We start from the raw sequence: 208217 nt of genomic DNA, 5'->3' as shown, positions 1-208217 counted from the left end.
ATCAATCAATACCTAACCGTTTAATTTTATCAAATTCTAATTTTTTAACGCACCCACTACGCTAAATAGTTCGTGTTGTGGCTAGGCGCCGAACGCGGATAGCTTGGGGAGCATACATAAGTATGTGACCCAAGTAGCCAAGTGATGGCAACACCGCCACAGCGCGAAATAACGTTCATAGCAAATAGAAAAACGGCCAGATATTGTATCAATCAATACCTAACCGTTTAATTTTATCAAATTCTAATTTTTTAACGCACCCACTACGCTAAATAGTTCGTGTTGTGGCTAGGCGCCGAACGCGGATAGCTTGGGGAGCATACATAAGTATGTGACCCAAGTAGCCAAGTGATGGCAACACCGCCACAGCGCGAAATATGACGCGTAGGTGCTTATTTACGGCGCCACGTTGTCCCCGCAGACGAATCCTCCAACACAATCCCCATCGCTGTCAGCTCATCCCGTGCCGCATCCGCCTGCGCCCAATCTTTATTTTGACGTGCATCTAATCGCTGCTGAATTAACACTTCGATTTTTGCAACTTCCGCGTCATCTTCACTTTGAGCGCCGCCTTTTAGGAAGTTTTCTGGATCTTGTTCTAGTAAACCGAGCACACCTGCTAGTTCACGCAGTTCTGCAGCCATACCATTAGCCGCAGTCATATCTTCCGCTTTCAAACGATTGATTTCACGCACCATGTCAAATAACACAGAATAGGCTTCCGGCGTATTAAAATCATCGTTCATCGCTTCAACGAAACGGGCTTTAAAGGCTTCTCCGCCCGCTGGTTTTGCAGATTTGTCTGTGCCACGTAATGCAGTGTACATACGCTCTAACGCGGTACGTGCTTGTTTCAGGTTTTCTTCTGTGTAATTCAGTTGGCTACGATAATGGCCTGAAAGTAGGAAATAACGCACAGTTTCAGCATCGTAATACTCAAGCACATCACGAATGGTGAAGAAGTTATTGAGAGACTTCGACATTTTCTCTCTGTCTACCATGACCATGCCTGAGTGCATCCAATAGTTCACATACGGGCCATCATGGGCACAAGTGGATTGAGCAATCTCATTTTCATGATGCGGAAACATTAAATCTGAGCCGCCGCCGTGAATATCAAAATGATTACCCAATGTTTTGCTGTTCATCGCCGAACATTCAATGTGCCAGCCCGGACGACCTAAACCCCAAGGTGATTCCCAGCTTGGCTCACCTTCTTTGGACATTTTCCACAGCACGAAGTCCATTGGATTGCGTTTAACATCCGCCACTTCAACACGCGCACCCGCTTGAAGTTGTTCTAAATCTTGGCGAGATAGCAAGCCGTAATTTGGGTCGGTTTTCACTTCGAACATCACATCGCCGTTATCTGCAACATAAGCATGACCACGTTCAATTAAGCTTTCCGTCAGCTCAATAATTTCGCTGATATGGCGCGTTGCACGTGGCTCGCTATCCGGACGAAGAATATTCAATGCATCAAAATCTTTGTGCATTTCCGCTAACATGCGAGTGGTGAGCTCTTCAACACTTTCGTTATTTTCTGCGGCACGTTTAATGATTTTATCGTCAATATCCGTGACATTACGAACATAATTCAAATCATAACCTGAATAACGCAAAAAGCGACTGATTGCATCAAATGCCACAAATGTCCGGCCATGACCGATATGACACAAGTCGTAGATAGTGATGCCACACACATACATCCCAATCTTTCCTGCGTGGATGGGCTTAAACTCTTCTTTTTGGCGACTTAGTGTATTAAAAATTTGCAGCATCTGGACTTTTCCATGTAAGTGAAAAATGATTATCGATTTCTATCGGTAAAATACCATGTTATTGAACCCCGATCACCTTAAGAATGCAAGGGTTTACCCCGCCTTTCCTTTTCGATTTCAACAGGCATTTAATACACACCTATTATGCTATAAAGCACCCGCAAAACGCACTGTCGCTTCAAGTCAGGTTTTATCTGTGATATAAACGTGCAGATCTCAACGCTTTCGCAAGATAGCGCACAAAAAACAATTATTCAGGATAGCTATTATGGTTACATTTCATACCAATCACGGCGACATTGTTATCAAAACGTTTGACGATAAAGCGCCAGTCACCGTCGAAAACTTTTTAACTTACTGCCGTGAAGGTTTCTACAATAATACCATTTTCCACCGTGTTATTAACGGCTTCATGATCCAAGGCGGTGGTTTTGAGCCGGGCATGGAACAAAAAAACACGAAAGCGCCTATTAAAAACGAAGCAAACAACGGTGTAAAAAATACCCGTGGCACACTGGCAATGGCTCGTACTAACGACCCACACTCTGCCACTGCACAATTCTTTATCAACGTCGTTGATAATGACTTCTTAAACTTCCGTTCAGAGCGCCCAGATGGTTGGGGTTACTGCGTATTTGCTGAAGTTGTTGAAGGTATGGACGTGGTTGATAAAATCAAAGGCGTTTCAACTGGCCGTAGCGGTTTCCACCAAGACGTTCCTCGTGAAGATGTTGTGATCGAAAAAGTGACTGTCAGCGAGTAATCCTGTCTCTATGTCTACTTACATCATTGCAGATCTGCATTTGAGTGAAGATGAACCGGCGATCACCGCCGGTTTTATCAATTTTATTCAACAACAAGCCATCCACGCCGATAGCCTGTATATCCTCGGTGATTTTTTCAATTATTGGGTGGGCGATGATGACTATAACCCGCTTCATCAGCGCGTCGCGAACGAGCTAAAACAGCTCACGGCTAAAGGCATTCCTTGTTACTTTATACATGGCAACCGTGATTTTTTAATTGGTAAACGCTATGCCAAGCAGTGTGGAATGACGATTTTACCCCAAGAAACTGTTCTCGATATTTATGATAAGCGCATTTTAATTCTACACGGTGATACCTTATGCACCGATGATATGGCTTATCAAAACTACCGCAAAAAAGTTCACACGCCTTGGATACAACGTATTTTTCTCACGCTCCCTCTGTTTATTCGCCGCCGAATAGCACAGAAAATGCGCGAAAATAGCCAGTACGCCAGTAGCATGAAAGCCGAGTCTATCATGGATGTTAATCCACAAGCTGTTGTTAATGCATTACAAAGACACAAAGCGCAGTGGATGATTCATGGCCATACCCACCGCCCAGCTATTCATGAAATCAATATTGATGGCAGGCTACATTTTCGTGGTGTATTAGGTGCATGGCACCATGAAGGCTCAGCCTTTGTCATTAATGAACACGGTATCGAACTGATTTTCTTTCCCTTCGAATAATCCCCATGAAAGTTCTTGGTCGTAAACGCGACCGTTTGCTTATTTATTAGTCACGCAAACGTTTTCCTTGCTGCTTTGTCATGATATGATCGACTCAATTCAATTCTCCACCTTCGGGTGACGTTTTTTTCAATACAGGAAAGCACCAAATGACTGCCCAAGCTTCTGCTCAATCTGCGGCAAAAATCGCCATTGTTATGGGTTCGAAAAGTGATTGGACGACCATGCAGCACGCTGCTGATGTATTAACCGAACTCCAAATTCCTTTTCACGTCGAAATTGTTTCTGCACACCGCACACCCGATAAACTGTTTTCGTTTGCCGAAACCGCCAAAGAAAATGGTTTTGATGTGATCATTGCAGGTGCAGGTGGTGCAGCTCACCTACCAGGTATGATAGCGGCCAAAACCTTAGTGCCTGTTTTTGGTGTTCCTGTACAAAGCGCGGCACTCAGTGGCGTTGATAGCTTATATTCCATCGTTCAGATGCCAAAAGGAATCCCCGTGGGGACGCTTGCTATTGGTAAAGCCGGTGCAGCAAATGCCGCGCTGTTAGCGGCGCAAGTATTAGCCATTGCAGATACTGCCGTTTTTAATCGCTTATCCACTTGGCGTGAAACACAAACTAACGACGTACTCAATAACCCAGACCCGAGGAATGCGTAATGAAACCCGTTTGCGTACTGGGCAACGGTCAGCTGGGTCGCATGCTGCGCCAAGCTGGCGAACCATTAGGTATCGCCGTTTTCCCTGTCGGATTGGATGCAGAGCCTGAAGCGGTTCCTTATCAACAAAGCGTGATCACCGCTGAAATCGAGCGTTGGCCTGAAACGCCTTTGACTAAAGAGTTAGCTAGGCACAATGCTTTTATCAACCGCGATATTTTCCCGCGTTTAGCTGACCGCTTCCCACAAAAAAGCCTGTTTGATAGCTTAAATTTGTCAACCGCCCCTTGGGTACTGCTCGAATCCCCTAAGCAATGGCCTGAATTGTTTGCATCACTGGGTGATTTTCTGATAGTTAAACGCCGAACAGGTGGCTATGACGGGCGCGGCCAATGGCGTGTACGCCCAGGTGACGAACTCAGTCTCCCCGCTGAAATTTACGGTGAGTGCATTGTAGAGCAAGGCATCCCTTTTGATGCCGAAGTCTCTGTGATTGGCGCTCGTAATGCTGCTGGGGAGTCGGTTTTTTACCCTATCACCCACAATCTGCACCAAGAAGGCATCCTGCGTACCAGTGTCGCTTTTCCGAAATCCACCAATCCTCAGCAAGATCAAGCTCAAGCGATGTTAAGCGCTGTAATGAATGAGCTCGGCTATATTGGTGTGATGGCGATGGAATGCTTTGTTGTGGGCGATAAACTGCTGATCAACGAAATTGCCCCTCGCGTACATAACAGTGGACATTGGACACAAAATGGTGCCTCAATCAGCCAATTTGAGTTGCATTTGCGTGCCATATTGAATCTACCAATGCCATCCCCTGAAGTATACAGCCCTGCGGTAATGGTGAACTTAATCGGTACTGATGTGAATATCGATTGGCTCAATTTGCCACTAGTCCACCTGCATTGGTATGAAAAAGAGGTGCGTCCAGCCCGCAAAGTTGGCCATTTAAACATCTCCCACAGTGACTGTAATCAGCTAACCGAAACGCTCAGTGCACTCATTCCACTCTTACCAAATGAGTATAAAAGTGGCATTGAGTGGGCAAATGAAAAATTAGACTGGTACTCTCACCAATAAATAGGGAAAATAGCCTTAATCGATGCCCGAACTTGTTTTCGGGCATTTTGCTATTTTCGCCGTCATCCAGATGATAATTCTCCTGACTAAAGGTGTGCGGCATGACTGGAGTTACTATGTCCTCGCAGCATTTTAGTCCGTTTTATCAGTGGTGTATTTTAATTCTATTAGGGTTAGTTTATTTTTTAGCCACAGCCACGACTTTCACCTCTTTAGGCGTTGTATTGCCAGAAATGATCAGCGAGCTAAAGTGGAGCTGGAGTGAAGCGGGTTTTGGTTTTACCTTATTAGGTTTAACTTGCGGACTAGCAAGCTTTCTTCCCTCTTTACTGATCCGTAAAGTTGGCGTGCGAGCCACATTGCTGCTGGGTACCTTAGTCTTTGTCGCTGGGTTTTATAGCCTGTATTCCACCAACACCATTAGTACGTATTTCTTAGGTACAGCCTTGATTGGTATCGGTTTTACCTTATTAGCCACGGTGCCTGGCACTTACGTGCTTTCCCGATTATTTGAAAAACAGTCCCTCGCTTTTGGCTTATATTTCACCATTGGTGGGCTTGGTGGAGTTGCAGGGCCATGGATTTATTTCTATGCCTCAAACCAATTGGGCTCGTGGCGCATGCACTGGGTTCTGTGCGCTATTTACCTCAGTATCATCACGTTAATCACTATCTTTATGTTACGTGAAGGCAAACAAGAGCAAGAACATGCCAAGAAAGTGATGCAAAAACAAGTCAGTGATGCAAGCAAACCCATTTATCGTACAGCTGAAGTGTGGACCGTTGGACGCGCACTGCGTACATGGCAATTTTATTTAATCGCTGCGACTTATACCTCCTTTTTATGGTGCGGGATCACTGTGAATAGTTTTGCTGTCGCTCATATTGAAGAACGTGGCTTTGGTATGACCGTTGCAGTTTCATTACTCAGTACAATGGCTTTTGTTAATGCATTTTCACGATTTATTGGCGGCGCAGCGGGGGAATGGTTAGAGCCGAAAAAACTGCTGATTGGCAGCTTAATTATCATGGTGCTTGGTGTTATCTTCCTTAGTATCGCAAGCTCCTGGTTTTGGCTGATTTTATTTGTTCTGTGCGTAGGAATTGGTTACGGCATGACATTCTTAGCCTCAAGTGTTTTGTTATCAAACTATTTTGGACGTGGCCCCTATTTAGAGCTATTTTCTGTGGTTAACTTGATTTCAACTATCGCCTGTTTAGCGCCATTTATCGCAGGTGGGATCAAGGACTACACAGGTAGCTTCACCCCTGCATTTTTAGTCATTGCCGCCCCTGTGGTGGTTATCCTCGGCTTAACATTAATGATGAAACCGCCAGCACTCCATACCAAATAAAAAATCCCGAGCGCAGGCTCGGGAAAGAGAAAACCAAGGGAAAATAATCAGAAAACCAGATATTGGATCAAAACATGCGTTTCACATTGTGCCACGACAAACTACAATGAGGTGGCACAAATTCAATCAAGGCTTTAACAATTCAGGGACGTTTAACAGAATAAATTCATTATCATCGGCTTGATTTGGCTCACGGCTTGATGAGAATGGATAGTTATTGTCATTCCCGACAATGATATGTTCACCGTCGACCACATCCACATTTTCAATCGTAAAGAATGGGAAAGTAAACACGCCATTATTCAGTGGTTTTCTTGCCTGACTATTTGGGTCTTTAATATTCATTAAATCAATATACGCTTGCTTATCAACCGCTCCACCGACGTTTTTGTCTGAAAACTCAATACGGTATACACGCTTAAATTTCGCTAAGTTACTAAAGCAATTTTCCGTGTTCGTACTTCCTGCCGCGCAGGCTTTATCCGATGTCCCCTCGCCATTATCACGTTCGATGATTAAACCGTGTGTGTCATCGATTAAATTAAAATCGCCGATAGCATTTTGGTTATCTTCGAACACATACAGCCAGCTTCTGCCTGTCCAATCTTGTTTTTTTACATCGAACTCAAGAATGCGTGCAGTGCGATTGCCATCCACATTTTCATAATCTTGTTTTTCATCAACCCAAATTGCCCCTTCAAGCATTGGGTACAGTTTTGAACCGTCTGGCGAGGAAGCCATACCTTCAAACCCTTTTGAGCGATTCACTTGGAAAGTCACTTTATCTGTTGGTTTGCCTGGTGTGGTGACTTGGTAGTGGTCTGGAGAAACTACTTTTTTGCCATCAACCTGTGTTTCAAACAGGGCTAACACTTTGCCATCCAAATCCATTTTTATCAGGTATGGGCCAAATTCATCCCCTACCCATAATGCACCATTAGCAAATTGAAAACTTTCTGGGTCGAAGTCGCTGCCCGTTAAGTAACGTTCCTTTGTGCTCTCATTAATAATGTGAAAAGGAATAATTTTGTCGGGATCATGGAAAAAAACCGTTTTGAGTGGTGTTGTTTTGCCTGATTTAAAATCGATATCGTATTGTGTCACATATAGCATAGAGTCTGGTGAATTCACTTTATTACCGAACCCATTATCCGTTAACACCCAATAGGTGCCATCCGCCATTCGTTTAATTCCTGAATGGCCTTGCAATGGCTGCCCTTTGATTGGAATGTGTTTCCCCGTTGGACGATCAGCGGATTTTCCTTCGACTTTACCGAGGGTATCAACGCGTGTGCCAGTGGTGAATTTGCCACTCACTTGCAGGTCTGCAGGCGCATCTTGTGGCGCTGGAACAGTGGAATCAACGGAAAGAATGGAATGCCCCATTAATGTGGCAGGCACTTCTTGTTGAGCAAACCCTGAGAAGCTAAATGAAATCAAACTTGCCAGTAAAGAAAATGAACCCAACATCTGTTTAACTGGGCGTGTAATTGAATTTTTATGCTGCATGGTTATGTTTCCATTTTAAGGCTATCAATAATCGACGGCGGAATCATAACCTGAGTGAATGACGGTTTTGTGAAGGATTGAAGACAGTTATTTTAATTGGGCGCAAATAATTTCACGCCCAATTATTCCCTATAAACTAATCACCCATTGGGTAATCGACGGTGCTGGCTACCTGTTCCTAATAAGCGAAGACCTAACCATCCCCCGCAAATCGACAACAAAATAGCTGCGCACAGCGGTAATAATACCCACATACGCCATTCAGGTTGCCATGGGAAATCAAACACTTTGCTTTGCAATAACCACAAGGCAATCTCAGCCCCAAAGGCCGCAGCAAGGCCTGCCATTAAGCCAAGTAATGCAAACTCGCTCCATAACGTTCTGCGCATCAGCTTTCTGCTCGCACCTAAGGTGCGATAGACCACCAGTTCGCGCTCACGTTGGCTCATTCCCACTTGAATCTGTGCCAACAATAGCAGCAAGCCACAGAAAATCACTAAGACGACCATCACTTCAAGAGCTTGGCTGACTTGCTGAAGGATTTGCTGAATCTGTGTAATGATCGCCCCTGTATCCAGCACATTGATGGTTGGGTAATGGCGGCTAAGTTGCGTCAATAACTGGCCATCCCCCTCATAATGGAAACTACTCAGCCATGTTGCTGGCATTTTCGACAAGCTTTCTTCCGAAAAAATAAAGTAGAAATTCGGTCGTAAACTTTCCCAATCCACAGTGCGGATACTGCTTACTGTCGCCGTAAAAACTTGGGCTCCTGCATTAAATGTCAGTTTATCCCCCAATTTTAACCCTAGCTCTTTCACCACAGTTTGTTCAATGGAAACCTCTCCCGCTTTCGGCGGCCACGTGCCTTCATTCACGATATTCGCAGGAGCCAATTGAGATTGCCACGTTAAACTGAGTTCACGCCTCACCGTGTTATTATTCGGATCGCGTTTATCGGCCCACTCAATCGCCGATTGATCATTAATATCCGTTAAGCGTGCCAATACCACAGGGTTAAACTCGGTGGGAACAACTTGGTGCTGTGCCAATAGTTGTGTCACAGGCTCAAGCTGAGACGCATTCATATTGATAAGAAAATAATTGGGGCTATCCGCAGGTAACTGTTGCTGCCAACGATCAAGCAAATCCCCGCGCACTAAAATTAATAATGCCAATAACATAAACGAGAGCGAAAAGGCGCTCATTTGGGTGATAGTTTGCAACGGTTGGCGCAATAAGCGGCTGACTGAAAGGCGTAAACTCAGCTGGCGAAATTTAATATGGCGCAGCCCCCAAAGCCCGACCCAACCAATTAAAGCCAATAAAATCGCAACGACAACAATCCCTGCAAGAATCGACCATAAAAGTGGGTTCACGCCAGCAAAAAGAAATAATCCCCCCACAACAATTAAACTCACCACGGGAAGATAATAATGCAGCGGCCATACTGGAGATTTTGCATCCTCACGTAACACCCGTGAAGGTTGCGTCGCCATCAATTGATAATAAGGACGACTGCCTACGATGATAGCAATGATAAACAATGTACCAATTGCCCACACCCATGGCATTAAACTAGCAGGTGGCAACTCTTTTGGCAGCATTGCGCCTAGAATTTGCATCAAAATGCCTTCAAAGGCTAGCCCTAATAATGAACCTAATAACGCCGCGGCCACTAAAATGACTAACCACTGGCCAATGATCCATTTACGCAGCGCACTGCGCCCCGCCCCAAGTGTTTTTAGAACCGCAATAAGCTGATGGCGGCTACGGCAATAGTGGGTCATGGAAACCACAACAGCTGCAATCGCCAGTAATAAGGTTAATAATACGGATAACAACAAAAATTGCTGAGCACGTTGGAAGGTTTTCCCCACCGCACCATTGTCTTCACTTAAGGTATACCATCGCTGGTCATTACGCAGTTCTTTATCAAACTTTTGCTTAAATGCATCGATAACTTGGCTATCACCCGCGAACATATCGCGATAGGTTAAACGGCTACCTAACTGAATCGCCCCCGTTAATGGTGCATCTTCAATCGCAATTAATACTCGAGGGGCAATTTGGAATGGATTGAAGCCACTATCAGGCTCTTGGATTAATTTCCCTGAAACCTTTAACGTCGCATCGCCGATATCAATATTATCGCCAATATTCAGGTTCAATAACTCTAATAAGCGAGGTGCCACTAACACCTCCCCTCGGGTTGGTACTAGCCCCTCAGGTTCTGTGACTAATCCGCCATACAGCGGATAAGCCTTATCGGCGGCTTTGACTAACACCAGTTGAGGCCGGGCATCTTCATCTTCCGTTGCATAAGCCATCGTCGAAAATGATATCTGCTGGCTCAGTTTTAATCCGTCTTTTTGTGCTTCTTGCAACCAAGCAGGCTCACTCGGGTGTGAGGAACGTAGAACCAGATCCCCTGCAAGCAGCTCACGGCTTTGGTAGCTCATGCTGTTTTCGATACGATCACTAATGCGCCCTAACGCTAAAACACAGGCAACGGCGAGCGTGAGTGCTAACCAGACAATCAATAATGACGGCGTTTTCCATTCACGCCAAAACCAACGCCAAATCATGCTTCTTCCCTCAGTTGACCATCAACTAAGCGTAAGCGACGCTGGCAACGTGCAGCGAGTTCGTTATCGTGTGTAACTAAAATCAGCGTAGTACCATGTTCTTTATTCATGGCAAACAGTAAGTCCGCAATTTTATCCCCCGTTTGTCTATCGAGGTTACCTGTCGGCTCATCGGCAAATAAAATTTGTGGACGGCCGTTAAATGCGCGAGCCAGTGCCACACGCTGTTGTTCGCCACCAGAAAGTTGTGGCGGCATATGCTTCATGCGATCTTTTAAGCCTAAATCGGTCAGTAACTCAGCGGCATGTTGGTGGCTAGATGACTCTGACTCTCCACGCAACAAGGAAGGTAACTGCACGTTTTCAATCGCATTTAATGTAGGGATTAACATAAACGATTGGAACACAAACCCCACGCTTTGCGCGCGCAAACGAGCTCGTTCCTCTTCATCCATACGGGTCAGGTCTTGCCCCAATAAATTGACCGAGCCACTCGTGCCGTCATCTAAGCCCGCAATGATCCCAAGCAGAGTTGATTTCCCCGATCCTGACTCGCCAATTAAAGCAATTGTTTGACCAGACTCGACAATTAGCTCAACACCTTGCAATATAGTCAGTTCATGTTCACCTTGACCAACACGTTTAATGAGATGATGAACTTCAAGAATATTATTCGCCGACATATATTGGTTTTTCTCCTGTTACTGACTGCAAGTGGACACGCCCTTGCGTCAACTAAGCTATTGATCTTAGGTGATAGCCTAAGTGCAGGCTACCGTTTACCCGCTGAGCAGGCGTGGGCCTCTTTGCTTGCCGACCGCTGGCAGAAACTGTCTCCACCTATTGAGGTGGTCAATGGTAGCATTAGCGGCAATACATCAGCACAAGGGCTGGAACGCCTTTCTGCCTTATTGGAACAAAATAAACCGAGCTGGGTGTTGATTGAGCTCGGTGCTAACGATGGCCTGCAAGGCTTGCCTGTCGAACAACTGGAAATTAATTTACAGCAAATAATCGACCAAATCGTGCAATCGGGTGCAAAACCGCTCTTAATGCAAATTCGTATTCCACCAAATTATGGAAAACGTTATACAACAAGCTTTGAAAAAGTGTATCCGAAATTGGCGGATAGCAATCAAATTCCGTTGCTGCCCTTTTACATGGAGACAGTCATCACTAAGCCTGAATGGATACAACAAGATGGGATACACCCGACTGTTGAGGCTCAGCCATCCATCGCTGACTTTATGGAAAAACAACTTTCCGCACATATTTTACCCTCAAACAAGTAAAATAGAGAGTAAACAAACGCGATAAAGGCCTCTTTATACGCGAAATATATTCAGTTGCATGAAATGAAGGTAAAGTTATGCAAACATCAGCACGAAACGGAAAATCAGTTCTGATCACAGGAGCATCAAGCGGTATTGGCTTTTGTGCTGCACAAACGCTACGCCAGCGTGGCTACCATGTCATTGTCGCTTGTCGCAAAGAAAGCGATATATTACGCTTAAAAAACCTTGGTTTCGATGCTGTTACCCTTGACCTTGATGATAAGAGTAGCATAGATAATGCAGCACAAAAGGTGCTAACACTCTGTAATCACCGCCTTTTCGGATTATTCAACAATGCGGGTTTTGGGGTTTATGGGCCATTGAACAGTGTAAGTCGGGAACAACTCGAAGCTCAGTTTTCGACAAATTTTTTCGGCGTGCACCAATTGACCTTCCAACTGCTGCCCGCCATGCTAGCGCACAGCGAAGGGCGCATTGTGCAAACCAGTTCGGTGATGGGCATTATCTCTACTCCTGGTCGTGGTGCTTATGCAGCGAGCAAATATGCCTTGGAAGGTTGGTCAGATGCCTTACGGTTAGAACTGAAAGGCAGTGGTGTTTTCGTGAGTTTAATTGAACCAGGGCCAATTCACACGGCATTCACTCAAAATGTTGAACAAACTCAAAAAGATAAACCTGTTAAAAACCCTGGGATCGCCTCGCGCTTTACTTTAACCCCAGAACATGTGGTTGAAAAGCTAATCCATGCGCTGGAAAGCCCACGCCCACGCGTGCGTTATTCTGTCACGCTTTTAACCGTGGCAGTCCGAGTGCTTAAACGTGTTTTACCTGACAAACTGATGGATAAAATACTGGCAAATCAGGGAAAAAAGGCTTGAAAAAAGCAAAATAAGCCCCACTCTACTATTAATGCTAACTCATTCAAAAGAGATACCCTATGTTTGCGAATAACGCACAAATTATTGATATTAACGAAACTAATCTTCATCAAGTCATTGAACAATCAATGAACTTACCCGTCATGTTTTACTTTTGGTCACCTCGTAGCCCTCATTGCCAAGAGTTTGGCACAATGTTGGAAAAAATTGCCAACGACTACGCAGGTTTATATATCTTAGCTAAAGTTAACTGTGACGAAGAGCAAATGATTGCCAGCCAGTTTGGCTTAAAAGCCATCCCAACGGTATATGTTCTGCAAAATGGTCGCCCAGTTGATGGCTTTGAAGGGCCGCAGCCAGAAGAGGTCGTGTTAGAGATTTTATCTCGTGTTCTACCAAGCCCTGAAGAGTTGAAAGCAGCACAAGCGGCTGAATTAATTGCGGAAGGTAAAACACAAGAAGCCTTGCCACTGTTAAAAGAAGCGCACCAATTAAACCCAAAAAATAGCGATATCACCCTGTTATTAGCAGAAACACAAATTAGCCTAAAATTAGTCGATGACGCACAAACCACATTAGACGTAGTGCCATTACAAGACAAAGACAGTCGTTATCAAGGACTGATTGCGCAAATTGAATTGTTAAAACAAGCGGCGGATACCCCTGAAATTCAACAATTACAGGACGAATTTAATCAAGATCCGCAAAATACCACGTTAGCCGTTCAATTAGCACTAAAATTACATGAAGTGAACCGTAACGAAGAAGCCCTTGAAATGTTATTTAGCTTCTTACGTAAAGATTTAGGCGCGGGTGACGGCGCCGTGAGAAAAACCATGATGGATATTATGTCCGCCATGGGTACTGGCGATGCGATTGCGAGTAAATATCGCCGCCAAATGTATTCATTACTTTATTAATTAAGGGGTAGATATGGACTTGTTCGCCTTTGGTGCCATTCCGATTATTATTTTTGTGGCTATCGTTATTGTTTTCACCTGCGTTAAAACAGTACCGCAAGGGTTTCAATGGACAGTTGAACGTTTTGGGCGTTACACCCGTACATTGCAACCTGGGCTGCATATTATTGTGCCATTTATGGACAAAATCGGCCGTCGTATCAATATGATGGAACAAGTCCTTGATATCCCATCACAAGAAGTCATCTCGCGGGATAACGCCAACGTCACTATCGATGCCGTGTGCTTTATCCAAGTGGTCGACCCAGTTCGCGCCGCTTATGAAGTCAGTAATCTAGAACTGTCTGTGCTTAACCTAACAATGACCAATATTCGTACCGTGTTAGGGTCTATGGAACTTGATGAAATGCTGTCTCAACGAGATTCGATCAACTCCCGCTTATTGCATGTGGTGGATGAAGCGACGAACCCATGGGGTGTGAAAATCACCCGTATTGAAATTCGTGATGTGAAACCGCCAAAAGAGCTTATCAGTGCTATGAATGCGCAGATGAAAGCGGAAAGAACAAAACGTGCCGATATTTTAGAGGCAGAAGGTATTCGTCAAGCGGCAATCCTTAAAGCTGAAGGTGAAAAACAATCACAAATTTTAAAAGCCGAAGGGGAAAGGCAGTCTGCTTTCTTGCAAGCAGAAGCGCGTGAAAGGGCTGCTGAAGCAGAAGCAAGAGCCACCCAAATGGTATCTGAAGCAATTGCCGCTGGGGATATGCAAGCCATTAACTACTTCGTGGCACAAAAATACACGGATGCGTTAACCAGTATTGGCTCGGCACAAAATAGCAAAGTGATTATGATGCCATTAGAAGCCAGCAATTTAATGGGTGCTATTGGCGGTATTACCGAGCTCATTAGCGAAAGCAAAAAAACAACACAAAAGGCAAAAGAATGATAGAGCTTATCAGCGCTCAGCCGGCATGGTTTTGGCTGTGCCTTGGGGGGCTATTGCTGATTGCCGAATTACTTGGCACAGGCGGCTACTTACTTTGGTCTGGAATTGCCGCCGTTGCCGTTGGTTTATTGACTTGGGCTTTGCCATTTTTAAGTTGGGAGTGGCAAGGGATTCTATTTGCTATTTTTACCCTCGTTTCCGCTGTGTTATGGCGCAAATGGTTAAGCGGCCGTAAAAAAAGCAAAGCTGACGATGTCAATCAAATCAGCCACCAACTTGTGGGGGTTAAAGCGCGTTTGTTAACAGATACCGATGAAGGCTTTAGCCGTGTTCGCCTTGCTGATGGCAGCTGGCGGGTTTACAGCGACGTCCCACTTCTTGCTAATACTGAAGTGGTGGTCATCGCCGTTGATGGTATTACATTGCAAGTTAAGCCTTCTGGTGATGACAGCAGCCACGTGCCAGGTGGTCAATAATCGGGCAGTCAGCGCCATCATCTCCTGGGCACACATCCACCAGCTCCTGTAATGTATCGCGGATTGCAGACAGTTTAAAAATTGTCTGCTCTATTTCATCTATCTTAGCAATTGTCGTGCTTTTCACATCGGCGCTATGTCTGGTTGGATTACGAAACAACCCCAATAACTCACCACATTCGTCCAAGGTAAAACCAACATCTTTGGCTTGTTTAAGCAATACCAGTTCATTTAAGTGCCGTTCTTGATAATAGCGATAACTATTCTCCCCCCTTTCCGGAGGTGTGATCAGCCCTTTATCTTCATAAAAACGGATGGCTTTTGCAGTTAGGCCTGTTTTTTTGGCAATTTCACTAATATTCATAATAACCCCTTGACCTTAACCTTGCTGGAAGGTGTAACCTTTGCTCATAGTCGAATTATAGACCTAATTGTCGATAAAGTTATAGACCCAATTCATCTAACGGGTTCGGAGGCTGCAAAATGAGTAACAAAATTATCCTAAAATTACAGGGACTAAGCTGCATGCACTGTGTCGGCTCTGTCACTAAAGCATTAGAAGCGCGTGGTGATGTGGCAAATTTAAACGTCACTATCGATTATGCAACATTAGAAAGTGATGCCAATGTTGCTGATATCATCAGCACAATTACTGAAGCAGGCTATGAAGCCGAAGTTGCATCAATACCTGATGTCGAATTACAGCTTTCGGGTTTGAATTGCATGAAGTGTGCAGGCAAAACTCAAAAAGCCCTCGAAGAGGTTGAAGGTGTTGCGGCTGCGCTTGTCAATACAACACAGGCAAAAGTATATGGCTCCGCTGATGCTCAAACCTTAATTGCGGCGGTTGAGCAAGCAGGCTTTAAGGCTCAGCTGCCACAATCCAATGAGGTGACGTTATCCCTTTCAGGGTTAAGCTGCATGAAATGTGCGGCGAAAACCCAACAAGCACTTGAAGCCGTTGATGGCGTTATAAGCGCACAAGTGGATACAACCTCCGCAGTCGTGCAAGGCTCAGCACCAGTTTCGGCGTTGATTGCGGCAGTTGAAGCGGCAGGTTACCAAGCCAAAGAAGGTGAATCCTACCCAAAAACTGAGCCGCTGACTACCCAAACTGAACAGCCGGATGCTGATTCAGCGGCAATTTGTGACATTCCGGCACAAGAGTCTGATTTAGGTGAGCAACCTGACATCGACCCAACCGATGACAGCGTGCAGTTATTGCTTGATGGCATGACCTGTGCGAGCTGTGTAAATAAAGTACAAAAAGCACTCAGCAGCGTTCCTGGTGTGGAAAACGCACGAGTGAATTTAGCCGAGCGCAGCGCATTAGTGACAGGAACTGCCAAGCCAGATGACCTGATCAATGCCGTGATAAAAGCAGGTTATGGCGCTGAAATCATTCAAGATGAAGCCAAACGTCGTGAACGCCAACAAGAAGTTGCTCAAGCCAATATGCGCCGTTTCCGTTGGCAATCTGCCTTAGCCTTAGCCCTTGGTATCCCTGTGATGGTATGGGGGATGATGGGCGATAATATGGTATTGACGGAGCAAAATCACACCACATGGCTTACCATTGGGGTATTAACCTTCCTAGTAATGGTGTTCGCCGGTGGGCATTTTTATCGCAGTGCATGGCAAAGTTTAAAAAATGGCAGTGCCACCATGGATACCTTGGTTGCACTGGGTACTGGGGCTGCCTGGCTCTACTCTATCGTCGTTAATATTTGGCCTGAATGGTTCCCTGATCAAGCTCGCCATCTTTATTACGAAGCCAGTGCGATGATCATCGGTCTGATTAACCTTGGTCACGCTTTAGAACAACGGGCACGCCAACGTTCCTCCAAAGCCCTTGAAAGGTTGTTAGATTTAACACCGCCGACTGCACGCGTTGTGACGGAGCAAGGCGAAGTTGACATGCCATTGGAGCAGGTTAAAAAAGGCATGATCTTACGCTTAGCGACGGGTGACCGCGTACCTGTCGATGGGGAAATCATCGAAGGGGAAGTTTGGTTAGACGAAGCGATGCTGACGGGTGAACCTATCCCGCAGCAAAAAAGTAAAGGTGATCCAGTGCATGCAGGTACTGTCGTGCAAGATGGTACGGTACTCTTTCGCGCCGCGGCAGTGGGAAGCCAGACCACATTAGCGCGAATTATTCACCTTGTTCGTCAAGCACAAAGTAGTAAACCGCAAATTGGCCAAATGGCGGATAAAATTTCCGCCGTGTTTGTCCCTGTAGTTGTTGCTATTGCATTAATTTCAGGCGCTATCTGGTACTTTATTGGCCCTGCGCCACAAATTACTTACGCCTTGGTTATCACTACGACTGTATTAATCATTGCCTGTCCATGTGCTTTAGGACTAGCAACGCCGATGTCGATAATTTCAGGTGTCGGTCGTGCAGCTGAGTTCGGGGTGTTAGTCCGTGATGCGGATGCTCTTCAGCAAGCTAGCGAACTGGACACCATCGTCTTTGATAAAACAGGTACATTGACCGAAGGTATGCCTCAGGTTACTGATATCCACGTATTTAATGGTTTTGATCAGGACAGCGCATTACAGCTCGCAGCATCGTTGGAAAATGGTTCAAACCACCCATTAGCGCGTGCTGTCTTAGCAAAAGCGAAAGGCTTAACCTTACCCGCTAATGAGCAATTTAGGACACTAGCAGGCTTAGGTGTAAGCGCCATTATTGATGGTAAAACTATTTTGTTAGGTAACCAAAAGCTGTTAGCACAAAGCAGTGTGGATACCACAGATGTCGACGGTATTCTGCATCAGCAAGCCTCTCAGGGGGTGACCCCTGTTCTGTTGGCCGTTGAGGGGAAAGTCGCTGCGTTGTTATCTATTCGTGACCCATTGCGTGAAGACAGCATCAGTGCCCTTGCTCGCTTACATAAACAAGGCTTTCGCTTGGTAATGTTAACAGGGGATAATCCAGTAACTGCAAATGCTATCGCTAAAGAAGCAGGTATTGATGAAGTGATTGCTGGCGTCATGCCTGATGGTAAATCAGCTGCCATTGAAGCCCTGCAAGCGAAAGGTCATAAAGTAGCGATGGTCGGTGATGGCATTAATGATGCCCCTGCACTGGCCCGTGCTGATGTGGGTATTGCGATGGGCGGTGGTAGTGATATCGCCATTGAAACAGCGTCGATCACCCTGATGCGCCAAAGCTTACACGGTGTTGCTGACGCGGTTTCTATCTCAAAAGGGACACTGCGTAATATGAAGCAAAACCTATTTGGTGCCTTTATATATAACACGCTGGGGATCCCAATTGCGGCAGGTATTTTATACCCACTCACAGGGACTTTACTTAACCCTGTGGTTGCAGGAGCAGCGATGGCACTCTCCTCTATCACTGTAGTGAGTAACGCAAACCGTCTACTGCGCTTTAAACCTGAGGAATAATCTTTAAAAAGGGTGAGAGTCTATCTCACCCTTGAGGTTGTTGACAAAGCAAGATAAAAGCGTGGTTTTTCCTGCTTTGTGTTATCAGCCGAAAATCAATGAATTGATTTTCCTCGTCTATTTTCAAAACCAATCCAACCTGCCGTCAAACCTAATCGGTTTGTCAGCAGTCTGAAGGGTGAGAGTCTATCTCACCCTTTCATCTCTTATCTCAATCATCAAATTGCGCTAAGTGATTGCTCTCCCATATTTTATTGCTTAAATCGCACTTTCTTTGATGCCCTTTCTCGTCGGCTAGGTCTATACTATTAAATAATTAGCTATTTAATATTTGGAGCGCAAAATGCTTAATATTGATCGTGAAAAACTCTCTAAACTTGCAGGTGAAGAATTTAAAAAGCAGCGAAATTTTTTATTAATTTTGTCTTTTTTACTGTTGGCTGGTGGCATTTTCTGTCTTGTTAACCCAATGATTTCAGGCATTGCGGTCAGTACGGTATTAGGCGTTTTACTGATTATTGGTGGTGTCGGTACCATTGTTAGCGTACTGAGTACGGTAATTTATACCGGGTGGTCGCGCTTATTTGGCTTTGTGATAGGGCTAATCTATATTATTGTCGGCTATTCCTTTATTAAAGACCCACTACAAAGCTTAATCGCCCTCGCGATTTTAGTCGCCGCATTATTTATTGTCGGCGGTATCATTCGCTTATATGTGGGGTTTCAGCAAATTAAATCCCCAAGCGGTTGGCTGCAAATTCTTATCGGTTTATTGGATTTTTTCATTGCCTTTTTACTTGTTGGCAATGGGCCATTAACGTCGATTACTCTGCTAACCACGTTAATTGGTATCGAAATGGTGTTTAGCTCATTCAGCTTATTTGCATTGCTAAGTGTGTTTAAAAACATGACTAAAAACAGTTAATTCAATTTGCCCCCTATTTGGGGGCAATCACTTCATCGATAACGACGACTGGTACTGGGTTGATTTTTATCAAGCTGATGACCACGACCCCCTGATCTTTTGGGGGGATTAGGGGGAAATGACTTTTTGACTCCCTTTCCGATAGGGAGATTCCCAAACACACGTTCAAACTCATTGGCATACATTGTATAGAGTGTTTTATCCATTCCTCCCCAGAAACTCCCCATTCCAACCTGAAACTCTATACCTTTATAGTCGTATAATGTAAAACTCGTTTTCCCTACCGCCACGCCAGCAGAGTATGAAGAGTTTTTATAGCGAGTTCGTGACTGCCCATGTTGTATAGCAGCAAGAGGTAAATCACCATCTCGAAGAATCATCGTTGTGAAGCGACTTTTAGGCGTTGATTGACGAAAAGTATACATGGCATTTTCACAACTCGAACACATTTTGGCCTTTTGAGATATGATTAAACTTTTTAGATCAAAACGATTATTCGCTGTTAATGTTCTGATTAATGCCTGCTCAGCGTGATTAGCCGTTTCCCAATCGGAAGAGGGCAAAGAAGTGGTATCTTGATAATTTAATTTATTTGTCGCCCACGTTTTAAACTCCTCACTTTGTGATTCCATTTCTAATTTTCCATATAAATTAATAGCATATGTAAATTTAGATGTTTTATCTTTGTAAAATAATTGCGCCATGCTAATGACTCGGTTACGAATTAATGATGGATTTTTCGCAATTCTTTCAATTTTAGAGGATGCATTAAGCAGCTTTGATACTGTTTGCTGGAAATCAGCAAACATATCATCCTGTGTATCAAAAAGCCGAGGTGCTAACCCATGTTCATCCCGATAGGTCAATGGGTTGTTACGTACCATCCGATACAGATTTAAACCATCAATGGTTCCCGCTGGATCTGCGCTTAACCAACGCCCCACCCAAGGTTGATAATAACGGCGACCATAATAATAAAGCCCTGTAATGTCGCGCTCTTGCCCTGAATAACGTCGTGTTTTGTAATTTACTTCCAATGCGCTGCATACCGCCCAAACAGCCGTTCCACCAAAGGGATAAAACTCTTCTTGGCTAATCAAATTTCCATCCATATCAAGTTCTAAACCGCTGTTATTGGCAAGCCCATTAATGCTATAACGCACGGTATTATTGACCATTTTATCTGGTAGCCCAATTTCCCAATGCAATACTTGGGCTTGTGCCTCTCCGTCTTCCCCGATACAGATCACATGGTATCTTTCATTATGTTCAATTTGCCTAATCTCTAGGTTCGGTAAATAAACAGCCTTGCTTTGTTTTTGATTATATTGTGTTATTTTGAATACCCGCTGGCTGTCCCCATCATAGCGGTAAAACTCACTCCCGCCAGCACCATTAACACTTTGCAGTTCTTGCCTTGATGTCCACGTTAAATTTTGTCCTTGTAAAAGCTGTTTTTGCTGTCCACTTGGCATGAATAATGGTTCCACTTGATGAGGAAGCTCGGCTAAATCTGCAAATACTGCATGGTTACTTCGGCTGCTCGTTGTCATTTTGATTGTATAAGCTTGCTGCATCGCAGGGGCTCGGTGGTGAATTTGAATTAAATTCCCACCTTTATCATAAGAATAGGCACGGAAATACCGTGTATATACCGAATTATCAATTGATGAATGGTGAGGAAGGTAGTGGCTTTGCTGGCTAATACCCGCTATTTCTCGCCCTGTTGCATGGACTAATTGATAAAGCGTGTCATATTGATATTGATGCTTGGCTTCAACTTTTTGATTCCGCCAAAAAACCTTTTTTTCTGCACTATTATAAATTGCGATCACATTGCCGACAGGGTCATAGTCGTAATGTAAACTCTGAAATAATTTATAACCCAATGCGTGATTTACTGGCCTATAGGTCTGAATAAGAATTAAACGCTGCGTCTGCGCCTCGTAAACATACTCAGTCACCACACCATTACCGAGCTCCTCGCGTATTTTCTTGCCAACGGCTGAATATTCAATACATTGCGTTGTTGGTTGTGTGTGGCTATCTTTTATCGTTAATTCCGCTTTAATTAATTGCCCTGCAACATCATATTCTCGGTGTTGTTTATGGCCTTTTGTATCAATCGTAGAGAGGCAGACACCAGTAGCATCGAAAGCTATTTGATGGGAAAATTTTTCAGGTGATAATGCCGCTAAATCACTATCTCCTTGCCAATCAACATTAAACTCTGCATTATCAATTTGTTGAATAAACTGCCGAGTCAATAAAGTCGGTTCCCCTTGCAGTGATACCGCCTGTGTTTGCAATACCCCTGCGGTATCAAAGTGACTAATACATTGCCCCGCTAAATTTGCCAGTTGTTCGGTATGCGAATTACCTGCATATTGAAAACGCTCGCTAACTCGCCAGCTCCCCCCCTCTATTTTCTCACTGACACTTTCTAGACGTCCTAATGAGTCATTGGCTTCATAGTAACGCCATTTGAACGTTTTATTCGCATCAATGCTGACCATAATCCGCTGTTCAATATCATTCAGTTGATATATCTTTCCGTTATCAACACCATTGCTCAATAAGGGAAAGCCGATTAAGTCCGTGTGATAATAAAAATTATATTGCTCATAGTCAGAAAGACGCGCATCTGCATTTTTCTGTAAAAACCCATACAGATTAAAATATTGAAATTCAAGACGCTCCTGTACATCCTGTTGGATATTGGGCTGTCGATAGTATTGAAGTGTACGAACCGTAAAGTGACGGTTATCGAATACCGTTATTGTTGGTGTGCCCGCATGAATATTTGAAATTTGAGGCGTTATCATGTTATCTCCAATTAAGGCTAACAAAATGATAACACCACCTTGTTAACGTATTGCTTCACATCGTGAAACCATAATTGAAGTAAGCCTAAATTGTCATTGTCCATTTTTATCAGGGCAGGCGAAAAATGCGTAATTGACGCACAACATTCGCAAATTCGCGAGAGATTGTTTACCCTATTAACCCAAGAAGAATGCAGGGTAAAAATGATGGGAAAACTGTTTGAAAGCTTTAAAAATTGGCTCCATATGGAAACGGCGCTGGTATATCCCTATCCTGCGATCGATGTTCGCTTATCAAAAGGCCTTAAATTGCACATTGTAGGCAGTATTCATATGGGAACGGAAAATATGTTTCCGTTATCTGCCATATTGCTCGATAAACTGAATCAAGCGGATGCATTAATTGTTGAAGCGGATATAACCCAAGCTCAGTCCCCTTTCCCTCATGAAATTGCTGAACAGCACCCTGTTCAGCAACGTTTGAACGAAGAACAATACGCCTTATTTTTGCAATGTTGCCAAGAAATTCACCAGTCACCCGAAAAGTTTGATAGCCTTCCTTCATGGCAAATCGCCTTAATCCTACAGGCCACTCAAGCACAAGGGCTTGGCTTGCGCGGCCACTATGGCATAGATTATCAGCTTATTCGCAACGCTCAGACTCAACTTAAACCGATCATTGAACTTGAAGGCACAGCATCCCAAGTTGAATTGCTGCTTTCCTTGCCTAATAATGGGTTAGCGCTCTTACAAGACTCATTAGTCCATTGGCGCGCAAATGCACGTTCACTGCAAACCATGATTGGTTGGTGGCTTGATTATCAACCCAATAACCACATGACTTTACCAAATACCTTCAGCAAAGATGTCTATCAAGTACTAATGGATAAACGTAATGCTGATTGGAGTGAACAACTTAAGGCGCTTCCAGATGGCAATTATGTGGTTGCTGTTGGTGCATTACACCTATTTGGAGAAGGCAGTCTTGTTGAGTATCTGCGCCATTGTGTCAGAGATAAATAAAAGGTAAAAAAATGACCCCTGCTGTTAAATTACTTGAAAAACAAAAAATTAATTTCACATTGCACCCTTATGACCATGACCCAAATGAAAGCAACTTTGGTGATGAGGCAGTACGTAAATTAGGCTTAGATGCCAAACAAGTGTTTAAAACGTTATTAGTGGCATTAAACGGCGACCAAAAAACATTAGCGGTTGCCGTCACACCTGTCTCAGGGCAGCTTGACTTAAAACTGGTCGCAAAAGTGTTCAAAGTGAAAAAAGTGGAAATGGCCGATCCCCAAATCGCGCAAAAAACCACTGGCTATTTATTAGGTGGCATCAGCCCATTGGGCCAAAAGAAGCGCTTACCCACGGTAATCGATGACCAAGCCCAGCAATATGCAACAATGTTTATTTCAGGGGGAAAACGCGGGTTGGATATTGAATTAGCGCCAGCTGATTTAGGTAACGTACTTAATGCTACTTTTGCTGAAATTCGCAAGTAAATGCGCGTATTGATAAAAAAAGCCTCATCGATATGAGGCTTTTCATTTTATAAAATGAATTATTTATTGTTATAAATAATCTCACCTTTTGGTTCGTAATCTGCAGCTTTTAGTGGAGAATGTTTCTCAATATAACCTTTGAGCACTTCCGCATCCACAAAACCTGTATTCACATAGTTAGGGTGATTATCAATTTTCGGATAACCATCACCACCAATCGCATTAAAATTCAATGTTGCCATACGATAAGTTTTTGATGTATCAACAGGTTTACCATCGATTTTCACATCGCTAATCGTACCATCTTTATTCAACGTCAAGTTCACATTATAGAATTGACCATATGCCCCTGCATCGGGTTTCATATTCGCGACCGCTGTCAGGTAAGGAATGACTTCATCCCCTTTAAAATCAACGTACACTAATTCATTCGCAAAAGGTTGAACTTTCAGCACATCTTTATACGTGATATCTCCGCTTTCGATAGAATCACGGACACCACCCCCACTCATGATGGCAAAATCAGCACCTGCGCGCTCTTTTTGAGCCGCTAACAGAAGGTGCCCCATATTGGTTTGTACAAAGCGCACTTTGCTACGATCGCCTTCCAACTTGCCTTCAACAGAGCCCACTTTGACGCTTAATTGCTTATCACCTTTCTCTTGGTATGGCGTCAGTAATTTCATCATATCTGGGTTGTGGGCGATTTCTTGTGTGTAATAAACACGCTCACTGGTGCCATCTTCTTTGGTCACTTTTTTCTTCAAGTTAATTGGAATTAACTGATAGTGTTTTAAGGTAAATTTGCCATTTTTGAATTCAAAATCAGCACGCCCTACATATTTACCCCACTCATGAGCTTGAACAATCCATGTACCATTTTGATTATCTGGCGCACAAGGAGTCCCTGGTACATAGTCCGCTTGTTTGTAGTCTTTGTTTTCTTGGGACATACAAACAGGGTCTTGTGAGTGACCACCCACTATCATATCTAAGTAACCCGCAGGTAAACTGCGTGCCATTTCGACGTCACCTGGTGCATTTGAACCATGTTTGCCGTCATCATAGTGCCCCATGTGGGTTGCGGCGATGATAATGTCAGGTTTTTCAGTCTGGCGCAGTTCTTCAACCACTTTCTTCGCTTCATCCGCAGGTACGCGGAATTCGACATCAGGGAAATTCGCTGGATTACCGATACGTACAGTATCATCTGTGGTCAGCCCCATCACTGCAATTTTTACACCTTGCTTATCAAATACTTGATAAGGTTTAAATAAACGTTTACCTGTGCTGGTTTGGTAAATATTCGCGGATAAGAATGGGAAGGTTGCCCATTTTTCTTGCTGGCGTAGCGTTTCAAGCGGGTTATCGAATTCATGGTTACCCAATGCCATTGCATCGTACCCGACTAAATTCATCCCCTTGAAATCAGGCTCCGCGTCTTGTAAATCAGATTCTGGAACCCCGGTATTGATATCACCACCAGAGAGTAGCAACACACTGCCACCTTGCTTCGCCACTTCATTGCGAATTTCATCAACGACGGTTTTTTGTGCTGCTAAACCGTATTCGCCGTGGTCGTTATGCCAAAAATGACCATGGTGGTCATTTGTGTGCAAAATAGTGATATTGTAGGTTTTGTCTTTTTCCCACGCGTTTGCCATCGTCGCGGGTATTAACGCCAACGATACTGTTAATGCACATGCGGATGCTTTAAATGCAAACTTCATACACTTCTCCCTGCTGGTATAGGAATTTTTATTCGTTAATATTAGATTATAGTTTGTCACTGCCCGCAGATTTATAGCATAAAAATATGAGCAAGATTTGATACCTCTTGCAGAATAAGAAATTCGTTTCATAAAAATGAGATCATGGTCAAATAATTCACTGATGTTATTTTTTCATGCGTCTTATTTATTCATTTCAATAAATTGTATTTCAGTTATATTGATAACAATTATGTAACACAGAAAGTTGATAATTATGAGTGAGCAAACCACAACCCCTAATAACGCAAATCCATCAAAGCCTGTGAATAAAACAGGGAAAACCGTTTTCAGTATTCTGACCGCGATCAGTGTCTCCCATTTATTAAACGACATGATCCAATCGCTAATCCTTGCGATTTATCCTTTATTACAATCTGATTTCTCGCTGAGCTTCGCGCAAATTGGGATGATCACCCTAACGTATCAGATTACCGCATCCCTACTTCAGCCGGTTATTGGCTACTACACGGATAAACACCCTCAGCCATACTCATTACCAATTGGCATGAGCTTTACATTGACTGGGTTAATTTTATTGGCGATGGCAGAAACCTTCCCAATGATTTTATTTGCGGCCGCTTTAGTCGGAACGGGTTCTTCAGTCTTCCACCCAGAATCATCTCGTGTAGCCCGAATGGCTTCAGGTGGTCGTCACGGCCTTGCTCAGTCATTTTTCCAAGTGGGCGGTAACTTAGGGGCGTCGCTAGGGCCGTTGCTTGCTGCATTAATTATTGAACCTTATGGAAAAGGCAACTTAGGCTGGTTCTCCCTTGCAGCATTGTTAGCGATTGTGATTTTATTGCAAGTCAGTAATTGGTATAAGCAGCAACACCGCGCTGCAAGTAAAAAACCAATTATCACTGGTGATATTAAAGTGCTACCACGTAAAGCAGTTATTGGTTCACTGGCGGTCTTACTGGTTTTGATTTTTTCTAAATACTTCTATTTGGCTAGCATTAGCAGCTATTACACCTTTTATCTGATAGATAAGTTTGGTGTTTCTGTGCAAAATGCCCAGATTCACCTATTTGTTTTCTTATTCGCTGTTGCCGCTGGGACAATGATTGGCGGCCCTATTGGGGATAAAATAGGGCGTAAGTATGTTATTTGGTTCTCAATCCTCGGTGTCGCCCCCTTTACCCTCATTTTACCGTATGCTTCGCTGTACTGGACAGGCGTGTTAACTGTAATCATTGGGATGATTTTAGCTTCTGCGTTCTCAGCTATTTTGGTGTACGCACAGGAGCTGATCCCCGGTAAAACCGGCATGGTATCAGGGTTGTTCTTCGGTCTTGCATTCGGAATGGGCGGTGTTGGGGCTGCAGTTTTAGGCCATATTGCTGACCAAACCAGCATTGAGCAAGTTTATCATTACTGTGCTTTCTTGCCATTACTTGGGATTTTTACAGTATTGTTACCAAATATCGGTCACAAATAGATTTATTTTCTTATTTTACCCACACTTACTTAAAAATAAGTGTGGGTCTTTCCCACCATATTTACTAAAAATTTCAGCTAAAAATCTCCTAATCCTAAAGTTTGTAACGATTTAGCACCTTTAGTCTGTCTTTTTTTTAAAAACATTTCATTTTTTTAAGGAAATATTTCTCAAAAAAAGTTAAAATAGAAAAACATGCAAATTGGCATTTTAAAATGAAGGCCTCATTTTAAAAGTCAACGGCATGTACCCACCTTATATTTTCATACTAACCAGAGGAGACTAAATGGAGCATTCAACGCCCTTAATCACAACCATTGTTGGTGGTCTCGCCCTTGCATATTTGTTAGGTATGATCGCACAGCGATTAAAAATCTCCCCACTTGTGGGCTACCTTGCAGCAGGTGTCCTTGCAGGCCCATTTACCCCAGGGTTTGTGGCAGATGCAGCGCTTGCACCTGAATTAGCTGAAATCGGCGTTATCTTGCTGATGTTTGGCGTGGGTTTACACTTTTCACTCAAAGACCTACTGGCCGTTAAAGCCATTGCTATCCCTGGTGCAATTGCACAAATTGCAGTAGCGACCCTATTAGGTCTCGGCCTGTCGATGTTATTTGGCTGGGGCATTTTTACTGGTATTGTCTTTGGTTTATGTCTTTCAACCGCCAGTACCGTGGTGTTATTACGTGCATTAGAAGAACGACAGCTCATTGAAAGCCAACGCGGGCAGATTGCCATTGGCTGGCTAATTGTGGAAGATTTAGCCATGGTTCTTACCCTGGTACTGCTTCCTGCCGCAGCCGCTATCATGAATACAGATGATGCAAGCTTTAGTGAGCTCGCATTAGGCCTTGCCTGGACAATTGGTAAAGTTGTTTTATTCATATTCATTATGATTGTTGTCGGTCGTAAAGTCATTCCATGGATTTTATCTCGTACCGCCTCAACAGGTTCTCGTGAGCTGTTCACCTTAGCCGTTCTCGCCCTTGCGTTAGGTATCGCTTATGCTGCGGTTGCTATCTTTGATGCTTCCTTTGCACTTGGGGCGTTCTTCGCAGGTATGGTTCTGAACGAGTCTGAACTGAGCCACCGTGCAGCACAAGACACCTTACCACTGCGTGATGCATTTGCGGTTCTGTTCTTCGTTTCCGTTGGTATGCTTTTCGACCCGATGGTTCTGATCCAGCAACCTCTCGGTATCTTGGCTGTTCTGGCTATCATTATTATTGGTAAGTCCGCTGCAGCACTGGTGCTTGTCAGAATGTTTGGGCACTCACGGCGAACTGCATTAACCATCTCCGTCAGCCTTGCACAAATTGGTGAATTTGCGTTTATCTTAGCAGGCATGGGTCTCACCCTTGGCGTGATGGATAAAGACGCACAGAATTTGGTGTTAGCGGGTGCCATTGTCTCGATTATGCTTAACCCAGTATTATTTAGTTTGCTAGATAAATACCTTGAAAGAACCGAAACGATTGAAGAGCAGCTTTTGGAAGAAACGCTAGAAGAAGAGACACAAGTGCCTGTCGATATCTGCGGCCACGCCATTATCGTCGGCTACGGCCGTGTGGGTGGCATGTTAGCGGACAAACTGCGTCGACGAGAAATCCCTGTCGTCGTGGTGGAAGACACGCGAGCGCGCTTTGAAGAACTCGCGGAAAATGGCTTCAGCGCTATTCTTGGTAATGGGGCGAATAAAGAAACTATCAGCCTTGCCCGCATTGAATGTGCTAAAACGTTATTATTAACCATTCCAAATGGTTATGAAGCAGGTGAAATCGTCGCAACCGCGAAAGAGATGAACCCTGACGTGACTGTTATTGTTCGTGCTCACTATGATGATGAAGTCAGCTTTATTAAAGAGCGCGGCGCCGATCACATCATTATTGGTGAACATGAAATTGCCAAATCGATGGCAACACTCATGTGTAATGATGTGGAAGAGTTCGGTTGTTCTATCGATGATTTTATTGATAACGACAATAAAAAGGTTGAAGGTAAAAACTTAGATGAATATCTAAAACCTAGCCATTAACTCCCCCTATCCATAAATACAAAAGGAAGCCATGGCTTCCTTTTTTATCTTTTGCCTTCCATCCCTCATCGTTCACTCTAAATAATTCCCGTTGAGGCTAGGCGGCAAGTATGTGGCTATAGTGAGCGCACGCAGTCAACAACACATCAGCGTGGATTATGACGAGTGAGCGATAAATTCATCACCGGTCCAAACTGGCAGCCCTTTATCTTTAAAAAACTGAATTTCAGCTGCTACTCCACCACTCTTTTCCCAACCTGGTAGCGTCAGTACAATTAGCCCATCACAACGTTTTAAGAATTCCATATCAATGGATGACCATGCTACTTTTTTTCCTTCAGCAGCCAAATATTGATTAATTGGGTGCGTCATGGTGATTTGGCTATAGGTCGCAATTCCTTTTAGTGCAAGTTCTGCCGCGAATTTAGTACATTCAGCAAAACGCATTTCTACAATATTGCTATCGGGATCAGAATAAGGGCAAGCGATAAAATAAAGGCTCATAATAATTCCTGATGTTAGTGTGTTCAAATTTTAGATACAGTTATCCCGTGAAAAATAAGTGATTATTTTCCAAGGGATAGGTTTAAATAGGTGCTACGTTAAAAACTTATTCAATATCAGCAACAATGATTTTGGTTTTTGGTCGCTTTTTATTTTCGGGTAATTTAAATTCTTTACTGGTTGTCACCAGATAATCAATATTATCCCAATTAGTGACAAAGTTAATGGCGTGCTTATTGGCCTTAGTACCATCCGCCAGTACAATCAGTTTGTCACTGTTTTCCATCATTTTTTGGGCTATTGCTGCCTCATCCACATGCTGATCCATCACGCCGTGTAATGCATGAATAGCCCCTGCACCAATCACTGCATAATCCGCAAAAAACTCGGCAATATTCTTTAACGCTATTGCGCCTAAACAGGCATTTTGCGCCGCATTAAACTGCCCTCCAATTAAAATGGTTTCAATGGATGGGTTTTCTTGCAGTGTGGTCGCTAATAATGGCGAGTTAGTGATTACCGTTAAATTATCAATCAATTTAATACGCTGACTAAATTCAAACGTCGTCGTACCAAAATCAATAAATAAGGTATCGCCAGGTTTAATCAACTCAGCTGCCTTGATGGCAATCGCTTTTTTCTCATCCACAGCAGCTTGGGCACGTTCAGTAAAATTTCGTTCAAATTTTGACTGAATATTCACCGCACCGCCATGGACTTTCTTTAATAACTTTTGTGATTCCAGCTTACTGAGATCTCGACGGATTGTTTCCTGCGCGACATTAAAATGCTTTGCGAGCTCCTGCACGTACACCTGACCTTGAGTCGACAATAACTCAATAATGGTTTGATGCCGTACTTTTGAAGAGCGCCCTTCACACATAGTTTAATCCTTCTTGACCATTTAACATTTCCTGCACTATACAACAGTGATGCAAATTTCAGTAGCGTCTGGTTGTATTTTTGTTAAATCGATATTTTTCAATAAAATGCGTCTTGTTGGTAAACAACGGTGCTTTTTCTCATACAAAACCGTATTCCCCGCCATAACTTTGATTGTGCCTTGCAATGCCTGTTTGACTTTAATATTGAAGTCGATACTTCCTTGGGATAGCACGTCCATATTAATACAAGCAGGAACACTAAAGCTGACATTTGAATCTCTGCTCACAGGGATACGCTGTACAGGCTGAATTTGCGGCTGATGGTGATTGGCTAATAAATCATTCGCAATATTCTCCCCTGTCAATAAACCTTCTTGGTAGCACTGATCCCCCATATCCGCAGGGTGCAACATATTCCCCGCCGCATAATATGCCCCATCCGAGCAGCGACTAAATTGGTCTGTTACAGGCTTCCCAGTGCTCGCATCAAATTCAAGGTGGCTTTTGCGAATTAACGTATTTTCACCAACAAATTGCCCCGTAAAGATGACCGAATCACACTCAATTTTGTGGCTTTTACCGTTGGTTTCCACCATCACATATTCAACACGGTCAAGGCCACCAATTTCAGTGATTTTACTATTTAAATAAACGGGGGTTCCCATCGCTTTAGCAAATAAGGTCGCGGGTTTAAATGCCAGAATACGCTCCCCACTTTCAACCATAGCCTGCGCTTTTACGCCTGCATTCTTCAATGTCCACAGAGCGGAAAAACTGACTAACTCGCTCCCCACAATGACTGGGTTACGGCACGGCTTCTTACCGTTGAGGTAAACAAACTGCTGCAATGCACCTGCGGTTAATACACCTTGTGGGCGAAGACCTGAAACCAAACGTGGATGGCGTGGCGTTTCACGAACCCCTGTCGCTATCAAGATACGCTTAGCGTGCATCTCAACCAATCCATCCGCAGTAGACACAGTCAGTTTCCCATTCGGATGAAGCTGCGTGACAGTACTACGTGTAAAAATCGGCGTATCACCCAAGCCTTCAACAATTTTTGCTGCAAATTGATTGCCTTTCATCGGCCGTTTAAATACCAACAAACCAAATGTGGGATGCTGACAATGGCGGGGAACGCCACCTGCATGAGCTTCACGTTCAAGAATAGCGATATTTTTAATGCCGCGACGACGTAGAGAGTGAGCCGCAGCGATGCCTGTTGGCCCTGAGCCAATGATAATCACATCATAATGTAAACTCATTTTACCGCCTCCACTGCCAGTGTATGGTCAAAACGACCATTAATAATTTCCGCTACCTGGCTACTGCAATAAAAGCCATTACAACGCCCCATCATAACCCGTGTTCTACGACGCAAAGCTCCCAAACATTCAGGCGGAATATCAGAATCAAATGTCGCTTCGATTTCCCGTTGTGTTACCAATTCACAATGGCACACAATGCCACCGTTGCTTTTACATTGGTAATCACGTTGATGATATTCAGAAATAGAGGGCATGTTCGGCCAAATAAGTTCTTCTGGCGGCAATAATTCAAATAATGGCGTGAAGTTTTCTTGGTATAGCTTACCCAAGTGATTTGCGACACCCAGTGCTGATGTTAAACCTGTAGAACGTATCCCCCCTGCACAAATCCATTGTTTTTCAGGGTAATCGTTAATGCGATAATGCTTTTCTTCTGTTGCAGGGCGTAAGCCTGCATAGGTCGCGGTCACGCTGTAATTATGCAAAGACGGTAACATGCGAGAACCTTGAGCAATTAAATCTTCCATCACCTCTTGTTTGACTTCCGCTTTCCATCGGTCATCTTGTTCTTCTGCGGTTGGCCCTAATAATAAATTACCAAAAATAGTTTTTGATAATAAAACGCCCTTCGTGATGGCGGTTGGTACAGGTAAAATAATCGCATTGATATCCGCAGCAGCAGCTTTGTCATACACCAGAAACTGCCCTTTACGCGGTTTTATTTGAAATGGTGATGGATGGCAAATCGACTCGACAATATCCCCATTAATCCCTGCACAGTTAATCACTAATCGGGCAGAAAACTCACCTTTTGTTGTGGTTAAGTGCCACAATCCTTCATTCAGCTCACCACCTTTAACTTCGCAGTGAAAATGGTATTGCGCACCATGTTTTACTGCTTGGGTTAAATAAGATAACGGCGTGCTCCACGGGTCAATCACAGCTTCGCCTGGAACCGAAACTGCCGCTAAAGCACCATCTGCCAAGTGAGGTTCACGGCGGTATAATTCGTCTTTATCAATAATTGCCACATCCAATACATTATTAGTGTGTGCTTGTTCAACAATACCCGGCAGCTTACTCAGTTGTTCTTCATTCCACGCAACAACCAATGCCCCCGTTTCGAGGATCGGCAAATTCATTTTTTCTCTGATTTCAAGGAATTCGCGATACCCATCTTGCATACATTCCAGTTCTAGACTCCCTGGTGTGGCGTCAAAACCTGTATGTAATAGTGCGCTGTTGGCCTTACTCGCCCCTGACAAGATGTCACCACCTCGTTCTAGCAGCAAAGTATTTGCCCCCATCAGTGTGAATTTACGTGTCACTGCACAGCCAATGACACCACCGCCTATGACAATGACATCCCAAATTTTTTTATTATTAATATCCATGGCTGAGATCCTTTACTTAAAACTTGCACACATAAAACCACATAATTCCCACAACCACAACAATTAAAACAACACAAAGTACAACATCAAACCAAAAACTACTCACATTGTTACTTTATTGTGAGTTTTGTCACATCAGTGAAACTTATTGTGAGTTTTTTGTGGACTTTCCTTCCGATTAAACGATAGTAGGCAAAAAAACAGACCTATTTACAACATTTATAACACTGGGAATACTGTGATGCTCAATCAACGTTATGCCGCAATCGATCAGGGAACAACGGGAACCCGAGTCGTGGTCTTCGAAGAAGGCGGGCACTCTTACTCCCCGATGAGTATTCCTCATAAACAAATCACGTTGAATAGTGGTTGGGTTGAACACGACCCAGAGGAAATACTAGCCAATATCATTAAGTGCCTGAATAGCTGTGAAGTCGTCGATGCCATTGGTTTATGCCATCAAGGTGAAAGCATTGTCGCTTGGGATGCTGACAGCAAACGCCCACTTTACAATGCGATCGTTTGGCAAGATTTACGGACTGAAAAAACGATTTCTCATCTCAAAGAAGCAGGATTCGAACCCGTGGTTCAATCCAAATCAGGCTTACCACTCGACCCTTATTTCTCCGCCAGCAAAATGGGTTGGATCATGGAAAATGTGGTGGGTGCGAAAACATTAGCAGATAAAAACAAATTACGTATTGGCACCATGGATGCCTTTTTTCTAGACCGCTTATGTGGCGTGTTTGCAACTGACTATAATTCAGCCTCTCGCACCTCTTTGCTCAATATCCACACATTAGAGTGGGATAAAGAACTGTGTGACATATTTGGCGTGCCCATTCATTGTCTTCCTCCGATTAAAGACAATATTGGCGATTTTGGCGCTATCAACCTTGACGGCCACTTAACCCCTGTTACAGCAGTGATTGTTGACCAATTTGCTGGCACTTTCGGTCACGGTTGCCGCGAAAAAGGCGATGCCAAAATCACCTTTGGTACAGGTGCCTTTTTGCAAGCACTCACGGGGTCTGAGATCCCACAAACTCATGAAAGTGGCTTGTTACCCACTCTGTGTTGGAAATTCCCTAATGAAGCCCCCGTTTTTGGCTTAGATGGTGGTGTGTATAACGCAGCATCCGCCATTAACTGGGCAAGAAAAATTGGGCTATTTGATCAATTCGATGAACTCAGTGATTTCAGAGCAGAACCCGCCATTAAACGCGGTTTAGCGTTTGTGCCTGCATTATCTGGCTTAGGCTGCCCATATTGGGATCGCAGCGCAGCTGGATTATGGGCAGGCCTTTCATTAGATACCGACAAAAAAGACATGATGCAATCGGTGTTGGAGGGGATTGCCGCTCGCTCTGCCGAAGTCATTTTTGCAATGGAAAAAATTTCACCACTGGGACAATCAATCTCTGTCGATGGAGGGCTTTCTTCAAATCAGTACTTTAAGCAATTTTTAGCCAATTTATTACAAAAAAATATTGAAGCACCAGCAAACCGTGAAGTGACTGCACTTGGCGCTGCCTTATTAGCACGCAAAGGGCTAGGGCTGACTCACGATATGGCAGTTAGGCGCAATGCAACCATAACACACCCCGATGGCACTAACATGCAAGGTGTAATGGAACAGTACCGCGACATCATTGCCCGTTCCCGCCAATTAAGACACTAAAATAATAAAAGGAAACCCTACCATGGCTGAATTCGGAAATTACATTATTTACTTAATCATGTGCGGTGCCATTATTGGTGCTGTTGCCTCTATCGTCAAACCGACCAGTGATCTGGGCAAAGAGTTTGTTAACGGGATTTTCTCCATTGGCCCTGTATTTCTAGCTCAAGCAGGGATCATGGCTGCCGTACCATTGCTTTCTCAGTTAATTTCTTATGTTTTAGGGCCTATATTCTCTTCTGTGGGCTCCGATGTCTCAATCGCAGCATTGTCGATCATTGCTGTTGATATGGGGGGCTACCAGCTTGCAGATGCGTTAACCACGAACCGTGATATGTGGATCACTGCGATGTTAATCGGCTATACCTCAGGCGCGACGATTGTGTATCTGATCCCTGTTGGCTTAACCATGTTAAATCGCAAAGATCACAAATACCTCGCACTCGGCGCAATGGCAGGGTTAATCTCCATTCCATTTGGTGTACTGGCTTCACTGCTATTAATCACGTTCAATAATATTCCCGTTCGCGATATTATTTCAACCAATTCCCCCGCAGCACATCAACTCACCCTCGATTTTATGACCATGCTGCAATATTTGATGCCACTGTTTGTTTTCTGTTTCTTATTGGCCGCGGGCTTGAAATATCGCCCAATGCTGATGGTTACAGGCTTCTTAATCTTCGGTAAGATTATGGATGCCTTTGTCAAACTGGTTCTGGCTTTCTCGATTGTCGAGCACTTTACTGGCGTATTTACCAAAGTTTTCGGTGCATGGGGCTTCGACCCGCTCTTTGCAGACCAAAATGAGTTGTTCCGTGCCATTGAAATAGCAGGTTATATTGGCATCATGTTGGCAGGGACATTCCCAATTTGTTACCTATTCCAACGTTATTGCAAACCGTTAGTCCGTGCATTAAGCAACCGTTTAAAACTGAGTGATACTGGGTCATTAGGTTTTATCATGGTGATGGCAAACATTATTGCGACTTATCATTTATTCAAAGATATGCGTGCAAGAGATAAAGTTCTGTGTGTTGCATTCGGTGTCTGTGCACAAGCGACTATCGGCGATCACTTAGCCTTCACTGCTAACTTCCAGCCAACTCTCGTTCTGCCAATTTTATTAGGAAAACTGGTTGGAGGCTTCTTAGCGGTATTTATCGCCATTAAAATCTCTGTTCCCCAAGCATTACGTTATGAAGAGGAAGACCAAAAAGCAGTGGATGCCGTTAAAGGTGATGCTGAGTTAGCAGTTGCCAAACAAAGTTAAATATAATTAATATTAAACAGTATAATAACTGCATTCGAAATATTGAAATTCAATATTATTGAATGCAGTTTTTTATTATTCGTCATCACCAATGACATTACTTATGCCAAATTTTAACGGTTAACATCGGTATATTTATCTCAGTTCTTCATTGCCAGTATTAACTATTAACTATTAACTAACTTATAAATTAAAATTTACTCTTTCATTAACGTATTAATTAAATACCTATAATGGGGTATATAAAAACACGTTAATATCCTTATTGATATTAATGCTTTTTTATATTAAATATATTAAACATATTCAAATTGAACAAATTATAACCCAATGATTAATATTTATCGCTCCCAATAAGACTCTTCTAAACTGTCTTCTTTTTCAGGAAGCCCGCGTGTTAACCGTGGTGAATGTTGTGTTAATACTTGATAACTCACTCGATTTGCATATTTACAAACCTGAGCCAATGACGAATAGGTTAAATATTGACGCTCATGCTTACTGGAATTAGGCACATTTGAACGGTGGTAAGAATTCGCTGTAATATCATGCAGTAATGCAGATAAAGCCCCATCTCCAGCACCATTCGTATTCATAATTTTCTCAGGCCCCCCCATATAGGGTTCAATATGCGAAAATATACGCAGTGGCACTTTGCAATCTTGCTGGCGCATTGCACGGCTAAATTCATATAAATTGAATTCTGCAATCGCACCAGGCAACAATGGGTGCTGAGTCGTCCGTTTGTAGCTCTCTTCTGTATATCCTGCCATATATAGCCCTGATGGGCCCGCCGTGCAGAGCACCAAATCAACCCAGTCTAGGGCCATATTAGAGGCTAATAATGGGTCACTCAGACCCGTTAGCTCTTGCGCTTCATCTTCATTCATCGCAACGACCGAAATATGCTCAGCAAGGAAGTCACGCCAAAATTGCGGATCTTGAGCAATCACAAATTTAGTTCCCAACGTGAGCACCACAGGAACATTGTGTTTTTTCGCATAGGCTATCGCCTGCATTGTGGCATCAGGCATTGTTTCGCCTGGTTTGCAACGCACCAAATACGCCGTTAGAACTAATGCAGACGCCCCAGCGATAATCTCTTCAGGAATACTCATTGGATGCAGGCGATTCATATGCCCAGGGCTAATGGCAAATGTCCGCTCACCATTTTCGGTAATTAATGTGAAACAACGTCCAATTGGCCCATCCACGCCTTGCAGATAGTTCAGATCCATACGGCTTGAGGTGTGGCACAGGTAGCGATAAGCATAACTTCCTATTTGGATATTATTACACATCGTCCCTAATAATACCGACCTGTCATCTGCTAACACTGAGTAGTTATGCAGCGTGTTACCGATGGTACCGCCCGCAAATTCATGCGTAATCAACCCATTGTCAGTCAACTCTTTATACAATGCCTCAGCAGCATCATCTTCAATAACCAATGAATGCCCTTTACTGAGCTGATAACGTTGAATAAAATCATCATCTACTTTCGCTTCAATATCGACGAGAGTTTGATCTATCCCCACAATATAGGATTTACAATTTTCATCATCAGCCAATGTCTCTTTTAATGGCTGTAAAAGTGGATCTCTGAGGCTAACAGGGAAATAATGTTTTGACTTGCGTTGACCGGGGAATTTCATAAGTAAGAAGATTAACAATGGAACATCGCGCTATTCTAGCACGATAAAATAAAGCCAGCACCTTCAAAGAAAGTACTGGCCTCATTGTTTGTCTTTTGTAAGGTTAGCTTACTGATTTTGCAATTTATAATCGCGATAAAGCTCACGGCTTAATACAAATGCACAACTTAAAATTAAGCCTAAAATGGCGCTTAACGCCACAATCAATGCTGATTTAGGTGATTCTTTATTCAATGGCAAATCAGGTTGTAAGATAAAAGTAACTGGCGTAAAAGCCAATTCCTTACTCTTCAATTCAGTGATTTCATTGATATAAATCTGGCGATTTTGCAAATTTTCACTCATCAAGGCTAAATCACGGTTTTGTGTCTCAATCAGTAATTTCTTTTCTAACGCCTCAGCCCCCAACGCAATAGGGTAGTCTGGATCGTCATTAATTGCTTGAGAATCACTGGCTATAGGCTTTTCAATCCCTGCTGCTTTAGCAATATCCACTGCACGTTTTAACCTTTCAACTTTAACGTCATATTCAGTTTGAATTTTGCTCACTTCACGCTTAAGTGATTCGGTAGCAAAGATAAGTTGCTGTGAGATCGTATTATCAATTTCATTTTTAATCTGACTTCTCACTTTAGATGCGCTATAGCGGATATAGCCATCCAATAAATCTTGTGCCTCTGTTGGCTGTGATGCCGTAAATTTTAAGATAATATCGTTAGAGGTACTGTTTTTCTCTTTAGATTGGTCTTGAATTTGAATATCGTTATTGATGATTTGATTCACTAAACGTTCCTGTGCCACCACATCATCTTTAGGAGCAACATTTTGTGCAAGTTTATGATAATACTGGGTACTTCTAACATAGTCGCTTTGATTAACTTTAGAACGATATTGGTCAACAAAGGCATTAAAAATACGTTGCGAGGTTAAATCGATAGGTATTTCAAGTACATCCAGCTGAGCTTTTAGTGCATTAACTTCTTTCATGCTTTCGGAGGTCGGCGGAATGACAATGGCTGTGCTGTTCCACTTTTGAGGTAAAAGCTTGACAATACCAGCACTCAACGCAATACATAAAGCCGTAAAAATGGTAATCAATAATTTATTTTTTAATAAAACACTCAATAATGCCATGAGATCAATTTCATCATTCTGCTGAATATGAAATTGATGAGCAGAATTTGACTTCTGCTCAATACTTTTTCGTGGTGGCTGCTCATTGCTCATATTAATTCCAAAAGACATAACATTTCTTTAATAGTTTTTAATTTAAGATAAGTTATTATAGTCTATATTTGAAATTTTGATATATCGATTACTGAACTTTTTAGTATCAATTTAAGCGATCACTGATTTAATTCATCTTGAATAATTAAATTAATCATGCGAATACTATTTAGATTATCATTTAACGCCGATATGTAATTATATTTACTGCCCCCACTACTGATAAAGAATTCTTTATTTTGTTCGCTAATTTCTTCTAATGTTTCCAAACAATCAACGGAGAAGCCAGGGCAAATGACCTGAACAGAGTTTACCCCTTGTGAAGGTAATTCATGCATGGTTTTATCCATGTACGGCATCAACCAAGGTTCACGACCAAAACGTGACTGATAAGTGAGCAACACTTTTTCACTTGGGTAATTCAGCGCCTCTCGAAGCGCCTGAGCCGTTTGTTCACATTCTTGTTGGTAGATATCCCCTGTATCACAATAACGCTGTGGGATACCGTGGAACGACAATACCAGCCTATCAGGTTCACCATGTACTGCAAAGCTCTCTTCAATTGATGCCACTAATGCTTGAATATAAGCAGGGTGAGTTGCATAACTGCGAATAAAACGGACTGACGGAATAGTGCGTCTATCTTGAAAAGCCCTTGTTACCGCGTCATACACCGCCGCTGTCGTTGTACAGGAATATTGTGGATATAACGGTAAAACGACTAAATCATTAACGCCTTGCTCCATTAAACTATCAACAGCACTTTTAATGGAAGGCGAACCATAGCTCATCCCTATTTCTACAGGGGTATTTGGCATCAACTCAGCCAGCTTTTGTTTTTGGCGCAATGAATACACCAATAAAGGTGAGCCATCATCAAGCCAAATTGACTGATAAAGCTTAGCCACTTTAGATGAGCGCAGCGGTAGAATGGCCCCGTGTAAGATGGGTTTCCAAATCAAACGAGGTACATCAATAACGCGCTTATCACTAAGAAACTCGGCTAAATAACGTCTAACAGCTGAAGTTGTTGGGGCATCAGGGGTTCCTAAATTCGCTAACAGAATGCCGGTTTTTTTTTCTGACATGAAACAGCTCCTAATTGATAATCATTCCCAACTTTATCACAGTTAAATAACGATTTTTGTCACCAAGTGGTATAAAAAAGAAAGGCAGCGATATTCGCTGCCTTCATATAATACATTCATACTCTAAATAATTCGAATTGCAGTTATCAATACTGTAATTTAGCGCATGATACGTATAAATATTAACCTAAAATTTTTGCTAACTCTGCGCTAACTTCTGCGACTTTACGAGTACCATCTAATTTAAAATATTTGGTGTTACCCGCTTTCGCTTCGTTTTGGTAATAAGCAATCAATGGCGCAGTGAGTGCATGGTATTCAACCAGACGCTTACGAACCGTATCTTCTTGGTCATCTTTACGGATAGTCAGCTCTTCACCTGTCACATCATCTTTACCTTCCACTTTTGGTGGATTGAAGTTGACGTGGTAAACACGGCCTGATGGTGCATGAACACGGCGACCAATAATACGCTCAACAATGATCTCGTCTGGCACGTCGAACTCAAGTACGTTATCAACGGTAATGCCCGCTTCTTTCATCGCATCCGCTTGTGGAATTGTGCGAGGGAACCCATCCAACAAGAAGCCGTTACGGCAGTCATCTTGTTTGATGCGCTCATTAACCAGTGCGATAACAAGTTCATCAGTCACTAATTTGCCGTTGTCCATCAGCTCTTTAGCTTGTAAACCTAACTCGCTCCCTGATTTAACAGCTGCACGTAACATGTCACCTGTTGAAATTTGTGGGATCCCAAACTTCTCCATAATAAATTGAGCTTGAGTGCCCTTACCAGCGCCCGGAGCGCCCAGCAGAATGATACGCATTGCGTAAACCCCTTGCTATTTAGTTTTTTATAATTTGAAAAGAAAACACGCTACCATACCATTAGCATGGCGCTTTACTCAAGAACACACGTAAACGTTTTCGCATTTATCTTTTTTCGCAAAAGAAAAAAACCACGCTAAAGCACAAGCAAAAGCGCGGTTTATGTTCAGAAACGAAAATACAATGTCACATTACTTTAGAAGTAATTCATTGATTTTTCGTATAAATAGATTTGGATCTTCTAACGTACCGCGTTCTGCCAATAAGGCTTGATCCAGCAGGACATCTACCCAGTCAGCAAAAACAGACTCATCTGAGACTTCAGACGCTTTTTTCACCAGTGGGTGCGCAGGGTTTAGCTCAAAGTTATATTTCACCTCTGGTGCTGCTTGCCCCGCCGCCGCAAATAATTTTGCCATTTGCGTACTCATTTCATCCGCGTTGGTGGTAACAATCGCTGGGGTGTCGGTTAAGCGGTGCGTTAATTTCACCTCTTTAACACGCTCACCTAAGAAGGTTTTCACGCGCTCAACAAACGGCTCAAGCTGCTTGTCTGCTTCTTCTTGTTCTGCCTTGTTTTCATCGGCAAGTTTATCCAATGATTCATCTGCTTTACTGACTGATTGGAACTGTTTACCGTCAAACTCAGACAAGTAGTTCATCATCCATTCGTCAATACGGTCGGATAACAGCAGAACTTCGATACCTTTTTTGCGGAATAATTCCAGGTGTGGGCTACCTTTCGCTGCTGCGTAGCTGTCTGCGGTGATGTAATAAATTTTGTCCTGACCTTCCACCATACGGCTAACATACTCTTCCAACGACACGTTTTGTTCGCTGCTATCAGTATGTGTAGTAGCAAAACGCAGAAGTTTTGCGATTATTTCGCTGTTCGCCATATCTTCAGCAGGGCCTTCTTTCATCACGAGACCAAATTGCTGCCAGAAGGTTTGGTATTTTTCTGTATCTGATTTTGCCAGTTTTTCGAGCATTTGCAGAACGCGTTTCGTTAATGCACTGCGTAAACTGCGAGTCAGCGCGCTATCTTGTAAAATTTCACGCGATACGTTCAGTGGCAAATCATTGGAATCCAAGACACCGCGGACAAAACGCAGATAATTAGGCATAAACTGCTCTGCATCATCCATAATGAATACACGCTGAACGTACAGTTTTAAGCCATGTTGTTGATCACGATTCCACAAGTCAAACGGCGCTTGAGAAGGCACATACAGCAAACTGGTATACTCTTGTTTACCTTCAACGCGGTTGTGTGTCCACGTTAGTGGATCAGCATAGTCGTGGGAAATATGTTTATAGAATTCAACATATTCCTCGTCTGATATTTCAGATTTGCTACGTGTCCATAGGGCTTTTGCTTGGTTGATTTTTTCCCAAGTGACCGTGCCGTCTTCTTCGTTTTTATCTTCGATTTCAACAGGCAAGGCAATATGGTCTGAATATTTGCTGATAACGGAACGTAGACGCCAGTTATCGAGGAATTCTTTTTCGTCATCGCGTAGATGTAAGGTGATTTCAGTCCCGCGCTCCGCTTTGTCGATATCCGCGATAGTGTATTCACCCTCACCCGCGGATTCCCAGAAAACGCCTTCATCAGTTGGCGCACCCGCAGCACGGCTGCGTACCGTGACTTTATCTGCCACAATAAACGCCGAGTAGAAACCCACACCAAACTGGCCAATCATTTGGCTGTCTTTGGCTTGGTCGCTACCGAGAGTTTCTAGGAAGGCTTTTGTGCCCGATTTTGCGATTGTCCCAAGGTTATCAATCACCTCGTCACGGCTCATCCCGATACCGTTATCGCTGATAGTTAGCGTGCCTTTATCTTTATCGGTACTGATGCGTACACGTAATTCACCCTCATTTTCATACAGCTCTGGCTTAGATAGCGCACGAAAACGCAGTTTATCTGCCGCATCAGATGCGTTAGAGATAAGCTCACGCAGGAAAATTTCTTTATTAGAATAAAGAGAGTGGATCATTAATTGGAGGAGTTGTTTAACTTCTGATTGGAAACCACGCGTTTCCTGTCCTTTCATACTCATTAATCGCCTCTATTTCATCAATCTAATTGGATAGGTTTGACTTACCGATGCAAATTAGTTGGGGGCGAAAAACAGAAATTCAAGCGATAAAGACAAAAAATTTTATCGAATAAAAAACTAAAACCAATGATTAGAAAGGAAATAATAACAACATAAATTATTTTGAAGGAAACCAAGAAGGAGATCTTTTAGCACCACCCAGCATACCCTCTAAATAACTTGTGCTGTAGCTAGGCGTCAAATGCGTTAATCCCTAGGAGCATATATGAGTATGTGACCCGAGTCGCCGAGTGCAGACTCCTACAGCTTACCCTCTCCAGTTATATCCTCTAAATAGTTCAAACTGTAGGTAGGCGTCAAATGCGTTAATCCCTAGGAGCATATATGAGTGTGTGACCCCAGTCGCCAAGTGCAGACCCCTACAGCTTACCCTCTCCAGTTATATCCTCTAAATAGTTCAAACTGTAGGTAGGCGGCAAATGAGGAGATCTCGGGGAGCATATATGAGTGTGTGACCCCAGTCGCCGAAAGCCCCCCCCTACAGCTTACCCTCTCCAGTTATATCCTCTAAATAGTTCAAACTGTAGGTAGGCGGCAAATGAGGAGATCTCGGGGAGCATACATGAGTATGTGACCCGAGTCGCCGAGTGCAGCCAACACCCCTACAGATTGAAATATGACGAGGATATCAAAGTTTAAGGCGGCCGGAGAGCGAATGGGACAAAGTCGTACTATCGACAAGCTCCAACTCCCCCCCCACAGGAACCCCGTGGGCGATACGGCTCGCCGTCACCCCATATTGCGCGCACATTTGCCCAATATAATTTGCCGTTGCTTCGCCTTCCACCGTTGGGTTCGTGGCTAAAATCACCTCGACGATTGATTCGGCGGCTAAGCGCTCTTCGAGCCGATCCAAGCCGATATCCATCGGGCCAATGCCATCTAGCGGTGATAGATGCCCCATCAGAACAAAATAACGTCCTGAAAATTGCCCCGTTTGCTCAATAGCGTAGATATCCGCAGGGCTTTCCACCACACAGATCAAGCCATTTTGTTGGCGGCGGGGATTATCGCAAATATTGCAGACATCTTGTTCAGTAAATGTTCTGCAATCACGGCAATGACCAATTTCAGACATCGCTCGTGTTAACGACTGCGCTAAGCGCATCCCACCACTACGGTCACGCTGTAGTAGCTGGAAAGCCATTCGCTGCGCTGACTTTGGCCCAACACCAGGGAGGCAGCGCAGAGCTTCCATTAATGACTCAAGAAGCGGACTAGTTTGCATTAGAATGGCATCTTAAAGCCTGGTGGTAATTGCATCCCACTGGAAACGCTCGCCATTTTTTCTTTTTGAGTCTCTTCAATGCGACGTGCTGCATCATTAAATGCCGCAGCAATTAAATCTTCTAGCATTTCTTTGTCATCTTCGAGCAGACTAGGGTCAATTTCTACGCGACGACAATTGTGTGAGCCATTGATAGTGACTTTAACCAGCCCCGCGCCAGATTCGCCTGTAGCTTCTAGTTGAGCGATTTCTTCCTGAACCTTTTGCATTTTGTCTTGCATTTGCTGGGCCTGTTTCATCAGGTTACCCAATCCACCTTTACCGAACATAGTTTTCTCTCACAACTGAGGCTACAGCTAAATATAAGACTGTAGCGTTAAACGGGGCGAATACTCTCTTCGTCCAACTGCGCATCAAACATTGAGCGCAGTTTTTGAATCGTCTTATCCGCAATAATAGACTGGCGAGCTTGTGCCAGTTTCTCTTCATAAATCGCCTGTCGCCATTCCAGCGGGGTTTTCACCTCACTATTATCATCGTGAACGATTTTCAGTTCAACAGGACGACCGTACAATTCGCTCAGAGCCTCTTCCAATGCTTTGTGGGCAGAGGGTTTATCTAGATGTTTCTGAGCAGGACGCAAATGCAAAGCAATTTGCGACTCATTTAATTCTTCTATATATGAATTCAAAGCTAATTGTTCAACTAGCTTGGGAATATTTAATTTTGCAATTTGACCTGACCAGCGGTCTCTCTCACGCCCTTCTTCGATAATTTTTACTGCTAATTCAGGGGTTTTCTCATATTCGAGTGCCTCTTTAATCTCCGTTGGCGTGGTGACCGCCTCTTTCGGGTTCATAACGGCTTCGTTTTGAGGCTTCCACTGATACTGCTTTGGTTTTTCTGGTTTTGCAGACCCAGATGCTCTATTTTCAACATTTTGTTGATGTTTGCTGGTCACGGCGGCCAGCCTTTCCAGTGCTGATACCGCCGGCTTTGCCCTTTCAGACATCACCGGTTTAGCCTTTTTTGGGCTCGGGTCCTCACTTTGTAGCGCCTGCCTTGCTTTAAGCAATTGCGCTGTCGGGCTATTTTCAGGCAAATTTTCTGAACGTGGCATCGAAGGTGCAACACGTTGCTGAGTCACTGGCTGGTTCACAACTGCCGCTTGCTGCACGATTCTTGGGGGCGGTTCAATCTCTTCAATCACGCTCTTTGGGTGAAAAGCTAACGCTCGCAATAGCGTCATTTCAACCCCCATACGCCGCTCTGGTGCATAAGGCAGCTCTTTTCTGCCTACCAACAGAGTTTGGTAAAAAAGTTGCAAATCCGCAGGGGAAACCACCCTAGCCACTTGCCGTAAACGCCCCTCTGTTGAAGATGGATCAGTTTCTTGTTCCGCAGGTAGTAGTTGGATCATCGCAATGCGGTGCAGTTGCGATAAAATTTCCACTAATAAGTTTTCCCAATCAGCACCACGACTTGCCGCGTGCTCCACTTGGGTCATAACCGCAATGCTATCGGCTCTAACAAGGGCTTCGATAATGGCTAAAGGCTGCTCATCATCCAACGTTCCTAACATTTGGCTGACTATGTCTGCGGTGACTTTACCTTGCCCCATAGCAATGGCTTGGTCAGTTAAACTTAATGCATCACGCAAACTACCATCCGCAGCACGAGCAATTAATTGGCGTGCACGTTGGTCATGCTTAATATTTTCCGCATTGAGAATAACCTCCAGTTGTTCACTGATTTGCGTGACGTCCAACGCTTTAAGATGGAACTGTAAACAACGCGATAAAATCGTCACTGGCAGTTTTTGTGGATCCGTCGTTGCCAATAAAAACTTGACGTGCTCAGGCGGTTCTTCGAGGGTTTTTAACAGCGCATTGAAGCTGTGCCGTGAAAGCATGTGGACTTCATCGATGAGATACACTTTAAAGCGCCCTCTTGCAGGCGCATATTGCACGTTGTCTAGTAATTCACGCGTATCTTCGACCTTCGTTCGCGAAGCGGCATCAATTTCAATGAGGTCAACAAAACGACCTTGCTCAATTTCAAGACAGTTTGCACATTGACCACAAGGCGTTGCCGTGATCCCTGTTTCGCAATTAAGCCCTTTAGCAAAAAGACGTGCGATCGTGGTTTTCCCAACACCGCGAGTCCCCGAGAAAAGATAGGCGTGATGAAGCCGCTGGTGCTCCAGCCCATTAGCAAGTGCAGTCAAGACATGTTGTTGGCCAACAACGTCTGAAAATTTTTGAGGTCGCCACTTACGGGCAAGTACCTGATAGCTCATGGATCCCACAGTAATTTAATAATGGTGTGTGAATAAAGGTAATCATAGTACATGCTACCACAGCCTCAACCTCTGCGGCGAGACTGTGATAAAAATAGAGGGAAAATAAAGATTAATGACCAGGGAATTCAACCAAGCTGTATGAAGAAACGCCTTCTTTTTGTAAGCGTTCAACGCCACCTAAGTCAGGTAGGCTAATGATAAATGCAGCCTCAACGACATTTGCGCCAAGTTGTTTGATCATTTTAACGGTCGCTTCAACCGTTCCACCTGTTGCCAGCAGATCGTCAACCACCAGAACGTTATCTTCTGGACGAATGCTGTCTTTGTGGATCTCAAGGGTATCAGTGCCGTATTCAAGATCATAAGTCATACTTAATACTTCGCGCGGTAATTTTCCTTTTTTACGAACAGGAACGAAACCCACGCCTAAACGTAATGCGACTGGCGCGCCGAATAGAAAACCACGCGCTTCAGTTCCTACAATCTTAGTGACGCCTTTATTTTGATAATGCTCAACTAACATATCAATCGTTGCTTGGTATGCAGCAGGGTTATTTAACAAAGTCGTAATGTCACGGAAGATCACACCTTCGATTGGATAATCTTGAATGGATGCGATACTTTCTTTAATCAATTGCAGTTGTTGCTCTTTAGCGGTCATAATAAAAGCCATGTAGTAAACACGAAAGTGTAGAATCTATGTAAAGTACCATAAAAATGCAATAAGCAGCCGTCTATTTGCAGTGAGTTTTGTTGCTGAATATCAATTTTACGCGATTTTTCACATTTAATGGGAACAAAAAATGAAAATACAAGCTCTGTTGGATGCGTTAAAAAAGCAAATTGACGAGTTAGAAACCCGTGTCGCTCCCATTAAAGATAACGAGTTTTCCCACTCACGTTTTGATATGCAACTGTTTAGCCATAAATCGACACGCTTAGGGGACTGCCAAAAAGAGTTAAATAACCTTTATCAGCAGTTGTGTAACAGTGTCACACTGAACCATACCGAACAAGTGAATTTTCTCACCGAAAAAATTGTGCATCAAATGCAGGCTATTTCCCGCGAAATTTCAACGCAACCGTTGCGCGAAAAAGAATCATCCTTTACCAAGAAAAAGGAACAGGTTGATTTATATGAACGTTTATCACAACATCAGGATTATGAGCGCCGCTTACAAGCGATGGTCAGTGAAAAAGAGCTACAACTATCAGGGCTAACAGACCACCGTTTACAGCACCAATGCCAAAAAGAGCTCGCAACATTAGCAGGCCGTTTGTACCGTTGCCGCCAAGCCCTTTTACGTATTGAAAAGGCCATAGAGCACCAAGAAAATCAGTATTTTGAATAATACAACACACCGCAATATAAGGAATACGAATGGACTCACTCAAAGACGCCCCCCGCGAAATACAGCTTGCCGTTGATTTGATTTACTTGTTAGAAACGTCAGAGATTGAAACCGATATTGTTCTTAAAGCCCTTGATATTGTTAAAAATGATTATATTTCAAAACAACAAAAGCAAACGGCAGAAACCGCCTGCTTTGAAGAGCTTTAATTATTTCCCGCTATCTTCGCCATTTTCTTTCGAGGAACGTTGCACTTCCTGCACTTCCTCTCCTTTATTATTGTGCAAATGAACTTCTAGCTGGTTAAAGGCGATATCAATGTCATTTTCCCTGCACAGTTTATCAATCGCACGATTTACTTCATCACTGGTCGCGCTGCGATCACCAATCTGGCGTACATAAAAACGTAGTTCATGGTCTAATGTACTCGCACCAAAGGTGGTGAAATAGACGCTCGGTGCGGGCTCTGTCATTACTTTGGCATTACTGGTGGCCGCCGAAAGCAATACACGCTTCACTTTGTCCAGATCCGATCCGTACGCTACGCCCAGTGAAATGGTGATCCTTGTAACGGTATCCGATAACGACCAGTTGATCAGCCGCTCCGTCACAAAAGCTTTATTTGGGATGATCACTTCTTTGCGATCGAAATCAACAATCGTTGTCGCACGAATACGGATTTTACTCACCGTCCCCGAATATGTCCCAATGGTTACCGTATCACCAATACGGATCGGCCTTTCGAATAAGAGGATGATCCCCGAAACAAAGTTCGCAAAAATTTCTTGTAAACCAAACCCTAATCCAACGGTTAAAGCCGCTGCTAGCCATTGTAATTTGTTCCATGTCACGCCAATCATGCCCAGAGATGCAATCGCACCGATCCCCACGATGATATAAGTCAGTATAGTGGTGATGGCATAAGTTGACCCTTGTCTCAATTTTAAGCGTGATAAAACAAGGACTTCTAATAGCCCAGGTAAGTTGCGGGTCATCACCCACGCAACAATTATAATCACTACCGCTAAAATGAGATTGGCGAGTGTCACGGACTGAAGAATATTCGTCCCTTCAGGGGAAACATCGGTATAGCGCCACAATTCTACGCTATCAAAAAACGAAAAAATGGTAATAAAATCAGACCAAATACCGTAAAACGCCAACGCAAAAATGATAAACAACACCATGGTTGTTAAACGCAAAGATTGCTGGCTAATCAGTTCAATAGTCATTGGCGGTTCTTTGATTGGCTCATTTTCCGTATCTTCTTGCGGCTCCTGTCTTTCTAACCGTAATGCTTCACGGCGCTCAACTGCACGTTGATAAGCCAGCTTGCGTGCCACCAGCGTCAAGCCCCTTAAACAGGCGTTATAAGTGATGTACCAGAGCAACAATAAATACAAGCTATCAAGCCAACGGTTTGCCAAACGTAGCGTGGTGTAATAGTAACCCGCCATCATCAGCCCCACTAAAATAAGTGGGGAAAACGTCAATAATGTGATGACTATCGTCCGCGTTAAATGGCTGCCTTTCTCTTGCCAGACTTGTTTGCAAAATGGCACGGTAAAAATACACAACAGCAGTAGCGAAACTAAAACAATCAATTGGCCAATTACATCTTCTGACACTTTGAGTGGGTTGATCACGCCATAAGTTGAAAAGAAGATTAATGGGATCAGCGGGATAGATAACCGTGACATACGGCGACGAGTACGTAAGATAGTGCCTTGGTCTATTCCAAAATGCTTCTGTGCAATGCCTTGTGGCTTCAAGATGCGGAATGTCAGCTCAAACAACGCCCAAAAAATGGCGAGTTGTTGGCAAAACTGCCAAAAGAACGGCCCTTGGACATTCCCTGTTTTTAAGAACCAATAACCTACTGCCAATAATAATAAAGAGATAGGCAGGGTTTGCATAAATGTTAGTAAGAGCGCAATTGGCGTACTCAAAACGCTGTCATTACGTAGGCTAGATAACCGTTGGTCAATCTCTTGTAAACGCTGGTTAATTTTGCGGTGAAACCAAATAAAAATCACCGCAATCAAGACTAGAGGGATCACTACTAACAGTGAGTTTGTTATCCCGCGTTGAATACTCCGAGACGATAAACTGAAATCAAAACTGCTAATTTGAGCTGCCGCAGCTTCTGGGAAGGTTTTAATCCACTCCAAATCCATCGGTTTATTGCTGTTCACCCAAAATATTTGCTGAGCTAATGTGTTTTCAAGGGAACTCACCACACTCAATAATTGGTTTTGGTCAAGCTGCAAGTTAATTGCTTGGGAAATTTGCCCGCCCAGTTGCTGGTTAAGCTCATCTAATAGACCACGTCTGACATCTAAAAGCTTTGTCAGTGCTGCCTTATCATCTATTGATAGCAATGATCCGCTGCTCTGTTCTTCACCTGTTTTGACGGCCAGTTGGCTCTCTAAACCAGAGATGTAGTCATTAGGTTGATATAACGCATCACGCTGCTGATTAATATCAAACTGTTCAAGACGTAAATCCGCAATCGTCACAGGCAAGTTTTTGGTTAAAATATCTGGCGGTAAATCGATTTGCTGTTGGAATAAGATACGAGATAGCAATAAGCTCCCGCGTAAAACGTTAATTTGCTCTTTCAAATTACGTTCTGACTGCGTTGCCCTTTCTAACCACGCTTTAACACGGATACCATTTTGTACCAGCTTATTGCTTTCCTCTGTCACTTGGATCAATCGGTCGCTAAGCGCATTATTAATGGCGATTTCTTTTTGAATAACCGGGTTTTGCTGTGCTTCAATATCCGCTTCAGAGGTATTTAAAGCTTCACGCACAGTCGATTGGGAATCAACTAAACGGCGATTACTGATAGCCGCTTGTAGCTGTTGAACATGATCCTCAAGCTGCACAATATACGCAGCGGTATAATCACGTTGCTTTTGCAGAACATCTTGCAATTGCGTGTTAGTTTGCAAAATACGTTTTTGGTATTCATTTTGTTGCTGCAAGAGATACTGCTCGACTTGCAGCATATCAACCTGAGAAGGCCGCAAGTTCACTGAGTCATTGAGTGTGCTGTTTAATTCATTACGAATTTCTTGTAATCGCCGCGCATTATCTAACATCAACGCCTGCGCACGTTCTGGCTGGGTTTGTAAACCGATGAGTTGGCTGTTATAGGTTGCTAGGTCGTTTTGTTCAGACTGTAAGTTTTCTAAGTAGGTCGATTGTAGAGTTTCTAATTGGGAAAGTGAGCTACTTTTTATCTTTTCAGCAAATTGGGAGGCTTGTTGTTCGCTTTCATTTCTAACTTGTTGCAAACCTTGAATAGCAATTCTTGATTCTTCACTTGTTCGATTGAGTTTTTTTTGCAGTTCTTCTGTTCGTTGCTCAAGTTTATCCAATTCATTATAAAAATCAGATGTTTTTTCTAAGTCCCCACGCACCAATTTTTCTTCTTCACTTAAGCTACTTTTTTTACTTAATGCGGCGAGAGAATTTTTAATATCATTTTTGCTGGGCAGGTTATTTGGGGTTAAAGCAAAAGAAGAGTAAGAAAAAAACATCATTGCGAGTAACAACACAGCGCTAATGAAATACCGCTCTATTCTTTGTTGTTTTATCATTATAATAATGTTCTTATAACCACGCATATTCTTTCTTTTGCTCAGTATGTTATTCAGAAAAGCAAAGTGCCAGTAACACCCTACCAGCACATACGATGAGACTCACATTCTAAACCAACAAATTAGAATGTTAAGACTTTATCTGACGTTAATGTCCAACTGGCTAACTCAACTAATGTGCCAACTTCAACGCCATCCGCTAAAACTAACTCGCTGATACCACGGGAATCGGTACATGTCTTACATAATTTAACAGGCACCCCTTGAGCCGTTAAAATCTCTAACATTTGCTGAAGGTTATAACCTTCTTTCGGCTTTTGAGCAGCTAAACCTGCACAAACCGCATCTGACATTAAAAAGATTTTTAAATCTAAATCTGAATTTTGCTCTTTTAGCGTGATAGCAAGGCGCAATGAGTTAAATAAAGTTTCGCTACCATAAGGTGCGCCGTTAGCGATAATCAGAATAGATTCCATTTGTGTGACTCCAATTTATTTTATCTGGGTGGATTTAAGCCGTATTGCTGGATTACACTTTAGTGTCTCTAATAGTGTCTCAACCAACGTTATCGTGTGTTGATTTATATTAAAGTTCTCAGGTTGTAATAGCCAGTTTTCTAACAAACCCGACATTAATGAACGGATCATGATGGCAGCGCATTCAATATCAAGGTCAGCAGGTAATTGCCCAGCATCGATACAATCTTGCAAATTATCGACAATACGACATTGGCTAGCCACATAATTAGCCCGTTTAAAATCGACTAATTCAGCCATCTCACCAACTAATTCGCATTTTAAAAAGAAAATTTCCATCAACGCACGGTTTTTGGGGTTGTCGATAAAATCGGTCAAAATAAAAACTAATAATTCTCTTAGTATTGAAAGTGGATCATTGGTATATTTAGAACGATAATATTCTTCAGCTTGGATTATTTGGTTATCGCCAAACTCACAAGCCTGATAAAAGAGATCAACTTTATTTTTAAAATGCCAATATATTGCACCTCGGGTTACCCCCGCTGCTTTTGCAATATCGGCTAATGATGTGGCTGAAACCCCTCGCTCAGAGAATGTTTTGATAGCAGCATCTAATATTTCCTGGCGGGTTTCTTCAGCCTGTTGTTTAGTTTTTCGTGCCATTGTGACCCGTTTCTATCGAAAGCTGATTTACATACATTCGTGTATGTTTGTACTATAGCACAGTGATAAATCATATTGTTTACCATTTTTCTTATTTTTGTTTTGAACTCATATTGATTAATTGAGGTTAACTTATGCGAAAAAACAGAGGGGTGTTACCTCTGGCTCTGTTGGTTCTTTCAGGTGGCTTAGCTTTATCAGGTTGTAACGATGAACAACAAGGTGGCGGAGAACGCCCGGCGCCTGAAGTAGGAATTGTTACGCTGAAAGCCGAACCTCTGACTCTCAAGACCGAGTTACCAGGCCGTACATCTGCATTCCGTGTTGCCGAGGTTCGCCCACAAGTGAGCGGCATCATTTTAAAACGTAACTATAAAGAAGGTAGCGACGTAGAAGCGGGTACATCTTTGTATCAAATTGATCCTGCTCCTTTCCAAGCAACCTACGACAGTGCAAAAGCAGAACTTGCAAAAGCGCAAGCTAATGCAAATATCGCGGCTCTGACGGTTAAGCGTTATAAACCATTATTAGGGACGAATTACATTAGTCAGCAAGAATACGACCAAGCGACTTCAACTTATGCCCAAGCGCTTGCTGCCGTCAAAGCAGCCGAAGCAGCTGTTGAAACTGCACGTATCAACCTGAACTATACCAAAGTGACCGCACCAATCAGTGGCCGTACTGGCAAATCGAATGTGACTGAAGGGGCGTTGGTCTCTACTGGACAAGCAACTGAATTAATGCGAGTTCAGCAACTTGACCCTATCTACGTTGATGTGACGCAATCGAGCGATGATTTTCTGCGTCTTAAAAATGAGATAGCACAAGGCGCTGTGCAAAAAGAGTCTGGTCAGGCACCTGTTAGTTTAATTAATAACAATGGCCAAGAATACGCGCAAAAAGGTGTTCTCGAGTTCTCTGATGTCACCGTGGATGAAACCACCGGTTCCATCACTATGAGAGCCGTTTTCCCTAACCCGAACAAAGAGTTACTTCCGGGAATGTTTGTCCGTGCAATTTTAGAAGATGGCGTTGTTGAAAATGCAATTTTGGTTCCTCAACAAGGTTTATCGCGTACTGCTCAAGGTACCTCTCAAGTCATGGTTGTTGGCGCAGAGAATAAAATTGAAGTCAGAACGGTTAAAGCTGGACAAGCGGTTGGCAACAAATGGCTGATTAAAGACGGTTTAAAAGCAGGTGACCGCGTTGTCGTCATTGGCTTACAAAAAATCAAACCAGGAATTGTTGTGAATCCTAAGGAAGCAAACTTAGAAACGCAATCCATAGACAATCAGGCTAAACCTGAAGAAAAGTCTAAATAAGGGAGCGGCTGATTAATGCCTAAGTTTTTTATAGAAAGACCAATTTTTGCGTGGGTAATTGCGATTATCACCATGCTTGCTGGTCTGTTGGCAATTATCCAGTTACCTGTTTCTCAGTACCCGACCATCGCACCGCCAGCTGTTTCTATTTCAGCTAACTATCCAGGAGCGGATGCTGAGACGGTACAAAACACAGTAACGCAGGTTATCGAACAGAATATGAACGGTATCGATAACTTGGTATATATGTCATCGAGCAGTGACTCATCAGGTTCTGCTAGCATTACGCTTACCTTTGAAGCAGGAACTGATGGTGATATCGCGCAAGTACAGGTGCAAAACAAATTGCAACTGGCGATGCCATTGCTGCCACAAGAAGTTCAACAGCAAGGTATTAGTGTCGATAAATCAACAAGTTCGTTCTTAATGGTTGCCGGTTTCGTGTCTAACGATGGTTCGATGGGCCAATATGACATTGCCGACTATGTAGGTTCGAATATTAAAGACCCATTAAGCCGTGTAAATGGTGTGGGTGAAACACAGTTGTTTGGTACCCAATATGCCATGCGTATTTGGTTAAAACCAGAGCAACTCGTTAAATACAATATGACGACGACCGATGTCATTAATGCAATCAAGGTTCAAAATAACCAAGTTGCAGCAGGACAGCTCGGTGGCTCGCCGTCAATTGCAAACCAACGTTTAAACGTTTCAATCATTGCTCAGACACGTTTAAACAATGCAGAAGAGTTTTCTAATATCTTACTGCGTGTTAACCAAGATGGTTCGCAAGTTCGTATTAAAGATGTTGCGGATGTTCAATTAGGTGCCGAAAACTACAGTACCGTCGCGCGCTTTAACGGAAAACCTGCTGCAGGTATCGGTATTAAACTAGCGACAGGTGCGAACGCGTTAGATACTTCTAACAACGTACGTGCTGCGCTGGAAGAGATGAAACCGTTCTTCCCGCAAGGGTTAGAAATTGTTTATCCATACGATACAACACCATTCGTTAAAATCTCGATTAACGAAGTTGTTAAAACATTAGTTGAAGCAATCATGTTGGTTGTCGTGGTTATGTATTTGTTCCTCCAGAACATTCGTGCCACATTGATCCCAACAATTGCCGTTCCTGTCGTCTTGCTGGGTACATTTGCCATCTTATCGGCATTTGGGTACTCGATAAACACCTTGACCATGTTCGCGATGGTACTCGCCATTGGTCTACTCGTCGATGATGCCATCGTTGTTGTAGAGAACGTTGAACGTGTTATGCAAGAAGAAGGCTTATCACCGAAAGAAGCGACCAAAAAATCAATGGGTCAAATCCAAGGTGCGTTAGTCGGTATTGCAATGGTGCTGTCTGCGGTATTTATCCCAATGGCCTTCTTTGGTGGTTCGACAGGGGCAATTTACCGTCAGTTCTCAATTACCATTGTTTCATCCATGATCCTCTCAGTTCTGGTGGCAATGATTTTAACACCAGCGCTGTGTGCCACGATGTTGAAGCCAATTGAAAAAGGCAGCCATGGTAGCCAAAAAGGGTTCTTTGGATGGTTTAACAGAACGTTTGAAAAACAAGCTCACCACTACACAGACAGCGTAAGCCGCATGCTTAACGGCACAGGTCGTTACCTTGTGATTTACCTGATTTTAGTGGCAGGCATGGCATTCATGTTTGTTCGTTTACCGTCGTCCTTCTTACCAGCAGAAGACCAAGGTGTATTCCTGTCAATGGTTCAATTACCACCAGGATCAACACAAGAACAAACTCAAGCTGTATTAGATGAAGTCAACAATTACTACCACACTGACGAAAAAGACAATGTTGAATCTGTCTTTACCGTTGGAGGCTTTAGCTTTGCGGGTCAAGGTCAAAATATGGGTCTCGCCTTCGTCGTTCTGAAAAATTGGAGCGAACGTAAAGGTGATGAAAACCACGTTGATGCGATTGTACAACGCGCGAATATTGCGATGTCCAAGAAACAAGAGGCACTAATTTACGCCTTTAACCTACCCGCAATTGTTGAGTTAGGTACCGCAGACGGTTTTGACTTCGAGTTAGTGGATAAGGGTAACTTAGGGCATGATAAACTGATGCAAGCGCGTAACCAATTACTTGGTTTAGCAGCTCAACATCCAGAAATGCTCCAAGGTGTTCGTCCAAATGGTCAGGATGATACGTCACAATATCGTATCTACATTGACCAACAAAAAGCGCAGGCACAAGGCGTCGCAATCAGCGATATTAACGCAACACTCAGCTCCGTCTTTGGTGGAAGCTATGTAAACGACTTTATCGACCGCGGTCGTGTTAAGAAAGTTTACGTGCAAGGTGATGCAGAAAGTCGTATGTTGCCATCGGATATTAGCAACCTGTATGTTCGTAATAACCAAGGCAAAATGGTTCCATTCTCAGCATTCTTAGATGAATCCAAAGACCCTTGGAAATTTGGTTCGCCACGTTTAGAACGTTATAACGGTGTACCAGCAATGAATATTCAAGGCCAAGCAGCACCAGGACAAAGTACGGGTGATGCGATGCTATTGATGGAAAAACTCACGACTGAAAACCTGCCAGAAGGTATTGGTTATGAGTGGACAGGTATGTCCTATCAAGAACGCTTAGCGGGTAACCAAGCTCCTGCTTTATATGCGATTTCCTTGATAGTGGTATTCCTCTGTCTGGCTGCTCTTTATGAAAGCTGGTCAGTGCCATTCTCTGTTATGTTAGTGGTTCCATTGGGTATTATCGGAGCATTACTCTTCACCAGCGTTCGCGGTTTAGATAATGACGTATACTTTAAGGTTGGCTTATTAACAACCATTGGGCTCTCGGCGAAAAACGCAATCTTGATTGTTGAATTCGCTAAAGACCTAATGGAAAAAGAAGGTAAAGGGTTAGTTGAAGCAACGCTAAATGCCGTTAAGATGCGTTTACGACCAATCCTGATGACATCACTGGCATTTATGCTAGGGGTTATCCCGCTAGTGTTTAGTAATGGTGCAGGTTCAGCTTCTCAGAACTCAGTTGGTACCGGTGTTCTGGGTGGTATGTTTGCTGCGACTTCTCTGGCTATCTTCTTTGTTCCCGTCTTCTTTGTGGTGATCCGTCGCCGCTTCTCTAAGAAGTCTGAAGATATTGAACACAGTCATCCACCTGCAGCGCACTAATTGCTGATAATTAACATAATTATAAGAGCCACTGAAATGTGGCTCTTTTTTCTCCTTGACTCAATGTAGTTACCCCCTTTTTTCATGTTTCTATCAATCCCATACTATTTTTTAATTGCTTTGAAAAATGCATTCCACCTTATACTCCTTAGCGATTAAGGAATTTTTTAATAGCAGGGAGCTGATAAATGAAATCAATAACGACACAAACTATCACTATCTTTTTCTTATTTTCGCCATTAATTACTAATGCAAATGAACTCAGTATTGATAGAGCCAAAATCATCAATATCAATGAACCCCTTAAAAACCATATTTCATTCAATACGTTTGAGACCTTATCCTCAAATGAACATGGTTTGGTTTTTAATAATGATGTAGCGAGCAATGATAACTTAAGTGATAAGGCAGCAAAGTTAATACTCGCAGAAGTGACAGGTACCGAAGAAACTCAGATTCAAGGGATATTAGGTATCAAGGGACAACGAGCAAACCTTGTTATAGCAAACCCAAATGGTATTTCTTGGAAAAAAGGCGCTATAAATAATATCAATAGCCTATCTTTAATTGCTGGGAAATTAGAACAGCAATACACGAGAAATAAAGAAAATAAGAACCAACTTGAACCTAAACAAAAGGAGGATTACAGTAATCTTAAATTTTCAACCCAGCCGGCTGGGCTAGTCAGCATAAGCCAACAACAAGGCAATCCTATTCAGTTATCTAAAATGAATATATTTGCCGATCAAATAAAACTGCAAAATAACCTCAATATCAATGCTGCCTTGCAAAACTACATAAGTACGTCAGGCAGTGGAACACTTTCACCAAGTGAAGGTGTGATAAAACATAACACTAAATTCAAGACAGATATCCCATATTTTCAAGGAAATCACTTTGAATTAAGTGAACAAGCGAAATTAACAGGGCATACCGTGATGTTAGAGAGTCATCAATATCAATGCAGTAACGATTTTCTTTGCCCTCAAAACAAAATCGATATTCATGGGACAATTAAAGCGATGAATTTCTCATTGCGTGGCAACAGTGAAATGACATTTTCAAATACAGGAGTTCTTCAGATAGGGAAGAATCAACAAGCACTCGTCGCACGCCCCCCTCAATAATATCGAAATGCAACACAACAATGTAAAGCGGCCTCAAAAGAAGAGGCCGTAAGGTAGATTTTAGAATTACATCCAGAAGAACCAAGCAAATAATGAAATCACAATGATACAAGCGACATTCAGTACAGCTCCAACTCTCACCATTTCTATTTGGCGTATATAACCCGAACCAAATACAATCGCATTAGGTGGCGTTGCTACAGGTAACATAAAGGCACACGATGCCCCGATACCAATAATCATGGTTAGCACAATGACAGGCATACCCAACGCTTCAGCCACTGTTGCAAAAATAGGAACTAATAACGCAGCACTTGCCGTATTACTGGTAAATTCTGTCAGAATGATAATAAAGGTCGTAACCGCCAAAATAATGACAAACCAATGACTTTGACCAAATGTTAGTTGCATCCAATCTGCCATAATTTTACTTGCGCCAGAAGAGCTTAAAATTGCACTCAGTGTTAAACCACCACCGAATAACATCAATACGCCCCACTCTGTATTTTTTTGAATCTGAGACCAATTTGCGACGCCCGTAACACAGATTAGAATTGCGGCACTCATCGCAATGATGGTGTCTAAATCTTTCACGCCACCGAATGCATCGCTGATAAAAGTACTGGTGATCCAACAGACTACCGCTAACAAAAATATTATCATTGCAGTAATACGTTTACCGTTCCATTCAACATGTTCTAATTCAATTTCAAAGCGATGTTTAAGGTTTGGACGCAACATCATGTACATTAAAACAAACATCATCGGCAATAACACAACCATAATTGGAATGCCGTATTTCATCCAAGAAAGGAAATCTAAGCCTAAAGCAGAAGCCGCAATGGCATTTGGAGGGCTACCAACTATCGTCCCTAATCCGCCAATACTTGCACTGTAAGCAACACCAAGCAAGACAAACACAAACGTATTACGCTCATGACGGACATCAAGGTTGGACAAAATACCAAGCACAAGCGGTAACATCATTGCCGCTGTTGCCGTGTTACTGATCCACATTGACAAGCCCGCCGTTACACCAAACAACAGCAATACAGCAACAGAGAGGCGCCCACGTGCAGCCATTAATAAGCGATTCGCGATAAGCCTATCTAAACCTTGAATATGCAAGGCTGTAGCTAACGCAAATCCGCCAAAAAATAAGAAAATAATGGGATTTGCAAAGGATTTAAGTGCATCCCCTGTATTCATTAGCCCGAGTCCTACCGCTAAAATAGGGATACAGAGTGCAGTCACCGTAACGTGTATAGCCTCAGTCAGCCAAAGCACACCAATGAAAACCATCATTGCTAGCCCTGCATTCGCTTTTTCATCAAAGGGTAAGTATTTTAAAAGTAAAACTAGCAGCACAATATCAATCGCTAAAATAATCCAACCACGCTTATTTGTGGGGGTTGGACTTACTGCCGGCGTCAAAGATTCAGAAGCATCCATGTAAAACTCCATAGCTCGGAAGCAAATTGTTTTCGAGTATTATTGTTAATATTTATTTACGAGGTCTGAAATATAGAGTTAATTGAATGGAATGAAAATGTGGAGTAACCAAAAGTGCGATCTATGCCGTGTAATTGACTAGTTTTTACTATTAACTCCAAAAAACCGAACCATCACATCGCAAAATTCGAAGAGTTAAAAACCATCATATGAATAATGTACAATATAAATCTCTATTTAGCCCCCTGCGCAAGAATGAACGTAACTTGCTGATTTTTATATAATAAAATAACTTATTTCATTAGTTAATTTATTGCTATAAAAACCAGCTATGAAATCAATTAGTTAAACCTATGAGTAGGGTGATAAAAGTGGTGGTATCAAACTTACTGCACGTTCTGATGTAAAATAAGCACCAATGTCTTGCTGGGATAAATTAAGGTCAAAATTAAACATCGTTGCTTTTTCAATAATTAGATGAGTTTGATGTTCACTCATTGTGCTAAAATCACCTTGTTGTTCATTAAATAAACCTTCTGTATGTATTGTATCACGAGTAAATTCACTTAGACTCATAGTGTATGACTGATTATGTGTTCGGATCTTTAAATGATCATGCGTTTTAGACTGCTCACCAAACACCTGCCTAATAACTAATGATGTTGATGAATTTTTATCAAAAATAACTAAGTCAGCATCCCGACGAAACGTTATAAGTGATTGGCGATTTAATACGGGCAGAATGAGAATATCCTCTTTTTCATCATAACTATCGTTATCAATAATAATCGTTTGATAATTTAACCATGCTTCTTGGGTGATTAAGTAGCTATCTTGCCCTTCTCCACCACTTAAAATAATATTTTTCACGTTTTTAATTATTGATGGGCTAAGAATATCATGCTCTTTTCCACCTTGAATAATCAAAGAAGAACTTAAATGATTAACATTAAATTTATTGGCTGATGGGTTATTTGATAAATCAGCATAAAGTACCCCCGCATTTTCAGTAGAAATCAATAAACCTTCATCTACTCGCTCTACTTTATTAATTTGAATACCAGGGTAAAGGTCAATGATAGACGGTAAATCAGTTGGGTTATTGAGTACTGAGCCTTCAGAAAATGCAGACACTAATTCTTTTTCTGTTGCGAACTCTAGCCCATATAATTTCTTTTGTTTTTTATCAAAAATTACCCCACCAGAACACCCTGCATTTAGACCTAAAAATTGCAGTTCATTTTCTGAAGAAAGTTGATGTGCAATAATGACTTTCCCTTGAACACTCCATGCTGGAACTATTTTTTTATTATCAACACTTTTAATACCAAGTAATGCTAGAGTTGTTTTATTTTGGTAGAGAGATTCGATATCTCTCCACCAGAACGCACGATCCTGAAACCATTTATCATTCAATGCAACAATGAATGAATCCCCATTAGCATGTAACTGACTAACAACACCAAAACTATCAACAAGCAGTAAATTTCCTTTCCATGTAAATACGCTATCTAGATTAGGAGTGTACATAAACCATGCTGAAGGTTTAATCACATTTAATACATCTTGCCCCTCACCTCTTTGTTGATAGAGTGATTTTTCCTTGTCACTATAAAAGTAAAAGACTTCAGTCCCATCGTCATCAAATAATGATGAAACTAAATGTAAATCCTCAGGAATTGCCCAGTGACTTTGTTTCAAAGTACGATCTGCGGGAAACTGACCAAATCCTAACGAAGCAGATAGGTTAGGCTTAATCAGTTTATTATCTTTGAGTCTAATCCAGTAGCGGTGCTGAGCTTGATTATAATCACTTCCAGATATCATCACCAAACTGGCTAAGCTGGAGTATTTCAACTGTGACATTCCAAAATTATTTTTATTATCAATCAAGTAACGCTGTAAAATTTCTTCAGGTTCAGTACCTCCTAACTGAGTATGCGTGCTAGCTAAATCGACTAACAGTTCAGGTGCTGAAACAAGACTCACTAATTCAATATTGTTTCCCACAATTTGGTAGTTCACTACCTCTAGTGAGTCTTGATAACGACAAGAAAAATAAATAATATCCTCTTCTGACCAGACTTTTAGAATGTCTAAATTACGGGCCATTTTGTTTTCTAATCGGTATTCAGAAAGAACCTTTCCACTATTAAGATCTGTCACCCAAATCAGAGGCGAACCTACTGTATAAAAAATAGCCTTGTCATTTCTAACCCCCCCTAACAGTGCATTTTTTTTCTCTACATCAATTGAGTCTGTAAATAGTATTTTTTCCGTTTTCACATCAAAATAAGCACGGCCTACATTGTTTCCATTATGTTGATAATTTTTAATAATAACATACTGTTGATGTGTTCTATGCTCCAGAGCTAAAGTATGTAAATATGCATCAAAGCCTTTTATATTATCTTTCCATAAATCTTCATCAATACTTATCGTTTTAATTGATTTTTCTTTAAAATCTATCTCGTTTAATTCACTTTCATTTTTAATAATATAATATTTATTATCAGGGTTTTCACTCTCGATATAAATATCAACATCCCCCACTCTAATCCTATCATCTAATATGTTTATAGTTTCATTTTTGACCTCTTTTGAGTTAATTATCCATTGAGAAGAACTCTGGCAATTTGAGCAATCTGATAATGATAAGTTAACTCCTTCATTAATATTAATGGTATATTCTCCCCCACACGACTCTAGATTGTAACTAACAAATCCGTGCCACTCTTTTGGTAAATTAGGTATAATTAGATTACGTTTTTTATTGCCTAACCTAACACTTATTGGGGTATTAACATACTCATGGTAAATATGAGTAATTGTATTTTCACTTGGGAAAATATAAAAATCATAGTCAAAATTATTCGCCAGCTCTAGCCTACGAATAACATCAAAACCATTATCGTGCCTTGTTGTCGCCCCTGGCCATAAATTATAATCATACTTTATATATGATTTTGGTGTAATAGGTAAAAATATGTTCTCTTGTGACGAAAAATCTACGTTATGATATCTATTTGCATAACCTATTCCTGTACGAATATTAATTGCCTGCTGTCTATCATGTACCATAGTTGGAAAATTTCCAGCCCAAAAAATATAATTTTTTCGCCCCCCACCTGAAGATTTTGCACTCGTACGATAAATATATTGACTGTCAAATTCAATGTGGTTCGCTTGTAAGTCTACTGTTTTAAACACGGCGCCAAATTTAGGTACTAACACTTTATTATCTTTGGAATATTCATAACCATTACCTTGGTATGCTTGATCCAGTGCGCTAAAATACACACCAACCGCTTTTGCATTCTCACCTATGATGGCAAAATTACGCGCAAGTGCTGTGCAACCAATACCAAGCCCAGCAACAATGACTCCCATTCCACCTAAAGAGGCTGAAGCGGTCGTGTAACCAAAAGCATCAACACCTATAGCCGCAGCATTAGTCAAAAAACTTGCAGAATCAAAAGTGAGCTGAGTACTAAAAGTGATTGTCTGTGGCTCATTTTCAGCTTGTGTTATTTCATAAATATCAAACCCAATCAATGCACCATTAAAAAATGTCGATAGCCCCTCATTAGCAACTTTAGCGAGTGATGACGAAAAGAGATTCATTGAGGGAGATACTGTTTTTGTCTGGTAACTTAATGCGGTTTTAGTTAATTGCGCTATGTGAACAACATCTTTTGCTGTGCTATAGCTGATTAATGCATAGTTGACATAAGTATGAATTTTTAAAGCCATAGCTAAATTTGATGTATTCGAAGTTTCCGTATTTTCATTGCGGTTTCTGTCTTCTACCCACTGAATGATTGATTGAATCGCAATCCCTGCATTTAAACCATCAATTGAATCACCTTCCGCAGTTTGAGGTTTTTGTTTGAACTCCTCCTCAATAAGATGGTAATAACGACCAAACTCCATCATTTTTTCGAGGTTGTATTGGTGAAAATCGATAAAAGTTTTATCTGTTGTCTCAACCCACTGCGTCAAACTTGGATTGTCTAAATAAATAAGTTGAAGGCGATAATGCCCTTCTCTCTCTTCTTCTATATTATGGAACATAGGAAGCCATCGATTATCAAGGTTATTTTCTACAGATAATTTAACGCTTGCTTCATGAATTTTTTCTGCCCACTGATTTGCATCCAAGATGGATAGTAAACATTTTAATTGTAAATCTTGGTATATTTCATTTTGGCCTTTTAATATTAATCTTGCTTTATTCTGCCTCGCTTCTATTGTGCTAATCTCATTTTCATCGCTTAAATTTTCAACAGTAAGCTGGTTACCTATCGAAACCCCCCTCATTTTATGGGTATCAATATAAACCAAATTAAAAGCCGGCTTTCCATCTACTTCAAATGCAGAGTAATAAGGTGCAAATTTTTTCTCAGTAAAGAACTTTGTTATTGCATTAAATAAACTTTGGCTATCATCAAATACAAAGATACCAAAGTTAGGGTCATAGAAATAATAGTTGCTCTTACCATTTTCCACTTTTTTCCCTAACATCATTGAATGACTACTAGTATTTAATGCAAACATCATTGTTTCATCACGAACAGTTAATAACTCTTGAATCTTGTTTAAGCTCATTTTCCCATAGGAAAAAGAAGATTCAACAGCCTCAGTATTTGAATGTAGGTTCTTCAACCCCTCCTTTAATAAAATGGAATTTTCATCATCTGGATTTGCAGCAGCGACATAGAGCTTATCAATGAGTTTATCAGCACTATTTTGCCCCCCTTTTGCCAATGCAACAGACATCGCCCTAACCAAGGGGTAACAGCGCCCACCAGATTCACTTTTAATAATTGATAAGTAAAAGTCCTGGGGTATCAATCTATTAATTTTGCTTCCATTTTCATAAAAAAACTCGCTAATTTTCCCTGTTTCAATAAGAACTTTATCGATATATTCAGCATAGCCAGCCTCTTGAATCAACCGATATAATGCGCCTCTTTCTCTTGCTGAAAGCTCCGCTATCACGTACTGTTTTTTTAACTCCCAAGTCGTTGTTGTGCTATTAACATCTTTAAGCATAACATCATTATAGTTTTTCATTCCCTCATTGAATTCATTTCTAAATTCAATATTTTTTGATGTTCTATGTAAATACAAAAAGTTTTCATAGCGCTCGATTATTCTTAGCCGGCTATGTTCATCTACTTTAGATGATGAAGACCCTGACTTTATTCCTCGAACCACAAAGTCCATACCTTTATTCTGCTTAAGTGTTTGCAAATAAAAAGCATATTCAACCTCAAGTAAGCTCGAGTATATCTCATTAAATTGTTCATTTTTTATTTTATCTAGAACCTGATTAACATCTATCGTTGCTCGCATATCAGTAATAATATTTACATCATTAACTTTCTTTAGATTTAGTTCTATATTTCTAATTCTATTTCTTAACTCATCCGAACTCGCTTGGACTTTTCTTTTTACTTCATTAGCTAAATTTAACCAATGAGTAGAGTTAACTTTGTTTTCATCTGTGATTGAAGGCCCTTCAACTGTAGAAAAATAGACGCCTAGTTTTTTAGCAAAAATATTCAACTTTTCGTGTACATTTTTCCTGTAAAGATTAAATTCCGTTTTTTTTTCATCTGAAAAATAACTCTTCGTTGATTTTATTTTTACACTATCAGGAAAAAAGTGTAATCCCTCCTGATTCGTTCTATCTTGAAAAACTAATTTCCAATTTCCATCATCAAAATATAAAAAAATAAAGGGACTATCATGTTCCCTATTTTTATAATCTCGCTCATCTATAGCCATGGTAACATTATCATAGAGTAAAGAGCTGTTATAACGGCTATCAAAAAAAAACCTATATTTTGTCGAATCTAACTCTGTTACAATAACAGAGCCTTTATTAACCTTACTTAAAAATAAAAATTTATTTTTTGGAGATGTTTTTTCTATATCAATATAATTAGAAAAGTCTTTTCCTGCCTCTTTTAAGTTAGTATCTAAAAAATAACTCTCTAGCGCATAAGCAGGGTTTGAATGATAAGTATCATCGACATACTTTATTTCATATTCGAATTTTTCATTACGATAAAATACAACTTTCCCACTTGCTGGAATGTTGTTTACATCGTTGAGATAACCTGCATTAACTTTATATGAATAGCAAAATTGCTCGGGATTTAATTCAAATTGTTGTATATCTCGACTAGGAGCAGCAGTACTTAATTCTAAGTTTAAACTATTCAGCCCTGTTTTCAAAAACCTGTCTTTAATTGTTTGAGAAATAATAGCAGGATCTTTAGGGTCATAACCAAAACGTTGTAATGTTTTTGGTAATATGCTTTTTAACCTTTCACCTGTTAATAACGATTCTGTGACTGCCTTGGCCATAATCACTGACCTTGATTCACCATGACTACTGGATTGCCCCTCAACCGTTTCAGAGTAAGAGATCCCAGTCATTAGCCTTTTCATGCCAACAGGTGTATGTTCAATAAGTGCATCTGGTGGTAACAGTGATTTTAATTGCTGGCTAACTTCTTTAGCAGACACAGAATTCGCCTCTGCAAGGTAAATAACGGCTTGATCCGTTCTGTTACCTAAATTTCTTGGCCCCATAATTTTTGATTGAAAGACATTTTTTTTCGGGTCATTGTCATATAACTTAATTAAAGCATTTGCTAAATTAATGTAATTTTTCTTATTAACATTAACCGTCAATCGAGCCAGTAAATTTGATTTACTCAAATAACGTTGACGGTAATCTTTTGGGAAAATACGATAAGCACTTGCATTCAATTGTTGTTCTGAGCTTAATTCAAAAAAAGGTTCTTCAGTTGGCCCTTGAACTCTAATATTAACCTTTTCTCTAACCTCTGAATTTAGAAGAGCTCGAAACTCATCTAAAAATAATTTTTTTTCCTCAAGATTTAAGCTACTTGATTCTTTCGGGATATCATTACTATATAAGTGATAAATAATACTCGTTATTTTATCTTCGACGCTTCTTCTTTTTTCCCTGAGTACAGAATTCCATGATAAATTATTATTTTTATAACCAATTTTAATTTCATTAATTAAATCGATAACTTCCTGAAAAGTTTTTGCTTTATCTCTGCCTTCCCTTGAAATAGCAAGTAACATCTCATAACCTTTCTTTCTCATATTCCACCCTTTAATATCAAAATTAATTTATTTTTAAGATTTATTTCTATCACAGAAAATAAATCTTATTGAATTCATTTTAATAAAATAGGTAAATTTAAGATTAACTTTAATATGGAAAAAATAATTTTTTTATCGTTATTTAAAATATCATTTATTTTAGGCATAAAAAACGGGAAGCTTTCGCCTCCCGTTTCAATTAATTAGCTTAGCTATTAAATTATGCTTGGCCTTTAACTTCTTTTAAACCATTGAATGGTGCACTGTTACCCAGAGCTTCTTCAATACGGATTAATTGGTTATATTTAGCAACGCGGTCAGAACGGCTCATAGAACCTGTTTTGATTTGGCCCGCTGCGGTACCCACTGCTAAATCGGCAATAGTTGCATCTTCAGTTTCGCCTGAACGGTGAGAGATAACAGCGGTGTAACCTGCATCTTTCGCCATTTTAATCGCAGCCAGAGTTTCAGTTAACGAACCGATCTGGTTGAATTTAATTAGGATTGAGTTAGCGATACCTTTGTCGATACCTTCTTTCAGGATCTTAGTATTCGTTACAAACAAGTCGTCACCAACCAGTTGGATTTTGTCACCAAGAACTTTAGTTTGGTATGCAAAACCATCCCAGTCAGATTCGTTCAGGCCATCTTCGATAGACACGATTGGGTACTGTTTAGTCAGCTCTTCTAAGTAATGAGTGAACTCTTGAGACGTGAAGGTTTTACCTTCGCCTTTCAGTTCATAATTACCTGTTTCAGCATTGAAGAACTCAGATGCTGCACAGTCCATCGCTAACGTTACATCTTTACCTAACACATAACCTGCTTGTTCAACCGCTTCTTTGATAGCGGCTAACGCTGCTGCGTTAGATTCTAAGTTAGGTGCATAACCACCTTCATCACCTACAGCTGTGTTCATACCTTTAGATTTCAGTACTTTTGCTAAGTGATGGAAAATCTCAGAACCCATGCGAACCGCTTCTTTCAGCGTTGGTGCGCCAACAGGTTGGATCATGAATTCTTGGATATCAACGTTGTTATCTGCGTGTTCACCACCGTTGATGATATTCATCATTGGCAGAGGCATTGAATATTGACCGTGAGTCCCATTCAGATCAGAAATATGCTCATACAGAGGCATACCTTTTGCCGCTGCTGCTGCTTTTGCATTTGCTAAAGAAACAGCCAGAATTGCGTTCGCACCAAATTTAGATTTGTTTTCAGTGCCATCAAGGTCAATCATGATTTTATCGATGTTTGCTTGATCTTTTGCATCTTTACCGATCAAGGCTTCTGCGATTGGGCCATTAACTGCACCAACAGCTTTCAGAACACCTTTACCCAGGAAACGTGCTTTATCACCGTCACGCAGTTCCAGAGCTTCACGAGAACCTGTCGATGCACCTGATGGCGCAGCTGCTAAACCAACGAAGCCACCTTCTAAGTGAACTTCAGCTTCAACAGTTGGGTTACCACGAGAGTCAATGATTTCACGGCCGATCACTTTAACAATTTTGGACATTAGGTTTTCCTCAGTACAAGTTAAATTTCGGGAAGTTGGTGCCAATGCGCCGACTTCCCCATATCTTATTTCAACTCACCTTTCTGGTACTTACCAGCGGCTTTAACAAAACCTGCAAATAATGGGTGACCATCTCTTGGGGTCGAAGTGAACTCTGGGTGGAATTGACAAGCCACAAACCAAGGGTGATTTGGGTTTTCAATAATTTCTACCAGCTTGTTATCTACTGAGCGACCCGCAATTTTTAGGCCTGCATCTTCGATGCGTTTCAGTAATAAGTTATTCACTTCATAACGATGACGGTGACGTTCAACGATGGTTTCAGCGCCATACATATCACGCACTAAGCTACCATTCACTAAATGGCATGGCTGCCCGCCAACACGCATTGTACCACCAAGGTCGCTCTCTTCAGAACGCACTTCAACGTTACCCTCTTCATCACGCCATTCTGTAATCAGCGCAACAACTGGATATTTACAATCTGCTTTGAATTCTGTTGAGTTTGCATCTGCCATATTGGCAACGTTACGTGCAAATTCAATCAGGGCAACTTGCATACCCAAACAAATACCTAAATAAGGGATTTTATTCTCACGTGCGTATTGCGCTGTCAGAATTTTCCCTTCTACACCACGCTCGCCAAAACCGCCTGGAACTAAAATTGCATCAAGCCCTTTCAGTAATTCAACACCACGGGTTTCGATATCTTGCGAGTCGATTAGCTTAATATTTACGGTTAAACGATTTTTCAAGCCACCGTGTTTCAGTGCTTCGATAACTGATTTATACGCATCTGGTAACTCAACGTATTTACCCACCATTCCGATAGTCACTTCCCCAGCTGGATTGGCTTCTTCGTAAATAACTTGTTCCCACTCAGACAGATTCGCTTCAGGCGCATCGATACGGAAACGGCTACAGATGTATTCATCCAAACCTTGGGATTTTAACAAGGCTGGGATTTTATAAATAGAATCAACGTCTTTTAGTGAGATAACTGCTTTTTCTGGCACATTACAGAATAACGCGATTTTCGCGCGCTCGTTTGCAGGGATCACACGGTCTGAACGGCAAATTAATACGTCAGGTTGAATACCAATGGACAGCAATTCTTTCACAGAATGTTGCGTTGGTTTAGTTTTTACTTCACCCGCAGCTGCAAGATACGGCACTAAGGTTAAGTGCAAGTATAGTGTGCGTTCACGACCCACTTCCGCCGCCATTTGACGAATAGCTTCTAAGAATGGCAGAGATTCAATATCACCAACAGTTCCGCCAACTTCAACGAGAACAACATCATGACCTTCGCCACCACGGATGATGCGGTCTTTGATTTCATTCGTAATATGCGGGATAACTTGGATGGTAGCGCCTAAATAGTCGCCACGGCGCTCTTTGCGCAGAACTTCAGAGTAGACACGGCCTGTCGTAAAGTTATTACGACGTGTCATTTTGGTACGGATGAAACGCTCATAATGACCCAAATCCAAGTCAGTTTCAGCGCCGTCTTCTGTAACGAAAACTTCCCCGTGTTGGGTTGGGCTCATTGTACCTGGATCTACGTTAATGTAGGGATCCAGTTTCATAATCGTTACATTGAGTCCACGGGCTTCGAGTATAGCCGCCAACGAGGCTGCGGCAATGCCTTTACCCAGAGAGGATACGACCCCGCCGGTCACAAAAATATAGTTAGTTTTCATGCTGAACCTGAAAGTTTAGGTTTAAAAGATGATGGATATAACAGGACGGGAAAACAGTATACCCGAACCTTAATTTCGCTACAAATGTTCTAAGCATAATAAGGCTAAATTTCATCAATACTCTAATATTATCAGCAAGTTAAAAACAAAAATTATTTATCGCTTCAAAAATAGTCATCTGCGTCTGTTTTTATACATTAACACAGTTTAAAGGCAAAAGCTAAATCCTTTCAGCTCACTCTATAGCGTAAAAAATGCAATTCTGCACTAAGTTTGATTTTGAATAACTATTTACTCTATCACTCGCTATTTAACGCCTAAAAATGCCATTCTATTCATTGTTTTTGAAGCTTTATTTGGGAATATTGAATAAATTACTTTTAGAATAAACCAACAGTATCCAAATCTTAAAACGACAAACAATTTCAATACTTACATGTACTGGCTCTAAATAGTTCGCATTACAGCTAGGCGGCAAGAGAGGATATCTCGGGGAGCATACATAAGTATGTGACCCGTGTAGCCGAACGCAGCCAACAACGCTGTAGTGCGAAATATGACGAGACATTTTATTCTTGGCTTTTAACCTGCAGCCAAAGCGCCTCCATCTCTTCAAGTGTAGCACCTTCTACAGACTTACCATTTTCGGATAAGCTTTTCTCGATTTGCCTAAAACGTCGTTCAAATTTATTACAGGCTTTTTGCAGTGCAATTTCGGGCTTATGGCCTAGGTGACGAGACAAATTTACTGTCGCAAACAGTAAATCTCCAATTTCTTCTTCTAAGCGGTTTTGTTCTACAACTACCTGAGTGGCTTCTTCCATGACTTCTTCAAGTTCTTCATGCACTTTTCCTACCACTGGGCCAAGTGTATCCCAATCAAAACCGACAGAAGCACAACGTTTTTGAATTTTATAGGCTTTCATCAGCGCAGGGAGTGAGTTTGGAATATCATCAAGTACAGAAAATTGAGACTTTTCAGCACGTTCTTTTGCCTTACGCTTTTCCCATCCCTCAATCACTTCGGAGCTTGAAAGTTGGTTGTTCGTATCAAAGATATGTGGGTGGCGATGCTCAAGTTTGTCACTCACAGCTTGGCAGATATCATTAAAATCAAAAAGTGATTTTTCATTCGCCATTTGTGCATAAAAAACGACTTGGAATAATAAGTCACCCAATTCGCCTTTTAGATCAGAAAAATCCTCACGCTCTATCGCATCAAGCACCTCGTAGGTTTCTTCAAGTGTGTAAGGTGCGATGGTTTTAAATGTTTGTACTTTATCCCAAGGGCACCCCGTTTGCGGGTCGCGTAACTGTGCCATGATGGATAGTAAGCGTTCAATTTGGTGATTTTGCTGACTCATCGTATTACCCTTTGATTTTCTTTTGTTTCTACATTGCTACCTTTATCTCAAACTTACCAGATATAAAGGCTAATCAACAAAGAAAACTTGAAAATGATCATTCAAAATAGTTTGAGTTGTCGGTAGGCGGTAAGATTAGCTATCTCGGGGAGCATACATACGAATGTGAACGCAGCCAACAACGCTGCGGCTCAAAATATAAAAATAGTTATTGATAATAGTGCCGATTTTCAAAATAGTTTGTGTTGTAGGTAGGCGGCAAGCAAACGAATCCTTAGGAGCATACATAAGTATGTGACTAAGGTGAGGCACGCAGCCAACAACGCTGCGGCTCAAAATATAAAAATGGTTATTGATAATAGTGCCGATTTTCAAAATAGTTTGAGTTGTCGGTAGGCGGTAAGATTAGCTATCTCGGGGAACATACATACGAATGTGACTAAGGTGAGAGCGCGCAGCCAACAACGCTGCGGCTCAAAATATAAAAATGGTTATTGTTATATAGTGCCGATTTTCAAAATAGTTTGAGTTGTCGGTAGGCGGTAAGATTAGCTATCTCGGGGAACATACATACGAATGTGACTAAGGTGAGAGCGCGCAGCCAACAACGCTGCGGCTCAAAATATAAAAATAGTTATTAATAATGGTGCCGATTTTCAAAATAGTTTGAGTTGTCGGTAGGCGGTAAGATTAGCTATCTCGGGGAACATACATACGAATGTGACTAAGGTGAGAGCGCGCAGCCAACAACGCTGCGGCTCAAAATATAAAAATAGTTATTAATAATGGTGCCGATTTTCAAAATAGTTTGAGTTGCAGCTAGGCGGCAAGCAAACGAATCCTTAGGAGCATACATAAGTATATGACTAAGGTGAGAGCGCGCAGCCAACAACGCTGCGGCTCAAAATATGACGAAAATCACTGAGAATGGCGTTTGGCCTCAATAACATCGGCTAACTGATTCAACTTCGCTAGCACCCTGCCTAGCACCTCGATATTATAAATTTCTACTGTCATATCGATTGTTGCTAGCTGCTGCTTAACGTCACTGCGGCTACTGACACCGAGTACATTGACTTTCTCATTGGCGAGGATCGTTGTGATGTCACGTAGTAACCCGCTACGGTCATTTGCCACAACCCTAACCACAAGAGAATAGCCACTGGAATAATTTTCACCCCATACGGCATCTATTACACGTTCTGGAGCGTGACTTTGTAGCTCAGCAAGTTGCTCACAGTCAACACTGTGAATTGAAATACCTCGCCCTTTAGTAATAAAACCAACAATTTCATCCCCAGGAATGGGTTGGCAGCACCTTGCAATGTGGTGCATTAAATTACCCACACCTTCAACAACGACACGTCCACTACTATGAGATGGTGCCCTTGGTACAGAAGATTTGTTTTCTAACGTCTTCAGCGCTGCACGGTCTTCTTCTTCCGCCGTTGCTTTATTGAATTTGCTTTGTAAGAAATTCACCAACTGGTTAATTCGAATATCACCGCCACCAATACCTGCTAATACTTCATCCAGAGAATGAACGTTATAGCGGGCAATAAGCAGTTTTTCCGCTTCACGCAGGCTAATATCGAGCTGAGATAGTTCACTATCTAAAATCTGGCGCCCAGCAAGAATGTTTTTATCTCTGTCTTGTTTACGGAACCAGTTTTGAATTTTGGCTCGCCCACGACTAGTTGTGACATAGCCTAAGTTTGGATTTAACCAATCACGGCTTGGGTTCGGATGTTTTTGGGTGATGATTTCAATTTGATCCCCCATTTGCAGTTGATAACTAAATGGCACGATCCGACCACCAATTTTTGCACCGATACAACGATGCCCTACATCACTGTGAATATGGTAGGCAAAATCAAGTGGAGTTGACCCCGTCGGTAAATCAACAACATCCCCTTTCGGTGTAAAGACATAAACGCGATCATCAAATACTTGGCTACGAACTTCATCAAGCATTTCGCCTGAGTCTGCCATTTCTTCCTGCCATGCAATTAATTTACGCAGCCATGCAATACGATTTTCGTAGCTGCTTCCCTTGCCAATTCCTGTTGCACCTTCTTTATATTTCCAATGTGCAGCGACCCCTAACTCTGCATCTTCATGCATTTGGCGAGTACGAATTTGAATTTCAAGGGTTTTACCGTTAGGGCCCAGCACCACTGTATGAATTGATTGATAGCCATTTGGCTTGGGGTTTGCCACATAGTCATCAAACTCATCAGGAAGATGGCGAAAATGGGTATGCACAATTCCCAGTGCCGCATAGCAATCTTGCAAACGTTCAACCACGATACGCACAGCCCGCACATCGAACAGCTCATCAAACGCCAATGATTTCTTCTTCATTTTGCGCCAGATACTGTAGATATGCTTGGGACGACCGTAAATATCAGCCTGAATGTTCTCTTTTAGCATATATTTACGCAACGTACCGACAAAATTATCAATATAATCTTCACGGTCAATACGGCGTTCATGGAGCAACTTAGCGATTTTCTTGTATTCATCAGGGTGCAAATAACGGAAGCAGAAGTCCTCTAATTCCCATTTTAATTGCCCTATCCCTAAGCGATTCGCTAATGGCGCATAAATATTGGAGCATTCTTTTGCGGCTAATACGCGTTCATCTTCTGTGGCGTCTTTGACTTCACGCAAATGCGCGATACGCTCTGCTAACTTGATGACAACACAACGAAAATCCTCCACCATCGACAATAACATACGACGGATATTATCGACTTGGACTGAGCTTGTTTCACTGGATTGTGTCGCTTTTAATTGGCGAATAGCATCCATTTCAAGCACGCCTTTAACAAGTTCATGTATCGAATTTCCGAACTGTTCAATGACTTCGTGCTCTTCCAGCTTGCCTTCTTCTACTAATGGAAATAATAATGCGGCTTGTAAGCTGCCGATATCCATACTGAGCGTAGATAAGATTTCGGTCATCTCGATGCCACGCCACAGCAATAAAGGCCCAATTTCTTGGCCTGCTAATTTATCGTGACAAAACTGCCAGGTATGGATGAGCTTTTCTTCTGATTGTTTATTGCTCAAACCCAGACCGCCTACCCATTTTTCTGGGGCAAACTCACCTGCTGGGGTTAGATGTGCGCTTCTTACTGCAACCATATATTCTCCCTACCTGTTAATGCTCTGGTCGACGGATAAATAGTGCCATTGATTCTAAATGGCTAGTGTGCGGAAACATGTCTAACATCCGCAAATGTAATAATTGATACCCCTCATCAAGCAAAACTTTACTGTCCCTTGCTAATGTCGTTGGGTTACAAGAAACATAGACAATTTTTTCGGGCATCAGTTTAATTAAATGTTCCATCACGCCCGCCGCCCCTGCACGTGCAGGGTCTAATAATACTTTGTTGAACCCTTGGGCTGCCCACGGTTGTGTATGAATTTCGGCTTCTAGGTTCTCATTATAGAAGGTCGCGTTGGAAATAGTATTGAGCTGAGCATTGTTTCGTGCCTGTTCGACTAAATTTTCGACACCTTCAACCCCGACAACTGATTGCGCTAATCGCGCTATTGGTAACGTAAAATTACCCATTCCGCAAAAAAGGTCTAATACCCTATCTTCACGCGTTAGATCTAACCATGCTAATGCTTGTGCCACCATCAATTGATTTACTTGCCCATTCACTTGAATAAAATTTAATGGGTTAAATTTAAGCACTTCACCTACCACTTGATATTCTGGCATTGGTGAGCTCGACGTCAGCGCTTCTAATGCATTGTCATTTCCTGCCAGCCAGATAGACACGTCATATTGACTTTCAAAATCGTTAAGTTTCTGTTTATCTGCATGTGAAAAAGGTACTAAATGGCGGATCATGATGATATTGCTGTTATCCGCGTGGATAAGCTCAACATGACCTAATTTCGACTTAATGCTAAGTTGGTTAAGACACTCATAAAGGGGAGCAAGTAACATATCCAGTTCAGGCGCTAATACAGGACAGTTTTTAATATCAACCAGTGTATTGGACTGTACTTGACGAAACCCCATCACCAACCGTTGATGTTTAGGCTGATATTGCAAGCCTAAGCGAGCACGACGGCGATAACCATAAGGTTCACCACTCATCACCGGAGCTGCACTTTTATCACCCCCCGTTTCTCGCATCATTAAATATTGTAAAGCCTCAGCCTTACTTGCTCTTTGTAATTCAATATCAATATGTTGCTGTTGACAGCCACCACACTGATTAAAATAACGGCATTGTGGCTTCACTCTCTGTGGACTTGTTGATAAGCGCTTAACCACTTTCGCTTTCGCAAAACTACGCTTTTCTTCCGTTAACTCAATTTGAGCTTCTTCCCCTGGTAATAAATCCGCAACGAAAATTGTTTTCCCGTCAAGACGAGCTATACCTTGCCCTGCGGCATCTAAGCTATCAGCAATGACCGTAAGTTGACGGCGAGGAGTGGTGCGGCGGTTCGGAGAGTAAAATTGAGCCATAAGTAGTCACAACAAAGTATTAGTTACAAAAAAGGGTCCTTGTTTGTTTCCATTTCAGGTATTTTTTATTTCTGAAAAGAGAAAAACAGACAGCCTAGTATACCTGTTTTTCCTTTTATTTTATTGCCTACTTTTCGATTTTATTACTTAGCGAATTAATATTATTAATTACTCACCATAAATTTTCTATATTCTTCATAAGCATAGTGATCTGTCATACCGCTGATGTAGTCTTGAATCAAACGGGCTCGATAGTAAAACTCAAGAATAGATTTATCCGCTTCATTCGTTGCAGAGACTTTCTCAAGCGCCTCGTTATAGGATAAACGGTGCTTATTGGATAACTTATGGAATAACCGCGTTTCAATAAAAAAGTGTTTGTGGTAATTTTTTTCCACTAAATCGGCAAAGTCAGTTCGGTTCATCATTAGCAACGGACTATAAAAATCGAGTAATCCACTGATAATTTTATAGCCTTGCAACTCTAGCTGCTCGACTTCGTGATGGTTAAATACATGTTTAAATGCAACGGTTTTCAACACTTTCAGCAAACGATGCTCAGGGCTTTTGTCTTCCAATAATGCGCTATTAAAACAGCCATGATAAATTTCAGGTAGGTTTTTAATAAAACGCTGGGCACTATAGTGCGCTAACTTACCTGTAATATTAACGCGTAAGTACATAAAAAACTGATCTTGCTGAATCCGCCTTGTGTGGTTATCACTAATATTGTTATAAGCACGCATAATGGTTTGATCGAATAAATCATTCTGCTCAACTTCCCCCCACTCTGCGCGCAAATAATCAATTAGTTGCTCAACGGTAAAGATCCCTTTTTCTGCGGCATCATCCAAATCAGCAATACAATAAGAGATATCATCTGCCGCCTCCATAATGTATGAAAGTGGAAAACGGCAATATTTCTCCATATCGAGTTTCTTGGTAAGTTCAGTGACAAAATCCGCTTCAGACCAGTAATACCCTGGTTTTTTCATCAAATAATCAAATTCTGCTGGGATTGGTTCTAAATCATAAGCTCCTCGCGTATATTTTAAGATAGAACCAATTTGTGCGTAGGTTAGGTTAAGTTTCAACAAGCGGTGAGCCATTCGTAAACCTTGTGCATTCCCCTCAAATGAACATAAATCACGCTTCAATTGGCGACGAAAAAGGTCTTGCTTTTCATTGCCTGTTAATTGCAATGCTTCAATTTGACAAGGGTCGGGTAGGTCAGGTGAAAATAGATAGTCAGGGGCGAGTAGTTTGCTAAACCAGCGCTGAATAGCAGCCTCACCAAAATGTCCGAAAGGTGGGTTACCAATGTCATGCATCAGGCAGGACATCTCCACTAAGCTTTCAAAAGCATCACAACGCTCATCTAACCCATAGGTTTCTAATAATTTTTTCTTTTTCAGCTCACCAAGCACGGTTTTACTGATATAGCGCCCCACTTGCTGAACTTCAAGTGAATGAGTTAATCGGCTGCGCACCGCCGCATTTTGTTCTAATGGGAAAACTTGTGTTTTTTGTTGTAAACGACGAATAGCAGCGGAATTAATAATACGCCCACGGTCACTTTCAAATAAGCGGTTTACGGCGTCTTCATCCTGTGGTGAGACTTTCTGGTTTTTAGCACTGCTCATATAGTTACGCTGAAAGCTCAGTTTCTTTAGAAAATTAATTTCACCCACGCTGCCACCTTCCCTATCTCGATTGATGTTTCATTATATAGCCTAAACACAGGAAAAATACTTCACGACTCACCTTTCAATGTTACACTTCGTGCATCTTTGTAATTTCGTTGTCGAAATTCGAGTTGTTACAATAAAATTTGCGAACCCGCTCGAAGAACACAGCACTAACACAATAAAACATTATCTTCCCTAGTCAAAATATTGACACTAATCGTACAAATTAAGCAGGGAAAAGGAGACAAAATGAAAGTTGGGATCATTGGAGCGATGGAGCAAGAGGTTGCTATTCTTCGCTCACAAATTGAAGGCTGCCAAACCATTAGTCGCGCAGGTTGTGAAATTTACACTGGGAAAATTAACGGTGTTGATATTGCCCTATTAAAATCAGGTATTGGTAAAGTTGCTGCTGCTATTGGCACGACTTTGTTGTTAGAACATTGTCAGCCTGATGTCGTGATTAATACAGGTTCCGCTGGCGGGTTAGACCCTCGCTTAAATGTGGGTGATATCGTTGTTTCGACCGAAGTACGCTATCACGATGCTGATGTTACGGCATTTGGCTACGAGCCAGGCCAGATGGCACAATGCCCACCTGCTTTTGTTGCTGATAACAAACTCATTGATGTTGCTGAGCAATGCATTAAGTTGCTCGATATGAATGCAGTTCGTGGCTTAGTATGTAGCGGTGATGCCTTCATTAATGGTGCAGAACCTTTAGCACGCATTAAAGCGACCTTCCCACAAGTTGCTGCCGTTGAAATGGAAGCAACGGCGATTGGCCAAGTCTGTCATCAATTCGGCGTACCATTTGTTGTGGTTCGCGCGATTTCAGATGTTGCAGATAAAGAATCGCATACCAGCTTTGACGAATTTCTTCCCGTTGCAGCTCGCCAGTCTTCACTGATGATCAATGCAATTTTAGCTAAGCTGGCTTAAATTCGACAAAAAAGGCATAACTCATTGTCAGGTATGCCTTTTATCGCCACATAATGATATACCATGAAAAAATTAACTGCCTATTCATCCCACATTATTACTTTATTATTGGCTTGTTTTATCTCATTTTCTGCTCTGTCTGAGCCGAAACAGCGCGTGGTTAGTTTATCCCCTGCAAATACAGAGCTTGCCTATGCTGCTGGGTTAGGTGATAACTTGATTGCAGTTAGTGCTTACTCCGATTACCCCGAACAGGCAAAAAAACTGGAACAAGTTTCTGATTGGCAAGGGGTTAATGTCGAGCGTATTATTGCGCTTAAACCAGATTTGATTTTGGCATGGCGAGGAGGAAACCCGCAACGGCCACTTGATCAGTTGGCATCCTTTGGCATTCCCATTATCTATTTTGACCCACAAGCCATTGATGGAGTCATTGACGCTGTCAATGAGCTATCCCAATACAGCGCTAGACCTGAACTGGCTCAGCAAAATATTAGCGCTATGCGAGCTAAGTTAGCTCCTTATCGAAATCAAAAAAAGTCAGATCTCAAAACCCAAAAAATCTTTATCCAACTGGGAACTCAGCCTTTATTTAGTGCGGGTAAGCATACATTGCAAAATGATGTCGTGACATTTTGTGGGGGGGAAAATATTTTTGCTAACAGCGCCGTGCAATGGCCGCAAATTAGCCGTGAGCAAGTGCTCACCCGCAATCCTGATGTAATTGTAATGACTGGCTCAATTGAACAGGAAAAAGTCGTAAGGGATTTTTGGCAATCACAGCTGGATGTCCCAATCATTCGTTTAAATGAAGATTGGTTTCATCGTGCAGGCCCACGAATTGTTAACGCGACCGAACAACTGTGTGAGCAGTTAAACGCTTTATCCAATGGATAGTTAAGAATTACGAATTACGAATTACGAATCTAGAAATTTTCTAAATAGTTCGCGTTGTGGCAAGGTGGCAAGTAAGCAAATCCCTAGGAGCATACACTAGTATGTGACCCGAGTAGCTGAATGAAGCCAACACCACCAAAAGTTAGAAAACTGAATATATCGTTAATTTTCTAAATAGTTCGCGTTGTGGCAAGGCGGTAAATGAATATATCTCGGGGAGCATACACAAGTATGTGACCCGAGTAGCTGAATGAAGCCAACACCGTCAAAAGTTAGAAAACTGAATATATCGTTAATTTTCTAAATAGTTTGAGTTGCAGCTAGGCGGCAAATGAAGATATCTAGGGGAGCATACACAGGTATGTGACCCGAGTAGCTGAATGAAGCCAACACCGTCAAAAGTTAGAAAACTGAATATATCGTTAATTTTCTAAATAGTTTGCGTTGTGGCAAGGCGGCAAATGAAGATATCTAGGGGAGCATACACAGGTATGTGACCCGAGTAGTTGAATGAAGCCAACACCGCCACGGAGCAACTTTGCGAACAATAAATGTCTTATCAAATTAAGAATTAAGAATTAAGAATTAAGAATTAAGAATTACAGAAATTTTCTAAATAGTTTGCGTTGTGGCAAGGCGGCAAATGAAGCTATCTCGGGGAGCATACACTAGTATGTGACCCGAGTAGCTGAATGAAGCCAACACCGCCACAGCGCGAAATATGACGAAAATTTTTAGACGCTAAAGGACGACCCACACCCACAGGTAGACTTAGCATTTGGATTTGTTACGATAAAACGAGAACCCTCTAAGCCCTCTGTGTAGTCGACACTTCCGCCCACCAAATATTGCAAGCTCATCGGGTCAACTACCAGCGCAACACCTTGTTTCTCAATAGTCATATCACCATCGTTGATTTGATCATCAAAGGTGAAACCGTACTGGAAACCACTGCATCCGCCACCAGTGATATAAACACGCAGACGCAGATTTGGGTTGTCCTCATCAGAGACTAAATCTTTAACTTTAATTGCTGCCGCATCAGTAAATTGCAATGGCAGAGCTGCATCATCACTCATTTTTCACTCCAAACCGGTGACCGGTAAATTCATGTGTGGGTTAAAAACCACTCAGATCAATTAACCCAATTATCCGCCACTTGACTAAATCGTTCAAGTGTTGTTACGCAATTAGACACATTGTGCATATCTTGCTAGCAACATTTGGTTTAATTGATGCAGTGCTTTAGAATGGTAGCAAATTTTTATTTCGCCCTTTTCTGGAGCCCTGCCATGTCGCAATCTGAAATTCTGTATGAGCAAGCAAAACAACAAATTCCTGGCGGTGTGAATTCGCCAGTTCGCGCCTTTAATGGTGTCGGTGGTACGCCTTTATTTATCGAAAAAGCGGATGGTGCTTATATTTATGATGTTGATGGTAAAGCGTATGTCGATTACGTTGGCTCATGGGGACCAATGGTCTTAGGCCATAACCATCCTGAAATTCGCGATGCGGTAATTAAAGCCGTCCATAAAGGTTTGAGTTTCGGCGCACCAACTGCCGCCGAAGTTGAAATGGCCGAATTAGTGTGCGAACTTGTTCCTTCTATGGATTTAGTTCGCATGGTGAACTCTGGTACTGAAGCCACCATGAGTGCTATTCGCCTAGCTCGCGGCTATACAGGCCGCGATAAAATTATCAAATTCGAAGGTTGCTACCATGGCCACGCAGATTGCTTATTAGTGAAAGCAGGTTCTGGTGCGCTGACCATGGGCGAACCAAACTCACCCGGTGTTCCTGAAGATTTCGTCAAACACACGCTCACTTGCACTTACAATGACCTTGCATCTGTGCGCCAAGCCTTTGAAAATTATCCTGAAGATATAGCTTGTGTCATCGTGGAGCCTGTTGCTGGGAACATGAACTGCGTGCCACCCACTGCAGAATTCCTACCTGGCTTACGTGCACTATGTGATGAATTTAACGCCGTACTGATCATTGATGAAGTAATGACAGGCTTTCGTGTTGCATTAGGTGGCGCACAAGATTACTACGGTGTTGAGCCAGACTTGACCTGCTTAGGCAAGATTATTGGTGGTGGTATGCCTGTGGGTGCATTTGGTGGTCGTCTTGAAATTATGGAAAAATTAGCGCCTATCGGCCCTGTTTACCAAGCTGGTACTTTATCGGGTAACCCTGTTGCAATGGCAGCGGGCCTCGCTTGCTTAAAAGAAGTGTCTCAACCAGGTGTTCATTCACGTTTAAATGAGCTAACAGAAAAATTAGCCCGTGGGTTAAAACGTGCTTCCCAAGAACAAGGTATCCCGATGGTCATCAATCATGTCGGGGGGATGTTTGGTATTTTCTTCACGGATGCAGCAACAGTGACTTGCTACCAAGATGTGATGAAATGCGATGTGGAGCGCTTCAAAAAATTCTTCCATTACATGTTAGAACAAGGCATTTACCTCGCACCATCCGCTTTTGAAGCCGGGTTTATGTCTATCGCACACAGCGATGAAGATATTGAAAAAACTATCAAAGCAGCTGAAACTGCATTGATGAAAATTAAAGAGAATTAATTCACATTGATGTTATAGAGGTGAAATTTTATCCATTTTCACCTCTATTTTTTTATAGTTAAGAATAGATAACTCTAGGTTCGACACCACAACTCCCTAACTAATTCATACTCGAATAATTAGCCTTTCAAATAAGCGATTCACCAACTAATTAATTCTCTAAATAGTTCGAGTTGTGGCAAGGCGGCAAATGAGGAAATCCCTAGGAGCATACACAAGTATGTGACTAGGGTTGACGAATGAAGCCAACACCGCCACGGCTCGAAATATGACGAAAATTTAGGGATTATCGCCAAACATATCCTTCACCCAGTCCGGCGCATCACTTTTTTGCTCATCATTATTGCCATTTAAATTCCACATTGGTGCTTGGTCTTCGGAGGCTTGGCATAGGCTGTCTGGGTTATCCGTCCAAATCGGTAACATTCTACCGCCACCAAAGTTTGAGCAGCTTAACTGACCATCAGCCGTGACTTGCATATCGACAATGCCCTCTGGCGCACGATTAATCAGAGCTAATGGCGCTTGGTTATCAAGGTAGCGTTGGTAGACTTTTAAAGCCCCTGTCGCCCCTGTTAACTGTGTCGGGCCATTGTTATCACGCCCTACCCAGACAATTGCCACCTCTTTGCCATCAATACCCGCATACCAACTATCACGCAAATCATTGGTTGTCCCTGTTTTACCTGCCAAATTGTACTTACCATATTTGGATAATAAAACGCGACCTGTTCCTTGATTCACCACTTGCTGCATACCATAAAGTGTTAAATAAGCCGCTTGTGAAGGTACAGCACGCTCTGCGGATGGGTAACTTTGATAAATTTCGTTACCATCACCGTCGATAACGGAACGCAGGGAGGATAATTTCGCCCGATTGCCTTCACCACCAATAGTTTGGTAAACCTGAGCCACTTCCGCTGGCGTTAAGTTAACAGCACCTAGGAACATCGCTGGCACTTTTTCCATCGCTGCAGCTGGTGCCCCTAGACGAACAAACGTCTTAAACACTTGGTCGAGGCCAATATCTAACCCTAAGTTAACGGTTGGGATATTCTGTGATTTTGCAAGCGCATCAACTAGCATCATACGGCCGTTGAAATTACGGCTGTAGTTTCTTGGGCTCCAATTTTGATTGCCGACTTTAACTGTCAGCGGTTCATCTTTTAACCATGTGTTCAAACGATAACGATCAGGCTCACTCAGTGCGGCGAGGTACACAGGCGGTTTTGCCAATGAACCAATACTACGACGTGCGTTCAAGGCACGGTTAAACCCTGAGAATTGTGGCTGAGAACCACCCACCATGGCACGCACTTCACCGTTGATACGGTCAACCACCACCATTGCACCTTCAATATCGTCTAATTTACGGGTTTTGCGTAAATCTGCGACACCATTTTCCACGGCGTTTTCTGCTGCAGTTTGCGCAACAGGGTCTAAGGTTGTGAAAATTTTCGCGCCTGATAATTCTTTGACTTTATCGCCCAATTTTTCATTGAGTTCTAGGCGAACCATTTGCATAAAGGCAGGTTGAGATGCCACCAGCCCCTCTTTATTTTTCACACCAAGTGGCCTTGCGCTAAGAACTTGGTACATTTCTTGGTCAATCACACCGCGCGTTTCAAGAATTTTCAACACGATATTACGGCGTTTAATGGCATTTTGTGGTTTTGTCCAAGGGTTGTAGGTTGATGCCCCTTGTACCATTCCCACCAACAATGCTTGCTGATCGAAGCTTAATTCATTAATTGGACGACCAAAATAGTACAAGCTCGCTAACGGGAAACCACGAATTTCATCATTACCATTTTGACCTAAGAAAACTTCGTTTAAATATAGTTCTAAAATACGCTCTTTGCTGTAATTATAGTCCAATAGGAGAGCCATATAGGCTTCGTTAGCTTTACGCTTTAAGGTTCGCTCATTAGTTAAAAACAGGTTTTTGACCAATTGCTGTGTCAGGGTACTTCCCCCTTGTACTGAGCGCCCAGCAGTTAAGTTAGCAACAACAGCACGGCCAATAGAGTACAAACTGACACCATCGTGCTCGTAAAAGTTTCTATCTTCGGTTTCAAGTAAGATTTTCACCAGAGATTCAGGAAAATCGGCTAATGGCAGCACCAAACGCTGCTCATTATTTGCAGATTGCATCATGGTGATAAGTTTTGGATCTAAACGGAAGAAACCAAATGAGCGGCCATTCTCCATATTTTCAATCTTACTTAAGGCATTATTTTCAAACACCATACGTGCCAGAATCTGCCCTTCTTTTTGATCAGGGAAGTTAAATGGACGGCGTAAAATTTCAATGGTATTACCACGCACCACAAACTCACCCGATGTGGTGATTTTACTGACTTTGCGATATTGCATACCTTCGAGCAAGCGTGTCATTTCCGCTTGGCTATAATCCATCCCTGGCTCCAGGTTGACCATACGACCGTAAACCGCAGCGGGTAGATCCCAAACCTTGCCATCGAGACGCTCTTTAATTTGTTGATTTAAATAAAAACCATACGCCGCTAATAGCACCGCAAACACGATCAACAACTTAACGAGTAACCAAAACCAACGCCATTTGCTTTTTACTTTGCGCTGTTTTTTATTTTTTGAGCCTTTTTTAGCCATGTGCTCTTCTTCATCTTCATCATCGAGATATTGTTCTTCAATATCATCATCTTGGTATAAATCTTCATCATCATAATCATCGCGGTCTCTACGGCGGCGTGATGAAGATTGTTTTTTGTCAGCCGTTTTTTTATTACGTCGGCCAATTGGTTCAAAATCTTTACCGGACATGGTCGCTCCATATCACCTTACAAAATTACTTAACAACTTAATTATTCACTAATTGCTTAACGCCTAAGTGGTTAATTTTGGCCCATAACCTTTGAGATTTCACCAAAGAAAGCTCTTAATTACATTTCCTTACTCTGCTTTGCCCATCCAAGCCCGTTTTAGAAACCCGTTATTAGAGCACAAAAATCGGTTATTTCGTACTCATCATCGCTTTTTTTGTTTGCCTTGTAGGTGCCGTATTCGCGGGGTCATCTGGCCATAAATGCTTTGGATAGCGTCCTTTCATCTCTTTTTGAATTTCTTTGTAGCTACCTTGCCAAAACGCACCGAGGTCTTGAGTAATTTGCAGTGGTCGCATAGCAGGCGATAATAAAGACACCGTTACGGTAAGTTTTCCCTGAGCAACAGTTGGATTGGTTTTTTCACCGTACATTTCTTGCATGCGAATTTCGATAAATGGCGGTTTATCTAAAGCGTAGTGAATGCTCACATCGTGGAAGGATGGCGCGTGGTAAGTGTCTGGAAACTGACTCTGCAACCACTGCTGTTGCTGCCAATCCAAACGGTTGATTAATAACTTAGCTAAATTAATTTGTTGCAATTTTTGCTTGTTCGTCACACCATCCAAATAGGGTTCTAACCATTCATCCAAAGAATCCAATAGTGCATTTTCATCAAAATCAGGGAAATTAACTTCAGGAAACAGCTGTTTCGCTAATGTGCAACGAATACACAATTGAAGCGCATCTTCCTGCCAATTCAGTTGTTGTAAACCATTTTGCTTTAGCCAGTAAACCAATGCTTGGCGAATTTCCGTTTTATCTGGGTTAGTAAGCCGCTCTGATTTCACCACCAGTTGCCCACATTGCAAGCGTTTCCACGCTAATAAAGTGCCCTTTTGCTCATCCCATTCCACGGTTTCTTGCGACCTAAATAAAGTAAGGTAATCAACTTGTAACCTTTCAATTTCAATCGGATAAGCTAATGAAATCCGTGCATCTGCCGAATTTTCTGGCTGCCAAACTGAGACGACCATTAACCAAGGCGAGCCAATAAGCGAGTCCGATTCATTCAGGGATGCACCTAAGCCGCTAGCGAGTTGATAACGCAGTTGGTTATCACGAGATTTGGCGATACGATCTGGGAAAGCCGTAACTAACAATGTTGGTAACCACTCACTTATCAGCGCACCTTGTTGACTAATTTTATTCGATACTTTTTGTTCACTCAGCACGGATGCACGTTTACACCAATTATCTGTCGGCCTTTCGATAAAACTGCGTAAGTCACATCCCCCATTGCGTGGGGGTTCTTCAATGATTGCCGTTAACAATGCGGCGAGCTGAATCACATTTTTATCTTGGCTTTCTTGCGCTTTACAGAGCATCGCAGCAGTTCGCACCTCGCTACCGAAAGCCGCCATCTTTTGCCCCAATACCGTTAACTTACCTTGGTTATCAACAGCCCCTAATTTTGTTAATAACATCTTCGCAGCGGCAATCGCAGGTTGCGGTGGTGATGATAACCAACTTAGTTGCGCCGTATCATGACATCCCCATTGTAATAAAGAGAGCCATAACCCACTGAGATCGCTCTGGTTAATTTCAGCCTCGCTAAACTGGGCTGCTCGTTCAGCTTGCTCCTCACTGAATAAGTGCCAACACATCCCCGCTTCTAAACGTCCTGCTCGGCCAGCTCTTTGAGCCATTGACGCTTGGCTTATTCGCTGTTTTACCAATTTTGTTAACCCTGTTCGTGGGTTAAACTGCCCAACACGTTCAAAACCGCTATCTACCACTAAACGAATACCCTCAATGGTTAAACTGGTTTCTGCAATATTGGTTGCCAACACCACTTTGCGTTTTCCTTCGGGAGCAACTTGGATGGCTTGTTGTTGAGCTTGCAGTGAAAGTGCACCATATAACGGACACAAAAGTATGTCCTCACTCACCATAGAAGAGAGTTCTGCTCTCACTTTCTCTATTTCCCCAACGCCTGGGAGGAACAAAAGTAGTGAGCCTGGTTCTCGTTGCAATAATTGCCACACCACTGATGCCACTTCTTTATGGAATAACTTGTTAGGGTTAATTGGATAGTATTCACGCGCAACAGGGAAAGTACGACCTTGAGACGTGATGACTGGCGCTTCGGGGAATAATTGCGTTAGGCCTTGGTTATCCAATGTGGCTGACATTAATAAGATACGCAAATCATCTCGCAGTGCTTGCTGAGAATCTAATAACAGGGCAAGGCCAAGGTCTGCCTGTAAATTTCGCTCGTGAAACTCATCTAAAATCACCAACCCAATACCTTCAAGCATCGGGTCACTTTGTAACTGCCGTGCAAGTACGCCTTCCGTTACCACCTCTAAACGCGTATGGCGACTCACTTTCGTTTCCGAACGCATACGTAACCCTATCGTGTTACCTACCTCTTCGCCAAGCTGCTGTGCTAAACGCGTTGCGACTGAACGCGCAGCAAGACGACGCGGTTCTAACATAATAATTCGCCCATCAATGACGCCACTTTTGAGTATTTCAAGGGGTAATACCGTTGATTTACCCGCGCCTGTTGGGGCGTGTAATAAAACTTGTGGAGACGATTTTAAGGCTGCCAGTAACGATTTACTGACTTCTAATATAGGTAACACGAAAGTAACGACTCCCTGCATTTAACTTTTGCTATCAGACATTGTAGCATTAGCCACTTTCATCAGTCAGCTTATCACAGGTTAGCGCCGCGGAGACCTTATGGAATTTCATCCCCCTTTACAACCTGCCACCTTAATTAAGCGTTATAAACGGTTTTTAGCGGATGTCACCTTACCTAATGGCGAAGAGATAACAATTCACTGTGCCAATACAGGTGCGATGACTGGATGTGCAACCCCTGGAGATACCGTCTGGTATTCCACATCTGACAATGCAAAACGCAAATATCTCCACAGTTGGGAGTTAACTCAAACAGCACAAGGACACTTTATTTGTATCAACACCCTTCGTGCAAACCAACTTGTCGCTGAAGCCTTAACCGAAAAGTGCATTCCAGAATTATCTGAGTACAGCAAGATAAAACCTGAAGTGAAATATGGAACAGAAAATAGTCGCATTGATTTTCTTCTCACACACGATGGGTTACCTGACTGTTTTATTGAAGTTAAATCAGTCACTTTACTGGAAAATGAACACGGTTTTTTCCCCGATGCGGTGACGCTTAGGGGACAAAAACACTTAAGAGAACTCATGCATATTGCGAAAGAAGGAAAAAGAGCCATACTATTGTTTGTTGCTTTACATACAGGTATTCACGTAGCATCAGCAGCGGCGCATATTGATAAGAAATATGCGCAATTATTAGAGGAAGCAAGGCAAAGCGGTGTTGAAGTACTTTGTTATCAGGCAGATATAACTGCTCAACAAATGTCGTTAAGTAAACAGATTAGTTTTACATCTATTAAATAATTTTTTTTAATAGATTTTTATACGGGGCCGCTGAGTTCTGGGGCGCTAAAAGGGAATAAACACGCTCGCCCTCACAGCATTACAAAACTCATTGCATGAACGATTGCCAAGAGAGCTCTCTTCTGCTATTTATAGCGACCTTAAATTTTCCCCCTTGGGGTTTTTGTAAAATTTGCGTGTGTAGGAGAAGCATTATGCAAGAAGGGCAAAAACGTAAGACATCGTCCTTAAGCATTCTCGCCATTGCTGGGGTTGAGCCCTATCATGAAAAAGCTGGCGAAGAGTACATGAACGAAGCCCAATTGGCGCATTTTAAGCTCATTCTCGAAGCATGGCGCAATCAACTCAGAGATGAAGTGGACCGGACTGTTACTCATATGCAAGATGAGGCAGCTAACTTTCCAGACCCCGTTGATAGAGCCGCTCAGGAAGAAGAATTCAGCCTTGAATTACGTAACCGGGATCGTGAACGTAAATTGATTAAGAAAATCGAGAAAACGCTGAAAAAAGTTGAAGATGACGACTTTGGCTACTGTGAATCATGTGGTGTAGAAATTGGCATCCGTCGTTTGGAAGCCCGTCCTACTGCTGATTTATGTATCGACTGTAAAACATTAGCTGAAATTCGCGAAAAGCAAATGGCAGGCTAATTGCTCAAATGGAGTCCTGAACGGCGCATATTGCGTGCGCCGTTGTAAGGGTTTCGCCCCTTTAAAATCTCCTCTTTTTCACACAATCTAATACGCGCCTTTATTCATTCCTTATTTTTGCTATCATTTTTGATAAAATTCATGGCTAGCAAACGAATACGTTAATCAGATCTTAATAAAAATGCGATTTTTCAGTAAATTTTTTATTGAATTTTACAGTGTGTTTTTCCGATTATGGTTTAAATATCGCTTAATGTCTTTATGGTAAAAACCCACTAAAATAAGGCGTTCTGCGCCGTAAGTGATGAAACTAAGAAAAATATAGCTTATTTTTTAACCTATTTTTATTGATAAAAAAAATGATTAGACGTGACTTTTATTCGTTTAACCATTCTCAAAGAAACTTCAGTGAGCTATGATTAGCCGCTTATTTTGTTTATTGAACATTGGTAATCACATCGAGGTGTACTATTTTTAACCGAGTAGCAAATTTCTGCCGTCACATTTTATCTCGCAATACCACTGCATCGAATAGTGAAGATTCGTTGCAGCACACGCATACTCAGCGAGATACCTCGGCAGCCGGTAAAAGGCCAGTCACTCATTCCGATAAGGAGCAGACATCTCCTCGTACTCGGAACGCTAAACAAACGCAAAAAACAGCGCCTATTAAAAAAACGGTTCGTCAATCTCAACGTGCCGATTCTTCGTCTGAGAAACACCCTACAATGACAACCGAAAATAACGAAAACATTACTGTTATTCCGCGTTCTGAACACTCTATTTCCCGCAGTGACATCAGCGATAATGCGCTGAAAGTCCTCTATCGTTTAAATAAAAGTGGCTATGAAGCCTACTTAGTGGGTGGTGGTGTTCGTGATTTATTATTAGGCCAAAAGCCAAAAGACTTTGATATCACTACAAATGCAACGCCAGAGCAGATCCGTAAGCTATTTCGCAATTGCCGCCTTGTTGGCCGCCGATTCCGCTTAGCACATATTATGTTTGGCCCTGAGATTATCGAAGTTGCGACTTTCCGCGGACATCATGACCAGAATGCCTCAGATGATAAAAATTTGTCATCACAGGCACAAAATGGCATGTTGCTGCGCGATAACATTTTCGGTTCTATTGAAGAAGACGCTATTCGTCGCGATTTCACCGTTAACAGCCTGTATTACAACATTGATGATTTCACTTTACGTGACTACGTCAATGGATTGGCTGATCTTAAAGCCGGTGTTATTCGTCTTATTGGTGACCCTGAAACTCGTTACCGAGAAGACCCTGTTAGAATGCTCAGGGCAGTACGCTTTGCGTGTAAGTTGGATATGACTATTGAGCCAAAAACCGCAGACCCAATTTATCATCTTGCTCCATTGTTAAGGGAAATTCCTTCTGCAAGATTATTTGAAGAGTCCTTAAAATTACTTCAAGCAGGCCAAGGTTATTCAACGTACAAGATGCTCAAGAAATTTGGTTTATTTGAGCAACTATTCCCTGTTATTTCGAGCCGTTTTAGTGAAAATGATGACTCGCCAATGGAAAAAATCATTGAGCAAGTTTTGAAAAACACAGACTTCAGGCTTAAAAACGATAAGCGTGTCAACCCTGCATTTTTATTTGCGGCCATGTTATGGTATCCCGTTACTGAGCATGCAGAGAAGCTATCCCAAGAAGGGGGCCTCGCCTATTATGATGCCTTTGCCCTTGCAATGAATGATATTTTAGATGAGCAATGCCGTTCAATTGCGATTCCTAAACGCATCACGACAACAATGCGCGATATCTGGTTACTGCAATTACGCTTACCGCGCCGTCAAGGGCGACGCGCCAATAAGTTAATGGAGCACCCAAAATTCCGTGCCGCCTTTGATTTATTAGAGCTTAGAGCCAATGTGGAACATCGTAATGAGCTACAAGAACTGGCATTGTGGTGGACAGATTTTCAGCAAGCTAACAACAGTAAGCAGCGTGAGATGATTTCAGAATTAGGCAATGCCCCAACTCGCCGCCGTCATCGCCCGCAACGCGCCTCTCATGCAGGGGCACGCAAACCCAATAAATCGTCATAAATAGAGGGACCGTTATGGAACAAGTCTATATTGCTGTAGGAAGTAACCTTGGTGAGCCTCTTAAACAGGCACAACAAGCTATTGCAGCATTAGACGCTATTCCTAATAGCCATGTTACTGCAACATCATCTATTTACCGTACGAAGCCGTTAGGGCCGCAAAATCAGCCAGATTTTTTAAATCTGGCTGTATGCCTTGAAACAACGCTTGAGCCAGAAGTACTACTCAACTACACCCAACAAATCGAGCTTGACCTTGGTCGTGTGCGCAAAGACGAACGCTGGGGGCCGAGAACCCTCGATCTCGATATCATGCTTTTTGGTAATCGTGTTATTAATACACCACGATTAACGGTTCCACACTATGGGCTGAAAGAGCGCGAATTTATGTTGTATCCACTCAGTGAACTTGCCCCTACTCTTGTTTTTCCAGATGGTGAATTGCTGTCTGAAAGACTCACACACGTCCCGCGTAACGGCCTAACATTTTGGGATATTAACGCCTAAAATAATCAACCTCTTCTGAGGTGTGGTCGTTGGGAGATCATTTCCGGAGGTTATTATAATGAAACCAATTTCTCTGGCTGATTTATGTCAGTTTAAAAAAGACAAACGCAAATTTGCTACCATGACCGCCTACGATGCAAGCTTCGCTCAATTATTTTATGAGCAAGGGATCCAAGTGATGCTGGTAGGTGACTCATTAGGTATGACTATTCAAGGTGAAACTAGTACCTTACCTGTTACTGTCGAACAAATTGCCTACCATACTCGCTGCGTCCGCAAAGGGGCCCCTGATGCCTTTATCATCGCAGACATGCCATTTATGAGCTACACCACCCCAGAACAAGCCTGTGCTAATGCCGCTATTCTCATGCAAGCGGGAGCAAACATGGTTAAAATCGAAGGTGGTAGTTGGTTATGTGATACGGTCAAAATGCTAACTGAACGTTCTGTGCCTGTTTGTGGCCATTTAGGGTTAACACCGCAAGCGGTGAATGTGCTGGGTGGTTACAAAGTACAAGGTCGTGACGAAGTGACGGCTAATCAGCTAGTAAAAGATGCAATTGCCCTCGAAAATGCAGGAATACAGCTGTTAGTACTTGAATGTGTGCCAACGTCATTGGCTAACCACGTCACAGAAGAATTGTTATTACCCGTTATTGGTATTGGTGCAGGAAATGGAACGGATGGACAAATTTTGGTGATGCATGATGCGTTAGGGATTACCGCTCGCCCACCGAAATTTGCGAAAAACTTCCTTGCACAGGCAGGCAATATGCATGATGCCATCCGCTTGTATATTCAAGAAGTGGAAGCAGGCATTTACCCAGCTGAAGCTCATTCATTTTCTTAATTGACTCATATATAAGGACGACTTGTATGCTTATCGTTGAAACGGCACTGATACTTCGCCGCGAAATTCGCCGTTGGAAACAAGAAGGCAAACGCATCGCACTTGTCCCAACAATGGGAAATTTGCATGATGGTCACTTAACGCTGATTGACCAAGCCAAACAGCAAGCTGATATTGTTATTGCGAGTATTTTTGTTAACCCAATGCAATTTGATAGACAATCAGACCTCGCAAATTACCCTCGCACACTGCAAGAAGACTGTGAAAAACTCAAACGTAAGGGTGTAAATCTAATTTTTGCGCCCTCTTCGCAAGAATTCTACCCTGACGGTATGGAAAAACAGACTTTTGTTGAAGTGCCTGAGTTATCAACGATGTTAGAAGGTGCAAGCCGACCTGGACATTTTAAGGGCGTAGCTACGGTTATCACAAAGCTGTTTAACCTCGTTCAGCCTGAAATAGCCTTATTTGGTGAGAAAGACTACCAACAACTGCAATTAATTCGCAAGTTAGTTAATGACTTATCTTTTGATACCCAAATTATCAGTGTCCCAACAGTAAGAGCAAAAAATGGTCTCGCACTGAGCTCTCGTAATAATAATTTGTCTGCCGATGAGCTAAAAACAGCCCCAATGCTGTATCAAATTATGCAACAAGCAGGTGAAAAATTAGTCATTGAGCCAAATTCATCTGACGATATTATCGCTGACATGAATAACAGCTTACGTGAAGCCGGTTTTACCCCTGATGAGCTGTTTATTCGTGATGCAGAAACATTATTGCCACTTAGTGATGCAAGCAAGCGTGCTGTAATTTTAATGGCTGCATGGTTAGGTCAAACCCGTTTAATTGACAATTTGCAAGTTGACCTGAAGCGCGATATTAAATAAAACAATAGAACTTATAATACTTTCACAGCAACCATCTTGCTGCGTTGATAATCCAGTTACGACTTACATTGCACGTAGCCAACAACGCTGCAGTTTGAAGGCACAATGATTTCTTCAAAGTCATTCAGATTGCAGCTAGGCGGCAAGTAAGTGAGTCCCTGGGAGCATACATAAGTATGTGACTAGGGCGAGCGCACGTAGCCAACAACGCTGCAGTTTGAAGGATGAAGAAGAAAAAAATGTTAAGAAAAATGTTACAAGGCAAACTCCACCGAGTCACTGTCACTCAGGCTGATCTCCACTACGAAGGGTCTTGTGCTATCGACCAAGACTTTATGGACGCTGCGGGTATCCTTGAATACGAAGCCATTGATATTTACAACGTTGATAATGGTGAGCGCTTTTCAACTTATGCTATTTCGGGGGAAAGAGGCTCGCGTATCATTTCTGTTAATGGCGCTGCTGCTCGTCGTGCTGCGGTGGGTGATAAGCTGATCATCTGTTCATACGTGAATATGAGTGATGAAGATGCACGCACTCACAAGCCAAAAGTGGCTTATTTTGATGAAAATAATACCATGAGCCGTATTGCAAAAGCCGTTCCAGTACAAGTGGCTTAGTCCGTAACTTACTTATTTAACTAACTGATAATTATATTATTTAAATATAAAAAGCTGCTTTTGGCTATATTGTATATCAAAAGCAGCTTTTTCATACAGAATTCAATCGTCCATTCTTAGCTTCTAAGCCCTCTACCCTGCTCAATTAAATACCAGGTCAGTAAATAGAAAACAACTAAGAAAATCATTAGTACTCCAAGTGTAATTGCAATTGATACATCTGCAATACCAAGAAAACCATACCTAAACCCGCTAATCATATAAACGATGGGGTTTAACTTTGACACAGCTTGCCAAAATGGGGGCAATAATGAGAGGGAATAGAAAACCCCACCTAAGTATGTTAATGGCGTCAAAACGAAAGTTGGGACAATACTGATATCATCAAATGTCTTAGCAAAGATAGCATTTAATAACCCAGCAAGTGAAAACACAATCGCTGTGAGCAATAGTGTCACCACAACCATAATCCATGAATGCACTTGTAGCGGAATAAAAAACAAAGAAACCAATGTGACGAGGAAACCAACTAAAATTCCTCTCGCAACACCACCACCAACAAAACCCGCGATAATAATGTGTGTTGGAACAGGCGCAACAAGTAATTCTTCAATATTTTTTTGGAATTTTGAACCAAAAAATGATGAGCAGACATTTGAATATGAATTGGTAATGACGGCCATCATAATCAGACCAGGAACGATAAATTGCATATAATCTACCCCTCCCATATCACCAATGCGTGAACCAATTAAATTACCAAAAATCACAAAATATAATGACATAGTAATGACTGGTGGTAACAAGGTTTGTACCCAAATTCGCCCAAAACGGGTAACTTCTTTTATCCAAATCGTTTTTAATGCAACCCAATACAGTGAGAACATTACGCCATCTCCTTCTCTGCCGCATGGCTTTCTTTTTTGACTAAACTAACAAATAATTCTTCCAAACGATTTGCCTTATTACGCATACTTAAAATTTGGATACCTTGTTCGCTTAATTGATTAAAGACACTATTCAGTCCTTGCTCTCTTTTAACATCCACTTCTAGCGTTGACGTATCTATTAATCGAGACTCATAGCCTAATAGTTGAGGAATAGGACTTTTAGGCATTAAATCAAAAATAAAGGTCTCTGACTCTAATTTACTCAATAACTGTTTCATACTGGTATTTTCAACAAGTTCACCGTGTTGAATGATACCGATATTACGACACAGCATTTCTGCTTCTTCTAAATAGTGCGTTGTTAAAATAATTGTTGTGCCTTGTGCATTCAAATTCTTTAAAAAAGACCACATAGAACGGCGCAATTCAATATCAACACCCGCGGTAGGTTCGTCCAAAATTAATAACTTTGGTTGATGCATTAACGCTCGAGCTATCATTAATCGGCGTTTCATCCCGCCGGATAAATTTCGAGCGCGTTCATCACGTTTCTCCCACAAATCCAGTTGTGTCAAATATTGTTCGGCACGTTGGATGGCAACAGAACGCGGGACACCATAATAACCAGCTTGGTTTAGGACAATCTGCAAAACGGTCTCAAATGGGTTGAAGTTAAACTCTTGAGGAACCAACCCGAGTTGCTGCTTCGCAAGTACAACTTGTTTTTCTAAGTCATAACCAAATACTTTAACTGAGCCGCTCGTTTTATTTACTAATGAGCTGATAATACCGATAGTTGTTGATTTGCCTGCGCCATTTGGCCCAAGCAAAGCATAAAAGTCACCATCTTCAACATATAAGTCAATTCCTCGCAGAGCCTTAACGCCACCTGAATAGGTTTTTGTTAACTGCGATAACTCAAGTGCATACGTCATATATAAAAAAACCCTTTATTCTTAGGACGGTTTAGAGGCAATATACTCTTATGATGCCACTTTTTTCTGCTCTATGTTATGCAGAAAAGAGATAATAGATTTATATAAGATAATTCAATATGTTACTAATTGAGGGTTGTCTTGTCTAAATGAGTGGTTCATTATACCAATGTTGTAATTAGTATAACTAATTATTAATTAATCAATAAATGTTGTATAAGATTTTATCGCACAGTAACACAACTAGGCTATAAGTCATGATGAGAAAAATCGAAGAGCTGTTTGCTAATAATGAAGCATGGTCAGCCTCTGTAAAAGAACAAGATCCTGAATTCTTTAAAGAATTATCAAAAGCACAAAAGCCAAGATTCCTATGGATTGGCTGTTCAGACAGTCGAGTCCCCGCTGAAAAATTGATCAATGCAGCGCCTGGTGATCTATTCGTTCACCGTAATGTTGCAAACTTAGTTATCCATACCGACCTTAACTGCTTATCCGTTATTCAATATGCTGTCGATGTTCTGCAAGTTGAACATATCATCATTTGTGGCCATTACGGCTGTGGTGGTATTGAAGCAGCTGTCGATAATACCGAACTTGGTTTAATTAATAACTGGTTACTTCACATACGTGACATATGGTATAGGCATAGTTCAATGTTAGGCGAACTTAAACCTTGTGAACGTTTAGACCGTTTATGTGAATTAAATGTTGTTGAACAAGTTTATAACTTAGGGCATTCAACAATCATGCAATCAGCGTGGAAGCGTGGCCAAAAAGTGATGATCCACGGTTGGGTCTACGGTATTAATAATGGCCGTTTGCAAGATTTGCATATTACTGCAGATAGCAGAGAAAAACTCGAACTTTGTTATAGGGAATCTATTGCAACATTAACACAAAAAAACAAATAAAGTTACAAATTGAAAGCTCTCTTATGAGGGCTTTTAATTAAAAAATCCTAATTAAGAGTAATAAAAATACAAATAAAAATACAAATAAAAAAGAAAATAAAAATATAAAACAAAATTTAACATTAACAATAATTAAGAGTAAATAAGTAAGTACAAAAACATAGGTAATAATGCATACCCATCCTGCCGCAGAGTAAACCTTATCAATTGATAATAAAAGAATTAATCATTACATATACACTTTAACCTGCTTTCGTTAAATTTCTAACATTTTATTTCATAAAAATAACCACAATCTCAATTAAGTATTTTTAAATATATTTATTTTTTATTTCCATCATAATCCAATGACCATAATGGAATGTTATTAATTTTAATATCAATTTAAATCATATTTAGGGATATATCTATGAGTCAACTTATTAATAGTGGATCTTCAACCCCAATATTAAAACTAAAACCTATTTTCCTCTGTATTTCTGCAATATTAGGGGTTACTTCTGTTTCGCATGCCGAAATTATTAATACTAACGGTGCTGGTGTTATGAATCAAAACAATGGCCCAACCATTGTTCATATTAATAAAGCCAGTGATAAGGGGGTTTCTCACAATATATATAGTAAATTTGATGTTGATAAAAAAGGCGTTATTCTAAATAACAGTAAAGATAATACGAATACGCAGCTAGGTGGATTAATTAACGGAAATCTTAATCTATCTGGGGGCGAAGCAAAAGTTATCCTAAATGAGGTTAACTCTAATAATGCCACTACTTTAAACGGTATGATTGAAGTTGCAGGTAAAAAAGCACAGGTTATCGTTGCGAACCCATCAGGTATTACATGTAACTCTTGTGGTTTTATTAATACAGAAAGTTCAACCCTAACTACTGGAAAACCTATTTTAACTAACGGTGAAATCCTTGGTTATAATGTCGCCAAAGGTCAAATTATTGTCAATACCAGTTTAGTTTCAGACTCTCCTACTGAGCTTATTTCTCGCTCAGCCGTTATTAATGGCCAATTAAAAGCAAAAGAAATTAAGGTTGTGACAGGCAATAACTTCATTGACTCTGATGGCAATGCAGTAGCATCTATTACAGGTATAGGTAATCGCCCTTCACTAGCAATTGATACTTCCGCATTAGGTGGTATGTATGCCGATAAAATCACTTTAGTTTCTACCGAAACTGGGGTCGGAGTAAGAAATAAAGGCATCATCTCAGCTGGAAATAAAGGATTATCTGTTAGCTCTGCAGGTTATCTTTCTAACGAGAATAAAATTGAGTCTTCTGGTCATATTGATATCAATACGAGTACATTCCATAACAAAGCATTAATCACTGCTAAAAATGATCTTAATGTTCTGACGAATGAAACTAATCCTTGGCTTGTAACCTTTGATAACGCTAAAGGCAAACTTATTTCAACATCAGGTGATGTTGATTTACGCACTAGTAATAGTATTTCAAACCATGACGGTGGAGTCATCCAAGCTAAAAATAATATTAATATTAAAGCCGATGGCATTCAAAATGGCGGTGGTTTAATCAAAGCCGAGACAGGTGATGTCAATATTGATGCTAGAAGTACAGTTTATCATTCGCGTGAATATTCAAGTACCAGAGCTGAAGATAGAATTATTGCAGGTAGAGATATTAATATTACCGCAGATAGAATTATTAGTGAAAATGCTAGAATTAATGCGGGCAGAGATGTCATTTTAAACACTGTCTCCACTATAGAAAATACTAACTCAGCTATCACGGCTAAACGTAGAATGAGTATTGATGCGTATAGTCTAACAAATAAATCATCATCGATTACTGCCACTAATGCTAAATCTGATTTAAATGTCACTAAATATATTACTAATGACGCAAACTCAGTCATCAGTAGTGGTCGAGGGTTAAATATAACCTCGGAGAAACTGACTAACGCAGGAAAAATTATTTCACCAACTAATGTTCCCAACACAATACCTGTGCCTACTTATATTTCCAATATAAAAGTAGATCATATTGATAACTCTAGGGGAGCAATTTCAGGTGATAAACTGAACATAACATCAAATACAATTAATAATGCGCAAGGCTTTATTGATGCTAAAACACTTAGTATCACATCTAAATCCTTAAATAACTACGGTGGATACGTTCGCTCATATAGCGATATGGATCTCAATGTAAACCAATTAGGTAACTCAAATTCAAGTGACTTTGGCTCAATCGCTTCCAAATTTGGTTTAACCAATAAAGTTGGCGGAATTGAGGTTCTAAATGGTGGTATTACTGTTACTGGTGATGATGTTTACAATTACTCCGGCTTATTTAAAAGTGCATCTGAAGAAAGGACAGCTAGCCTAGGTGGAATGGAGTTTAATTTAACGGGTAAATTTGATAACAATACTGGTGAACTAACAAGCGGCAATGATATTGCTATCACAACTAAAGAGTTATCTAACTACAGAGGTCAACTCAATTCAGATGGAAAATTAAAAATCAAATCCACTGAATCAATTAATAATATCTATGGTAAATTTAACTCGAAAGGCGTAACTGAACTTTATACTCCGTACGTTTCAACTTATAGCAATAATGAAACTTACAGCACAGATGGCACAGGCATTATTTACAACCCTAATGGGTTAAATATTATTCACATTAAAAAACCAACCGATAAAGGCATTTCGCATAATACTTATCAAAGTTTCAATGTGGGTGAAAAAGGAACCATTTTCAATAATAGTAGCACCATGACAGCAACTGAGTTAGGTGGAACTATTGCTGGAAATGAAAATTTAACCGTAGGCAATGAAGCTAAAGTTATTTTAAATGAAATTGTTGGTAATAATATCAGCTTAATTAACGGCATGATGGAGGTTGCAGGTACAGCGGCACAAGTCATTGTTGCGAATGCTTCTGGTATTACTTGTAATAGTTGTGGGTTTATTAATGCATCACGAGGTGCTTTTGTAACAGGTACCCCACTGGTTGTCGGTGATAACTTGATTGGTTATAACGTCACCAACGGCCAAATCACTGTTAATAAAAACCTGACTTCTAATGATGCAGTTGATTTCATCGCCCGTTCAGTGCTCATTAATGGTGACGTCAAAGCTAATGAATTAACTATTTCAACAGGCTCAAATTTATTCGATTCTGAAGGTAATGTACTTTCTAGCTTGTCTGGTCCCTACAACTTAAGTAATTACGGTATTACGATAGCGAATAATGCCAGTTTAAATGCCGAGAAAATGAAGCTCAATGTTAATGAGTCAGGACGCTACTTAAGTAATAGAGGTTTGATCAATACGGGTAATGGCGGTTTAACTGTTAATGCTTATGCTATAAGTAACCCAGGAAAAATAGAATCAAAAGGTAACCTCGATCTAACATCTACGGGTCAATACGCCTTTGATAACGACTATGGGAGTATTATTTCTACTGCTGGAAATATCAATATTACCACTAATGATTCCTTACATAACCGTAATGATGGCTTAATCAGTGCGAATAAAAACATTAATTTAAACATTAATAAAGATATTCAAAATGGTGCCGGTTTAATTAGAGCGGAACAAGGCGATATCAATGTTGATGTTGATACTATCTATAACTGGGCACATAGCAGCAAGCATGGAAAAAATAAATTTATTGCAGGCAGAGATATCTCGATTAACGGAGGCAGAATTATTAATGAACAATCAATAATGTCTGCTGGAAGAGATTTTAGTTTCACGGGTTCTGAATTAAGCAATAAAGCATCAAGCTCCATCACAGCTAATCGTCGCGTGAACATTGATGCTGATTATATCAACAATCTATCATCCGTTATTCAAGCAGTGACAGGCAGAATGGATATTACTGCGCAAAACGCAATAACAAATGATACAAAAGGTGTTATTAGCAGTGACAAACTGATGAATATCACATCACCAAAACTGACAAATAACGGTATCATTGTATCTAATAATGGTAAGTCTACATTTACGGTTAATGACTTAACAAACAAGGCTGGCTACATTAAAGGATTTAACCTTAATTTCATCTCCATGTATTTAAACAATAGCTCTGGGCTGATTAAAGCTGACAATAATCTAGTCATGAACGCTGATTATATTAGTAATACTAACTCGTCAGATTTTAGCAAAAACACTTATAACCTTGGTTTAACAAGTCAAAAAGGTGGCATCATTGCAGACAATGGTAGTATTAACCTCAAAGGCTATCAACTGAATAACGGCTCAGGCATTATTCAAACCAACGCTATCTTTCCTTCAGCAGGAGAAGCGGATATCAATATCACTATGGGTAATGAGATAATCAACAACTACGCACAAATAAACAGTGCTGGAAGCCTGAAAGCAGAAGCGAACACCATATCTAACTACAGTGGCGTGATGAATGCAGACCTTGATTTAACGGCTAAAGCAAATCATTCTATTAATAACTACTTTGGAAAGATAAACGCAAGAAATACCACTAAAGTGACGACACCTAACTTGTCTAATGACTACGGTCAAATCACAGGTAATCCTGTTATTATTGAAACAAACTAATGAATAACGTATTCGTTATTTAATCATAAACAAAAAGGACAGCATTGCTGTCCTTTTTTAGTCATTAGTTCCTAAAAAACTTAGTTTTCTAGTAACGTAACATGCCCAATATAAGGCAAATGACGGTACTGTTGTGCGTAGTCGATACCATAACCAACAACGAATTTATCTTCGATTGAGTAACCTATCCATTCAACTGGAACATCCACTTCACGGCGTGATGGTTTATCCAGCAAAGTACAAATCGCTACTGATTTAGGGCCTCGTAACTCGAAAATTTCACGAACTTTATTTAAGGTATTACCTGAATCGATAATATCTTCAACAATTAAAACGTGCTTACCACGAATATCTTCATCTAAATCTTTGACAATTTTGACATCACGGCTCGATGTCATCGCATTGCCGTAGCTAGAAACAGTCATAAAATCAACTTCATGGGGAACATTAATTTTACGACATAAATCTGCCATAAAAATGAATGACCCTTTTAATAAACCAACAAGGACTAAATCGCCTTCAAGCGGTTGATAATGAGCACTGATTTTTTCAGCTAATTCACTGATTCGTTGAGCAATCTCTTCTTCAGAGATCATGACTTCAAGGGTATGTTTCATCTTCAATTACGCATCTATGGGAATGGAAAGCGCGTAATTTTACCATAGACGAGGCGCAGATACTAATAAAGGAAAATGCAGCAATAACATTTAATGCTGCATTTCGTCCTAAAACTAAAGTCTTTGGTTAGCTCACTGTAAAACCAAGCATCATTCCTGTGTCTTCATGTTCTAATAAATGGCAATGTGCCATATATGGATGCTCTTTCGTCGCAGGGTGTTTAAATTCAACTAAAATTTCGCTCACCTGCCCTTCAACTTTAACAATATCTTTCCAGCCTTGGCGATGCGGCTCAACAGCCCGGCCATTTTCTTTCAGGATACGGAATCGAGTTCCGTGTACATGGAATGGATGCAACATCATGTCACCACGCCCTGAAACGACCCATATTTCTTGGCGATTCATTGGCGCATCAAACGCTGGGTGTGTCATTGAGAATACTTGCCCGTTAATAGTATTAGCGTTATGGATATCTAAATCACCAGTCCCTGTGCCGCAATGCCCGCCATTCCCCATGCGACCTCGCATATTTCCACTACCCATATTACCTTGACTCATATTACCATGGTTCATCATCGAGCCATGATCCATATTGCCCATCATTGCGCCATGACCGCCCATGTTCCCCATAGCTTGTGCACCATACTTTTCGCGTAGCATCATCATACCTTGCATGTCTAAACGCATATCCATCATAAGGTGGAAACGGCGGCGATTTAATCCTGCTAAAGAAGGGATTGCAGAAATTGCAGCAAGAGTTGGAGGTAATTTACCTTCACCATTTGTTAATGTGGTTTCGATACGTAAAACAGGTAGAGGTTGGTCAAATGGTGCAATGGTCATTCCCATTTGCCCTACGGGTAATGTGACTAAATCAAATGCACGACCATCTGATGCATCAATTAGCACCTCAAAACGCTCTCCCATTAAAATCGGTAACTCTGTCAATCCAACTGGCTCAGCAAGTAAACCGCCATCACTGGCAATAACGTACATTTTACGACCATCACTCGTTGAAATATTTAGGCTACGTGCATTACAACCATTGAGTAATCGTAGGCGTATCCAGCCTTTTGGAGCTACGTGTTTCGGGTAAACTGCCCCGTTCGTTAGCATTAAGTCACCAAACCAACCTACCGCTGCGCTCATCACATCTAATTGGTAATCGATTTGCCCGTCATCTTTCAACCGTTTGTCTTGTAAAATTACAGGAATATCATCAACGCCCCAATGGCTTGGTAAACCGTGTTTCGCACTGTTTTCATCTTTTATCAGCACTAAACCCGCGAGCCCCATCGCCACTTGGTAACCTGTTTTCCCGTGAGTATGGGGGTGGAACCAACAAGTTGCTTCGCTTTGATCAATCGTAAAATTGACTTTGCGTGTTGCACCTGGTTGGATTATTGCTTGAGGGCCACCATCTTGTTCACCTGAAATTTCTAAGCCGTGCCAGTGAACAGTTGTATCTTCTGCCAACTGATTCACAATATTAATATTAACACTCTGACCATTTTTTAAGCTGATTGCTGGGCCAAGTAAATCACCGTTATACCCCCATGTAGTCGTTTTCTTACCTGGGACAAATTGAGATGTTCCTTGCTTGATCGCCAATTGAATATTCCCTTGAGCATCAGGCTCTAGTAACGGGGGAATTGCCAATGTGGGGTAGTTTTCAGCAGCTACTGCGATGCGGCTCCAAATAGGCAGCGCACTTGCAGCATATGTGATAGCACTTAATTTTAAAAAATCGCGACGTAACATTGATAACCTTCCTTTTGTTTATCAAATCAATAATCAGTGGCAGAGTATGTTGAGGGAAATTACCCTTTCTCTGCAAAACATGGTTTAATAAAACAAATGATAAAGCCTCCCCTTACAGGAAGGTCAATAAACCCACTCAAAAACTATGGGTTTATTACATTCATTTAAGAAAAATATAGTTGACTAACAATTCTATTCTTATGCTAACGTTACTTGACATAGAAACCCGATAGAATAAAGAATGCGCAAATTTATATTGATGATGTCATGCATAATGACTCTGTTAGGGATAACCAATTCTGCCAGAGCTCTTGCCCCCAACGAAGCTGAAGATCTGGCTGATCTGACGGCTGTTTTTATTTACCTAAAATATGACTGTGGGTACTCACAAATTCCCGATAGAGAAATTGAACGCGCTATCGTGTACTTTGCGAAAAGCAATAAATGGGATTTGAGCAACTACAACTCTGAAAAAATGACTCAGCTAAATAAAGAAAGTTATAACGACTTGAAGGGAATACCACTCACACAAGAGTTTAAATGCCAGTCACTCGCACGGGATTCACTTGGTCTTTTTGCCTATGTAAAATAACCCCATGCTCTAAGTCGAGAAAACATGCAAGAATTTAGATGCATGTTTTCTTCTCCGCCTAAGCTCATTTATTGCATTTTTTTGGCCCTACGTTCTTGCCAAAATAAAACGACAGATGGAATACTTTGAATAATCACCATGCGGATAATATGATTCGACATGACAAATCCTGCATCTAAATTCATTGTAATTGCAGCAAAAGTCATCGCTTCCATACTACCTGGCGCCCAAGCAAGCAATAATACCGAAATATCATACCCCGTTAACCATGCTGCAAATACCGTAATCAAGAATGTCAAAATGATATTGATAACAACAACTTGTGCAGAGGAGTAAATGTTTTTAATTAATGATGAAAGCGGAAAAACGACAAAGTGATTACCGATATTCATCCCAATTAATACCATACTCAGTTCAGTCAGCATTAATGGGAAATTTAATGGAATATCGACCCAACTTTGTATTAATGTTGCTGCGGCTAATGATGTGAGCATATAAGGTGCAGGAACTCTAAAACGCTGCAATATCAAGCCTGCAATCACCCCAACAACGACAATGAGCAATAGCCACATTGTTGCAGCCAGCGTTAATGAAGGGAACTCGATAACTGGTTGAGGGTCGCCATCACTCCCAACAACAACACCCGCCAATAAAATTAATATAATAAGACGAATAGTATGGGAGATGACAATCTTCTGTGGTGGTGTGTGAGTATGATCAGTTAAGGCCAAAATGGCAGCCATTGCCCCAGGTACAGACCCCAACATAGCTTCTTGTTTTGTCCAGCCAACCTTCCGGTAAAACCAAAAAAAACTAAAGGAAAATTGCACAGCTAGGCACACAACTAACATCAATAACAACAGGAATAAATTATCAGCCTCATTGAGCGAAACCTGGTTAAACATCAAACCAACCGAGGTACCTAATGTCACTTGAACAAAAGAAATTGTGTGTTTTGGTATAGCAAAAGAAATGCCAAAGCGATGAAAAATGATAACAGCGATAATTGGGCCAAACATCAGTGCAAGTGGGACACCAAGGTAAGTTAGTCCCCCTCCAATCACTGCACAAACCACGATCCCAATTATCATCTTAAATAATTTCATCATACAACATTAACCGTTAAGATTATTTATAGTCTTAATTTATATCATATTATTAATGCCAGATGACCTTAGTTTTCATTTATTTATTATGATAGCGATCATTCACTGTGGTTTTACCATTGATTAGTTTTTGATTTTCTTATTTTGGCTTGCCTCCCGATCTAGCTTTAAAGAGCTTTACTTTGACGTTTGGCATTATCGGTTACGGCTTGGTTAATTATCGCTTTTGCCATCCATTGTGCTAATTCTATGACCTGATCATTATCCATCTTCCAAATATCCTTTAGCACTAAGAAAATCTCCGAGCCATATATAACGGAAAATGCTTTGATTACCTTATCAACAATTTCCTGCGGATATTCTGATTTCATTGGTGCGGTGACCATTGTTAAAATATCTTTGCGGTTTCCCCGTTCGAATTGCTTATTTTTTACCTCTTGCGGAGCAGAACGCCCTTGTGCCCATTGCTGCAATGAGGCTTGTAATGCAGCTCTTAAAGCACCTTCATGCTCAAACATCCTTGGAAAAGCGAAGGTCAGCAGTTCATCAATACGCTCTTCCGTTTTTTCACTCTGAGGCCGCCATGTTAAAATAGGCCCTAAACTTTCATTAACAGTTGCCGTGATTAAATCACTTTGAGTGGGAAAATACCGATAAGCGGTTGCACGGGAAACCCCCGCTTCAAGTGCTAGCTCAGAAACAGAAGGCATTGCCCCTTTTTCAAATAAATCTAAAGCCGTTGTTACCAATAATAGATAAGTCCGTTTTCGCGTTCCCTTATATCCCTCAGCCGAATTAGTTTTAGGCATTTTATTTATCCTTAAAATACTGTCTATTGCATCAAGTCTAGTCAATAATACTGAGAAAACACAAGCAAAAATAAGTTATCCTTCTCAGTGACATACCGTTAAATGTTTCATCTCCCAAACCATCCTGTATATACAATCAAATATTGTATCCCTATCACAAATTTAGCAACCCTATGATACAAGGCACTATTAATATTTATGATGTTTTATCAATAAGATATGCTTGATATCAAGTAATTGCTTCTTCAACAAACCAAAAATGAGACTGCAATCTCATTTTACAAAAACAAAAAATGATACTATAGTCTCATTACGGTGAAAAATTCAACGCGAACTCTAATCTGAAAGGATTTTTATATGAAAAAACACCCTGGTTTTATCTATATCGCCACAACACTGGATACCAAAAGCGCTGAAATATTTTATGTCAGTGAATTAATTAAAAGCGCTGGGTTAGCTGTTCGCACTGTTGATTTAACCACTCAACCAACGCAACTAGAAAAAGAGGCCGATGTCAGCGCACACACCATCGCAAGCTTTCACCCTCTTGGTGTGGATGCGGTTTTTTGTGGTGACCGAGGTAAGGCGATTGAGGCGATGGCTCACGCTTTTAGCCTTTACCTTGCCGCACAAACTGATGTCGCGGCAATCCTTGGTTTAGGGGGCTCAGGTGGAACTGCATTAATCACCCCTGCAATGCAAGTACTCCCTGTTGGTATTCCTAAGTTAATGGTCTCCACTATGGCGTCTGGGGATATCTCAGGTTACATCGGTGCAAGTGACATCTCGATGATGTACTCAGTCACCGATGTTTCAGGGTTAAATATTATTTCTCGTAAGGTTTTGAAAAACGCAGCAAATCAAATAGCAGGTGCCGTCTGGTTTAACCAAGAAGAAGAAAATATTGATACCAAACCTGCCATCGCCCTAACTATGTTTGGCGTAACAACACATTGTGTTCAACAACTTACCGCACAATTAGAAGAGCAATACGACTGCCTCGTGTTTCATGCCACGGGAAGTGGTGGTAAAGCAATGGAAAAACTGATTGATAGTCAGTTACTGCATTCTGTGCTGGATATGACGACAACAGAAGTGTGTGACTATTTATTTGGTGGCGTTTTAGCCTGTGATGAGGACCGTTTTGGCGCCATTCAACGTACACAAACACCTTGCGTCATGTCTTGTGGTGCGTTGGATATGGTGAATTTTGGTCGCCCTGCCACAGTCCCTGAAAAATACCAAGACCGCTTATTTTACCATCACAATGCACAAGTTACATTAATGAGAACAACCAAAGAAGAAAACCAACAAATGGGACGTTGGATTGCTGAGAAGTTAAATCGCTGTGATGGCGAAGTTCGTTTTATTGTTCCAACATCAGGGTTCTCCGCATTGGATACCGAAGGCGCGCCGTTCTGGGATCCTATTGCAGACCAAGCGTTTATCGACGCACTGACAGAAAATTTGATAATAACAGAAAAAAGACAGCTTATTTTGAGTCCTCACCACATAAATTCCCAAGATTTTTGTGAACAGGTTATTCAGCTACACCAGGAAATTTTGAACAAATAATAGAGGTTAATATGAAACATAACCGCGCAGCGTTATTAAAAAAATTCAGAGAAATGATTGCTCGTGGAGAACCAATTATCGGCGGTGGTGCAGGTACAGGTTTATCCGCAAAATGTGAAGAAGCTGGTGGCATTGACCTAATTGTTATCTACAACTCAGGCCGTTACCGCATGGCGGGTCGTGGTTCACTTGCAGGCTTGCTCGCTTATGGTAATGCCAATGAAATCGTTATGGACATGGCAAAAGAAGTCTTGCCTGTTGTTAAGCACACTCCTGTTCTTGCAGGTGTTAACGGTACTGACCCATTTTGCCAGTTTGATAAATTTTTAGATGACATCAAAGCGACGGGCTTTGCGGGCGTGCAAAACTTCCCGACCGTTGGCCTGATTGATGGTAATTTCCGCGCTAATTTAGAAGAGACGGGAATGGGCTATGGCCTTGAAGTAGATATGATCCGCATGGCACACGAAAAGGATTTATTGACCACTCCGTATGTCTTTAGTGCTGATGATGCTGTTGAAATGACCAAAGCAGGTGCGGATATCATTGTGCCACACATGGGTTTAACAACGGGCGGGAATATTGGTGCCGAAACAGCACTGACACTTAAAGACTGCGTACCTCTTATCAATGAATGGGCAAAAGCAGCTAAAGCGGTGCGTGATGATGTCATTGTCCTTTGCCACGGCGGCCCTATCGCAACCCCTGAAGATGCCGAGTATATTTTAGCAAACTGCCCTGACTGCCACGGTTTTTATGGTGCAAGTTCAATGGAGCGTTTGCCTACCGAAGTCGCACTAACAAAGACTACACAGCAATTTAAATCAATAACACGTTAATTTTTTTATTTTTTGCCAACACCAGGCGCTTATTTCGATAGGCGCTTTTTTTATCTCTTTTTTGGGTTGAAAAAACGCCACAAAACCCAAAGTAGCGATGTTGAATAATACAAAACACCAAATTGAATAATCATAAGCGGGTTTTCCGTCATTCCAGTCATTTTTAACATGCCGTAATAGTTATTTTCTTCAAGGTATTGCTCCGTAAGCCCCCCTTCAGGTAAATAACGCGTTAACAATACAGCAATAATAAAACACGCAACATAATGGCGTAATTTAGCAATCCCTTCATCGAAGGCCTTAAAATTATCAAACTGACTTCCTTGCTGACGCCCAATAATTATTCGATTAATTAACGTAGCCGCATAAATATAAAGGATGGCGGAAGAGTTAATTTGCGTCGTATGAAAAATATAGGCTACGCCCCCTAAAATAGCGGCCACAAAAATAAAGAAAAAACCACGCTGAAGTACCGCCATCATTGTGCCCATATGCACTAAAATAAACTCAAACAACAGGATCAATACCATATTGTAAACTACTTCAACACCCGACCAATCAGGGGCAAACCACAGGGATAATAAAAAGCCGATATAAAAAACAGTTAAACCGTGATCCACAAATTCAGGTAAGGAATGCATTATTCCTTGTGGTTTATCTGATGCAGTAAAATGGCGCTTTCCTTTTACTACAGATGATAACGAGCGCGTATTAGTGCTTCTTTTATTTCTGATTTTTCTTGTCACTTTATTTTCCTTTTTCTCGGTAAATAGAGTGGCCTTTACACAAAAAATTCATTAAACAGGTCATAAAAACAGGTAACCCAAAGTAGAGCACTCCAAACGCAAAAGCCACATGAGGCTTGTCAGGAAACTCTCCCCCCGTGGAAATACTGGCGTAATACCCAATAGACCGTAAATACTCAGGTGTTAACCCACCATAAGGCACAAGGAAAGATAAAATTAATACGAGAAAAATACAAAACATAAAATTGAGCGCCATTAGCGCTGAATAGCCCATATTTTCATTGCGTTCTTGTTCGCTGCGGCTGGTTAAACCAAATAGCATCCGGTTTGCGACTGTTGCACTATATAAATAAAGTATCAAGGGCGAGTCCCCTAATACTGACATGTTAATTACCAATGCAAATAAGCCATAGAAAAGCGCAAATAAGGTTAATATTCGCCAATCACGAAATACCGCCATAAAGACGCCAGAGTGAATCAAAATAAATTCAAAAATTAGAATAATGGTCAGGTTATAAATAATTTCCACAGTGTAGTACTCAGGAAAGAACCAAACGGATAAAATAAACCCAACATAGAAAAGGGAAAAACCGTAATTAATTATTTTAGAAAAAGCACGAATAAGGCTAAAAGAGTGCGAGCTTTCTTTCACACTTTTCACTGAAGGCTGTTTTGGGAAGAAACCTTGATTTTTATTTTTTTCTGTTTTTGATTGCTCATTCCCTGACCGCTTAACCATGATTCTCACTCCAGATTATCAATTCTATTTTCTGAATAAGCTACTTGATAACGCAAAAAATAAACAGTGGCCAAAATCCGAATGACAAAGTAAAACCAAGATAAAGTGTAAAAAATATCAGCAAGATGGCATGAACTTAACGTTTCATGCCACAAATAAAAATGTAATTAGACTAACTTAGCAATCAGTGTGTCTAAATCACCTTGCAGGAAATTCACCGGTGGGATTTCAATCACAGTATAAGCCCCCGCAGCCTGCTTCATTGAAGCGCGTGCAGCTGAAACCATAAATTGTGATGTTAATGCAGGGTTATTAATACGCATTGAATATTCGAACAATTGGTTATGCGTAGCACCCGAAACGCCTTTGTGCGTCATATGGACACCATGCCCAACATCTTTTAATGCATCAATGCTATCGACCTGGCGAATATGGGTTTCATCGGATGCAAAATAGCTATCCGCTTTAATCGCTTGAGCAACATCATCAAATTTTGCGCCAGCATCTAATTCAATATACACCATACGACGATGTACACCTGTCCCTAATGGAATCGTTACCGATAATGCATCTTTCACGCCATCAATCGCTTTTGCCGCAACACTGTGCCCCATGCTCATACCTGGCCCGAAATTGGTGTAAGTCACCCCTTTTGGTGCCATGGCTAACATCAAAGTACGCATGATAGAGTCAGAACCTGGATCCCAGCCAGCTGAGACAACGGCGACGCTATTATGTTGCTTAGCAACATCATCGAGGCTTCTTTTCAGCGCCACAATGTCTGAATGCACATCAAAGCTATCAACAGTATTGATGCCTAGTGCTAAGATTTTTGCCGCAAGAGGCTCGATTGCACGGGTTGGTGAGCACAGGAGTGCTACATCCACTTTCCCTAGTTTTTCAATATCATCGACCACTTTGTACGAGGCAAGTTCAGCAGGGATATCTTGTGTGTTGCGACGAACAATACCAACAAGCTCAAAATCGTCAGCGGCCAGAACAGCTTCTAGTGCATAATGGCCGATATTGCCATATCCCACTATTGCTGCTTTAATTTTTGTCATTTTTACTCCTATACAGTTCTGATGTTGCTTATTAATTAATTTATAGCGAAATTAAATCTAACAGATTAATTAAAAGTAAACAAAACATTCACTTTACGAAATTGGGGGCATTTTAACCCTATTTTCATTAATGAATTCCATGTAGAATTCGCAGTTCAAACCACTATTCTTAATTCTCATAAATATATAAAGGTTCTCAATGCATCAGTCTGATGTGACTGAGCGGTCACTCTTTTCGCTCAGTTGGCCAATTTTTATCGATATTTTTCTGCATTTGGCCACATTATTAATTAACACTTACATGGTTAGCCATGTATCGACGGCTTACCTTGCTGCTATGGGGGTAGGTAACCAAGTCTTTGATCTTTTTATCACTATTTTTAACTTTATTAGTGTGGGATGCAGTGTGGTTATCGCCCAATATTTAGGGGCAGGCCGCCGTGAAAAAGCCAGCCAAGCGATTCACATCTCCATCGCCTTTAACTTTATTCTGGGTTTTTCCAGTGCATTAGTCGCGGTATTCTTTGGCTATACCATCCTAAAAATCATGAATATGCCATCCCATTTAATGGCGGACGGTTATACTTATTTACGTATTTTAGGGATTTGTTTAATTCCTGAAGCAATTTCCATTATTTTAGCAGCATGTTTGCGGGTTTATGGCAAAGCACAGCCTGCCATGTGGGTAACATTGATTGCCAACCTGATTACTGTTGTTGGTAATATCATTGTACTTTATGGTTTCTTCGGCTTGCCACAATATGGTTTAGAAGGTGTAGCATGGTCAACTGTGGTCGGGCGCATTGTTGCTGTTATCTTACTTTTCTGCTTATTATTCTATGGGTTACGAATAAAGTTTGTCCCAATGATGCTCATTCATTGGTCACGTAAGATGCTCGGTAAAATTTTGCATATTGGTTTACCTTCAGCGGGGGAAAACCTTGTGTGGATTTTACACTTTATGACAGCATCTGCCTTTATTGGGTTAATGGGAGAAACTTCCCTCGCTGCGCAAACGCTTTATTTTCAATTATCTTTATTTATCATGCTGTTTGGTATTTCTGTCAGTATAGGTAATGAAATCATGGTGGGTCATCTGGTTGGCGCAAAACGCTTCCAAGATGCCTATATTCGCGGTATCAAGAGCCTAAAAATGGGCTTTTATGTCACTATCGGTGTTGTTATTGCTTTCTGGTTACTTCGCGACCCTATTCTAAACAACATTACCGATGACCACGGCATTATCGAACTCTTATTACCCTTATTTTTACTCTCAGTATTTTTAGAGCCAGGGCGCACCATTAATATTGTCATGGTGAATGCGTTACGTGCCTCTGGGGATGCACGCTTCCCATTATGCACTGCCATTATCTTTATGTGGGGTGTGGCGATTCCACTAGGCTATTTTTTAGGGATAAAAATGGAAATGGGCTTGCTGGGAATTTGGCTCGGTTTCTTTGCCGATGAATGGCTGCGAGGGTTAACTAATGCATGGCGCTGGCGCTCACGGAAATGGCAAAGTAAACGCCTTGATGTAGAAAGTTAATCGGTAAAACAATCACAATGTCCTGCCCTGTTTTATAGGCAGGATTTTTGTGACAAAGCTCAATTTTAAAAATATTTTATTTTTATCTCAATATTTGGAGATTTTTTTTCTCTCCTTCCCCAATATATCCCTGAACATAGTGAAGTTTTTCTCCAACAGGTTGTTTAAAATAATAAAATCAAAAAAGATTTCATTAAGGGAAGCCGCCATGCATGCGCAATCACAACCATTACTTTGGCAATATTTTATCAATGCGGTAAAACAAGAAGTGAAGCCAGCTTTAGGTTGTACCGAGCCAATTTCACTGGCTTACGCAGCAGCAAAAGCAGCGTCCTTCCTTGACGGTGACATCACTCGCGTTTGTGCCTTTGTCTCCCCCAACCTGATGAAAAATGGTATGGGCGTCACGGTACCAGGTACAGGCATGGTAGGATTACCTATCGCTGCCGCTTTAGGTGCGGTTGGCGGCGATGCAGATGCGGGTTTAGAGGTACTTAAATCCGCTTCAACTGATGCGATTGCATTGAGCAAAACAATGTTAGCGCAAGGGCTAGTGACCGTTGATATCAAACACCCTTGCGAAGACGTTATCTATTCCGAAGCGACGGTACATACCCAAACAGGCTCAGCGACTGTGATTATCACGGGTTCACACACCAATATTGTGAAGATAACCCATAATAATGAAACTGTGTTTGATACCTTATCAAGCAACCCTCTAGAGGATCTTCCTGTTGATTGTGCAGCAGATATCCCTTTACCGCCCGTTACCGCAAAGGCCGTCTACCAATTTGCAACTGAAGCCCCATTAGACGATATTCGTTTTATTTTAGAAGCCGCCCAGCTAAATGAAGCCCTTTCCCAAGAAGGTCTGCGTAATGTCTATGGCCTACATATTGGGAAAACGTTGCAAACTCAGCGTGATCGTGGTTTGTTATCGAAAGACTTAATGTCCGAAATTATGATCCGCACCTCTGCCGCATCCGATGCCCGTATGGGCGGTGCGGTTTTACCTGCAATGAGCAACTCTGGCTCAGGTAACCAAGGTATTGCCGCAACCATGCCTGTTGTGGTCACTGCAGACTATTTACAATCCTCTGAAGAACAGTTGGCTCGCGCGTTGATGTTATCCCACCTAATGGCTATTTATATTCATAATCAGTTACCTGCGTTATCTGCACTGTGTGCGGCAACAACCGCCGCTATGGGGGCGGCAGCTGGGATTGCATGGTTATTGGAGTCACGTTATGAAGTCGTCGCAATGGCCATTTCCAGTATGATTGGTGATGTCAGCGGGATGATTTGTGATGGTGCATCAAACAGTTGTGCAATGAAAGTCTCCACCAGCGCCAGTGCAGCCTATAAAGCTGTCCTCATGGCCTTAGATAATAGCTGTGTGAGAGGCTCTGACGGTATTGTGTCGGATGATGTAGACCAGTCGATTGCTAATTTGTGTTCATTGGCTGCAGGGTCAATGAGACATACTGATGTGCAGATTATTGAGATTATGGCATCAAAAGCTCGCCCTTAACGCCGTAGCGTTGTTGGCTTCATTCACCAACCCTAGTCACATACTTGTGTATGCTCCTAGGGCTTGGTTCTCTTGCCGCCTTGCTACGCCGCTAATGACTTTGAATTTCTTTTTCGAATTTCTTTTTTGAATTGTTCTATTTTGAATTAACGTCTAAGGCTGCGAATTTTGCACGGATAATCTCTTCGGGAAGCTTCACGCCGATAAACACTAATACGCTGCGGCGGGTTTCGCCGTCTTGCCAATCCGTATCCCAGTCGGCACTGTAAAGGCGTTGAACCCCTTGGAATAACAGCCGTTTTGGTTCGCCTTTGATGGATAAAATACCTTTGTAGCGTAATAAATTATCCGCAAAGCCGAGCAGTAAATCTTCCATTACCTGTGAAACTTCCATTAATTCAACAGGGTAATCGAATTCCACGACAATAGATTCCACTTCATTTTGCTGCTTTGGTGCAAAACGGAAAGTCGGTTTATTCACTTTCAGCTGCGAGTCTAATAAAAAACCTTCAATATCTAATAAAAGCTGTAAGTTAATGTCGCCATGAATAACTGGGTAAATTGGCGCTCTAGCATTAATACGTTGCAATCGCTCTAACAGGGCATCAGTATCTGGGTTGATGTCGGTTTTGGTTAATAAAATTCGGTCTGCATAACCAATTTGGGCTTGAGCAATCGCAAAATCATTCAGTTGTTTCTCTGCATGAACTGCGTCCACCAACGTAATAATGCCATCTAATAAAAATCGTTCGCATAACACGTCATGGGAAAAAAAAGTTTGTGTAATAGGGCCAGGATCTGCCATTCCTGTACATTCAATGACTAAGCGGTCAAAATCCAACTTGCCACTGTCGAGGCCATCTAATAAATCCAATAATGCATTTTCTAATTCGCTTGAACGAGAACAACAAATACAACCGTTACTCAAGGTAGTGATTTGTGTGGCTCTGTCACCAATAATGGCGTTATCAATGGGGACTTCACCAAATTCATTTTCAATGACTGCAATTTTATGTCCATGTTCTGCATGAAGAATATGGCTAAGGAGCGTTGTTTTACCCGCACCGAGAAAACCGGTTAGGATTGTGACATTAATTGGTTTCATTATTATCCTCTTTGCACCATTGTTTTACTTTGAACATCAACAGCAGCGGAACCCGCCTTTACCACTTCCACCATACCGCGCATCTTGCCTTTCACGAAAAAATTCTTTGTAAGTCATGACAGGCTTATCAGGGTGGTTGTCACTCATATGTTGAACATAAGTATCATAATCAGGAATACCAATCAGCATACGTGCTGCCTGCCCTAAGTATTTGCCTGTTTTACCAAGGTTTCCAAACATCAGCCTCTCCAAATACAAATGCCCTACATCATGAACACACAATGTAGGGCTACCGTTCAGTTATCGAGCCACATTAGCCGCTCGATGGTGTCGAATGGTCACTAGTGTGTAGATGAAACTTTCACACCCTCTTTCGGTACAGGAACATACGGTGTTTCTTTGTCTGTACGTTCTGGATTTTTGTGTGCTTTCATTCCCACGCGGATACCATAGAAAATGATACCGTAAACAACCACTAAGAATAGGATACTCAGACCCGCATTGGTGTAGTTGTTGATGATAATGTGATTCATGTTAGTGATTTCTTGTGCTGTCAGCTCTGCACCACCTGCTGCAATCTTATCTTTATAAGATTTCGCTAAGTACAGGAAGCCTTCAAGCTGCGGGTTATCACTGAATAATTTCAGTCCTAACGCCCAAGTGGTACAAATCAATAACCATACCGCAGGTAATACTGTCACCATAATGTATTTGCTACGTTTCATCTTAATCAGGACAACCGTACTTAAGACTAACGCAACTGCGGCTAACATTTGGTTCGAGATACCGAACAGTGGCCACAGGCTCTTAACGCCGCCCAGTGGGTCAACAACGCCTTGATACAGTAAGTAACCCCATAAGCCTACACAACCTGCCGTACCAATGATACCTGCAACCAGTGAGTCGGTTTTCTTCAAGAATGGAACGAAGTTACCCAATAAGTCTTGCAGCATAAAGCGACCAGAACGGGTTCCTGCATCCAATGCGGTTAAGATAAACAGCGCTTCGAACAGAATACCAAAGTGATACCAGAAGCCCATATTTGCCGCAGGCATGATTTCGTGGAATACGAATGCAATACCAACTGCTAGTGTTGGAGCACCACCTGCACGGTTCAGAACAGACGGTTCACCGATATCTTTCGCCGTTTGCATGATTTGCTCAGGTGAAATAACAAAGCCCCATGAACTAACCGTTGCCGCTGCGTGAACAGAAACATCTTTCAGTTGAGCCATAATAGCCGCACCATCTGGGCCGCCCAATTCATGCAGGTTAGGCATTGTAATGCCCAATGCTGCTGGTGGGGTGTTCATCGCAAAGTATAAACCTGGTTCGATAATCGATGCAGCAACCAATGCCATAATCGCAACGAAAGATTCCATTAACATTGCACCGTAACCGATGTAACGTGCATCTTTTTCGTTTGCTAACAGTTTCGGTGTTGTACCGGAAGAAATTAAGGCGTGGAAACCAGATACCGCACCACAGGCAATGGTAATGAATAGGAATGGGAACAGTGTGCCTTTCCAAACTGGGCCTGAACCATCAACGAACTGCGTCACCGCTGGCATTTTTAACTCAGGGTTTAGAATAACGATACCAATCGCTAATCCAACAATAACCCCTATTTTCAAGAAAGTCGCCAGATAATCACGAGGAGCCAGAATCAACCAGACTGGTAATAGCGCAGAAACAAATGCATAACCAACCAGCGCATAAGTGATCGTGGTGTCTTTGAATGTCAGCGCAGGGCCCCAGTACGGGTCGTGAGCAATAACGCCACCGAACCAAATTGATGCCACCAGTAACACGATACCGATGACGGAAACCTCACCAACACGCCCTGGTCGGAGATATCGCATGTATATCCCCATAAACAGAGCAATTGGTACCGTCGATACCACGGTGAATACACCCCATGGACTTTCTGCCAAGGCTTTTACGACGATCAACGCCAATACGGCAAGGATGATGATCATAATGAGGAAACAGCCAAAGAGCGCTAGCGTCCCAGGAATTGGGCCTAACTCTTCTTTAACGATTTCCCCGAGTGAAGCACCATTACGGCGAGACGAAATAAACAACACCATAAAGTCTTGTACCGCACCCGCTAATACAACCCCCGCCAGTAACCATAGCGTTCCTGGTAAATACCCTACTTGCGCTGCCAGTACAGGCCCAACTAATGGCCCTGCCCCTGCGATCGCCGCAAAGTGGTGACCAAATAGGACATTTTTATTAGTTGGAACATAGTTTAAACCGTCATTGTTAATGACCGCTGGAGTCGCACGGGTTTCATCCAGCTTCATCACTTTTTTCGCGATATACAAACTGTAGTAACGATAAGCAATAAGGTAAACCGCCACCGATGCGACGACTATCCACAGCGCACTAATGTGCTCGCCACGCCTTAGCGCGACAACCCCTAAACAAATTGCACCGATGATCCCAAGGATCATCCACGGAACGTGCTTTAAAATACCATTTTTGTTCATAGAACACCCTTCTGAGGTAAAACGAACATGCCATTGATTTTGTATTTACCATCACGCTAACAACATCGTAGTGCTGCTTGTCATTGATGGTTTTTTAATTGGCAGTGGTTGAACTGGATTAAATCGAAAATTTTGAGCTCTGCCATGGTGTCTATGGTAAGAAATTACACTCTGCAAATGATTAAAGTTACGCTAAGCGGTACCATACAGAATTAAGCGGTTTGAATTTTGCAGTGAATGGTTTTAAGGAAGGTTTAACAGGATGAAAACTGTGATCTACATAACAATAACAACTGTATTTCAATAAGTTAAGTAATATGAATAATATGGTTAAAATCGAATTAATTGTAAATAAATATCATGAAAATCGTAAAAAACGCCTTAGATACCTGAAAAAAGCGTATCTAAGTACGTAGCCCCCTTAGGGTAGTGTAATTGTTGTCCAATCCCCGCCAACCCACCAGCTGTGTTCACCATCTGTTTGCGTTTTACACCCGACTCCAACTTTAGCTTTTCCGTCTTCAAAGGGATAGGCACAATCATACGTTGCCTCAATAACTACCTTCCCTGTGACAGCATCCGCAAAACCAATTTTATCGCCCTTTCGAATACGATAGACCCCCTCTTGGGCTTCGTCAGGCCAATTATCAAAATAGTAAATTTGATAAACTTCTTGGTTATGTTTATCCACAACAATTAACTTGCCATCTTCTGATTGGCGTAAACAATATTGAAAAGGTGATTTGGCTTCAAAGCAGCGAATTTGGCTTTTTTGGTCATCCACCCATAGGCTGTACTGTTGATCCAGATTTTGTGCAAACAAAGGCGCAGAAGCTAATAAGGCAAGTAACACAGTAATTTTAGATCGGTTCATCCTATTCCCTATTCCTTTATGGCTTATAATTTAGCGAAGCATCGCTGGGTTGGTTAAAAGTCACTGGAATTAATAACACTTTATTTTGAGACGCTGAATTAAACCGCCACTGATAGGCAACTGAAATTAAGTCATCATCAAAATAATCCACACCACTACTCTGCTGTAACATGATGGAGCTTGGCACGCCCCCTTTTGGTACATCAACTTTCAAAATTGCTTCACCTTGCGTATTCCCCACAAATTCGGTTGAGATAATAGGGAGTTTTAATGTTTTTTCTTGAATACCAAAAGCCGAAGCATCTACATTTACTATCACTCGGTCGGTCAGGTTTTCATTTCGCATAGGTGAAGTGCGGGGGGATGAGACAAAAGGTACCGCCGCAGGCATCACTTGTTTAGCCAGCCCCTTTTGTTCCTCAAACTCTTGCCGTTCCTGCTCTGTCGCTGATGCAGGCAATTCACTTTGACTATACAGCAGCGCCATACGTGCATTAATTATATTCACCCGCACTTTGGTTTCATCGGGCAAACCAAATAAAAAGAAGCGGGACTGCGCCGCCATCAAACGCTGATCTAGGCTATTACCCGCATTATAGTGCATTAATGCAAATGCACCTGCCGCCAGCTCAGGGTCTTCATCTATCATCGTCACTCCCCAAGCAAACCAGGCGTCAATACGGTTTGGGTTAATGGTGATAATTTGTAGGTAGTGTGCCCGTGCACTCAGCAATAAATTACGCCAATGTTGCTCATCATCAACAAAGCCGTCTTTTATGGCAGATGCTTTATTTTCAGTTAATAACGTGCGCGCCGCATTGAAATGCATTAATTCCATTCTTGCCGTTATATTCAGCACTTCAATGTTATTTGGATACTTTAGTAATAATGCACGAACTCTTTGTGTATTACTTTCCCACGCTTCACCGTTGGATTTAGAACGGCTATCTGCTTGTCGCAATGTTGCGCGTATCTCTTTTGAGATCTCCTGCTGCTGCTGGTAATATTCATAAGATGAACCAGCGCTGCGTGTATATTTAGCGGGGACTGTATTATTCACATAGCTCACGAGCCTTTTGAGTACATATCCGAAAGATTTTTCATTATGCCTTGCTAAAGCCTTACTGGCGCTCTCCACTAAAAGCCCAACTTCTTGCGCATAATCATCCAAACTTTTCACCGTACTCTTAAAACTAACAGTGACTAGGTGGCGAGCTGGCTGCTTTGTCGGCTCAAATCGTAACTGACTCACGGCATATTCCGCTGCGATATCATAATTTTTTACACCACTGGTGGTGTCGATCAACGTGAATGCAGGAACGCCTTCTTCATTCACATCTACCGCAACAGTTGCGGTAACATTATCGATGTCATATTTAATCGAAAGGTAACGAACTTCATTAACAGAGTTAGGCACAATGGCCGTTCCCTCTGTATTAATCGTCATTTTCCCAGGGTAACGAGGGTCACTTCGATCATAGTACGTCGCAAGCTCTACAACCCCATATATTCCTTTAATTGATAATGGTTGTTTTGCCAACACTTGTGTTTGTTCATCCACGGTTTCTCTGAACCAATCTAATACCTGTACATTGCTTCTTGCCTGTAAGATAAGAAAGTTTTGTCGTTCCACTGTAGAAAGATATTGAATTTCTTTTGCAAATATTGTGGCGCTTTGCGTATCAAATAATTCAGAGGGAGATTCTGACCATTTATCACTGAGACTCAGATATTGTGCAAAAATAAGTGCAGCATACGCATTCTTTAAATTCGCATCGCTATTATCAACGTGGCTTTTTATCAAACTATATGCAAGTCCCAAGCCTTTCCAATAAGTGGCGTTATTCGGTTGTGCAGCAATAGCACGAATAAAGAAAATAAGGCTATCTTCTGCGGTCTCAGTTTGGCGTAATGTAAGCAAACCAACAGCGAAAGCAAGCGCCCCATCTTGCGGTAAATATTGGCTCGCATTTTCTAATTGAAAAATTTCGTCGTTTGAAGCTGGCGCATTTGTTTGCAATAAGGGTTGCCATATTGCACGCATTGCTGCGCTTTGTGGTTCTAATTCTGCAAGCTTATCCATCTTATCAATACGTGCTTGCAATTCATGGTATCGCGCTTCAACTTCAGTGTTAGCTTCATGGTTGTATATAATCCCTGATAGTACACCACTCACTGCCGTATTTTGTTCATTCTGGAATAATTGCCAATCACGCTGCTCAATGAGTGTTTGTGCCCGCCAACGTTGGTTTGATTCTGAACTTAACGGAATATTTAAAAGTGTAATGACGCTAAATACTGCCAATGTAATAATAGCAGCCCCCCAATATTGCCTCGCTTGAAAGCGAACAGCACCTATCGACAATGCAATAATAAACGTCAATCCAAATAACCACATCACTGTCAGAAATAAGTTATCACTGACATTCAAAGCACTCGGCCAAATTAATTCACCGAGTTCAAATAACGCAATAAACACACCATAGCTAAAGAAAAAAGGCAATGTAGGCACAGCAAATAACAAGGCCAAAGGTAATAAAAGAAGTGGACTCAGTTTTATTTTCAACGTCATCCTTCCTTATGGCTTTTTGGTCAAAATCGATTTGATGGGTAAAAAGAGCCCCAACCAGAAAAATAAGCCCAGTCCCAATATGCTGACTAAAGTAATAAGGCTCAGAGCCATATCAGCCCCTAAACTTTCCTTCGCCCAAAGTTGATAAAAAGTCGCAGGTGATAATGTTTCTGGTTTCATGTTTTGGGTAATTCGACTAATAATAAACGCCATCAATAAGGGAACTGCGATGGCAAGAAATGTGTAAATATGCACCTTTTTAATTGCAGCAAACCACGCAGGTGGTGTAAAGGTAATTGGTGGTGCAGGTTGAGGACGAACAACCCGACGAGTTTGCGTTTGTCCCCTAACTTGTGTTTTATACACATTTTTTTGCTGCCGTGTTTTCTGTAATGCTTCACTGGCAACTTTTAATTGCTTAACCCGTTCACAGGCAGCACATTTCAACCCAGCAAAATATTGGTGTTCTTTATTTTTGCTACATACCACAATCTTTTTCTGGCTACGCAGCGCATAGGTGCGTAAACACTGAGCCCACTCCGCTGCACTTGGCCTTTGCGCTGGAGAGCCGCTAAACGCTTTATCAAATAATTGGCGAATATCATTAGGTAAGAAAGTATGTCCACTGGTTGGCACAGGGCTTATCCCTTGGTGCGCCTTTACCCCATAGGCGTAATATTTTCCTGCAATTCGGCTAGGCAAATCATTTGGCACTTGATTATGCAAAGGTCGACCAGAAAATGGATGAATGCCAAAATTCAATAATTGAAATAAAATCACGGCTAAAGCAAATCGGTCCTGCTGGGATTCTTGAAATTGAGGAACACTTTTGGCTTGTTGAAATTCAGAGGCAAGGTAATCGACCGTAAACTGACCAGCGGCAAAACGTTCTTTTTCCCCTTGAATACTAAAGCCATCACAATCTAACATTGATACATATAAGCTTTCCCGATAAAAACGTAAATTGACGGGTTTCATATCAATGATAAAGTGGTTTTGTTGATGAATCGCCTCAACCAATATTGCCAAATTGGTTGCGAGTTGAATTTTAGCACCTAAGCCAACGGGTAAATTATTTGCTTTTGCCTGCCTTTCTTGCAAAATATATTCAAGCTCAATGGATGCGTGCACATCCAGCTCAGGCATGACGAAGCCGACAAACTGTTTTTTCTGGTTAAATAGCTGGCTGATAGGCCAAGCCAACTGAACGACAGGAATTGCAGTATCAGTAATCGGTGGTAAGCTTGGCTTTAAAGCTAACATTGCTGATATTTTTCGGCGATATAACGCTTTATCAATTTTATCGTGGTAAAGCTTAGCGACTTGCCCCTTCGCTGATGCAATATGATAAACACTGCCCGCCCCACCACTTTTAATTAATTTACCCAGCTGGATAACTTGCCCTTGCCCATCGACAAGTTTTATCTTATTGACCGCCGCCATTACATTTCCCTAAATGCTACAAATAAGGTTTTATCATCCCCAGTGATTGAATAAGTGCGAGGGTCATCAAGCGTCCCTTTTAAAGCTTCACTTCCCGTTAGCTCATCATTTTGCTGTAAAAAACGAGTAACAGGTTCGATAAAAGGGAGATAAAGCGCATCACATTGCTTATTCATAGCGAAGGGTTGTACGCCATCAGACATTAAAATAATCCGCTCTATTTGGGCAACAATAGGCGTAATACGTAAGTGTTCCTGCCAATCACTTGAGGTTAAAAACCACGTTTGATTGGCATACTCGCCATTTTCTGGCATGGAAACCTTATCAATAAAGCGCCCATTTTGTTGGTAAGAAGCGATGGCTACACCATCACCTAAATGAAAAAGAAAGCCTTGGCGTTTGCCAACCCATGCAGCGACAAGCGTGCAAGCAAAATCCTTTAACTCCCCTTGCTTATCATTTGCAAGGGAAACCAATTGCTCACGAATAGCACTCAGTGTACGAAGAATAACGGGTTGTATCTCTTCAACACCTAAATAGTCAACATGACCAAATTCAGAAATTCGCTGAACAAATAACCTTGAAACATAACGTGAACCAATCTCACTATAACGCGCTGAACCTGCTCCATCACATACACAAGCCGCTAAGCCATTTGTGGTATGCTCCACAGACCATGCATCTTGACAAGGCTGGTTATTTTCCCGATGAGAGTGCCCTTGAACTGACGCACAATAAATTGACCAACTCATACGTTATACCGACACTGTAGACCAGCTATCTGTTGAAGGGAGTTGAGCTTGCCCACCTGGAGTCGATTGGGAAACTACCTGCATACTCGCGCTCAACCACAAAAAGAGTTCTTTAAATTGCAATCCTTTTAGCTTTTTCACACCATTCAAGCCTGCAATACTGAACTCCCCCATGACTTGCGCACTCGCCCCATCAACCATAATAGGAAACATAGCCACTTTTTGATCTTTTTGCGCTTGGCGACAAGCTTGTGCCGATTCTTCCCATAAATCAGTAGGAGCACCATCTGACATTAAAAATAACCAAGGACGGGTATAAGCTACGCCCGCTTGACGAAAACGTTGTTTTTCAGCTTCTATTTCATCTAACGCCACCATAACAGCTTGCCCTGTTGGTGTTGTCCCATTCGCTTCTAATATAGGTGCAGTAAAATCCATGGCATCACACCAATCACCAATAATCGAACATTGGTCGTTTCCACCATATTGAATAACAAGGATCCTAACCCGCTTTGCTGCTATAACATCATCCTTCAATTCTTTTTCGAGTATCTGTAAACCTGCATTTAATTCATTTATCGGCTCGCCGTACATACTGCCAGAACAATCTAATACTAAAACCAATGGTGTTCGTTGCTCACTGTTATCAACTAGAGCAACATCAGGAATGATAAGTTGACTCATGCACTTTCCTTATTTTATTGAGACGAAAATACCAATATACAGAATCACATCACGAATGAAACTAAGAAAAAAAGAGGAATTGAAAAATATAATAAGAATAATCTCAAGAATATGATAACTTTTATCTATTATATATTTCATCTCAAATAAGAACTATCCTAAGTATTTAAACTTAAAAAACCAACCAATATAATTAAATAAAAACAAAAACAATGAATATTTATAAAAATACCTGCTTCAAACTAAATGTTTCTAACATCTATTATTCATTAGTAACATCCCTTACCTATACGCATGATAAGCGTTAAAAAAAGAGACAAATTATGAATAATTGTTAATATCAAACTTATAATCTTTACTTACAACAAAAAAAGACAATCATCAGAATAAAAACCCAAAAAAGACAAATGGATTTAACTTAAGAAAACAAGTAAGCTTATAATGCATTGAAATAAAACAAAAATAACATTTAGAAAACTATTAAAAAGCACTATAAAAATATTTTCACCCAATTTGACAACAATAATGAGTACAACTAATATTATCCCCGTAGTCAGCGAGCAAGAGTTCGCAAACACTCAGAAAAAACAAACTTTAAATTAAGCCAAAATAAATACTGTCTATTTAAATGAGATGGAAAATAAATTTAAATATTTATAATTTTCAAATCAAAAAAAATAGCAAGATTTAATGCTATTAAAGCAAATAAAAGCTTAATTGATATCTCTAAAAATTAGATACAAGAAACTTTAAATTTTTAAATTATCTATCTCACATACTTAGGAATGATTATTATGAAACTAAATAAACTTGCTTTCATCGGTGCTTTAACTGTTGCAACTCTTTCTTCACAAGCTTTTGCTGCACAAGACGCAACAGTAAATTTCAATGCTCGTTTAGTTGCAGAAACATGTGACGTTAGCGCTTCAAAAGATTTAATTAGCTTAGGAACACATAAAACTCAAGGCTTGAGCACTACTGATGCCATTTCTAATGAAAAATTCTCTTTAGTATTAAATAACTGTACTAAAGCTTACGATGACCAAAATCCACAAGCGGGCTCTATTGCAATCCAAGCTTCTGGTGAAGTATTAACAGGTCATGCTGACATGTTTGCTGATGCTCAAGCTTCACAAATCGGCGTTAAATTACAAGCTGAGCCAGTTAAAGATACTAAAATTGCTCTGAAACCTAATGAAGCAACTGAAATTACAGGTCTGAAAGTTTCTGGTCAAGGTGACATCGTTGTTCCAATGATTGCAAGCCTATACGCAACAACTGCTGATGCAACAGCACAGCAATTAAATGTTCCAGTAACATTTAGCGTTGCATACGACTAATAATAACTTTTAGTTAATTAGTTACTTCAGCAGGCAGTATTAATATACTGCCTGCAATAAAGGAAAGATAAAAAATGATAAAATTAAAATCCTTAATTCTTATATTACTGACTTTTTCATTTGCATCTCAAGCTGGTGTTGGGTTAAGCCAAACACGTATTGTTATTGAAGGAAAAACCAATACGTCTTCAATAACAGCTCGAAATGAAGATGATAAATCTTATTTAGTCGCTAATTTTATCACACAACAGTTAAATAGCAGTTCAGCATCTGATGGCTACTTTGTTATAACGCCAACTATTTTTAAGCTTGCACCTAAACAACAAAACATTATTAAAATAAAAGCAATACCAAGTAAATTCCCTAAAGATAGGGAATCTATGTACTATTTCCACTCAAGAAATGTGCCTGAATCAGATAAAGGTAGTGATGGCGTAAAAGTTGGTTTAGAAAATGTAATTAAAATTTTCTACCGTCCTGCTGACCTTCCTATGGAACAATCAGTTGCATTTAGCAATGTAAAAACAATTAGTACAGCAAATGGCCTCAAGTTAGTTAATAATTCGCCTTATTATATTAACCTAGCGGGTTTGTATGTGAATAACAAATTCATAAAACTCAATAAGCAGAATAATATCATTGCGCCTTTTTCTGAAATGAACTACTCAAGTCAAAATAAAAGTGGTTCTGTTAAATGGGCTATCATTAATGACCTCGGAGGATATGATGAGTTCCATGGGTCAGTTCAGTAAAATAGCATTTTTTTTGGGTGTCACAGTATTTACAAGCCAAGTTTTTGCGCAAAACACCCAAATTCAATTCAAAACCAAAATCATCAAAGGGACTTGTGAGTTTGATGATAATAATGAATTAAATAAAGAAATTGATTTTAATGAAAATGGAATGTTGGTGGCATCAGATGTAAATAGCCAGCCAATTAATCAACCTATTCGTACTGCACATTTTTCATATAACATCGTGTGTAAAAACTATCCTGCAGGAACAGAAAAAACGGTTAAAATAAAATCAAAATCTGCTCCATCAACGACATTCAATAATGGCATTTTTTTTGGATTACAAGATACAACTAAAACGGGTTTTTTACTTGAATCTTGTGACAAAAACAACCAGAATTGTCAGCAGGTTAATGATGAAAGCATTACAACTTTTCCATCAACAACCCACGATGCAATAGAAATTAATTACAGAGTTAGCCTTGTTAAACGAGATAGTGGTGTAATACCAGGCGATTCAAATGCAGCAGTCACTTTTGAATATTATCAGGATTAAGGTTCATGGAAAAAATAAAACAGGCTCTACTGACCTTTTTAATCATGTCCGTATCTTTTTTGTCTATGGCAGATGATGGTAATTCAGTTCGCTACAATTTTTCTGTTTTATTTTTATCAAAAACGTGTGAAATAGATGTCCCAAGTGAAATTATATTCGGCAATCAATCTGGAATTACGACAGCAAGTGACATAAAAAGTGATAATGTCACTAAACAATTTCCCATCGGTTTGAAAAACTGCTCAACCTCAGACCAAAATACAGCGATTGTTTATATTGCATCAGGAAATACTTTAGCTGGCCGTAATAACATTTTTAATGATAACCCAAATGATATAATTGGTGTTCAGTTACTTGATAACAATCGAGTGGTTAGTGTCAATGAGAGTGGTTCAATGAAGCCAAGCCCAGCTTCAATACTTTGGGATAATATTCAAAGCACCAGTGATATAAAAATAATCAATGCGAAACTGCGTTGTGCAGAAGCTGATTGCGAACCAAATGATGGTGATTTCTCTGCTAAATTAACTATTGGATACTATGCCGATTAATAATACACAGTGGAAATGAAAATGAAAAAGCTTATTAAATCTTTATTAATAACTTTATTAGTCTCACAGAGCACGTTTGCAGCTGTTTCTCTTGACCACTCAAGGGTTATTTTTAAACAAGATGATAAAAGTCAAAGTATTACAGCTAATAATACAGCAGATAAAAAATATATTGTTCAAAGCTTAATCTTTACTAATGCAGATACAGAAAGTGTAACAAGTAAGAACTTTACAGTAATACCACCAATTGTTGCATTAAAAGAAAAATCAAATAATGCGCTGAAGATTATTCCTCAATCATTAGGCAACTTGCCAAACGATAGAGAATCTTTATTTTATGTCATGGTTAACTTTATTCCTGAGACAAAACAGAGAAATAGTAATGATAATCGCAACCACGTTGGTACAACATTCAACTTATCAACAAAAATAGTCATCAAAATGTTTTATCGCCCAAATGGAATTAAAGGCCATGTTAATGAATACATAGATAAACTGACAGTAACGCAAGTTAATGACAAAGTGACCATAAACAATCCATCACCTTACTACTATACTCTAGTTAATATAAAGATTGATGGAGTGCCTTATAGTAGTGACAGAGCCCCTATGGTCGCTCCTTTTTCTACTTTTGACTTAAAAACAACGAAAAAAGCATCAAAAATAGAATGGAGCATTATTAATGACTATGGTGGCGAAACAAAAACTAACCCTATAACGTTGAACGGTACTAAAAATGCTAAAAAGTAAGTTTCTTACAGTTTTATTATTAGGTTTATGTTTTTCAAATACTACATTAGCAGAAAATTCAACTGGTTTTGATTTCACACTTCAACGTTATATCTACAAAGAAAGTAATTCTGGAGGGATCAGCGTTGATTTAAAAAACCAAAATAATAGTGGTTATTTAATGGAATCTTGGATAGCCAATGCCGATAGTGAATCACTGCTACCTAAAGAGAATATAAAGACAGAAGTGGTGCCTTTTATCATTTTACCTCCTCTAAAAATGTTAGATGCAAACACACAAACCTCTTGGAATATACGCAGGACAGGCAACAAAATAAATAATGAAGCTGTTCCAGATGATAGAGAAAGCCTTTTTTGGATAGGGATTAGGGGTATCCCTAGCGAAGAAAAAAACAAAAAGGAAAGTAGCGTTCAATTAAATATCATACCAAATTTCTATTTTAAATTACTGTATCGCCCTAAAAAAATTGAAGATTTAAAAACTGAAGAGCTAGTAAAAAAGATAAAAATCACAAGAGAAAACAATGTACTAATCCTAGAAAACCCAACACCTTTTTATTTCACATTTGAGTATTTAAAGGTTGCAGGAATAAGTATTAAAAACGGTGGCAGAGAAATAACACTTCCTCCGTTTTCAAAAAAAGACATTGCGCTACCTAGTAGTAAAACAGGAAAAATTGAGTGGCAATTAACAAATGAGTATTTGATGGGGTTAGGTAAAGAATCATCAAATTAAATTTTTAGAATTTGATTAACTAAACAAAGAATGGTGATGTTGTGAAAGGGATGAGAATAAAAATAATTGCATTAGAGGTTTTTGCATGCTGCTATGCAATAACCTCATCTTTTGCGCATGCCGAATCATATTTCGATCCAGGCTTATTAATGTATGGTAGCGGGATCGATGTTTCACAAATTGATTTAAATGACTTTGCAAAAAACAACACCTTAACACCAGGCACTTATGAGGTTGCAATCAATGTTAATATGCTTTCCGCTGGCGAGCACGATATTAAATTTGAAAAACAATCTGATGGTAATGTAGTGCCGACGTTCACAGTCGCTCAATTAAGAAAATTGGGTGTGCATACCAGCGTATTACCTAAATTCAAAGCTCTTGCTGATGATACCGTCATTGCCAATTTATCTGACTATATTACCGATGCAAAAGCCACATTTGACCCAAAACTATTAACCATCAATTTGTCAATTCCACAAATTGCTCTAGTGCCAAACTACTCGGGTTACGTTCCACCTGAGCTGCGTGATAATGGTGTCACAGCACTCGTTATGAACTATGTAATGAATTATAACCAAAATCGTCAGCTGGGTAAAAATGGCTCAAAAACTTCAACTTCTGACTCGTTTTTTCTCAATTTAAACCCTGGGATTAACCTTGGTCCATGGCGCTTTAGAACCAATTACTTGTATAACTACAATAAAATGAGTAATGTGCCAAGCTCAAGCAACTCTGACTTTTCAAATACACATGTTTACCGCACAATTAACGCGATAAAATCAACGTTAAAAGCGGGTGAAATTTCAACCGATGGTAATATCTTTGATGCCATCCCAATGAAGGGGGCAAGCTTAAAATCAAATCCAAGGCTTGACCCAAATAGTCTGCAAGGCTTTGCGCCACTTGTTGAAGGTATTGCAAATTCTAATGCAACAGTAACCGTTCGCCAGAACGGTAATGTTGTATATCAAACCTTTGTCGCACCGGGGCGCTTTGTTATTCGTGATATCCCTGCTAGTGGTTTAGCGGGGGATATGGAAGTCACAATTGAAGAAGAAAATGGCAAACAAACTGTCTTTACTCAAGCATACTCATCACTACCAATTATGGAACGTCAGGGATCTTATAACTATGAACTTGCCGTAGGTCGCTATAATGGTGGGATCGCCATTGATTCCGCAAAGAAAACGTTTACTTTAGGTTCATTGAGTTATGGTCTTCCTTACAATATCACACTCTATGGTGGTGCATTAGTTGCCAATGGTTATAATTCACTTGTTGGTGGAATTGGACTATCCCTAGGTGTTTTAGGTGCGCTATCCAGTGATATCACGCACTCTGATGCTCGTTTTTCAAACAAAAACCTGAAAGGGCAATCTTATCGTATCCGCTATTCAAAAAGTATGCTTTCAACAGGAACCTCGTTTGACTTAACTGCGTTACGTTTTACGTCAGAAAATTTTTATTCTTTTTCTGACTATAATATTGCAGGCTATGACATTAAAGATAATTTAGCGCCATGGGTAGGCTCAAGAGAACGCTATAGCCTCCAAACATCAATTAACCAATCGTTTGATTCTTACGGGTCTCTTTCCTTAAGAGCTGCCAAAAATACATATTGGGGAAGCCAACGCGCGAATACAACATTAGGTGTAAGTTATAACAACAACTTTAAAGGGATCTCGTATAGCTTAGGCTATACGATTGACCGTGTTAAGAATGAGAATAAATCATGGCCTGAGAATCGCGTTGTTTCTTTTGATATTTCCATACCAATGAGTATGTTAAGTAATAGCGAAATGGCTCAAGCAATGAGCGTACGTTATGGTCTAACCAATGATAACCATGGTAATACAAGACACCAAGCAGGCCTAACAGGTAATGCATTGAATAGTAAGTTAAGTTATGGTTTATACCAAAACTACGACAACGTAAATAATAACTATGGCGGTAGCCTCAATGCGACCTACTCTGCTGATAGCTCAACAATGTCTGCTGGCTATAGCTATTCAGATTCAAACCGTTCAATTAACACAGGTTTAAGTGGTGGGGTTGTCGCTCACTCAGGTGGGATCTCGTTGTCACCGAATATGGGGGATACTATCGCAATCATTACCGCTGATGGTGCGAGAGGAACTGCATTATCTTCGGGAGCTAAGTTTGATTACTTTGGTAATGCTATTATTCCTCAGTTATCCAGTAACTCGGCAAATCAAATATCAGTTAACGTAAATACATTACCAGATGATGTGACCTTTAAGGATACTTCAATGATGGTATACCCAACAGAAGGCGCGGTCATTAAACGTCAATTTAAAACAAAAGTTGGCTATCAGGCCATTATTAACCTTAGTCAAGAAGGTCAAATACCGCCATTTGGTTCCGTTGCCACTTTAGTTTCGACAGATAAAGATGACGCTGATATTAATACTGGCATTGTGGGCTCGAATAGCCAACTTTATATGAGTGGATTACCAAACTCAGGTCGCCTTAACATTAAATGGGGTGGTAAGTCAGCTCAATGTTCAGTCGATTATACGGGGCTTGAAGCGATAGAGGTAACAGCAGACTCACCAGTAAGAACATTAAGTGCCATCTGTAAATAAGGTTATCAATAGAATAAATTAATCTATTTGAGACAAACCACAACATAAAGGGGAGCGAAAACACTTCCCTTTATGTATGCGGAAAACTAACCAGAGACTTTCACTGTAATCACCGCTTTTTTTGCCATTTCCAGTGCTTTTTCGATTGAATCTGCAATGGCTAACGCAACACCTAACCTACGAGTTCCTGCAATTTCAGGTTTACCAAATAAACGCAATTGGATATCGGACTCAAATGCATTCTTAATATTGGAGAACACCACATTTTGGCTATGAAGTTCCGGTAAAATAACCGCAGAAGCACTTGGGCCATATTGGCGAATGTTGCCAATAGGGAAACCTAGAAATGCACGTACATGTAAGGCAAATTCAGAAAGATTTTGCGAAATCAGCGTCACCATTCCAGTATCATGAGGGCGTGGGGATACTTCATTAAAAATGATGTCATCACCACACACAAATAACTCAACGCCAAATAAGCCGTAACCACCTAACGCAGAAACGATTTTTGCAGCGACATCTTGAGCCTTTTTCAGCGCTTTCTCGCTCATCATTTGCGGCTGCCAAGATTCGCGATAGTCACCTTTTTCTTGACGATGTCCTACAGGGGCACAAAAATGGATCCCATCTACAGCGCTAACTGTTAACAGGGTAATTTCAAAATCAAAATTGACCATTTTCTCAACAATGACTCGACCTTGCCCTGCGCGCCCCCCCTCTTGAGAATAATGCCACGCCTTTTCTAAATCCGCATTTGAACGAATGACACTTTGCCCTTTTCCTGATGAACTCATAACAGGCTTTACGATACATGGGAAACTCATTTTTTCAGCGGCTTCAATAAAATCTGATTTATTTTCTACGAAATAATATTCCGATGTAGGTAAACCTAATGTTTCAGCAGCAAGACGACGAATACCTTCTCTATCCATTGTTAAAAAAACGGCTTTTGCAGAAGGTACGATTTTTTGCCCTTGCTCTTCGAGTTCCACTAACGTTTGGGTCGCAATTGCTTCAATTTCAGGCACAATAAAATCAGGCTTTTCTGCGATAACTAACTGTTTTAGTGCCTCACCATCCAGCATATTGATAACGTGGCTACGGTGAGCAATGTGCATAGCGGGGGCATTTTTATAGCGGTCTACTGCAATCACTTCGATACCTAAGCGTTGGCATTCAATGGCAACTTCCTTACCTAGCTCCCCCGCACCCAGTAACATAACTTTTGTTGCAGATGCACAAAGTGCCGTACCTAACTGTTCCATGATTGATGACCTTATATGCGAAAATAATGCCAATGATTATATACGCAAACGTTTGCTTTTGCTATCTACGTAATAAAAGGGCCATGATAAAACATATTCGTGTTTTGAAATTAAATAAAATACTGTTTAATTCTGCGGGGTTTCATCTCGCCCGGTAATAAAAGGTTCTTTTTGGGAAAATTTGGCATATTGCTTATGCAGTAAAGCCAAAATACAAAATAGTAAACCAATCCAGATTAATGCAAAACTAATCCCTTTAACCCAATCAAACAGTTCATTAAACAAGAACACAGCGAGTAAAAATTGAATAGTCGGCTCTATATATTGGGCCAAACCAATAACAGTGAGTGATGTACGTTTGATAGCCGCAGTAAAAAACAGCAAGGGAATAATCGTCACAGGCGCTGCTAACATATACAAAATACGAAGCTGCCAATCTCCCGCTGCCACTGCGCTTAACCCTTTTGACGATAACCACCAAGTAATACCCATTGCAATAGGCAACAACCATAACGCTTCTAAAAACAATGAAGTAATAACATCAAAACGAATAAATTTACGGATCAATCCATATACTGCAAACGCACTCCCCATCACGAGTGCTAAAATAGGCAATTCACCATATTGCCAGATTTGATAACCAACTCCAGACAAAATAAACGTGACGGCCATTTTTTCCGCAAAAACTAACCTTTCACGTAAAAAAATAACACCAAGTAAAATAGAGAATAATGGATTGATAAAATAGCCCAAACTTGCGGCTAACACTTGTCCATGAGTAAGTGCATAAGTGAATGTAGTCCAAGAAATAGCCATAATGGACGAACTAAAAAGGCAAAGGATAATGGACTTTTTATCAGCCCATACTTGTTTCCATATTGTTTTATTTTTAATGACTAAACGGATCAAAAATAGCAATGGAATTGACCAAATAAGACGTTGGGCAAGGAGTTCTAGCGGTTCAGCTTCAGGAAGCAGTCGATAAAATAAGGGCGTTATTCCCCATAAAATATAGGAAAAAATAGCCAGAGCCACACCTGAACGCAGCAACATAATATAGCCTACAATAAAGTCAAATAAGGTAAGATTTGCTCCACATCATACGCCAATATAAAGAAAATAAAACGTTACTAACCCTCATTATAAAGCTATCTATTTCAAATTATATGCAAATAAAAAATATTGTATAAAGCTAAATTTTATTTGCACATTAACTCTTCGTATTAAAAAATCTGTTTTTGGTGCAATGGCGGCTGCTGCTGCATAAATTCAACAAGCTCTTGCGACGTTGGCGCTGCGGAAATTGCCCCTTTTTTAGTTGTGGCTAAAGCTCCACAAGCTGTTGCCTGAGAAATAATCTTCATCAAATTATCTTTTGTATTAACCATGCCATATTGATTAATTGCCGCTAACAATCCAGCCATAAAAGCATCTCCAGCGCCCGTGGTGTCAATGCTATCGACTAAATAAGCACTTACTGAAAAATGATGCTCTGTCGTAAATACCCTACACCCTTGCGAACCTTGCGTTACGACCTTAAGCTCCGCAGGATAATCACGCAATTTTTCAACCGCCTTATCGAATAGGCTTTCACCCGTTAACCAAAGTAATTCATCATCAGATAGCTTTAAAATGTCAGCCTGTTTTGCAAAGGTGTCCACAACTTGATGCATTTCTTCGTGATCTTCCCACATTTGTGGACGAATATTTACATCAAAACTTAATCGCCCCCCAGCTTGCTTAATTTGAATTAACCCTTCTGTTAATGATGCACGACATATTGGGTGAACAAGCGCGAGTGAGCAAAAATGCAATATATCCTGGCCAAACTGAGGTAAGTTTTTTGAACTTAAAAATTGATCTGCTGAAGGCGAAACTAAAAAAGTAAATTCACGTTCACCATTTTCATGCAACGAAACTAATACTGTACTTGTTCGATATTCTTCATCAAATTCCATGGCCTGTGTATCGACACCTAGGTCAAATAAGGTTTTTTGCATAAAATGACCAAATGCATCTTCTCCAACTCTACCAATAAACCCGCTTGGATGGCCAAGCCTAGCGACGCCAGCTGCGACATTGACAGGCGCCCCCCCTGCACAAGCTTGATACCGCATATTTTCTAATGGAATCAAATCAATAACGGCATCGCCCAATGACCATATTTTCATATTTTCACCTTTTAGTTTCCAATCAGGAAATTTAAGCTAGTAAATCTAATTTGTTAACGTTAACATTAAGTATAAATTGATCGATTAGAAAACACACGCGTTATCTCACCCCATTTTATCCATTTCAGATTTGTTATAGCAAAAAAGGTTAGGGATCCATTATGGAAAAACAGATTGAACAAGCAAATCAGGCCATTAAAAAAAATGTAAAACAGCTAAATACCCTGTTTTACCCGCACTATCATTTAGCACCACAATCAGGTTGGATGAATGATCCTAATGGACTAATTTTCCATCAAGATCTATACCATGCTTTTTACCAACATCATCCCTACAGTTCAGTCTGGGGGCCAATGCACTGGGGTCATGCAACAAGCACTGATATGGTGCATTGGCAACACCAACCGATAGCGCTTGCTCCGAGTGAAGACTATGACCGTGATGGCTGTTTTTCGGGCTCAGCAGTCAGTCACGAAGGTAAACTGTTTTTATTTTACACCGGCCATGTTTGGTTAGCCGAAGAAGGTGATGACAGCCAAATTCAGCAATCTCAATGCTTAGCGGTGAGTAATGATGGCATTCATTTTGTGAAACAAGGTATTGTTCTTCCTGCTCCTGAGGGATACATGCACTTTCGCGATCCAAAAGTGTGGCAACAAGAAGGCAAATGGTGGATGGTTGTTGGAGCAAGGGATGCATTTGACCAAGGGCAAATTCTGTTATTTAGCTCAATGGATTTACTTCATTGGGATCCTAATTTTCAGATACTCGCTAAAACAGATGACAAAAATGTCTACATGTGGGAATGCCCTGACTTCTTTCCACTCGATGACCAATTTATTGCTTTATTTTCTCCTCAAGGAAAAAAAGCAAAGAATTTCCAATACAGAAATCTCTATCAAAATGGTTACCTTATTGGGCATTGGTCTCCCCATTCACCTTATAAGATTACTCAACCCTTTACTGAATTAGATTTTGGACAAGATTTTTATGCGCCTCAAACTTTTTTAGCAAAAGATGGGCGCCGTATTGCGATAGCATGGATGGATATGTGGGAAAGTCATATGCCTTCAAATAAACATGGCTGGTCAGGTTGTTTCACATTACCAAGGGAGCTTACCTTATCAAAACAAGGTAAAATCATCGCAAAGCCCATTCGTGAATTAAAAAAATTGCGTCGGTCAGCTATCCATTTTCCTGAAATGTGCTTGAAAAAAAATACCACGCTTTTACTCAGTGAAGATGCAAGTAGCTGTGAAATTGAATTAATTTGGGACTTAACACAAAGTGCTTCGGCAGAAAAATTTGGTTTCTGGATTGGAAATGGGCTGCAATTTTATGTTGATAACCAAAGCCAGCAGTTAACATTAATGCGACACTACCCTGAATGTATTATCAGTGATAGTCGTTGCGTACCTTTACCACAAGTCAAACAACTCAAAATTCATGCCTTCATTGACCAGTCTTGCCTCGAGATTTTCATCAATGAGGGTGAAATAAATTTTAGTTGCCGCATCTATCCAGAGCAACAGCATAGAAAACTGCAACTATTTACGATAAACCAGTCAGCGCACTTGAAAGAAGCCACTTATTGGCCGATAAACAACGCGATTAAATAAATCATTATGTTCGTTGGAATAGTTTGAATGTCGTTAAAATGAGCTGCGCTCAAGAAGGTCACATGCCACATATTGAATATCCTTTTGCTGACGCCCTTCTATTATGTGAAGCGCAGCTTGTTGTCCCAACTGATAGTGCGGCAATACAACTGTACTCAATGGGGGATAAAATAAATGCCCCACCCCAATCATGTTATCGTAACCAAGAATGGCAATATCATTTGGGATATGTAAACCCCGACTCAATAAAATTTGATATGCTAAAAAAGCAACACGGTCATTTCCACAAATAATAACATCAAAATCAGGTTTATTATTTTGAAAATGAGAATCAATCAGAGAAATAATATCAATATAATGCTCATCGCCAAGCTCAAGGTGATATTGCATCAAGTCTCCGTGCGGTAAATTAGCATTTTTCCATGCTGTTTCCACTGCTTCACGGCGTATTTTCCCTGCTAGCGTCTCATATGGAATATATAAACATAATGGCTTTCGGTAACCTTTCTCTATTAATCGCTCCACGGCTCTGTATTGACCATTAAAGTCATCAGGAATATAAGCAGGGAACAATTTATTTTTATCAACGCAGTTCGCTAAAACCAACGGACTTTGATGCAAAGATTCAGGAATTGTGACTTCCCTTAACCCCATTGTCGTAAAAATAATACCATCAGGACGTTGAGACAATAGCTGTCGAACCGCCCTGTCGTTATCTTCCTTTGATGTAATATTCACAACAAAACTGTTCCAACCATATTGCCTAGCTGTTTGTTCTATTGACAAAATAATTTCAACAGAAAAAGGTGTCGTTGCTGTATCTAAAGCTAATACCCCTACCGTTGAAACCTTAGAGCTTTTTCCCCTAATTTTTCGCGCTGAAAAATCAGGAATGTAGTTGAGTGCATTAATTGCCAGCTGAACTTGTTTCAATGTATCTGGTTTTAACAATTCAGGACTATTAATTGCCCTAGAAACCGTCATTAAAGATACATTTGCAAGTCGAGCAACATCTTTTAAAGAAGCCATTAAGTATATTCACTCAGTTAAAAAGGTTTGTAATAAATTCTACCATGTCAGAAGCAAAAAGCACCTTAACTTCCAAAACTACATATCGCCTCCCTTACTTAATAAAATCGCATAAAATATACTCCTTAGGCTTTTTATGACTGACTATTTAAGATATTATTGATCCAGTCATAAAAATTTCGATCTGATTTTTGAGCCTAAAAAACTCGCCAAACAAGTAAAAGCACCTAAAATGTTACATAAGATTAATCGATTCTTACTCATTGACACAAAATTTAACCATTGTTTCTATTTTTATATTAAATTTAACTAGATGATAATTTTAATATAAATTAAGGTCAGTAATACATTAATAAAAAAAACAACGTTCTGTAGAAAACATTATCGCTAAATTTATTTTTAACGATATTTATCTACTTATTTTATCAAATTAATATGAATATCAAATCAGTTCAACAGGAGTATGGTGATGAATAACACCATTCACGTAATCATAGATAGTGATAATGTCTTTAAGAATAAACTGAAATTAATGATGGAATCATTTGGTTTTGTCTTTAATTTTTATAATAACGAAGATACATTTATTAGTAATTATACTTACCCTTTGGAAAGCAATGTAAAGGAATGTATTTTGTTATTTTTAAACAATAACGAAAATCGTATTAGCCGATTAACCAATATAAATAACTCTTTTGGTATTGTTCCTTTTATTGTCCTTGCTGCAGAACCTTCAGTTAGCCTCTGCAGAGAAAGCTTTAAGTCTGGCGCTTATGACTTCTTCCCTTTTCCATTCAAAGATATTGAAATTCTCAATGCAATCAATAGTGCCACGGAGCAATTTTTAAATTCACATGAGAACCACAAGAAATATACCTATCTATTTGACAAGTTTGAGCGTTTATCAGTCAGAGAAAGAGAAATAATGGATATGATCTTAGAAGGTAATACCAGTAAAGAAACTGCTGAAAAACTTTCATTATCTCCGAGAACTGTTGAAGTACATCGCTCGAACATCTATACAAAATTAGGTATAAAATCACTCCCTCAACTTATTCAAGAATACGAATATATTAATACCTATTCAAAATATAGGTAATATATACTATATGTTTTTACAATCTAGTAGTCATTATATCTGATGGTTTTATTTCAAGCCGTCAGATATTATTTTTCACAAAAACATTAATACATAAGAATTTTGATAAATATAGATTAATATGCTATTAATTCCACAAATTACTCTTAGTCTCATGAATAAGGGTAATTTGATTACACAACTATCAAACAAAATGCACTTAAGTTAATTAATGATTACAGATGTAATAATTACATAGATTATTTACCATTTTAGATGGGGCAATACTGTTTATATTGCACATTTCCATTAAGTCCACATTGATAAAAATCTAAATTGCGCCTCTCATACATTATTTTAACATCTATTTTCTTAAACTAAAAAAATAAGGCTGCCATTAACATACTGACAAGTAATATTGAAAGATAATGCATTCTCTTTTTCATTGCTCTTTATCTCAATACAGCCAACTTCAGAGGCTATTTGCAGTAAATGTTGGTCAGCCTTTTACGCTTCAGCTATTCTAGATGATACACCTTCATCCAAAATACGCCGAAGCGTGTTTTTTACATAACCACACGAAAAACACCAAGCGTGACTACTTATATTCTTTAATATTAATGCCATATTGCTTCAGTTTTCGCCACAGCGTCGTTCTTCCCATGTTCAAAATCTGATGCATCTGCTGAACTTTACCTCGACAGTTTTTTGCCACCTCAATAATGAGAGCTTTTTCAACCGACTGAATATTCAAATCTGCAATGCTTGGAGCCTGAAATGGTTTCGTTGAGGATGGTTGTATATAAGATTGGCATTTCAATTTTGCAGTAGATTCTCTTGCCAATGATTGCAAAAGAGCAAGAAGAATATTGCTATTCATCTGAGCTGTTGATAAAGCCACAATCAACCATAATTCGCCAACTTGCGAATATATCGGCGCCAAGTAATAAAATCTTCCATGTAATTCAATAGGATTAGCAAAAAGCCGCTCCTGAGCATTCTTGCTCATTTCACCTAATAACAAATCGGCTATTTCAAAATTGTCTTGCGACTTTTGGCTTAACCATAATGTTTCACCTTGGATATTCAGCAAAGAAACATCAGCGTTAAGTTCATGAAGTGAAGACAACCCAGATAAAACAGTATCACGTATTAACGAGAGTAGAAGCTCATTATCATCTAAATAAGCTGTATTTTCTTCTATTGGTGTAGTTGTAAATAATGAATGAGCCGACATAGTTATCCTTATTCTTCGATAAGAGTTATCTGATTATGTCAACTTGCCATTTAATTTTTATATTCTAGATCAAGTTATTCTTTAATAGATTTTCAACGTTTGATCCACGTCAATTTTGAGCGGAAAGATAAGGAATGATTTCAAAATGAAACCAAAAAAGCCTACTTATTAAACAACAAGTAGGCTCAAAAAGATACAAACAATCTTTGTCTATTATTCAGTAACGATTGCGCCCCATAGGTCATACTCATCAGCGTGCTCAACAAGCACTTTAACGATATCCCCTACTTTTACATCAAACTCACCGTTTAAATACACCATCCCATCAATTTCAGGTGCATCCGCCATGCTACGACCAACAGCCCCCTCATCATCAACCTCATCAATAATCACATGAATTTCACGTCCAATTTTATCTTGCAGCCTCTGTGTTGAAATTTGTTGCTGTAATTGCATAAAGCGATGATAACGTTCTTCTTTGACATCTTCTGGAACTTGGTCTGCAAGTTCGTTAGCTCTCGCGCCCTCCACTGGACTATATTTAAAGCAACCAACGCGGTCTAATTTCGCTTCAGTTAAGAAATCCAGCAATATTTGGAAGTCTTCTTCTGTTTCGCCTGGAAAGCCCACAATAAAGGTTGAACGCAGTGTTAATTCAGGGCAAATTTCACGCCAACGCTTAATACGCTCTAACGTCCTTTCCACCGCACCTGGGCGTTTCATTAATTTTAATATTTTAGGGCTTGCATGCTGCAAAGGAATATCCAAATAAGGTAAAACCTTACCTTCTGCCATAAGTGGAATAACGTCATCCACATGCGGATAAGGGTAGACATAATGTAAACGAACCCAAACACCCATAGAAGCGAGTTGTTCACATAATCCAACCATGCTTGTTTTAACTGGCTGACCATCCCAAAAACCTGTGCGATGCTTAACATCCACACCATAGGCAGAGGTATCTTGTGAAATAACCAAGAGTTCCCTCACACCAGAAGCGACTAATCGTTTCGCTTCATTTAATACATCACCAATTGGACGGCTATCTAAATCACCACGCATCGAAGGAATAATGCAGAATGTGCAACGGTGATTACAACCCTCTGATATTTTTAAATAAGCATAATGTTTTGGCGTTAATTTAACGCCTTGTTCAGGCACTAAACTCAAGAAAGGATCATGTTCTGGTTTCGGAACATAATGATGAACATGGTTTAATACTTGCTCATAACTATGCGGTCCCGTTATCTCCAAAACTTTAGGATGGACTTCACGAATTTGGTTTTCTTTTGCACCAAGGCATCCTGTCACAATAACTTTACCGTTTTCATTTAACGCTTCACCAATCGCTTCTAACGATTCTTGTACCGCGCTATCGATAAAACCACAGGTATTTACAATGACCAAATCAGCATCATCATAGCTTGGGACAACTTGATAACCATCAGTACGCAATTCAGTTAAAATACGTTCTGAGTCCACCAAGTTTTTTGGACAGCCGAGTGAAACGAAGCCAATTTTTGGCACCGGATTAGTATTTTGCGACATAACTCACTTCTTTTATTGTTTTAAAAAATGGGCAAAATTTTACCTGAAGAATAGCGGAAATTGTATAAATTTCTGCCAAAAAAAGTGATTTTCCGAACGAAAAATAGATTGTCATTCGCTCGGAAATAAAAGAGATTTAGCGGTTAATTGAGCGCGCAATTCGTGCGTAAGTATGGCGAACACCACGAATAACAATGCCATAATTCAAAATATTTTCAGGTAAGGCAATTCCGTTGTACCCTGAGTCGCCAATGTGGTGCAAATCAGTCCCTGCCATTTTGCACATCAGGGCAATTTGGCGGATCGTCTGTATATCCGCACCTTCTTGTGAAGTGCCAATTGCCGTCATTGTCATCACACCTTGGGAATGGCAGTAACTCACCATTTTTTGCACAAATTCTAATGAAATACCTGGAACCGTTCCTGGCGCTGGCAATAAAATAATGTCTGCACCACTAGCAATAAATGCCCGAATATCATCCTCAGTGATAAGTTGCTCTGCCGATGCATTTAGCACACCTGCGGCATGCATTTTTCCTGTAACCAAAATGACATCCTTGCCAACAACTGCCTTCAATTCTTTTAAGCTTTGATTAATCTCTTGGTTGGTGACACCATTGCCAGGATTCCCCGTCAGAACAATAATATCGACCCCCATTTCTTTTAATTTCATCGCATTTTTAACGGTCGCTAAACGTCCTTCAGACATTTTCCACTGAGCATCTTGGGTTGGGTTATTAAACCCAGCAGGGACAGGCTCTAAATTGACACCTATTGCTCGTCCTGTTAAATGTTTCAATGTGCGGATAATTTCCTCTGGTGCAATATCTTGGGGTAAACCTTGCATAATAGGTTGATTAACATCGAAAACGTTTAACAACAAAATATCAGCGCCTTGGCTTGCTGCAAGCTCTGCATTAGTTACCGTCATTAAAACAGGCTGAATCGTCCCGATAGTTTCAGAGACGAGTAACCGCCCTTCACTGGCTTTTATTGCTTCTAACAAACTCTTTTTACTTAAATTTGCAATCTCTGAAGCTGAACAATCAAGATAACGTTTTTGCATTTGCAACACCTTTATTTATCAACAGATTTCTCAGTAAAATAATTTCCTTTAGTGGAATATATCATGTAATAAATAATAAACCGTTTCACAGTGCACATTCTGTGCAAAGTTATTTTTCAAAGAATAATAACTTTATCTAACACCTCGATTTTTATCAAAAAATAACCATTTCGTGAATTTAAATGGCCACTCATCGAAAATACTCACTTGTAATCTTGCAATAGTAATGATTATCATTACGACTCTAACTTAAATAATGGTAAGGACGTAATAATGAAACTCGCCTACAAAGCTGCTGTTTCGGGTCTCGCGTTGTTTTCAATTTCTGCATTTGCTCAAGAGTATCCACTTGGCCACCCAGTAATTAAAAACGGAATGGAAATTCAAGGAGTCTATTTACAACCCATTACAATGGATACTGAAGAAGGGCATCATAAAATGGCCCACTTAGCAGCAGATAAAGCCGATATCCACTTAGAAGCTGACATCCATGCAGTAGAAGATAATCCGAATGGCTTCGCAGAAGGCGATTGGATCCCTTACCTAACTATCGAATACTCCGTGACGAAACTGGGTGATAAACCGCAAACTCAAACAGGCACTTTCATGCCTATGGTTGCCAGTGATGGCCCTCACTATGGTGAAAACATCAAGTTAGATGGCAATGGGAAATATCGTGTGACCTATAAAATTTTCCCACCTTCACATAATAAAGATGTTGCCTTTGGTCGCCACATTGATAAAGAAACGGGTGTTGCTCCTTGGTTCCAACCCTTTGAAGTCTCTTGGGACTTTGACTACTCAGGTGTAGGCCGTAAAGGAAGCTACTAGTTTTATCCAAAGTGAGCAAAGGGTCTTGTAGAAACGCTCATTGTCTGCAAGCCCTTTTTCTGTTTGCGCTAATAAATGGACTCCCTAAGCCAAAATGAAAACATTACTGAGCTTTTTACTGGTTATTGCCTGCTCTTTTTTGCCTCAATCTGTTTTTGCGGCAGAAAAATACACCGTGGAATTAGAAATGAAAAATGGCGATTTAATTCCACGTGTACTGGAAGTTCCTGCAAAAACAATCATCCGTATTAAAATAACTAACACAGGAACTGAACCCGCTGAATTTGAAAGCATCCAACTACGCAAAGAAAAAGTGTTAGCGCCAGGAGCCAGCTCCGTCGTTGTTATTGCGCCTCTAAAACCAGGTACATACACCTTCTTTGATGATTTCCATCTTTCTAGCCCTAAAGGCGAAATTGTAGCTAAATAGAGGGGTTAAATATGGGACAAGTTCTGTTTGTTGTTTGGCGAGAAAGCTTTGAAGCCCTCCTCGTTATTGGCATTATCTATGCGTGGATAAAACGCCACCCAGATGCCCGTAATGGTATGAAATTCCTGTGGGGTGGTGTCGCTCTTGGTGTCATCATCTCTGTCTTACTCGCCTTGCTTATTTATGGCGTTTTTAATGTTCTTGATGATACTGGCCAATCCTTATTCATGATCTTCATGGAATTACTTGCCTGTATATTAATTGTCCAAATGGTATACTGGATGAATAAACACGGCAGTTCGATGAAATCAGAAATAGAATCGGGTATTAACCGTAATGCTGCACACCATAACTGGTGGGGAGCCGCACTGATTATTGCCATTGCTATCGCACGTGAAGGCAGCGAAATTGTGGTGTTTCTCTCCAGCTTTATCATGTCGCTTACATCAGCAAATGCATCTGCATTTTTTACTGAAGTGGGAGGAGGAATTGCCATCGCAGGCTTAACTTTATATCTATTCCTTCTCACCAACCGCCTTATTTCATGGGCAATTTTCTTCCGAGTAACTGGCGTTATCCTGTTATTTTTAGCCCTATCCTTGCTACTTAAAGGTGTCGAAGAAAGCGCGAATTTATTCATTGAATATGATTATTCCATCCCTGAGTTTTTAATCTACCCTGCATGGGATACCACTGGATTGCTCGATGATTCAGGCATTGCTGGGAACTTTATTTCATCTTTCTTCGCATATCGCTCTCAGCCTATTTGGTTAAGCGTAATCACTTTTGTCCTTTATTGGCTCATTGTTATTCCATTATTTGCACGGAGCAAAAAACATGTACAGCTTGCTAAGGCATAAGACGAGATGGATTTTTTTTAGTTTAATACTCACCATAACCATTTCAACAACGGTTCAAGGCAAGGCGCTACGCTCCCCTGTACAAACAGGGGATGAGATTATTGTTGCCAAAGGGGATATCCCAACCCCCGAAAAATACCAAACGAGTATCCAAACCTATCTTAATTTTGCCAACGCTGAGTTGGCAGAAATGGTCGAAGAATTAAACCTGCTACAACAGTTGCTAAAAAAAGGGGATTTAGCCAAAGCCCAAGCGGCCTATATTGCGGCCCACCAGCATTATGAAACAGTGCGTCCAATCATTGTACTATTTGGTAATACAGATAGAACCATTAACCCTCGGGCTGATTATTTTCTCGATAAAGAAAAAGACTACCGCTTCACTGGTTTTCATCTCGTTGAATACCAATTATTTGACCAAAAATCTGCCCAGCAAGCGCTTGTTCCTGCCGAAGAACTATTATTAAAAGGGCGTGACTTACAAAAACGAGTCATGACGGAAACTATTGAAATTCCTAAGCTGGTTCAGGCCTCTGCTGACTTTGTGGAAATGATTATTGAAACAAAGTTAGACGGTAAAGAAAATATCTACAGTTTGTCGGATTTAACCGATATTGCAGCGAACCTCAAAGGTTCTCAAGAAATCATTGAAATTCTTAGCCCTTTTATTGAGCCTAAAACCTTAGACCAAATAAAAGAAAATGACCAAAAAATGAATAAGATTGTGCAGGCCTATCAAGTTTCAAATGGTCTGTATCAACCCTACAGCCAATTACAACAAAAAGACAAAATGGCACTCTATTCCTTATTAACTCAACAAGCTGAAATCTTAGCAACATTAAGAGCGCAGCTCGATGTTGATGTTTATTATAAATATTAAGGCATAAATTTATGCAAGCTAAACTTAGAAGCCAATACCCTGCCAATGGGTTATCTCGCCGTTCTGCATTAAAAGCCCTCGCGATTGGTAGTGCCATTTTTGCGGCCCCTGCGTTAAAAGCGAAAGCGCAAATCGCTAACTGCCAGTTAAATTACGATAAAGCACTAAATTATCTTGGTCAGCACCAAGCTGGAGTAGTAACACCCGAGCAAAAAAATGCCTCTTTTATTGCTTTCAATATCACCACGAGCAAGCTTGATGAACTACAAACTGTTTTTTCGCTTTTATCGCAGAGGATCGCCTACCTAACACAACCTCAGCAGGCACCATCGACTACAAATGATAAAATGCCACCTGCTGAATCAGGTATTCTTGGTACCCACCTACAACCTGATTCGCTTACCATCACCGTAGCACTTGGTAATAGCCTGTTTGATTCACGCTTTGGATTAGACAAAATCAAACCCAAACAGCTCGTAGAAATGACCAGCTTCCCAAATGATCGGTTAGAAGCAAAATGGTGCGGTGGTGATATTATGCTGCAAATTTGTGCGAACAGCCAAGAAAGCGTCATCTATGCCTTAAGAGACATCTTGCGTCATATTTCACCTTACAGTTTTCCACTGTGGAAAATTGATGGTTTCTTACCTTCCCGTGACATCGATAACCACAGTACGCCTATTAACCTATTTGGCTTCAAAGATGGTACAGGAAATGCTTCCGCCGATGATGCCACGCTGATGAATGAATTAATTTGGATCTCTGGCGGTAAAGAGCCCACATGGTGTGATGGTGGCACTTATCAGGCTGTGCGCTTGATACGTTTTAATCTTGAATTTTGGGATAGAACACCTTTAGAAGACCAAGAAAATGACTTTGGTCGCCATAAAGCAACTGGGGCACCAATGGGTATGAAGGGGGAACATGACGACCCTGCTTTTGATAAAGACCCTCATGGCGATCGCGTGTTATTTGATTCCCACATGCGTCGTGCTGAGCCGCGTAATCCTGAACGCCATACTGCCAAGCTAAGACGCCGAAGTTACAGTTATTCATTAGGATTAACGGACGCTGGCGCTCTGGATATGGGGTTAATTTTTATTTCTTACCAAAGCAATTTAAAAACAGGCTTTATTGATACTCAAAAACGGTTAAATGGTGAACCACTTGAACGCTATATCAAACCATTTGGCGGGGGATATTATTTTGTTTTACCCGGCATGCAATCACCACAAGATAGCCTTGCAAAAACAATGTTTGACGCACTAAAACAAATAAACTAATTGATTAGCCAATAAAAATGCCCTTAGGATATTAACTATTCTTAAGGGCATTTTAGCCTACAACTTCACGTTCATTTACGGATCCAATCTTATGTTAGCCTATCTCCTGCGGCTACTCATCCCTGATTACCCATCCTTGATAAACTCCCTCTAGGCTTAGTTACCTTATTATTTTTTGCGTTCCTTCACATCAGCTTCAACTTCCTGTTTCCAATCCTCTGATATTGGTGCAGCTTGTTGCTTCGCTTCAACAGCTTTATTTACAGCGCGATACGCTTTATCGTACCCTTCACCGTCTTGTACATATCCCGTTGCATTCGAACTTTTAATACCAATATTTTCAGCTTCCGAAATCGCATCAATGTTGGCGCCTAAGAAAATAAAGTCCCATTTATCTTCTGTTTCTGCCGACTTAATCATGGCTTTAATTTTAGAAGATGAATACTTGCGGCTACTATTCTCTTGTCCGTCTGTAATAATGACAAAAAGAACATTGTTGTTTTTGGTGATTTTTCTATTTTCACGCATTTTTTCGATGCCCTCACCAATAGCATCAAGTAATGCGGTATATCCACCAACGGGATAATCATTCAGCGTTAAGTTAGCCACTTTGCCAATTGGTTCACGATTATGCAGTAAACTTGTTTTGTCATTAAATAAAATAGTCGTGATATACGTTTTTGATTTTTTATCTTTGTTTTCAGCAAGTACGCTATTGTACCCACCAATAGTGTCTGACTCGAAACCAGACATCGAACCGCTTTTATCGAGAATAAAAACTAAATCTAATACTTCAGGATCTTGTTTCGTCTCAATCACAGTTTTACTGCTTGAAACCGAAGAAAACAGCAACAAAAATGCTGTTGATATGACGGTGAAAATTGACTGTTTAGATAGGTTCATCGCCGAGTTCCTTGGTGAGATTAATATGAGTATTGCCACACCAATGTCTCGTTTTATGACATTATTTCACATAAGATTACTCTGCTTACTGAATAAGCATATTCTGAATTAAAAATAGACAATTCAATCCCCTTAAACATGAAAAATTAAGGTAATCAAAAAGAAGCGCTGAACATAAACTTAATTAGCTAATTTTATCCATACTCCATTTCCCCTCAGCGTATTAACTTCCTGAATAAAATCGTTATATTTTATATTTTCCTCAACGGTATTATTGACGGCACTTTTAGCGTGCTCATGAACTATCTCAATCGTTGCCTGATGAAATTCTTTATTTAATTTCTTATGAATATCAACATCATCTGTATTTTTCAACTGTTCAGTAAGCGTAACAAGTTGCTGCGCTTTTAATTGTACATTTTTATCATTAAACATAACTTTAGGTATGTCATAATTAAAAACCATATTAATAGAATTAATACCTTCGTCACCGAGCGTAGCTGGCATTAAATTTTGGTTATATTCATTAGCCATATACTTAACCAGTTCAAGTTGGTCAAAACATTTAGATTTAATATTTCCATCTGAGCTATCATCATAAAGTGTAATTGAATCAGGAAAAGCTTCTCCTATTGGGTAACTACACCTAAATAAATTGGTATCAATGATTACTGCATTAGCGCTGCGGATCGGTAAATCTAACTTATGACCATTAATAGTAATAGGGTAGCTCGCAGGTTTAAAACGGTCTGATTTCCCATCTACGGCATAAACCTCAGATAAGGTATAATAGATGAAATGATTTGGGTTAAGGATTCCCCCAGAGTTATTTTCAAAAATCATAAACTCGGTCATTTCGCCTTTATCATTTTCTAAATGATGAAGACCACTGGAAAGCATAATAACGCCACTTCCATTAGGTAAAATTTCATAGCGCTTCCCATCAACTTTAAACCAAATATTGCTGGTACTTGGGTTGCTATAATAAAATTTACCTTTACTTCCAATGGCATCAAAATCGTCACAAGCTGAAAGTAGTAGCAACGAAATCATTAAGCAGCTGAATCTCAGGAGTGTTTTCATTAAATATTCTCGATAGACTGAGCATTATAGTAATACATTTCAAATAAATTGGTTATATTTTATATTATTAAACATCTACTAGAATGCATTTTTATTTATCGATATGATTTAAATATAAATAGACAAAAATAACTTTACGATAAATGCTTTAATCTTGATTGTGTACTGAGTTATGTTTTTATAATAATAAATAGCGTTATACTCGATAAGAAAAAAGCATAATAATTTCGTTACCCTCTCTTATCCTTTAATGCATTTAAAAGCACCTGAAAAATAGACTCTATCATTGGTGTTTCCGCTGCATTATTGCGAATTAACGCAACAGTTCGAGCAAGCTCAGGTTGTTGAAGTTGCAGTACTTTTAGTTCAGGGTCACGTAAATTGACAGTATACAGTTGAGGCAAAATCGCAATGGCTAATTTTGATCGCACCAAACCATACAGCGTTTCAATATAATCCACTTGATAGCGTGGGTTTAATTTCAACCGATGACTTTCAATTGTTGCAGTCACCAACCGCTGGATATTTCCTTTTGAAAAAACAGCGATATCACGACCATTAAGTAATTTCCAAGGTAAATGAAATTCATTACTAGCCAATACATCATCGGAATGAATTACTGCTACAAATGGGTCATCTTGTAGAGGGAAAATGCGTAAATCTTGTGGAACAAAGCTATCAATGACCCCTATCCCAAAATCTATTTCATGATTAACCAATTGATTTACCAACGAATCATTGGTTTGATCATAAAATTCAATTTTTAACCTCGGAAAATGTTGGCTTAATAATTCAGGCACCGCAGGAAACAGTAATGAACTCACTGAAGGAACAAGGCCAATCCGTAGTGTGCCATCGCCCCCCTCTTCGATAATTTTTTGAATTTCACTAAATGCGCGATGGGAAACACTCAATATCTGTTGAGCATGAGGCAAAATAGCGATCCCTAATTCTGTTAAAGAGACGGATGACGCCGTTCGGTTGATCAACTTCCCGCCTAAAACAGACTCGATTTGCCGTATCGCGCTACTCAACGCAGGCTGACTGACAGATAAGCGGCTTGCCGTTTCTGTGAAATGACGTAACTTTGCCAACGTGACAAAATACTGAAGTTGCTTAAGTGTGAGCGCAGGCAAGCGTTGCCAAGGTTCAGTCATAGCGGCCTATTATTAAGTTGATTAAATATTCCTGAAGTATTCATCGCATTATAACCTTTTCTTATGAACTGATAAATTTTATCATCTTGGCAAACGTTTGCGTTGCTCATAAAGTAACTGTCATCAATTATAGGGATGGTGTCTTATGTGCAAAAAAGAGCAAAGTCGACGTCACGTCGTTCAGTCTGCAAAAGGGGATATTCCTTTTGACCTTTTACTGACCAATGCCAATATCATTGATATGGTCACGGGGGAAATTCGCCCTGCGGATATCGGAATCACAGGTAATCTTATCGCTAGCGTTCATCCAACGGGTACACGCACAGATGCAAAAGAGACGCATGATTTATCTGGCTATTTCATCTCTCCTGGGCTGATTGACACTCACGTGCATTTAGAAAGCTCCCATTTGCCCCCTGTACGCTACGCAGAAATTGTTTTAACACAAGGCACAACGACCGTCTTTTGGGATCCCCATGAGCTTGCAAATGTATTAGGCCTTGACGGTGTGCGTTATGCCATTGATGCGAGCCGAAATTTACCACTGGATGTTATGGTCGCAGCACCGTCCTCAGTGCCTTCCACTCCTGGATTAGAAATGTCAGGTGCCGATTTCGAAGGCGAAGAGATGTCGACAATGCTGAGCTGGCCAGAAGTCCACGGCGTCGCTGAAGTCATGGACATGTTTGGTGTACTTCATGGCAGTGAACGTATGGAAGAAATCTTAGAAGCGGGATTACGCTCAGGGAAATTGATTGAAGGGCATGCCCGCGGGCTCAAAGGGGCGGATTTACAAGCCTATCTTGCAGCAGGTGTCACATCTGATCATGAGTTAACATCAGCGGAAGATGCCCTCGAAAAATTACGCGCAGGGCTCACTCTCGAAATTCGCGGTTCACACCCTTACCTGTTGCCCGACATTGTCACCGCGTTGAAATCACTGCCCCATTTATCTTCACAAATCACCGTGTGCACTGACGATGTGCCACCCGATATGTTATTGGAAAAAGGCGGTATTATTGCGCTACTTAACTTATTAATTGAACACGGAATGCCCGTGACTGATGCACTGCGCTTTGCAACACTGAATGGCGCAATCCGTTTACAACGTAATGACTTAGGTTTAATTGCCGCGGGTCGAAAAGCCAACTTGGTGACTTTTGATTCATTACAAACATTAAAAGCCCATTCTGTGTATGTTGCAGGCCAAAAAATTGCCGAAAAGGGTCAGTTACTCACCACTATCCGTTCACCAAGTGATGTTTTGCCCCCTCGTGAAACGATGCGCCTTTCCCCGATTACTGCCGATGATTGCCAACTTAGAATTGATGGCGTTAATAACGGTACAGCGCGTTTACGCCATATTCAAGGCGCCCGTTTTACCCAATGGGGGGAAGTTGACGTAGAAATTAGTGAAGGTGTTGTCCAGCTTCCTGATAATTTTAGCCTTATTCGAGTTCAACACCGCCATGCACGCCATAAATCAGTGCCCCAAATCGCGCTACTAGCAGGATGGGGAGAGCTCCGCGGTGCCATTGCAACAAGTTACTCCCATGATTCCCATAACCTTGTCGCATTAGGTCGTGATCCACAAGATATGGCCATTGCATGTAACTTACTAATTGAAAGCGGCGGTGGTATGGCATTAGTGCAAAATGGCAAAGTCTTAGCCCATGTTGCGATGCCAATTGCGGGAATGTTATCAGACCTCCCAGCCCCTGAGCTTGCAGCACAATTTCGACAACTCCGCGATTTAAGCAGTGAAATTGCGGATTGGGAGCCACCTTACCGTGTATTTAAAGCAATTGAAGGCACTTGTCTTGCGTGTAATGCGGGGCCGCACTTAACCGATTTAGGGCTTACCGATGGCACAACGCGCCAAATTGTTGATGCGGTTATCCACCGTAATGAACATGTATAACGTAATTAAAATAATAAAAGGAGAGCCAACTCATGGCTGACAATTCAATTAATAAGCCAGTATCAGGGAATTGGCTTGAAAAACGCTTTGCCTTGCGTGAACGCGGCAGTTCAGTCAAAACGGAATGTTTAGCAGGGATCACAGGTTTTTTGGCTGCGGCTTACCTTCTTGTGGTAATCCCTGGTTTACTGGCTGCGGGCGGGATGGATAAAGGCGCAGCAACCACTGGCACTATTATCGTATTCGTACTCGCAAGCTTATTAATGGCTTTTTATGCGAATTTACCTTTTATTGTCGGCCCAGGAATTGGTGGTTCAGTCTTAGTCGGGATTACCCTTGCTGGCAGTGAAGGCATTGACTGGCAAATCGGTTTAGGTATCGCTTGCTGGTCGGGTATTTTATTTTTTCTGCTCACTAAGTTTGGCTTGCGTGAGGTCGTGACGCGTTCTGTACCGCAATCCATAAAACTGGGACTTACCGCATCAATCGGCTTGTTTGTCGCGATATTAGGCTTTCGTAATGCAGGGTTAGTCCTTGCTAACCCAAAAACAAATGCACTGATGTTAGGGGATTTTTTGTCACCTGGAGCCCTAGTTGCACTTGCAGGATTTTTTGTCGCCATCGCCTTGCAAGCCCGTAAAATTCCAGGTGGTATTTTGTGGGCCATCTTATTTGCCACCCTTTTAGGTATCCCTTTTGGTGTGACAAAACTACCTGAAAGCTTTATTGGCATGCCACATTCTGTTGTCCCAGTATTAGGCCAAGTGGACTTAATTGGCGCCTTGAATATTGCCTTTTTGCCATTCTTATTTGTCTTTTTTGCCGCCGAATTCTTTTCCACAATGGGCACCACATTAGCCGTCGGAGGGGAAGCGGGTTTACTAGATAAAGAAGGCAATATGCCTAATATTAACCGCCCGTTTATTGTGGATTCCATTGCGGCAGCATTAGGGCCATGGGTAGGAATTCCTGCAGCAACAGCATTAATTGAGTCATCCGCTGCCGCAGAAGCGGGGGGAAAAACGGGGATGACTGCGCTGGCTGCTGCAATTATGTTTTTATTGATGCTGCTATTTACCCCAATCGCATTAATGATCCCTGCGCAAGCTACTGCACCAGCGCTGATTTTAATCGGCTTAAATATGTTCAGCGGATTACGGAAAGTCGATTTAGCTAACTTTACCGACGGATTGCCTGTTTTAATGATGGTGATGATTACGTTAATCGCCAATAGTTTCGGGACAGGCATTGCAGGTGGGCTACTATTTTACATTTTAATTAAAGCCGTTGCAGGGCAATGGCGAGAAATTCCAATTAGCTTATGGATACTTGCGGTTCCGTTAGTTTACTATTTCTCAACGCTCGTTAAACACTAGTAAGTTCTGATATGAAAAAGCTGATTTAATTATCGGCTTTTTCAGTTTTTTTGGGTTAATTTAAGACCGCATGGGCTTCAATTTCAATTAGCCACTCAGGTAATGAAAGTCCTGTAACAATAATCCAAGAAGAAGCAGGTGGTGCATCACCAAACTTTTCTTTTAATGCCTTAGCGATGTCTAATTGTTCTTCGTGGCTATTCGCCCCATCTTTAATGTAAATACGCAAAACAGTCACATTCGATAAATTTCCTCCCGCCTCACGCAGTACATGTTCGATATTTACCAGTGACTGAACAGTTTGTTCATAAATTCCCCCCGCCACTGTTTCTTGATTCGCGTTTACGCCCACTTGGCCTGATAAAAATAATTGGCGAGTTCCCGTTGTTTCTATTGCTTGGCTAAAGCCATACTGCAAAGAATTAAAGACAGTTGTAGGGTTAATTGATTTTTTTTCCATGTTTTTATTCCCTCGTTAATCAAACAGCGAAGCAGTATAAATCATGTATTTTTTGGATTCTTTAAACATCCAACAAACAGGGTTTTAATCGTACTTAAAGAGCACCAAAACACACATCGATTGAGCTCATCTAAGAACAAGTACGAATACATTCAGCTAAATAATCAACACACTGCTTAATATCCTCTGTTTGGTCTGCCCAGTCAGTAGCCGCCCCCGTTAAATAGTCATTTTTCGCCATTATAATTATCGAAGATAACGCCGTAGGCATTAAATTTATTGCCCAATTGGCAGCCCCATCCTTTGAGATAAATAACCCTGTCTTCATGGTGTACCACATTCTCACAAGGGTGAGTAACACATTGCGTTCATCCCCCTTCAAAGATAACAGTAAGTTAGGAAGGGCCTCTAATATTGCTTTTCGTATATCAGGCTGGCCAATCATGGGTAAACTGTACATTTCCTTATGCCATAAAGCGACCGCATCTTGTGCAGCTTGGGCTAACATCAATGTAAATTCAGGGTCTTGAGTTTGCCCTTCAAATACCCCTTGTTCATACTCTGTACGTAACCACTCTCCGTACATTAATTCACATTTTGCTGGGGAAGAAAGCATATTTAATTCACTTGATAAAAACACGGCAACTTCAAGTGGTCGGCGCCCTTCTGGATCAATCGGGTATAAGCCAGAAATCGCCATTAGCCCTCGCACAAGCTGTTCACGGCATATCTCTGTCAGCGGCTTGTCAACCACAACAAGTAAATCAATATCACTCGTTGGTCTCAGTCCACTAGAAACAGCTGACCCATGCAGATAAACTGCAATTAATGAATCAGATAAACATTTTTGCAAAATAGCTAAAGCGAGTTTTGCTTGAAGAGGGGTCGTCATGAATATCGGGTCCTGTCTAACTTTATTAAATAAACATCATAATTTATCGATTCTATCTATTCCTTGAATAAAACATAGATAAAAAAATAGCCCCTAACGAGGAGCTATCCAATAAAGCCACTAACATTAAATGAGTGGTGGAATTGAGGGCAAAATAGGGACTTCAATTACCGTCGGCCCATTACGTTTAAACGCCTCTTCGCACGCTTTTTTCACGTCATCCACTGTTTCTGCTCTTACTGCAGCACAACCGTATCCTTTACCTAAAGCCACAATATCTAAATTTGGAATATCAAGCCCCGGCACACCCGGAGTTTCTTCCAATACCGCAAAGGATTTTAAAATGGCATATTCATTGTTCTTTGGAATGATAAATACAATTGGTAAATTCTGCTGCGCTGCACTCCATAACCCTTGAATCGAATACTGCATGGAGCCATCACCAATAATTGCCATCACTGGGCGATGACGCCCACTATCCCTTTCTGCTAATGCAATCCCCACACTTGCAGGTAAATTCCAACCTAATGAACCGCTTGCGAATGTATAAAATGAATCAGGAAATTCAATTGGCCACTCACGATGAAGCTCGCCAAGGTTTGATGGTGACTCTTCTACCAAGACAGTTTCTTTGGGTGAAACTTCCCTTAACGCGCGAAATAACTGTGTTGCACTCAATATTGAGCTCTGACTCGTTTGTTCAGGTGCTGCTGGGTGCGGCGCCAAACCATGGGGCTGCTTCACCACACTGTTTGATGCAGCACGCGGTGCAACTAGGTTGATTAACCCTTCTAGAGCAAGCACCGCATCACTTAATAAGCTATCGCCGACAGGGGCTCTCCCAGCTTCGATTGGGTCATCGGTGATATGTAATAACCGCAACTTTTCAGGAATATAACTCCCTGCAACATAAGGGTAATATCTAAATACTGGCGCACCAATAACAATAGCTAAGTCATGCCCTTCAAGTTTTTCAGATAATGGCTTGGTCGCAAACGGTAACCCGCCTGCATATAACGGGTGCGTCTCAGGGAATGGCGGACGTTCAGAAGCAGGCGCCGCCCACACGGGGACATTTAATTTTTCGGCAAGCTTAATGCCGATATCCCACCCTTCCCCCCTTGCAATAGCGGAACCATAAATTAGTACGGGATTCTTTGCATTAGATAACGCGGTGGCAAACTCTTGTAATCGAACAGGATCATAACCAATACGCTGTGGTACTGAACGAACGACTGCCTCTTGCGCTAATGCAGGTTTATCCCAATCATCCAACGGAATTGACAAAAATACAGGCCCTGCAGGCGGTTGCAGCGCCATCGCATAAGCGCGCATAAAGGCCGCGGGGACATCTTCTGCACGTACTGGCTGATAGCTCCATTTTACCCATGGCTTCGGTAAGGTTTCTGGCTCAATATTGGTAAGCCAAGGTTCCATTAATAGCATTTCCCGCGTTTGGTTCCCCGCTGTAATGATTAATGGCGTGCGGTTCATATATGCCGTCAAAATATTACTCATGGCGTTGCTTAAACCTGCAGAAGTATGTACGTTGACCATTGCAACCTTACGCATTCCCTGAGCATAACCATCAGCGGCAGCAACAGCAGAGGCTTCTTGCAAGGTTTGGATATAACGAAAATCACTTGGAAAATCTTTCAAGAATGTTTCTTCTGTTGAACCAGGGTTCCCAAAAACGGTTGTAATATCCAACTTACGTAATAAATCAAAGGTGACTTGGCGGATCGTTTTTTGCATTTAAAACACTCCATAAAACAATATTAAAAACACCTAATAAAAAGAAAATTTGAATTAAAGATATGCATTTAGATTTACACACCACAGCATGATTAAACAACCAAAATATAGCCTAACCTATTGTAATTAGGCCATCATAGCAAACAATTGACTGATGACATATTCGAGTAAATTTGACTTGTATATGGGTTTTAAACAATTTAAATAATAATAATCTTATAAAAACAATCTATTAATAAATACGCTAAATTCGATAGCCTTAATAAGATGGTAAAATAAACCAAATATAAGCCTGAAACAAAATTATCAAATAGCCTTTGTTTATTATATTTGTACTTATTCCATTTAAAAGTAACTATCCACAGTTTATCATCGATAAAAGACTGGGGTGTATTTCTTAAAATCAAGATATTAGCAAAATGCCTAACACTTAATTATCGATGGTTTTTTAGGCGAATCTTTAGACAAAATTTGCACAATGCATCAAAATTAGGTTATGTGCCCCATATTCTGCTTCTATCTGTCTATTTTCTTTTATGTTGTACATCACATTTCTTATATTTACTTATGCTGTATGACGTTCAATCACATCCGTTTAAATTTCATTATTATATCGCTACCTTCAAATAAATACGTTCTTTGGAAGCCAGCTATTTACGCTACTTCTCGCGATTTTCCCTTAATAAATACCGTATTTTCATCCGGTCTAATACACCGCCTAGAGTTAACTAAAGGTTATAGATACCCAAACAAAACTCATTGTTAAACAAAGGTTGCGCAAAGTAGCTTAATTTATCATTAATGTTAAATAACGATAAAGAAAGCTCTGGTAAGCTTATTTGAGGTAAAATAATGATTTTAGATGCCAGCTACACATTATTAGTCGCTTGTTTAGCGCTATTGATTGGGATGTTTGTTGTTAAATACACACCCTTTTTACAGAAAAACCATATTCCTGAAGCCGTTGTTGGCGGTTTTATTGTGGCCATTATTTTATTGATTGTCGATAAAACAGCAGGGTATTCCTTTACTTTCGATGCGTCCTTACAAAGTATTCTGATGATCACCTTCTTCTCATCCATTGGGCTAAGTTCAGATTTTTCACGATTAATCAAAGGTGGCAAGCCGCTGGTATTATTAACTATCGCAGTCACCATTTTAATTGCAATTCAAAATACTGTGGGTATGGGCATGGCAGTCATGCTAAATGAGAGTCCATTTATTGGCTTAATAGCGGGTTCTATCACCTTAACGGGCGGCCATGGAAACGCAGGGGCATGGGGGCCAATATTAGCCGATAAATATGGTGTTACAGGTGCCGTTGAATTAGCAATGGCATGCGCTACTTTAGGTTTAGTATTGGGCGGTTTAATTGGTGGTCCAGTAGCTCGCCATTTATTGAAAAAAGTGACAATCCCAAAAGCCACTGAATTAGAAAAAGAAACGATTGTTGAAGCATTTGAACAACCTAGTGTTAAACGTAAAATCAATGCCAACAATGTTATTGAAACTATCTCAATGCTGATTATCTGTATTGTTGTTGGTGGGTATATTAGTGCCTTATTCAAAGATACAATTCTACAATTACCGACCTTCGTTTGGTGTTTATTTGTCGGTATTATCATCCGAAATGTATTAACGCATGTATTTAAGCACGAAGTGTTTGAGCCTACCGTCGATGTTCTTGGTAGCGTTGCACTGTCATTATTCTTAGCGATGGCGTTGATGTCTTTAAAATTCGGTCAATTAGCCAGCATGGCAGGCCCTGTTTTATTAATTATTGCTGTGCAAACTGTAGTCATGGTGCTGTTCGCCTGCTTTGTGACCTTTAAGATGATGGGCAAAGACTATGATGCGGTTGTGATTAGCGCGGGACATTGTGGATTCGGTATGGGGGCAACGCCTACTGCAATTGCAAATATGCAAACCGTCACAAAAGCATTTAGTCCGTCCCATAAAGCTTTCTTAGTCGTGCCAATGGTGGGGGCATTTATCGTGGATATTTCAAACAGTATCCTAATTAAAATATTTATCGAAATAGGTACCTATTTCGCCTAATCTACTTTATAACGTGCCAGTTTATAACCAAAAGATATAGACTGGCATTTTCATTTCTCGTTAAAATATCTCTTCATGCAAAAAATTCTTTTCTCGTATCCCATCACAAAATGACGACCGTATCGGATTAAATAAGATTAATTCGGTAAAATACCTTGATAAACAAAAATGGTAGGTTTCATAGAATGAAATTACGGCATCTTGATATATTTTACGCAGTCATGACTTGTGGTTCTTTAACACGAGCGGCAGAAGTCCTTCATATTTCTCAACCCGCGGCGAGTAAAGCGTTAAAACATGCAGAGCAGCAACTTGGATTGGTCTTATTTCAACGAATTAGAGGAAAACTAATCCCCACAGATGAAGCGAACTTATTGTTTGAAGAGGCAAAAGAAGTTTATCAAAATTTAGATAAGCTCAGAATTTTAGCACAAAATTTATCCCGTAATCCGCAAGGTAAATTAGCTATCGGCTGTTTGCCAAGCCTGGGGTTAAACTTAGTGCCCGAAGTCACCGCCCTATTTATTAAAAAACACCCCAATATAAAGCTCACAATTGGAACACACCACACAACAGATATTCTGCAATTATTAACCCAGCAAGATTTGGACATTGGTATTGGCTTTAATCTTGAAATCGAAGGGGGGATTACTGTGTTACCAATTGCGGATATTCCCTTAGTGTATGTTGACAGTCGGCCACCATTACATACCCCCGTTTCCTTAGTTGATATTGACCAAGAACGTTGGATCCATCCTGGCTCTGATTCATTGTCTCAGCTTTTGCAAAAGCGTCATCAATTCGCTGAATCAAATATCAGCGTACACACTTACCATATGGCTGCCGAGTTTGTTCAAGCAGGCTTAGGTTGTAGCATTACGGATATTTTCTCAGCAGAACACACACTACCAGAATCGATGATCTATCCGTTAAAAGAAGGACTGCGATTAGCGGTTTCTGTTTTCCACCGTGCTGATAAACCGTTAACCAAAGCCGCACAAAATTACGTCAATACATTAGCGTTAACCCTCGAAAAAAGGAATAAAGTCGTTAACCAAAAGTTATACTCTGGTAATGAAAACTCAATTGTTTAGTTAACTTATTCGCCGTTAAATATTCATTCCTACATTATTATGGGTTGCGGAATATTATGGCTAAACATGTGGTGATTATTGGAGCAGGTGTGATTGGGTTAAGCACCGCATACGCGTTAATTAAAGCGGGTCAAACCGTCACCTTGCTTGAATCTGATTCAGATGTCGGAATGCATACCAGCTTTGCTAACGGCGGGCAACTGAGTTATCGCTATGTTTCGCCACTTGCCGATTCGGGTGTTCCCTTACAAGGGCTGCGCTGGATGGGGAAAAAAGACTCCCCGTTGAATCTGAAAATAACCCCATCAATTCAGCAATGGTCATGGTTAGCGCAATTTACCCTAGCGTGTAACCGTAAAACCAATAAAATCAATGGTGCACATATTCTACGCCTATCACTATTAAGCCAAAAAATAATGAATATATGGCGGGAAAATGGTGATATCGCTGATTTTGCTTGGGAAAAATCAGGGAAATTAATCATTCATCGCGATAAAAAAAGCTTTCAAAAAGCGTGTGAAACGGTTGATAGTCAATTTCAAAAGATCTTAACACCCGCTGAAATTATTGAATTAGAACCCTCTCTAGAACATATCCAATCACAGCTGGTTGGCGCAATTTATGCCCCTGATGATGAAAGTGCCGATTGTTATTTATTTTGCAAAAACGTGCTGCAATATTTAAACACGCAGCCACAGTTTACTCTCTGCTTGCAACACAGTGTTAAATCCTTCACTCAACACGATAATTGCATTACTGGAATAGTCACTCATCAGGGAAATATTCAGGCTGATGAGGTTATTGTTTGTGCTGGCAACGGCAGCCGAGATTTACTTAAACCGCTGGGAATTAATGTCCCTATGTTAGGCTTAAAAGGTTATAGTCTTAGCGTTGAATACCCACAAGCTGAGCATTGTGTCCCTAGGATGAATGTGACTGATTATGGTAATAAAATTGTTTATGCCAAATTAAATGACCAACTGCGCATCGCTGCCATGGTCGATATTGGTTATGATGATTCAGGGCTGCGCGATAACCGTGTGAATGCATTAAAGGACATTGTGAAAAAAACGTTTCCACATTTGCCTAAAGTGGATGATGCCCCTGCATGGTATGGGTTACGCCCATCAACACCAAAGGGCCCTCCGCTATTAGGAAAAACTGCCTATAAAAACCTTTGGTTAAATATCGGCCATGGTAGTTTAGGGTTTACTCTAGCTGCGGGCAGTGCAGAAATATTAAGTCAATTGATCACGACAAAAACATCCCCCATTCCTCTTACAGGATTAACGAGGTAAATATGAGTATTAAACGAAATAATCCAAAACCACGCCTAGCAGACAGTGTTGAATTTGGTGGCCTTGTGTACTTATCTGGCCAAGTTCCTAGCGATTTAACGGGTGATATTACACAGCAAACTCAAGAAGTTCTTGATAAAATTGATGCATTATTAGCAGCAAGCCAAAGCGATAAAACGTGCATTTTATCCGCTCAAGTATGGATTAAAAATATGCCTCGGGACTTTGCTGCATTTAATGCGGTTTGGGAAAGCTGGATGCCTGTTGAGCACAGCCCTGCACGTGCAGCAGTTGAAGCGAATATGGCACGGGAACAAGTCCTTGTAGAAATCATGGTGACTGCGGTACAACGATAACATCAGATATCATTAAAAACAGGGCGATAAACCGACCGCCCTATCTTAAACTTTAACTTATTGATTCACCGCCGATAAATAATTTTTTATTTGTTTATCGTGCTGGCCTTTCACACCGTTTTTGTATGCGACAATGTCTGCCATTATCGCTAACGCAATTTCAGGTGGCGTTTTGCTACCAATGGGAATACCAATAGGCGCGTGAACACGGTCGATTTCCGTCAACGACATTCCGCCAGCACCCAATAACCGTTCACGTCGACGTGCGCTTGTGCGGCTTGACCCCATTGCACCAATATAAAACGCCGGGGTATTTACAGCCTCCATCAATGTTAGATCATCAATACGAGGATCATGCGTTAAAGAAACAATGGCCGTATTTGGCGTACAGCTTTGGGACTCTAAATAACGGGCAGGAAATAATTTAATCACCTCAAATTGGCTAGAAAGCTGCCCAGAAAAACGCCCTAATTCATCCTCACGGTGCTCGCAAATGATCACTTCGAACCCCAATGTTGCTGCAAAATTTGCACAATAAACCCCAACATTCGAGATCCCAGCAATAATTAAACGCGGTGGCGCGGCAATATAAAATTGAATATCATCACCAACACGCTCTATTTGGGTTGGAATCTGTTGATTATTAGCGGTACTAATTTCACCACGTTGAGGCAAGGTGATTTTTTTATTAATTGCGGTATATCCTAATAGTGCTTGATGTATTTCAGTGAGATAGCTGATACTTTCGTCACTCTTAGGTAAATATTCAATTAAAACATCTAAACTACCATCACAAGGCAAATTCACTTTCGCCTCTAATCCACCGCGACCATAGCGAACAATTTGACTACCATCTAGGTATTTCGCATCTTGAATACGCTGAATGAAATCTTCCTCAATACAACCACCGGATAAAGAACCAACATACTGGCCATCCACCTTTGCGACAAGGAGCGACCCTGGACTGCGAGGAGAAGAACCATACGTACTCAGCACAGTACACAACCAAATGGGCTCTTCTTTTATCCAAGAAAGGGCTTGAGAGATAACAAAAACATCTTCACGCAGCATACTTGCTCCTATTCATTATCAATTATTGGATAATCAATATCTTTGATAACACTTTCATCATTTATCTCTAATTCATAAACAAAATTGTGACGTAATATTGATTTTGCCCCATCATCCCCTGCTAGTTTAATTAATTCTGAATAATAGTTTGCAGATATTCCCACTGGATGACCAGGCAATCCACCATATACAGGTCTAACAAGCGAATGGTGATTGAGGTTATTTGCAACACAGAGGAGTAGATTGCTACTTATATAAGGCATATCCGCTAATTGAATTAACCATCCATCTAAATCAGATGTGTTTTTAATGCCCAACGCTATAGATTCGCCTAATCCACTACTATCCAACAATGAGAATGGAATATTATATTGTAAGCAACTGTGAATAACACCCTGATTATCAGGCCTGGTTATAACATGAATAGCAAGCTTGCTATCCATTGAATTTAAAAGTGTTTTTTCAAAAACAGTTTGTTCGCCTAATAGAAGGTTCAATTTACTGCCTTTTCCACCTGCATTTTTAAAACGCTGACTGCGACCAGCTGCTAATATTAATATGCCAATATTCATGATTGTAATTATTCAGACGTATATTGATTTAGTTCTAATAAATAAGGGATATTCAATAAGATAACAAGTTATTATTAATATTAGCTTGCCAACCATTCACAATTAGACAATATTTGAATCAGTATGTAATAACTTTCAGAGTAATGATAAATAAAACAATATAGATGTAATATAATAAGTGTAAGGGTTTATTATGAGCAAAAGCAATGTCGAACTCTCCCGCAGACACTTTCTAAAATGTGCCGTTGTTGCTGGAATTTCAGTGTATCTCGCCCCTTTATATAGCCGCGCTTTTGATGTGCTATTTGAGGAAAAAATTCTTCAATCCCCTGACTGGGATCCCGTTGATAAGCGAATAAAATTCCGTATTGATGCCTTTTCTAAAGTTCAAGGTGAGAAAGTTTTCGCCAGAGACATTCGAGCACGGGATATTCCCCACTGGCCAAAACAACAAGGCCACGCATTTTTACTCAGAGTGACCCAAGCGGATAAAATTTACCAAGGTTTTAACCTTGAGAGACTCAGTGATGGCTTAATGCCAGATCGTATTGTCACAGCAAGTGACCTAGAAAAAGACGGTGTTGCTTTCCCTGAGTTTTACGGGGAAGACTTACTTCTTCCTACAGGGAAAACCCCTGCCTATTTAGGGCAAGCGGTGGCACTCCTTATTTACCATGACTTTGCAAAATTCCGCTTTGCCAAAGAAACGCTCAAATTCCACGATGATATTATTCAATATGGTGCATTTACAGGGCCATTAGAACGTGACCCTTGGGGCACCTATCGTGGCGTTCGTATTGGTAGTGAAAATCCTTTCGAACCAGATATTTACTCCAGCATGAAAGACATGCCGATCTCACCCATTGGGATGAAAAAACACCTTCCAGTATGGCCTGAAGGCCGTGAAGGTGGAAAACTGGATGAAGAAGGTATGTTTTTTGCCGATGCCCTAGCCAAACAATTGGAAAATCCCCCTGAAGACTGGTTAGTCATTAAACGCAAATATTCAACTCAATCCATTGATACTGCTGCATTAGAGCCTGATAACGCCAATGGCTGGTATGATGCAAAAACCCAATCATTCCACCTTGTGATCCCAACCCAGTCACCGCAAGAAGTGGCGGCATCTTTACCAGAAATGTTGGCTAAATCGACCTTTCCAATTAAGCAAATTTTTCTACACCCTTGTTTTACTGTGGGTTATGGTTCAAAAGACCATGCGCCTTTCCCCTATTACGGTGCCATGGCAACGCTATATGGTGATGGTGTTCCTATTCGTCTAGCTAATGACCGTTATGAGCAATTCCAATCCAGTATCAAGCGCCATGCTTTCGACATGGATTACACATTAGCCGTCAACAAAAAATCACATAAAATTGAAGCTCTCAGCGCCTCATTTATTGGTGATGGCGGTGGGCGTTGTAACTTTACACCATCCGTTGTGATGGTTGGCGCCACGGGAGCACAGGCGATTTATTATATTCCTCGCAGTGACCTTTCTGCGGTTGGCATTGCATCACGGGCGGTCGATGCTGGCTCTGCTCGAGGTTACGGCACACTGCAAGCCATGGCTGCTACCGATATGTTAATGGAGGAAGCCGCGAAACTGCTCAACGCTGATCCCATCGAATTTCGCCTAAAAAACCTAATTAAATCAGGGATGAAAAACACTCAAGGGGCAATTCCTGGTGGGGCTATTCGTGCTGACGAAGTACTAACACGCTGTGCTGCACACCCAATGTGGACAGAAAGAGCTAAACGCAAAGCCGATTATGAAGCCCAAAACAGCGGGAAGTTTTTTGGCACCGGTATTTCCTGTGTACAAAAAGACTTTGGGACAGGCGCAGAATCTTCATTCGCCCGTGTTGAGCTCACGCGTGAAGGTAAAATATCCATCTACCATAGTGGTGCTGAAATGGGGACAGGAATGTCTACCTCTCAAGCCGTTGTTTGTGCTAAATGGCTAGGTAAACCCGCTGAGTTGGCTCACTTCTCTGTGGCTGACTGGTCAATTTTACCTATGATATCAACTGGTAATCCATTTGCTATGGCACAAGAAGAACAAGATCGTTTAGCGCAAAATCCGCTATGGACACCAAGTTATTGTTCCCCATCGAGTGCCAGTAACTCCGCATACTACTTTACTCACAGTACAGAAGAAGCGGCTCGACTCGTGTTCGAACATGGACTGTGGCCTGCTGCAATGTCAATTTGGCAAGAAGGTATTGGTGGAGGACAAGCTGCACCATTAGTTGTACGCCGAGAAGATGCACGCTGGGTTGCGAAAGGGCTAACTGCCGATGGATTAGAGGTGTTAAGTTTACAGCGATTAATCGATCGCACCTTTGAAATGGGGGGAGTGACAGGTGCAGTTAGCCACGTATTTAACCGCTGGCAATGGGCTGAAGCCGATTTTCGTATTCAAGATGAAATGCGCCGCTTACCGATTGATGGGCTCGCATTGCGTTTTGCTGAAAAGGATTACCAAGTCTGTCATCGTGAAAAAGCTTATTACCCTGATACGCAAAGAAATAACGCTGGTGTAACCTACTACAGTGCAGTAGCAACTGTCACAGAGTTGTCCATTGATAAAGCCACGGGGCAAGTTGAATTACTTGACCACCACACCGTTGTGGAATGCGGTAATTTAATCGTTCCACAACTGGTTTCAGGGCAAATCCAAGGTGGGCTCGCAATGGGTATCGGTCATGCCCTCCATGAATATTTACCTCTATATGAAGACGGCCCTGGTAATGGAACATGGAACTTCAACCGTTACCATCTTCCACTCGCCAGTGACGTTGCAGTTTGGCAACAGACCAGTGAAATTCTACCGGGACTCTCAGAAACCGATCCCCCCAAAGGCGTTGCTGAGGTGGTGATGATCCCTGTGGTTTCATCTATCGTCAATGCTATCGCCGATGCAACTGGCCACCATTTCTTACACCTCCCGGTGCGAGCTAAAGACATTCAAGAGGTATTATCATGAGCTTAAATTTCCTTCCGCTGACATTAACTATCAATGGTCAATCTTATGGGCCAATGGATGTACCTGAAGGCCTCATGATGATTGATTTCCTTCATGAATATGTTGATTTAACGGGGTCACGTCTAGGTTGTGGTCAAGGAATTTGCCACGCCTGCGTAGTGATCTTAGATCACCCTTCAGGTACTAGTGAAGAGATCCGCACCTGCATCACAGGTGCTCACTTTTTTAACAACAAAAGCATTCGTACCATCGAGGGCGCTGCCACTAAAGCGGAAAATGGGGATGTAAAATTATCCCCTGTGCAACAAGCTTTTATTGAGCATTTTAGCTTCCAGTGTGGCTATTGCACTCCTGGTTTTGTCAATGCAGCGACCGTTTTTATTGAAGAACTGCAACGTAACCCAATTAAAGAAGAAGACTTAGAGGAAGCCATTAAGCAGGCACTGAACAACCATATTTGCCGTTGTACAGGCTACGTTCGTTATTATGATGCGGTGCGAGAAGTTGTTCTTACCACTCCTGGGCTTATCAAGGAGGCAATCAAATGATCAAAAAAATCATTTTATGGCTGATTGCGATAATTATCGTCGTTTGGGCTGTGCTTTACTGGTATGAAAGCCGTACATTGGATGGTCCCGCTCAAAAAGTGACCGCAACTCCCCAAGAAATTGAACGAGGTCGCTACCTGACTCTCGCTAGCGACTGCGCAGCTTGCCATACCAGCACTAACGGCGCGCCACTTGCGGGCGGATTTCCCCTTGATACGCCTTTTGGTACCATCTATAGCAGCAATTTGACCCCTTCTGCAGATTTTGGGATTGGCCGCTGGACAAAAGATCAGTTTTATAAGGCGCTTACTCAAGGGATCTCACCGCCGAGTAAACACCTTTACCCTGCTATGCCATATACCTCCTACAAAGGTATAACCCGAGAAGACTCAGATGCAATTTACAGCTATTTGATGAGCCGCCCAGCAGTGGATGTTGCACCACCCGAAAACTCATTACCTTTCCCGCTAAACCAGCGCATGGCAATGATTGGTTGGAACCTGCTATTTTTTAACGATAAACCGCTTCCAGATAGCTCTCAAGGCAACTCTCCTGAATGGCAACGCGGAAAATATTTAGTTAACGTATTGGAACACTGCTCTGAATGCCACACTCCTAGAGGGGCTTTAGGTGAAATGGATTTGGACAACTTTATGAAAGGTGGTGCATTAGGGCGCTTTATCGCACCTGACATTACGCCAGAGGCGCTCGCAGCACGTGGCTGGACAAAACAGGATTTACAGCAGTTTTTCATGACAGGTATCGCCCCACAAGGTTCAGCCTATAGTGATATGCACCCTGTGATTTACCTGAGTTCACAGCATTTAACTCCTGAAGATAATAGCGCAATCGCCACTTATCTAATGGGCGATAATCCACCGACCACATTGCCACTAAAAATGGACGAAGGTAACCCACAAGGCCGACAAGTGTATTTAGAAACTTGTTCTGGCTGCCACGCTTACGATGGTGGTGGTAAACCGAATGTGGCTGTTGCGATGAAAGGCAATTCAACATTACGTGATGCAGACAGTACCAATCTGATTAATGCTATTTTGGATGGTTTACCAGAACAACAATTTCCGAATAACCAAAGCCTACAAAGCATGCCAGGTTTTGCGAATAAGCTGAGCGACCAACAAATCAGCGAATTAGTCAATTTTCTACGTGTTGAATGGGGTGGGCAACCTGCCGATGTAACGCCAGAACACATTAAAGCCTTACGTCAATAACCTAAAAAAGCCAGACTAACAATATGAACCGGTCAGTCTGGCTTCTCATTAAAATGAATAACAATCCAAAAAAAGAATCGTTATATATTTAATTGCATATTGAATTTATTTAAAAATAATTAAAACGATTTACCCCCATTAACCCAACATGAATTTTAGGCAGTGATTTTTGTTAAAATTGTCCAATTAAGATGACTCCACCAAGATTATTCACTTTCTTGTATAAAACCCTTTACTCATTTCCCATAACCCTTTATAGATACCCATACTATTTATGTAACTTATTGAGCAATCACATATTAACCATCTAAATGTGACTTGATCTATTCGCCATAAAATAACCTTATACTTAATTATAAAAACACATTATTTATTACTACCTCTAATGCAAATCCCCCTAATAATAAAATTTGGGAGTACATAATGACGGGACATATTTCTAGGCGTAATTTTATTAAATTAGGTACCATCGCAGGGATTACCGTCATGGTAGGTAAACTCCCTTTTGCCTTTGCGGTTGAATTGGATTCAGATTCACCGAAAACCGACTGGATTGGGCAAAATGGTAAAGCGCGTTTTCGTTGGGATGGCGTTGAAAAAGTCACGGGGAGAAAAAACTTCGCCCGCGATTACCGCGCCAAAGACATTCCAAGCTGGCCAAAAAAACAAAGTTATGCCTTTATGTTAAAAGCCACTAATGCGGATAAAACATTTGAAGGTATTGATATTTCAATGCTGGGGCCAAACTTACAGCCTGATAAAGTCATCTTACAAGAAGACCTCATCCGTGATGGCCTGAATATCCCCCAAGATACAGGAATGGGCAAAGGTTTTTACGGTACCAATGTGCTAGTTCCGTTAGGGGAAACCGCACCAATTATTGGCCACCCAGTTGCCATTTTGATTTACCAAGACTTCGACAAATACAGTGCGGCCCAGCGTATGTTGCGCTTTGCAACAAATACGGTGAAATATGGCGCGGTCACAGGCCCTAAACCACCAGCAAACTATGGCGCAGCACGCTATGTACGAATTGGGGGAGAAACCCCACTTTCCCCGTCAATTTTCTCCCCTTACCAAGATTCTGGGATCAAAGGGGGTTTTGATGGTAATACACCTATTTGGCCCCCTTATGATCCCAAACATGCCATCACAGTTCCCCCCGTTATTCGCAAAGATCGTGGGGGAGGCTTTATTCAAGCCCTTCATCAAGCTGAACAACGGCCTGATAAACAAGAAAGAGCCATGGATTACGCACGGGAAATTGAGCAAGAAATTGCCGCAGCACGCCAAAACCCAGATAAATTTGTGCTTGAGCGCCACGGTTTTTCACAATCCATCGACCCTTGCGCCATGGAGCCTGATAACTGCAACACATGGTATGATGCCAAAACCAAAACGCTGCATATTTTGACGGCGACACAATCTCCCGCAGGTGTCGTCAATGCAGCAGCAGAATTATCGAAAAATAACAAACACTTTTCTGTTCAAAATATTGTTTTGCTAACAGGCTCAACCGTGGGCTATGGTTCGAAAGATTATTCGGTTTTTCCATTCTATGCCTTAGTTGCCAGTTTTTACGCAGATGGCCTGCCTGTACGCATGGCTAATGACCGTTATGAACAGTTCCAAATGGGGATGAAGCGCCATTCGATTGAAATGGACGTGACCATTATCGGCGATAAAAAAACGGGGAAATTTGATGTTTTAAAAGGCACATATAACTGCAATGGCGGAGGGCGTGAAAACTTATCCGTTGCGGTTTCTCATGTTGCGGTACGGGGTGCACAATCCATTTATTATTTTCCAAAATCTGATTTAACCGCACTCGCCATGGCAACGCCTGCGGTTGAAGCGGGCTCAATGCGAGGTTTTGGGTCGTTGCAATCCATGGCAGTAACTGAATTGATGGTAGATGAAATAGCGCATAACCTGAATATCGACCCAATAGAGTTACGCCGCCGTAACGCCATTTTAGAAGGCTATCCGAATACCCAAGGTGGCGTAATCGCAGGAGACCCACGCAATGTGGAAATGCTAAATTTGGCAGAAAAACACCCGATTTGGCAAGACCGTGAGAAAAACAAAACCGAATATGATGCCAAAAACCCTGGCAAGGTATACGGTGTTGGCTTTGCGCAAGTTCAACAAGTGTATGGTTCTAGCGGCGTACCTACCATCCTTTCCCTTGAATTTGATGCCGACGGTAAACTGACCATGCGCCACTGCATGCAAGAAATCGGCACAGGGGGAACGACCGCCCAACAAGTGATGGTATGGCAAGCTCTCAGTAAAGCTCCTGATGTAGTGGAGTTTGGCGTCACCGAATTTGCTGAATTACCGTTAAAAACCAGCTGGGCCGATCAGAAAAAACAAGACGAACTTGCCAAAAGCGACCCGTATTGGACTCCTGCGTTAATCCCTGATATGAGCTCATCCAGTGGCGTCTACTATATCGGTTTCGGAACGCGCCAAGCAGGTCATTTTTTACTGGAAAATACCTTATGGCCTGCGGCAAAAAGCATTTGGAGCGAAGGCCCTGGAGGCGGTGCATTTAACGGTCTAAATGTTGAGTTTTCAGATATTCGAGTGGGACCCGATGGTATTGGAGGTGGTGGTATGAAGCCTATTCCTTTCAATATTTTAGCCAAGCGTGCTCATGAAATGGGGTTAATCACGGGGATTGCAGTCCATGGTTATTCCAGCTGGCAATGGGCTCGCGCAGATTTTGATATTCCAACCGTGGGGCTAAAAAACCTGCCTCTCGATGCCATATCCATTCGTTATGGTGATGGTGCGCCAAATGAATTGAAAAAACAAATGACAACGGGCGGTTACCACTTTATCAAACGTAAAATGGCTTACTACCCACCGACTCAACGTGCAAAAGCAGACCCAACCACAGTAACCCCTGCGTGTTGCCTCGTTGAGCTTAACGTCAATACCATGACAGGGGAAGTAGACGTTATGCGCCATCATATGATTATGGATCCTGGTACGATGATTGTCCCTGAACTGGTTTCAGGGCAAATTCAAGGTGGTACTGCAATGGGTATCGGACATGCATTGATGGAAGAACTTCCACTGTATGAAGATGGCCCAGGTAATGGTACGTGGAATTTTAACCGTTACGTTTTACCCCGCGCAAAAGATGTGGCGGTTTGGCAACAAACTATCGATTATTTGCCACCACTTTCTGAAACCTCACCACCAAAAGGTATGGCAGAGTTGGGGATGATCCCTATCCTTCCCGCCACCAGCAATGCACTTACCCACGCGACGGGGAAACGTTTTTATGAATTTCCTATTACGGTAGACAAAATTAAAAAGGCCCTCTCATGAATATCAAAAATGCCGTTCCGATTATTGAGCGCAAGCCATTAACCTTAACCATCAATGGTCAAAAAATTGGCCCTGTTGACGTCCCTGTTGGGATGCCAATGATTGAGTTCCTTCATGAATATCTCGACCTAACAGGAACTCACTTTGGTTGCGGACAGGGGATTTGCCACGCCTGCACCATCATGGAAATTCAACCTGATGGCACTACCGTTGAAAGCCGTACCTGTATTTTTGGCGCACACTATTTTAATAACAAAAATATTGTCACTATCGAAGGGCAAGCAAAACTGGATGAACAAGGAAACGTTGTCGAATTGACCCCTATCCAACAAGCGTTTATCGAAAACTTCTCTTTCCAATGTGGCTATTGCGCACCAGGTTTTGTCACAGGAGCCACAGTGTTCCTCGATAAACTCAAAAAAAATCCAGTCAAACGGGTTAACCTTGAACAGGCCATTGAAGAGGCGCTAAATGAGCATATTTGCCGCTGCACTGGGTATGTGCGTTACTACGAAGCTGTGAGAAAAGTCGCCCTCGACACTCCTGGCTGCGTAATTGATTAAGGAGAACGACGATGACTAACTCTCGTTCTATACGTAAAACGCTCTATATCATCATTCTACTATTTGTTGCACTGATGCTTGCAATCCTATTTGGTGCATTTCATACCTCCAGCATTGGCCCTGACTTAGACAAACCGCTCACCTCAGAAGAAGTCGCAAGGTTAATACCTCGCGGGCAAGAACTGGCTATTGCAGGGGATTGTTTTGGTTGCCACTCATTACCTGAGGGGCCTCTAGCCGCTGGCGGACGGGCTATCGGAACACCGTTTGGTACCATTTATTCCACTAATATCACCCCAGATAAACAATTCGGTATCGGTAACTATACGCGGGCCGATTTCCATCGTGCGCTCAAAGATGGCATTGGCAAAGAAAGGGGCAACCTCTACCCTGCAATGCCGTTTGTTTTCACACATATGACAACCTCAGAAGATATTGATGCCCTGTATGCGTATGTCATGACGTTGCCACCGATGGCCGTCCCCAATAAAGAAAATACGGGGGTATTTGTTTTACCTGTCCGTCCATTTATGAATTTTTGGACATTGCTTAATTTCCCAAAACAAAATGCCCCACATGATCCTCAACGCTCTGAGCAATGGAATCGAGGCGCTTATATTGTGGAAGGTCTCGCCCATTGCGGTGCCTGCCATTCTCCACGTAACTTTATGATGGGTGTTGAATTTTCTCGCTCATTACAAGGGGGGGAAGAAGCAGGTCTCGCAATCCCAGATATCACAGCACAAGCGTTATCTAAACATGGCTATGACACCGCGTCTTTAAGCCAGTTTCTACTGACGGGTAATGCACCTCAAGGCTCTGCATTTGCAGATATGAGCACTGTGACTCATTTTTCCACTAGCCAAATGAAAAAAAGCGATGTGGATGACATGGCGATTTACTTAATGACGGACAAGCAAGGAAAGGTATTAGGCGCTAAAGCTCCCCCCGCTCCATTACCAGAAGCCAGTAACCAGTCTACCGCGGATATTGGCGCAACAATGGAAACGGGTCGTTTGATGTATATGTCCACTTGCGCAGGTTGCCACGGCATTACAGGTGAAGGCGTACCGAATGGTATTCCAGCTTTAAAGGGCAATGCTATTTTAGCCATGGATAGCCCTGAAACCTTTATCAGCGTCGTATTAACAGGTATCCCGACAACCACATTCCCCAATGGGCAACGCATGTACGCCATGCCAAGCTTTGCCGATGATTTAGACCCAAAAGAAATCGCTGATTTGCTTTCATGGGCACGCGCCGAATGGGGTGGCCAAGGCAAGCCCGTTACCGCCGAACAAGTTGAAAAACTGAAAAAATCGATGCAATAACAAAAAAATGCCTCTTAAATTAAGGGGCGTTTTTTCACAAAATCAACAATACAGACATTATTATCCAGTATATCCTTTATTATTAATTAGAATTGTTGGCCTAACTTGCACATAATAATTATTTTCGGCACTATTCGCTTTTGGCCAAATGATCAATGCGCGTTCATCCTCAGTAATTGAAATTTTTGTTATTTCACTCAAATATAATGAAAGCAAGTCCGTATCTTCTTGCTTTAATATCAAGGAGACACAGCCTTCATAAGCCGTAAAGTAGAATAATAGACGAATATTCCCCTGTTTGAATTCATAGCCAAATGTCACTGCATCTTCAATATTTCGATGGATAGGCTCACTTTCAAAAAAACTTAAAAAATCAATTTCATCAGGGAGATCGATAAACGCCATATTATTAACCTCTCGTTTTAACTCACAATGGTCCCGTCCATTCAAGTTATGATTTTAATTCGTTTGGAACAAGCTCAAACAGCTTTTTAATCAAGGCTAAATTAGAGAAAGAAATGGGCTATTTTCGCGCTTACTCGACGGCAGTAAAAAATGTCCTGCAACCACTAAACTATGAACCAATGAAATATTGGATTAACGAAGCTTTAAAAAAAAATTAAATTGCTAATTTCAAATGTCCAAACTTTTCACGTTTCGTTTTCAATTCTTCCTCAAGACGACGAGGCTCCTGCCCTATTTCAATCGCTGTAGACGTTGTCACTGCACGAATAATTTGAATACGTGTTGGTTTTATATATGTTATTTCAACATTTTTATTACTTTCCATTTTAACCCTCATAAAATATAATCGCTGTTCCATAATATCAATAACCATACAAACTACAAACACTACATCTAAGCTGTATTACACAGACCTATTTTTTGAGACCCAAACTACAGCATGTAATCCTGTACCAACTAATCAAGGTAATACATAGTCACACTAAAATTTAATATGTTCTTATAGGAAAATATTAAATAGTGTTAATAACGGTAAATATCAACACTATTTATATAGCGAACTAAAATTAAGTTACAGGAATGCTTCTAGTTGAAAATTGTTCAATCCAATTGATTAAACTATCTAAATCATTCTCTATATCAGAAAGTTCTGGAAGAGTGTCGGGAAGCTCATTTGGTTGAGAATGTTCATAAACAGAGTAACGAGTCATTAAATCGTCAATCAGTTGACAATCAGCTGGTGTTATTTTAACAAGTTTCATAAGCTTATTTCCTGTCATCACACTACGACGAAATCTTACCACGACTTCATCCAGCAAGATCGTTTCTACACATCTCTCTACGATAATACGTAAATTACTACATAAGCTTTTAGCTTCACGATCATATGCATATTGATCTCCATCTTGATGAGCTTTCTTTAATAACCTTAACGAATCAGCCTTTAAGGTATAATGCCATATTTCTTGAATTCTTGCTCTAGAATAGCCAACTGACAGCCTTTAATATCATAATTGTACCCGTTGGCTAAACATGCCCATTTCATCTTACTGGGTAAATATTGAAATCCTGTGCTCACCTCAAAATAACGGCTGCCGAATAGCAATACATATTAGCAGAGAAATTACTGTAAATAAGACAAATAACTAAAGCCTATTGGCATATAGAGCTATTAATTGCGAAAGGTTTAAGAATAGTTAGAAAATGGCACTATGAAATAAATAAGTGCCATTTATATAGATGATTACAATAGCTAGAATTAAAATTATTTATTTAACAACCTAATAGCTAGATTATTAAATATAATTGCAAATATTGTAAGTAACATACCAATAATTTCAATGCTAGTGAATATAACACCATTAGTAAGCCCTATAATAAATGCTGTCACAGGTACTAAATTGATAAACAAAACACCATTAACAGGACCTAAAATTTCAATACCTTTATTCCATGCGAATACAGCAAAAACCCCCGCAATAACAATCAAGTAAATCAATTCATATTTAATTTCATAAACAACATTTAAATTAGGTATATCTATAATACGGAAGTAGTATAATATCATTGCAATTATAAAAATTGAAATAGCACCTAAAAAGCAGGATAAAGATGTATAGCGAAGTACAGAATACCCATTAATATAACTAGCACCAATAGTATAAGTAACCCAACAAAATGCACCCAATAAAATTATTATCCCAGCAAATAAATTACCATCGGAAATACTAGATAAACTTCCTTTAGTTATAACTAGAAAAACCCCAAAAAAAGCTAGTAATATCGATACTATTGTAATTTTGTGAGGTTTTTTATTTTTTAATACCCATAACATTATTGCTGTCAATAGTGGCATAAGAGCCATGATTATAGCCCCATGTTCCGCTTTTGTCATCGATAACCCTGCAAAGGCTAAAATACTAAATCCAGCAAATCCAAGAGTTCCAAAAAACCAAAGCTTCCAAAAATTTTTATCTGGAATGATAGACTTTATCCCCTCTTTAAATAATAAAATCACAATAAATATTAATGATGCAATACCATAACGAATCAATGTAATATTAACTGCATCTGTATATTTTAGAGCATTTTTGGTAATAGGAAACATAGCCCCCCATGATGCGGCTGTAAGTATTAATAATATAATACCAATAATAAATTTAAAAAATGAATTAGATTTAAAACTTACATTATTATCGCTATTAACCACAACGGTATCTTTTAACTTATTGATTAGCTCTTTATTGATAACTTTTCCTGATGGCGAATACGGAACCTTATCTATTTTTTTAATAATAGATATTTTCACTTTATTCTTTTTAAGAATCATTTTAATATCATCTTCAATATCTGGTATATTAAAAAACTCACCATCATCTAAAACATAAACACAAATAAAATAGCCTGATTTACTTTCATCAGGAATTACAGCACAATCAGATACGCAATTAATATGTTCAATTTCATTTTGAATTGAATAGAGATCATGGCTTGTTTCACCTTGTGTTCTATTTGATAAAAATAAATATCCTTGCTCATCAATATAGCCAGTTTCAGGTGTTATCAAATATTCTACTTTATTATGTAAAAAGCATTGCTTATTTGAAGCTTTATAATCGTCCATATTCATGTAGCTATGAATAGCAACTCTACCCTTTGAATATGGATTAAGTACATTATTATTTTTATCTAAAATGATAATTTTATTTCCATCATATGGCTTGCCAACACTAGCGGGTTTACTTAATAGATCTTCAGGTTCCGCTATTGTATTAACACCAGTTTCAGTCGTACCATAATATTCATAAACAACGGGTCCAAGAGTACTAATTGCTTCAACTTTTGTTTCTGTAGTTAAATGCTTCCCACCTATAAGAATGAAATCAAGTTGGTTACAATTAACCCCAGATTTCTTGTAATCGCTAACAGCTGATTTTAATATTGTAGGAGTCATTGCTGAGGTCGTTATCTGCTCATTTATAATTAATGATGCAATCTTATCTGTCTTAGATGGATCTGCAATCACTAATGTTGCTCCTAAACTCATAAATAAACGGCTCCATCCATTACCTGCAGCATGATATAGAGGCATAGCAAGTAAATGTCGATCTTTAGAATTAAAGCCATACTTTAAAGTAAAATAAGAGAAACGTCTTAAATCAAATGAGCGACTTCGAATAGCTGCTTTTGGTACCCCTGACGTACCTGAAGTAAAAGAAATAGCATTAAATGGTCTAGAATAATCTCTTTCTTCAAAAGAAAACCCATGATCTTCTAATAATAAGTTATAATTTAATGTGCTTTCATAAAGACAATCTAAGTCAATTAAACCTCGATTAATTGAGTGCCCACTTAAATTTATATTATTTTTCACACAGAATGATGATGATATAACAAGAATTGAGCACTCACAAGCCTCAAGCATGCTTTCTATATTATTATTATTTTGAGTGTAATCAATTCCAATGAAAGGAACCTTTAGGGTAGCAAATACAGCAGCAAGATGTATAAGCTCATATCTATTTGGTGATATATAACAAACACTTTTTAGTTTTAAAATATCAGTCATATTAACAATATTAGCCAAAACTATAGAAACTTGCTCTTCAAGTTCACTCCATGTTATTCTCACATCATTATCAATTAAAGCATGATGGTTTTTCCTTGATACTTTAATTTCCTTTATTCTTTTTAATGGGATCATATAGCTTCCTTAACATATATCACAGACGTATTATCATTTTTATGTTTATTTATTTTTTCCAAATCTAAACTTGAAATACTTTGCCCTGGAAACACAATAGGTACACCAGGAGGGTAAGGAATAACATAACAATCACTTACGGAGTTTTCCTTTAAGTTTGAATTGCTTGCATTTATATTAACTTCAATATTTGCTAGCGATTCCATTAATGAGTTTAAACAAACATTTGTCACGCCATAATGAAAGTTTATTAATATGTGTTTACTGGAATATCTACTTACATAAATGCCATATTTATTAAATAAAATATCCCTCAATTCCTTTCCTGAAATTCCATTACATTTCAACCAGATTTTATTTGGGTCAAAAAAATAATAACCATTACTACTTGGTATATCATCCACATTAAATGCACTAAGTTTTTCTTCTATGAAAACTCTAAAACTCCTTACCAATTCTATAGCATTTTTAGAATGCCATTTCCCTTCATCTCTAGCATGATTAATTCCTAATTCGATACTAGCTAATATTGGATAGCTAGGGGATGTAGTATGTAATTTAAAATGCGATGTCTTTATAGAATTAATAATCTCACTATTACCAAAAACATGTATTAATCCTGACTGCCTGAGACTAAAAAATGACTTATGAGCTGATTGAATAATAATAAAATTCACCCTATATTTATTGCTTAAATTTTTAGCAACAACCAATGCACTTTTATCATGCATCTCTTGACTAAAATATGTCCAGCCCCCCCATGCCTCATCAATAATAATATTTTTAATTTTACTATTTTTTGATAAAATATTTGTTAACAATGGTTCTAAATCTAGCATAATTCCTTCATACGACTGGCTATTTAGAATTAATGTATCAATATCTTCATTTATCAAAGAACTTAATTTATTTAAATTTATAATTGTCATCGCCCTATCTTGACACAATTCACTCTCATCAATATAAGTGAAATTTTTACCTGTCATTTTTAAAAAAAAATGAATACTCTGATGAACGCTTTTCTGAACTAAAATTTTAGATTTTATAGGTAGTGAGCTTATTGCTATTTGATTAGAAATAGTAGATCCAGATGTTGTGAATAAGGTAAGGTCACTTTTAAATATTTCACGAGCAATATCCATAGCATTATTAATTTGATTTTTTGGGTAAACTAAAGAATCAAAAAATGGCTGGGTGACTGTTTTTTCAAAACATGAAAAATTATCCAAAAAACTCTTGTATTTCTCAAAATAAAAATCACTTCTTATTGCATTAATATTCTGTATCGGTAACACATGAAATGATGAAACAAACTTTGAGTCTAGTTCAATCAGCGAATTATATATAAACATACTAAAAAACCATTTTATTTAAGGTGAATTATTTTTAGTATACTTTGAGATTTAAGACAACCAGATTTTTTGCATACCCTTATGAATTTATAAAATTACTGAATCAAGAATTAATAGGTAGTCCATATCATCCTACCCATTAAAGTATTTATCACGATCTAAGATTAACTATTCCATTAACTATTTACTCTCATTAAGATTAGAAAAAATATTTTTAATCTCGTCTATAACAATTTTCCCTGATGTAATTTGGTTCATTCGATTCGATGCACATAGATATAAATTTTTGGTCATTACTCTTGGTTCTATAATTCTAACCGAATCAGTTATCAAGTATTCTGGTAATATACCAATAGCCATACCATTGATAATGGCAGCATATATAGCATTTAAGCTATTCACTTCCATAAAAACACTTTTACGTCCATACCTACTCAATAATACACTGTTTTCACTAAGATTTTTTAACTCGAAATTATAAATTATGATTTTATCTTCTTGTGTGTTTTTTAAGTAAGATTTAGAAGAGCATATATGATAATTAATACTTGTAAGAAATTCTCCATCTGCACTATTATCATCAAAAAATCTAATTGCAATATCGCATTCTTTTTTTATTATACTCTCTAGGTTAGGACTTAATAAAAAATTAACCTTTATTTGTGGATACTTTTTATATAACCCATTTAAATTTGGTATAATGATATCCTCACCAATCGATGCACTAGAAGAAACAGTAATTGTTTGCTTTAAATGCCCACCTGATACTATTTTTTCTTCTAAATCGCTTAGTGACAAGTTAATATCTAAAGCTTTTTGGTATAAAGCCTCCCCCTCATTTGTTGGATAATATTGATTATCTTTGAAATAAATTAATTTTTGTTTCAACGAATGTTCAAGTCTTTCAATTCTACGACAAACGGTTACATAATTTACATTCAATTTTTTAGCTGCAGCTGATGCTGTTTTGTTTTCTATTAATGATATTAAAAATCTCAAATCATCCCAATTCATGTACTCAACCCTCCATATAAATGCATATACCATATGCAATCTATCAGCTTTATCAACGCATAAGATAATTATATATTGATACCGAAAGACTTCAAAAGGAAATCACTAATGACTAAAACATTATTACAGCTAGCGGGTGCTAGTAAGAAAATATTAGATTTAAAAAATGCAAACGTATTACTTGTTGATATGCAGAATCAATATTTTTCAAGTGACCTTAATTTAGGAAAAAATGGGAAGAATGCAGTTAGTAATGCTAAAAAATTCATAGATTTCGCTAGAAAAAACCAAGTTGGTATATTTCATGTTGTACATATAGGTGGTGAAAATGCTAATTTATTTAATCCAAACAATAATGATGTAAAAATTATTGATGAACTAACACCACATCATGATGAAGAAATAATAGAAAAAAGTTTGCCAAATTCGTTTCACAAAACTAATCTTTTTGACTTACTTCAACTCACAGGTAAAAAGCAATTAATTATTATGGGTTTTGCCAGTCACATGTGTATAACTGCAACTACAATAGCTTCATTTGAGCTAGGTTTTGATAATTTCATTTTATCAGATTGTTGTGCAACTCGTGATTTACCTTTTTTTGATCAAATAATTAATTCAGAAGTTATGCATAAATCATCTATGGCCTTACTTGGTGATCGCTATGCAACACTAACAAACTCTACAGAAATTATTAATTAGCTTCATAAGCTAAGAAAATTTTAACATTCCAAATAGCAATATATAAAAAATATATTGCTATTTCCTCTATCAAAATCCGGCCCTAAAAATTATTTTTTTAAATATCAATAGGTATATTCACGCCCACTCCAAAAATGCAATAAACGCCTGTTTTTATTAATAACTGAAAGTAGAAGGGGACAAAGTTTTTCTCTCGCGCTTTCTGCTATAGCAATACCCACATAATAAAACTGTAGTAGTAAGAAATGAATCGATATTAGTAACCCTATTGTTGAGGTCTTATTTAACCACTTTATAATACGATAGTGAAATTCGGTTTCTAGATTACCCTTTTTATCTTAATAAATTCATTCGAGTTATTAATATATGTACCGTGTTTTTTATTGATAGCTGGAAATATTGATGTGGAAAGAGAATGAAAGAATAGAAGCACGAATGGATACTTTTGAGTATATCAAAATGTTCTACAACGTTAAACGCAGGCACGGCTTCACTCATCAACAACCGCCTGTAGAGTATGAAAAATGGTATAACAAAAAACTAGTTAGTGTCTACTGAATTGCTGGCTATTCAGTTGTTCTTGTTTTTTATCTTGCTTTTCTCCTTTTAACTCAGTGTCAGAGCATCACTCTAATTGCTGCAATTTTTTCACTCTTGTAACTTAACTCTCGCTTCACTTAATGAAGTTTGAGGAAAATTACTGATCTTTAGCTGTACAAGTTTATGTGTAACTGGGCTACTATAACGGTAGAAAAATATCTTAATGCCTGTTGCGCCACGAAATACACGTAAACCCGTATTTTCACCTGTATCAGACCTATCTCTACTGTTAGGTTTCATTGCCTCAATGGCTTTCGTTAATAAGGGTTTTTCTGGCTGCTTTTGGCTTATAATTGTTACCTTGTTTAGCGCTGACTATAAGATAATTAAAGATTTTTAGTGAAAATTGTAGGTTGTCAGTATTGTTATGTTATATACCACCTTATCGCCACCAACAGCCTACACTTAAATATGGGATTCTGTGATATTTTATAAGATATAATGAGATCTTATGAGACAATAAAAAACATAGAATCAAGTTAATTCAATAAGTTAATATAGATAACCCCATGACAGACAGCCAAAATTTCGAATCCCACACACCAATGATGCAGCAGTATTTAAAACTAAAAGCACAACATTCAGACATACTGCTGTTTTATCGTATGGGGGACTTTTACGAACTGTTCTTTGATGATGCTAAAAAAGCCTCTCAATTACTGGACATCTCCCTAACAAAACGTGGGCAATCCGCGGGTCAACCCATTCCGATGGCGGGTGTACCACACCATGCTGCCGAAGGTTACCTCGCCAAACTGGTGCAGATGGGCGAATCTGTCGCGATTTGCGAACAAATTGGCGACCCTGCGACCAGTAAAGGCCCCGTTGAGCGCCAAGTGGTTCGCATTGTCACACCAGGCACCATCACCGATGAAGCATTATTAAATGAACGCCAAGACAACCTACTTGCCGCAGTATGGCAAGATGCTCAAGGTTACGGCTTTGCCACACTAGATATCACGTCAGGCCGCTTTATTATCAGTGAAATCGCTGATGAAGAAGCCTTGCAAGCCGAGTTACAGCGTACGCGCCCTGCCGAGCTTCTGTACCCAGAAGATTTCGCCAGTATGTCCTTGATTGAACATAATAAAGGCTTACGTCGCCGTCCATTATGGGAATACGAACTGGATACGGCAAAACAACAGCTTGGATTGCAATTTGGCACCAAAGATTTAATCGGTTTTGGCGTAGAAAATGCCCATAAAGCCCTACGTGCTGCGGGTTGTTTACTGCAGTATGTCAAAGATACCCAACGCACTTCGCTACCGCATATTCGCAGTATTGTGATGGAAAAACAAAATGATAATGTCATTTTGGATGCGGCAACGCGCCGTAATCTAGAAATCACCCAAAACCTTGCGGGTGGCACTGAAAATACACTCGCCTCTATTTTAGACATGTGCGTAACACCAATGGGTAGCCGCATGCTAAAACGCTGGTTACATACCCCACTGCGTAATATCCAAGTATTGAATAACCGCCAGCAAGCAATTAGCGCTTTGCAGGAACAAGGTTTTGAACTACAACCGTTTTTACGCCAAATTGGTGACTTAGAACGCGTTCTTGCTCGCCTTGCACTACGTTCTGCGCGACCACGTGATTTAACTCGTATGCGTCATGCATTCCAGCAATATAGCGATATTCATCAAATTCTTAGCCAATCCAGTAGCCCGTATTTAAAAGAACTACAAAGCCGAATTGGGCAATTTGATGAACTACAAAGTTTATTGGAAACCGCTATTATCGATGCTCCCCCTGTATTAGTACGTGACGGTGGTGTGATTGCCCCAGGTTACAATAGCGAACTCGATGAATGGCGTGCTTTGGCCGATGGCGCGACAGATTACCTCGATCGGTTAGAAATTCGCGAACGCGAAAAATTAGGTATCGACACCTTAAAAGTCGGTTATAACGCGGTTCATGGTTATTATATCCAAGTCAGCCGCGGCCAAAGTCATCTAACGCCAATCCACTATGTACGTCGCCAAACTTTAAAAAATGCTGAGCGCTACATTATTCCTGAGCTCAAAGAGTATGAAGATAAGGTTCTAACCTCTAAAGGGAAAGCATTAGCTATCGAAAAAGCGCTGTATGACGAACTGTTTGATATGCTACTTCCACACCTTGCTGCGTTACAAACCAGTGCAGAGGCATTATCAGAACTCGATGTCTTAACCAACCTTGCTGAACGCGCAGAAACATTAAGTTATGCCTGCCCACAACTCACTGAAAAAGCAGGTATTCAAATTACAGAAGGCCGTCATCCTGTCGTTGAACAAGTATTAAGTGAGCCGTTTATTTCCAACCCGCTTTCATTATCCCCACAGCGCCGTTTGTTGATCATCACAGGGCCAAACATGGGCGGTAAAAGTACCTATATGCGTCAAACTGCACTAATTACCTTGCTTGCCTATATCGGTAGCTTTGTGCCCGCTAGCAAAGCGGTTATTGGCCCAATTGATCGTATTTTTACTCGTGTAGGTGCCTCGGATGATCTTGCTTCTGGTCGTTCAACATTCATGGTGGAAATGACTGAAACTGCCAATATTTTGCATAATGCAACCGAACACAGCTTGGTCTTGATGGATGAGATCGGTCGTGGTACTTCAACGTATGACGGGCTTTCTCTTGCATGGGCTTGTGCTGAAAACTTAGTCAATAAAATCAAAGCAATGACATTGTTCGCAACCCATTATTTTGAGCTAACAACCTTACCTGAAAAATTGGAAGGTGCTGTAAATATCCATCTTGATGCCATTGAGCACGGTGATACCATCGCCTTTATGCACAATGTTCAAGAAGGTGCAGCCAGTAAAAGCTATGGCCTTGCCGTTGCTTCATTAGCGGGTGTACCTAAAGAGGTGATTAAACGCGCCAAGCAAAAACTAAAAGAACTAGAGATTATCTCAAATAATGCCAATGCGAGTCATGTCGATAGCGCACAACTGAGTTTCTTAACAACGGAAGAGGCAGAACCCTCTCCAGTGTTAACTACACTGGATGGCATTGACCCAGATAAGCTGACACCTCGCCAAGCCCTTGATTGGATTTATCGTTTAAAGGATATGAATAACTAACATGGATGAGTATGCGGCGTTACTCGCACCAATTCGGCAATTTTTACAATGTGAAACCCCAGATGAATGGGTGCAAAAAGCGAGTCAGCCTGAAAACTTACCGATTATCCTTAAAGACCACTTATTGTGTGAGTTAAAAGCCGCGCAAAGTGCTCTATTTTTAATCCGTAAATATGCTGTGGATAAAGACAGTGCGGCTACGTTACTCGAATGGTTTAAACCCTATGAGGCTTTTGCTTACGATAGAATTGGTGATGTTCACACTCTAAGAAATAAAAACCAGATTTCCAAACAAATACTGGCGCGTAAGCAATCGCCTTACAGCCAAAATTTAATCGATAAAATGGTGCTGCTAATCAAAGAAGAGCTCCATCATTTTTACCAAGTGTTGGAAATCATGCACGAGCGTAATATTCCTTATGATGGCATCACAGCAGGGCGTTATGCCAAAGGATTATTTAGCCATATCGATCCGCACGATCCAAAAACTTTAATCGATAAGCTAATTATTGGTGCTTATATTGAAGCACGTTCTTGTGAACGATTCGCAAAATTAGCCCCTTATTTAGATGAACAACTGGCTAATTTTTATATTTCATTATTACGTTCAGAAGCTCGACATTACCAAGACTATTTGCAGTTAGCTCAGTTAATTAGTAAACAAGATATTACCGAGCGTGTTAATTATTTTGGAATCATTGAAGCTGAATTAATTTCAACGCCTGATAATGATTTTAAATTTCATAGCGGTGTTCCCATTAATTAACGCTATTTCTAGTCCATAAAAAATCCCTATAAACTTTCACTTATAGGGATTTTTATTTATCTTTTATCTCATTAACACTTTACATATTGAATAGCGACTCTAATGTCAGATCTTCGCCATGTAAAATATCTTTTAACCGTCTTAAACCTTCCACCTGAATCTGACGAACTCGTTCACGAGTGAGCCCAATTTCGCGCCCAACCTCTTCAAGAGTTTCTGCTTCATAACCTAAAAGCCCAAAACGACGTGCTAAAACCTCCCTTTGTTTTGGGTTCAATTCATATAACCACTTAACAATATTATCTTTTAAGTCGTTGTCTTGAATTGTATTTTCTGGACCTGAATCATTATCATCAGACAATACCTCAAGCAAAGATTTCTCTGAGTCCCCTGCAATTGGAGTATCAACAGATGTAATTCGTTCATTTAAACGCAACATACGGCTGACGTCTTCAACAGGTTTATCTAGCTGTTCAGCGATCTCTTCAGGGCTTGGCTCATGGTCCAATTTCTGGGCTAATTCACGTGCAGTACGAAGGTAGATATTGAGTTCTTTTACGATATGAATAGGAAGGCGAATGGTTCGGGTTTGATTCATAATCGCACGTTCAATCGTTTGACGGATCCACCACGTCGCATACGTCGAAAAACGGAATCCTTTTTCTGGATCAAATTTTTCAACAGCACGAATCAACCCAAGGTTCCCCTCTTCAATCAGATCGAGTAAGGCAAGGCCTCGGTTATTATAGCGGCGAGATATTTTCACAACTAAGCGAAGGTTACTTTCTATCATGCGCTGGCGTGAAGCTACATCGCCACGCAGTGCACGTCTAGCATAGAAAACTTCTTCTTCTGCTGTGAGGAGTGGTGAAAACCCAATTTCACTTAGATAGATTTGGGTAGCATCCAGAACACGTTGGCTCGTGTTCTGGAGTAAATCCATTTCTTCATCCTGTTCAGAAACCAGATCTTCTTCTTTAAACTGACTTTCATCAAAAGCGTCGTCTAAATTGCTTTCGTCAAGGTCATTATATAACTCGTTAACTTTCAGCGAACTTTGGCTCATCAGTGACTCCTACCCTAGATAATGCGGACAGAATGTCAAAGCATTCTGCCCAGTTTATCGTTGCGGTAAATAACGCAACGGGTTTACTGATTTTCCCTTGTAACGAATTTCAAAGTGTAGTCTAACTGAACTTGTACCAGTACTACCCATCGTAGCTATTTTCTGACCTTCAGTTACATCCTGTTGATCGCGCACAAGCAACGTATCGTTGTGTGCGTAAGCACTCAAGTAGTCATCGTTATGTTTTATAATTATTAGATTTCCATATCCACGCAAAGCATTACCTGCGTAAACGACTTTTCCTGGCGCAGAAGCGAGCACAGACTGACCTCGGGAACCGGCAATATCCACCCCTTTGTTCCCGCCTTGGGCATCAGAGAAACCTTCAATCATTTTCCCTTCTGCTGGCCAACGCCACTTTATTGACGAATTATTTGTGCCACTTGCTGCTGTAGAAGCAGTTGATGCAGTAGTCGTATTCGTTGTTGTTGTAGAAACTTGCGTTGCAGGTTTTCTATTATTTGGCAACATCTTACCCGAAGTTTGACCACCACTGTTTGCAGGATACTCATTAGTTGTTCGGAGATCAACTGGTTGCTGATGACTATTTGATGAATTTGACGCCAATTGCGTGCTCGAGTTCACATTTGTATTACCAATATTAATTACCTGACCTACATTTAAGCTATATGGTTCAGGTATATTGTTTTTCGATGCTAACTCGCGGAAATCATTACCCGTTATATACGCGATATAAAATAATGTATCGCCACGCTGAACAGTATAGCTATTTCCACTATAACTGCCTTTTGGAATACTGCCATAATCACGGTTATAAACAATACGACCATCGCTGCTTGTATTTACAGGTGTTGAAGTACGGTTTATCGGCTGATTATTCGTATTACTCGATAAGTTTGGACGTGATGACGGCATCGCCGTACTCATCCCTGTGCTGTTTGACGCAGTAGATGTTGTCCTTTGAGCCACTGGCTGACGCGATTGGCTATCATTCACACTCGAAATAGGTGCTGCTGGATGATATGGCGTAGAACACCCTGCCAATAGCGCTCCGCTAAATGAAAAGATGACTGCCCATCGAATTCTGCTTATAGGGCTAACAATTTTCATGCTTCTTCTCCCGTGAAGAAAAATCTGACGCGACAATTCAGTTTTATGTCAGTAATAGAGTTACCATAAAATATTTCACTTATTAAAGCAGAAATACAAAATAGTGAACAAGTTAAATATATCAAAAAGATAACAATTTGAGATTATGACTTAATAGTTTAAGCCACTGATTCAATTTTAGATGGGTAAAATATCATATTTGGAATAGTTTTACTTCTATTTGAGTTAGTAAAACTTTTGCAATAGCATTTTATTTAACATTATTATAAAAAATCAATCCGTTTTATAATGCAGAAATACCATTGCAAATAAATTAAAGCAGTTCACCCGCAATAAGAGGCACAAAACGCACTTTTTCAATGACGTTTGCATGATAATCATTTCCCCGTCGAGTAATTAACTTCAGGGATTGTTCTTTATCCCCAACAGGTAATACCATTCGACCACCATCTTTTAATTGCCCTAACAACGGAGTCGGAATTTCTGTTGGTGCTGCGGTAACAATAATGGCATCAAATGGCCCCTTGGATTGCCACCCTTCCCAACCGTCACCATGGCGAGTAGACACATTATGCAGATCCAGCTGTTTCAGCCGACGTTTAGCTGTCCATTGTAGACTTTTAACACGCTCAACCGAAAACACATGGTGTACGAGATGCGCTAATACCGCAGTTTGGTACCCCGAACCTGTACCGATTTCCAGCACATTATCATTCGGAGCTAACGACAATAACGCCGTCATTTTTGCTACAATATACGGCTGTGAAATAGTTTGCCCATGACCAATTGGTAACGGAATATTATCGTAGGCTTTATGTGAGAGCGCTTCGTCCACAAACCGTTCACGAGGAACCTGTGAAATTGCATCCAATAGGCGCTCATCGTGAATTCCCTGTTGGCGTAACTGTGCCAAAAGTTCTTTCATGAGCCCTGTTTTCATTTTACTGTCACTCCTGATTTTTCCAACCACTCTTCGACCAATGTATGCGCTTTATACGCCGTTAAGTCGACTTGTAATGGCGTAATGGAAACATAACCATTTTGAACGGCTTCAAAGTCTGTCCCTGGCCCTGCATCGCGAATTTCCCCAACAGGCCCTAACCAGTACAGCATATTTCCTTTAGGATCTTCAAGATTATACACTTCCGATGCCGCGTGGCGGCTACCACAACGCGTGACTTTAATCCCCTTAATTTCTTCATAAGGGATATCAGGCACATTGATATTCAAGATATTTCCTGCGCGTAATGGGTTCTTTTGTAGCATCGCGAGAATATCACAAGTCACTTTTGCCGCCGCTTCATAATGGGTTTCACCATCTAGCGAAACGGCTATCGACGGCAACCCTAAATGACGGCCTTCCGTTGCTGCTGCCACCGTGCCTGAATAAATCACGTCATCACCCAAATTAGGGCCGCAGTTAATCCCCGATACCACAATATCAGGGCGCGGACGAACGACTTTATTCACGCCAATATAGACACAGTCAGTCGGCGTCCCTTCTTGGACCGAAAGATCGCCGTTACTTAATGTTTGAATTTTTAGCGGTCTATCTAATGTAAGTGCATTAGACGCACCACTGCGATTACGATCAGGCGCAATCACTTGAACATGATAATACTGGCGTAGTGCTGCCGCAAGCATTTGAATTCCTGGAGCATTCACACCATCGTCATTACTCAATAAAATCTTTAGCATCGACATTATCCTGCCCATTTTGATTAATAATTTCTCGTACCACGCTAGTAGCAAAACAACCTGAGTTCAAGAAGAACACCAGTTTTACTGTCGAATCATCCAACCATTGCCATGAAAAATTTTGCGGTTTAGCAATAACCGCACGCCTAACTGGCGAAACACGTTCGCGTTGCATCAGTGGGATAAAGGCTTGATATTCAGTTAAACATGCCGTTTCGAATGCCAGTGCGTCATCTTGTGTGCCTAACTCACCATCTCCAGGTAAAGGTGCGGTGACACTCAACTCTGATGATAGCAAACGGCTTTGCAATGATGGAAGTTCTTCTTGCGTTGCCACAAACCAACTACCACGCCCTGTTAATTGCAGTGCATCACCCAACAGCACTTGCTGCTGGGTTCCTTGGGCAATTCGCTCGCTCGCCACATGATTAAACATCGCACTGCGTGCCGCAGACAAATAAAAACTGCGTTTATTGCGTTCGCGAACTTGAATTTCTTGGTTAGCCCAGCGCAAAGCTTGTGTTAAATTTTGCCCATCACGCCCAAAACGCTGCTCACCAAAGTAATTTGGCACACCCGAAGTGGCGATTTTTTGCATACGCTGCTCAACATCATCGGCATTTGAAATATCACGCAATGTGATTTCAAATTGATTTCCCTTCAGGGAACCAATACGTAATTTACGCTTTTGTCGCGTCACAGCAAGCACGCGGCACCCCTCTAATTGCCACGCTGAGAAATCAGGTGTGTCTTTGCCTGGCATTTGCAAGCAAAACCACTGTTCGGTCACCGCATGTCTATCTTTTAAGCCTGCATAGCTAACAACACGGGCTGAAATTTTGGCAAATTTGGCAAGTTGCTCTGCCACAAACAGCGTATTACAGCCTGTTTTTTCTACGCGCACCATCACGTGCTCGCCTTCGCCATCTAACTCGAAGCCTAGATCTTCTTTAACAATAAAATCTTCAGGAATACTTTTTAATGTCCCTGAAGATAGAGGTTTACCATGCAGGTACTGAACATTCATTGCTTTCATTACTATTATCTTTCACTAAAAGGACAACGGCGGCACACGCGATGCCTTCTTTACGACCCACAAAACCTAATTGCTCTGTTGTTGTCGCTTTTGCATTCACATCATCCATATGACATTCTAAGTCTTCAGCAATATTCACACGCATTTGCGGAATATGAGGCAGCATTTTCGGGGCTTGCGCCATAATGGTGATATCGATATTACCAATACGATAGCCTTTAGAACGCACGTGGCAAAAGGCTTCTCTTAATAAAACACGGCTGTCCGCCCCTTTAAATGCGGGGTCAGTATCAGGGAATAATTTTCCAATATCCCCCAGTGCCGCAGCGCCTAAAATAGCGTCCGTTAACGCATGTAACACCACATCACCATCTGAATGAGCCAGCAAACCTTGCTCGTAGGGAATACGCACGCCGCCAATTACGATAGGGCCTTCGCCACCAAATTTGTGTACGTCAAAACCGTGTCCGATTCTCATTATTTTTCCTTAGTTATTCATTCTTGAAAGATAAAACTCCGCCAGCGCGAGGTCTTCAGGCTGCGTCACTTTTAAGTTATCCGCTCGGCCTGCCACGAGAACAGGTTGATAGCCACAATACTCGAGTGCTGAGGCTTCATCGGTGATCACGGCGTTCTCTTTCAAGGCTTTACTTAGACAGTTCCGTAAGAGTTCCAACGGAAAAAATTGAGGGGTCAATGCGTGCCATAGCGCCTCACGTTCAACCGTATGGTCAATGAATGCTGTGGTTTTTACACTACGTTTCATTGTGTCACGCACAGGGGCGGCAAGAATACCACCACAGCAACCTTGCTCTGTTGCTAATTGAATAATATTGTTGAGATCTTGTTGGTGGAGACAAGGCCTTGCCGCATCATGCACCAGTACCCAACAATCACAATAATCGGGTAAAGAGGCCAGGTAATTAAGCCCTGACAAAACAGAATCCGCACGCTCTTTTCCACCCGTGACTACCGTCACCCTAGGGTCTTTCGCAATATCAAGCTGCCGGAAATAATCATCATCGGCGCTAAGAGCGATTACCACCGTATTGACGGTGCTATTCGCTAACAATGCATCAATAGTATGTTCGATAATCGTTTTGCCCGCGACGGGTAAATACTGCTTAGGGCAATCAGCATTCATACGACTGCCAATACCTGCTGCAGGGATCAGTGCAACAATTTGTGGGGCAACACTTGGATTTGTCATTATTTGGTTCTTACATCAGAAATTATCAGGCAAATGGGCTCATTGTTTTAGGATTCATATTATTGAGCAGATTTCTGGTTGCTGCTTTCTTTTACCATGCGATAGAAAGACTCACCTGGTTTAATCATACCAAGCTCGCTACGCGCACGTTCTTCAATTGCATCTTGACCATCATTGAGGTCATTAATTTCAGCAAATAACTGTTCATTACGCATTTTCAAGCGCGAGTTAACAATTTCCTGTGCGGCAACATCGTCTTTGACTTGAACATAATCATGTATGCCATTCTTGCCTAACCATAAGGAATACTGCAACCATGCTAATATCGCGATTAATAGTAGCGTTAATTTACCCATCTTGCCCCCTGAAATGATGTGCTAATCATCCCATAACTCAGCGAATCGCGCTACTGTGACAAAAAATTATATTAAAAAGTCAGAATAAATCGGATTTGTACCCCTTAACTATCACCTTATTTTATCACTAAAGATCACGATCTGTGATTTAAGATAATAGCTAAGTGGCATTAATAATCCATTTGAATGATATTATTGCGCAGTAATAGCGCAACAATATGAGAAAGAGAATCGGAGAGAGGTTGTTGCCCATCAAGCCGTAATTCAGGGCTTAAGGGGATTTCATAAGGTGAGTCAATCCCTGTAAACTGTTTGATTTTCCCTTCTCGTGCTTGTTGATATAACCCTTTCGGGTCACGTTGTTCACACACTTCCACTGGCGTATCAACGTATAACTCAAAAAATTGGTTTGGTTCGAATAATTCACGAACACTTTGCCGATCTGATTGAAAAGGCGAAATAAATGCCGTTGCCACCACTAACCCAGCATCTACCATCAATTTAGCAACCTCACCCACTCGCCGAATATTTTCTTGCCTATCAGCCTCACTAAAACCAAGGTCACGACATAACCCATGGCGAATATTATCGCCATCCAATAAATAGGTTTTAACGCCAATCGAGGCCAACTGGTGTTCAATGGCGCCCGCGAGTGTTGATTTACCTGACCCAGAGAGCCCAGTAAACCACAAGACGGCCCCTTTATGACCATTATTACTTTCCCGCAAAGGGCGAGTCACTACATGTTGATGCCACACAATATTGTTATCTTGAGTCATTGGTTTATTTTCCACCCAGTACGTCCCGGGCTCCCCAATGAGGAAAATGCCGACGGATCAGCTTGTTAAGCTCAATTTCAAACTCACTAAACTCCCCCGTTGACTCAAAAATTGGCTCCTGTGCTTCTCGCACGAGTCCAGCCCCCACAGTCACATTCGTCAGCCTGTCGATAAAAATCATGCCGCCTGTGTCCGCATTGCGTTGGTAGTTTTCCAATAATAATGGCTCATCAAATGAAAACTCCACTAAACCAATGCCATTTAACGGTAATTCCGTTGCCACTTTTTGTGTCAGGTTATTCACATCCACTTGATATTGAATATTTTCGACTTTCCCGCGGCTGCGTTTTCCTGCAATTTTAATATCTAATTGCTGGCCTTGAACAAGAGGTTGTTCCGCCATCCACACCACATCAATCAGCGCATGTTGCGTGGTTTGCAAGTTTTCGTTTTCTGCGACAATCAAATCGCCGCGGCTAATGTCGATTTCATCATCCAACACCAACGTGATGGCTTCACCAGGTACAGCGAAATCCTGTAAGCCCGAAAATGTCACTATTTCCTTAATTTTGGCTGTTGCCCCCGATGGTAGCACCTTAATTGCTTGCCCAACTTGAACAATGCCTGACGACAGTGTGCCGCTGTAACCGCGAAAATCTAAATTAGGTCTATTCACATATTGCACAGGGAAACGCAGCGCTTGCTCAGAGGCTTTTTGCTCAACTTGCACATTTTCTAAAATAGACAATAACGTTTCCCCTTGGTACCAAGGTAGTTGCTCACTCGGATTAACGATATTGTCACCATCAAGAGCTGAAATCGGTACAAACCAAACATTCAGCTCGACGGGTAGTTCAGTGGCAAACTGTTGGTAATCCTGCTTAATTTTGTCGAATACAGCTTCACTGTACTCCACCAGATCCATCTTATTCACCGCAACAATTAAATGTCGGATCCCCAGCAATGTACTAATAAAACTGTGGCGGCGAGTTTGCTCTTGCACGCCTTTTCGAGCATCGATCAACAAAATAGAGAGTGAGCAAGTTGATGCACCTGTCGCCATATTACGGGTATATTGCTCATGCCCTGGGGTATCTGCGATGATAAATTTGCGTTTTTCCGTCGAAAAATAGCGATATGCCACATCAATAGTGATCCCTTGCTCACGTTCTGCCGCAAGGCCATCCACCAACAGTGCGAGATCAAGCTTTTCCCCTTGAGTCCCCATTCGCTTACTATCACTTTGCAGCGTTGTGAGCTGATCTTGGTAAATTTGGCGAGTATCATGCAATAAACGACCAATTAATGTACTTTTCCCATCATCCACATTGCCACAGGTTAAAAAACGCAAAAGCCCTTTTTGCTGTTGCGCAAGTAAGTAAGGTTCCACGCCACCTTGCTGCTCAATTTGCAGCGCGATTGATTCGTTATAAACGGCTTGTGCCATAATTTGCTCCTTATCTTGCGAATTAAAAGTAACCTTGGCGCTTTTTAAGCTCCATGGATGCAGACTGGTCACTATCAATCAACCGCCCTTGTCGCTCGCTGGTGGTCGAAATCAACATTTCTTCAATGATTTCAGGCAATGTTTGTGCTTGGGACTCAACCGCGCCAGTTAGTGGCCAGCAACCTAATGTTCGAAAACGCACTTGCTGTTGACTTATCACCTCTCCGACTTTTAAATCAATTCGGTCATCATCCACCATTAGCAAAGTACCATCTCTCTGGATCACAGGGCGCTCTTTCGCAAAATACAGCGGAACAATATCGATATTTTCTAAGTAGATATACTGCCAAATATCCAACTCTGTCCAATTCGAAAGTGGGAATACGCGAATACTTTCCCCCTTGTTGATCTGACCGTTATAATTGTGCCAAAGTTCAGGACGCTGATTTTTTGGATCCCAACGATGAGATCGGTCTCTAAATGAGTAGATCCGCTCTTTTGCTCGGGATTTTTCTTCGTCGCGCCGCGCGCCACCAAAAGCCGCATCAAAACCGTATTTATCAAGCGCTTGTTTCAAGCCTTCTGTTTTCATGATATCCGTGTGCTTTGCACTGCCATGTACAAAGGGGTTAATCCCCAACTTTTCCCCTTCAGGGTTACGGTGAATCAATAATTCAAAACCGTATTTTTGTGCTGTAGCATCACGAAACTCATACATTTCGCGGAATTTCCACCCCGTATCCACATGTAACAATGGAAACGGTAATTTCCCAGGATAGAAAGCTTTGCGCGCTAAATGCAACATCACAGAAGAGTCTTTACCGATGGAATACAGCATCACAGGATTTGCGAATTCAGCGGCAACTTCACGAATAATATGAATACTTTCTGCCTCTAACTGCTGTAAGTGGGTCAATTTTTTCTCGTTCACGGCAATCTCCATCATTAAGCCAGTTCCAGCACAGCGCTGCGCCAGCGGATATCTTCTGTTTGCGAACCAAACCATGCGAGCTCGTTGTGTAATGCTGTAACCTCGCCAATCACAATCAATGCAGGTGCGGGTGCTTTTTGGGCAAGAGCCTGTAGGTCATGCAATTGGCCTGTTACCACTGTTTGGTCTCGTCGTGTCCCACACCCCACAACGGCGACAGGGGTGTCACTCGCGCGACCAAATTTAATCAATTGCTCACTGATATGAGCCGCCTTTACGGTGCCCATATAAATCGCTAATGTTTGCTGACCGCGAGCCAATGCCTGCCAATCCAGATCCGCGCCATTTTCACGGCAATGTCCAGTAATAAACGTGATACTTTGCGAGTGTTCTCGGTGAGTGAGCGGAATACCCGCATAGGCTGTCGCGCCGATTGCAGCGGTTACACCAGGCACCACTTGGAAAGGGATCCCTGCTTTTGCGGCAACTTGTAATTCCTCACCACCTCGGCCGAAAACAAACGGATCGCCGCCTTTTAATCGCACCACTTTTTTACCTTGCTGAGCAAATTTCACGATCATTGCATTGGTTTCTTCTTGGGAAACACTATGATTTCCCGCCCGTTTACCCACACAAATTTTGTCAGCATCACGGCGTACCAATTCGAGGATCTCCTCGCTCACCAAATGGTCGTATAAAACCACTTCCGCGCTTTGTAATACTCTCAGCCCTTTTAATGTCAGCAACCCTGCATCACCAGGGCCTGCACCGACTAAAACCAATTCTCCACGGTTATCTTGCTCATAAAGCTGGCGTTCAAGCTGTTGTTCTGCTTCGCTTAACTGCCCTTTTTCCACTAAAGAGGCAAAGCGCCCACTAAAACTTTTTTCCCAGAAACGCTTTCTTTCTCGCATATTACTCAACGTCTCTTTGACTTTACCGCGCCAACGCCCTGCGATTTCAGCCATCTTACCTAACGATAATGGCAGCATGGTTTCCAATTTTTCTCTCAGTAAACGCGCTAATACAGGGGCGGTTCCACCAGAAGATATCGCCACAATCACAGGCGAACGGTCAATAATCGAAGGCACGATAAACGAACACAGCGGCTGATCATCAACCACATTGACAAATATTTTCCGCTCATTGGCATCGTAAAACACGGTTTCATTGAGTAGAGCATCATCCGTTGCTGCAATCACCAAAAAAGCATCATCCAACAGCGAAGAACGGTACTCTTGAGCCAACCACTCAAAGTGGCCTTGCTGATGTTGCGTTTGCAATTGAGGACATAGCGATGGGGAGATCACCACAAGCTTAGCCTGTGCCTTGATGAGTAATTCGGCTTTGCGCGCAGCCACTACACCGCCGCCAATTAGCACCACTTTGCGCGTACGTACATCGACAAATAACGGTAAATAATCCATCTTGCTCACCCATCGTTATACAAACAAATTATATGAAACATAAAATTGACTATATGGCGTAAAAGTGAAGGTTTGAAATGCTAAAAAAATATGACTTGTAACCGAAAGGAATAAGCCAAATACTTATTAATTAGCAACAAATAGAGACTAAAAACACCAAACAGACAAAACTTAACTTAAATTTTATTTTTAAAGTAAATCTATAAAAATTAAGGGATATCTATTTTTTAGATAAAAATATCCCTTTGTAATTAAACAAATATTTAATAAAATCTGTAACTATTTAAAATTTAAACTCAAACCATAGTTTGAATTACGAATAACCCATACTCTAAATAATTCATGTTGTCGCTAGGCGGCAAGTAAATGAGTCGCTAGGAGCATACATAAGTATGTGACTAGCGCGAATGCACGTAGCCAACAATGCGACATCTTGAACTATAATAAATATTAACCTTCATGAAGCCCACACTCCCGCTTCAGGCCAAAGAAACGCGTATCTTCCTCATTCATGCCCGCTTCCCATTTGCGAGTTGTATGAGTATCCCCAACAGATAAATATCCCTGCTCCCACAACGGATGGTAAGGCAAGTTATGCTTTGTTAGGTATTCATAGACTTGCTTATTATTCCAATCAATCACGGGCAGAATTTTAAAAATCCCTTTGCCTATGCCAAGTACAGATAAATTTGCACGGCTTGCAGATTGCTCTCGCCTTAACCCTGAAAACCAGCTCTGCGCCTGTAGTTCATGTAAAGCTCTTTCCATGGGCTCCACTTTGTTCAGTTGGTTATAATGTTCTATCCCTTCAATACCTTGCGTCCAAAGCTGCCCATAAATTGCTTCTTGCCAAGCGGGTGTTTGTTTCGCGCGATAAACCTGCAAATTCAGGTGTAATCTCTGCGTTAATTGCTCAATAAATTGATAGGTTTCAGGAAAAAGATAACCTGTATCCGTCAATATCACAGGGATGTCAGGTAATACTTGCGTCACCATATGTAAGGTGAGTGCCGCTTGAATACCAAAACTGGATGACAACACAAATTGTATGGGTAAATTTTCAACTGCCCATTCAATGCGCTGCTGCGCAGTCTTATTTTCCAATTGAGTATTAAACTCAGACAAATACGCCGTTTGCTGCGTTTTATCTAACCCAATAACGTCTGCAAGCTGAAGTCGGCTCATACCGCCTCCTTAACCTCATAGAAATCCACGGCAGAATTTAACACAGGCTTCACAACCTCAGTACGGATCAGAAAATCACCAAACCCCTCTTGTGCTAAACGGTTTTTCGCCCAATCGCCAATAAGATTATCAAGGATGGATAAAATTTCTGCACTGCTAATATTTTCGCGATACATACGAGGAATCCGAGTCCCAATGCGGTTGCCACCAAGGTGTAAGTTATACCTATCTAGTGCTTTCCCTACTAACCCGACTTCCGCCAACATCGCTCTTCCACACCCATTTGGGCAACCTGTAATACGCAAAACGATATGCTCGTCTGCCACATGGTGTGCCGCCATAATGTTTTCAACACGGGTCGTAAACTCAGGCAAGAAGCGTTCGGCTTCGGCCATCGCCAGAGGGCATGTAGGAAAGGAAACACAGGCCATGGAATTTTCACGCTGCGGTGTAATGGCATCGCTCATTAACCCATGGGCTCTCGCAATGGCTTCAATGGTCGCTTTTTCACTTTCGGGCACTCCCGCTACGATGAGATTTTGGTTAGCTGTTAAGCGAAAATCCCCTTGGTGGATACGTGCTATTTCTGCAACGCCCGTCTTCAAGGGCCTATCTGCTAAATCAATTAATCGACCATTTTCAATGAATAATGTTAAGTGCCAACGATCATCTATCCCTTTAAGCCAGCCAATTTTGTCACCGCGTTCGGTAAATTCATAATGGCGGATCGGCTCAAAATTCACGCCAGCACGCTTTTCAACCTCAGCTTTAAAAGTGTCAACGCCCACGCGTTCTAAGGTGTATTTCGTTTTGGCATTTTTACGCTCAGTACGGTTGCCCCAGTCACGCTGTGTGGTGACAATCGCTTCCGCAACGGCCAATGTTTTATCTAATGGAATAAAACCAAATTCACTGGCTAAACGTGGAAATGTTGCGGTATCCCCGTGAGTCATTGCTAACCCACCGCCCACTAACACATTAAAACCAATCAACTCACCATCTTCAGCAATCGCCACAAAATTCATGTCATTAGCGTGTAAATCCACATCGTTCAATGGCGGAATGACGACTGAGGTTTTAAATTTTCGTGGTAGGTAAGTTTGCCCTAAAATCGGCTCTTCATCCGTGGTCACCACTTTTTCTTTATCTAGCCAAATTTCGGCGTAAGCACTGGTGCGAGGCAGCAGATGCTCAGAAATTTTCTTTGCCCATTCATATGCTTGCTGATGTAATTCTGATTGCACAGGGTTAGATGTACATAACACATTACGGTTAACATCGTTTGCTGTAGCCAACGCATCCAAGCCAACATGGCTTAACATTTGGTGGGCAGGTTTTACATCCCCTTTAAGGATGCCATGAAACTGAAACGTCTGACGATTTGTAATGCGCACACTGCCATATAATGTGTGTTCTGAGGCAAATTTATCAATATCAAGCCATTGTTTGGGCGTGATAATTCCCCCAGGTAAGCGACAGCGCAACATCATTGCGTGGCGAGGCTCTAATTTTTGCTCAGCTCGCTCAGCGCGAATATCACGATCGTCCTGCTGGTACATGCCATGAAAGCGGATCAATAAAAAATTGTCCCCATCAAAGCCGCCCGTTAAGCCATTTTTCAAGTCTTCCTTAATGGTACCGCGCAAATAGTTGCTGTCTTGCTTCATACGTTCGCTATCGGCTAACTTGCCTTCGACGATTAAGGGTTTTTGTTGCTGTTCATTGCTCATTAATAAACATCCCTCTGATAACGGCGCATTACGCGCAGCTCACTTAAAAATTCATCGGCAGCCTCACTGTCCATGTTGCCGTACTGACCGATGATATCCAATAAAGCCTGTTCAACATCTTTCGCCATACGGTTTGCATCACCACAGACGTAAATATGTGCGCCTTCTTGCAACCATTGCCACACAGCTTCCCCTTGTTCACGCAACTTGTCCTGTACATAGACTTTTTGTTGTTGATCGCGCGACCAAGCTAAAGAAATTTGCGTTAATAAGCCCTCTTTCACATAGCGCTGCCATTCCACTTGATACAGAAAATCATCGACAAAATGGGGGTTACCAAAAAATAACCAGTTTTTCCCCGTTGCGCCGTCGTTATCTCGTTGTTGTAAGAAAGCACGGAATGGGGCAATCCCCGTTCCTGGCCCGATCATAATGACAGGGGTTTCTGGATTCGCAGGTAAACGGAAATTATCATTGTGTTCAATGAAAATACGCAGCTCATCACCTTCATTGAGTCTGTCAGCTAAAAAGCCAGACGCCCCACCCGTGCGTGGGCGGCCATCAATGTCATAGCGTACCACACCCACAGTGGCATGAACTTCATCTTCGACTTCAGATTGAGAGGAGGAAATGGAATATAAGCGAGGCGTTAATGGACGCAGTAAATCAACAAACTCTTGAGCACTAGGCTGAGACGCCGCTTGCCGAACCATATCCACAATCGGGGTATTTTGTGCGTAATGTAAAATAGCGGGTTTATCACTAATTAGTGATAACAGTGCATCATCTTTAGAAAGCTGTGCATATTTTTCCACAATCAGAGGGGTATTTTGTGTTAACTCTAATTGGTAAATCAGTGCATCACGCAAAGAATGGCGCTGAGTCCCAATAAAGACCTCTTCATCGCCTTTTAACCACAACAGTGTCACCAGCTCATCCACTAAAGCAGGGTCATTATCGAACCACACACCTAACGCATCCCCTGGTTGATAACGCAGGCCAGAATCCCCTAAATCAATTTCAATGTGCCGTACATCTTTTTGTGAATCTCGGCTAGTGATTTTCTGGTTACTGAGCAGCGATGCCGTTAATGGCGCCGTTTTACTGAACGGTGAAGTGTGGATTTCATTCACGCTACCCGTTTGTGCAGACAACAGCTGGCTGTCGCTTTGTGCAGGTACGCGCGCTTTTAAAATACGGGTTAAATTTTCGACCCATTCATCGGCAATGGATTGGTATTCAACGTCCGCATCAATACGCTCAAATAATGATTTCGCACCCAACAAGGCAAGTTGCGAATCAAAATCTTTGCCCGCTTGGCAAAATTTTTCATAAGATGAATCACCCAGTGCAAATACGGCATATTGCGTTTGGGATAAATTTGGGGCTTTTTTCGAGAACAGGTACTTGTAAAGCGCAACCGCCTCTTCTGCCGGTTCGCCTTCTCCTTGAGTCGATGCCACGATAACCAACACTTTTTCTTGGTTAATTTGCTTAAATTTATAGTCGCCCGCGTTCACTAAGTTGACATTAATTTTTTCACCGACTAAACGCTCTCTAAGCTGTTCCGATAAACGGCGGGCATTCCCCGTTTGCGATGCAGAAATAATTGTCACGGTTTCTTGAGCCGCAACAGGGGCATTCACAGACACATCCGTGGCTGCCGTTTGGTTTACCATTCCCCATAAATACCCCGACAGCCATGCAAGCTGATGGGATGAAAAATCGTCGACTGCAGTTTGTAAACGCGCTAATTGCTCAGTTGATATTGGCAGCAATGTTAATGGCGGCTGTTTTTTTGTCATTATCCTGTAACCCCAGTGTCGCTCATCGTTGAGTTTGTCTTACAATCGAGTGAAATGGGCAAATTTGTTCAACCACTCGCTCGGAAAAGATCTACAACCTATCGCTCAATCGTTCCCCTAAATAATTCAGGTAGCAAAGCAAAAAATGCCGAGCTACCCCCAATATGCAGGGTATACGATTAGGTTATAACAACCGTCAATAACGGGATAAGAAACGATAGCCATAAATCATAACTAAAAAGCCTAAATCAATTACCCGATGGATCATATGGATAAAACAGGTTAGCGATAATTTGGCAAATAACGACAATCTGTTCAAAAAATACAGTACAATACGCTGTTTATTAACACTAAGGAGCCACTAATGAGCACAACTATCTATAAAGATTTCACCTTCGAAGCTGCACACAAATTACCCCATGTTCCTGAGGGACATAAGTGTGGACGCCTTCATGGGCATTCTTTCATGGTGCGTTTGGAAATTACGGGTGAAGTCGATGCACACAGTGGCTGGATCATTGATTTTTCTGAGGTCAAAGGGATATTCAAACCGATTTGGGAACAACTAGACCACCATTACTTAAATGATATTGAAGGCTTAGAGAACCCAACAAGTGAAGTTTTAGCGCAGTGGATTTGGCAACAAACGAAACCGCATTTGCCATTACTCAGTGCGGTCACCGTAAAAGAAACCTGCACTGCGGGCTGTGTTTACCGCGGGGAAGCTTAAATAATACCATTATGTAGAGTGGTTTTGCCCCAGCCATATCACTTTTTATGACTGGGGTTTCAATTATTGAATATTTAAATACTTATGTGTTTGAATGGATAAACGCCAATTTCGTTGAATACACATCTCAATACACAATTTTGTGGCTGCCGTTTTTTGGCTGATCGGTTGCAATGCAACAATTGGTAGGTTGTCTGATGTACGCAAGGCTAAAATAGCATCGAGTGCCTCAATATCTTTTTCCCGTGCAACCGGATGTTTCACCTCATTTGCTCGGCTAACTGCCTGAGCCAAAACTTTAAGCCCACCTTTCATACCCACTTTTGGCGAAACCGTTACCCATGTTTTTTCTGAGCATTGAATAGGATAAGTTCCGCTGGTTTCAATCTGGCATTGATACCCGCTTTGTTCTAATGACTCCGTCAGTGGCATTAAATCATAAATACAAGGTTCTCCCCCTGTAATCACAATATGCTTTGCTGTAAACCCCTTCGTTTTCATTAATTGAATCAATTCGTCACTATCAGCCATAGCCCATGTATCTGAATCAAGCGTCTTTAATGCGATATCACCAAGGGTGGTTTGTTTGTCTTGTTCTTTTTCCCACGTTTGTTTGGTATCACACCAGCTACACCCTACTGGGCAGCCTTGTAAACGAATAAAAACTGCTGGAACACCTGTAAAAACCCCCTCTCCCTGTAATGTTTGGAAGATTTCATTAATTGGGTATTTCATATCACTCCTAAATTAGTTAACTAAGTGGACATTATATTGCAGATATCTATCTCACGAACAAGGGAGTTTGTGATAATGTAGCCATCTTGGGTTCAATAATGTACGTCCAACTTAATAAACAATACCGAAATTACATTCGGAACGATATCTCCTAAGAAAAGACAGGAAAAGACATGCAAAGTAGTCAAACAAACCAACTCAGAAAGGGACTGAGTGTCAGGCACATTCGCTTTATGGCTTTAGGGTCAGCGATTGGGACTGGTTTATTCTATGGTTCCGCATCCGCAATTCAAGCTGCGGGTCCTGCGGTTCTGCTGGCCTATATGGTTGGTGGTGCTGCCGTATTTATGGTCATGCGCGCTTTAGGCGAAATGGCCGTTCATCATCCTGTCCCTGGTTCTTTCTCGCACTACGCAAGCCATTATATGGGCCCCCTCGCAGGCTTTTTAACGGGTTGGAATTATGTCTTTGAAATGCTGGTTGTTTGCTTAGCAGATATCACCGCTTTTGGGATGTATATGGGCTTTTGGTTCCCAGATGTTGATCAATGGATATGGGTATTAAGCATTGTGTTATTTATCGGTGCGCTGAATTTATGCCACGTCAAAATCTTCGGTGAAATGGAGTTCTGGCTATCCATCGTGAAAGTTTCTGCAATTATTGCGATGATTATCGGTGGAACTTTCTTGATGTTTTACGGCTTTGGCCAAGAAACTGACCATGCAGTAGGCATCCAAAACTTATGGGAACATGGCGGTTTTATGCCAAATGGCATTTCGGGGGTGATTGCTTCACTTGCCATTGTTATGTTCGCTTTTGGTGGAATTGAGGTGATTGGGATCACAGCCAGCGAAGCACAAAATCCAGAAAAAACCATCCCGAAAGCCATTAATGCGGTACCTCTTCGCATCTTATTATTCTATGGGTTAACGTTATTTATCCTGATGTGTATCTATCCATGGAACCAAATTGGTCAAAATGGTAGCCCATTTGTCCAAATTTTCTCCAGTTTAAATATCGCATCCGCCGCAAATATTTTGAACGTTGTGGTTATCACAGCGGCAATTTCTGCAATTAACAGTGATATTTTTGGCGCGGGCCGCATGATGTATGGCATGGCACAAGACAAACAGGCACCACAAGTTTTTACTAAGCTGACGAAAAACGGTGTGCCTTGGGTCACTGTTTTAGTGATGTCTGTCGTGATGTTATTAGGTGTGTACCTGAACTACCTGTTACCAGAGAAAATCTTTGTCATTATTGCTTCGATTGCGACATTCGCAACCGTCTGGGTTTGGTTGATGATACTACTATCCCAAGTCGCTATGCGCCGTCAAATGAGCAAAGAAGAGGTCAAGAAACTGAAGTTCCCTGTGCCATTCTGGCCTGTAGGGCCTGCGATCACTATCGCCTTTATGGTATTTGTTATTGCATTGCTGGGCTTTTTTAAAGATACACAAGTGGCGCTGCTAGTTGGGTTTGCGTGGGTCGCGATACTCAGCGTGACCTTCTTCATTATGCGTAAATTTCAAACCAAATAATCGTTCGTATTCGTAATACAGAGCCCAATATCACAATGATATTGGGCTTTTTTCATTATGCTAACGCTTGTTTAAGATCTTCAATCAAATCTCTCGTACTCTCTAGCCCAATTGATAAGCGAATTAACCCATCACTAATTCCGTACTGTTGGCGTTCTTCAGCGGTATAAGTTGAATGAGTCATACTTGCAGGGTGCTGAGCAAGGGATTCACAATCTCCCAAGCTAACCGCTCGGGCAAATAAATTTAAACGGTTCAGAAATTGCTTACCAGCCTCAAGTCCACCTTTAAGTTCAAACGCAATCATTCCCCCAAATAATCTCATTTGCCTTTGAGCCAGCTCATATTGAGCAAAATTAGGTAACCCAGGATACATCACTTGAGCAACATGAGGATGTGATTCTAAATACTCGGCCACTACCTGCGTGCTTTCTACAATACGCTCCATACGCACAGGCAGAGTTTTCATTCCTCGTAACACAAGGTTTGCATCATGAGGAGATAAACAAGCCCCTGTCATATCCTTGAGCCCTACCAACCTGATTTGTTTCGCTAAGGCTTCTGTCGTCACAACAGCCCCCGCCATTACATCACCGTGACCATTCATATATTTGGTCAATGAATGAATAACGATATCAGCCCCTAATTCTAATGGCTTTTGGATATAAGGCGTACAATAGGTATTATCTACTACCGTGAATATTTCCTGTTGGTGAGCTTGTCGGTATTGATGAACTATATCGCTTACCGCTTTAATATCTACCAAACGCATATTTGGATTCGCTGGTGATTCAAAAAATATAATACGTGTTTTATCGGTTAATTCGCGAGCAATATTCTCTGATGAACTCATATCAATATGGCGAACCTTCACACCAAAGCGCGCTAAACCATGATGAAAAAATGCATAAGTACAACCATATACGGTCATATCCACCAACAATTCATCACCTGGGCTCAATAACGTCCACAATGTTGATGTTATCGCTCCCATGCCAGAAGAAAATACAATTCCAGCTTCCCCTTCCTCTAAATCTGCAATTCGTTTTTCTAAAAGACTCAAGGTTGGGTTGTTGATACGAGTATAAATATAACCATTCGATTCACCACTAAAGCAAGCAGCACCTTCTTCTACACTGTCGAAAACATAAGTTGATGTCTGGTAAATAGGTGCAGTGAGTGAACCTAAATTTTTGACAGGATCATAATAATTATGTATCACGCGAGTATCAAAAGAATACACTTTATCTAAAATCATACCACCTCCGAAATATTACCCTTCCTGGGTCTTATTCAATCGAGAACCAACAATTTGTAAAGTTCGTAAAACGGTACTTATTCCACGTAATGTATCCGGATCTTTTAGTAAACTATAAACAGAACGAAAATTATGTGTTTTATCTGAATATTTGGCTTCCATCTTTGCCATGTTATAAGCAGTACCTAATTCCCACACTGGCGTTAAAGTATCCTCAAAACTATTTGCTAATTTTTCTACCGTCCCCGTATCCATAATATCTACGAGGTCAGATAATAAAGATAATAAATCAACTATATTGTCAAAACGCTGTAAATATAATAATGGGGCTATTTTTTCCGCTAAATGGTTTGCAGGCTCGCTATTTAGTAATTCCAGAAGTTTTGCTTGTTGATCATTACTTGACATGATTATTCTCCTATTACACTAAACCACGAATAGCAGCCCAATATATTCCTCGATTAAAACCATTTCTTAATAACCCTCCCACTTTTGTCGCTGGGGTAGGAATTACATCATGCTTATAATCGTATTGTAATGGCATCCCCGCATTAAGCCCCATTTGGGCAACGGCCTGGACACGCCCATCATAAATAGCGGAAGGATATCCATAAGTAAGCTCTCCGCAAATATTATCTGCAATTATGGCGGCCTGATTATGGCAGCTTCCTCCTGCTTTACTTATTGGCAAATCAACAGTGTCACCAATGACATAAACACCGTCTATACCATATACTTGCATAGTTTCATGGTCCGTTGGTAACCAACCTTCACCATTTTTATGTTCGCTTAAATTCGTATTCACTACAGCTTCAACCGCTGTAATTGGAGGGGTGCTAATTAAAATATCAAATGGTTGCTCATCCCCCTCTTTCGAATAAGCAATTTTTTTATCTGGATCGACCTTATTTAAAGTAAAGCCGCGCTGGGCTTTGATATTTTTAATATTAAAAATTTCAGGGATCGCTTCACATACGGGTTGCTGTAAAAACAAACAATTCCTCAGTAATTGTGAAACCGTCGGGTAAGTATAAACAATTTCAATATTATCCCGAACTCGCCGTTTACGTAAGAACTCATCAAGCATCAATGTTGTTTCCATTGGTGCGATTCCACATTGGTGAGGTACATTTGGTGTTTCAGGAAATGATACTGTAATAAAAATACGTCCCTTTTCAATCTTAGCAATTTGATCCGCTAATTTTCTTGCGGCATCATAAGCATAAAAATGATTTCCTATCTCTTTCAATCCTTCAATTCTATCTGGCCTCGGTATGCATCCCGTAGCGACAACTAAAAAATCATAATTATATTTTTTCCCACTTCTAGAGTGTAGTTCTTTATTTTTAAAATCAAATGATTCAATTTTATCAATCTCTAATTGAATTTCAGGTCTTAATAGTGAACTCTGTTCTCTCATCAATTCTTCTTTAAAAAATAAATTGAATGCAACATACATAAAGGCGGGTTTGTAATAATGAATAGGATTATCAGTGATGAGTGTTATTTTTATTTTTTTTGAGAAAATTTCTTTATTCAGTTTTCGGGACAATATGTTTGCTAGCATTGTTCCACCTGTACCACCACCAACTATCACTATATTTATCATAACATCTCCAAACTAAATAATTAAAATGGATAGCAAGATATCAATTAAATTAAAAATGATACCTTTTAAATATAGTTTAATTCCAATAATTACCAATACAATTAATTGAATATAATTCAACTAACAACAAGAAAAATTAATCACACTCAAATATAAATACCCATGAATAAATTAATGATAAAAACTATCATCACTGTAACTATTTTAGTTTAAAAAACTTCAATAAGAATAATGACCTATCAATTCCCATTTAAATAAAACATCTTCCGCGACTTGACCATAACCTATATTATGCATAATCAAATAATTTTTATTATTAACAGGTTTTATGGAGGTCACAATGCCAATATGCGGTCTTCCATTATCTAATCGCCATGTAACAATATCACCTGGTACATAATCTTTTGACTCTTTAGTGACAGGTTTTTCCTGTCCTTTACGTGAGAAAAAAACTTCTAAATTAGGCACTCTACGGTGATCAATATTGGTATCCGTTTTACGTAATCCCCAAATACGCTGACTCGGATATTTGCTAAAATTCAACTTCATATCTTCATGTACTAATTTTTGTAGATCAATTCCCATTTTTCGATAACTGCGAATGACAACATCAGAACAAACTCCATAATGTTCTGGAATATCACCATTAGGATAAGAGATCTGCCGATATGCTGGATCATAAATAACTAAACGAGGGAGCGCTTCTGCATGTTTAGCTAACGTTAAATTAGTACTACTTGCTACCAGAGGAAGGGATAATAATAAAATAACTAACATTATAGTTTTCAAAAAGATACTCTCCATATTAATATATGGATAAAATCTACAATAAAAACAGAGAAAAATAAGGTGTGAAAATCTTAATTATCTAGACACATCAAATCGAGTGATAATCGGGTTATGATCAGAAGCATCTGTAATTAATACTTTACTATCAATAGCTTTAAGCCCTCGATAAAAGATATAATCTAGCGGTCTACCAAAAGCTTTAGTCCGTAAGTCATCATCAAACGTAATTTCTTTTAGCCCAACACTACGAATAAAACGTTTTAGTGCATTCACTCTCTGTCGACTCCATGCGTTAAAATCCCCCGCAAGAATCACAGGGCCAACATGTTTACTAATATGAATGCCAAGCTTATTAAGCTGCCTTGTATAAACATCAACTCCAAAGCTAAAGTTGATAGCATGGACATTTGCCACCATTAATTGCTTCCCATTAGGTAAGGGGTAAACCGTAATCAGCGCTGATTTAGCGAGCCGAAGCAATGGTTCTTTTTCTCGTAATGGACAGCAATAAATAGGATGAGCGGTGGCAAGGGTCATCACGCCCGACGGATGGGGAGAAAAAGGAAGAGCAGGGACTTGATCTGCAATAAGCTGCTCAGAAGCAGCAAAAGAAATCAATTCAGGGGACATTTGAGCTTCTTGTAATAAGATCAACTTACGACCTTTAACCAGCTCGCTTAACGCTATTTTCCAATTTGGCCGTTGCTGTTTATAAATGTTCCAGATAACAACATCGAGAGTTTCGCTGGCAGCAAACAAAGGTAACCCGATTGGGAGAGATTCCCCTAGCATATGCACAGGTGTCGGCTGAATACGTTTAGCGGGTTGACCTGCAATATATCGTACTGAATAGGTTCTTTTCGCCAAATTCAACTTCCTACTTATTTCAATGAAATTGATAAATTCTACGCTTTATAACTTATCTCTGTAGCCAGTATACCAAATACACCCTGTTATGGCTTATCAAATTTAGTGAATAGTGACCGAGTGAATTATTGATTGCCCACGATAAAAAGTGTCATCAATATGCAAGATAATGGTCACGCGGCAGTCTCTTCCCCATGCCTGATCCACAACCATCAGAAGTAAATATCAAAGCCACTCACCTACTGTGATTTACCATCTCTTGCCTCGCACCGTCATAAAACGATGAAGATGGGCACTTCAGACGCAAAAAGGCATCTAATCCGCGAATTGCTCAAACCCCAAACGCAAAAAAGCCACCCTATGGGTGGCTTTCTCACTAATTTAATGTCTGGCAGTTCCCTACTCTCACATGGGGAGACCCCACACTACCATCGGCGCTACGGCGTTTCACTGCTGAGTTCGGCATGGGGTCAGGTGGGACCACCGCGCTATTGCCGCCAGACAAATTCGGTTTCGTTCCCGTTTAGCGCATTTCTTCACTAAACCAGAACAGCAATCTTGAACAAGCTGCTGTGTCCTTCACCTTTCGGCTTCTCACGCTCATTTGAAAACAATCTCGTCTCTCTAAAACACCTTCGGTGTTGTCAGGTTAAGCCTCACGGTTCATTAGTATTGGTTAGCTCAACGTATCGCTACGCTTACACACCCAACCTATCAACGTCTTAGTCT

At 40.9% G+C, this 208217-nt stretch carries 165 protein-coding genes, 2 rRNA genes and 1 pseudogene; 72 read left to right on the top strand and 96 right to left on the bottom strand.

Going from position 1 to position 208217, the window contains the following annotated elements; genetic code table 11:
* Positions 1 to 392: 392 nt before the first annotated feature.
* Positions 393 to 1781, bottom strand: coding sequence for a cysteine--tRNA ligase (gene cysS, locus KDJ85_RS10625; RefSeq protein WP_225819648.1), 1389 nt, complete (start codon positions 1779 to 1781; stop codon positions 393 to 395).
* A gap of 268 nt (positions 1782 to 2049) precedes the next feature.
* Here cysS and ppiB point away from each other — a divergent pair, with 268 nt between their 5' ends.
* The 5 genes from ppiB to KDJ85_RS10600 all read left to right on the top strand — a co-directional run bounded on the left by ppiB (position 2050) and on the right by KDJ85_RS10600 (position 6382).
* Positions 2050 to 2544: a peptidylprolyl isomerase B gene (ppiB, locus tag KDJ85_RS10620; protein WP_047756161.1), complete on the top strand. Its 495-nt coding sequence runs from the start codon at positions 2050 to 2052 to the stop codon at positions 2542 to 2544.
* A gap of 10 nt (positions 2545 to 2554) precedes the next feature.
* Entirely contained in the window at positions 2555 to 3280 is a 726-nt protein-coding gene (gene lpxH / locus KDJ85_RS10615) for a UDP-2,3-diacylglucosamine diphosphatase (protein WP_225819647.1), read from the top strand.
* 149 nt (positions 3281 to 3429) lie between these two features.
* Positions 3430 to 3945 (top strand): 5-(carboxyamino)imidazole ribonucleotide mutase, encoded by a 516-nt coding sequence (gene purE, locus KDJ85_RS10610; protein WP_225819646.1) that lies wholly within the window; start codon positions 3430 to 3432, stop codon positions 3943 to 3945.
* Positions 3945 to 5027 carry a 5-(carboxyamino)imidazole ribonucleotide synthase gene (purK, locus tag KDJ85_RS10605; RefSeq protein WP_225819645.1) on the top strand — a complete coding sequence of 361 codons (1083 nt, stop codon included), beginning with the start codon at positions 3945 to 3947 and terminating at the stop codon, positions 5025 to 5027. Before purE ends, purK begins: the two co-directional genes overlap by 1 nt.
* Positions 5028 to 5143: 116 nt before the next feature.
* On the top strand, positions 5144 to 6382 hold the full coding sequence (locus KDJ85_RS10600) for an MFS transporter (protein ID WP_206083035.1): 1239 nt from the start codon (positions 5144 to 5146) through the stop codon (positions 6380 to 6382).
* A gap of 126 nt (positions 6383 to 6508) precedes the next feature.
* On the opposite strand, the gene KDJ85_RS10595 is transcribed toward KDJ85_RS10600, so the two are convergent.
* The 3 genes from KDJ85_RS10595 to ybbA form a co-directional block, all read right to left on the bottom strand.
* Positions 6509 to 7852: an esterase-like activity of phytase family protein gene (locus tag KDJ85_RS10595; RefSeq protein ID WP_377210611.1), complete on the bottom strand. Its 1344-nt coding sequence runs from the start codon at positions 7850 to 7852 to the stop codon at positions 6509 to 6511.
* 179 nt (positions 7853 to 8031) lie between these two features.
* Positions 8032 to 10479 (bottom strand): putative ABC transporter permease subunit YbbP, encoded by a 2448-nt coding sequence (gene ybbP, locus KDJ85_RS10590; RefSeq protein WP_225819642.1) that lies wholly within the window; start codon positions 10477 to 10479, stop codon positions 8032 to 8034.
* Complete coding sequence (gene ybbA, locus KDJ85_RS10585; RefSeq protein ID WP_225819641.1) at positions 10476 to 11162, bottom strand: putative ABC transporter ATP-binding protein YbbA; 687 nt, start codon at positions 11160 to 11162, stop codon at positions 10476 to 10478. Before ybbA ends, ybbP begins: the two co-directional genes overlap by 4 nt.
* On the opposite strand from ybbA, the gene tesA reads away from it, so the two are divergent.
* From tesA to KDJ85_RS10560, 5 genes are all read left to right on the top strand, one after another.
* A complete protein-coding gene (gene tesA / locus KDJ85_RS10580; RefSeq protein WP_225819640.1) occupies positions 11130 to 11771 on the top strand; it encodes a multifunctional acyl-CoA thioesterase I/protease I/lysophospholipase L1 in 642 nt (213 codons plus the stop codon). The two genes, ybbA and tesA, sit on opposite strands and share 33 nt — an antisense overlap.
* A 77-nt stretch (positions 11772 to 11848) precedes the next feature.
* On the top strand, positions 11849 to 12652 hold the full coding sequence (locus KDJ85_RS10575; protein WP_225819639.1) for an SDR family oxidoreductase: 804 nt from the start codon (positions 11849 to 11851) through the stop codon (positions 12650 to 12652).
* Positions 12653 to 12711: 59 nt separating this feature from the next.
* Positions 12712 to 13572, top strand: coding sequence for a co-chaperone YbbN (locus KDJ85_RS10570; protein WP_225819638.1), 861 nt, complete (start codon positions 12712 to 12714; stop codon positions 13570 to 13572).
* A gap of 13 nt (positions 13573 to 13585) precedes the next feature.
* Positions 13586 to 14521, top strand: a complete 936-nt coding sequence (locus KDJ85_RS10565; protein ID WP_206082909.1) for an SPFH domain-containing protein — start codon at positions 13586 to 13588, stop codon at positions 14519 to 14521.
* Positions 14518 to 14997 carry an NfeD family protein gene (locus KDJ85_RS10560; protein WP_225819637.1) on the top strand — a complete coding sequence of 160 codons (480 nt, stop codon included), beginning with the start codon at positions 14518 to 14520 and terminating at the stop codon, positions 14995 to 14997. Before KDJ85_RS10565 ends, KDJ85_RS10560 begins: the two co-directional genes overlap by 4 nt.
* Here KDJ85_RS10560 and cueR read toward each other — a convergent pair.
* Positions 14951 to 15361, bottom strand: a complete 411-nt coding sequence (gene cueR, locus KDJ85_RS10555; protein ID WP_225819636.1) for a Cu(I)-responsive transcriptional regulator — start codon at positions 15359 to 15361, stop codon at positions 14951 to 14953. The two genes, KDJ85_RS10560 and cueR, sit on opposite strands and share 47 nt — an antisense overlap.
* Positions 15362 to 15480: 119 nt before the next feature.
* Between cueR and copA the strand changes: the two genes are divergently transcribed.
* Positions 15481 to 18414: a copper-exporting P-type ATPase CopA gene (copA, locus tag KDJ85_RS10550; RefSeq protein WP_225819635.1), complete on the top strand. Its 2934-nt coding sequence runs from the start codon at positions 15481 to 15483 to the stop codon at positions 18412 to 18414.
* Between the two features lie 343 nt (positions 18415 to 18757).
* Positions 18758 to 19339 carry an HdeD family acid-resistance protein gene (locus KDJ85_RS10545; protein ID WP_225819634.1) on the top strand — a complete coding sequence of 194 codons (582 nt, stop codon included), beginning with the start codon at positions 18758 to 18760 and terminating at the stop codon, positions 19337 to 19339.
* Between the two features lie 32 nt (positions 19340 to 19371).
* Here KDJ85_RS10545 and KDJ85_RS10540 read toward each other — a convergent pair whose 3' ends face one another.
* The gene (locus KDJ85_RS10540; protein ID WP_225819633.1) at positions 19372 to 22164 is read right to left on the bottom strand and encodes an RHS repeat-associated core domain-containing protein; all 2793 of its coding nucleotides are present in this window, start codon (positions 22162 to 22164) and stop codon (positions 19372 to 19374) included.
* A gap of 207 nt (positions 22165 to 22371) precedes the next feature.
* Here KDJ85_RS10540 and KDJ85_RS10535 point away from each other — a divergent pair, with 207 nt between their 5' ends.
* Both KDJ85_RS10535 and ybaK read left to right on the top strand, forming a co-directional pair.
* Positions 22372 to 23187 carry a TraB/GumN family protein gene (locus tag KDJ85_RS10535; RefSeq protein ID WP_225819748.1) on the top strand — a complete coding sequence of 272 codons (816 nt, stop codon included), beginning with the start codon at positions 22372 to 22374 and terminating at the stop codon, positions 23185 to 23187.
* A gap of 11 nt (positions 23188 to 23198) precedes the next feature.
* Positions 23199 to 23672, top strand: a complete 474-nt coding sequence (ybaK, locus tag KDJ85_RS10530) for a Cys-tRNA(Pro)/Cys-tRNA(Cys) deacylase YbaK (RefSeq protein WP_206082916.1) — start codon at positions 23199 to 23201, stop codon at positions 23670 to 23672.
* A gap of 59 nt (positions 23673 to 23731) precedes the next feature.
* Here ybaK and ushA read toward each other — a convergent pair whose 3' ends face one another.
* Positions 23732 to 25402 (bottom strand): bifunctional UDP-sugar hydrolase/5'-nucleotidase UshA, encoded by a 1671-nt coding sequence (ushA, locus tag KDJ85_RS10525; protein WP_225819632.1) that lies wholly within the window; start codon positions 25400 to 25402, stop codon positions 23732 to 23734.
* Positions 25403 to 25658: 256 nt separating this feature from the next.
* Between ushA and KDJ85_RS10520 the strand changes: the two genes are divergently transcribed.
* The gene (locus KDJ85_RS10520) at positions 25659 to 26882 is read left to right on the top strand and encodes an MFS transporter (protein WP_225819631.1); all 1224 of its coding nucleotides are present in this window, start codon (positions 25659 to 25661) and stop codon (positions 26880 to 26882) included.
* 286 nt (positions 26883 to 27168) lie between these two features.
* Complete coding sequence (ybaL, locus tag KDJ85_RS10515) at positions 27169 to 28917, top strand: YbaL family putative K(+) efflux transporter (RefSeq protein WP_225819630.1); 1749 nt, start codon at positions 27169 to 27171, stop codon at positions 28915 to 28917.
* A gap of 156 nt (positions 28918 to 29073) precedes the next feature.
* Here the strand turns inward: ybaL and KDJ85_RS10510 are convergent, their stop codons facing one another.
* From KDJ85_RS10510 to KDJ85_RS10495, 4 genes are all read right to left on the bottom strand, one after another.
* Entirely contained in the window at positions 29074 to 29421 is a 348-nt protein-coding gene (locus tag KDJ85_RS10510; protein ID WP_225819629.1) for a DUF1937 family protein, read from the bottom strand.
* Between the two features lie 106 nt (positions 29422 to 29527).
* On the bottom strand, positions 29528 to 30304 hold the full coding sequence (locus KDJ85_RS10505) for a DeoR/GlpR family DNA-binding transcription regulator (protein WP_206082920.1): 777 nt from the start codon (positions 30302 to 30304) through the stop codon (positions 29528 to 29530).
* Positions 30305 to 30340: 36 nt separating this feature from the next.
* On the bottom strand, positions 30341 to 31570 hold the full coding sequence (locus KDJ85_RS10500) for an NAD(P)/FAD-dependent oxidoreductase (protein WP_225819628.1): 1230 nt from the start codon (positions 31568 to 31570) through the stop codon (positions 30341 to 30343).
* On the bottom strand, positions 31567 to 32967 hold the full coding sequence (locus tag KDJ85_RS10495) for an NAD(P)/FAD-dependent oxidoreductase (protein ID WP_225819627.1): 1401 nt from the start codon (positions 32965 to 32967) through the stop codon (positions 31567 to 31569). The genes KDJ85_RS10500 and KDJ85_RS10495 overlap by 4 nt, the downstream gene beginning before the upstream one ends.
* Before the next feature lie 241 nt (positions 32968 to 33208).
* Here KDJ85_RS10495 and KDJ85_RS10490 point away from each other — a divergent pair, with 241 nt between their 5' ends.
* Positions 33209 to 34648 carry an FGGY family carbohydrate kinase gene (locus KDJ85_RS10490; RefSeq protein WP_225819626.1) on the top strand — a complete coding sequence of 480 codons (1440 nt, stop codon included), beginning with the start codon at positions 33209 to 33211 and terminating at the stop codon, positions 34646 to 34648.
* A 22-nt stretch (positions 34649 to 34670) separates the two neighbouring features.
* Complete coding sequence (gene eutH, locus KDJ85_RS10485; protein ID WP_206082924.1) at positions 34671 to 35921, top strand: ethanolamine utilization protein EutH; 1251 nt, start codon at positions 34671 to 34673, stop codon at positions 35919 to 35921.
* Between the two features lie 341 nt (positions 35922 to 36262).
* Here the strand turns inward: eutH and KDJ85_RS10480 are convergent, their stop codons facing one another.
* The 9 genes from KDJ85_RS10480 to apt all read right to left on the bottom strand — a co-directional run bounded on the left by KDJ85_RS10480 (position 36263) and on the right by apt (position 47036).
* Positions 36263 to 37576, bottom strand: a complete 1314-nt coding sequence (locus tag KDJ85_RS10480) for an inosine/guanosine kinase (RefSeq protein WP_225819625.1) — start codon at positions 37574 to 37576, stop codon at positions 36263 to 36265.
* Positions 37577 to 37684: 108 nt separating this feature from the next.
* Complete coding sequence (gene wzz(fepE) / locus KDJ85_RS10475; RefSeq protein WP_225819624.1) at positions 37685 to 38803, bottom strand: LPS O-antigen length regulator Wzz(fepE); 1119 nt, start codon at positions 38801 to 38803, stop codon at positions 37685 to 37687.
* 119 nt (positions 38804 to 38922) lie between these two features.
* Positions 38923 to 39891: a ferrochelatase gene (hemH, locus tag KDJ85_RS10470; protein WP_225819623.1), complete on the bottom strand. Its 969-nt coding sequence runs from the start codon at positions 39889 to 39891 to the stop codon at positions 38923 to 38925.
* A gap of 182 nt (positions 39892 to 40073) precedes the next feature.
* Complete coding sequence (adk, locus tag KDJ85_RS10465; RefSeq protein ID WP_206082928.1) at positions 40074 to 40718, bottom strand: adenylate kinase; 645 nt, start codon at positions 40716 to 40718, stop codon at positions 40074 to 40076.
* Positions 40719 to 40910: 192 nt separating this feature from the next.
* On the bottom strand, positions 40911 to 42785 hold the full coding sequence (gene htpG / locus KDJ85_RS10460; RefSeq protein ID WP_225819622.1) for a molecular chaperone HtpG: 1875 nt from the start codon (positions 42783 to 42785) through the stop codon (positions 40911 to 40913).
* 688 nt (positions 42786 to 43473) lie between these two features.
* On the bottom strand, positions 43474 to 44073 hold the full coding sequence (gene recR, locus KDJ85_RS10455) for a recombination mediator RecR (RefSeq protein ID WP_206082930.1): 600 nt from the start codon (positions 44071 to 44073) through the stop codon (positions 43474 to 43476).
* Positions 44073 to 44402: a YbaB/EbfC family nucleoid-associated protein gene (locus KDJ85_RS10450; RefSeq protein WP_004260403.1), complete on the bottom strand. Its 330-nt coding sequence runs from the start codon at positions 44400 to 44402 to the stop codon at positions 44073 to 44075. The genes recR and KDJ85_RS10450 overlap by 1 nt, the downstream gene beginning before the upstream one ends.
* Positions 44403 to 44449: 47 nt before the next feature.
* Positions 44450 to 46372 (bottom strand): DNA polymerase III subunit gamma/tau, encoded by a 1923-nt coding sequence (dnaX, locus tag KDJ85_RS10445; RefSeq protein ID WP_225819621.1) that lies wholly within the window; start codon positions 46370 to 46372, stop codon positions 44450 to 44452.
* Between the two features lie 112 nt (positions 46373 to 46484).
* Positions 46485 to 47036 (bottom strand): adenine phosphoribosyltransferase, encoded by a 552-nt coding sequence (gene apt / locus KDJ85_RS10440; RefSeq protein WP_206082932.1) that lies wholly within the window; start codon positions 47034 to 47036, stop codon positions 46485 to 46487.
* A gap of 142 nt (positions 47037 to 47178) precedes the next feature.
* Between apt and priC the strand changes: the two genes are divergently transcribed.
* The gene (gene priC, locus KDJ85_RS10435; RefSeq protein ID WP_225819620.1) at positions 47179 to 47727 is read left to right on the top strand and encodes a primosomal replication protein PriC; all 549 of its coding nucleotides are present in this window, start codon (positions 47179 to 47181) and stop codon (positions 47725 to 47727) included.
* Between the two features lie 29 nt (positions 47728 to 47756).
* Positions 47757 to 47936, top strand: a complete 180-nt coding sequence (locus KDJ85_RS10430; RefSeq protein ID WP_225819619.1) for a DUF2496 domain-containing protein — start codon at positions 47757 to 47759, stop codon at positions 47934 to 47936.
* Here the strand turns inward: KDJ85_RS10430 and mscK are convergent, their stop codons facing one another.
* The 3 genes from mscK to acrR all read right to left on the bottom strand — a co-directional run bounded on the left by mscK (position 47937) and on the right by acrR (position 52477).
* Positions 47937 to 51335, bottom strand: a complete 3399-nt coding sequence (gene mscK / locus KDJ85_RS10425; protein ID WP_225819618.1) for a mechanosensitive channel MscK — start codon at positions 51333 to 51335, stop codon at positions 47937 to 47939.
* Positions 51336 to 51457: 122 nt separating this feature from the next.
* Positions 51458 to 51811, bottom strand: coding sequence for a DsrE/DsrF/TusD sulfur relay family protein (locus tag KDJ85_RS10420; protein ID WP_225819617.1), 354 nt, complete (start codon positions 51809 to 51811; stop codon positions 51458 to 51460).
* A 15-nt stretch (positions 51812 to 51826) separates the two neighbouring features.
* Complete coding sequence (acrR, locus tag KDJ85_RS10415; RefSeq protein ID WP_225819616.1) at positions 51827 to 52477, bottom strand: multidrug efflux transporter transcriptional repressor AcrR; 651 nt, start codon at positions 52475 to 52477, stop codon at positions 51827 to 51829.
* Between the two features lie 134 nt (positions 52478 to 52611).
* Here acrR and KDJ85_RS10410 point away from each other — a divergent pair, with 134 nt between their 5' ends.
* The 3 genes from KDJ85_RS10410 (at position 52612) to KDJ85_RS10400 (ending at position 58100) form a co-directional block, all read left to right on the top strand.
* Complete coding sequence (locus tag KDJ85_RS10410; protein ID WP_219246126.1) at positions 52612 to 53799, top strand: efflux RND transporter periplasmic adaptor subunit; 1188 nt, start codon at positions 52612 to 52614, stop codon at positions 53797 to 53799.
* A gap of 15 nt (positions 53800 to 53814) precedes the next feature.
* Positions 53815 to 56973 (top strand): efflux RND transporter permease subunit, encoded by a 3159-nt coding sequence (locus KDJ85_RS10405; protein WP_225819615.1) that lies wholly within the window; start codon positions 53815 to 53817, stop codon positions 56971 to 56973.
* Between the two features lie 188 nt (positions 56974 to 57161).
* Positions 57162 to 58100, top strand: a complete 939-nt coding sequence (locus KDJ85_RS10400) for a two-partner secretion domain-containing protein (RefSeq protein WP_225819614.1) — start codon at positions 57162 to 57164, stop codon at positions 58098 to 58100.
* 66 nt (positions 58101 to 58166) lie between these two features.
* Here KDJ85_RS10400 and KDJ85_RS10395 read toward each other — a convergent pair whose 3' ends face one another.
* The 8 genes from KDJ85_RS10395 to dgt all read right to left on the bottom strand — a co-directional run bounded on the left by KDJ85_RS10395 (position 58167) and on the right by dgt (position 77482).
* Entirely contained in the window at positions 58167 to 59552 is a 1386-nt protein-coding gene (locus tag KDJ85_RS10395) for an SLC13 family permease (protein ID WP_225819613.1), read from the bottom strand.
* Positions 59553 to 59903: 351 nt separating this feature from the next.
* On the bottom strand, positions 59904 to 66704 hold the full coding sequence (locus tag KDJ85_RS10390) for a TcdA/TcdB pore-forming domain-containing protein (RefSeq protein WP_225819612.1): 6801 nt from the start codon (positions 66702 to 66704) through the stop codon (positions 59904 to 59906).
* Positions 66705 to 66924: 220 nt separating this feature from the next.
* Entirely contained in the window at positions 66925 to 68226 is a 1302-nt protein-coding gene (gene eno / locus KDJ85_RS10385; protein WP_206082943.1) for a phosphopyruvate hydratase, read from the bottom strand.
* A gap of 65 nt (positions 68227 to 68291) precedes the next feature.
* The gene (gene pyrG / locus KDJ85_RS10380) at positions 68292 to 69929 is read right to left on the bottom strand and encodes a glutamine hydrolyzing CTP synthase (RefSeq protein ID WP_225819611.1); all 1638 of its coding nucleotides are present in this window, start codon (positions 69927 to 69929) and stop codon (positions 68292 to 68294) included.
* Positions 69930 to 70498: 569 nt separating this feature from the next.
* On the bottom strand, positions 70499 to 71293 hold the full coding sequence (gene mazG / locus KDJ85_RS10375) for a nucleoside triphosphate pyrophosphohydrolase (protein WP_225819610.1): 795 nt from the start codon (positions 71291 to 71293) through the stop codon (positions 70499 to 70501).
* Positions 71294 to 72211: 918 nt separating this feature from the next.
* On the bottom strand, positions 72212 to 74443 hold the full coding sequence (gene relA / locus KDJ85_RS10370) for a GTP diphosphokinase (protein WP_225819609.1): 2232 nt from the start codon (positions 74441 to 74443) through the stop codon (positions 72212 to 72214).
* A 16-nt stretch (positions 74444 to 74459) separates the two neighbouring features.
* Complete coding sequence (gene rlmD, locus KDJ85_RS10365; protein ID WP_225819608.1) at positions 74460 to 75791, bottom strand: 23S rRNA (uracil(1939)-C(5))-methyltransferase RlmD; 1332 nt, start codon at positions 75789 to 75791, stop codon at positions 74460 to 74462.
* Between the two features lie 164 nt (positions 75792 to 75955).
* The gene (gene dgt, locus KDJ85_RS10360) at positions 75956 to 77482 is read right to left on the bottom strand and encodes a dGTPase (RefSeq protein ID WP_225819607.1); all 1527 of its coding nucleotides are present in this window, start codon (positions 77480 to 77482) and stop codon (positions 75956 to 75958) included.
* A gap of 246 nt (positions 77483 to 77728) precedes the next feature.
* Between dgt and mtnN the strand changes: the two genes are divergently transcribed.
* Positions 77729 to 78421, top strand: a complete 693-nt coding sequence (mtnN, locus tag KDJ85_RS10355) for a 5'-methylthioadenosine/S-adenosylhomocysteine nucleosidase (protein WP_206082949.1) — start codon at positions 77729 to 77731, stop codon at positions 78419 to 78421.
* A gap of 63 nt (positions 78422 to 78484) precedes the next feature.
* Positions 78485 to 79318, top strand: coding sequence for a vitamin B12 ABC transporter substrate-binding protein BtuF (gene btuF / locus KDJ85_RS10350; protein WP_225819606.1), 834 nt, complete (start codon positions 78485 to 78487; stop codon positions 79316 to 79318).
* Between the two features lie 734 nt (positions 79319 to 80052).
* On the opposite strand, the gene erpA is transcribed toward btuF, so the two are convergent.
* Positions 80053 to 80397, bottom strand: a complete 345-nt coding sequence (erpA, locus tag KDJ85_RS10345; protein WP_154623408.1) for an iron-sulfur cluster insertion protein ErpA — start codon at positions 80395 to 80397, stop codon at positions 80053 to 80055.
* A gap of 213 nt (positions 80398 to 80610) precedes the next feature.
* Between erpA and hemL the strand changes: the two genes are divergently transcribed.
* Entirely contained in the window at positions 80611 to 81900 is a 1290-nt protein-coding gene (gene hemL, locus KDJ85_RS10340; RefSeq protein ID WP_225819605.1) for a glutamate-1-semialdehyde 2,1-aminomutase, read from the top strand.
* 279 nt (positions 81901 to 82179) lie between these two features.
* On the opposite strand, the gene mrcB is transcribed toward hemL, so the two are convergent.
* Together mrcB and hrpB are read right to left on the bottom strand one after the other, a co-directional pair.
* Complete coding sequence (gene mrcB, locus KDJ85_RS10335; RefSeq protein ID WP_225819604.1) at positions 82180 to 84702, bottom strand: bifunctional glycosyl transferase/transpeptidase; 2523 nt, start codon at positions 84700 to 84702, stop codon at positions 82180 to 82182.
* 190 nt (positions 84703 to 84892) lie between these two features.
* A complete protein-coding gene (gene hrpB, locus KDJ85_RS10330) occupies positions 84893 to 87352 on the bottom strand; it encodes an ATP-dependent helicase HrpB (RefSeq protein ID WP_225819603.1) in 2460 nt (819 codons plus the stop codon).
* 100 nt (positions 87353 to 87452) lie between these two features.
* On the opposite strand from hrpB, the gene sfsA reads away from it, so the two are divergent.
* The 7 genes from sfsA to panD all read left to right on the top strand — a co-directional run bounded on the left by sfsA (position 87453) and on the right by panD (position 93754).
* On the top strand, positions 87453 to 88163 hold the full coding sequence (gene sfsA, locus KDJ85_RS10325; RefSeq protein WP_225819602.1) for a DNA/RNA nuclease SfsA: 711 nt from the start codon (positions 87453 to 87455) through the stop codon (positions 88161 to 88163).
* 194 nt (positions 88164 to 88357) lie between these two features.
* A complete protein-coding gene (gene dksA, locus KDJ85_RS10320; RefSeq protein ID WP_004260494.1) occupies positions 88358 to 88813 on the top strand; it encodes an RNA polymerase-binding protein DksA in 456 nt (151 codons plus the stop codon).
* Between the two features lie 545 nt (positions 88814 to 89358).
* Positions 89359 to 90888 carry a polynucleotide adenylyltransferase PcnB gene (gene pcnB, locus KDJ85_RS10315; protein ID WP_225819601.1) on the top strand — a complete coding sequence of 510 codons (1530 nt, stop codon included), beginning with the start codon at positions 89359 to 89361 and terminating at the stop codon, positions 90886 to 90888.
* A 14-nt stretch (positions 90889 to 90902) separates the two neighbouring features.
* Complete coding sequence (gene folK / locus KDJ85_RS10310; RefSeq protein ID WP_225819600.1) at positions 90903 to 91394, top strand: 2-amino-4-hydroxy-6-hydroxymethyldihydropteridine diphosphokinase; 492 nt, start codon at positions 90903 to 90905, stop codon at positions 91392 to 91394.
* A gap of 58 nt (positions 91395 to 91452) precedes the next feature.
* Entirely contained in the window at positions 91453 to 92244 is a 792-nt protein-coding gene (gene panB / locus KDJ85_RS10305; protein ID WP_225819599.1) for a 3-methyl-2-oxobutanoate hydroxymethyltransferase, read from the top strand.
* A gap of 26 nt (positions 92245 to 92270) precedes the next feature.
* Positions 92271 to 93134, top strand: coding sequence for a pantoate--beta-alanine ligase (gene panC, locus KDJ85_RS10300; protein ID WP_225819598.1), 864 nt, complete (start codon positions 92271 to 92273; stop codon positions 93132 to 93134).
* A gap of 239 nt (positions 93135 to 93373) precedes the next feature.
* Positions 93374 to 93754 carry an aspartate 1-decarboxylase gene (gene panD / locus KDJ85_RS10295; RefSeq protein ID WP_225819597.1) on the top strand — a complete coding sequence of 127 codons (381 nt, stop codon included), beginning with the start codon at positions 93374 to 93376 and terminating at the stop codon, positions 93752 to 93754.
* 116 nt (positions 93755 to 93870) lie between these two features.
* Here panD and KDJ85_RS10290 read toward each other — a convergent pair whose 3' ends face one another.
* Together KDJ85_RS10290 and KDJ85_RS10285 are read right to left on the bottom strand one after the other, a co-directional pair.
* On the bottom strand, positions 93871 to 94641 hold the full coding sequence (locus tag KDJ85_RS10290; RefSeq protein WP_225819596.1) for an ABC transporter permease: 771 nt from the start codon (positions 94639 to 94641) through the stop codon (positions 93871 to 93873).
* Positions 94641 to 95579, bottom strand: coding sequence for an ABC transporter ATP-binding protein (locus KDJ85_RS10285; RefSeq protein WP_225819595.1), 939 nt, complete (start codon positions 95577 to 95579; stop codon positions 94641 to 94643). The genes KDJ85_RS10290 and KDJ85_RS10285 overlap by 1 nt, the downstream gene beginning before the upstream one ends.
* Before the next feature lie 257 nt (positions 95580 to 95836).
* Between KDJ85_RS10285 and can the strand changes: the two genes are divergently transcribed.
* On the top strand, positions 95837 to 96493 hold the full coding sequence (can, locus tag KDJ85_RS10280; RefSeq protein WP_206082962.1) for a carbonate dehydratase: 657 nt from the start codon (positions 95837 to 95839) through the stop codon (positions 96491 to 96493).
* A 409-nt stretch (positions 96494 to 96902) separates the two neighbouring features.
* A complete protein-coding gene (locus KDJ85_RS10275) occupies positions 96903 to 101054 on the top strand; it encodes a two-partner secretion domain-containing protein (RefSeq protein ID WP_225819594.1) in 4152 nt (1383 codons plus the stop codon).
* Between the two features lie 80 nt (positions 101055 to 101134).
* On the opposite strand, the gene hpt is transcribed toward KDJ85_RS10275, so the two are convergent.
* A complete protein-coding gene (gene hpt / locus KDJ85_RS10270; RefSeq protein ID WP_225819593.1) occupies positions 101135 to 101671 on the bottom strand; it encodes a hypoxanthine phosphoribosyltransferase in 537 nt (178 codons plus the stop codon).
* A 127-nt stretch (positions 101672 to 101798) separates the two neighbouring features.
* Positions 101799 to 103433 carry a multicopper oxidase CueO gene (cueO, locus tag KDJ85_RS10265; RefSeq protein ID WP_225819592.1) on the bottom strand — a complete coding sequence of 545 codons (1635 nt, stop codon included), beginning with the start codon at positions 103431 to 103433 and terminating at the stop codon, positions 101799 to 101801.
* A 241-nt stretch (positions 103434 to 103674) separates the two neighbouring features.
* On the opposite strand from cueO, the gene KDJ85_RS10260 reads away from it, so the two are divergent.
* Entirely contained in the window at positions 103675 to 104025 is a 351-nt protein-coding gene (locus tag KDJ85_RS10260) for a YacC family pilotin-like protein (RefSeq protein WP_206082966.1), read from the top strand.
* 68 nt (positions 104026 to 104093) lie between these two features.
* On the opposite strand, the gene KDJ85_RS10255 is transcribed toward KDJ85_RS10260, so the two are convergent.
* Together KDJ85_RS10255 and KDJ85_RS10250 are read right to left on the bottom strand one after the other, a co-directional pair.
* A complete protein-coding gene (locus KDJ85_RS10255) occupies positions 104094 to 105134 on the bottom strand; it encodes an AbrB family transcriptional regulator (protein ID WP_225819591.1) in 1041 nt (346 codons plus the stop codon).
* 164 nt (positions 105135 to 105298) lie between these two features.
* On the bottom strand, positions 105299 to 105940 hold the full coding sequence (locus tag KDJ85_RS10250) for a TetR/AcrR family transcriptional regulator (RefSeq protein ID WP_225819590.1): 642 nt from the start codon (positions 105938 to 105940) through the stop codon (positions 105299 to 105301).
* A 357-nt stretch (positions 105941 to 106297) separates the two neighbouring features.
* Here KDJ85_RS10250 and KDJ85_RS10245 point away from each other — a divergent pair, with 357 nt between their 5' ends.
* Both KDJ85_RS10245 and KDJ85_RS10240 read left to right on the top strand, forming a co-directional pair.
* Positions 106298 to 107515: a Tm-1-like ATP-binding domain-containing protein gene (locus KDJ85_RS10245; RefSeq protein WP_225819589.1), complete on the top strand. Its 1218-nt coding sequence runs from the start codon at positions 106298 to 106300 to the stop codon at positions 107513 to 107515.
* Between the two features lie 11 nt (positions 107516 to 107526).
* Positions 107527 to 108354, top strand: coding sequence for a phosphoenolpyruvate hydrolase family protein (locus KDJ85_RS10240; RefSeq protein ID WP_225819588.1), 828 nt, complete (start codon positions 107527 to 107529; stop codon positions 108352 to 108354).
* 50 nt (positions 108355 to 108404) lie between these two features.
* On the opposite strand, the gene KDJ85_RS10235 is transcribed toward KDJ85_RS10240, so the two are convergent.
* The 3 genes from KDJ85_RS10235 to KDJ85_RS10225 all read right to left on the bottom strand — a co-directional run bounded on the left by KDJ85_RS10235 (position 108405) and on the right by KDJ85_RS10225 (position 110903).
* Positions 108405 to 109100, bottom strand: a complete 696-nt coding sequence (locus tag KDJ85_RS10235) for a hypothetical protein (RefSeq protein WP_225819587.1) — start codon at positions 109098 to 109100, stop codon at positions 108405 to 108407.
* A 1-nt stretch (position 109101) separates the two neighbouring features.
* Positions 109102 to 109839: a hypothetical protein gene (locus KDJ85_RS10230; RefSeq protein WP_225819586.1), complete on the bottom strand. Its 738-nt coding sequence runs from the start codon at positions 109837 to 109839 to the stop codon at positions 109102 to 109104.
* A 167-nt stretch (positions 109840 to 110006) separates the two neighbouring features.
* Positions 110007 to 110903 carry a diaminopimelate dehydrogenase gene (locus KDJ85_RS10225; RefSeq protein ID WP_225819585.1) on the bottom strand — a complete coding sequence of 299 codons (897 nt, stop codon included), beginning with the start codon at positions 110901 to 110903 and terminating at the stop codon, positions 110007 to 110009.
* A 199-nt stretch (positions 110904 to 111102) separates the two neighbouring features.
* On the opposite strand from KDJ85_RS10225, the gene KDJ85_RS10220 reads away from it, so the two are divergent.
* Together KDJ85_RS10220 and KDJ85_RS10215 are read left to right on the top strand one after the other, a co-directional pair.
* A complete protein-coding gene (locus KDJ85_RS10220) occupies positions 111103 to 112449 on the top strand; it encodes an MATE family efflux transporter (RefSeq protein ID WP_225819584.1) in 1347 nt (448 codons plus the stop codon).
* A 208-nt stretch (positions 112450 to 112657) separates the two neighbouring features.
* Positions 112658 to 113980, top strand: coding sequence for an L-cysteine desulfidase family protein (locus KDJ85_RS10215; protein WP_225819583.1), 1323 nt, complete (start codon positions 112658 to 112660; stop codon positions 113978 to 113980).
* A 136-nt stretch (positions 113981 to 114116) separates the two neighbouring features.
* Here the strand turns inward: KDJ85_RS10215 and yjiA are convergent, their stop codons facing one another.
* From yjiA to KDJ85_RS10175, 8 genes are all read right to left on the bottom strand, one after another.
* Positions 114117 to 115085, bottom strand: a complete 969-nt coding sequence (gene yjiA / locus KDJ85_RS10210; RefSeq protein ID WP_225819582.1) for a GTPase — start codon at positions 115083 to 115085, stop codon at positions 114117 to 114119.
* Positions 115086 to 115121: 36 nt separating this feature from the next.
* Positions 115122 to 115325 (bottom strand): YbdD/YjiX family protein, encoded by a 204-nt coding sequence (locus KDJ85_RS10205; protein ID WP_004260586.1) that lies wholly within the window; start codon positions 115323 to 115325, stop codon positions 115122 to 115124.
* Positions 115326 to 115426: 101 nt separating this feature from the next.
* A complete protein-coding gene (locus KDJ85_RS10200) occupies positions 115427 to 117580 on the bottom strand; it encodes a carbon starvation CstA family protein (protein WP_206082977.1) in 2154 nt (717 codons plus the stop codon).
* Positions 117581 to 118001: 421 nt separating this feature from the next.
* Positions 118002 to 118454: a WG repeat-containing protein gene (locus KDJ85_RS10195; protein WP_225819581.1), complete on the bottom strand. Its 453-nt coding sequence runs from the start codon at positions 118452 to 118454 to the stop codon at positions 118002 to 118004.
* A gap of 16 nt (positions 118455 to 118470) precedes the next feature.
* Positions 118471 to 121020: an energy transducer TonB family protein gene (locus KDJ85_RS10190; RefSeq protein WP_225819580.1), complete on the bottom strand. Its 2550-nt coding sequence runs from the start codon at positions 121018 to 121020 to the stop codon at positions 118471 to 118473.
* Between the two features lie 12 nt (positions 121021 to 121032).
* A complete protein-coding gene (locus KDJ85_RS10185; RefSeq protein WP_225819579.1) occupies positions 121033 to 122469 on the bottom strand; it encodes a DNA-binding protein in 1437 nt (478 codons plus the stop codon).
* Positions 122469 to 123221, bottom strand: a complete 753-nt coding sequence (locus KDJ85_RS10180; RefSeq protein ID WP_225819578.1) for a PP2C family serine/threonine-protein phosphatase — start codon at positions 123219 to 123221, stop codon at positions 122469 to 122471. The genes KDJ85_RS10185 and KDJ85_RS10180 overlap by 1 nt, the downstream gene beginning before the upstream one ends.
* Before the next feature lie 3 nt (positions 123222 to 123224).
* Positions 123225 to 123905, bottom strand: a complete 681-nt coding sequence (locus KDJ85_RS10175) for a vWA domain-containing protein (RefSeq protein WP_225819577.1) — start codon at positions 123903 to 123905, stop codon at positions 123225 to 123227.
* Positions 123906 to 124699: 794 nt separating this feature from the next.
* Here KDJ85_RS10175 and KDJ85_RS10170 point away from each other — a divergent pair.
* The 7 genes from KDJ85_RS10170 to KDJ85_RS10140 all read left to right on the top strand — a co-directional run bounded on the left by KDJ85_RS10170 (position 124700) and on the right by KDJ85_RS10140 (position 131181).
* A complete protein-coding gene (locus KDJ85_RS10170) occupies positions 124700 to 125245 on the top strand; it encodes a fimbrial protein (RefSeq protein WP_225819576.1) in 546 nt (181 codons plus the stop codon).
* A 74-nt stretch (positions 125246 to 125319) separates the two neighbouring features.
* A complete protein-coding gene (locus KDJ85_RS10165; RefSeq protein WP_225819575.1) occupies positions 125320 to 125997 on the top strand; it encodes a fimbrial biogenesis chaperone in 678 nt (225 codons plus the stop codon).
* Positions 125981 to 126535 carry a fimbrial protein gene (locus KDJ85_RS10160; RefSeq protein WP_225819574.1) on the top strand — a complete coding sequence of 185 codons (555 nt, stop codon included), beginning with the start codon at positions 125981 to 125983 and terminating at the stop codon, positions 126533 to 126535. The genes KDJ85_RS10165 and KDJ85_RS10160 overlap by 17 nt, the downstream gene beginning before the upstream one ends.
* A gap of 5 nt (positions 126536 to 126540) precedes the next feature.
* Positions 126541 to 127086: a fimbrial protein gene (locus tag KDJ85_RS10155; RefSeq protein WP_225819573.1), complete on the top strand. Its 546-nt coding sequence runs from the start codon at positions 126541 to 126543 to the stop codon at positions 127084 to 127086.
* Positions 127087 to 127107: 21 nt separating this feature from the next.
* Entirely contained in the window at positions 127108 to 127836 is a 729-nt protein-coding gene (locus KDJ85_RS10150; RefSeq protein ID WP_225819572.1) for a fimbrial biogenesis chaperone, read from the top strand.
* A complete protein-coding gene (locus KDJ85_RS10145; protein WP_225819571.1) occupies positions 127823 to 128572 on the top strand; it encodes a fimbrial biogenesis chaperone in 750 nt (249 codons plus the stop codon). The genes KDJ85_RS10150 and KDJ85_RS10145 overlap by 14 nt, the downstream gene beginning before the upstream one ends.
* Before the next feature lie 50 nt (positions 128573 to 128622).
* On the top strand, positions 128623 to 131181 hold the full coding sequence (locus KDJ85_RS10140) for a fimbria/pilus outer membrane usher protein (RefSeq protein WP_225819570.1): 2559 nt from the start codon (positions 128623 to 128625) through the stop codon (positions 131179 to 131181).
* 86 nt (positions 131182 to 131267) lie between these two features.
* Here the strand turns inward: KDJ85_RS10140 and purT are convergent, their stop codons facing one another.
* The 3 genes from purT to KDJ85_RS10125 form a co-directional block, all read right to left on the bottom strand.
* On the bottom strand, positions 131268 to 132446 hold the full coding sequence (gene purT, locus KDJ85_RS10135) for a formate-dependent phosphoribosylglycinamide formyltransferase (protein ID WP_225819569.1): 1179 nt from the start codon (positions 132444 to 132446) through the stop codon (positions 131268 to 131270).
* Between the two features lie 126 nt (positions 132447 to 132572).
* On the bottom strand, positions 132573 to 133499 hold the full coding sequence (rarD, locus tag KDJ85_RS10130) for an EamA family transporter RarD (protein WP_225819568.1): 927 nt from the start codon (positions 133497 to 133499) through the stop codon (positions 132573 to 132575).
* 170 nt (positions 133500 to 133669) lie between these two features.
* Complete coding sequence (locus KDJ85_RS10125) at positions 133670 to 134617, bottom strand: aminoimidazole riboside kinase (RefSeq protein WP_225819567.1); 948 nt, start codon at positions 134615 to 134617, stop codon at positions 133670 to 133672.
* 161 nt (positions 134618 to 134778) lie between these two features.
* Here KDJ85_RS10125 and KDJ85_RS10120 point away from each other — a divergent pair, with 161 nt between their 5' ends.
* Positions 134779 to 136236 carry a glycoside hydrolase family 32 protein gene (locus KDJ85_RS10120; RefSeq protein ID WP_225819566.1) on the top strand — a complete coding sequence of 486 codons (1458 nt, stop codon included), beginning with the start codon at positions 134779 to 134781 and terminating at the stop codon, positions 136234 to 136236.
* Between the two features lie 33 nt (positions 136237 to 136269).
* Here KDJ85_RS10120 and KDJ85_RS10115 read toward each other — a convergent pair whose 3' ends face one another.
* Complete coding sequence (locus KDJ85_RS10115; RefSeq protein ID WP_225819565.1) at positions 136270 to 137265, bottom strand: LacI family DNA-binding transcriptional regulator; 996 nt, start codon at positions 137263 to 137265, stop codon at positions 136270 to 136272.
* A 469-nt stretch (positions 137266 to 137734) separates the two neighbouring features.
* Between KDJ85_RS10115 and KDJ85_RS10110 the strand changes: the two genes are divergently transcribed.
* Entirely contained in the window at positions 137735 to 138364 is a 630-nt protein-coding gene (locus KDJ85_RS10110; protein ID WP_225819564.1) for a response regulator transcription factor, read from the top strand.
* 577 nt (positions 138365 to 138941) lie between these two features.
* Here the strand turns inward: KDJ85_RS10110 and KDJ85_RS10105 are convergent.
* The 3 genes from KDJ85_RS10105 to KDJ85_RS10095 all read right to left on the bottom strand — a co-directional run bounded on the left by KDJ85_RS10105 (position 138942) and on the right by KDJ85_RS10095 (position 142194).
* The gene (locus tag KDJ85_RS10105) at positions 138942 to 139580 is read right to left on the bottom strand and encodes a helix-turn-helix domain-containing protein (protein WP_225819563.1); all 639 of its coding nucleotides are present in this window, start codon (positions 139578 to 139580) and stop codon (positions 138942 to 138944) included.
* Between the two features lie 213 nt (positions 139581 to 139793).
* Positions 139794 to 141128 carry a 30S ribosomal protein S12 methylthiotransferase RimO gene (rimO, locus tag KDJ85_RS10100; RefSeq protein WP_225819562.1) on the bottom strand — a complete coding sequence of 445 codons (1335 nt, stop codon included), beginning with the start codon at positions 141126 to 141128 and terminating at the stop codon, positions 139794 to 139796.
* Between the two features lie 136 nt (positions 141129 to 141264).
* Entirely contained in the window at positions 141265 to 142194 is a 930-nt protein-coding gene (locus KDJ85_RS10095; protein WP_225819561.1) for a DUF7916 family protein, read from the bottom strand.
* Positions 142195 to 142467: 273 nt separating this feature from the next.
* Between KDJ85_RS10095 and KDJ85_RS10090 the strand changes: the two genes are divergently transcribed.
* The 5 genes from KDJ85_RS10090 (at position 142468) to efeB (ending at position 146478) form a co-directional block, all read left to right on the top strand.
* Positions 142468 to 143025, top strand: a complete 558-nt coding sequence (locus KDJ85_RS10090) for an iron transporter (RefSeq protein ID WP_225819560.1) — start codon at positions 142468 to 142470, stop codon at positions 143023 to 143025.
* A gap of 94 nt (positions 143026 to 143119) precedes the next feature.
* The gene (locus KDJ85_RS10085) at positions 143120 to 143455 is read left to right on the top strand and encodes a cupredoxin domain-containing protein (RefSeq protein WP_225819559.1); all 336 of its coding nucleotides are present in this window, start codon (positions 143120 to 143122) and stop codon (positions 143453 to 143455) included.
* Between the two features lie 11 nt (positions 143456 to 143466).
* A complete protein-coding gene (locus KDJ85_RS10080) occupies positions 143467 to 144315 on the top strand; it encodes an FTR1 family iron permease (RefSeq protein ID WP_225819558.1) in 849 nt (282 codons plus the stop codon).
* On the top strand, positions 144293 to 145195 hold the full coding sequence (locus tag KDJ85_RS10075; protein WP_225819557.1) for an EfeM/EfeO family lipoprotein: 903 nt from the start codon (positions 144293 to 144295) through the stop codon (positions 145193 to 145195). The genes KDJ85_RS10080 and KDJ85_RS10075 overlap by 23 nt, the downstream gene beginning before the upstream one ends.
* An 11-nt stretch (positions 145196 to 145206) precedes the next feature.
* Positions 145207 to 146478, top strand: coding sequence for an iron uptake transporter deferrochelatase/peroxidase subunit (gene efeB / locus KDJ85_RS10070; protein WP_225819556.1), 1272 nt, complete (start codon positions 145207 to 145209; stop codon positions 146476 to 146478).
* Positions 146479 to 146646: 168 nt separating this feature from the next.
* Here efeB and KDJ85_RS10065 read toward each other — a convergent pair whose 3' ends face one another.
* From KDJ85_RS10065 to KDJ85_RS10055, 3 genes are all read right to left on the bottom strand, one after another.
* A complete protein-coding gene (locus KDJ85_RS10065; protein ID WP_225819555.1) occupies positions 146647 to 147381 on the bottom strand; it encodes a vWA domain-containing protein in 735 nt (244 codons plus the stop codon).
* Between the two features lie 180 nt (positions 147382 to 147561).
* Positions 147562 to 148464: a hypothetical protein gene (locus KDJ85_RS10060; protein WP_225819554.1), complete on the bottom strand. Its 903-nt coding sequence runs from the start codon at positions 148462 to 148464 to the stop codon at positions 147562 to 147564.
* A gap of 230 nt (positions 148465 to 148694) precedes the next feature.
* Positions 148695 to 149621, bottom strand: coding sequence for a LysR family transcriptional regulator (locus tag KDJ85_RS10055; RefSeq protein ID WP_225819553.1), 927 nt, complete (start codon positions 149619 to 149621; stop codon positions 148695 to 148697).
* A gap of 145 nt (positions 149622 to 149766) precedes the next feature.
* Here KDJ85_RS10055 and KDJ85_RS10050 point away from each other — a divergent pair, with 145 nt between their 5' ends.
* Both KDJ85_RS10050 and KDJ85_RS10045 read left to right on the top strand, forming a co-directional pair.
* Positions 149767 to 151542, top strand: coding sequence for an adenine deaminase (locus KDJ85_RS10050; RefSeq protein ID WP_225819552.1), 1776 nt, complete (start codon positions 149767 to 149769; stop codon positions 151540 to 151542).
* Between the two features lie 32 nt (positions 151543 to 151574).
* Positions 151575 to 152918, top strand: coding sequence for an NCS2 family permease (locus tag KDJ85_RS10045; RefSeq protein ID WP_225819551.1), 1344 nt, complete (start codon positions 151575 to 151577; stop codon positions 152916 to 152918).
* 55 nt (positions 152919 to 152973) lie between these two features.
* Here KDJ85_RS10045 and KDJ85_RS10040 read toward each other — a convergent pair whose 3' ends face one another.
* From KDJ85_RS10040 to mdlC, 3 genes are all read right to left on the bottom strand, one after another.
* Complete coding sequence (locus KDJ85_RS10040) at positions 152974 to 153378, bottom strand: RidA family protein (protein WP_225819550.1); 405 nt, start codon at positions 153376 to 153378, stop codon at positions 152974 to 152976.
* A gap of 130 nt (positions 153379 to 153508) precedes the next feature.
* On the bottom strand, positions 153509 to 154270 hold the full coding sequence (locus KDJ85_RS10035; protein ID WP_225819549.1) for an aminoglycoside adenylyltransferase domain-containing protein: 762 nt from the start codon (positions 154268 to 154270) through the stop codon (positions 153509 to 153511).
* Positions 154271 to 154396: 126 nt separating this feature from the next.
* Positions 154397 to 156025, bottom strand: a complete 1629-nt coding sequence (gene mdlC, locus KDJ85_RS10030; RefSeq protein WP_225819548.1) for a benzoylformate decarboxylase — start codon at positions 156023 to 156025, stop codon at positions 154397 to 154399.
* 852 nt (positions 156026 to 156877) lie between these two features.
* On the opposite strand from mdlC, the gene gltS reads away from it, so the two are divergent.
* The 4 genes from gltS (at position 156878) to KDJ85_RS10010 (ending at position 160831) form a co-directional block, all read left to right on the top strand.
* On the top strand, positions 156878 to 158083 hold the full coding sequence (gltS, locus tag KDJ85_RS10025) for a sodium/glutamate symporter (protein ID WP_225819547.1): 1206 nt from the start codon (positions 156878 to 156880) through the stop codon (positions 158081 to 158083).
* A gap of 185 nt (positions 158084 to 158268) precedes the next feature.
* Positions 158269 to 159177 carry a LysR family transcriptional regulator gene (locus KDJ85_RS10020; protein ID WP_225819546.1) on the top strand — a complete coding sequence of 303 codons (909 nt, stop codon included), beginning with the start codon at positions 158269 to 158271 and terminating at the stop codon, positions 159175 to 159177.
* A 56-nt stretch (positions 159178 to 159233) separates the two neighbouring features.
* A complete protein-coding gene (locus tag KDJ85_RS10015; RefSeq protein ID WP_225819545.1) occupies positions 159234 to 160475 on the top strand; it encodes a D-amino acid dehydrogenase in 1242 nt (413 codons plus the stop codon).
* A 2-nt stretch (positions 160476 to 160477) separates the two neighbouring features.
* Positions 160478 to 160831 (top strand): RidA family protein, encoded by a 354-nt coding sequence (locus KDJ85_RS10010; protein ID WP_219246053.1) that lies wholly within the window; start codon positions 160478 to 160480, stop codon positions 160829 to 160831.
* A 57-nt stretch (positions 160832 to 160888) separates the two neighbouring features.
* Here KDJ85_RS10010 and KDJ85_RS10005 read toward each other — a convergent pair whose 3' ends face one another.
* The gene (locus KDJ85_RS10005) at positions 160889 to 161902 is read right to left on the bottom strand and encodes an XdhC family protein (protein WP_225819544.1); all 1014 of its coding nucleotides are present in this window, start codon (positions 161900 to 161902) and stop codon (positions 160889 to 160891) included.
* An 8-nt stretch (positions 161903 to 161910) separates the two neighbouring features.
* Positions 161911 to 162474, bottom strand: coding sequence for a nucleotidyltransferase family protein (locus KDJ85_RS10000; protein WP_225819543.1), 564 nt, complete (start codon positions 162472 to 162474; stop codon positions 161911 to 161913).
* A gap of 193 nt (positions 162475 to 162667) precedes the next feature.
* Between KDJ85_RS10000 and KDJ85_RS09995 the strand changes: the two genes are divergently transcribed.
* The 6 genes from KDJ85_RS09995 to KDJ85_RS09970 all read left to right on the top strand — a co-directional run bounded on the left by KDJ85_RS09995 (position 162668) and on the right by KDJ85_RS09970 (position 172479).
* Positions 162668 to 165463 (top strand): xanthine dehydrogenase family protein molybdopterin-binding subunit, encoded by a 2796-nt coding sequence (locus tag KDJ85_RS09995; RefSeq protein ID WP_225819542.1) that lies wholly within the window; start codon positions 162668 to 162670, stop codon positions 165461 to 165463.
* The gene (locus KDJ85_RS09990; RefSeq protein WP_225819541.1) at positions 165460 to 166011 is read left to right on the top strand and encodes a (2Fe-2S)-binding protein; all 552 of its coding nucleotides are present in this window, start codon (positions 165460 to 165462) and stop codon (positions 166009 to 166011) included. Before KDJ85_RS09995 ends, KDJ85_RS09990 begins: the two co-directional genes overlap by 4 nt.
* Complete coding sequence (locus tag KDJ85_RS09985; RefSeq protein WP_225819540.1) at positions 166008 to 167243, top strand: cytochrome c; 1236 nt, start codon at positions 166008 to 166010, stop codon at positions 167241 to 167243. The genes KDJ85_RS09990 and KDJ85_RS09985 overlap by 4 nt, the downstream gene beginning before the upstream one ends.
* A 423-nt stretch (positions 167244 to 167666) precedes the next feature.
* Complete coding sequence (locus KDJ85_RS09980) at positions 167667 to 170585, top strand: xanthine dehydrogenase family protein molybdopterin-binding subunit (protein ID WP_225819539.1); 2919 nt, start codon at positions 167667 to 167669, stop codon at positions 170583 to 170585.
* Positions 170582 to 171148, top strand: a complete 567-nt coding sequence (locus KDJ85_RS09975) for a (2Fe-2S)-binding protein (protein ID WP_225819538.1) — start codon at positions 170582 to 170584, stop codon at positions 171146 to 171148. Before KDJ85_RS09980 ends, KDJ85_RS09975 begins: the two co-directional genes overlap by 4 nt.
* Before the next feature lie 11 nt (positions 171149 to 171159).
* Positions 171160 to 172479 carry a cytochrome c gene (locus KDJ85_RS09970; protein ID WP_225819537.1) on the top strand — a complete coding sequence of 440 codons (1320 nt, stop codon included), beginning with the start codon at positions 171160 to 171162 and terminating at the stop codon, positions 172477 to 172479.
* Between the two features lie 60 nt (positions 172480 to 172539).
* On the opposite strand, the gene KDJ85_RS09965 is transcribed toward KDJ85_RS09970, so the two are convergent.
* From KDJ85_RS09965 to KDJ85_RS09940, 6 genes are all read right to left on the bottom strand, one after another.
* Entirely contained in the window at positions 172540 to 172884 is a 345-nt protein-coding gene (locus KDJ85_RS09965; protein ID WP_225819536.1) for a hypothetical protein, read from the bottom strand.
* Between the two features lie 214 nt (positions 172885 to 173098).
* Positions 173099 to 173269, bottom strand: coding sequence for a hypothetical protein (locus tag KDJ85_RS09960; RefSeq protein WP_225819535.1), 171 nt, complete (start codon positions 173267 to 173269; stop codon positions 173099 to 173101).
* A gap of 241 nt (positions 173270 to 173510) precedes the next feature.
* Entirely contained in the window at positions 173511 to 173705 is a 195-nt protein-coding gene (locus tag KDJ85_RS09955; RefSeq protein WP_225819534.1) for a hypothetical protein, read from the bottom strand.
* Positions 173706 to 174208: 503 nt separating this feature from the next.
* Positions 174209 to 176647 carry an AMP-binding protein gene (locus KDJ85_RS09950; RefSeq protein WP_225819533.1) on the bottom strand — a complete coding sequence of 813 codons (2439 nt, stop codon included), beginning with the start codon at positions 176645 to 176647 and terminating at the stop codon, positions 174209 to 174211.
* Complete coding sequence (locus KDJ85_RS09945) at positions 176644 to 177999, bottom strand: aminotransferase class I/II-fold pyridoxal phosphate-dependent enzyme (protein ID WP_225819532.1); 1356 nt, start codon at positions 177997 to 177999, stop codon at positions 176644 to 176646. The genes KDJ85_RS09950 and KDJ85_RS09945 overlap by 4 nt, the downstream gene beginning before the upstream one ends.
* Positions 178000 to 178179: 180 nt before the next feature.
* Complete coding sequence (locus tag KDJ85_RS09940) at positions 178180 to 179013, bottom strand: LysR family transcriptional regulator (protein ID WP_225819531.1); 834 nt, start codon at positions 179011 to 179013, stop codon at positions 178180 to 178182.
* 108 nt (positions 179014 to 179121) lie between these two features.
* Between KDJ85_RS09940 and KDJ85_RS09935 the strand changes: the two genes are divergently transcribed.
* Positions 179122 to 179715 (top strand): isochorismatase family protein, encoded by a 594-nt coding sequence (locus KDJ85_RS09935; RefSeq protein ID WP_225819530.1) that lies wholly within the window; start codon positions 179122 to 179124, stop codon positions 179713 to 179715.
* A 420-nt stretch (positions 179716 to 180135) separates the two neighbouring features.
* Positions 180136 to 180273 (top strand): annotated as a pseudogene (locus tag KDJ85_RS09930) (IS3 family transposase); the annotation flags it as partial.
* A gap of 90 nt (positions 180274 to 180363) precedes the next feature.
* On the opposite strand, the gene KDJ85_RS19255 reads toward KDJ85_RS09930, so the two are convergent.
* The gene (locus tag KDJ85_RS19255; protein ID WP_338050592.1) at positions 180364 to 180555 is read right to left on the bottom strand and encodes a hypothetical protein; all 192 of its coding nucleotides are present in this window, start codon (positions 180553 to 180555) and stop codon (positions 180364 to 180366) included.
* 269 nt (positions 180556 to 180824) lie between these two features.
* Here KDJ85_RS19255 and mutS point away from each other — a divergent pair, with 269 nt between their 5' ends.
* The gene (gene mutS, locus KDJ85_RS09925; protein WP_225819529.1) at positions 180825 to 183392 is read left to right on the top strand and encodes a DNA mismatch repair protein MutS; all 2568 of its coding nucleotides are present in this window, start codon (positions 180825 to 180827) and stop codon (positions 183390 to 183392) included.
* A 1-nt stretch (position 183393) separates the two neighbouring features.
* Positions 183394 to 184158, top strand: coding sequence for a tRNA isopentenyl-2-thiomethyl-A-37 hydroxylase MiaE (gene miaE, locus KDJ85_RS09920; protein ID WP_225819528.1), 765 nt, complete (start codon positions 183394 to 183396; stop codon positions 184156 to 184158).
* Positions 184159 to 184237: 79 nt separating this feature from the next.
* Here the strand turns inward: miaE and rpoS are convergent, their stop codons facing one another.
* The 15 genes from rpoS to cysJ all read right to left on the bottom strand — a co-directional run bounded on the left by rpoS (position 184238) and on the right by cysJ (position 199959).
* Positions 184238 to 185224, bottom strand: a complete 987-nt coding sequence (gene rpoS, locus KDJ85_RS09915; protein ID WP_225819527.1) for an RNA polymerase sigma factor RpoS — start codon at positions 185222 to 185224, stop codon at positions 184238 to 184240.
* 54 nt (positions 185225 to 185278) lie between these two features.
* The gene (gene nlpD / locus KDJ85_RS09910) at positions 185279 to 186355 is read right to left on the bottom strand and encodes a murein hydrolase activator NlpD (protein ID WP_225819526.1); all 1077 of its coding nucleotides are present in this window, start codon (positions 186353 to 186355) and stop codon (positions 185279 to 185281) included.
* A gap of 313 nt (positions 186356 to 186668) precedes the next feature.
* Complete coding sequence (locus tag KDJ85_RS09905) at positions 186669 to 187295, bottom strand: protein-L-isoaspartate(D-aspartate) O-methyltransferase (RefSeq protein ID WP_225819525.1); 627 nt, start codon at positions 187293 to 187295, stop codon at positions 186669 to 186671.
* Positions 187292 to 188053 (bottom strand): 5'/3'-nucleotidase SurE, encoded by a 762-nt coding sequence (surE, locus tag KDJ85_RS09900; RefSeq protein WP_225819524.1) that lies wholly within the window; start codon positions 188051 to 188053, stop codon positions 187292 to 187294. The genes KDJ85_RS09905 and surE overlap by 4 nt, the downstream gene beginning before the upstream one ends.
* Positions 188031 to 189089 carry a tRNA pseudouridine(13) synthase TruD gene (truD, locus tag KDJ85_RS09895; protein ID WP_225819523.1) on the bottom strand — a complete coding sequence of 353 codons (1059 nt, stop codon included), beginning with the start codon at positions 189087 to 189089 and terminating at the stop codon, positions 188031 to 188033. The genes surE and truD overlap by 23 nt, the downstream gene beginning before the upstream one ends.
* A complete protein-coding gene (gene ispF, locus KDJ85_RS09890; RefSeq protein ID WP_225819522.1) occupies positions 189055 to 189567 on the bottom strand; it encodes a 2-C-methyl-D-erythritol 2,4-cyclodiphosphate synthase in 513 nt (170 codons plus the stop codon). Before ispF ends, truD begins: the two co-directional genes overlap by 35 nt.
* A 9-nt stretch (positions 189568 to 189576) precedes the next feature.
* Entirely contained in the window at positions 189577 to 190299 is a 723-nt protein-coding gene (gene ispD / locus KDJ85_RS09885; protein WP_225819521.1) for a 2-C-methyl-D-erythritol 4-phosphate cytidylyltransferase, read from the bottom strand.
* 59 nt (positions 190300 to 190358) lie between these two features.
* On the bottom strand, positions 190359 to 190655 hold the full coding sequence (ftsB, locus tag KDJ85_RS09880; RefSeq protein ID WP_047757167.1) for a cell division protein FtsB: 297 nt from the start codon (positions 190653 to 190655) through the stop codon (positions 190359 to 190361).
* A 170-nt stretch (positions 190656 to 190825) separates the two neighbouring features.
* The gene (gene cysC, locus KDJ85_RS09875; protein WP_225819746.1) at positions 190826 to 191434 is read right to left on the bottom strand and encodes an adenylyl-sulfate kinase; all 609 of its coding nucleotides are present in this window, start codon (positions 191432 to 191434) and stop codon (positions 190826 to 190828) included.
* A 4-nt stretch (positions 191435 to 191438) separates the two neighbouring features.
* Positions 191439 to 192881 (bottom strand): sulfate adenylyltransferase subunit CysN, encoded by a 1443-nt coding sequence (gene cysN / locus KDJ85_RS09870; RefSeq protein WP_225819520.1) that lies wholly within the window; start codon positions 192879 to 192881, stop codon positions 191439 to 191441.
* A 22-nt stretch (positions 192882 to 192903) separates the two neighbouring features.
* The gene (cysD, locus tag KDJ85_RS09865) at positions 192904 to 193812 is read right to left on the bottom strand and encodes a sulfate adenylyltransferase subunit CysD (RefSeq protein ID WP_225819745.1); all 909 of its coding nucleotides are present in this window, start codon (positions 193810 to 193812) and stop codon (positions 192904 to 192906) included.
* Between the two features lie 14 nt (positions 193813 to 193826).
* Positions 193827 to 195239 (bottom strand): siroheme synthase CysG, encoded by a 1413-nt coding sequence (cysG, locus tag KDJ85_RS09860; RefSeq protein ID WP_225819519.1) that lies wholly within the window; start codon positions 195237 to 195239, stop codon positions 193827 to 193829.
* A gap of 450 nt (positions 195240 to 195689) precedes the next feature.
* Positions 195690 to 196424 (bottom strand): phosphoadenosine phosphosulfate reductase, encoded by a 735-nt coding sequence (gene cysH / locus KDJ85_RS09855; protein ID WP_225819518.1) that lies wholly within the window; start codon positions 196422 to 196424, stop codon positions 195690 to 195692.
* Complete coding sequence (gene cysI, locus KDJ85_RS09850) at positions 196421 to 198154, bottom strand: assimilatory sulfite reductase (NADPH) hemoprotein subunit (protein ID WP_225819517.1); 1734 nt, start codon at positions 198152 to 198154, stop codon at positions 196421 to 196423. The genes cysH and cysI overlap by 4 nt, the downstream gene beginning before the upstream one ends.
* Positions 198154 to 199959 (bottom strand): NADPH-dependent assimilatory sulfite reductase flavoprotein subunit, encoded by a 1806-nt coding sequence (gene cysJ, locus KDJ85_RS09845; RefSeq protein ID WP_225819516.1) that lies wholly within the window; start codon positions 199957 to 199959, stop codon positions 198154 to 198156. The genes cysI and cysJ overlap by 1 nt, the downstream gene beginning before the upstream one ends.
* Before the next feature lie 364 nt (positions 199960 to 200323).
* Here cysJ and queD point away from each other — a divergent pair, with 364 nt between their 5' ends.
* Positions 200324 to 200689, top strand: a complete 366-nt coding sequence (gene queD / locus KDJ85_RS09840; RefSeq protein WP_225819515.1) for a 6-carboxytetrahydropterin synthase QueD — start codon at positions 200324 to 200326, stop codon at positions 200687 to 200689.
* A gap of 63 nt (positions 200690 to 200752) precedes the next feature.
* Here queD and queE read toward each other — a convergent pair whose 3' ends face one another.
* Entirely contained in the window at positions 200753 to 201424 is a 672-nt protein-coding gene (queE, locus tag KDJ85_RS09835; RefSeq protein WP_225819514.1) for a 7-carboxy-7-deazaguanine synthase QueE, read from the bottom strand.
* Positions 201425 to 201597: 173 nt separating this feature from the next.
* Between queE and KDJ85_RS09830 the strand changes: the two genes are divergently transcribed.
* Entirely contained in the window at positions 201598 to 202965 is a 1368-nt protein-coding gene (locus KDJ85_RS09830; RefSeq protein WP_206086872.1) for an amino acid permease, read from the top strand.
* 55 nt (positions 202966 to 203020) lie between these two features.
* On the opposite strand, the gene megL is transcribed toward KDJ85_RS09830, so the two are convergent.
* From megL to KDJ85_RS09795, 7 genes are all read right to left on the bottom strand, one after another.
* Positions 203021 to 204223 (bottom strand): methionine gamma-lyase, encoded by a 1203-nt coding sequence (gene megL, locus KDJ85_RS09825; RefSeq protein WP_225819513.1) that lies wholly within the window; start codon positions 204221 to 204223, stop codon positions 203021 to 203023.
* Between the two features lie 15 nt (positions 204224 to 204238).
* Positions 204239 to 204631: a hypothetical protein gene (locus tag KDJ85_RS09820; RefSeq protein WP_206086874.1), complete on the bottom strand. Its 393-nt coding sequence runs from the start codon at positions 204629 to 204631 to the stop codon at positions 204239 to 204241.
* A gap of 13 nt (positions 204632 to 204644) precedes the next feature.
* On the bottom strand, positions 204645 to 205832 hold the full coding sequence (locus tag KDJ85_RS09815) for an NAD(P)/FAD-dependent oxidoreductase (RefSeq protein ID WP_225819512.1): 1188 nt from the start codon (positions 205830 to 205832) through the stop codon (positions 204645 to 204647).
* Between the two features lie 219 nt (positions 205833 to 206051).
* Positions 206052 to 206609 (bottom strand): DUF1287 domain-containing protein, encoded by a 558-nt coding sequence (locus KDJ85_RS09810; RefSeq protein ID WP_225819511.1) that lies wholly within the window; start codon positions 206607 to 206609, stop codon positions 206052 to 206054.
* Positions 206610 to 206696: 87 nt separating this feature from the next.
* A complete protein-coding gene (locus KDJ85_RS09805) occupies positions 206697 to 207488 on the bottom strand; it encodes an endonuclease/exonuclease/phosphatase family protein (protein ID WP_225819510.1) in 792 nt (263 codons plus the stop codon).
* Between the two features lie 386 nt (positions 207489 to 207874).
* Positions 207875 to 207990: ribosomal RNA gene (gene rrf / locus KDJ85_RS09800) — 5S ribosomal RNA — on the bottom strand.
* Between the two features lie 143 nt (positions 207991 to 208133).
* Positions 208134 to 208217, bottom strand: a 23S ribosomal RNA gene (locus KDJ85_RS09795); the annotation flags it as partial.

The sequence above is a fragment of the Providencia vermicola genome (assembly GCF_020381325.1).
In the GTDB taxonomy this organism is placed as follows: Bacteria; Pseudomonadota; Gammaproteobacteria; order Enterobacterales; family Enterobacteriaceae; genus Providencia; species Providencia vermicola.
This window is presented reverse-complemented; position numbering and strand designations above follow the sequence as displayed.

Coding starts and splice junctions, on each gene's coding strand:
- cysS (WP_225819648.1), bottom strand. CDS start 1,781: ATGCTGCAAATTTTTAATACACTAAGTCGCCAAAAAGAAGAGTTTAAG.
- ppiB (WP_047756161.1), top strand. CDS start 2,050: ATGGTTACATTTCATACCAATCACGGCGACATTGTTATCAAAACGTTT.
- lpxH (WP_225819647.1), top strand. CDS start 2,555: ATGTCTACTTACATCATTGCAGATCTGCATTTGAGTGAAGATGAACCG.
- purE (WP_225819646.1), top strand. CDS start 3,430: ATGACTGCCCAAGCTTCTGCTCAATCTGCGGCAAAAATCGCCATTGTT.
- purK (WP_225819645.1), top strand. CDS start 3,945: ATGAAACCCGTTTGCGTACTGGGCAACGGTCAGCTGGGTCGCATGCTG.
- KDJ85_RS10600 (WP_206083035.1), top strand. CDS start 5,144: ATGTCCTCGCAGCATTTTAGTCCGTTTTATCAGTGGTGTATTTTAATT.
- KDJ85_RS10595 (WP_377210611.1), bottom strand. CDS start 7,852: ATGTTGGGTTCATTTTCTTTACTGGCAAGTTTGATTTCATTTAGCTTC.
- ybbP (WP_225819642.1), bottom strand. CDS start 10,479: ATGATTTGGCGTTGGTTTTGGCGTGAATGGAAAACGCCGTCATTATTG.
- tesA (WP_225819640.1), top strand. CDS start 11,130: ATGATGAACTTCAAGAATATTATTCGCCGACATATATTGGTTTTTCTC.
- ybbA (WP_225819641.1), bottom strand. CDS start 11,162: ATGTCGGCGAATAATATTCTTGAAGTTCATCATCTCATTAAACGTGTT.
- KDJ85_RS10575 (WP_225819639.1), top strand. CDS start 11,849: ATGCAAACATCAGCACGAAACGGAAAATCAGTTCTGATCACAGGAGCA.
- KDJ85_RS10570 (WP_225819638.1), top strand. CDS start 12,712: ATGTTTGCGAATAACGCACAAATTATTGATATTAACGAAACTAATCTT.
- KDJ85_RS10565 (WP_206082909.1), top strand. CDS start 13,586: ATGGACTTGTTCGCCTTTGGTGCCATTCCGATTATTATTTTTGTGGCT.
- KDJ85_RS10560 (WP_225819637.1), top strand. CDS start 14,518: ATGATAGAGCTTATCAGCGCTCAGCCGGCATGGTTTTGGCTGTGCCTT.
- cueR (WP_225819636.1), bottom strand. CDS start 15,361: ATGAATATTAGTGAAATTGCCAAAAAAACAGGCCTAACTGCAAAAGCC.
- copA (WP_225819635.1), top strand. CDS start 15,481: ATGAGTAACAAAATTATCCTAAAATTACAGGGACTAAGCTGCATGCAC.
- KDJ85_RS10545 (WP_225819634.1), top strand. CDS start 18,758: ATGCTTAATATTGATCGTGAAAAACTCTCTAAACTTGCAGGTGAAGAA.
- KDJ85_RS10540 (WP_225819633.1), bottom strand. CDS start 22,164: ATGATAACGCCTCAAATTTCAAATATTCATGCGGGCACACCAACAATA.
- KDJ85_RS10535 (WP_225819748.1), top strand. CDS start 22,372: ATGGGAAAACTGTTTGAAAGCTTTAAAAATTGGCTCCATATGGAAACG.
- ybaK (WP_206082916.1), top strand. CDS start 23,199: ATGACCCCTGCTGTTAAATTACTTGAAAAACAAAAAATTAATTTCACA.
- ushA (WP_225819632.1), bottom strand. CDS start 25,402: ATGAAGTTTGCATTTAAAGCATCCGCATGTGCATTAACAGTATCGTTG.
- KDJ85_RS10520 (WP_225819631.1), top strand. CDS start 25,659: ATGAGTGAGCAAACCACAACCCCTAATAACGCAAATCCATCAAAGCCT.
- ybaL (WP_225819630.1), top strand. CDS start 27,169: ATGGAGCATTCAACGCCCTTAATCACAACCATTGTTGGTGGTCTCGCC.
- KDJ85_RS10510 (WP_225819629.1), bottom strand. CDS start 29,421: ATGAGCCTTTATTTTATCGCTTGCCCTTATTCTGATCCCGATAGCAAT.
- KDJ85_RS10505 (WP_206082920.1), bottom strand. CDS start 30,304: ATGTGTGAAGGGCGCTCTTCAAAAGTACGGCATCAAACCATTATTGAG.
- KDJ85_RS10500 (WP_225819628.1), bottom strand. CDS start 31,570: ATGAGTTTACATTATGATGTGATTATCATTGGCTCAGGGCCAACAGGC.
- KDJ85_RS10495 (WP_225819627.1), bottom strand. CDS start 32,967: ATGGATATTAATAATAAAAAAATTTGGGATGTCATTGTCATAGGCGGT.
- KDJ85_RS10490 (WP_225819626.1), top strand. CDS start 33,209: ATGCTCAATCAACGTTATGCCGCAATCGATCAGGGAACAACGGGAACC.
- eutH (WP_206082924.1), top strand. CDS start 34,671: ATGGCTGAATTCGGAAATTACATTATTTACTTAATCATGTGCGGTGCC.
- KDJ85_RS10480 (WP_225819625.1), bottom strand. CDS start 37,576: ATGAAATTCCCCGGTCAACGCAAGTCAAAACATTATTTCCCTGTTAGC.
- hemH (WP_225819623.1), bottom strand. CDS start 39,891: ATGTCAGAAAAAAAAACCGGCATTCTGTTAGCGAATTTAGGAACCCCT.
- adk (WP_206082928.1), bottom strand. CDS start 40,718: ATGCGTATCATTCTGCTGGGCGCTCCGGGCGCTGGTAAGGGCACTCAA.
- htpG (WP_225819622.1), bottom strand. CDS start 42,785: ATGAGTATGAAAGGACAGGAAACGCGTGGTTTCCAATCAGAAGTTAAA.
- recR (WP_206082930.1), bottom strand. CDS start 44,073: ATGCAAACTAGTCCGCTTCTTGAGTCATTAATGGAAGCTCTGCGCTGC.
- KDJ85_RS10450 (WP_004260403.1), bottom strand. CDS start 44,402: ATGTTCGGTAAAGGTGGATTGGGTAACCTGATGAAACAGGCCCAGCAA.
- dnaX (WP_225819621.1), bottom strand. CDS start 46,372: ATGAGCTATCAGGTACTTGCCCGTAAGTGGCGACCTCAAAAATTTTCA.
- apt (WP_206082932.1), bottom strand. CDS start 47,036: ATGACCGCTAAAGAGCAACAACTGCAATTGATTAAAGAAAGTATCGCA.
- priC (WP_225819620.1), top strand. CDS start 47,179: ATGAAAATACAAGCTCTGTTGGATGCGTTAAAAAAGCAAATTGACGAG.
- KDJ85_RS10430 (WP_225819619.1), top strand. CDS start 47,757: ATGGACTCACTCAAAGACGCCCCCCGCGAAATACAGCTTGCCGTTGAT.
- mscK (WP_225819618.1), bottom strand. CDS start 51,335: ATGATAAAACAACAAAGAATAGAGCGGTATTTCATTAGCGCTGTGTTG.
- KDJ85_RS10420 (WP_225819617.1), bottom strand. CDS start 51,811: ATGGAATCTATTCTGATTATCGCTAACGGCGCACCTTATGGTAGCGAA.
- acrR (WP_225819616.1), bottom strand. CDS start 52,477: ATGGCACGAAAAACTAAACAACAGGCTGAAGAAACCCGCCAGGAAATA.
- KDJ85_RS10410 (WP_219246126.1), top strand. CDS start 52,612: ATGCGAAAAAACAGAGGGGTGTTACCTCTGGCTCTGTTGGTTCTTTCA.
- KDJ85_RS10405 (WP_225819615.1), top strand. CDS start 53,815: ATGCCTAAGTTTTTTATAGAAAGACCAATTTTTGCGTGGGTAATTGCG.
- KDJ85_RS10400 (WP_225819614.1), top strand. CDS start 57,162: ATGAAATCAATAACGACACAAACTATCACTATCTTTTTCTTATTTTCG.
- KDJ85_RS10395 (WP_225819613.1), bottom strand. CDS start 59,552: ATGGATGCTTCTGAATCTTTGACGCCGGCAGTAAGTCCAACCCCCACA.
- KDJ85_RS10390 (WP_225819612.1), bottom strand. CDS start 66,704: ATGAGAAAGAAAGGTTATGAGATGTTACTTGCTATTTCAAGGGAAGGC.
- eno (WP_206082943.1), bottom strand. CDS start 68,226: ATGTCCAAAATTGTTAAAGTGATCGGCCGTGAAATCATTGACTCTCGT.
- pyrG (WP_225819611.1), bottom strand. CDS start 69,929: ATGAAAACTAACTATATTTTTGTGACCGGCGGGGTCGTATCCTCTCTG.
- mazG (WP_225819610.1), bottom strand. CDS start 71,293: ATGAGTCAGCAAAATCACCAAATTGAACGCTTACTATCCATCATGGCA.
- relA (WP_225819609.1), bottom strand. CDS start 74,443: ATGGTTGCAGTAAGAAGCGCACATCTAACCCCAGCAGGTGAGTTTGCC.
- rlmD (WP_225819608.1), bottom strand. CDS start 75,791: ATGGCTCAATTTTACTCTCCGAACCGCCGCACCACTCCTCGCCGTCAA.
- mtnN (WP_206082949.1), top strand. CDS start 77,729: ATGAAAGTTGGGATCATTGGAGCGATGGAGCAAGAGGTTGCTATTCTT.
- btuF (WP_225819606.1), top strand. CDS start 78,485: ATGAAAAAATTAACTGCCTATTCATCCCACATTATTACTTTATTATTG.
- erpA (WP_154623408.1), bottom strand. CDS start 80,397: ATGAGTGATGATGCAGCTCTGCCATTGCAATTTACTGATGCGGCAGCA.
- hemL (WP_225819605.1), top strand. CDS start 80,611: ATGTCGCAATCTGAAATTCTGTATGAGCAAGCAAAACAACAAATTCCT.
- mrcB (WP_225819604.1), bottom strand. CDS start 84,702: ATGTCCGGTAAAGATTTTGAACCAATTGGCCGACGTAATAAAAAAACG.
- sfsA (WP_225819602.1), top strand. CDS start 87,453: ATGGAATTTCATCCCCCTTTACAACCTGCCACCTTAATTAAGCGTTAT.
- dksA (WP_004260494.1), top strand. CDS start 88,358: ATGCAAGAAGGGCAAAAACGTAAGACATCGTCCTTAAGCATTCTCGCC.
- folK (WP_225819600.1), top strand. CDS start 90,903: ATGGAACAAGTCTATATTGCTGTAGGAAGTAACCTTGGTGAGCCTCTT.
- panB (WP_225819599.1), top strand. CDS start 91,453: ATGAAACCAATTTCTCTGGCTGATTTATGTCAGTTTAAAAAAGACAAA.
- panC (WP_225819598.1), top strand. CDS start 92,271: ATGCTTATCGTTGAAACGGCACTGATACTTCGCCGCGAAATTCGCCGT.
- panD (WP_225819597.1), top strand. CDS start 93,374: ATGTTAAGAAAAATGTTACAAGGCAAACTCCACCGAGTCACTGTCACT.
- KDJ85_RS10290 (WP_225819596.1), bottom strand. CDS start 94,641: ATGTTCTCACTGTATTGGGTTGCATTAAAAACGATTTGGATAAAAGAA.
- KDJ85_RS10285 (WP_225819595.1), bottom strand. CDS start 95,579: ATGACGTATGCACTTGAGTTATCGCAGTTAACAAAAACCTATTCAGGT.
- can (WP_206082962.1), top strand. CDS start 95,837: ATGATGAGAAAAATCGAAGAGCTGTTTGCTAATAATGAAGCATGGTCA.
- KDJ85_RS10275 (WP_225819594.1), top strand. CDS start 96,903: ATGAGTCAACTTATTAATAGTGGATCTTCAACCCCAATATTAAAACTA.
- hpt (WP_225819593.1), bottom strand. CDS start 101,671: ATGAAACATACCCTTGAAGTCATGATCTCTGAAGAAGAGATTGCTCAA.
- cueO (WP_225819592.1), bottom strand. CDS start 103,433: ATGTTACGTCGCGATTTTTTAAAATTAAGTGCTATCACATATGCTGCA.
- KDJ85_RS10260 (WP_206082966.1), top strand. CDS start 103,675: ATGCGCAAATTTATATTGATGATGTCATGCATAATGACTCTGTTAGGG.
- KDJ85_RS10255 (WP_225819591.1), bottom strand. CDS start 105,134: ATGATGAAATTATTTAAGATGATAATTGGGATCGTGGTTTGTGCAGTG.
- KDJ85_RS10250 (WP_225819590.1), bottom strand. CDS start 105,940: ATGCCTAAAACTAATTCGGCTGAGGGATATAAGGGAACGCGAAAACGG.
- KDJ85_RS10245 (WP_225819589.1), top strand. CDS start 106,298: ATGAAAAAACACCCTGGTTTTATCTATATCGCCACAACACTGGATACC.
- KDJ85_RS10240 (WP_225819588.1), top strand. CDS start 107,527: ATGAAACATAACCGCGCAGCGTTATTAAAAAAATTCAGAGAAATGATT.
- KDJ85_RS10230 (WP_225819586.1), bottom strand. CDS start 109,839: ATGGTTAAGCGGTCAGGGAATGAGCAATCAAAAACAGAAAAAAATAAA.
- KDJ85_RS10225 (WP_225819585.1), bottom strand. CDS start 110,903: ATGACAAAAATTAAAGCAGCAATAGTGGGATATGGCAATATCGGCCAT.
- KDJ85_RS10220 (WP_225819584.1), top strand. CDS start 111,103: ATGCATCAGTCTGATGTGACTGAGCGGTCACTCTTTTCGCTCAGTTGG.
- KDJ85_RS10215 (WP_225819583.1), top strand. CDS start 112,658: ATGCATGCGCAATCACAACCATTACTTTGGCAATATTTTATCAATGCG.
- yjiA (WP_225819582.1), bottom strand. CDS start 115,085: ATGAAACCAATTAATGTCACAATCCTAACCGGTTTTCTCGGTGCGGGT.
- KDJ85_RS10205 (WP_004260586.1), bottom strand. CDS start 115,325: ATGTTTGGAAACCTTGGTAAAACAGGCAAATACTTAGGGCAGGCAGCA.
- KDJ85_RS10200 (WP_206082977.1), bottom strand. CDS start 117,580: ATGAACAAAAATGGTATTTTAAAGCACGTTCCGTGGATGATCCTTGGG.
- KDJ85_RS10195 (WP_225819581.1), bottom strand. CDS start 118,454: ATGAACCGATCTAAAATTACTGTGTTACTTGCCTTATTAGCTTCTGCG.
- KDJ85_RS10185 (WP_225819579.1), bottom strand. CDS start 122,469: ATGGCGGCGGTCAATAAGATAAAACTTGTCGATGGGCAAGGGCAAGTT.
- KDJ85_RS10180 (WP_225819578.1), bottom strand. CDS start 123,221: ATGAGTTGGTCAATTTATTGTGCGTCAGTTCAAGGGCACTCTCATCGG.
- KDJ85_RS10175 (WP_225819577.1), bottom strand. CDS start 123,905: ATGAGTCAACTTATCATTCCTGATGTTGCTCTAGTTGATAACAGTGAG.
- KDJ85_RS10170 (WP_225819576.1), top strand. CDS start 124,700: ATGAAACTAAATAAACTTGCTTTCATCGGTGCTTTAACTGTTGCAACT.
- KDJ85_RS10165 (WP_225819575.1), top strand. CDS start 125,320: ATGATAAAATTAAAATCCTTAATTCTTATATTACTGACTTTTTCATTT.
- KDJ85_RS10160 (WP_225819574.1), top strand. CDS start 125,981: ATGGGTCAGTTCAGTAAAATAGCATTTTTTTTGGGTGTCACAGTATTT.
- KDJ85_RS10155 (WP_225819573.1), top strand. CDS start 126,541: ATGGAAAAAATAAAACAGGCTCTACTGACCTTTTTAATCATGTCCGTA.
- KDJ85_RS10150 (WP_225819572.1), top strand. CDS start 127,108: ATGAAAAAGCTTATTAAATCTTTATTAATAACTTTATTAGTCTCACAG.
- KDJ85_RS10145 (WP_225819571.1), top strand. CDS start 127,823: ATGCTAAAAAGTAAGTTTCTTACAGTTTTATTATTAGGTTTATGTTTT.
- KDJ85_RS10140 (WP_225819570.1), top strand. CDS start 128,623: ATGAGAATAAAAATAATTGCATTAGAGGTTTTTGCATGCTGCTATGCA.
- purT (WP_225819569.1), bottom strand. CDS start 132,446: ATGGAACAGTTAGGTACGGCACTTTGTGCATCTGCAACAAAAGTTATG.
- rarD (WP_225819568.1), bottom strand. CDS start 133,499: ATGTTGCTGCGTTCAGGTGTGGCTCTGGCTATTTTTTCCTATATTTTA.
- KDJ85_RS10125 (WP_225819567.1), bottom strand. CDS start 134,617: ATGAAAATATGGTCATTGGGCGATGCCGTTATTGATTTGATTCCATTA.
- KDJ85_RS10120 (WP_225819566.1), top strand. CDS start 134,779: ATGGAAAAACAGATTGAACAAGCAAATCAGGCCATTAAAAAAAATGTA.
- KDJ85_RS10115 (WP_225819565.1), bottom strand. CDS start 137,265: ATGGCTTCTTTAAAAGATGTTGCTCGACTTGCAAATGTATCTTTAATG.
- KDJ85_RS10110 (WP_225819564.1), top strand. CDS start 137,735: ATGAATAACACCATTCACGTAATCATAGATAGTGATAATGTCTTTAAG.
- KDJ85_RS10105 (WP_225819563.1), bottom strand. CDS start 139,580: ATGTCGGCTCATTCATTATTTACAACTACACCAATAGAAGAAAATACA.
- rimO (WP_225819562.1), bottom strand. CDS start 141,128: ATGTCGCAAAATACTAATCCGGTGCCAAAAATTGGCTTCGTTTCACTC.
- KDJ85_RS10095 (WP_225819561.1), bottom strand. CDS start 142,194: ATGCAAAAACGTTATCTTGATTGTTCAGCTTCAGAGATTGCAAATTTA.
- KDJ85_RS10090 (WP_225819560.1), top strand. CDS start 142,468: ATGAAACTCGCCTACAAAGCTGCTGTTTCGGGTCTCGCGTTGTTTTCA.
- KDJ85_RS10085 (WP_225819559.1), top strand. CDS start 143,120: ATGAAAACATTACTGAGCTTTTTACTGGTTATTGCCTGCTCTTTTTTG.
- KDJ85_RS10080 (WP_225819558.1), top strand. CDS start 143,467: ATGGGACAAGTTCTGTTTGTTGTTTGGCGAGAAAGCTTTGAAGCCCTC.
- KDJ85_RS10075 (WP_225819557.1), top strand. CDS start 144,293: ATGTACAGCTTGCTAAGGCATAAGACGAGATGGATTTTTTTTAGTTTA.
- efeB (WP_225819556.1), top strand. CDS start 145,207: ATGCAAGCTAAACTTAGAAGCCAATACCCTGCCAATGGGTTATCTCGC.
- KDJ85_RS10065 (WP_225819555.1), bottom strand. CDS start 147,381: ATGAACCTATCTAAACAGTCAATTTTCACCGTCATATCAACAGCATTT.
- KDJ85_RS10060 (WP_225819554.1), bottom strand. CDS start 148,464: ATGAAAACACTCCTGAGATTCAGCTGCTTAATGATTTCGTTGCTACTA.
- KDJ85_RS10055 (WP_225819553.1), bottom strand. CDS start 149,621: ATGACTGAACCTTGGCAACGCTTGCCTGCGCTCACACTTAAGCAACTT.
- KDJ85_RS10050 (WP_225819552.1), top strand. CDS start 149,767: ATGTGCAAAAAAGAGCAAAGTCGACGTCACGTCGTTCAGTCTGCAAAA.
- KDJ85_RS10045 (WP_225819551.1), top strand. CDS start 151,575: ATGGCTGACAATTCAATTAATAAGCCAGTATCAGGGAATTGGCTTGAA.
- KDJ85_RS10040 (WP_225819550.1), bottom strand. CDS start 153,378: ATGGAAAAAAAATCAATTAACCCTACAACTGTCTTTAATTCTTTGCAG.
- KDJ85_RS10035 (WP_225819549.1), bottom strand. CDS start 154,270: ATGACGACCCCTCTTCAAGCAAAACTCGCTTTAGCTATTTTGCAAAAA.
- mdlC (WP_225819548.1), bottom strand. CDS start 156,025: ATGCAAAAAACGATCCGCCAAGTCACCTTTGATTTATTACGTAAGTTG.
- gltS (WP_225819547.1), top strand. CDS start 156,878: ATGATTTTAGATGCCAGCTACACATTATTAGTCGCTTGTTTAGCGCTA.
- KDJ85_RS10020 (WP_225819546.1), top strand. CDS start 158,269: ATGAAATTACGGCATCTTGATATATTTTACGCAGTCATGACTTGTGGT.
- KDJ85_RS10015 (WP_225819545.1), top strand. CDS start 159,234: ATGGCTAAACATGTGGTGATTATTGGAGCAGGTGTGATTGGGTTAAGC.
- KDJ85_RS10010 (WP_219246053.1), top strand. CDS start 160,478: ATGAGTATTAAACGAAATAATCCAAAACCACGCCTAGCAGACAGTGTT.
- KDJ85_RS10005 (WP_225819544.1), bottom strand. CDS start 161,902: ATGCTGCGTGAAGATGTTTTTGTTATCTCTCAAGCCCTTTCTTGGATA.
- KDJ85_RS10000 (WP_225819543.1), bottom strand. CDS start 162,474: ATGAATATTGGCATATTAATATTAGCAGCTGGTCGCAGTCAGCGTTTT.
- KDJ85_RS09995 (WP_225819542.1), top strand. CDS start 162,668: ATGAGCAAAAGCAATGTCGAACTCTCCCGCAGACACTTTCTAAAATGT.
- KDJ85_RS09990 (WP_225819541.1), top strand. CDS start 165,460: ATGAGCTTAAATTTCCTTCCGCTGACATTAACTATCAATGGTCAATCT.
- KDJ85_RS09985 (WP_225819540.1), top strand. CDS start 166,008: ATGATCAAAAAAATCATTTTATGGCTGATTGCGATAATTATCGTCGTT.
- KDJ85_RS09980 (WP_225819539.1), top strand. CDS start 167,667: ATGACGGGACATATTTCTAGGCGTAATTTTATTAAATTAGGTACCATC.
- KDJ85_RS09975 (WP_225819538.1), top strand. CDS start 170,582: ATGAATATCAAAAATGCCGTTCCGATTATTGAGCGCAAGCCATTAACC.
- KDJ85_RS09970 (WP_225819537.1), top strand. CDS start 171,160: ATGACTAACTCTCGTTCTATACGTAAAACGCTCTATATCATCATTCTA.
- KDJ85_RS09965 (WP_225819536.1), bottom strand. CDS start 172,884: ATGGCGTTTATCGATCTCCCTGATGAAATTGATTTTTTAAGTTTTTTT.
- KDJ85_RS09960 (WP_225819535.1), bottom strand. CDS start 173,269: ATGGAAAGTAATAAAAATGTTGAAATAACATATATAAAACCAACACGT.
- KDJ85_RS09955 (WP_225819534.1), bottom strand. CDS start 173,705: ATGAAACTTGTTAAAATAACACCAGCTGATTGTCAACTGATTGACGAT.
- KDJ85_RS09950 (WP_225819533.1), bottom strand. CDS start 176,647: ATGATCCCATTAAAAAGAATAAAGGAAATTAAAGTATCAAGGAAAAAC.
- KDJ85_RS09945 (WP_225819532.1), bottom strand. CDS start 177,999: ATGTTTATATATAATTCGCTGATTGAACTAGACTCAAAGTTTGTTTCA.
- KDJ85_RS09940 (WP_225819531.1), bottom strand. CDS start 179,013: ATGAATTGGGATGATTTGAGATTTTTAATATCATTAATAGAAAACAAA.
- KDJ85_RS09935 (WP_225819530.1), top strand. CDS start 179,122: ATGACTAAAACATTATTACAGCTAGCGGGTGCTAGTAAGAAAATATTA.
- KDJ85_RS19255 (WP_338050592.1), bottom strand. CDS start 180,555: ATGAAACCTAACAGTAGAGATAGGTCTGATACAGGTGAAAATACGGGT.
- mutS (WP_225819529.1), top strand. CDS start 180,825: ATGACAGACAGCCAAAATTTCGAATCCCACACACCAATGATGCAGCAG.
- miaE (WP_225819528.1), top strand. CDS start 183,394: ATGGATGAGTATGCGGCGTTACTCGCACCAATTCGGCAATTTTTACAA.
- rpoS (WP_225819527.1), bottom strand. CDS start 185,224: ATGAGCCAAAGTTCGCTGAAAGTTAACGAGTTATATAATGACCTTGAC.
- nlpD (WP_225819526.1), bottom strand. CDS start 186,355: ATGAAAATTGTTAGCCCTATAAGCAGAATTCGATGGGCAGTCATCTTT.
- KDJ85_RS09905 (WP_225819525.1), bottom strand. CDS start 187,295: ATGAAAACAGGGCTCATGAAAGAACTTTTGGCACAGTTACGCCAACAG.
- surE (WP_225819524.1), bottom strand. CDS start 188,053: ATGCTAAAGATTTTATTGAGTAATGACGATGGTGTGAATGCTCCAGGA.
- truD (WP_225819523.1), bottom strand. CDS start 189,089: ATGAAAGCAATGAATGTTCAGTACCTGCATGGTAAACCTCTATCTTCA.
- ispF (WP_225819522.1), bottom strand. CDS start 189,567: ATGAGAATCGGACACGGTTTTGACGTACACAAATTTGGTGGCGAAGGC.
- ispD (WP_225819521.1), bottom strand. CDS start 190,299: ATGACAAATCCAAGTGTTGCCCCACAAATTGTTGCACTGATCCCTGCA.
- ftsB (WP_047757167.1), bottom strand. CDS start 190,655: ATGGGTAAATTAACGCTACTATTAATCGCGATATTAGCATGGTTGCAG.
- cysC (WP_225819746.1), bottom strand. CDS start 191,434: ATGACTCAAGATAACAATATTGTGTGGCATCAACATGTAGTGACTCGC.
- cysN (WP_225819520.1), bottom strand. CDS start 192,881: ATGGCACAAGCCGTTTATAACGAATCAATCGCGCTGCAAATTGAGCAG.
- cysG (WP_225819519.1), bottom strand. CDS start 195,239: ATGGATTATTTACCGTTATTTGTCGATGTACGTACGCGCAAAGTGGTG.
- cysH (WP_225819518.1), bottom strand. CDS start 196,424: ATGAGCCGACTTCAGCTTGCAGACGTTATTGGGTTAGATAAAACGCAG.
- cysI (WP_225819517.1), bottom strand. CDS start 198,154: ATGAGCAATGAACAGCAACAAAAACCCTTAATCGTCGAAGGCAAGTTA.
- cysJ (WP_225819516.1), bottom strand. CDS start 199,959: ATGACAAAAAAACAGCCGCCATTAACATTGCTGCCAATATCAACTGAG.
- queD (WP_225819515.1), top strand. CDS start 200,324: ATGAGCACAACTATCTATAAAGATTTCACCTTCGAAGCTGCACACAAA.
- queE (WP_225819514.1), bottom strand. CDS start 201,424: ATGAAATACCCAATTAATGAAATCTTCCAAACATTACAGGGAGAGGGG.
- KDJ85_RS09830 (WP_206086872.1), top strand. CDS start 201,598: ATGCAAAGTAGTCAAACAAACCAACTCAGAAAGGGACTGAGTGTCAGG.
- megL (WP_225819513.1), bottom strand. CDS start 204,223: ATGATTTTAGATAAAGTGTATTCTTTTGATACTCGCGTGATACATAAT.
- KDJ85_RS09820 (WP_206086874.1), bottom strand. CDS start 204,631: ATGTCAAGTAATGATCAACAAGCAAAACTTCTGGAATTACTAAATAGC.
- KDJ85_RS09815 (WP_225819512.1), bottom strand. CDS start 205,832: ATGATAAATATAGTGATAGTTGGTGGTGGTACAGGTGGAACAATGCTA.
- KDJ85_RS09810 (WP_225819511.1), bottom strand. CDS start 206,609: ATGTTAGTTATTTTATTATTATCCCTTCCTCTGGTAGCAAGTAGTACT.